Origin of the sequence: Stenotrophomonas cyclobalanopsidis, from assembly GCF_008710035.1 — a bacterium.
GTDB lineage: Bacteria > Pseudomonadota > Gammaproteobacteria > Xanthomonadales > Xanthomonadaceae > Stenotrophomonas > Stenotrophomonas cyclobalanopsidis.
On the sequence record NZ_VYKI01000001.1, the window covers coordinates 1 to 174846 of the forward strand.

133 protein-coding genes, 1 tRNA gene, 1 pseudogene and 2 riboswitches are annotated in these 174846 nt (G+C 67.3%); of the genes and pseudogenes, 77 read left to right on the top strand and 58 right to left on the bottom strand.

All coding sequences use genetic code 11. The annotated features are described in order from the left end of the window. Positions 1–319: 319 nt before the first annotated feature. From FJU31_RS00005 to FJU31_RS00030, 6 genes are all read left to right on the top strand, one after another. Positions 320–613, top strand: coding sequence for a LysM peptidoglycan-binding domain-containing protein (locus tag FJU31_RS00005; protein ID WP_150452957.1), 294 nt, complete (start codon positions 320–322; stop codon positions 611–613). A 65-nt stretch (positions 614–678) separates the two neighbouring features. After that, positions 679–1188 (top strand): hypothetical protein, encoded by a 510-nt coding sequence (locus tag FJU31_RS00010; RefSeq protein WP_150452958.1) that lies wholly within the window; start codon positions 679–681, stop codon positions 1186–1188. A gap of 346 nt (positions 1189–1534) precedes the next feature. After that, positions 1535–3757, top strand: a complete 2223-nt coding sequence (locus FJU31_RS00015; protein WP_150452959.1) for an NADP-dependent isocitrate dehydrogenase — start codon at positions 1535–1537, stop codon at positions 3755–3757. A gap of 267 nt (positions 3758–4024) precedes the next feature. Continuing rightward, entirely contained in the window at positions 4025–5755 is a 1731-nt protein-coding gene (gene aceK, locus FJU31_RS00020; RefSeq protein ID WP_150452960.1) for a bifunctional isocitrate dehydrogenase kinase/phosphatase, read from the top strand. A 68-nt stretch (positions 5756–5823) separates the two neighbouring features. Next, positions 5824–6708, top strand: coding sequence for an energy transducer TonB (locus tag FJU31_RS00025; RefSeq protein WP_150452961.1), 885 nt, complete (start codon positions 5824–5826; stop codon positions 6706–6708). A gap of 91 nt (positions 6709–6799) precedes the next feature. Next, positions 6800–7672, top strand: coding sequence for an energy transducer TonB (locus tag FJU31_RS00030; RefSeq protein ID WP_246161171.1), 873 nt, complete (start codon positions 6800–6802; stop codon positions 7670–7672). A 48-nt stretch (positions 7673–7720) separates the two neighbouring features. Here FJU31_RS00030 and FJU31_RS00035 read toward each other — a convergent pair whose 3' ends face one another. The 5 genes from FJU31_RS00035 to FJU31_RS00055 all read right to left on the bottom strand — a co-directional run bounded on the left by FJU31_RS00035 (position 7721) and on the right by FJU31_RS00055 (position 15069). Continuing rightward, the gene (locus tag FJU31_RS00035) at positions 7721–9295 is read right to left on the bottom strand and encodes a sensor domain-containing diguanylate cyclase (protein ID WP_150452963.1); all 1575 of its coding nucleotides are present in this window, start codon (positions 9293–9295) and stop codon (positions 7721–7723) included. A gap of 108 nt (positions 9296–9403) precedes the next feature. After that, a complete protein-coding gene (locus tag FJU31_RS00040; protein ID WP_150452964.1) occupies positions 9404–10420 on the bottom strand; it encodes a cupin-like domain-containing protein in 1017 nt (338 codons plus the stop codon). An 86-nt stretch (positions 10421–10506) separates the two neighbouring features. Next, positions 10507–13497: a TonB-dependent receptor gene (locus FJU31_RS00045; protein ID WP_150452965.1), complete on the bottom strand. Its 2991-nt coding sequence runs from the start codon at positions 13495–13497 to the stop codon at positions 10507–10509. Between the two features lie 100 nt (positions 13498–13597). Continuing rightward, the gene (locus tag FJU31_RS00050; RefSeq protein WP_150452966.1) at positions 13598–13867 is read right to left on the bottom strand and encodes a hypothetical protein; all 270 of its coding nucleotides are present in this window, start codon (positions 13865–13867) and stop codon (positions 13598–13600) included. A gap of 194 nt (positions 13868–14061) precedes the next feature. Beyond that, positions 14062–15069 (bottom strand): LacI family DNA-binding transcriptional regulator, encoded by a 1008-nt coding sequence (locus tag FJU31_RS00055; RefSeq protein ID WP_150452967.1) that lies wholly within the window; start codon positions 15067–15069, stop codon positions 14062–14064. Positions 15070–15581: 512 nt separating this feature from the next. Here FJU31_RS00055 and FJU31_RS00060 point away from each other — a divergent pair. Continuing rightward, positions 15582–17885 (top strand): annotated as a pseudogene (locus FJU31_RS00060) (glycoside hydrolase family 3 protein); the annotation flags it as partial. A 213-nt stretch (positions 17886–18098) separates the two neighbouring features. Here FJU31_RS00060 and rho read toward each other — a convergent pair. Next, a complete protein-coding gene (gene rho, locus FJU31_RS00065) occupies positions 18099–19853 on the bottom strand; it encodes a transcription termination factor Rho (protein ID WP_150452968.1) in 1755 nt (584 codons plus the stop codon). Positions 19854–20080: 227 nt separating this feature from the next. Beyond that, positions 20081–20410, bottom strand: a complete 330-nt coding sequence (trxA, locus tag FJU31_RS00070) for a thioredoxin (protein ID WP_025878607.1) — start codon at positions 20408–20410, stop codon at positions 20081–20083. A 522-nt stretch (positions 20411–20932) separates the two neighbouring features. On the opposite strand from trxA, the gene rhlB reads away from it, so the two are divergent. From rhlB to ung, 5 genes are all read left to right on the top strand, one after another. Continuing rightward, positions 20933–22660: an ATP-dependent RNA helicase RhlB gene (gene rhlB / locus FJU31_RS00075; RefSeq protein ID WP_150452969.1), complete on the top strand. Its 1728-nt coding sequence runs from the start codon at positions 20933–20935 to the stop codon at positions 22658–22660. Between the two features lie 175 nt (positions 22661–22835). After that, complete coding sequence (ftsE, locus tag FJU31_RS00080; protein WP_150452970.1) at positions 22836–23522, top strand: cell division ATP-binding protein FtsE; 687 nt, start codon at positions 22836–22838, stop codon at positions 23520–23522. A gap of 3 nt (positions 23523–23525) precedes the next feature. Then, entirely contained in the window at positions 23526–24473 is a 948-nt protein-coding gene (gene ftsX, locus FJU31_RS00085; protein ID WP_150452971.1) for a permease-like cell division protein FtsX, read from the top strand. 7 nt (positions 24474–24480) lie between these two features. Next, a complete protein-coding gene (locus FJU31_RS00090; protein ID WP_150452972.1) occupies positions 24481–25323 on the top strand; it encodes a response regulator in 843 nt (280 codons plus the stop codon). Positions 25324–25333: 10 nt separating this feature from the next. Continuing rightward, positions 25334–26047, top strand: a complete 714-nt coding sequence (ung, locus tag FJU31_RS00095) for a uracil-DNA glycosylase (protein ID WP_150452973.1) — start codon at positions 25334–25336, stop codon at positions 26045–26047. Positions 26048–26065: 18 nt separating this feature from the next. Here the strand turns inward: ung and FJU31_RS19535 are convergent, their stop codons facing one another. Beyond that, positions 26066–26428 carry a helix-turn-helix domain-containing protein gene (locus FJU31_RS19535; protein ID WP_150452974.1) on the bottom strand — a complete coding sequence of 121 codons (363 nt, stop codon included), beginning with the start codon at positions 26426–26428 and terminating at the stop codon, positions 26066–26068. A 368-nt stretch (positions 26429–26796) separates the two neighbouring features. Here FJU31_RS19535 and FJU31_RS19220 point away from each other — a divergent pair, with 368 nt between their 5' ends. The 6 genes from FJU31_RS19220 to FJU31_RS00130 all read left to right on the top strand — a co-directional run bounded on the left by FJU31_RS19220 (position 26797) and on the right by FJU31_RS00130 (position 49769). Further along, positions 26797–28899, top strand: coding sequence for a DUF11 domain-containing protein (locus FJU31_RS19220; protein WP_188115418.1), 2103 nt, complete (start codon positions 26797–26799; stop codon positions 28897–28899). Between the two features lie 109 nt (positions 28900–29008). Next, positions 29009–44065, top strand: a complete 15057-nt coding sequence (locus FJU31_RS00110; protein ID WP_188115419.1) for an Ig-like domain-containing protein — start codon at positions 29009–29011, stop codon at positions 44063–44065. Position 44066: 1 nt separating this feature from the next. Then, the gene (locus FJU31_RS00115) at positions 44067–47765 is read left to right on the top strand and encodes a TonB-dependent receptor (RefSeq protein WP_246161172.1); all 3699 of its coding nucleotides are present in this window, start codon (positions 44067–44069) and stop codon (positions 47763–47765) included. A 285-nt stretch (positions 47766–48050) separates the two neighbouring features. After that, entirely contained in the window at positions 48051–48926 is an 876-nt protein-coding gene (rpoH, locus tag FJU31_RS00120; protein ID WP_079223786.1) for an RNA polymerase sigma factor RpoH, read from the top strand. Between the two features lie 212 nt (positions 48927–49138). Then, positions 49139–49453: a type II toxin-antitoxin system RelE/ParE family toxin gene (locus tag FJU31_RS00125; protein WP_342788312.1), complete on the top strand. Its 315-nt coding sequence runs from the start codon at positions 49139–49141 to the stop codon at positions 49451–49453. After that, positions 49425–49769, top strand: a complete 345-nt coding sequence (locus FJU31_RS00130; RefSeq protein ID WP_246161174.1) for a helix-turn-helix domain-containing protein — start codon at positions 49425–49427, stop codon at positions 49767–49769. The genes FJU31_RS00125 and FJU31_RS00130 overlap by 29 nt, the downstream gene beginning before the upstream one ends. Before the next feature lie 73 nt (positions 49770–49842). On the opposite strand, the gene purD is transcribed toward FJU31_RS00130, so the two are convergent. From purD to purH, 4 genes are read right to left on the bottom strand one after another with little or no spacing between them, the layout of a single operon-like run. Beyond that, complete coding sequence (gene purD, locus FJU31_RS00135; RefSeq protein WP_150452977.1) at positions 49843–51126, bottom strand: phosphoribosylamine--glycine ligase; 1284 nt, start codon at positions 51124–51126, stop codon at positions 49843–49845. Between the two features lie 48 nt (positions 51127–51174). Further along, complete coding sequence (locus FJU31_RS00140) at positions 51175–52209, bottom strand: virulence RhuM family protein (RefSeq protein ID WP_150452978.1); 1035 nt, start codon at positions 52207–52209, stop codon at positions 51175–51177. Positions 52210–52225: 16 nt separating this feature from the next. After that, positions 52226–53092: a hypothetical protein gene (locus tag FJU31_RS00145; protein WP_150452979.1), complete on the bottom strand. Its 867-nt coding sequence runs from the start codon at positions 53090–53092 to the stop codon at positions 52226–52228. 16 nt (positions 53093–53108) lie between these two features. Continuing rightward, a complete protein-coding gene (gene purH / locus FJU31_RS00150; protein ID WP_150452980.1) occupies positions 53109–54692 on the bottom strand; it encodes a bifunctional phosphoribosylaminoimidazolecarboxamide formyltransferase/IMP cyclohydrolase in 1584 nt (527 codons plus the stop codon). A gap of 181 nt (positions 54693–54873) precedes the next feature. Between purH and FJU31_RS00155 the strand changes: the two genes are divergently transcribed. The 6 genes from FJU31_RS00155 to FJU31_RS00180 are packed head-to-tail and all read left to right on the top strand — an operon-like array spanning position 54874 to position 60679. Continuing rightward, complete coding sequence (locus tag FJU31_RS00155) at positions 54874–55491, top strand: CDP-alcohol phosphatidyltransferase family protein (protein ID WP_150452981.1); 618 nt, start codon at positions 54874–54876, stop codon at positions 55489–55491. Positions 55492–55525: 34 nt separating this feature from the next. After that, on the top strand, positions 55526–57277 hold the full coding sequence (locus FJU31_RS00160; RefSeq protein ID WP_150452982.1) for a bifunctional alpha/beta hydrolase/class I SAM-dependent methyltransferase: 1752 nt from the start codon (positions 55526–55528) through the stop codon (positions 57275–57277). Next, entirely contained in the window at positions 57277–58611 is a 1335-nt protein-coding gene (locus FJU31_RS00165) for a phosphatase PAP2/dual specificity phosphatase family protein (protein ID WP_150452983.1), read from the top strand. Before FJU31_RS00160 ends, FJU31_RS00165 begins: the two co-directional genes overlap by 1 nt. Further along, positions 58608–59045, top strand: a complete 438-nt coding sequence (locus tag FJU31_RS00170; protein WP_150452984.1) for a hypothetical protein — start codon at positions 58608–58610, stop codon at positions 59043–59045. The genes FJU31_RS00165 and FJU31_RS00170 overlap by 4 nt, the downstream gene beginning before the upstream one ends. A 12-nt stretch (positions 59046–59057) precedes the next feature. Then, on the top strand, positions 59058–59687 hold the full coding sequence (locus FJU31_RS00175) for a lysophospholipid acyltransferase family protein (RefSeq protein ID WP_150452985.1): 630 nt from the start codon (positions 59058–59060) through the stop codon (positions 59685–59687). Beyond that, on the top strand, positions 59684–60679 hold the full coding sequence (locus tag FJU31_RS00180; RefSeq protein WP_150452986.1) for a phosphatidate cytidylyltransferase: 996 nt from the start codon (positions 59684–59686) through the stop codon (positions 60677–60679). The genes FJU31_RS00175 and FJU31_RS00180 overlap by 4 nt, the downstream gene beginning before the upstream one ends. A gap of 81 nt (positions 60680–60760) precedes the next feature. Here the strand turns inward: FJU31_RS00180 and fis are convergent, their stop codons facing one another. From fis to prmA, 3 genes are all read right to left on the bottom strand, one after another. Then, complete coding sequence (gene fis / locus FJU31_RS00185) at positions 60761–61036, bottom strand: DNA-binding transcriptional regulator Fis (protein WP_006397198.1); 276 nt, start codon at positions 61034–61036, stop codon at positions 60761–60763. 114 nt (positions 61037–61150) lie between these two features. Continuing rightward, entirely contained in the window at positions 61151–61918 is a 768-nt protein-coding gene (locus tag FJU31_RS00190; protein ID WP_150452987.1) for a DUF3426 domain-containing protein, read from the bottom strand. 42 nt (positions 61919–61960) lie between these two features. Then, complete coding sequence (prmA, locus tag FJU31_RS00195) at positions 61961–62881, bottom strand: 50S ribosomal protein L11 methyltransferase (protein ID WP_150453252.1); 921 nt, start codon at positions 62879–62881, stop codon at positions 61961–61963. A 163-nt stretch (positions 62882–63044) separates the two neighbouring features. On the opposite strand from prmA, the gene FJU31_RS00200 reads away from it, so the two are divergent. Further along, positions 63045–64010 carry a hypothetical protein gene (locus FJU31_RS00200; RefSeq protein WP_150452988.1) on the top strand — a complete coding sequence of 322 codons (966 nt, stop codon included), beginning with the start codon at positions 63045–63047 and terminating at the stop codon, positions 64008–64010. Continuing rightward, positions 64007–64381 (top strand): hypothetical protein, encoded by a 375-nt coding sequence (locus tag FJU31_RS00205; RefSeq protein ID WP_150452989.1) that lies wholly within the window; start codon positions 64007–64009, stop codon positions 64379–64381. The genes FJU31_RS00200 and FJU31_RS00205 overlap by 4 nt, the downstream gene beginning before the upstream one ends. A 147-nt stretch (positions 64382–64528) precedes the next feature. Here FJU31_RS00205 and accC read toward each other — a convergent pair whose 3' ends face one another. The 4 genes from accC to FJU31_RS00225 all read right to left on the bottom strand — a co-directional run bounded on the left by accC (position 64529) and on the right by FJU31_RS00225 (position 67904). Next, the gene (accC, locus tag FJU31_RS00210) at positions 64529–65896 is read right to left on the bottom strand and encodes an acetyl-CoA carboxylase biotin carboxylase subunit (RefSeq protein WP_150452990.1); all 1368 of its coding nucleotides are present in this window, start codon (positions 65894–65896) and stop codon (positions 64529–64531) included. A gap of 10 nt (positions 65897–65906) precedes the next feature. Continuing rightward, positions 65907–66386 (bottom strand): acetyl-CoA carboxylase biotin carboxyl carrier protein, encoded by a 480-nt coding sequence (gene accB / locus FJU31_RS00215; protein WP_150452991.1) that lies wholly within the window; start codon positions 66384–66386, stop codon positions 65907–65909. Between the two features lie 61 nt (positions 66387–66447). Continuing rightward, on the bottom strand, positions 66448–66891 hold the full coding sequence (gene aroQ / locus FJU31_RS00220; protein WP_150452992.1) for a type II 3-dehydroquinate dehydratase: 444 nt from the start codon (positions 66889–66891) through the stop codon (positions 66448–66450). Between the two features lie 302 nt (positions 66892–67193). After that, on the bottom strand, positions 67194–67904 hold the full coding sequence (locus FJU31_RS00225) for a DOPA 4,5-dioxygenase family protein (protein ID WP_150452993.1): 711 nt from the start codon (positions 67902–67904) through the stop codon (positions 67194–67196). A 155-nt stretch (positions 67905–68059) separates the two neighbouring features. Here FJU31_RS00225 and FJU31_RS00230 point away from each other — a divergent pair, with 155 nt between their 5' ends. Continuing rightward, positions 68060–68887: an isocitrate lyase/PEP mutase family protein gene (locus FJU31_RS00230; protein ID WP_150452994.1), complete on the top strand. Its 828-nt coding sequence runs from the start codon at positions 68060–68062 to the stop codon at positions 68885–68887. A 158-nt stretch (positions 68888–69045) separates the two neighbouring features. Here the strand turns inward: FJU31_RS00230 and FJU31_RS00235 are convergent, their stop codons facing one another. Continuing rightward, positions 69046–71097: a TonB-dependent receptor domain-containing protein gene (locus FJU31_RS00235; protein ID WP_150452995.1), complete on the bottom strand. Its 2052-nt coding sequence runs from the start codon at positions 71095–71097 to the stop codon at positions 69046–69048. Between the two features lie 243 nt (positions 71098–71340). Here FJU31_RS00235 and FJU31_RS00240 point away from each other — a divergent pair, with 243 nt between their 5' ends. Both FJU31_RS00240 and FJU31_RS00245 read left to right on the top strand, forming a co-directional pair. Further along, positions 71341–71934 carry an NAD(P)H-dependent oxidoreductase gene (locus FJU31_RS00240; protein ID WP_150452996.1) on the top strand — a complete coding sequence of 198 codons (594 nt, stop codon included), beginning with the start codon at positions 71341–71343 and terminating at the stop codon, positions 71932–71934. Between the two features lie 17 nt (positions 71935–71951). Continuing rightward, positions 71952–72548 (top strand): TetR/AcrR family transcriptional regulator, encoded by a 597-nt coding sequence (locus FJU31_RS00245; protein WP_246161175.1) that lies wholly within the window; start codon positions 71952–71954, stop codon positions 72546–72548. A 226-nt stretch (positions 72549–72774) separates the two neighbouring features. Here the strand turns inward: FJU31_RS00245 and FJU31_RS00250 are convergent, their stop codons facing one another. Then, positions 72775–73611 carry an arylamine N-acetyltransferase family protein gene (locus FJU31_RS00250; protein WP_150452997.1) on the bottom strand — a complete coding sequence of 279 codons (837 nt, stop codon included), beginning with the start codon at positions 73609–73611 and terminating at the stop codon, positions 72775–72777. 205 nt (positions 73612–73816) lie between these two features. On the opposite strand from FJU31_RS00250, the gene FJU31_RS00255 reads away from it, so the two are divergent. After that, complete coding sequence (locus FJU31_RS00255; protein ID WP_150452998.1) at positions 73817–76354, top strand: methyl-accepting chemotaxis protein; 2538 nt, start codon at positions 73817–73819, stop codon at positions 76352–76354. 86 nt (positions 76355–76440) lie between these two features. On the opposite strand, the gene FJU31_RS00260 is transcribed toward FJU31_RS00255, so the two are convergent. From FJU31_RS00260 to FJU31_RS00285, 5 genes are all read right to left on the bottom strand, one after another. Continuing rightward, positions 76441–78969, bottom strand: a complete 2529-nt coding sequence (locus FJU31_RS00260) for a PepSY domain-containing protein (RefSeq protein ID WP_150452999.1) — start codon at positions 78967–78969, stop codon at positions 76441–76443. Between the two features lie 696 nt (positions 78970–79665). Beyond that, complete coding sequence (locus FJU31_RS00270; RefSeq protein WP_150453000.1) at positions 79666–80223, bottom strand: TlpA family protein disulfide reductase; 558 nt, start codon at positions 80221–80223, stop codon at positions 79666–79668. Further along, positions 80220–82586, bottom strand: coding sequence for a protein-disulfide reductase DsbD family protein (locus FJU31_RS00275; RefSeq protein ID WP_150453001.1), 2367 nt, complete (start codon positions 82584–82586; stop codon positions 80220–80222). The genes FJU31_RS00270 and FJU31_RS00275 overlap by 4 nt, the downstream gene beginning before the upstream one ends. Beyond that, on the bottom strand, positions 82583–82921 hold the full coding sequence (gene cutA, locus FJU31_RS00280; protein WP_150453002.1) for a divalent-cation tolerance protein CutA: 339 nt from the start codon (positions 82919–82921) through the stop codon (positions 82583–82585). Before cutA ends, FJU31_RS00275 begins: the two co-directional genes overlap by 4 nt. Positions 82922–82988: 67 nt before the next feature. Continuing rightward, the gene (locus FJU31_RS00285) at positions 82989–84809 is read right to left on the bottom strand and encodes an endonuclease (RefSeq protein WP_150453003.1); all 1821 of its coding nucleotides are present in this window, start codon (positions 84807–84809) and stop codon (positions 82989–82991) included. A gap of 321 nt (positions 84810–85130) precedes the next feature. Here FJU31_RS00285 and FJU31_RS00290 point away from each other — a divergent pair, with 321 nt between their 5' ends. Both FJU31_RS00290 and groL read left to right on the top strand, forming a co-directional pair. Further along, entirely contained in the window at positions 85131–85418 is a 288-nt protein-coding gene (locus FJU31_RS00290; protein ID WP_108770161.1) for a co-chaperone GroES, read from the top strand. 85 nt (positions 85419–85503) lie between these two features. After that, positions 85504–87153: a chaperonin GroEL gene (groL, locus tag FJU31_RS00295; protein ID WP_150453004.1), complete on the top strand. Its 1650-nt coding sequence runs from the start codon at positions 85504–85506 to the stop codon at positions 87151–87153. Between the two features lie 97 nt (positions 87154–87250). On the opposite strand, the gene FJU31_RS00300 is transcribed toward groL, so the two are convergent. From FJU31_RS00300 to FJU31_RS00305, 3 genes are all read right to left on the bottom strand, one after another. Further along, the gene (locus tag FJU31_RS00300; protein WP_150453005.1) at positions 87251–87517 is read right to left on the bottom strand and encodes a hypothetical protein; all 267 of its coding nucleotides are present in this window, start codon (positions 87515–87517) and stop codon (positions 87251–87253) included. Positions 87518–87699: 182 nt separating this feature from the next. Then, entirely contained in the window at positions 87700–87876 is a 177-nt protein-coding gene (locus FJU31_RS19225) for a hypothetical protein (RefSeq protein ID WP_188115420.1), read from the bottom strand. 75 nt (positions 87877–87951) lie between these two features. After that, positions 87952–88869, bottom strand: a complete 918-nt coding sequence (locus FJU31_RS00305; protein ID WP_150453006.1) for a pepsin/retropepsin-like aspartic protease family protein — start codon at positions 88867–88869, stop codon at positions 87952–87954. A 103-nt stretch (positions 88870–88972) separates the two neighbouring features. On the opposite strand from FJU31_RS00305, the gene FJU31_RS00310 reads away from it, so the two are divergent. Both FJU31_RS00310 and FJU31_RS00315 read left to right on the top strand, forming a co-directional pair. Further along, positions 88973–89680, top strand: a complete 708-nt coding sequence (locus tag FJU31_RS00310; protein WP_150453007.1) for a response regulator transcription factor — start codon at positions 88973–88975, stop codon at positions 89678–89680. A gap of 47 nt (positions 89681–89727) precedes the next feature. Continuing rightward, on the top strand, positions 89728–91017 hold the full coding sequence (locus FJU31_RS00315) for a sensor histidine kinase (protein ID WP_150453008.1): 1290 nt from the start codon (positions 89728–89730) through the stop codon (positions 91015–91017). Positions 91018–91113: 96 nt separating this feature from the next. Here the strand turns inward: FJU31_RS00315 and FJU31_RS00320 are convergent, their stop codons facing one another. Then, positions 91114–91473, bottom strand: coding sequence for a hypothetical protein (locus FJU31_RS00320; RefSeq protein ID WP_150453009.1), 360 nt, complete (start codon positions 91471–91473; stop codon positions 91114–91116). Between the two features lie 666 nt (positions 91474–92139). On the opposite strand from FJU31_RS00320, the gene FJU31_RS00325 reads away from it, so the two are divergent. The 6 genes from FJU31_RS00325 to FJU31_RS00350 all read left to right on the top strand — a co-directional run bounded on the left by FJU31_RS00325 (position 92140) and on the right by FJU31_RS00350 (position 101862). Beyond that, positions 92140–97380, top strand: coding sequence for an RHS repeat protein (locus FJU31_RS00325; protein WP_188115421.1), 5241 nt, complete (start codon positions 92140–92142; stop codon positions 97378–97380). Between the two features lie 16 nt (positions 97381–97396). Then, on the top strand, positions 97397–98353 hold the full coding sequence (locus tag FJU31_RS00330) for an RHS repeat domain-containing protein (RefSeq protein WP_150453011.1): 957 nt from the start codon (positions 97397–97399) through the stop codon (positions 98351–98353). A gap of 433 nt (positions 98354–98786) precedes the next feature. Then, positions 98787–99047: a hypothetical protein gene (locus FJU31_RS00335; protein ID WP_108770152.1), complete on the top strand. Its 261-nt coding sequence runs from the start codon at positions 98787–98789 to the stop codon at positions 99045–99047. 258 nt (positions 99048–99305) lie between these two features. Continuing rightward, a complete protein-coding gene (locus FJU31_RS00340; protein WP_150453012.1) occupies positions 99306–100379 on the top strand; it encodes a 3-deoxy-7-phosphoheptulonate synthase in 1074 nt (357 codons plus the stop codon). Positions 100380–100862: 483 nt separating this feature from the next. After that, the gene (locus tag FJU31_RS00345) at positions 100863–101297 is read left to right on the top strand and encodes a hypothetical protein (RefSeq protein WP_150453013.1); all 435 of its coding nucleotides are present in this window, start codon (positions 100863–100865) and stop codon (positions 101295–101297) included. Between the two features lie 28 nt (positions 101298–101325). Further along, the gene (locus FJU31_RS00350; protein WP_150453014.1) at positions 101326–101862 is read left to right on the top strand and encodes a type II TA system antitoxin MqsA family protein; all 537 of its coding nucleotides are present in this window, start codon (positions 101326–101328) and stop codon (positions 101860–101862) included. Between the two features lie 134 nt (positions 101863–101996). On the opposite strand, the gene FJU31_RS00355 is transcribed toward FJU31_RS00350, so the two are convergent. The 4 genes from FJU31_RS00355 to FJU31_RS00370 form a co-directional block, all read right to left on the bottom strand. Continuing rightward, entirely contained in the window at positions 101997–105056 is a 3060-nt protein-coding gene (locus FJU31_RS00355; protein WP_150453015.1) for an efflux RND transporter permease subunit, read from the bottom strand. Continuing rightward, the gene (locus FJU31_RS00360; protein WP_150453016.1) at positions 105053–108130 is read right to left on the bottom strand and encodes a multidrug efflux RND transporter permease subunit; all 3078 of its coding nucleotides are present in this window, start codon (positions 108128–108130) and stop codon (positions 105053–105055) included. The genes FJU31_RS00355 and FJU31_RS00360 overlap by 4 nt, the downstream gene beginning before the upstream one ends. Then, positions 108127–109311 carry an MdtA/MuxA family multidrug efflux RND transporter periplasmic adaptor subunit gene (locus tag FJU31_RS00365; RefSeq protein WP_150453017.1) on the bottom strand — a complete coding sequence of 395 codons (1185 nt, stop codon included), beginning with the start codon at positions 109309–109311 and terminating at the stop codon, positions 108127–108129. The genes FJU31_RS00360 and FJU31_RS00365 overlap by 4 nt, the downstream gene beginning before the upstream one ends. 308 nt (positions 109312–109619) lie before the next feature. Then, positions 109620–110237: a trimeric intracellular cation channel family protein gene (locus FJU31_RS00370; protein WP_150453018.1), complete on the bottom strand. Its 618-nt coding sequence runs from the start codon at positions 110235–110237 to the stop codon at positions 109620–109622. Positions 110238–110319: 82 nt separating this feature from the next. Further along, positions 110320–110425, bottom strand: a riboswitch (glycine riboswitch). A 13-nt stretch (positions 110426–110438) separates the two neighbouring features. Further along, a riboswitch (glycine riboswitch) is annotated at positions 110439–110528 on the bottom strand. 40 nt (positions 110529–110568) lie between these two features. Between FJU31_RS00370 and FJU31_RS00375 the strand changes: the two genes are divergently transcribed. Beyond that, on the top strand, positions 110569–110844 hold the full coding sequence (locus tag FJU31_RS00375; RefSeq protein WP_150453019.1) for a GIY-YIG nuclease family protein: 276 nt from the start codon (positions 110569–110571) through the stop codon (positions 110842–110844). Positions 110845–110943: 99 nt separating this feature from the next. After that, positions 110944–111375, top strand: coding sequence for a nuclear transport factor 2 family protein (locus FJU31_RS00380; RefSeq protein WP_150453020.1), 432 nt, complete (start codon positions 110944–110946; stop codon positions 111373–111375). A 215-nt stretch (positions 111376–111590) separates the two neighbouring features. Here the strand turns inward: FJU31_RS00380 and FJU31_RS00390 are convergent, their stop codons facing one another. After that, complete coding sequence (locus FJU31_RS00390; RefSeq protein WP_150453022.1) at positions 111591–112868, bottom strand: NAD(P)/FAD-dependent oxidoreductase; 1278 nt, start codon at positions 112866–112868, stop codon at positions 111591–111593. A gap of 108 nt (positions 112869–112976) precedes the next feature. Here FJU31_RS00390 and FJU31_RS00395 point away from each other — a divergent pair, with 108 nt between their 5' ends. Then, on the top strand, positions 112977–113762 hold the full coding sequence (locus tag FJU31_RS00395; protein ID WP_150453023.1) for an NYN domain-containing protein: 786 nt from the start codon (positions 112977–112979) through the stop codon (positions 113760–113762). Positions 113763–113796: 34 nt separating this feature from the next. Here FJU31_RS00395 and FJU31_RS00400 read toward each other — a convergent pair whose 3' ends face one another. Then, positions 113797–113988, bottom strand: coding sequence for a hypothetical protein (locus FJU31_RS00400; protein ID WP_133249454.1), 192 nt, complete (start codon positions 113986–113988; stop codon positions 113797–113799). 79 nt (positions 113989–114067) lie between these two features. Between FJU31_RS00400 and FJU31_RS00405 the strand changes: the two genes are divergently transcribed. Then, positions 114068–114688 (top strand): glutathione S-transferase family protein, encoded by a 621-nt coding sequence (locus tag FJU31_RS00405; RefSeq protein WP_150453024.1) that lies wholly within the window; start codon positions 114068–114070, stop codon positions 114686–114688. Between the two features lie 93 nt (positions 114689–114781). Here the strand turns inward: FJU31_RS00405 and FJU31_RS00410 are convergent, their stop codons facing one another. Continuing rightward, entirely contained in the window at positions 114782–116959 is a 2178-nt protein-coding gene (locus FJU31_RS00410) for a primosomal protein N' (RefSeq protein ID WP_150453025.1), read from the bottom strand. Positions 116960–117373: 414 nt separating this feature from the next. Between FJU31_RS00410 and FJU31_RS00415 the strand changes: the two genes are divergently transcribed. From FJU31_RS00415 to sppA, 4 genes are all read left to right on the top strand, one after another. Continuing rightward, the gene (locus tag FJU31_RS00415; RefSeq protein WP_150453026.1) at positions 117374–118372 is read left to right on the top strand and encodes a hypothetical protein; all 999 of its coding nucleotides are present in this window, start codon (positions 117374–117376) and stop codon (positions 118370–118372) included. Beyond that, entirely contained in the window at positions 118365–118940 is a 576-nt protein-coding gene (locus tag FJU31_RS00420; RefSeq protein WP_150453027.1) for a DUF3106 domain-containing protein, read from the top strand. The genes FJU31_RS00415 and FJU31_RS00420 overlap by 8 nt, the downstream gene beginning before the upstream one ends. Before the next feature lie 177 nt (positions 118941–119117). Then, positions 119118–120482, top strand: a complete 1365-nt coding sequence (locus FJU31_RS00425; RefSeq protein ID WP_150453028.1) for an MATE family efflux transporter — start codon at positions 119118–119120, stop codon at positions 120480–120482. Positions 120483–120597: 115 nt separating this feature from the next. Continuing rightward, positions 120598–122520 (top strand): signal peptide peptidase SppA, encoded by a 1923-nt coding sequence (gene sppA, locus FJU31_RS00430; protein ID WP_150453029.1) that lies wholly within the window; start codon positions 120598–120600, stop codon positions 122518–122520. Between the two features lie 340 nt (positions 122521–122860). Here sppA and FJU31_RS00435 read toward each other — a convergent pair whose 3' ends face one another. Then, the gene (locus FJU31_RS00435; protein WP_150453030.1) at positions 122861–123067 is read right to left on the bottom strand and encodes a hypothetical protein; all 207 of its coding nucleotides are present in this window, start codon (positions 123065–123067) and stop codon (positions 122861–122863) included. Between the two features lie 110 nt (positions 123068–123177). On the opposite strand from FJU31_RS00435, the gene FJU31_RS00440 reads away from it, so the two are divergent. Next, positions 123178–123954, top strand: coding sequence for an SDR family oxidoreductase (locus tag FJU31_RS00440; protein ID WP_150453031.1), 777 nt, complete (start codon positions 123178–123180; stop codon positions 123952–123954). Positions 123955–124035: 81 nt separating this feature from the next. Here FJU31_RS00440 and FJU31_RS00445 read toward each other — a convergent pair whose 3' ends face one another. From FJU31_RS00445 to FJU31_RS00485, 9 genes are all read right to left on the bottom strand, one after another. After that, positions 124036–124767: a hypothetical protein gene (locus FJU31_RS00445; protein ID WP_150453032.1), complete on the bottom strand. Its 732-nt coding sequence runs from the start codon at positions 124765–124767 to the stop codon at positions 124036–124038. Positions 124768–124954: 187 nt separating this feature from the next. Continuing rightward, positions 124955–125662 (bottom strand): DUF4124 domain-containing protein, encoded by a 708-nt coding sequence (locus FJU31_RS00450; protein ID WP_150453033.1) that lies wholly within the window; start codon positions 125660–125662, stop codon positions 124955–124957. A 43-nt stretch (positions 125663–125705) separates the two neighbouring features. After that, on the bottom strand, positions 125706–126296 hold the full coding sequence (gene tsaC, locus FJU31_RS00455; protein WP_150453034.1) for an L-threonylcarbamoyladenylate synthase type 1 TsaC: 591 nt from the start codon (positions 126294–126296) through the stop codon (positions 125706–125708). A gap of 116 nt (positions 126297–126412) precedes the next feature. Beyond that, the gene (locus FJU31_RS00460; protein WP_150453035.1) at positions 126413–128875 is read right to left on the bottom strand and encodes a DNA topoisomerase I; all 2463 of its coding nucleotides are present in this window, start codon (positions 128873–128875) and stop codon (positions 126413–126415) included. Positions 128876–129087: 212 nt separating this feature from the next. Further along, positions 129088–130017 (bottom strand): RDD family protein, encoded by a 930-nt coding sequence (locus FJU31_RS00465; protein WP_150453036.1) that lies wholly within the window; start codon positions 130015–130017, stop codon positions 129088–129090. 55 nt (positions 130018–130072) lie between these two features. Further along, positions 130073–130804, bottom strand: a complete 732-nt coding sequence (locus FJU31_RS00470) for a GYF domain-containing protein (RefSeq protein WP_150453037.1) — start codon at positions 130802–130804, stop codon at positions 130073–130075. 39 nt (positions 130805–130843) lie between these two features. Then, positions 130844–131317, bottom strand: coding sequence for a DUF494 family protein (locus FJU31_RS00475; protein WP_108770130.1), 474 nt, complete (start codon positions 131315–131317; stop codon positions 130844–130846). 43 nt (positions 131318–131360) lie between these two features. After that, positions 131361–132494 carry a DNA-processing protein DprA gene (dprA, locus tag FJU31_RS00480; RefSeq protein ID WP_150453038.1) on the bottom strand — a complete coding sequence of 378 codons (1134 nt, stop codon included), beginning with the start codon at positions 132492–132494 and terminating at the stop codon, positions 131361–131363. Positions 132495–132739: 245 nt separating this feature from the next. Further along, on the bottom strand, positions 132740–133867 hold the full coding sequence (locus FJU31_RS00485) for a LysM peptidoglycan-binding domain-containing protein (RefSeq protein ID WP_150453039.1): 1128 nt from the start codon (positions 133865–133867) through the stop codon (positions 132740–132742). A 128-nt stretch (positions 133868–133995) separates the two neighbouring features. Here FJU31_RS00485 and def point away from each other — a divergent pair, with 128 nt between their 5' ends. The 5 genes from def (at position 133996) to FJU31_RS00510 (ending at position 140026) form a co-directional block, all read left to right on the top strand. Continuing rightward, positions 133996–134508 carry a peptide deformylase gene (def, locus tag FJU31_RS00490; protein WP_150453040.1) on the top strand — a complete coding sequence of 171 codons (513 nt, stop codon included), beginning with the start codon at positions 133996–133998 and terminating at the stop codon, positions 134506–134508. A gap of 121 nt (positions 134509–134629) precedes the next feature. Beyond that, positions 134630–135553, top strand: a complete 924-nt coding sequence (gene fmt, locus FJU31_RS00495) for a methionyl-tRNA formyltransferase (RefSeq protein WP_150453041.1) — start codon at positions 134630–134632, stop codon at positions 135551–135553. A gap of 4 nt (positions 135554–135557) precedes the next feature. Next, entirely contained in the window at positions 135558–136889 is a 1332-nt protein-coding gene (rsmB, locus tag FJU31_RS00500; protein ID WP_150453042.1) for a 16S rRNA (cytosine(967)-C(5))-methyltransferase RsmB, read from the top strand. 22 nt (positions 136890–136911) lie between these two features. Then, on the top strand, positions 136912–138627 hold the full coding sequence (locus FJU31_RS00505; protein ID WP_150453043.1) for an ArnT family glycosyltransferase: 1716 nt from the start codon (positions 136912–136914) through the stop codon (positions 138625–138627). A 109-nt stretch (positions 138628–138736) separates the two neighbouring features. Next, positions 138737–140026, top strand: a complete 1290-nt coding sequence (locus tag FJU31_RS00510; RefSeq protein ID WP_150453044.1) for an O-antigen ligase family protein — start codon at positions 138737–138739, stop codon at positions 140024–140026. 88 nt (positions 140027–140114) lie between these two features. On the opposite strand, the gene FJU31_RS00515 is transcribed toward FJU31_RS00510, so the two are convergent. Next, entirely contained in the window at positions 140115–140921 is an 807-nt protein-coding gene (locus FJU31_RS00515) for a glycosyltransferase family 2 protein (RefSeq protein WP_150453045.1), read from the bottom strand. Between FJU31_RS00515 and FJU31_RS00520 the strand changes: the two genes are divergently transcribed. Continuing rightward, a complete protein-coding gene (locus FJU31_RS00520) occupies positions 140920–141978 on the top strand; it encodes a CDP-glycerol glycerophosphotransferase family protein (protein ID WP_150453254.1) in 1059 nt (352 codons plus the stop codon). The genes FJU31_RS00515 and FJU31_RS00520 overlap by 2 nt on opposite strands. Positions 141979–142092: 114 nt before the next feature. On the opposite strand, the gene FJU31_RS00525 is transcribed toward FJU31_RS00520, so the two are convergent. The 4 genes from FJU31_RS00525 to FJU31_RS00540 all read right to left on the bottom strand — a co-directional run bounded on the left by FJU31_RS00525 (position 142093) and on the right by FJU31_RS00540 (position 146356). Next, positions 142093–143631, bottom strand: a complete 1539-nt coding sequence (locus FJU31_RS00525; RefSeq protein WP_150453046.1) for a PH domain-containing protein — start codon at positions 143629–143631, stop codon at positions 142093–142095. Next, positions 143628–144059: a PH domain-containing protein gene (locus FJU31_RS00530; protein ID WP_150453255.1), complete on the bottom strand. Its 432-nt coding sequence runs from the start codon at positions 144057–144059 to the stop codon at positions 143628–143630. The genes FJU31_RS00525 and FJU31_RS00530 overlap by 4 nt, the downstream gene beginning before the upstream one ends. A 167-nt stretch (positions 144060–144226) precedes the next feature. Then, positions 144227–145360, bottom strand: coding sequence for a GTP cyclohydrolase II RibA (ribA, locus tag FJU31_RS00535; protein WP_150453047.1), 1134 nt, complete (start codon positions 145358–145360; stop codon positions 144227–144229). 75 nt (positions 145361–145435) lie between these two features. Next, positions 145436–146356, bottom strand: coding sequence for a lauroyl acyltransferase (locus FJU31_RS00540; RefSeq protein WP_150453048.1), 921 nt, complete (start codon positions 146354–146356; stop codon positions 145436–145438). Between the two features lie 60 nt (positions 146357–146416). On the opposite strand from FJU31_RS00540, the gene dtd reads away from it, so the two are divergent. From dtd to FJU31_RS00580, 8 genes are all read left to right on the top strand, one after another. Continuing rightward, positions 146417–146857, top strand: a complete 441-nt coding sequence (gene dtd, locus FJU31_RS00545) for a D-aminoacyl-tRNA deacylase (protein ID WP_150453049.1) — start codon at positions 146417–146419, stop codon at positions 146855–146857. Positions 146858–146947: 90 nt separating this feature from the next. Then, complete coding sequence (rpoD, locus tag FJU31_RS00550; RefSeq protein WP_150453050.1) at positions 146948–148801, top strand: RNA polymerase sigma factor RpoD; 1854 nt, start codon at positions 146948–146950, stop codon at positions 148799–148801. A 246-nt stretch (positions 148802–149047) separates the two neighbouring features. Continuing rightward, positions 149048–150448, top strand: coding sequence for a type II toxin-antitoxin system HipA family toxin YjjJ (gene yjjJ / locus FJU31_RS00555; protein WP_150453051.1), 1401 nt, complete (start codon positions 149048–149050; stop codon positions 150446–150448). Between the two features lie 485 nt (positions 150449–150933). Continuing rightward, on the top strand, positions 150934–151266 hold the full coding sequence (locus tag FJU31_RS00560) for a hypothetical protein (RefSeq protein ID WP_150453052.1): 333 nt from the start codon (positions 150934–150936) through the stop codon (positions 151264–151266). Between the two features lie 40 nt (positions 151267–151306). After that, positions 151307–151382, top strand: a tRNA-Ile gene (locus FJU31_RS00565). 123 nt (positions 151383–151505) lie between these two features. Next, positions 151506–152015: a hypothetical protein gene (locus FJU31_RS00570; protein ID WP_150453053.1), complete on the top strand. Its 510-nt coding sequence runs from the start codon at positions 151506–151508 to the stop codon at positions 152013–152015. Between the two features lie 468 nt (positions 152016–152483). After that, the gene (locus FJU31_RS00575) at positions 152484–153044 is read left to right on the top strand and encodes a DUF6932 family protein (RefSeq protein WP_150453054.1); all 561 of its coding nucleotides are present in this window, start codon (positions 152484–152486) and stop codon (positions 153042–153044) included. Next, a complete protein-coding gene (locus FJU31_RS00580; protein ID WP_150453055.1) occupies positions 153041–153958 on the top strand; it encodes a hypothetical protein in 918 nt (305 codons plus the stop codon). Before FJU31_RS00575 ends, FJU31_RS00580 begins: the two co-directional genes overlap by 4 nt. Positions 153959–154269: 311 nt before the next feature. Here FJU31_RS00580 and FJU31_RS00585 read toward each other — a convergent pair whose 3' ends face one another. Next, complete coding sequence (locus FJU31_RS00585) at positions 154270–154749, bottom strand: YcxB family protein (RefSeq protein WP_188115423.1); 480 nt, start codon at positions 154747–154749, stop codon at positions 154270–154272. An 837-nt stretch (positions 154750–155586) separates the two neighbouring features. Between FJU31_RS00585 and FJU31_RS00590 the strand changes: the two genes are divergently transcribed. The 4 genes from FJU31_RS00590 (at position 155587) to FJU31_RS00605 (ending at position 158162) form a co-directional block, all read left to right on the top strand. Further along, positions 155587–156006 (top strand): H-NS histone family protein, encoded by a 420-nt coding sequence (locus FJU31_RS00590; protein WP_150453057.1) that lies wholly within the window; start codon positions 155587–155589, stop codon positions 156004–156006. A gap of 101 nt (positions 156007–156107) precedes the next feature. Further along, positions 156108–157094, top strand: a complete 987-nt coding sequence (locus tag FJU31_RS00595) for a glycoside hydrolase family 43 protein (protein ID WP_150453058.1) — start codon at positions 156108–156110, stop codon at positions 157092–157094. A gap of 97 nt (positions 157095–157191) precedes the next feature. After that, entirely contained in the window at positions 157192–157515 is a 324-nt protein-coding gene (locus tag FJU31_RS00600; RefSeq protein WP_150453059.1) for a hypothetical protein, read from the top strand. Between the two features lie 194 nt (positions 157516–157709). Continuing rightward, entirely contained in the window at positions 157710–158162 is a 453-nt protein-coding gene (locus FJU31_RS00605) for a PA2169 family four-helix-bundle protein (RefSeq protein ID WP_150453060.1), read from the top strand. A gap of 81 nt (positions 158163–158243) precedes the next feature. On the opposite strand, the gene FJU31_RS00610 is transcribed toward FJU31_RS00605, so the two are convergent. Continuing rightward, positions 158244–158558: a KGG domain-containing protein gene (locus FJU31_RS00610; protein ID WP_150453061.1), complete on the bottom strand. Its 315-nt coding sequence runs from the start codon at positions 158556–158558 to the stop codon at positions 158244–158246. A 233-nt stretch (positions 158559–158791) separates the two neighbouring features. Here FJU31_RS00610 and FJU31_RS00615 point away from each other — a divergent pair, with 233 nt between their 5' ends. Both FJU31_RS00615 and FJU31_RS19540 read left to right on the top strand, forming a co-directional pair. After that, positions 158792–159685: an NAD-dependent epimerase/dehydratase family protein gene (locus tag FJU31_RS00615; RefSeq protein WP_150453062.1), complete on the top strand. Its 894-nt coding sequence runs from the start codon at positions 158792–158794 to the stop codon at positions 159683–159685. Positions 159686–159954: 269 nt separating this feature from the next. Next, positions 159955–162489 carry a methyl-accepting chemotaxis protein gene (locus FJU31_RS19540; protein WP_150453063.1) on the top strand — a complete coding sequence of 845 codons (2535 nt, stop codon included), beginning with the start codon at positions 159955–159957 and terminating at the stop codon, positions 162487–162489. Between the two features lie 80 nt (positions 162490–162569). Here the strand turns inward: FJU31_RS19540 and FJU31_RS00625 are convergent, their stop codons facing one another. Further along, a complete protein-coding gene (locus tag FJU31_RS00625; protein WP_150453064.1) occupies positions 162570–162956 on the bottom strand; it encodes a DUF2628 domain-containing protein in 387 nt (128 codons plus the stop codon). A gap of 218 nt (positions 162957–163174) precedes the next feature. Here FJU31_RS00625 and FJU31_RS19230 point away from each other — a divergent pair, with 218 nt between their 5' ends. The 6 genes from FJU31_RS19230 (at position 163175) to hemC (ending at position 169528) form a co-directional block, all read left to right on the top strand. Next, a complete protein-coding gene (locus FJU31_RS19230; protein ID WP_188115424.1) occupies positions 163175–163342 on the top strand; it encodes a hypothetical protein in 168 nt (55 codons plus the stop codon). A gap of 417 nt (positions 163343–163759) precedes the next feature. Then, the gene (gene mdoH / locus FJU31_RS00635; protein ID WP_150453065.1) at positions 163760–165688 is read left to right on the top strand and encodes a glucans biosynthesis glucosyltransferase MdoH; all 1929 of its coding nucleotides are present in this window, start codon (positions 163760–163762) and stop codon (positions 165686–165688) included. Between the two features lie 50 nt (positions 165689–165738). Next, a complete protein-coding gene (locus tag FJU31_RS00640) occupies positions 165739–166398 on the top strand; it encodes an alpha/beta hydrolase (protein ID WP_108758933.1) in 660 nt (219 codons plus the stop codon). A gap of 3 nt (positions 166399–166401) precedes the next feature. Continuing rightward, the gene (locus FJU31_RS00645; RefSeq protein WP_188115425.1) at positions 166402–167445 is read left to right on the top strand and encodes a sensor histidine kinase; all 1044 of its coding nucleotides are present in this window, start codon (positions 166402–166404) and stop codon (positions 167443–167445) included. Between the two features lie 4 nt (positions 167446–167449). Continuing rightward, positions 167450–168184, top strand: coding sequence for a LytR/AlgR family response regulator transcription factor (locus FJU31_RS00650; protein WP_188115426.1), 735 nt, complete (start codon positions 167450–167452; stop codon positions 168182–168184). 432 nt (positions 168185–168616) lie between these two features. Then, positions 168617–169528, top strand: a complete 912-nt coding sequence (gene hemC / locus FJU31_RS00655) for a hydroxymethylbilane synthase (protein WP_150453066.1) — start codon at positions 168617–168619, stop codon at positions 169526–169528. A 166-nt stretch (positions 169529–169694) separates the two neighbouring features. On the opposite strand, the gene FJU31_RS00660 is transcribed toward hemC, so the two are convergent. Both FJU31_RS00660 and FJU31_RS00665 read right to left on the bottom strand, forming a co-directional pair. After that, complete coding sequence (locus FJU31_RS00660; RefSeq protein WP_150453067.1) at positions 169695–170471, bottom strand: DUF481 domain-containing protein; 777 nt, start codon at positions 170469–170471, stop codon at positions 169695–169697. Positions 170472–170578: 107 nt separating this feature from the next. After that, positions 170579–171217 carry a hypothetical protein gene (locus FJU31_RS00665; protein WP_150453068.1) on the bottom strand — a complete coding sequence of 213 codons (639 nt, stop codon included), beginning with the start codon at positions 171215–171217 and terminating at the stop codon, positions 170579–170581. An 80-nt stretch (positions 171218–171297) separates the two neighbouring features. Here FJU31_RS00665 and FJU31_RS00670 point away from each other — a divergent pair, with 80 nt between their 5' ends. Both FJU31_RS00670 and FJU31_RS00675 read left to right on the top strand, forming a co-directional pair. After that, complete coding sequence (locus FJU31_RS00670; RefSeq protein ID WP_116865223.1) at positions 171298–172269, top strand: helix-turn-helix transcriptional regulator; 972 nt, start codon at positions 171298–171300, stop codon at positions 172267–172269. Positions 172270–172297: 28 nt separating this feature from the next. After that, positions 172298–173092, top strand: a complete 795-nt coding sequence (locus tag FJU31_RS00675; RefSeq protein ID WP_150453069.1) for a MetQ/NlpA family ABC transporter substrate-binding protein — start codon at positions 172298–172300, stop codon at positions 173090–173092. 140 nt (positions 173093–173232) lie between these two features. Here the strand turns inward: FJU31_RS00675 and glpK are convergent, their stop codons facing one another. Further along, positions 173233–174732 carry a glycerol kinase GlpK gene (gene glpK, locus FJU31_RS00680; protein WP_150453070.1) on the bottom strand — a complete coding sequence of 500 codons (1500 nt, stop codon included), beginning with the start codon at positions 174730–174732 and terminating at the stop codon, positions 173233–173235. Positions 174733–174846: the final 114 nt, after the last annotated feature.

Here is a 174846-nt window from a genome sequence, read left to right on the forward strand (position 1 = left end):
CCCGGCGAGCGAAGCGGCCAGAGCCGACGCCGCCGGGCACGGCCCGGCGCTACCGAGATTCGCAGGCGGTCATGGGCAGCGCCGGGCCATGCCCGGCGAGCGAAGCGGCCAGAGCCGACGCCGCCGGGCACGGCCCGGCGCTACCGGGATTCGCAGGCGGTCATGGGTGGCGCCAGGCCACGCCCGGCGGGAGAAGCGGGCATCCGCCACCCCGATTGTTCAGCCGCCCACCCGGGCGGCTTCACATCTGCACCATCCCCATTTAACAACCGCCATGTCACGGTGCCATCCACGTAGTCATGCAGACGGGAGTGTGTGGATGAGCACCGAGAAGAAAGCCGATTTCTCCGGCGTCACTGCCAGCGTCGACAGCACCGCCCAGGAAGTTCCAAAGGCGGACTTCTCCGGCGTCAGCGCTTCGGTGGACAGTACTGCTGAGGTAGTCAGTGGCGGTACCTACACCGTGCAGAAGGGTGATTCGCTGTCGAATATCGCCAAGGAGCACCTGGGCGATGCCAATGCCTGGAAGAAGATCTTCGAGGCCAACCGCGATGTCCTCGACGATCCGGACAAGATTTTCCCGGGCCAGACCCTGAAGCTGCCGCAGAAATAGAAATAAGGGCACAGTGCGTTGAATCGCGCCAAGCCTGTCCAACCATCCTTGAGAGGAACATCCGAATGATCAAGACCAGTCCGCTCCAGACCGCCCTGATCGCCGCCCTGCTGGGCAGCGTCGCTCTCGTTGGCTGCAAGAAGAAAGAAGAGTCCACTGACAATAATGCTGCCCCGGCAGCGACCGCCCCGGCCGAGTCGGCACCGGCGCCGATGACCGGCGCGCCGCCGCCGATGACGGAAGCTGCGTCGGTCAACGTTTCTTCGGTGACCGTTGGCAAGACCGCCGCCGCCGACAAGTCGGTCGCGACCTCAGCTCTGTTTGGCAAGAAGGACGACATCATTGTTTCGGTCAAGACTGACGGGGCGGCCAGCAACGCAACCGTGGGTGTCAAGCTGACCTACCAGGACGGGCAGGTGGCGGGCGAAGAAAGTGCCACGCTGAATACCAGCGGTGCGGAAACCACCAACGTCACCTTCAAGAACGCCAATGGCTGGCCGGCCGGCAAGTACCGCGCCGAAGTGATGGTTGATGGCAAGGCGGCCGGAACGCCGCAGGAGTTCGAGGTCAAGTAAGTCCCGCCGACTCTCTCCCGGTTGGACTCACGATGGACGCAGCCGCGAGGCTGCGTCTTTTTTTTGCATGTTCCCCCGAAGCCGCATCCACGCATGGCCTGGATCTACTGGCGCCGGTGGCAGGCATGGTTGCATCCGATACCACGTAGCTGGACCACAGCGTTGCCGTGGTGCAGTACCGCAGCGTATGGCATGGCTTTGCCCCGCGCCGCTGAAAACGCGACAATGCAGGGGTTTCCCCATCGCGCGCCCACCCTGACGGCGACGGGGAAAGTGACACGGTTGCACGTGGCACGGCGCCTGCGCCGGCCTTCCCCTGAGAACTGCTACAGAGTCCAAGTCCCCCATGTCCAAGATCCTCTACACGCTGACCGACGAAGCACCGTTCCTGGCTACCCAGTCGCTGCTGCCGATCGTCGAGGCCTACACCGCCACCGCCGGTATCGTGGTGGAAACCCGTGACATCTCGTTGTCCGGCCGCATCCTGTCGCAGTTCCCGGAACTGCTCAGCGACGCGCAGAAGGTCAGCGACCACCTGGCCGAGCTGGGGCAGCTGGCGACCACTCCGGATGCCAACATCATCAAGCTGCCGAACATCTCCGCTTCGGTGCCGCAGCTGAAGGCCGCCATCAAGGAACTGCAGGACCAGGGCTACCCGCTGCCTGCTTACCCGGAGACCCCGGCCGACGACCAGCAGCGCGACTACAAGGCGCGCTATGACAAGGTCAAGGGCAGCGCGGTGAACCCGGTGCTGCGCGAAGGCAACTCCGACCGCCGTGCACCGCTGTCGGTGAAGAACTACGCGCGCAAGCACCCGCACCGCATGGGTGCCTGGGCTTCGGATTCGAAGTCGCACGTCGCACACATGGCCGCGGGTGATTTCTACGGCAGCGAAAAGTCGGCCACCCTGGCCAGCGCCGGTTCGCTGAAGATCACCTTCCACGGCAAGGACGGCAGCGCCGTCGTGCTGAAGGAAAAGACGGCGGTCAAGGCCGGAGAAATCGTCGATGCCGCGGTGATGAGCCGGAAGGCACTGGCTGCCTTCATCGGTGAGCAGATCGCCGATGCCAAGGCCCAGGGCGTGCTGTTCTCGCTGCACCTGAAGGCGACCATGATGAAGGTCTCCGACCCGATCATGTTCGGCGTGGCCGTCAACGAATTCTACAAGGACGTGCTGGCCAAGCACGCCGACGTGCTGAAGCAGGCCGGTTTCGATGCCAACAACGGCATCGGTGACCTGGCCGCGCGCCTGCCGTCGCTGCCGGAAGCCACCCGCGGCGCCATCGAAGCCGACCTGGCCGCCGAGTACGCACAGCGTCCGGGCGTGGCCATGGTCAACTCGGACAAGGGCATCACCAACCTGCACGTGCCGAGCGACGTCATCGTCGACGCCTCGATGCCGGCGATGATCCGCGACTCCGGCAAGATGTGGAATGCCGAAGGCAAGCTGCAGGACACCAAGGCCGTCATCCCCGACCGCTGCTATGCCGGCGTGTACCAGGCCGTCATCGACGACTGCAAGGCCAACGGTGCCTTCAACCCGGCCACCATGGGCTCGGTGCCGAACGTCGGCCTGATGGCGCAGAAGGCCGAAGAGTACGGCTCGCACGACAAGACCTTCCAGATCACCGCCGACGGCGTGGTCAAGGTCACCGACGAGGCCGGCAGCGTGGTGTTCGAGCACGCCGTGGAAGCCGGTGACATCTGGCGCATGTGCCAGACCAAGGACGCGCCGATCCAGGACTGGGTGAAGCTGGCCGTCGAACGCGCGCGCCTGAGCAGCACCCCTGCCGTGTTCTGGCTGGATGCCGGCCGCGCCCACGACGCGCAGGTCATCGCCAAGGTCGAGCAGTACCTGAAGGACCATGACACCAACGGCCTGGACATCCGCATCCTGCCGCCGGTGGAAGCGACCGCCTTCTCGCTGGACCGCATCCGCAAGGGTGAGGACACCATCTCGGTGACCGGCAACGTGCTGCGCGACTACCTGACCGACCTGTTCCCGATCATGGAGCTGGGTACCAGCGCCAAGATGCTGTCGATCGTGCCGCTGATGGCCGGTGGCGGCCTGTTCGAGACCGGCGCCGGTGGTTCGGCCCCGAAGCACGTGCAGCAGTTCGTCGAAGAGGACTACCTGCGCTGGGATTCGCTGGGTGAGTTCCTCGCCCTGGCCGCGTCGCTGGAACACTTGGGCAACCGCTACGACAACGCTGCGGCCCGCGTGCTGGCCAAGGCGCTGGACGAAGCCAACGGCCAGTTCCTGGACAATGACAAGTCGCCTTCGCGCAAGCTGGGTGGCATCGACAACCGCGGCAGCCACTTCTACATCGCGCTGTACTGGGCCCAGGCCCTGGCCGCGCAGGATGAAGACGCCGCACTGAAGGCCCGCTTCGCTCCGCTGGCCAAGGCACTGACCGACAACGAGCAGACCATCGTCGATGAGCTGGCCGCGGTGCAGGGCAAGGCCGTGGACATCGGCGGCTACTACCGTCCGGACCTGGCCAAGGCCAGCAAGGCCATGCGCCCGAGCGCGGCCTTCAACACCGCCCTGGAGCAGCTGCGCGGCTGATCCATCGCCGCCTGCGTGTGACACCCGGAAACCCGCGCTTCGGCGCGGGTTTCTTTTTGCCTGGGCGGGCTTCTGTAGAGCCGAGCCCGTGCTCGGCTGCTTCTGCTCCCGCCCTTTCGTAGAGTCGAGCTTGCTCGACTTCTGCCGGAAGCAGCAGAGCAGGCTCGACGCTATCGAAGCGCCAATGCAGCCGAGCATGGGCTCGGCTCTACACAAGCTACCCCACGCCGGCGTATGGTGGATGCCCCTGTCCCTGCCGAGCCGTGCATGTCCCAGCCTGACATCGCCATCGACCTGGCACCGCGCATCGCCGTGGCCATCCGCGATGGCTTCGAGGACTACCACGCGCGCTTCGCGGCGATCACCGCGCGGGCGCGGCTGCGCTTCGAGCAGCGCGACTGGGCCGCTGCACGGCAGGATGCGGTCGAGCGCATCGCCTTGTACGACCTGTGCATCGCCGAACGGATGGACGCGTTGCGGCGCATGGCCGGCGATGCGATCGGCGTGCGCGCGCTGTGGCTGCAGGTGCACGCGCACTACAGCGCGCTGCTGCAGGGGCCGATCGACGCCGAACTGTACAAGACCTTCTACAACACCCTGGCGCGGCGCCTGTTCGCCACCCGCGGGGTAGACCCGGCGCTGGAATTCATCGCCTTCGACATCGAACCCTCCGATGCGATTACCCACCCGGTGGCACGCCACACCTACGCGGTGTCGCCCACGCGCCCGGTGGAGGCCCTGCAGCGGGTGCTGGCCGATTACCGCTTCGACGTGCCTTACGCACACCAGCTGCGCTGCGCGGCCGCCATTGCCATCCGCCTGCAGGATGACCTCGCCCATTGGGGCGATACGCCGGTGCGCAGCATCGAGCTGCTCGACACCGTGTTCTACCGCGAGCGTCGCGCTTACCTCGTCGGCCGCGTGTTCGGCGAACACCGCTTCTCGCCCTGCATCATCGCCCTGGTCAACGACGAGCGCGGTCTGCGCGCGGATGCAGTGCTGACCCGGCGCCGCGATGTCGCCCACCTGTTCGGTGTCTCGCGCAGCTATTTCCAGGCCAACCTGGCCACCGTCGGCGATGCCGTGGTGTTCCTGCGCAGCCTGCTGCCGGGCAAGCCGATCGACGAGATCTACACCGTGCTCGGCCGCGCCAAGCAGGGCAAGACGGAGCGGTACCGCACCTTCTTCCGCCACTTCAACGAACACCCGCACGAACAGCTGGTGCATGCCGAGGGCACGCCGGGCATGGTCATGGCGGTATTCACCCTGCCCAGCTATCCGCTGGTGTTCAAGCTGATCCGCGACCGCTTCGCCTGGCCCAAGGCGATGTCGCGCCAGCAGGTGGAAGAGAAGTACGCGCTGGTGTTCAACCTGGACCGCGTCGGCCGCCTGCTCGATGCACAGCCCTACCGCCACCTGCGCTTCCCGCGCGCGCGCTTCTCTCCGGCGCTGCTGGACGAGCTGCTGCAGCAGTGCGCGCAGAGCGTGCGCGTGCAGGGCGACGAGATCGAGGTCGCCCTGTGCTACGTGCAGCGCCGCTTCCGCCCGTTGAACCTGTACCTGCGCGAGCAGGGTGCGCCGGGCGTGCGCGCGGCCGTGCTGGACTACGCGCAGGCGATCACCGACATGGCCCGCAACAACATCTTCCCCGGCGACATGCTGCCGAAGAATTTCGGCGTGTCACGCCATGGTCGCGCGGTGTTCTACGACTACGACGAGCTGTGCCTGGTCAGTGATTGCGTGTTCCGCGCCTGGCCGCAGCCGCGTACGCCGGAAGAGGCGCTGGCCGACGAGCCCTGGTTCCATGTCGGCCCGCGCGATGTGTTTCCCGAACGCTTCGGTCCGTTCATGGGCCTGCCGGCGCAGGAGCTGGCGGCGGTGCGTGAACACTACCGCCACCTGTTCGATCCCGCCTGGTGGCAGGGCCTGCAGGCCCGCTTCGCCAGTGGCGATATTCCTGACACGCCACCGTACGCTGCCGATCACCGTTTGGCGTGACCCGGCCACTAGCCCTGCGGCGCGAAAGTCGGTTAGGCTGGACCATCATTGCCAAGGATCCGGTACCGATGCGCTCATCCCTTTGTCTTGCCGTTGCCCTGGCGGTCGGCAGCGTTACCGCCATCACCGCTTTTGATGCCCCTGCGCAGACCACGAAGGCGGTGCGCGCCACCGCCGAGGCCAGCATGGTGCTGACCGGCACCATCGACGTGGCCACAGACGGCTCGGTCAGCAATCTTGTACTGGACCAGCGCGAGCGCTTGACGCCCACGATCGCTGGTTTCGTCGACGGCACCATCCGCAGCTGGCGCTTCGAACCGACCGTGCAGGATGGACGTGCGGTGTCCGTGACGGCACCGATCCGCGTGCGCCTGCTCGGCAAGCCTGCAGCTGACGGCACGATGGAAGTACGCATGACGGGCGTCAACTTCAACGTGTACAGCGACAAGGATACCGATACCGTGACGCGGCGCGAGATGGGGCCGCCGAGCTATCCGCAGCAGGCGTTCCGCAACGGCGTGCAGGGCGAGGTGGTGCTGCTGATCAGGGTGGACCGGGATGGCAATGCAGCCGACGTCGCCACCGAGCAGGTGAACCTGGGGGTCGTGGGGCCCGAGCGCTCCATGCGGCAGATGCGTGATCTGTTTGCCAATGCCAGCACCGCCGCCGCCCGTAAATGGACCTTTGCACCGCCGACCACCGGAAAGGACAAGGACGCTGCCGAGTGGACGGTTCGTACGGTGGTCAGCTACACGATGAGTGACGGACCGGGCGTCCAGCCAACGCCCTATGGCGTCTGGAAGCCCTTCATCCCGGGCCCGCGCCAGTCGGCGCCGTGGCGCCAGCAGGATGTCGCGCAGGAGGGTAGTGACCTGCTGCCGGCCGGCGGCGTGTACATGGTGGATGGTGCCCATCGTGGCCTGCGTCTGCTGACGGCACTGGCAGAGGACTGAGTCCCGTCTGGTCCCTCGTGTTCCAGGGCTGCGAGGCATGGCGCGCGCTGGCAACGAGGGACCTGTCTTTCAAGCACAAGGAGTGAGTGTGATGCGATCTTCCCTTTTCCTGGCCCTGACCCTGGCCCTCGGTGGCGGCGCCGCCTGCATCGGCACCGCCGATGCGCAGAGCGCGCGTGAAGTACGCAAGCAGACCGAGGCCAGCATGACGCTCAGTGGTGTCATCGACATCGGCCGCGATGGCCAGGTTGAAGGCTTCCAGCTCGACCACCGCGAGAAGGTTGCCGAAGACGTGGCGGCGATGGTCGACGGCACGGTCAAGGCGTGGCGTTTCGAGCCGGTGCTGGTCAATGGCCAGCCGGTGCGTGCGCGCACCACCGTCCAGCTGCGCCTGCTGGCGGACAACCTGGCCGGCAACACCATGCAGGTCCGCGTGACCGACGCGAACTTCGACAAGGTCCGCGACGAGAACGACCTCGGCAGCGATGACATCCGCGCGTTGAACATGCGCCCGCCGGTGTATCCGGACAAGGCAGCCTCGATCCGCGGCCAGGGCGTGGTGCTGCTGCTGGTCAAGATCGGGCGTGACGGCAAGGTTGCCGACGTGATTGCCGAGCGGACCAACCTGACTTCGGTCGGTCCCGGCCGCACCATGGATATGCTGCGTGACGTGCTGGCCAAGGCCAGCGTCAAGACCGCGCGCACCTGGACCTTCAAGCCGCCGACGACCGGCAAGGACAAGGACGCTGAGTTCTGGACCGTGCGGGTTCCCGTCCATTACGCCTTCGACTCGAAGAAGGAGCGCTACGGCCGCTGGTCCGCCTACATCCCCGGCCCGCGCCAGCAGGCACCGTGGAAGACCGGCGAAGACGCGAATGCCAGCGGCTCCGACCTGCTGCCCGAAGGCGGCGTCTACATGGTCGGCCGCAACGACGGCCCGCGCCTGCTGACCCCGCTGGGCTGACCGACGCGGCCACAGCGCCAGACCGTCCCTGGCGCGCCCGCGCACGGATCAATCCGCGTGCGGGTAGACCACCACACGGTTGCGGCCCTGTTCCTTGGCCAGGTACAGGGCCTTGTCGGCCAGCCGCAGCGCCTGTTCCACGTCGGCATGGAACGTGGGGAAATGGGCCACGCCCAGCGACACGGTGATGTTGCCGACCGGTGCGAACGGTTGCCCGGCAATCGCCTGGCGCAGGCGCTCGGCGGCCTGCTGCGCCGCCGCCACGCTGACGCCCGGCAGCAGCACCAGGAATTCCTCGCCACCGGCGCGGCACAGCACGTCGGTCTCGCGCGAATGGCGTCGCATCTGCTCGGCGATGTGGACGATGGCGGCATCGCCGACGTCATGGCCGTGGCCGTCGTTGATCGCCTTGAAACGGTCGATGTCCAGCGCCAGGATCGCGAACGGCACGCCTTGCGCCTGCAGCATCTCCAGCGCGTTCTGCAGGCCGCGGCGGTTCAGCAGCCCGGTCATCGGGTCGGTCCGGCTGGCGCGGTTGAGCGTACCGATGCGGTCCTGCAGCGCGTTGAAGCTGTACAGCACCGCCTGCTTCAGCTGCGCCACTTCGAAGTACCACGCGCGGATGCCGGTGACATGGTTGATCGCGTTGCCGGTGTCTTCGCCTTCCTGCACGTTGCGCGCCAGCTGCCACAGCGGCATCGAGATGCGCCTGGCGAACCACCAGGTGATCAGCAGCGAGAGCACGCCCAGCGGGATTGCGTTCCAGATGACTGAGGTCATCAGGCGCGACAGCGGCTGCAGGGTCGCTTCGGTCGGGCGCTGGGCGATGATGCCCCAGCCGGTGACCGGCACCGGGGCATAGCCGGACAGCTGGGCCACGCCATGGTTGTTGACCAGCTGCTGGCTGCCGGAACGACCGCCCATCACCGCCTTCACCGCCGCGTTGTTCCGCGCGTAGGTGCCCACTTCCTTCGGGTTGTTGTGGTAGATGATGCGGCCGTTGTGGTCGACCACGTACAGGTAGGACCCGTCGCGATAGTAGTGCTTGCCCAGCAGCGTGTGCAGCGCGCTGCGCTGGCGCAGGTACAGGGTGCCGCTGACGTAGCCCAGGTAGGCGCCCTGGCGGTCGAAGATGGGGTGCGACAGCGAGATCAGCAGCTTGCCCGTCGCCGACTGGTAGGGATCGCTGATCAGCGGCTGGCGGCGCGCCAGCGCTTGCCTGCTGCCGAAGCTCTTCAGCACTTCGCCCTGCAGCTGCAAGGTCTGCGGTGAGGTGGCGATGACAAGGCCGCCGGCATTGACCACCAGCGAGGAGTTGAAGCTGCTGGACTGCAGCTGCAGGCGGCTGGCTTCGTCCTGCGCGTGGCCGGCATCCAGCCCGCTCTCACCGAGCCGGGTGGCAGCGTAGGCCAGCTGCTGCTGCGCGGAGAGCAGAAAGGCCTGCGTCGTGTCGGCCAGCTTGCTGGTGTAGACGCGGTTGGCTTCCAAGGTGTTGCTCACCAGTTGGTCGCGCTGCACGCGGTAGCTGGCCAGCAGCGTGTTGCCGAGGGCGATGAGCGTACTCAGCAGGGCCAGCGCAAGAATCAGCTTGCCCAGGTTGAGGCGGTTGGAGATGGGTGGCATGCAGCGACTGCGCCCACTGCTGCGGCAGCGCAGCCGGGCACGAACGGTGGGGAAGCCGCCATTATGGGCACATTCGCCTGCCCTGGGGTTAAGTACGGTGTCCCGGTGTCAGCGTTGCAGGCGCCGCCGCAACGTATCGCGCACGCGCTCGGCGCCAGCCGCGTCCAGCGGCGCGAGCACGCCACGCGCATCCTGCGGCACATGCGCGGCCGTATGTTCGCCCGCATCGAACACATAGTGGTCGAGCATCGTGCGCCAGTGCGCGCGCTGTTCGGGCGGCAGGTCGCGCAGGGCGAGGATGGCCAGCATCAGCGCGTTCATGGGCGAATCCATCCACGCCGGCACCGGTCGCCACCAGCTGTTGACCAGCACGTTGAACGCTTCCAGGCCTTCCATGTGGTGCCACCACAGCGAGGGAATGAACACCGCGTCGCCGGGCTCCAGCTCGGCCACCTGGGCCTGTGCCCACGCCTGCGTGAAGCGCGGGAAGCGCTGCAGGTCCGGCGCATGGAAATCGACCAGGCTGATCGCCTGCCCGGCCGGGGTGAAGTCCAGCGGCCCGACGTACAGATTGTCGATCTGCTCCGGTGCGAACAGGGTGACCCGGCGGCGGCCGGCTGCCACACAGGCCAGGTTGTCCGGCACGTCCTGGTGGGCGGCGATGCGCGAGCGGTTGCCGATCCAGATGCTGGCCAGCGGATCGGCCACACCGAGGTGCAGCGGATTGGCCTGGCGGAAACCCGGCAGGAAACTGTCCAGCGTGGTCGATGCCACATAGATGGAGGGCGGCGCGGGATCGCTGGCGTACTTCAGCAGCGTGGCCAGCACCACCTTCAGCGGAATCTGCTCGCGGCGGAAATTGAAGCCGCTCATGTCCTCGTTATAGAACAACCGGCCCCGCGTGTCGGGCGCGGCGGTGGTCGCCGTCACCGGCATCTGCCCATGGTCGAAGCTGGCCAGGTGGGCCACCGCCTCGGCGGGCGAACGGCGCGCGGCCATCACCAGCGGCCAGTGCGCCACCAGCCCACGGATGACCTTCGGCGTGGTCCAGGTGGGCAGCTGCACGTGCAGCTGCGCCGGGTCCAAGCCGTGTATCTCTTCGATGGGGCGGGGCGGTGAAAGCATGCGCGGTCATCCGGAGCGGAGCGGCTTGGGCCTGAGCCGGCCCCGTGGAGCCGGGCCCATGCCCGGCCCCACGGTACCGCAGCAGGTCAGAACTTGTAACGCACGCCGAACATGTAGCGCGGGCCGGTCTGGGTGGCGTAGCGCAGCATGTTGGTGTGGCGCGCGTAGGTGCGCATGGTTTCGTCAGTCAGGTTGATCGCTTCCAGGCTCAGGGTCAGCTGCTCGCTTACCGCGTAGCTGATGTTCAGATCCAGCTGGCCATAGGCGGCAGTGTAGTTCGGGTTCGGGCCCTGGCCACCGATGCCGTTGAGGAACTTGTCGCGCCAGTTGTAGGCCGCACGGATCTGCCACGCGTTCTTGTCGTAGAAGGCCACCACGTTGGCCGAGTCGCTCAGGCCGATCATCGGGTACTGATCACCCAGGCTGAGGTTGTCGAAGGTCAGCCCAGACTTCACCTTGGTGTAGTTGGCCGCCACACCAAAGCCGGACTGGCCGAACAGGTGCTGCACCGCCACTTCCCAGCCATCGAGGTGGTCCGAGCGCTGGTTCGCCGGCAGAGTGATGTCGAACCCGGCAATCGGGTCACCCGGCTGGCCGACAATACTGCCGGTCTGCTGGCCGGCCGAGTTGACGCCCGTGGAGGTCACGCCCGGATCACCAGCGTGGTTGGTGAAGATGTAGTTGCGGATGCATACCGTGTCGGTGGTCACGCAGCCTGATGCCAGCGCCTCGTTCCAGTACGCGCCACCGACCGGTGTATGCAGGCTGCCGGCGTTTTCGCGTGCGATGGTGTTGCTGATGAAGTTCTTGATGTTCTTGCGGAAGAAGCCCACCGAAGCGTAGCTGGCCTCGCCGTAGTACCACTCCAGCGACAGGTCGAAGTTGTCCGACAGCAACGGCTCCAGTGCCGGATTGCCGCGCGAGCCGGTGCCGCCCTGGGTGCGCACGATGTTGTCCAGGCGCTGGCCACTTTCGATCTGTGTCCAGCCAGGGCGACCGAGGCTGCGGCTGTAGCTGCCGCGCAGGGCCAGCGACTCGCTGAAGTCGAGCTTCAGGTCGAGGTTGGGCAGCAGATAGTCGTACTTGCCTTTGCCGCCAACGAATGCGCCTTCGTCGGCATAGGTAATGTTGAATTCATTGAGCGAGTTCCAGCTGATCGAGGTCGGCACCCTGACCAGCGCCAGCGATTCAACTTCGGTCTGCTCGTAGCGCACGCCGGCGGCGATGTGCAGCGGCGTGTTCCAGTCGAACGTGGTGCGGTACTGCAGATAGGCGCTCTTGGAGGTCTCCTTCGTGCGGATATCCTCTGAGTATTCGGTAGGGGCCAGGTAGCAGGTAGGGCAGGCTGGCTCCGCTCCGTTGGCGACCTGCGCGGCGCGGTCGCGCAGGCGGTCGAAGTCGAACACCAGGAACTGACCGGTCAGCCGGGGATCGTTGTGGCCGGAGAACGCCTTGAAGTACTTGCCCATGTCATCGGCGTACCAGATGCTGTCGTCGTAGTCTGCCGGTGTACCCACGCCGCCCCAGCTGTCGCGCTGTTCGATGGCAGCCGCCGAGCGGTTGTCGACCTGGGTGTGGCCCACACCGAAATCCAGTGCCGAGTAGTCGGCAAAACGGAACACGCCCTTGGCCTGGAACTGCTCCACCTCCGACTTGTTGTAGCTGTTCTGGAACACCGAGCCGGTCACCAAGGCGTCCGATGCCTGCACGCCACCGGGCGGAAGGGCGATGTTGATGATGGGCAGCTCGCCGCTGTAATCCACGGTGGTCTTGCCGCGCACGTAGGCAGCTACGCCCAGCACACCGGCGGAGCCGTAGGGGCCATCCGGCTGGGATTCAGCGCTGGCGCGGTGGTAGTCGAATGACAGGTCCAGCGCGTCGTTGACCTCCCAGTCCACGTTGAAACCCACCGCTTCCATGCTGTTCTTCGTGGCCAGCTTCATGCCACCCATGGCAACATCGCCGTTGACCACGTCTTCGCTGTAGACGATCGGCGCAGCCACGGGGCCGTTGGTCCAGGTGCTGTCGCCCGGGCCGTAGTTGAACCACACGGAAAGCTCGCTGCGCTGCTGCTGGACCTTGTTTTCCACGTAGGTGTAATCCAGCGTGGTGGTGACGTTGTCTACCGGCTTCCATTGCAACGTGGCCTGCCCGTTGGTGCGCTGGCGCTGCACAGCGTTGACGTTGTAGGCGGTGTTCTGCGGCCGGCCGTAGATGTCGTTCGGACCGGGCCGGTTGCTGATGCGGTCCGAGTAGCCCTGGCCCGGCTGCGGCAAGGCCCGCCAGTCGGAGGTGTCATCGCCGCGCAAGGTGGCCCAGCCTTCGGCCACAGTGGCCTGGTTGAACCCCGAGTCACGCTCCTGGTGGCTGCCACTGAGGGCGATGCCGAAGCGGCCATCGGCATAGGTCTGGCTGAAGATGCCCGACAGCTCACCGGTGATGTTGGACCCCTGCATCGTCCGTGGCACATTGTCGTTGGAGGTGTCGTGCACCGCCTTCATGCCCAGGCTGATGACCGGTGCCGCCTCCAGTGGGCGCATCGTTTTGATGTTGATCGTCGCGCCAATGCCTCCGGTCGGGTTGTCGGCCCGGGTGGTCTTGTAAACCTCCACCGCCGAGATCGATTCGGACGCGATGTTGGCGAAGTCGAACGAGCGCGAGCCGCTCAAACCACCGCCACCGTTGCCGAGATTGGACGCCGGCATCTGCCGGCCGTTCAACAGCACCAGATTGTAGTCGGGGCCGATGCCGCGCACGGTCACCTTCGAGCCTTCACCGCTGGAAGTGCGGTCGATCGACACGCCGCTGATGCGCTGCAGCGACTCAGCCAGGTTGGTATCGGGGAACTTGCCGATGTCCTCGGCGACGATGCCATCGACCACGCCCTGGCTGTCGCGCTTGAGGTTCATCGACGACTGCAGGCTGCCGCGGATGCCGGTGACCTGCACCGTATCGAGCGTGGCCGGGTCGGGTGTTTCGCCGGCAGGTGCGTCCTGCGCCCAGGCCGGTGCAGCAAGCGCTGCGAGCAGCGCGGAAGTGAGCATCGTCTTGCGAGGTACTGCCTTGTACGTCTTCATGGAAGCTCCCTCCCCAGGGAATTCGGTGGTGTCGGTGCGGCGTTGTCTCGATCGCGGGTTACTGCATGTGGCCGGATTGGAGCGACGGTTGACAGCGTTGTCAACAAACTGCCATCAAGTGCACCGGGTCAACGTGTGCGCAGGCCGCGATGTAACCGTTGCCATGAACGCGCTCACGCTGATGAATTGCCTTTGTCTGCGGCATTTGCAGCGTTTTTTCAGCAATGACAGCGCTGCCAATGGATCGGTGCAGGTGTGTTGTGCGGTGCAGAACAAAACTGCGCAGATGCCGGTGCAGCGTGGCGGAGGCGAGTGCTTCGGCGTGACTGACAGCGCTGGACAACTGGAATGTCGAGAGGATGCCGTGCATGTCCTCTGCATGGCTTGAATCAATGACCGGGAGGACAGGCTCTGGACATTACAACAACGATGGACGGACAACCCATGCAACTCAGTGGCCTCGTGCTGGCCTGTCATCGTGCACGACGAAGCCGCCGTGGCTCACGTGCACGTGCATGCGTAGGAACCGGCTACGGACGCGCAGGTCCGCTGCGGCAGGGGGCGTCAGCGCCTGCGTGGTGCGGCGGTCGACTCGCGATCCAGCACCGCGTGCTCGACCGTGATCATGCGTCCGGCGGTCTCGGCGCGGATGTGCTCGATCAGCTGCTCGGTCGCCAGCCGGCCCATGTGCGCGGTCGGCTGGCGCACCGTGGTCAGCGCCGGATAGATGTGTCCGGCGATCGGCGTGTCGTCGAAGCCGCACACCGACAGGTCGCGCGGCACGCGCAGGCCACGCTCGCCCGCCACGCGGTACACCGCGGCAGCCATGTCATCGTTGGCGGCGAAGATCGCCGTCGGTGGGTCATCCAGATCGAGCAGGGTGTTGGCGGCGTCCACGCCGGATTCGAACGAGAACTGGCCGCTGACCACCAGTTCCGGGTCGTAGGCGATGCCCGCCTCGCGCAGCGCCTGGCGGTAACCGGCGTGGCGCCACTGGCAGGCACCGTGCGCGCGCGGGCCCTTGATGTGGCCGATGCGGCGATGGCCCTGCGCGACCAGGTGGCCGATCAGTTCGACCACGGCGGTGGTTTCATCCATGCGCACGCCGATGCGGCCTTCCGGGTAACGTGGCGCGATGCAGGCGAAGGGGATGTCCTGTTCTTCCAGGTACGACAGCACCACCTCGTCGTCGGTCAGCGGTGGAATCAGCACCACGCCATCCGGGCGCGAATTCTCGAACAGCGCGGCCAGGTCGGGCAGGGTGCGGCGGCCGGTGCCGACCGGGCCCAGGATCAGGTTGTAGTGCTGCGCATGGCAGGCTTCCAGCATCCCGCTCTGGATTTCCATCAGGTAGTTGCGCGAGGGATTGTTGTAGACCAGCGCCAGTGCATACGAGCGCTGCCCGGCCAGGCTGCGCGCCGACAGGTTGGGCTTGTAGCCAAGCCGCGCCACCGCCGCAAGCACGCGTTCGCGGGTCTGCTCCCGCACGTTCGGCTCATGGTTGAGCACGCGCGACACGGTCTTGATCGAAACCCCTGCAACGGCGGCGACATCCTCGATTCGACTGCGCATGATGCGATGGTTCCTCCTGGAAGGCGGCGGGCACGCGACGATGGTAGTGCGTGCTGGCCCGGTCGGTGTTGCCGAAGCAGGCGGATGTTGCCACGACAGGAGGGGCGCTGGCACGCTCCGATTTCGTGTCGCGATGCAGCACCCACGCAGTGCGCTGGCGTGTCGATGATGCGCCAGGCCCCGTGGTTGCGGGACGGCTGGCACGTTGTACGCGAACAACGATTGACAGCAGCGGGGTCGCCTTATATGACAGCGCTGTCAGGAGCGGTGCGCAAGCGCCCATGCCGGTGTGCGGTCGCAGACACGCGCCCCAGGAACTTCATCCACGGAGGTAGAGCCCAGTGAATCGCCCCACCCAGACCCTTCTTGCCAGCTGCCTGCTGGCCGCCCTTGCCGCGCCCGTCGGTGCCGCACCGGCCAGCGGTGAACGCCTGCAGGACTGGCCGCGCGTGCACAGCGCGATCACCACCGATGCGCAGATCGAAAGCCGCGTGCAGCAGATCCTTTCGCAGATGACGTTGGCTCAGAAGATCGGGCAGATGACCCAGGCCGAGATCAAGACGATCACGCCCGAGCAGGTGCGCCGCTACTACATCGGTTCGGTGCTCAACGGCGGCGGCTCGTGGCCGGGCATGGACAAGCACGCCAGCGTGCAGGACTGGCTGAAGCTGGCGGACGCCTACCATGCCGCCTCGCTGGCCACCGACGCGAAGACGCCGGTGCCGGTGATCTGGGGCACCGATGCGGTGCATGGCCACAACAATGTGCTGGGCGCTACCCTGTTCCCGCACAACATCGGCCTGGGCGCGGCTGGTGATCCGGAACTGATCGAGCGCATCGGCGAGGCCACCGCGCGTTCGGTGCGCGCCACCGGCATCGGCTGGGTGTTCGCACCCACCTTGGCCGTCGCCCACGACCCGCGCTGGGGCCGTACCTATGAAAGCTATTCGTCCGACCCGGCGGTCATCCGCAGCTTCGCGCATGCCTACGTCAAGGGCGCGCAGGGCGCGTTCAAGGATGACGGCAATGTGGTCACCACCGCCAAGCACTACCTCGGCGATGGCGCCACCGACAGCGGCCGCGACCAGGGCGAGGCGCTGGTCGACAAGGCGACGATGATCAACGTGCATGCGCAGGGCTACTACGGTGCACTGGCCGAAGGCGCGCAGACCGTGATGGCCTCGTTCAACAGCTGGAACGATCGTGCCGCCGGCGTCGACTACGGCAAGATGCACGGCAGCAAGGCGCTGCTGACCGATGCGTTGAAGGACAGGATGGGCTTCGACGGCTTCGTCGTCTCCGACTGGAACGGCATCGCCCAGGTGCCGGGCTGCCGCAACGACAGCTGTGCGCAGGCGATCAACGCCGGCATTGACATGGTGATGGTGCCCGACGACTGGAAAGCCTTCATCGCCAACACCACCGCGCAGGTGCAGAAGGGCGAGATCCCGATGGCGCGCATCGACGATGCGGTGACGCGCATCCTGCGGGTGAAGCTGCGCGCCGGCCTGTTCGAGCACAAGCCGTCCGACAGCCGCTATGCCGGCGATGCCAGCGCCGTGCAGCACCGCGAACTGGCGCGCCGTGCGGTGCGTGAATCGCTGGTGCTGCTGAAGAACGACGACAAGGTGCTGCCGCTGCGCCGCGACGCGCGCGTGCTGGTGGTCGGCAAGGGCGCCGACAACATCGGTGACCAGTCCGGTGGCTGGTCGCTGACCTGGCAGGGCACCGAAAACAAGAACGCCGATTTCCCCAACGCCGATTCGGTACTGGGCGCGCTGCGCGCCGAACTGGGTACGGGCAAAGTCAGCTTCAGTGCCGATGGCCAGGGCATCGACCCGAAGGCGTTCGACGTGGTGCTGGCGGTGATCGGCGAGACCCCGTATGCGGAAACAAACGGTGACATCCTCGCTTCGGATACCGTGAGCCACAGCCGTGCCTACCCGCAGGACCTGGCCGCGCTGAAGGCCGCCGCTGCGACCGGAAAGCCGGTGGTCACGGTCTACATGTCCGGCCGCCCGATGTACACCAACGACCTGCTCAACCTGTCCAGCGCCTTCGTCGCGGCCTGGCTGCCGGGCACCGAAGGCAAGGGTGTGACCGACGTGCTGGTGGCCGGCAAGGGCGGCAAGCCCGCGCACGACTTCCGCGGCCGCCTCAGCTTCCCGTGGCCGGGCGTGCCGTGCCCGGCACCGATCGACCAGCCTGATGCGAAGAAGCCGTCGCTGTTCGCGGTCGGCTATGGCCTCAGCTACGCCAAGGGCGGCAAGGTCGCCAGGCTCGACGAGGCCGACCCGGACAGCTGCGGCGAAGTGACCGTGCTGCCGATCTTCAACCGCGCCGATACGCCGCCGTTCGCACTGCACGTGGCGGCCGCGGGTGCAACCCAGCCGCTGGGCAGCGACCTCAACGCCACCCTGCGCTGGCCCACCGCCAAGCCGGTGGTGCAGGTGCGCACCGTTCAGGTGAACACCCAGCAGGACGCCAAGGAAGTGACCTGGCTGGCCCCGGCGCAGCTGATCGCACGCAGCACCTCGCGCCGCAACCTGGGCGCCCTGGCGCGCAGCAACGGTGCGCTGCAGTTCGACGTGCAGCTGGTGAAGCGCCCGGCCTCGCCGGTGAAGGTGACCATGCAGTGCGGCAGTGGCTGCGAGGGCGGGGTGGATATCGCCCCCCTGCTGGGCAAGCTGTCGCCAGGGCAGAAGCAGACGGTGACCGTGCCGCTGGCCTGTTTCGCCAGGCAGGGGGTGGACCTGGGCGCGGTGGAAGCCCCGTTCGTGGTGAGCGCGGACAAGCCGTTGGCCGCGGCCTTCACCCAGGTCAAGCTGACCGCCAACACGGCCAACGCCGAGGACGCGGTGGACTGCCCGTACTCGGACCTGTTGCGGCGGGCTTTGTCCGGCGTTGCCCCGATCGCGCGCGCGCATGCATTCCGCCGGGCATGGCCCGGCGCTACCAGGAGATCCACGCCATGCGTGGATGAGCCATTCCGAAGGCAAAAAAAAGCCCCGCAGTGCGGGGCTTTTTTCTTATCGCTTCATCGAACCGAAGAACTCGTCGTTGGACTTGGTGTTCTTCATCTTGTCCAGCAGGAATTCCATCGCGGCCATTTCATCCATCGGGTGCAGCAGCTTGCGCAGGATCCAGATCTTCTGCAGCAGTTCCGGTTCGATCAGCAGGTCTTCGCGGCGGGTGCCCGAACGGTTGATGTCGATGGCCGGGAACACGCGCTTTTCAGCGATGCGACGGCTCAGGTGCACTTCGCTGTTGCCGGTGCCCTTGAACTCTTCGTAGATCACCTCGTCCATCTTCGAGCCGGTATCGACCAGCGCGGTGGCGATGATGGTCAGGCTGCCGCCTTCTTCCACGTTGCGCGCGGCACCGAAGAAGCGCTTCGGGCGGTGCAGGGCGTTGGCGTCCACACCACCGGTCAGCACCTTGCCCGAGCTCGGCACCACGTTGTTGTAGGCGCGGGCCAGGCGGGTGATGGAGTCCAGCAGGATCACCACGTCCTTCTTGTGCTCGACCAGGCGCTTGGCGCGCTCGATGACCATTTCGGCCACCTGCACGTGGCGCGCGGCCGGCTCGTCGAAGGTCGAGCTGATGACCTCGCCGCGCACGGTGCGCTGCATTTCGGTCACTTCTTCCGGGCGCTCGTCGATCAACAGCACGATCAGGTGCACGTCCGGGTGGTTGGTGGTGATGGCCGTGGCCACCTGCTGCATCATCATCGTCTTGCCGGCCTTCGGCTGGGAAACGATGAGCGAGCGCTGGCCCTTGCCCTGCGGCGCCATCAGGTCGAGGATGCGGCCGGTGATGTCTTCCGACGAACCGTTGCCGCGCTCCAGGGTGAAGCGGCGACGCGGGAACAGCGGGGTCAGGTTCTCGAACAGCACCTTGTTCTTCGACGCTTCGATCGGCTCACCGTTGATGGTGTCGACGATGTTCAGTGCGAAGTAGCGTTCGCCATCCTTCGGGAAGCGGATGCGGCCGGAGATGTGGTCGCCGGTGCGCAGGTTGAAGCGGCGGATCTGGCTGGGCGAGATGTAGGTGTCGTCCGGGCCGGCCAGGTAGCTGGCCTCGGCCGCGCGCAGGAAGCCGAAGCCGTCGGGCAGGATTTCCAGCACGCCGTCGGCGGCGACGCCGTCACCGTGGCGGGTCAGCACCTTCAGCAGGGCGAAGATGACGTCCTGCTTGCGGGCGCGGGCGACGCCTTCGGAGATCTGCAGCTGCTCGGCGATTTCCAGCAGCTTCTGCGCCGGCATGCGCTTGAGGTCGCTCAGCGAGTAGACCGGGAAGCCTTCCGGCACGTTGGCGTGCGGGCGTGGCACGAAGGGCTGCTGCTCGCCGCCGTCCTGCGGCATGCCGTCATCGCGGCCACGGCCACCACGGTCGCGGTCGCGACGGTTGCGGAAGCGGTCGCGGCGGTTGCCCTGGCCCTGCTGGCCGTTCTGGCCTCCCTGGTTGTAGGGGTTGTTGTTCTGACCCTGGCCCTGGTTCTGGCCGCCGCCCTGGTGGTTCTGCTGGCGCTGGCCGGATTCGCGGCCTTCGCCACCTTCACCGCCGCCGGAGGCGGGGGCTTCAGCGGCAGGCGCGCTCGGCGCGGGGGCGGCTGCGGCCGGTGCCGGCGCTTCGGGCGCGGCTGCCAGCGGCAGGGTCGGCTGCGCGGGGGCAGCGCTGGTTTCGGCGGCGGCCGGAGCGGCTGCCTTGCTCACGCGGGGCTTGCGCACGCGCTTTTCGGCGGGCGCATCGGCGCTGCCGGTTTCGGAAGTGTTATCGGACAAGAGCGTTATTCCTCGCTTGAAGGTGCGAGCGCCCGGCTGGGGCGGCGAACGTTGGGAATGGGTCTGGAAGAAACTGCGTCCAGAGGGTGCGGCACGCGAACGCGGCCGGATATGCCGACACTATCATCGGCCAGCGGCGCCATGCAAGGGCCGCCGGGAACTGCATTCATGTGGGCGCGGGGCGCCCGGCGGCAGCCGCGGTCAGCGGCTGCCGTGGAACAGCAGGATCAGGCCAGGGCCTTGTCCAGCAGGCCGGCCAGCTGGGCCTTGCCCACCGCACCGATCTGCTCGCCGACCTTTTCGCCGTCCTTGAAGACGACCAGGTAAGGAATCGAACGCACGTGGTACTTGGCGGCCAGCGCACGGTTGTTGTCGACGTTGACCTTGGCGATCTTGGCGCGGCCCTGGTAGGCGTCGGCCAGTTCGTCCAGCGCGGGGGCGATCATCTTGCAGGGGCCACACCACTCGGCCCAGAAATCGACCAGCACCGGTTCCTTGGAATTCAGCACGGCGCTATCAAAGTCGGCATCGCCGACGTGTACAACCTTGTCGCTCATCTTGGTTTCTCGTCTTGGATTGCACCCGGCCAGGCCGGAGGTGGGTGAACTGGGCCATGCCCGGTGGCGCGACCCTCGTCGTTGCCTCGCAGCGGTCTGCCGCGGTGCGTTCGGCGGGATGCCTGGACGCTCACGGCCGGCAGTGTACCCCTATCGCGCGGCGGGGACAGTGGCTGGCTGGAACCCAGCGTATCGTGATCGTGTCCCAGCCCGGCATGTGTCGGATTTCACTGTCTTCGAGAACATGGGGGTGGCACGGGGGCGGGGCCAGTGGCCAGGGCGGAGCTGTTCAAGTGGCGTGCGGCTGGGTGAAGGGCGGGTAGGGTCAGGCGTCTCCGGGTTCGATGAGACGGGTGATTCCGGTTTGCCGGCCCGAGTGCGTTAAACTGGGGCATTGTGCGGCGCGCGGACCGGGTGGTCCCAGCCTGCCAACCCGCCGCAGGGGACCCAGTTTGCGACGGTTCCCCTAGACGCTGAAGTGCCAGCCGCCCCGTGGGCCGGCGGCCATACCAAGACGGACACATGAGCGACAAACCGCTGACCGATTTGACCTTTTCCTCCTTCGATCTGCATCCGGCCCTGCAGGCTGGTCTTGAAGGAGCCGGATTCACCCGCTGCACCCCGATCCAGGCGCTGACCCTGCCGGTCGCGCTGCCCGGCGGTGATGTGGCCGGCCAGGCACAGACCGGCACCGGCAAGACGCTGGCCTTCCTGGTCGCTGTCGTGAACCGCCTGCTGACGCGTCCTGCGCTGGCCGACCGCAAGCCCGAAGATCCGCGCGCGCTGATCCTGGCCCCGACCCGCGAACTTGCCATCCAGATCCACAAGGATGCGGTCAAGTTCGGTTCCGACCTGGGCCTGCGTTTCGCCCTGGTCTATGGCGGCGTTGATTACGACAAGCAGCGTGAGCTGCTGCAGCAGGGCGTGGACGTCATCATCGCCACCCCGGGCCGCCTGATCGACTACGTGAAGCAGCACAAGGTGGTCTCGCTGCACGCCTGCGAGATCTGCGTGCTGGACGAGGCCGACCGCATGTTCGACCTGGGCTTCATCAAGGACATCCGCTTCCTGCTGCGCCGCATGCCGGAGCGCACCGCCCGCCAGACCCTGCTGTTCAGCGCCACGCTCAGCCACCGCGTGCTGGAGCTGGCCTACGACCACATGAACGAGCCGCAGAAGCTGGTGGTGGAGAGCGAGTCCATCACCGCCGCACGCGTGCGCCAGCGCATGTACTTCCCGGCCGATGACGAGAAGATCCCGCTGCTGCTGGGCCTGCTGTCGCGCAGCGAAGGCGCGCGCACCATGGTCTTCGTCAACACCAAGGTGTTCGTCGAGCGCGTGGCGCGTTCGCTGGAGAAGGCCGGCTACCGTGTCGGCGTGCTGTCCGGCGACGTGCCGCAGAAGAAGCGCGAGAGCCTGCTCAACCGCTTCCAGAAGGGCCAGCTGGAAATCCTGGTGGCCACCGACGTGGCCGCCCGCGGCCTGCACATCGACGGCATCAAGTACGTCTACAACTACGACCTGCCGTTCGACGCCGAAGACTACGTGCACCGCATCGGCCGTACCGCGCGCCTGGGCGAAGAGGGTGATGCGATCAGCTTCGCCTGCGAGCGCTACGCGATGGGCCTGCCGGACATCGAGGCGTACATCGAGCAGAAGATTCCGTCCGAGCCTGTCACCAAGGAACTGATGACCCCGCTGCCGCGCCCGGAACGCCCGGCTCCGGCCGAAGGCGAGGAAGGCGACGACAACGAAAGCGTCGGCCAGATCTTCCGCGAAGCGCGCGAAGCCCGCGCCGCCGAGGAAGAGCGTCGTGGCGGTGGCCGCAGTGGCGGCCGTTCCGGCAGCGGCGGTGGTGGCCGTGGTGGTCGCGACGGTGAGCGCAGCGGCGAACGCCGACCGCGTGGCCCGCGCAAGCCGCGCGTGGAAGGCGAGCAGGCTGCGGTCGCGCCGGTCGCCGGTGCCGAAGGCGCCGCTGCCCAGGCCCCGCGCCCGCCGCGCCCGCCGCGTGCCGAAGGCGCGCCGGAAGGTGTCGCCGAGGGCGAGCACAAGACGCGCAAGCGTCGTCGTCGTCGCCACGGCCGTCCGGTCGAAGGTGCCGAGGGCGCGCAGAACACCGCCGGCAATGGCGCCAGCCCGGTCACCCCGGTGCAGGTGGTGGCCAAGCCGGTGCGTACGGCTGCTGACACCGGTGATTCGTTCCTGACCCGTATCGGCCGCAAGATCCGCCGGATGCTGTCGGGCAACTAAGCGGTGTGCCGACCAACGGTCGGCACCCACCAGGCCGGACCGGTAGCGCCCGACCGTCGGTCGGGCGACATCCAGGGCGTGCCGACCAACGGTCGGCACCCACCAAACCGGCAGGTTTTCGCCGGGCATGGCCCGGCGCTACCGATCCGTCGCGCGGCTCCTGCATAATCGGGGCATGAGTGTCCTGCGCTTCGACAATGTCAGCAAACAGTACGCCGGTGGCCACGAAGCCCTGACCGATGTCAGCTTCGAAGTAGCCCCCGGCGAAATGCTGTTCGTCACCGGCCATTCCGGGGCGGGCAAAAGCACCCTGCTCAAGTTGATCCACCTGGACGAGCGGCCCAGCCGCGGCGCCGTGGTGTTCGACGAGCGCAACCTGCTGAAGGTGCGCGGCGGTGACATCCCGCGCCATCGGCGCGCGGTCGGCGCGGTCTACCAGGACCACCGCCTGCTGATGGACCGCTCCATCGCCGAGAACGTGGCGCTGCCGCTGATCCTGCGCGGCACCCGCCGCGGCGAAATCGCCAAGCGCGTGCGTTCGGTGCTGGAACGCATGGGCCTGGGCCACCGCGAAAAGGCACTGCCCTCGCAGTTGTCGGCCGGTGAACAGCAGCGCGTGGGCATCGCCCGCGCGATCGTCGGCGAACCCAAGCTGCTGGTGGCCGACGAGCCGACCGGCAACCTCGACCCGACCCTGGCGGCGGAGATCATGGCCCTGTTCGCCGAGCTGCCCTCGCGCGGCACCAGCGTGCTGGTGGTCAGCCACGACCTGCCGCTGCTGCGCCGCATGCGCAAGCGCGTGCTGATCCTCGACCATGGCCGGCTGGCGGACGACATCTCGCCGCAGGACCTGGCGGAGTAACGCATGGGCAAGAACGAAAACAGCGAAGCCGCCGCACCGTCGCGCCTGGGCGTGTGGTTCCACCACCACGCGCACAGCGTGGTGTTCAGCCTGGGCCGCGCCTGCCGCAAGCCGTGGGCCACCCTGCTGACGGTGATGGTCATGGCGCTGGCGCTGGCATTGCCGCTGGGGCTTTCCATCGCCCTGGACAACCTCAAGCAGTTCGCCGGCAGCGTGCAGCAGTCGCGCGACATCAATGTGTTCCTGAAGGCCGACGTCGATGGCCCGGGCGCACTGCGCCTGGCCGGCGAGCTGCGTGACCGCCAGGACGTGGCCAACGTGACCGTGCGCACGCCCCAGCAGGGCCTGCAGGAACTGCGCGATGCCGGCCTCGGCGAGGCCATCGACGCACTCAACGACAACCCGCTGCCGTCGCTGCTGGTGGTCACCCCCGCCGAGGGCCAGGATGACGCGCGCCTGGCGCGCGCGCTGGAAAGCCTGCCCGGTGCCGACCTGGTGCAGCACGATGCCCTGTGGCGGCAGCGCCTGGATGCCTGGCTGGCCTTCGGTGCGCGCCTGGTGCAGGTGCTGTCCGCGCTGCTCGGCGCCGGTGCCGCGCTGGTGGTGGGTAATACCGTGCGACTGGACATCCAGGCCCGCCGCGAGGAAATCGGCGTGCTGCAGCTGCTGGGTGCCAGCGATGGCTTCATCCGCCGCCCGTTCCTGTACCTGGGCGCCTGGTACGGCCTGGGCGCCGGTGCCGTCGCCCTGGCCCTGATCGGCGTAGCCGGCACCGCCCTGCGCGCGCCGCTGGCCGATCTGTCGCGCAGCTACGGCAGCCCGTTCGTGCTGCATGGCCTGGACCTGCTGCACGGCAGCCTGGTGCTGCTGGGCACGCTGCTGCTGGGCTGGCTGGGTGCCTGGCTGGTGACCGGCCACTTCCTCCGCCAGACCCGCCCCACCGACACCTGAGACCGGCATGCAACCGCAAGCGTTGAAGCACCTTGAAGGGCCCGCGACGCGGGTAATGGTGGTCGATGGTTCCAAGCTGGTGCGCAAGCTGATTGCCGATGTGCTGCAGCGTGACTTGGCAGGCGTTGAGGTCATCGGCTGCGACAGCATCGAGGAAGCGCAGCAGGTGCTGGCCCAGGGTCCGGTGGACCTGGTGACCACCTCGCTGACCCTGCGCGATGGTGACGGCCTGGCCCTGGCCAAGAGCGTGCGCGAAGCCGCCGGCCAGGCCTATGTGCCGGTCATCGTGGTTTCCGGCGATGCGCAGCAGCACCTGGAACAGCGCCGCTTCACCGAGTACGTCACCGATTATTTCGACAAGGCGCTGGGCCACGAGGCGCTGGCGACCTTCATCCGCGGCTACGTGCAGCCGCAGACCATTCCCGGCGCCACCATCCTGTATGTCGAGGACAGCCGGGTAGTGGCCGAAGCGACCAAGCGCATGCTCGAGCGGCAGCAGCTGAACGTGCTGCACGTGGTCAGCGCCGAGGAAGCCTTCACCCTGCTCACCGCCGAATCGCTGGGCCGCAGCCGCCACCGCATCGACCTGGTGCTGACCGACGTGACCCTGAAGGGTGAGCTGAGCGGCCGCGACGTGGTGCAGCGCGTGCGCGTGGATTTCGGCTACGGCAAGCGCCGCCTGCCGGTGCTGGTGATGACCGGCGATGGCAACCCGCACAACCAGACCGGGCTGCTGCAGGCCGGTGCCAACGATCTGGTGCTCAAGCCGATCGAGGAGCGCCTCCTGGTGACCAAGGTACTGTTCCAGCTGCGGCTGGCGCGTTTGAACGATGGACCCCTGTTGCGATAGAAGTGGCGTGATGATGCATGACGTAGTGGATACCCCGACGATCCAGCTGGAACCGAGCTGGAAGCAGCACGTCGGTGATTACCTGTTGCAGCCGCAGATGCGCGAGCTGTCCGCCTTCCTGCGCCAGCGCAAGGCCGCCGGTGCAGCGATATTCCCGCCGGGCCCGCAGATCTTCGCTGCGTTCGACGCCACGCCGTTCGAGCAGGTGAAGGTGGTGATCCTCGGCCAGGACCCGTACCACGGCCGCGGCCAAGCCCATGGCCTGAGCTTCTCGGTGGCCCCGGGCGTGCCGGTGCCGCCGTCGCTGCTGAACATCTACAAGGAAATCGAAGGCGACCTCGGTATCGCCCGGCCCGACCACGGTTGCCTGGTGCCCTGGGCACAGCGCGGCGTGTTGCTGCTCAACGCCGTGCTGACGGTGGAGGAGGGCCGTGCCGGTGCTCACCAGGGGCGCGGCTGGGAAGGTTTCACCGACCACGTGGTGGACGTGCTCAACCGCGAGCGCGACGGACTGGTGTTCATGCTCTGGGGTGCGTACGCGCAGAAGAAGGGCAAGGTGATCGACACCCGTCGCCACCGCGTGCTGAAGTCGCCGCACCCCTCGCCGTTGTCGGCGCACCGGGGCTTCCTCGGCTGCCACCACTTTTCGATGGCCAACGAGTACCTGCGGCGCCAGGGCCAGGCACCGATCGACTGGTCACTGCCGCCGCGCGCCGCCCTCTGACGGTGCGCGGGCAAGGCGTTACTCGGTCAGCATTTCGATGATGGCGTGGGCGACCTGGCGCTTGCGCGGCGGCAACCGACGCAGCAGGGACAGGATCGCGTTTTCCTGAGGGCTGCGTGCCGGCTCCACCACCGCGCATTCCGGTGGCGCCAGTTCGGCATCGGCGGGACGCCCAGGGCCACGACCCGTGGCCAGCCACTCAAAATGGACCTGCGTCACAATCGCGAGTTTCGAGAGATGTTGCACGCTGGGAACGGTGCCGCCCTCACGTTCCCACTGGGCTACGGCGCTGCGGCGGACCGCGCAATGCAACGCCAACTGCGTCTGAGAAAGGCCAGCCGTTAGTCGGGCCCGCCGGATTCTGTCGCACATCGACTGCATTTTTCACCCCCTCTCCATGTTTGGTCAGCGCTGCTTCCCTGACAGCAATACTTTTTCTGCGTGTACAGAATTGCTGTCACTGTCTGCACTTCAAGAGGCCTGCGCGTAATTCCTGCGCGTCAGCAAGCGCCTCTTCCCCCCCATTTCACGCCGTCTTGTTTGACGGACTTTCGTTGCCTCGCATTAATCGCACCGAACCGGAAATGAACGCGGTCCCACGCAGGGAGCGACACCGGCAGAGCGATTACTCCAGGACGACGCGCGGATCCCGTCGTCACGGCCTGCCTCTGCCAAAAATCGGCGGAGAACGGTGCATGGTTAATGTGAAAGGCGTTAAAGCATCGTCATTGCGCTGGCAGGCGCTGGTGATGCTTGTGGTCCTGGCAGTGCTTTCCTGCCTGGGCCGCGCACAGGCCCAGTCCGCCTGCACCGCCGGGGCCTGCGTCAGCGCCGGGCCGCGCCTGGCCTCGGTCGATTCCACCCAGAGCCCGCTCCTCAACCTGCTGTTCAGCGCGCTGCTGCCGGGCACCAGCCTCAATCTCAGCGTCGCCGACTGGAACAGCCTGGCGGGCGCCAACGTCAATCTGAATGCACTGCTGACCCAGCTCAATGGCGGCGTCACCGTCAGCGACCCCAGCCAGGTGCTCAATACCAACATCAGCCTGGGCCAGCTGCGTGCGGCGATGGTGCAGGTGCTGCAGGCCGATGGCCAGACCGCCGCGGCCAATGTCCTGAACGTGCTGCCGCTGGGCGTGGCCGGAACCTCCGGCAGCATCCGCCTGGCCGACATCCTGCAGGTCGCGCTGCCGACCGGTTCGCTGGCCACGGTGCGCCTGAACGTGCTCGACCTGCTGACCGGCGGCGTGCAGCTCTACAACTTCCGCAACGTGTTGACCACGCCGGCGCCGATCACGGTGAACACCGCGGCACTCGGTCTGAACGGCGTGGCCAACGTGCGCCTGTGGGCGCAGGTGATCGAACCGCCGAGCTACACCTGCGGCACGGTGGGCGCAGCATTCCACAGCGCGGCCATCCGCATCAAGCTCGACCTGGACCTGGTGCAGGGCCTGAACACCGGCACCCTCACTGCCGCCCTGAACGGGCTCAACCTGCTCGGTGTCTCGCTGTCCAACACCAGCGTCAGTGCCGACGTGCTCCACCTGCAGGTCTATGCCGACGTCGCACGCGCCGAAGGTTCGATCTCGGCGGTGAACCTGGTCGGCAATGCGGTGACGCTGCAGGCGCGCCCGGGCTTGGTCAACCTCTATGTCGGCCAGATCAGCGACGCCACCTTCTTCAACCGCAGCACCGTGCTGACCGACACCGCGCTCACCGCAGCCACGCTGACCAACCTGAGCGTCAAGGTCCGGGTAAGCGCTACCGTGCTGGGTGCACTGGTCCCGGTGGCCGACATCACCCTTCCCATCGCGGTAAGCATCCGCGGTTACGCCACCGCGACACCGGGCCTGCAGAGCGCCAGTTTCACCGGGCCCTATCCACAGACGCGCACGCTAAACGCCGGCACGGTCAGCGCGGCCACGTTGGTGTCCACGCTGGTCAACTCGCTCAACATCCAGCTCATCAGTGGCAACCCACAGGTAACCCTGCTGGGCTCATTGCCGCTGCCGTTGCCGGTGGCTGATCTGGTCAACGGCATCGTCAACGCGCTGCTGACGCCGGTGCGCACCCAGGTCAATGCAGTGGTGACACCCGTGCTGACCGCGGTGCTGGGCGGCGTGGTCGACAATCTTCTGGGCTTGCTCGGCATCCGTATCGGCCAGGCGGTGTTCACTGTGGAAGGTGTGACGCAGGCCTGCGCCGCCACCCTGCAGCTGGTGAAGGATCTACAGCCGACCAGCGATACCGGCCGCTTCAACCTGTCCATTACCTACAACGGCAGCACGGTGGGCGCGGCCAGCAACGTCGGCAACAACGGTGCCACGGCGGCGATCATCACCGTGCCTGGCGGCAGCTACGCGCTGGCCGAAGCGGCGGCGGCCGGCACCACGCTGACGCGCTATGCCAGCACCTGGCAGTGTACCGACCAGAACAACACCGTGGTCTCGTCCGGCAGCGGCGGCAGTTTCACCCTGCAGGCACCGGCGTTGACCGCCACCGCCACCACCTTGGTGTGCCGCATCACCAACCGGACCCGGCAGGCTGATCTTTCGATCACCAAGAGTGATGGCAGCGGTACCTACACGCCGGGTGGCACGGCGACCTACACGCTGCAGGTCGTCAACAACGGGCCCGATGCGGTGACCAATGCGACGGTCACCGACACCCTGCCCAACGGCACCACCCTGCGTGGTGCCTGGACCTGCAGCGCGACCAGCGGCAGCACCTGCGCGGCGGCCAGTGGCGGCGCGGTGGGCGGCAATGCAGTGAACGTGGGCGTGAACCTGGTCAACGGTGGCCAGGCAACGATCAGCGTGCCAGTCAGCTTCAGCAACAACCCGGGCGCCTACTAGCGCGCGGTGCAGTGCAGTGCGCGCGGGGAATGCCCTGCGCGGGGGAAGGACAGGACCACCGATGCCGGATGCCTGCAGCAGGCGACGGCGTGCATTCGAGGACGGACGCATGGCAGCAGTGGGCACGCAGGGCAGGGCAGGCAGGGTATCGGCCGGCATCGCGCATGCCATGGCCGTGCTGGCGTTGCTGCTGCCGCCGCCGCTGCTGGCGCAGAGCTACCCGAACCCGCTGAACAACACCGCCACGGTGACCGCACCGACCGACGTGGCTGACCCGACGCCGGGCAACAACAGCGCCACCGATACCAACGCACTGGCGCTGCAGGCGCAGCTGAGCGTGAGCAAGAGCCTGGTCAGCGCCAGCCCCGTGGCCGCAGGTGGCCCGGTGCAGTACCGCATCCAGGTGAACAACGCAGGGCCGTCGGCGGCCAGTGGCGTCGGCGTGGTCGATACAGTGTCCTCGCTGCTGACCAACGTGACCTGGACCTGTCAGGCGACCACGACCGCGTCGTCCTGTGCGCAGCCCAGTGGCAGCGGCAATGCGGTGAACGTTCTGGTCAACGTGGGCGTGGGCGACAGCGTGGTGCTGCTGGTGAACGGCACGGCGCCCGCCGCGACCCCGGCCACGGTGCCGGCCAACAGCGTGTCGCTGGTGCTGCCGTCGGGCACCACCGACCCGACCCCGGGCGACAACACCGCCACCACCCCGGCCGTGCCGGTGCAGGCCAATGCACTGGTCGCAGTCAACGACAGCTTCACCACGCCCCTTTCCTCCACCACCGGCGGCAGCACGCCGACGGTGCTGGGCAACGACACTCTGAACGGCCAGCCAGTGGTCGGCAGCAACCTGATCATTTCGCTGCAGAACGCGCCGGCGGGCTTCACCATCAACAGCGCCGGCGTCATCGCGGTGCCGGCCGGTGCTGCGGCAGGCGCGACCTCGATCGGCTATCAGATCTGCGAAAACGCCTCGCCGACCAACTGCGCCACCGCCACGGCGAGCCTGGTCATCGCGCCCACGGCGGTGAACGACAGCATCAACGCGCAGGCGGGTGCCACGACAGTTACCGCCAACCTGGCCGACAACGACAACGCACCGGCCGGCGCCACCTACACCGCGTCGGGTACGCCGGTTGCGGGCGCCACCATCAGCAATACCGGCACGCTGACCTACGCACCTGTGGGCGGCATCACCCAGCCGGCATCGATCGCCTACCAGGTCTGCCTGCCTGCGCCCAATAACAGCATCTGCTCGATCGCCACGGCATCGGTGCTGGTCAACGCCAACGTGTTGGTGGCGAACGACGATACCTTCGCCACGCCGCTGCCGCCGGGTGCGGGCGGCACCACGCCCAGCGTGCTGGTCAACGACACCTTCGCCGGCGACCCGGTGCCGCAGGCCGGCGTGACGCTCAGCCTGGTCGGCGCGCCCAGCGGCTTCTCGATCAACCCTGACGGCACCATCGTCGTGCCGGCGACTGCGGCAGCCGGTCCGCTGTCGTTGTTGTACCGGTTCTGCGACAACGCCGCGCCGGCCAACTGCGCCACGGCCACCGCCAACCTGGTGGTCAGCCCCGATGCGGTGAACGATGCGGTGAGCACCCCGGGCGGCGGTCGACCGGTGACCGGCACCCTGGCCGGCAACGACAACTTCGCCAGCGGCTCGGTCTTCACTCTGGGCACCCAGGCTACCCGTGGCACCGCCGTGGTCAATGCCGATGGCGCCTTTACCTACACCCCGGCCAACGCCGCTACCGGGCCGGATACCTTCACCTACCAGCTGTGCCTGCCTGCACCGAACGGCACCGTCTGCGATACCGCAACGGTGACCGTGAGCGTGGCCGCCAACCAGCTGGCGGCGGCCGACGATCTGTTCGCCACGCCGCTGCAGCCGGGGACCACCACCGCCGTCAGCCTGCTCGGCAACGACACCCTCAATGGCACGGCAGTGACACCGGCGGGCGTCAGCCTGGCACTGAACGACGCACCGGCCAGCATCACTGCCAACGCCGCTGGCCAGCTGCAGGTGGCGGCCGGCGCGGCGTCGGGTGCCTTCATCTTCAGCTACGCGATCTGCGAACTGCCGGGCGCAACCAACTGCGCCACCGCCAACGTGCAGCTGGTCATCGCCCCCGATGCGGTGGATGACAGCTTTGCCGCGACCGCGGGCGTTGCTTTGGCCAACACCGTGGCAGGCAATGACAACGTACCGGCGGGTTCGCAGTTCAGCCTGCTGGCCGGTGCCGCCCACGGGACGGTCAGCGTCAACGCCGATGGCAGTTTCAGCTACACCGCGCAGGGCACGTACGCGGGCGCGGACAGCTTCCGCTACCAGGTCTGCCTGCCGGCGCCCAATGGCGGCATCTGCGATGCGGCCACGGTGACGGTGAACGTGGCCGTCGCCGCCGTCGTGGCCGGCAATGACGACTTCACTGCTGCGCCGGTGCCCGCCACCGGTGGCACCACGGCCAGCGTGCTGGCCAACGACACCCTCAACGGTGTGGCGATCGACCCGGCGCAGGCCACCCTGTCGCTGATCAACGCCCCGCCGGCCGGCTTCACGCTGGCGCCCACCGGCGAACTGCAGGTGCCGGCCGGTGCTCCCGCCGGCCCGCTGAGCCTGACCTACCAGCTGTGCCAGGCCGGCACCAGCAACTGCGCCACCGCCACCATCGCGGTGGTGATCGCGCCGCAGGCCGTGGCGGACAGCTTCACCACCCAGGTCGGGCGTCCGGTCAGCGGCAACGTGTCGGTGAACGACCGCGTCGCCGCCGGCAGCACCTACGCGGTCACCGGAGCCGCGCCGCAGGGGCTGGCGTTCAACGCCGATGGCAGCTTCACCTACACCCCGCCGGCGCAGTTCACCGGCACCACCACCTTCACCTACCAGGCCTGCCTGGCGGCGCCGTACACCACCGCCTGCAGCACGGCCACGGCAACCCTCAACGTCAATGCCGGCACCCTGGTCGCCAACGACGATGACTTCCGCGGCAGCCTGCTGAATCCCGCCACCGGTGGCACCACCATCAGCGTGCTGGCCAACGACACCATCAACGGTGCGATTCCGCCGGCCCCGGCCGAAGTGATCCTGAGCCTGCTGGGTGCGCCCAGCGGCTATGTGCTCAATCCCAACGGCACCCTCTCGGTACCCGGTGGCGCGGCCGCGGGTGCGGTCAACTTCGGTTACCGCATGTGCGAGGCCGCGCTGCCGACCAACTGCGATGACGGTGCGGTGCAGCTGCTGCTGGCGCCGGTGGCGGTGAACGACAACGTCAGCACCGCGGTGGGCGTGCCGGTCAGCGGCAATGTCGCCAGCAATGACAACGTCCCGGCCGGTGCCACCTTCAGCGTCACCGGTACCGCACCGGCGGGCCTGGTGCTGGCTGCCAACGGCGCGTTCACCTACACGCCGCCGGCCGGCACCCAGGGCGTCGTCACCTTCGCCTACCAGGCCTGCCTGCCGGCGCCGGATGGCACGGTGTGCGCGGGCGCGACGGTCACCCTCAACGTCAACGCCGGCACTCTGGTCGCCGGTGATGATGATTTCCGTGCCACGCCGATCGGTGCCGGTGGTGGCAGCACGTTGTCGGTGCTGCTCAACGACAGCCTCAACGGTACCCAGCCGCCGGCGTCGGCCGATGTGCTGCTGAGCCTGGTCGGTGCGCCGTCGGGCTTCACCCTGGATGCCAATGGCGTACTGAACGTCGATGCGGGCGTGCCGTCCGGGGCGCTGACGCTGACGTACCAGTTGTGCGAGACCGCGCTGCCGAGCAACTGCGATTCGGCGCAGATCCGCCTGGTGGTCGCGCCCACGGCCGTGGCCGATGTGTTCTCCACGCCGGCCGGGCAGCTGCTCTCGGGCAGCGTGGCCAGCAATGACAATGCGCCGGTGGGCGCGGTGTTCACCGTATCCGGCACCGCACCGGATGGCCTGCAGCTGGGCCGCGACGGCACCTTCCAGTACACCCCGCCGGCCGGTTTCACCGGGCCGGTCAGCTTCAGCTACCAGGCCTGCCTGCCGGCGCCGGACAGCGCGCTGTGCAGCACGGCCGGCGCGACCATCAACGTCAATGCCGGCACCCTGATCGCGGTGGACGACGACTTCAGCGCGACGCCGCTGGCGCCGGGGGCGAGCAGCAGCATCAGCGTGCTGGTCAACGACAGTCTCAATGGCAGCGTGCAGCCGCCGGCCGGCAGCGTCATCCTGACCCTGGTCGGTGCCCCGTCGGGCTACGCGCTCACCACCGCGGGCCTGCTGCAGGTGCCCGCCAGCGCCGCCGCCGGTGCCACGGTGCTGAACTACCAGATCTGCGAAGCCGCCGCGCCGAGCAACTGCGCCAGCGCCAGCATCCGCCTGGTGGTGACGCCGTCGGCGCAGGATGACAGTTATTCCACCGCCGCCGGCCAGCCGTTGAACGGCAGTGTCGGTGACAACGACAACGTGCCGGCCGGCGCCGTGTTCACCGTCGTCGGTGCCACGCCGGCCGGCCTGAGCTTCGGCGGTGGTGGCGGCTTCACCTACCTGCCGCCGGTCAACGTGGTCAGCCCGGTCTCCTTCACCTACCAGGCCTGCCTGCCGGCGCCGAACAACACGCTGTGCGCCAGCGCGACGGCCAGCATCAACATCACCGTCGGCAGCCTGGCTGCCAATGACGACAACTTCAGCGCTGCGCCGATCAATCCGGTCACCGGTGGCAGCACGCCGTCGGTACTGCTCAACGATGCGTTGAACGGCAGCACGCCGCCGGCCGCCGCCGACGTACTGCTGAGCCTGGCCGGTGCACCGGCCGGCATCAGCCTCAATCCGGATGGCACGGTGACGGTTGCTGCGGGCGTGCCGGCGGGCGGCCGAACGCTGACCTATCAGCTGTGCGAAGCGGCGGCGCCGGGCAACTGCGCCAACGCCACGCTGCGCCTGGTGGTGGCCCCGTCGGCCATCGACGATGCCCTGTCCACCACGGTCGGCGTGGCGCTGACCAGTTCGGTGGCAGGCAACGACAACGTCGGCACGGGTGCACAGTTCACTGTGGTCGGCCCTGCGCCGGCCGGGTTGTCGTTCAATGCCGATGGCAGCTTCGTCTACACCCCGGAGGCCGGCTTCAGCGGCGCGGTGACGTTCAGCTACCAGGTGTGCCTGGCGACGCCCGACAACGGCATCTGCGCCCAGGCCACGGCCACCCTCAACGTCAACAGCGGCACCCTGGTCGCGGTGGATGACACCATCACCGCACCGGTCGCCGCCGGCAGTGCCACGTCCAGCGTGCTGGGCAACGACACGCTCAACGGTACGACGCCGGCCGCGGCCGACGTGGTGCTCAGCCTGGTTGGTGCGCCGTCCGGTTTCTCGATCGCCGCCGATGGCACGATCGCCGTGGCCGCCGGCACGGCCGCCGGTGCGGTGTCGCTGACCTACCAGGTCTGCGAAGCAGCTGCCACGACCAACTGCGCCACCGCCAACGTGGCTTTGGTGGTCGCACCGGCACCGGCCGATGATGCGTTTGCCGTGCAGGCGGGCCTTTCGGTTACCGCCAACGTGGCGACCAATGACGGCATGCCGGTGGGCTCGATCTTCACCCTGCAGGGCACGCCGCCGGCCGGCGTCACCTTCAACGCCGATGGCAGCTTCACCTATGCGCCGCCGGCCGGTACCACCAGCCCCACCAGCTTCGTCTACCAGGCCTGCCTGCCTGCGCCGAACACCACCGTGTGCGGGACCGCCACGGTGACGTTGAACATCAACAACGGTGCACTGCTGGCCAACAACGACAGCTTCGGTGCGATCGCGCCGGGTGGCACCACGGCCAGCGTGCTGGCCAACGACACCCTCAATGGCGCCAGTCCGCCGGCTCCGGCCAACGTGGCGCTGTCGCTGGTGGGCGCACCGACGGGCTTCAGCATCAACGCCACCGGCACCGTGTCGGTGCCGGCCGATGCGGCCAGTGGCGCCACCACGCTCACCTACCAGGTGTGCGAGACGGCGGCGGCCAACAACTGCGCCACCGCCAGCATCGCCCTGGTGGTGCGGCCGACGCCGGTGGACGACACCATCAGCGTGCAGGCCGGCCAGGCCAACACCGGCAATGTCGCCGGCAATGACGCGATGCCCGCTGGCTCCACCTGGAACGTGCCGTCGCCGCCGCAGGGCCTGGTGTTCAACGCCAATGGCAGCTTCACCTACACGCCGCCGGCCGGCACCCTCGGCCCGGTCACCTTCAGCTACCAGGCCTGCCTGCCCGCGCCGGATGCCGCGGTGTGCGGCACCGCCACCGCCACGCTCACCATCGCGGTCAGTGCCATCGTCGCCAACGATGATGCGTTCGCCGCGCCGCTCACCGCCGGCTCGGTCACGCCCAGCGTGCTCGCCAACGACGTCCTCAACGGGGTTACGCCGCCGCCGTCGGCTGCGGTGCAGCTGCTGCTGGTGGCGCCGCCGGCCGGCTTCGTCATCAACAACGATGGCAGCGTGCAGATTCCGGCCAGTGCCGTGGCCGGTGCCACCACGCTGACGTACCAGCTGTGCGAGACCGCGTCGCCGACCAACTGCGACACTGCGGCCATCACCTTCGTGGTGACCCCGGCGCCGCAGGCCGATGCCTTCGCCGTGCAGGCCGGTGCCAGCCTGACCGGTGCCAGCGTGGCAACCAACGACAACCTGCCGGCCGGCTCCAGCTGGGCAGTGCAGGGCACCCCGCCGGCCGGGCTGGCGTTCAACGCCGATGGCAGCTTCAGCTACACGCCGCCGGTGGGCACCACCGGTGCGGTCACCTTCACCTACCAGGCCTGCCTGCCCGCACCCAACAACGCGGTGTGCGGTACCGCCACGGCCACCATCAACGTCAACTCCGGCACCCTGGTCGCAGCAGACGACAGCTTCAGCGGCATCGCGGCCGGTGGCACCACCGCCAGCGTGCTGGCCAATGACAGCCTCAACGGCACCACGCCGCCGGCACCGGCCAGCGTGCAGCTCAGCCTGGTCGGCGCCCCGGCCGGCTTCGCCATCAACCCGGACGGCACCATTACAGTGCCGGGCGGCGTGCTCTCCGGCGCGACTACGCTGACCTACCAGATCTGCGAAACCGCTGTGCCCAGCAACTGCGATACCGCCAGCGTGGCCCTGGTCATCGCGCCTTCGCCGCAGGCCGATGCATATTCGCTGCAGGTCGCAGGCACGATCAGCAACGGCAACGTGGCCGCCAACGACAACCTGCCGACCGGTTCGCAGTTCTCGGTGCAGGGCACCGTGCCCGCCGGCCTGGACTTCAACACCGATGGCAGCTTCACCTACACCGCGCCGGCCAATACGCCGAGCCCGGTGACCTTCAGCTACCAGGCCTGCCTGCCCGCGCCGAACGCGGCGCTGTGCGGTACCGCCACGGTGACGCTCAACATCAACAACGGCAGCCTGATTACGGTCGATGACAGCTTCACCATCGCGCCGGGCGGCAGCGCTGCGACCAGCGTGCTGGGCAACGATTCGCTCAACGGCGTCTCGCCGCCCGCCGCCGGCACGGTGCTGGTCAGCCTGGTCGGCGCACCGGCCGGCTTCGTGCTCGCTGCCGATGGCGTGCTGAGCGTGCCTGCCGGCATCGTCTCCGGCCCGCTGACCCTGACCTACCAGGCCTGCGAAGCAGCGGTAACCAACAATTGCGACACCGCCAGCATCGCGCTGGTGGTCCTGCCGGCACCGCAGGCCGATGTGTTCAGCGTGCAGGCCGGGCAGGTGCTGTCGGCCAGCGTGGCCGGCAACGACAACATGCCGGCCGGTTCCAGCTGGATCGTGCAGGGCGCAACCCCGCCGGGCCTGGTGTTCAACACCGATGGCAGCTTCAGCTACACGCCGCCGACCGGCGTCACCGGCGCGGTCACCCTCCTCTACCAGGCCTGCCTGGCCGCACCGAATGCCACGGACTGCGCCACCGCGCAGGCCACGCTGAACGTCAGCAACGGCACCCTGCTGGCCGGTGACGACACGCTGGCCGGCCTCGCCCCGGGCGGTACCTCCGCTGCCAGCGTGCTGGCCAACGATTCGCTCAACGGCGTCAGCCCGCCGGCACCGGGCGACGTGGTGCTGAGCCTGGTCGGTGCACCGGCCGCGTTCATCCTCAACCCGAACGGCACCATCACCGCCGGCAGCGGTGCGATGTCCGGCCCGACCACGCTGACCTACCAGATCTGCGAAGCGGTGGCGCCGGGCAACTGCGCCACTGCGAGCGTGACCGTGGTGGTCAATCCGGCGCCGCAGGATGATGCCGCCGCCGTGCAGGTGGGGCAGAGCCTAAGCGCCACCGTGGCCGGCAACGACAACATGCCGGCCGGTTCCAGCTGGAGCCTGCCGGGCACGCCGCCGGGAGGTTTCAGCTTCAACACCGATGGCAGCTACACCTATGCGCCGCCGGCCGGAACCAGCGGTCCGGTGGTGGTGGCCTACCAGGTCTGCCTGCCGGCACCCAATGCCAACCTGTGTGGCACCGCCACGCTCACCCTCAACATCAACAACGGCGCGCTGGTTGCCGCCGATGACACCCTGACCGGTGTCGCCGCCGGCACCACCTCCAGCGCCAGCGTGCTGGCCAACGACTCGCTCAATGGCAACTCGCCGCCGTCCGGTTCCTCGGTGGTGCTGAGCCTGGTCGGCGCGCCGGCCGGTTATGCGATCACCGCGCAGGGCACGATCAGCGTGCCGTCCACCGCTGTCTCCGGTCCGGTCACCCTGACCTACCAGATCTGCGAAGCCGCAGCGGCCAACAACTGCGATACCGCCAGCGTCACCGTGGTGGTCAGCCCGTCGCCGCAGCCGGATGCCTTCGCCGTGCAGGTCGCGCAGACGCTGTCGGCCAGCGTGGCCGGCAACGACAACGTACCTCCGGGCGCGCTGTACAGCGTGCAGGGCACCGCGCCGGATGGGCTGGTGATGACCGCCACCGGTGCCTTCACCTACACGCCGCCGGCGGGTCGCCTGGGCGTGGTCACCTTCAATTACCAGGTCTGCCTGCCGGCGCCGAACGCGGCAGTCTGTGGCGTCACGACCGCCACCCTCACGATCAACAACGGCACCCTCGTGGCCGGCGACGACAGCTTGAGCAACATCGCGCCGGGCAGCACCGTGGGCACCAGCGTGCTGGCCAACGATTCGCTCAACGGCGTGTCGCCACCGGCTGCCGGTACGGTGACGCTGGCCCTGGTCGGGGCACCGGCCGGCTTCTCGATCAGTGCCGATGGCCTGATCACCGTGGGCACCGGCGTGCAGTCCGGCCCGACCACGCTGACCTACCGGATCTGCGAGGCCGCCTCGCCGGCCAACTGCGACACCGCCAGCGTGCTGGTGGTGGTCAGCCCGGCGCCGCAGCCGGATGCCTTCGCCGTGCAGGCCGGGCAGACGCTGGCCAACAGCGTGGCCGGCAACGACAACATGCCGGTGGGTTCCACCTGGAGCGTGCAGGGCACCGCACCGGCCGGGCTGGCCTTCGACGCCAATGGCAGCTTCACCTATGCACCGCCGGCCGGCACCGCCGGGCCGATCACAGTGACCTACCAGGCCTGCCTGCCGGCACCGAACGCGGCACTGTGCGGCACCACCACGTTCACCCTCAACATCAACAACGGCGACCTGGTGGCTGGCGATGACGTCATCACCGGCGTGGTTGCCGGTGGCACGTCGGCGGCCAGCGTGCTGGCCAACGACCGACTCAACGGCGCCAGCCCGGCCCCGGCGGCCGGGGTGCGGCTGTCGCTGGTGGGTGCGCCGGCCGGCTTCACCCTGAACCCGGATGGCACGATCACCGTCGGCAGCGGCGTGCTGGCCGGTTCCACCACGCTGACCTACCAGCTGTGTGAAGCGGCGGCGGCCAACAACTGCGACACCGCCAGCGTGACCCTGGTGGTGACCCCGACGCCGCAGGCCGATGCCTTCTCGGTGCAGGCCGGGCAGCAGCTGGCCAACAGCGTGGCCGGCAACGACAGCATGCCGGCCGGTTCGAGCTGGAACATGCAGGCCACCGCGCCCACCGGCCTGGTGTTCAACGCCGATGGCAGCTTCACCTACACGCCGCCGGTCGGCACCCTCGGTGCGGTCAGCTTCACCTACCAGGCCTGCCTGCCGGCGCCGAACGGCAGCGTCTGCGGCACCGCCACGGTCACCCTCAACGTCAACACCGGCACCCTGGTGGCCGGCGATGACAGCTTCAGCAACATCGGCCCGGGCACGGCCACGCCCAGCGTGCTGGCCAACGATTCGCTCAACGGTGTGACGCCGCCGCCGGCCGCCTCGGTGTCGCTGAGCCTGGTGGGTGCGCCCACCGGCTTCGGCATCAACCCGGATGGCACGATCAGCGTCGGCAGCGGCGTGGTGTCGGGCAGCACTACGCTGACCTACCAGATCTGCGAAGTGGCGGCCTCCAGCAACTGCGCCATCGCCAGCGTCAGCGTGGTGGTGAGCCCGGCGCCGCAGGCCGATGCCTTCAGCGTGCAGGCGGGGCAATCGGTGAACAACAACGTGGCCGGCAACGACAACATGCCGGCCGGTTCGACCTTCAGCCTGCAGGGCGCGACGCCGGCGGGCCTGCTGTTCAACAGCGATGGCAGCTTCAGCTACACGCCGCCGGCGGGCACCACCGGACCGGTGACCTTCACCTACCAGACCTGCCTGCCGGCGCCGAACGCGGCGCTGTGTGGCACCGCCACGGTCACCCTCAACGTCAACAGCGGCACCCTGGTGGCCGGCAACGACAGCTTCACCGGCATCGCGCCGGGCGGTACCACGCCCAGCGTGCTGGCCAATGATTCGCTCAATGGCGTGTCGCCGCCGGCCGCTGGCAGCGTCAACGTCAGCCTGGTCGGTGCGCCGGCCGGCTTCACCATCGCTGCCGACGGCACGATCAGCATCGGCACCGGCGTCACCTCCGGCACCACCACGCTGACCTACCAGGTCTGCGAAGCGGCAGCCTCGAGCAACTGCGCCACCGCCACGATCAATCTGGTGGTCAGCCCGGCGCCGCAGGCCGATGCCTTCAGCGCGCAGGCCGGCCAGGTGCTGTCCAACACGGTGGCGGGCAACGACAACCTGCCGGCCGGCGCCAGCTTCAGCGTGCAGGGCGCGAGCCCGCCGGGCCTGGTGTTCAACACCGATGGCAGCTTCACCTATGCGCCGCCGGTCGGCACCACCGGCGTGGTCGACTTCACCTACCAGGCCTGCCTGCCCGCACCGAATGCGGTGCTGTGCAACACCGCCACGGTCAGCTTCAACATCGGCACCGGCACCCTGCTGGCGGGCAACGACAGCTTCAGCGGCATCGCCCCGGGCGGTACCACGCCCAGCGTGCTGGCCAATGATTCGCTCAATGGCGTGTCGCCGCCCGCCGCCGGTACGGTCACCCTGGGCCTGGTCGGCGCACCGGCCGGTTTCGCGATCAATGCCGACGGCACGATCAGCATCGGCGGCGGTGTCACCTCGGGTGCCACCACGCTGACCTACCGCGTGTGCGAAGCGGCGGCGCCCAGCAACTGCGCCACCGCCACAGTGGCCGTGGTGGTCAGCCCCGTGCCGCAGGCCGATGCCTTCAGCGTGGCGGCCGGGCAGGCGCTGTCGAACACGGTGGCCGGCAACGACAACCTGCCGGCCGGCTCCAGCTGGAGCGTGCAGGGCGCCACGCCGGCGGGCCTGGTGTTCAACACCGATGGCAGCTTCACCTACACGCCGCCAGTGGGCACCACCGGTGCGGTCACCTTCACCTACCAGGCCTGCCTGCCGGCACCGGATGCGGCGCTGTGCGGCACCGCCACGGTCACCCTCAACGTCAACACCGGTACCTTGGTGGCCGGCGATGACAGCTTCACCGGCATCGCTCCAGGCGGCACCACGCCGAGCGTGCTCGGCAACGACGCGCTCAATGGCGTCACCCCGCCGCCGGCGAACACGGTGACCTTGGGCCTGGTCGGTGCACCGGCCGGCATCAGCATCAATCCCGATGGCACGATCAGCATCGGCAGCGGCGTGCCGTCCGGCCCGACCACCATCAGCTACCAGGTGTGCGAAGTGGCGGCGCCCAGCAACTGCGCCAACGCGATGGTGAGCGTGGTGGTCAGCCCGGCGCCGCAGCCGGATGCCTTCAGCGTGCGTGCGGGCCGGGTGCTGTCGAACACGGTGGCCGGCAACGACAACGTGCCGGCCGGCTCGAGCTGGAGCGTGCAGGGCGCAACGCCGCCGGGCCTGGTGTTCAACGCCGATGGCAGCTTCACCTACACGCCGCCGGCCGGCACCCTCGGCGCGGTCACCTTCACCTACCAGGTGTGCCTGCCGGCGCCCAATGCCGCGCAGTGCGGCACCGCGTCGGTCACCCTCAACGTCAACACCGGCACCCTGCTGGCGGGCGATGACAGCTTCAGCGGCATCGCCCCGGGCGGCACCACGACCAGCGTGCTGGCCAACGATTCGCTCAACGGCGTCTCGCCGCCGGCGGCCGGTACCGTCACCCTGACCCTGGTCGGCGCACCGGCCGGTTTCGGCATCAACCCGGATGGCACGATCAGCATCGGTACCGGCGTCACCTCCGGGCCGACCACGGTCACCTACCAGGTCTGCGAAGTAGCCGCGCCCGGCAACTGCGCCACCGCCAGCGTGACCGTGGTGGTCAGCCCCGCGCCGCAGCCGGATGCCTTCAGCGTGCAGGCCGGGCAGACCCTGGCCAACAGCGTGGCCGGCAACGACAACATGCCGGCGGGTTCGGTGTGGAGCGTGCAGGGCGCGACCCCGGCCGGCCTGCTGTTCAACGCCGATGGCAGCTTCACCTACACCCCGCCGGTGGGCACCAGCGGGCCGGTCAGCTTCACCTATGAGGTCTGCCTGCCGGCGCCGAACGCGGCCCTGTGCAGCACGGCCACCGTCACCTTCAACGTGGGCGGCGCGGCCAACGTGGTGCTGGCGGTCAACGATGATTTCAGCGGCACGCCGGTCGATCCGTCGGTGGGCGGTACCATCGCCCGCTCGGTGCTGGACAACGACAGCTTCAACAACGTCTCGCCGCCGCCGGTCGGCAGCGTGGTGGCCAGCCTGACCGGCAGCACGCCGGGCTACACCATGAACAACCAGGGCCAGATCATGGTGGCCCCGGGCGTGCAGGCCGGACAGGTGCAGCTGGCCTACCAGCTGTGCGAGAACGGCGTGCCGACGAACTGCACCACCGCCATCGCCACGGTGCTGGTGCAGGGCCCGGTGGGCGCGCTGCTGGCGGTGGACGACACAGGTGGCCCCGTCGGTCCGGAAGGCCGCGCCCGCCTGCTCAACGTGCTGGCCAACGACACCTTCAACAGTGCCACGCTGGATCCGGCCCAGGTGAACTTCACGCCAGTGGCCACCACTGCGCTGACCTTCAGTGCCGATGGCTGGGTGGACGTGGCCGCAGGCCTGGCGCCGGGCAGCTACAGCACCACCTACACGCTGTGCCTGGTCAGCCAGCCCACCGTCTGCGATGTCGGCACCGTCACCGTGACCGTCATCGCCGCCGAGCCGGGCGTGGTGGCCGAGGATGACCGGATCGACATGCCGCAGAACGGCGTGGTGGACATCGACGTGCTCGGCAACGACCGCATGGATGGCACGCCGGTGGATCCGGCCACGGTCACCGTCACCATCACCGCGCCGCCGCCGTATGGCGATGCCACGGTGCTGCCGAACAAGCGCATCCGTTTCGCGGTGCTGGCCAACTTCGCCGGTGTCCAGAGCCTGGATTACCAGGTCTGCGATGTCGCCGATCCGTCAATGTGTGCCAGTGCATCGGTGGCCATTGCCGTCGAGCCGAACGTGCTGACCCTGGCCGACGATGCGGTGACGGCCGAGACCAGCGGCCCGCTGCTGATCAACGTGCTGGCCAACGACAGCACCCGCACCGCGCCGCTGGACCCGGCTTCGCTGCGGGTGGCTGCCGCGCCGACCCACGGCACCGTGCAGTGCGCCAACGGGGTGTGCACCTACACGCCGGCCGCGGACTTCAGCGGCACCGACAGCTTCCGCTACCGCGTCTGCGACCTGAGCGTGCCGATCCCGCTGTGCGCCGAAGCCAACGTGGCGGTGACGGTGGCCGGCCAGCAGGCCGTGCTGCGCCTGACCAAGGTGGCCGCCAAGCGCACGGCGCAGATCGGCGACCTGGTGCGCTACACCGTCACCATCGACAACGTGGGTGAGGTCGATGCCAACGGCGCCACGCTGCTGGATACGCTGCCGCCGGGCTTCACCTTCGTCAGCGGTGGCTTCGCGGTGCGCGATGCCGACAACGATGCACGCACCAGCGGCGTGCAGCCGCTGCGCATCGACGGCATCGACGTGCCGGTGGGCGAGCGCGCTACGGTGGTCTACTACCTGCGCGTCGGCGCGGGTACCGGCACCGGTGTGCACACCAACCGCATCACCGCCATCGACGGGCAGAACCGCAGCATCGCCAACGTGGCCACGGCCGACGTCGAGGTCAGCGTCGATCCGCTGCTGGATGAAAGCCTGATCGTCGGCAGCGTGTTCGACGACCGCAACGGCAACGGCATCCAGGACGATGGCGAGCGCGGCATCCCCGGCGTGCGCGTGGCAGCGGTGGAAGGCCTGGTGATGGAAACCGATGCCTTCGGCCGCTACCACCTGGTCGGCATTCCGGGCGGCGAAGCCCGCGGCCGCAACTTCATCCTCAAGGTCGATCCGTCGACGCTGCCGGCCGGTGCGCGCTTCACCACGCCCAACCCGCTGGTCCGGCGCATCACCCCCGGACTGCCGGTGCGCTTCGACTTCGGCGTGCGCATGCCCGACGGTGCCCTCAGCAGCGAAAGCGTACCCGCCGCCGCCGTGCCGCGCCCGGCGAGGGTGGAACTCGGCCAGGCGCTGTTCGCCAGCGGCAGCGCCACGCTGGCCGCCGACCGTGCCAGCGTGCTGGGCAAGGCCGCCCAGGCACTGGTGGCGCGCGGCGGGGGCCGCGTGCTGCTGGTCGCTGCGGCGGGCGAGGACGCTCTGGCCGGGCAGCGTGCGCAGACGGTGCGCGATGCACTGGCCAGCCGCCTGCCGGCCGAGGTCGCCGCCGCCACACGCATCGAAGTGCACGGCAGCGATGGCCGCGTGCTTCAGCAGCTGGCGATCGAGCCGCCCGGCAGGCTGCCACCGCCGGCCGGTTCCCGCAGCGGGGAGGGGCGCTGAGATGAAGACCAACCACCGGAGTCCTGCCCTGATCGTGCGCGCCCTGCTTCCCCATGCGATGTCCTGCAGCCTGTTCGCCCTGCTGCTGGCCACTCCCCCGGTGCTGGCCCAGCAGGGCGTGCCGGTACCGGCCAACGATGTGCGTTGCGAGGGCGACACCTGCCGCAGCAATGACGGTGAGCTGCTGCGGATCGGTGATGACGCCGACGCACCGCTGCTGCCCCTGCCAGGCCACGGTGATCCATCGGCCACCGGCAGCGTGCCGCTGGCACCGGCGGTGACCCCCGACGTGTCCGCGCGTGGCGGCCAGTTCATGGCCGAGCTGCCCAACGGCGGCGTGGTCTGGGCCACTGAAGACCCCAGCATGGTGCCGCCCAGCCTGAGCGTGCAGGCCGCGGCCACCGTGCCGTTCGAGAACGGCCGGGTGATCCGCCCGCTGCGCTTCCACAGCTACAACAACTACGCCTCCTTCATCGACAAGCTGGAAGTCACCCTGTACCGCGGCACCGACACCGACCTGGTGACCCCGCTGGCGCGCATCGAGCTGCCGTCCGACTACGTAGGCGATGCCGAATGGGGTGGCAGCGTGCCGGAGCAGTTCAAGCTGCGCACCGGCGATGAACTGATCTACGTGGCGCGCGCGTATGGTGCCGGCGGTGCGTTCGATGAAACGCAGATCCAGCGCATCCAGCTGGTGACCCCGGCCGACTTCGACCGTGGCCTGCAGGTGACCCGCGACAACGTGCAGAAGACCCTGGGCCAGGCGCTGGATGGGGCCAACGCGCAGGACCTGCAGGTCAGCAACAGCATCTACGGGCAGAGCATGCTGCGCCTGCAGAACATTCCCATCCACGGCTCGCGCGTGCGCCTGTACGGCCGCAACCTGGAACCGAACAGCCGGGTGCGCATCAACGGCCAGGATTTCCCGGTCGATCTGGAGCAGAAGTTCGCCGCCGAGTTCCTCGAGCCGGTCGGCCAGCACCGCTATGACGTGCGGGTGGAATCGCGCGATGCACCGTCGGCGCAGCGCCAGCTGGACGTGGACGTGACCGGTCGCTACCTGTTCCTGGTCGCCATCGCCGATGTCACCCTTTCAAAGAACAGTGCCAGTGGCAACGTGCAGCCACTGGCCGCCGATGACCGCGACACCGATGGCTTCCTCAGCGAAGGCCGGCTGGCGTTTTACCTGAAGGGCAAGATGCGCGGCAAATACCTGGTAACCGCGCAGGCGGACACCCAGGACCGCGAGCTGAAGTACCTGTTCCGCGATTTCAGCCGCGCCGATGCGCAGGACGTGTTCCGCCGTCTCGACCCGGACCTGTACTACCCGGTGTACGGCGACGATTCCACCACCTACCGCGACGTTGATACGCAGGGCCGCCTGTACCTGCGCGTGGACTGGGACCAGAGCCAGGCCCTGTGGGGCAACTTCGCCACCGGCATCACCGGCACCGAGTACGGCCAGTACGTGCGTTCGCTGTACGGCGGCGCGTTGAACTGGCGCTCGCTGTCGGCCACGCCGCTGGGTGAAGCGCGTTCGCAGCTGAAGGTATTCGGTTCGGAAGCGCAGTCGGCGCCGGGCCACAGCGAATTTCTCGGCACCGGCGGCAGCCTGTACTACCTGCGCCATACCGACCTGCTGCCGGGCTCGGAACAGGTGGTGCTGGAAGTGCGCGACCGCACCACCGGCCGCACCGAAACCCGCGCCACCCTGCAGGAAGGCGTGGACTACGAGATCGACGACCTGCAGGGCCGGCTGATCCTGACCCGGCCGCTGGCGCAGCTGACCCGCGAGAACGTGCGCAGCATCACCCGCGACATGCCGCTGGATGGCTACGACCAGCTGCTGCTGGTGGACTACGAATACGTGCCGCTGGGCTTCAGCAGCAACGACGTGACCTACGGCGCGCGCGGCCGCCAGTGGATCGGTGACCACGTGGCGGTGGGCGGCACCTGGGTGGAAGAAAACCGCAGCGGCGAGAACTACAGCCTGAAGGGCGCCGACCTGACCCTGCAGGCCGGCCGCGGCACCTACCTGAAGATGGAACAGACCCGCACCGATGCCACCGCAGCGCCGGTGTTCTATTCGGACAACGGCGGCCTCAGCTTCATCCGCCGCAACCCGTACGAAGGCCGCCGTTCGGGCAAGGCCTCGGCGGTGGAGGCGCGCGCCAACCTGCGCGAGCTCGGCTGGACCACTCAGGACTGGAGCCTGGGCGCCTGGTGGCGCGACGTCGACGCCGGCTTCTCGGTGGCGCGCCAGGACACCGGCCTGCCGATCCAGGAATACGGCGCGGAGTTCCTCGGCTATCTCACCGACGATTTCAGCCTGTACGGCCGCCACACCCGCACCGAGCAGGGTGAACTGGCGCTGGAGCAGAGCCAGCTGACCGCCGAATGGCGGCTGGGCAACGACGGCCAGCTGACCGGCGAACTGCGCCGGGTGCGCGAGGAGCAGGCGCTGCAGGATGTCTCCGCGCTGCTGGCGGCGATCGGCTACCGCCAGCGCTTCGGTTCCTCGTGGGAGCTGTACGGTACCGGCCAGGTGACCCTGGACGATGACGGCGGTGCCTACGAGAAGAACGACCTGCTCACCCTAGGCGCGCGCTACCTGTTCGGCGACCGCAGCAGCGTGGGTGCCGAACTGAGTGGCGGCAGCCGCGGCCACGGCGGCAAGGTCGATGCCGAATACCGCATGGCACCCGACCACAGCCTCTACGGCAGCTACAGCTACAGCACCGACCGCACCGGCACCGATCCGCTGTTCGACAGCGGCCTGCAGAGCGGCTGGACGGTCGGCCAGCGCTGGCGCCTGAGCAACCAGGTGAATGTCTACAACGAGAGCCAGTACCTGAAGGACCGCCGCCAGGACAGCGCGGGCCTGGTGCACACCTTCGGCATGGACTTCTACCCGGCACAGGGCTGGAACCTGGGCTTCACCCTGATGGACGGCGAGCTGGAATCCACCGTGGGCCGGATCAACCGCCGTGCCTACAGTGTCAGCGGCGGCCGCACCGATGCGGTGGCGCAATGGAGCAGCAAGCTGGAATACCGCCGCGACAGCGGTGCCGAACAGCGCGAGCAGTGGGTGACCACCAACCGCCTGCTGTACAAGCTCAACGAAGACTGGCGCTTCGCCCTGCGCGCGAACTACGCCGACACCCAGGACCGTATCAACCCCGTGGCCGATGCCAAGCTGGTGGAGTCCAATGTCGGCTTTGCCTGGCGCCCGCACGACAACACGCGCTGGGCCGGCTTCGGCAAGTTCACCTATCTCTATGACGTGGCGTCACTGGGCCAGGAAGGCGGCAACCTGTACGACCAGCGCTCGCAGGTGCTGTCGCTGGAGGGCATCCGCCAGATCGGCGAGCGCTGGGAAATGGCCGCCAAGCTGGCGTCGCGCTGGGGCGACTACCGCACCGGCCGTGGCGAGGGCGCCTGGCTGGACAGCCGCGCCGACTTCGCCGCCCTGCAGCTGCGTTACCGCCTGTTCGCGGAGTGGGAAGGGCTGGCCGAGCACCGCTGGCTGAAGGTACGCGATGGCGGCGTGCGCAAGGGCTGGCTGCTGGGCATGGACCGCCGCGTGGGCGAGAACTTCAAGGTCGGCGTAGGCTACAACTTCACCGAATTCAGCGATGACATGACCGAGCTGAAGTACGACCAGAAGGGGTTCTTCCTGAACATGGCCGGCTATTATTGAGACCGCCCGAGGGCGGTCCTGGGGCCTTGGGCTGAACGACCGGCAACATCGTCGGGCTGAATGGGGTGGCGCCGTGGGATTTTGCGGCCCAAAACGACCATTCATGCACCTGGCTCGCTTCAAGTGGTTGATTTTGAACGTGTTCGATCATGGTCGAGCCTGCTCGCCATTGTCATCAATTCGCGATAGGGTAGGGATGTTGAATCGCCCAGTGTTCTGTTCACGGAACACTGGAACTTCCTCCCGCTTTAGCAGTCCAAAAGCCGGACTGCTAAGATGAGCCCTATGAGCCAGAACACCTCTACTGCCCTTGTGGCAAACAATCTCCCGATTCCCAGTGCGCTCGGTTCGCTGGACGCCTACATCGGTGCCGTGCACCAGATTCCGGTGCTGTCGGTCGATGACGAACAGGACCTGGCCCGTCGTTTCCGCGACGGTGACGATCTGGACGCCGCACGTGAGCTGGTGCATTCGCACCTGCGCTTCGTGGTGCACGTGGCCCGCGGTTACAACGGCTACGGCCTTGCGCTGGGCGACCTGATCCAGGAAGGCAACATCGGCCTGATGAAGGCGGTCAAGCGCTTCGACCCCGACATGGGCGTGCGCCTGGTGTCCTTCGCCGTGCATTGGATCCGTGCCGAAATGCACGAGTTCATCCTCAAGAACTGGCGCATCGTCAAGGTCGCCACGACCAAGGCGCAGCGCAAGCTGTTCTTCAACCTGCGCAAGTCGAAGACGCGCCTGGGCTGGATGAACGCGGCCGAAGTCAGCGCCGTCGCCAAGGACCTGAACGTGTCCGAGCGCGAGGTCATGGAAATGGAATCGCGCCTGTCCGGTCGCGATATCGGTTTCGATGCGCCGACCGATGAGGACAACGACCACGCCCCGCCGTCACCGGCTGCGTTCCTGGTGTCCAACGACGAAGACCCGTCGATGGCCTATGAGCGCGAGGACAGCGAAGACAACCAGATGCAGCTGCTGCGCGAAGGCCTGGCCGAGCTGGATGCCCGCTCTCGCGACATCATCCGCCGCCGCTGGCTGGATGCCGACAGCAAGGTGACGCTGCAGGAACTGGCCGATGAGTACGGCGTGTCCGCCGAGCGCATCCGTCAGGTCGAAGCGAACGCGCTGAAGAAGATGAAGGCGCTGTTTACCGCGTAAGCGGGAAGGCGTTGGAATGACGAAGGCCCGGCAGTGATGCCGGGCCTTTCTTTTTCCGCCTGCGGCGATTCACGCATGGCGCGGGTCTTGGCCACGTCTCGGCACTGACGATTCCTACGCCGACACACGTCAGATCCTGATTTTCACACCATGCCACTAAGTGGGACAGTTTCAACCGCAGCATACGCCGGTCTGAGCTGACGGAAGGCGCGCTGTGCCGGACGGTGGATGAAATGCGCCGGGGGCTGATCGACGCCAACCTGGGCGGTGGCGTCTTCAAGAAGGGGGTCGCCTTGCCGGGACGTGGCAAGCGCGGCAGTGTCCGTACTCTGATTGCGACGCAGCGCGGGAGTCACTGGTTCTTTCTCTTTGGCTATGAGAAGAACCAGCGTGCAACGATCAGCACTTCAGAACGCGACTTGCTCCTGGGGCTTGCGACTGACCTGTTCGGTATGAGCGGTACACAGATCGCGTCTGCTTTGATGTCCGGAGAACTCTATGAAATCTGTCATGGCCAAAACCCCTGAACGCAAGCGTGCCAAGAGCGCGCTGCTGGAAGCGATCTACGACACGGCGAACGGACTTCACGCGCATGGCGTCATCGACAAGCGCAGGATGAGTACCTATGAGGCTCTCTGCCTTGAAACCGTACCCGAGTACAGCAGTGCGCAGATCCGAGCGCTGCGGACCTCGCTGAGGCTCAGTCAGCCGGTCTTTGCAGGCGTTCTCAATACCAGCGTTTCCACCGTACGCAGCTGGGAGCAAGGCGAGAGGAAGCCCAGTGGGCCCTCACTGAAACTCCTGAACCTGATTGATCGGAAGGGACTCGAAGCAGTCCTCTAAAGCAGAGGCCCGGCGTTGCCGGGCCTCCTTCGTCGGTGCTGTTCATCCACGCATGGCGTGGATCTACTGGGCATTACCCCTCGCGTGCGATCGCGCGCCAGCCGATGTCGGTGCGGTGGAACTCGTTGGCCCACGTCACCTTGGCCACGCTGGCATAGGCGTTGGCCTGCGCGTCGCGCACGCTGTCGCCCAGCGCGGCCACGCACAGCACGCGGCCGCCGGCGCTGAGCACCTGGCCCTGTGCATCCAGCGTGGTGCCGGCATGGAATACCTTGGCGTTGGCGGGCACCTCGTCCAGACCAGAGATGACGTCACCGGTGATCGGGGCTTCCGGGTAGGGCTTGGCGGCCAGTACCACGCCCAGCGACGGGCGCGGATCCCACTGCGCGTCCACCTGGTCCAGGCGGCCATCGATGGCCGCTTCCACCAGATCCACCAGGTCCGACTGCAGGCGCAGCATCACCGGCTGGGTTTCCGGATCGCCGAAGCGCACGTTGAACTCGATCACCTTCGGCGCGCCGTTGGCATCGATCATCAGGCCGGCATAGAGGAAGCCGGTGAACGGGATGCCGTCGGCGATCATGCCCTGCACGGTCGGGTTCACCACCTCGCGCATCACCCGGGCATGCACCTCGGGCGTCACCACCGGCGCGGGCGAGTAGGCGCCCATGCCACCGGTGTTCGGGCCGGTGTCGCCGTCGCCGACGCGCTTGTGATCCTGCGAGGTCGCCATCGGCAGCGCGTGCACGCCGTCGACCATCGAAATAAAGCTGGCTTCCTCGCCATCGAGGAACTCCTCGATGACCACGCGGGCGCCGGCATCGCCGAAGGCGTTGCCCGAGAGCATGTCACGCACCGCGTCCTCGGCCTCGGCCTGGGTCATCGCCACGATCACGCCCTTGCCGGCAGCCAGGCCATCGGCCTTGACCACGATCGGGGCGCCCTTCTCGCGGAGGTAGGCCAGCGCCGCGTCCACGTCGGTGTGCACGGCGTAGAACGCGGTGGGGATGTTGTGGCGGGCCAGGAAGTCCTTGGCGTAGGCCTTGCTGCCTTCCAGCTGCGCGGCGGCGGCGGTCGGCCCGAAGATGCGCAGGCCGGCGGCGCGGAAGCGGTCGACCACGCCGGCCACCAGCGGCACTTCCGGGCCGACCACGGTCAGCGTCACGCCTTCGGCCTGGGCCAGCGCGAGCAGGCCGTCGATGTCGGTCACCTTCACCGCCACGTTGCGGCACTTGCCTTCATTGGCGGTGCCGGCGTTGCCGGGCGCCACGATCACTTCAGTGACACGGGAGGACTGGGCCAGCTTCCATGCCAGGGCGTGTTCGCGGCCGCCAGAGCCGATGACGAGGATTTTCATTGCGGGGAGATCCTGGGAGACAGAAGTGGAAGGGGGCGGGGAAGTCGGTCAGGTGGGCTTTCTGCTGGATGCCAAGCGCTTTGCCTCGGCGCTGAGATTGGCAAGATCAAGCTCGGCCTCGCGTTCGGAAGCGATCATTGCAGACGCACGTCGTGTCGCGTCGAATTCTGCGTAACGTTCGGTGATGATGGCTTCCATCTGTTCGTTGGACACGCGACCGGCGCCATCGAGAATGGCGCGCTCGTTGAAATCAAGGAAGCGATCGGTCTGCCTGATCCAGTCAAGCATGCGGGTTTCAATGCGTCGCTCGGCGCGATCCTCAGCGAAATCCAGGAACATCGAGACGAGGCGGTTGAGCTGTTCAAGCTCCTGCTGGAGCAGGTAGTTCTTGGAGACGACGGCATCTGACTTGCGGGGTTTGTCACCGGTCCAGTTGGTCAGGCCCATGTGCAGAGCGTTGGAATCGGCGCGTTCCACGATCAGCTGTGCGGCCGTGCGGCCGGTAACAGCGTAGACCAGCTTGTTCTGGATGGTGGCAAAGAACGTCCTGGCGGTGGCTGCGCTACCGTCGTAGTCAGAGCTGCTGACTTTGAACAGTTCGCGCAGTGTCTGGTAGAAGCGCTTTTCCGAACTGCGGATATCGCGGATGCGGTGCAGCAGTTCCTTGAAGTAGTCCGCACGCTCCGCATCCTTGAGGCGCTCGTCATCCAGAAGAAAGCCTTTGACCAGATACTCGGACAGGGCATCGCCGGCCCATCGACGGAACTGACTTCCGCGGGGAGAGCGAACGCGGAATCCAACCGCCAGAATCATCTCCAATCGATAGAGCTGAACGGAACGATTGACCGTGCGCTTGCCCTCGGTTTGAACTGTCAAGTAATCCTTGACGGTTCCCTCGGCCCTCAGTTCGCCATCCTGGAGGACGTTGCGGACGTGAAGACTGATGTTCTGCTTGGTCGTATCAAACAGCTCGGCCATCTCGCCCTGGGTCATCCATACCGTCCCCTCCGCAGCGCGCAGGTGGACTTCCGTCCGGCCATCGTCGGTGCGGTAGAGGATCAGTTCGCCGAGGGGTCTGTTCATGGCCGGTCGATGTGCCTCACTCGCAGCCCTCGCGTTGCAGCGCGTCGGGGAAGGAATAGGTCCAGGTCTTCGGGTCCAGCGTGAAGCGGTGCGTGCGGCGCACGTTGTTGCCGCCACAGCTGCTGCCGGTTTCCTCGATCAGCAGCGGCCAGGTGCGCGCGCTGCGGTTGCTGTCGTCCATGCGCAGTTCGAAGTCGACGTCGAACATGCGGGTGCGGCAGTCTTCGGCCTGCTCGGCGTCGTCGCAGTCGTAGGCCGCGGTGTTGTCGATGTGGCTGCGCACGCTGCCGGCATCCACCAGACCGTTCGGGCCGGGCAGGATGAAGCTCTGCGTCTGCAGCGAGTAGCCCTGGCCGTACCAGCCGCTGACGTTGCGGAAGCCGTAGAAATCGCTGCCGAAGCGCAGGATCTCGACGCTGCCCGGGCGGCCGCTGCTGCCATAGGTGCCGCCGGTCAGCTCGGCCGCCACGTCGAAGCCGTCGGCGGCCGGGCGCAGCACGTAGAAGTCGATGGTGCCCGCGTCGGCATGGCCGGCGTTGGTCACTTCGCCGCACACCGCCAGCAGCTGCTGCCAGCTGTCACCGTTCACCACCGGCTGCTCGGCGCACACCGCCCAGTCCACCGGGCGGCTGTCACCGTCCTGCGCCCAGCTGCCGCGCCAGTCGCCGGACAGTTGCGCGTCCTTGCCGTAGCGCGCCGTCAGGAAGGCCTGCAGGCGCGCGGTACGGCTGGCATGCCCGGCCGCTGCGGTGCTGCCCGCGGCGGGCGTCTCTGCCTGCGGGGCAGTGGCGGGCGCCGGCTGGGCGGCCGGCTTGCAGCCGGCCAGCAGGACCGCGCCCAGCAGGGCGGGCAGAAGCAGGGGTTTGATCGAAACTGCGGACATCCGTGTCGCTCCAGGATCAGTGGCGGAAGTGGCGAACGCCGGTGAACACCATGGCCAGGCCATGTTCGTCGGCGGCGGCGATCACTTCGGCGTCGCGCATCGAACCGCCCGGCTGGATGACCGCCTTGATGCCGGCGGCCGCCGCGGCATCGATGCCGTCGCGGAACGGGAAGAACGCATCGGAGGCCATCACCGAACCTTCCACCACCAGGTTCGCGTCGGCCGCCTTGATGCCGGCGATGCGCGCGGAATAGACGCGGCTCATCTGCCCGGCGCCGACGCCGATCGTGCGGTTGTCCTTGGCGTACACAATCGCGTTGGACTTCACGAACTTGGCCACCTTCCACGCGAACAGCAGGTCGGTGAACTGCTTGTCGGTCGGTGCCAGCCTGCTCACCACCTTCAGCTCATCGCGGGTCATGCCGCGGTTGTCGGAAGACTGCAGCAGCAGGCCCGAGCCCACGCGCTTGCTGTCGAAGTTGTTCAGGCCATCACCGTGCGGGATGCGCAGCACGCGCACGTTGGCCTTCTTCTGCGCGTATTCCAGCGCGGCCGGCTCGTAGTCCGGGGCGATCAGCACTTCAACGAACTGGCGGTCGAGGATGACTTTCGCGGTAGCAGCGTCCAGCGGCTTGTTGAAGGCGATGATGCCGCCGAAGGCGCTGGTCGGGTCGGTGGCGTAGGCCAGCTCGTAGGCATCGCCGTTGCCGGCACCGACGGCCACGCCGCACGGGTTGGCGTGCTTGACGATGACGCAGGCCGGCGCATCGAACTGGCGCACGCATTCCCACGCTGCATCGGCATCGGCCAGGTTGTTGTAGCTCAGTTCCTTGCCCTGCAGCTGCTGGAACGTGGCCAGGGTGCCCGGCACCGGGTACAGGTCGCGGTAGAACGCGCCGCTCTGGTGCGGGTTTTCGCCGTAGCGCAGGTCCATCACCTTCACAAAGGTGGAGTTCATCTGCGCCGGGTACTCGGCACGCGCCGGCACGGCGGCGTCGGTGGCGGTGACCGCCGACAGGTAGTTGCTGATGGCCGCGTCGTACTGGGCCACGCGGTTGAACGCGGCCACGGAGAAGGCGAAGCGGGTGCCCGCGCTCAGCTGGCCATCGTTGGCGTCCAGCGAGGCCAGCAGTTCGGCGTACTGCGACGGGTCGGTGGCCACCGCCACGCGGGCGAAGTTCTTGGCCGCCGAGCGCAGCATGGCCGGGCCGCCGATGTCGATGTTCTCCACCGCGTCGGCCAGGGTGCAGTCGGCCTTGGCGGTGACCGCTTCGAACGGGTACAGGTTCAGTACCAGCAGGTCGATGGCGCCGATGCCGTGCTCGGCCATCACCGCGTCATCCAGGCCCGAACGGCCGAGCAGGCCGCCGTGCACCATCGGGTGCAGGGTCTTGACCCGGCCGTCCATCATTTCCGGGAAACCAGTGACGTCGGCCACGTCCTTCACGGCCAGGCCCGCATCGCGGATCGCCTTGGCGGTGCCGCCGGTGGACAGCAGCTCGACGCCGCGGGTGGCCAGCGCGGTGGCCAGCTCGGCCAGGCCGGTCTTGTCGGAAACGGAAAGGAGGGCCCGACGGACGGGCAACAGATCAGCAGTCATGGGGACAGGGCAATCGGCAGCGGAGCGGGGCCGATATTGTAGTTCGTGGGGGGCGGTGGCGGGCGCTGCCGGCGCGCATTGCTGGCCCCGGCAGGGGAAAACGGCCTGCATCGGCATGCCGGGCTGAACACGCTATGGGGTAGGCTATGCCGGAACTGCCAGGGATCAGCGGGTTCAGATCGTGTCGATCTATGCTTTGAAGGGACGTTTCCAGGACCTCCTGCGTCCGGCCGTGCGCGGGCTCTACCGCCTCGGCATCACCGCCAACACGGTGACCGTGGCCGCCGCCGTGGTCTCGTTGCTGGTGGCCGCCACCGTGTGGTGCTGTGCGCCTGCGCAGCCGCTGCTGTACCTGCTGCTGCCGCTGTGGATGCTGCTGCGCATGGCCCTCAACGCCGTCGACGGCATGCTGGCCCGAGAGTTCGGCCAGCAGTCCAGGCTGGGCGCCTACCTGAACGAGTTGTGTGATGTGATCGCCGATGCCGCGCTGTACCTGGCCCTGCTCAACGTGCCGGGCATACGGCCCGAGGCGCTGTGGCTGCTGGCCTGGACCGCGGCGCTGAGCGAATACGCCGGCGTGCTGGGGCTGATGGTCGGTGCCAGCCGCCGCTATGACGGCCCGATGGGCAAGAGCGACCGCGCCTTCGTGATCGGGGCGCTGGGCCTGCTGCTGGCGTTCGGGTGGGTTGGCGCGATGACGGTCACTGGCGTGGCTGCGGCCATGGGCGCACTGTGCGTGCTGACGATGATCAACCGCGTCCGCCGCGGGCTGCAGGAAGCGGCGTTTCCGCCGCAGTAATCAACTACATACCAAAAGACAATCTGGAGATTGCATGCGTCACGCGCAGGAACGGGAATTCCACAGCTTCGACCAGGTACCGCTGTTCTACCGGTACTGGGCGGGCACCACGACCACCACGGCGGCCAAGGCCATCGTGCTGCTGCACCGGGGCCACGAACATTCCGGCCGGGTTACCCACCTGGTCGATGAGCTGGACCTGCCCGATACCGCGTTCTTCGCCTGGGATGCGCGCGGCAACGGCCGTTCGCCGGGCGCGCGTGGCGACGCACCGGGCTTTCCGGCGCTGGTGCGCGACCTGGACAGCTTCATCGCCCATATCGGTGCCGAGCACGGCATCGCGGTGGAGGACATCGTGGTGATCGCGCAGAGCGTGGGCGCCGTGGTGGCCGCCACCTGGGTGCACGATTACGCGCCGCGCCTGCGCGCGCTGGTGATGGCTTCACCGGCGTTCAAGGTGAAGCTGTACGTGCCGTTCGCGCGCGCTGGCCTGACCCTGATGCAGAAGCTGCGCGGCAACTTCTTCGTCAACAGCTACGTCAAGCCGCAGTGGCTGACCCACGATCCGGCACGGGTGGAAAGCTACCGCACCGACCCGCTGATCACCCGGCCGATCTCGGTGCGCGTGCTGCTGGGCCTGTACGAGGCCGCCGACCGCATCGTCGCCGATGCGCAGGCGATCAGCGTGCCGGTGCAGCTGCTGGTGTCCGGTTCGGATTTCGTCGTGCACCGCGGCCCGCAGGACCGCTTCTACGAGCGCCTGTCCAGCCCGATCAAGGAACGCGTGCACCTGCCGGGCTTCTTCCACGACACCCTCGGCGAGCGTGACCGCGCAACGGCGCTGGCGCGCATCCGCAGCTTCATCCAGGCGCGCTTCGCCGAGCCGCTGCGCGAACTGTCACGGCGCGATGCGCACCGGCATGGGCCGACCTTCGAAGAATCGGAAATCCTGGCCTGGACACCGGAACGCAACAGCCTGGCCGACCTGCGCTGGCGCGTTGTGCGTGGCGGCCTGCGCGTTGGCGGCACGCTTTCCGAGGGCATCGCGCTGGGCCTGCAGACCGGCTTCGATTCGGGCAGCACGCTGGATTACATCTACCGCGACCAAGCGCGCGGCAAGGGCCCGCTGGGGCGCATGGTCGACCGCAACTATCTGGATGCGATCGGCTGGCGCGGCATCCGCATCCGCGGCCAGCACCTGCAGGAACTGCTGCGCGACGCTGCCCAGCGCCTGCGCGGGCAGGGCACGCCGGTGCGCGTGCTGGACGTGGCGGCCGGCCATGGCCGCTACGTGCTGGAAGCACTGGGCCAGGGCGAGCAGCGCGCCGAACGCATCGTGCTGCGTGATTTCAGTGCGTTGAACGTGACCCAGGGCCAGGCGTTGATCGAGCGTCTCGGCGCGTCCGACATCGCCCGTTTCGAGCAGGGCGATGCGTTCGATCCAGTGCAGCTGGCGCAGGTCGATCCGGCGCCGACGCTGGCGGTGGTGTCGGGCCTGTACGAACTGTTCCCCGACAATGATGCGGTGCTGCGTTCGCTGCAGGGCATCGCCGCGACCATGCCGGTGGACGGCTACCTGGCCTATACCGGCCAGCCCTGGCACCCGCAGCTGGAATTCATCGCCCGTGCGCTGACCAGCCACCGCGGTGGTGCGGCGTGGGTGATGCGCCGTCGTACCCAGCAGGAAATGGATGAGCTGGTGCGGCTGGCTGGCTTCGAGAAGGTGACGCAACGCATCGACGCGTTCGGCATCTTCACCGTGTCGCTGGCGCGCCGGACCGCGTGATGGCGACGCTGGCTGCCACCCCGCTGGCCGCGGCAGGGCGCCCTTGGCGGCGCGCCCTGCTGTGGCTGGTGCTGCTGGGTCCGTTCTTCTTCGCCAGCTATGGCTTCGCCAACTGGATGGCGGGGCGCCACGCCGTGCTGCCGGTGATGGCGTTCGCCTGGGAATCGCATATTCCGTTCGTGGCGTGGACGATCGTGCCGTACTGGTCGATCGATCTGCTCTACGCGATCTCGTTCTTCCTGTGCCGGCAGCGCCTCGAGCTGGACCGGCACGCGCTGCGGCTGTTCAGTGCGCAGCTGATCGCGGTGGCCTGCTTCCTGCTGTGGCCGCTGCGCTTCAGCTTTGAACGACCGGAAATCGGCGGCGTGTTCGGCTGGCTGTTCGATGTGCTGCTGGGTTTCGACAAGCCGTTCAACCAGGCGCCGTCGCTGCACATCGTGCTGCTGATCGTGCTGTGGGTGAAGTACGCGCAGTATCTGCAGGGCGCGTGGCGCTGGCTGCTGCATGGCTGGGCGCTGCTGATCGGCGTCTCGGTGCTGACCACCTTCCAGCACCACTTCATCGATGTGCCCACTGGCCTGCTGGCCGGCTGGCTGTGCGTGTGGCTGTGGCCGGAGCAGGGCACGCCGCCGCTGCGGGCGTGGCGCACGGCGCGCGATCCAAAGCGCTGGCGCCTGGCCTCGTTCTATCTGCTGGGTGCCGCGGTGCTGCTGGTGCCGGTGGTGCTGCTGGGGGGCGCGGCGCTGTGGCTGCTGTGGCCGGTGGTGTCGCTGCTGCTGGTGGCGCTGGCCTATGCCGGGCTGGGCACGGCGGTGTTCCAGAAGCGCGCCGATGGGCGACTGACCATGGCCGCGCGTTGGCTGCTGGCGCCGTACCTTGCCGCGGCCTGGATCAATTCGCGGTTGTGGACGCGCAGTGCGCCGCAGCTGGTGGAAGTGGCCGGCGGCGTGTGGCTGGGCCGGATTCCCTGCGCCGCGCTGCCGGCACCGCTGCGCGGCGTGGTCGATGCCTGCGCCGAGCTGTCCTGCACGGCGCCGGGCGCGGCCTATGCCAGCGTGCCGATGCTGGATCTGGTGGTGCCCGCGCCGGCGCAGCTGGCCGAGGCCGCCGATGCCATCGAAGCCCTGCGTGCGCAGGGGCCGCTGCTGGTGTGCTGCGCGCTGGGCTATTCGCGCAGTGCGGCCAGCGTCGCGACCTGGCTGCTGCGCAGCGGCCGGGTGTGCAGCGCCGCCGAGGCAGTGGCGCGGGTGCGTGCCGCACGGCCGTCCATCGTCCTGCATGACGTTCACCTACAGGCCATCGCGGCCGCCGCCACACGGGAGAGCAACGCATGAGTACCGCTGCCGATCTGCCGATGATGCACCTGCTGCTGCGCCAGGGCCGGCTGCCCGCCGCGCTGTCACTGGGCCTGCTGCTGGTGGCGTTGTTGCTGCTGGGCATCGAGCCCAGACTGGCGATGTTTGCCGCCGGCCTGCTGCTGCTGAGCGTGGCCGTGGGCGTGGTGCAGGCGTATTACGCGGTGCGCGTGCAGCTGGATGCCAGCCTGCTGCAGCTGCTGCTGCGGGAGAACCTGCAGGGCGATGCCGCCGCCGAGCGCGTGGACGCGGCCCTGCACACCGCCGGCCTGCGCCGCCGCGACGCGCAGGCGCCGGTGCGCGGCTGGGACGTACGCTGGATCGGCATGCGCCGCCTGCTGGTGCGCCAGTACGTGGCCACGCTGCTGCAGTTTTCGGTGCTGCTGCTGGCCGTGCTGTGGCCGCAGACCTGAGCGGAGGTGTCGATGTTTGCTGAGCTGATCGCCCGCGCCTGCAGTGGCGCGATCCATGTGGTGACCGGTGCGCGCGCGCTGTGGATCGGCTGTGCGCCGTCCAGCGAGCACCGCGTTTACTATGGCAACCATGCCAGCCATGGCGATTTCGTGCTGATCTGGTCGTCGATGCCGCCGGCGCTGCGTCGCCAGGTGCGGCCCGTCGCCGCCGCCGAGTACTGGCAGGGCGATGCGCTGCGCCGTTACCTGATCGATGCGGTGTTCAACGGCGTGCTGGTCGAGCGCGACGCCGCGCGGCGCCAGCAGGATCCGCTGCAGGGGCTGCGCGATGCGGTGGACGAGGGATGTTCGTTGATCCTGTTCCCAGAAGGCACGCGCAACATCGGCGAGCAACCGCTGCTGCCGTTCAAGAGTGGCATCTATCATCTGGCGCGGCAGCGCCCGGAACTGGAGTTCGTACCGGTGTGGATCGACAACCTGAAGCGGGTGATGCCCAAGGGGCGTTTCCTGCCATTGCCGCTGTTGTGCACGGCGACCTTCGGCACACCGCTGCGCCTGCAGGCCGATGAGAACAAGGCCGCGTTCCTCGCGCGCAGCCGCCAGGCGCTGCTCGACCTGGCACCGAACGGAGGCCCGGCATGAGTTTCCTGCTGGATGTATCCCGCGATCTGGCCACGCAGAGCGTGGGCCAGCAGACCGGCCTGCTGTTTGCCGGTGTCGGCGCGGTGCTGGTGCTGGCCACGCTGGTATCGGAGACGCTGCGCTGGCGCCAGCGTGACAACCCCAGCGCGGTCATCGCCAACCTGGTCTCGCGCATCCGCGCGTGGTGGGTGATGGCGATTGTCGTCGGCGGTGCGCTGCTGTTCGGCCGCGCCGGGGTGATCGTGCTGTTCGCGATCATCTCGCTGTTCGCGCTGCGCGAGTTCATCACCCTGGCGCCCACGCGCTCGGGCGATTACTACGCGCTGCTGGCCGCGTTCTACATCGTGCTGCCGTGGCAGTACTACCTGGTGTGGATCGACTGGTACGGCATGTACACGCTGCTGATTCCGGTCTATGCGTTCCTGTTCCTGCCGATCCTGTCGACCATCGGTGGCGACACCACGCACTACCTGGAACGCACGGCCAAGGTGCAGTGGGGGCTGATGATCTGCGTGTTCTGCATTTCGCACGTGCCGCTGCTGCTGAACCTGCACGTGCCCGGCCACGATCCCTCGCGCAACGTGCTGCTGTTCGCCTTCCTGGTGATCGTGGTGCAGTCCTCGGACGTGCTGCAGTACATCTGGGGCAAGCTGCTGGGCAAGCGCCTGATCGCCCCGAAGCTGTCGCCGTCGAAGACGGTGGAAGGCTTCGTCGGCGGCGTGCTCAGTGCCAGCGCGCTGGGTGCGGCGCTGTGGTGGATCACCCCGTTCACGCCGCTGCAGGCATTCGGCCTGTCGCTGCTGATCAACCTGATGGGATTCTGGGGTGGCCTGGTGATGTCGGCGATCAAGCGCGACCGCGGCATCAAGGACTGGGGCCACATGATCGAGGGCCATGGCGGCATGCTCGACCGGCTGGATTCAGTGTGCTTCGCCGCGCCGGTGTTCTTCCATGTGGTGCGGTATTACTGGAAGGCCGGCGGAGTGGGCTGATTTCGCCGGGCCTTCATCCACGCATGGCGTGGATCTACGGGCATACATCGGTAGCGCCGGGCCATGCCCGGCGGGCCGCGCTTACGCGCTGATGCCGTATTCCTTCAGCTTCTTGCGCAGCGTGGCGCGGTGGATGCCCAGCATTGCCGCGGCGCGGCTCTGGTTGCCTTCGCAGTGGTTGAGCACTTCCACGAACAGCGGAATCTCCATCTCGCGCAGCACGATCTCGTAGACATCGTCCGCGTCGCAGCCATCGAGGTCACGCAGGTAGCGGCGCACGGACTGGGCGACGTGTTCACGCAGCGGTGGCCGGGCAGCGCCACGACTGTTGTCAGGACGAGAAAGGACAGCGTTCAAGGGGGTTCCCGATTCGGTGGCCCGTGCCCGCGGAGCGCGCGGCCGGACGAGGTGGTGGCGGCCAGTCTAGCGCGAGCGTGCCCGACCTGCCACGGCCGGACGCCTTCGTCCCGCTCAGAGGAATTCGAAGGTGAATGCGACCGTGGAGGCCGCAGGTTCCTGTACGCGGAAGGCGATGCGTGCGCTCTGCCCCGGTTCCAGCAGGGCCGCGCCGGGGTTCTCGCCCAGGTACTGCGCGGGCGGGAACACACCGGTGCCGATCACCCGGCCATCGGCATCGGCCAGTGACAGGCGCAGGTCGGGCCATGCCTGTGCCCAGCGCGCATCGTTGCGGATGCTGGCCTGGACCTGCAGCACACCGGCCTGCCCGGGCAGCGGACGGATCTCGCGGCTGGTCATGGTCAATGCGGTCGGTTCGCGCCACGCCGGCAGGCTGCAGCGCAGGACACCGCACAGCGCACTAACCCACGGGCGGTGCGCGGCATCAGCAGCCAGTCGCGCGCGATCGGCCAGCACGCTCTGCAGTACCAGCAGCAATGCCAGCACGGCCACCAGGACCCAGTGCCAGCGCGGCGTCGGCAGGGCACGCGGGCGGGCGCCGAGGAAACTGGGCGCATCGCTGGCCGGTGCGGCCGACGCGGGCGCGTCGATGCGGGAGGACGTTTCGATGACAGTGTCATCGGACTGTCGCGTCTGCGGCGGTGGCGGTGTGTCCACCACCGGTTCGGCCGGCTGTTCCAGCGGCGCCGTCTGATCGACGGCGGCATCCGTCGCGTCGTCAGCGGGTTCCTGCGCCTGCCCGGTGTCGGGCGGCGCATCGGTTCCCGGCGCGGAACGCAGGAAGGTGGCAAGCGGACGACGCGGCGGGTTCGGCTCGGACATGCTCAGGGCGCGGGCTCGGATCCAGCGGTCATTCAACCACGATCAGGCGCGGCGTACGCCGGTGATGCGCATCCAGTCGCCGTCCCGGGTCGCCTGCAGGTCGTCGAACCACGCCGCGTAGCGCTGCAGCAGTTCGTCTTCCTGGCCATGCAGGATGCCCGACAGGGCGATGCGGCCACCGGCAGCAACGCGTGCGGCCAGCAGTTCGGCCAGCGCATCAAGTGCCGAGGCGAGGATGTTGGCGACCACGATCGGGTAGGTGGCCACCGGTTCGTCCTGCGGCAGGTACACGTGCATGCGGGCCTGCTCGCCATTGCGCTCGGCGTTGTCGGCGGTGGCGATCAGCGCCTGCGGATCGTTGTCCACGCCGATCGCTTCGCCGGCACCCAGCTTCAGCGCCGCCAGGGCGAGGATGCCCGAGCCACAGCCGAAGTCGAGCACGCGCTGGCCCTGCAGCAGGCCATCCACGGCCAGCTGGTCCAGCCAGCGCAGGCACAGCGCGGTGGTCGGGTGGGTACCCGAGCCGAACGCCAGGCCCGGGTCGAGGCGGACCACGGCGGCGTCGGCGGCCTGCGCGGCCTCCGGCAGTTCATGGTTCCACGGCACGATCCAGGTACGGCTGCCGAAATCCATCGGCTGGAACTGGTCCAGCCAGGCGCGTTCCCAGTCTTCGTCCTCCACCGCGCGGAAGCTGCCACCGGTCCAGTCCAGCTCCGGGTCAAAGGCTTCCAGCGCGGCCAGCAGCAACAGCGCGTTGCTGTCGGCCGGGAACAGCGCGCTCAGCACCAGGGTGTCCCACAGCGGGGTCTCGCCCACGCCTGGCTCGAGGATGGCCTGCTCGTTGCTGGTGTCGGCCTCGGCATCGAGCAGGGTGACCGCCAGCGCGCCCACGTCCTCCAGCGCGTTCTCATAGCGGGGCTGGGTGGCTTCGGTGCAGCGCAGGGTCAGTTCCAGGAACGGCATGGCGGTGGGGGCAATCGCGGGAAAGGGGGCCATGCTAGACCATCCGGGCGTCTCCGTATCCCCTGAGATGCTGGCCGGGGCTGAACGAGGCTGATTCAGACAGGCCTCACGGGCCTTGCTAAACTTGGCGCTTTCCTGCCCGACGTGCCGTAACCGACCGCCGATGGCTCTCGCCCCGACCCTGAAAACCTGGTTGCTCGTGCTGCCGGCCGTGGCCGCGCTGGGCGTGGCCGGTTATCGGGCCAGTGGCCATGGCCACGCGGTGGAGGTCGATGTGGGCGCGCCGATGGCGGTGTCCGCCGCCAGCGTGCAGGACGCGCTGCAACCGGTGATGCCCGAAGCGCTTGCCCGCCGCCTGGCTGGATTCGAGCGCAGCAGCGCAGTGCCTTCGGGCCTGCCGTTGGACATCCGCGCCGACATCGAAGGCGAGACCGATCTGTTCGCCTACGCGCAGCGTCTGCAGGCGCAGGCCGAGCAGGGCAATCATGAAGCGCGCTGGATGCTCAGCCGGGTCTACGACTACTGCGCGCAGTACGCGATGGATCCCGGTGGCTACCGCCTGGACAACAACGTGCTGGCCGGCCTCGGCCTGAGCGCGGCGCCAGCGATGGTGCAGGCGCGCGAGCGCGTGGCGCAGCGCTGCGGTGGCTTCGTGCCGGGCGACAAGCTGGGCCCTTCGCTGGTGTTCAACGAACGCCGGCGTGCCGCCCTGCAGGGCAACCTGGCCGCCGAAGCCGCGCTGTTCGCCGAGGGCGAGCCGCTGCACAGCAATGACCAGTACCGTCGCGATCTGGTGGAGCGCGTGCGTACCTCGCGCGACCCGGAGGCCTACATGGCCCTGGCGCCGGGCATGGGCGTGCGCGCTGCTGGCGACAAGGCCCTGGCCAACATGGTGGCCGGCGAGCAGCTCAGTGAGATGGCGTGGCGGGTGGCGGCCTGCCAGCTCGGTCTACCGTGTGGGGCCGACAGCGTGCTGATGAACAGTTACTGCGCGAATGGAGGGATCTGTTCGCAGGATGGGACGCAGGATTTCCAGGATTTCGTGTATGACGCTGCTGTATCGCGGCAAGGTGCGGGGACGATGAACGAATGGATCAAGCAATTGATTGGAAAGAGGAACGGGCAATGAATTACCGTCGACTCCTGCACGGGGCCAAGTTCTGGTTCTGGGTGGCGTTGTTTGTCGCGTATTCGGCCGGCGCGGTTGGCCTGCTGATGATCGACACCTACGAGGATCGCTACCGGCACCTTTCCAAGGTTGAACTGACCTCGGTGAAGGCGCAGGAAGACGTGCGCCGCGCCGGTGCCAGCCAGGTGGCCGCGGTGTACCGCGCGCAGAGTGGCGCGCCGTTTGCCTCGCTGCCGGCCGGCAGCACCTTCCAGGTGGTCTGGCCCGATGGCTCCACCGAAACCATGGTGATCGTCGACCCGACATCGCCCAACGGCGTGCGCCCGCTGGCCGAAACGCAGATTCCGGCCGAAGTCGCCGACAAGCGCTGACGCGTGCCCGGTAGCGCCGGGCCATGCCCGGCGGTGTTGCGTGTCGTTGTCACATTGCACATTCGCCGGGTATGACCCGGCGCTACCGAAGATGCAGAAAAGGGCGGGGAAATCCCCGCCCTTTTCGTGTCCTGCCGCTGGCGCTGATCAGGTCAGGGCGATCGGCTTGTTCTTGCGTTCGGCCAGGCGCTTTTCCAGGTAGTGGATGTTCTGCCCACCGCCCTGGAAGCCCTTGTCGCGCATGATGCGCTGCTGCAGGGCGACGTTGGTCTTGATGCCGTCCACCACCATCTCGCTCAGCGCCACGCGCATGCGGGCGATGGCGGTCTCGCGGTCCGGGCCGTGCACGATCAGCTTGCCGATCATCGAGTCGTAGTTCGACGGCACGCGGTAGCCACTGTAGATGTGGGTGTCCACGCGCACGCCGGGGCCGCCCGGCGGATGGAAGCCGGTGATGGTGCCCGGGCTCGGCACGAAGGTTTCAGCATCTTCGGCGTTGATGCGGCATTCGATGGCATGGCCGGTCAGCACCACATCGCTCTGCTTGATCGACAGCTTCTGGCCGGCGGCGATCTTCAGCTGCTCGGCCACCAGGTCGATGCCGGTGACCATTTCGGTGACCGGATGTTCCACCTGGATGCGGGTGTTCATTTCGATGAAGTAGAAGCGGCCGTCTTCGTACAGGAACTCGAAGGTGCCGGCGCCGCGGTAGCCGATGCGCACGCAGGCCTCGGTGCAGACCTTGCCGATCTCTTCGCGCTGTTCGGCGCTGATGCCCGGTGCCGGTGCTTCTTCCACCACCTTCTGGTGGCGGCGCTGCATCGAGCAGTCGCGTTCGCCGAGGTGGATGGCGTTGCCCTGGCCGTCGGCCAGCACCTGGATCTCCACGTGGCGCGGGTTCTCCAGGAACTTCTCCATGTAGACCTCACCATTGCCGAACGCGGCCTTGGCCTCGCTCTTGGTGGTTTCGATCGAGGTCTTCAGCGAGGCTTCGGCGTGCACCACGCGCATGCCGCGGCCACCGCCGCCACCGGCCGCCTTGATGATGACCGGGTAGCCGATCTCACGGGCGATCTTGGTGTTGGCGACGATGTCCTCGCCCAGCGGGCCGCCCGAGCCGGGCACGCACGGCACGCCGGCGGCCTTCATCGCACGGATGGCTTCGACCTTGTCGCCCATCATGCGGATGGTATCGGCCTTCGGGCCGATGAAGATGAAGCCGGACTCTTCCACGCGTTCGGCGAAGTCGGCGTTCTCCGACAGGAAGCCGTAGCCCGGGTGGATGGCCTGGGCGTCGGTGACTTCCGCCGCGGCGATCAGCGCCGGAATGTTGAGGTAGCTCTGCGGCGACGGTGCCGGGCCGATGCAGACCGACTCGTCGGCCATGGCCACGTGCTTGAGGTTGCGGTCGACCGTGGAGTGCACGGCCACCGTGCGGATGCCCAGGGTGTGGCACGCGCGCAGGATGCGCAGCGCGATCTCCCCTCGGTTGGCAATGACGACTTTGTCGAGCATGGCGTGCCCCTCAGCCGATCACGAACAGCGGCTGGTCGAACTCCACCGGCTGGCCGTTCTCGCCCAGGATGGCGACGATGGTGCCGGACGTGTCGGCTTCGATCGGGTTGAACATCTTCATCGCTTCGATGATGGCCAGGGTCTCGCCTTCCTTGACCTGCTGGCCAACGGTGACGAACGCCGGCTTGTCCGGAGCGGCCGACGCGTAGAAGGTGCCGACCATCGGCGAGCGCAGCACGTGGCCTTCCGGCAGGGCCGGGCCCGGCTTGGCGGTGCCGCCGGTGGAGGCTTCGGTCGGCGACTGCATCGGCATGGCCTGCGCAGCCGGGGCGGCCGGCGCGGCGTACACCGGGGCGGGCATCGGCGCGGCGTAGCCGGCCACCGGGGCGCGCGACAGGCGCACGGACTCTTCGCCTTCCTTGATTTCGATTTCAGCCAGGTTCGACTCTTCCAGCAGGTCGATCAGCTTCTTGATTTTGCGCAGATCCATGAGGGCCTCTTTGGTTTCTATCTAGGTGAGGTAGAGCGCCGGCTGGCGCCCGGGTCGACAATCAGGTGGCGGACACCCGCAGCAGCGCCGCGTCCATCGCGTAGCGGTAGCTGTCGGCGCCGAAGCCACACACCACGCCCACCGCCTTGTCACTGAAATAGCTGTGCTGGCGGAACGGTTCGCGGGTGTGCGGGTTGGACAGGTGGATCTCGATGAACGGCACGGCCACCGCCGCCAGCGCATCGCGCAGGGCGACCGAGGTGTGGGTGAAGGCGGCCGGGTTGATCAGGATGAACGTGGTACCGTCGGTGCGCGCGGCCTGCACGCGGTCCACCAGCACGTGTTCGGCGTTGGACTGCAGGCTTTCCAGCGCATGCCCGGCCGCAACGGCCTGGGCGGCCAGCGCCTGGTCGATGTCGGCCAGCGTGGTGTGCCCATAGACCTCCGGCTCGCGGGTGCCGAGCAGGTTGAGGTTGGGGCCATGCAGGACCAGCAGCTTCGCCATGGAATCCGATCAACAGGAAAGGGCGGCAGTCTGGCCGAACCTGTGGATGCTGTCCAGTTCGGCGAAATTGCAGGTGTTTAAAGCAATCGTTTGAAAATCGTGGAAGCGCTTGCGGCCCTATGGGTGGCGCCGGATCAAGGCCCGCTGAACGCCATGGCGGCGGGGATGCCCGCACGAAGGCCGACGATGGCGTAAATCCACGCCATGCGTGGATGGCCTCGCCCAGTAGATCCACGCCATGCGTGGATGACCACGCCCGCGCCCGTTAGATCCACGACACGCGTGGATGACTCCCGCCGGGCTCAGGTCTCCAGCGGTACCGTCGGCACCACGTTCGGGAATACCTCTTCCAGCGCCTCGGTCTGGCCGGGTTTCGGCGCCGGCCAGTTGTAGGCGTTCACGGGCTGCGCGCGGTTCACCCACAGCGCGTAATACAGATGGTCGGCACGGCCATCGCCGGTATTGGGATGGATGAGGATGGTCAGGCCCAGGCTGTTGAGCTGCAGCCACGGCACCAGCACCGGCAGCAGGTCGTTGCTGAAGCCGAAGTAGAACGACGGCGTGACATGCGGGCCGCGCGGTTCCAGGTTCCAGTTGCCCAGTTCCACCGGGAAGCGTTCGGCCGCCCAGCGCCGCAGCAGGGCAGCCTTCTGGTAGCTGTCTTCGTCGAAATAGATGTGTGCGTGGTAGCTCTTGATATCGGTATAGGCACGCGGCCGGCTGGGCAGTGGCGATTCACCCGGACGCACGCTGCCTGGGCGCGGTGTCGCTTCGGCGGCCGTGTCCTGGCCCCAAGGGCTGTGGCCCTGTGCGGGCGGCGGCACGATCGGGCGGAAGCCGGGTCGGCCGGGTTCGGTGGTGTTGGGCGCGGCGCTGGCCGTGCTTGCAGCAGCCAGGCCGCCCACGGCCACGCCCGCCGAGGCGATCAGGCGGCGGCGGACAGGGGAGAGCAGGTCGGCCCATCCGGCGTCTTCGGCCGCATCAAAGGGTGGAGCGGGGGTGTGCGGCAGCATGGCCAGCGTCCTGGTGGCGGAGCCGCCACGCTCGGCGATGGTGACCACGCCGTCCAATAAGCAGCAGACATCAGGTGATGCCGCGCCGCTGCCACCACGTTGAGTCGTGCCCGCGGCCGGGCTAGGGTGGCCGGGCCATGCACCCGATCTTCGCCATGACCGCTGTTGCCCCCGAGACCGCCCGCCGACGCGCTGCCTTCCGCCAACTGCATGCCCAGGGCTGCTTCGTGCTGCCCAACCCGTGGGACGTGGGCAGTGCGCGCTATCTGCAGCGGCAGGGCTTCCAGGCCCTGGCCACAACCAGTGCCGGCTGCGCGTGGAGCGAGGGGCGGCCCGATGGTGCCGTTTCGCTGGAAGCCACGCTTGAACATCTGCGCCTGATGGCCGGCGCGACGTCGCTGCCGTTGAACGCGGATTTCGGCGATGGTTTCGGTGCGACGCCGGACGAGGTCGGCGCAGCGGTCACCGCCACCTTGGATACCGGCATCGCCGCGCTGTCCATTGAAGATGCCAGCGGCGTGGCGGGGGCGCCGCTGCGGCCGCTGGAGGAGGCCGTGCAGCGCCTGGCGGCTGCGCGTGCGGCCATTGACCGTGCTGGCGCCGATGTCCTGCTGGTGGGGCGTGCGGAAAACTTCTTCGTCGGCGTGCCCGATCTGGAAGACACCCTGCAGCGGCTGCGCGCCTATGCCGCGGCCGGCGCCGACGTGCTGTACGCACCGGGCATCACCACGCGCGAGCAGATCACGGCCGTCGTTGCGGCGGCAGGACCGAAGCCGGTGAACCTGCTGGTCGGTGGGCCCACGCCGCTCACCTTGCAGGATATCGCCGCGCTGGGCGTGCGCCGGGTCAGCCTCGGCGGGTCCCTGGCGCGCGCGGCATGGGGCGGGCTGATGCAGGCAACGGATCCGATCCTGCGCGACGGCCGTTTCGATGGCCTGCAGCAGGCCGCCGCGGGCGCGGCACTGAACGACCTGTTCCGCTGATACGACGACACCACGCAGTAGATCCACGCCACGCGTGGATGGACACGGGTCAACAGGCTGCATCAGTAGATCCACGCCATGCGTGGATGGTTACCCGTGATCGGGGTCGGAGCGCTTCGTTGCACGAAGGGATCCGACCCCGGCTGCCCTCTGCTTCCTCAGAACCGCGCGGTCAGGCCGACGAAGAACGTACGCGCGCCGCCGTCGTAGTTGTTGCCTTCCTCGATCGTGGACACATCGCCCAGGTTCTGCACGCCCGCGCGCAGGGTCAGGTTTTCGTTCACGTCATAGCCGGTCACCAGATCCACCGTCGTGTAGGCCTTGGCGAACGTCGCGCTGGTCGAGGACACCAGCTGCTTGCCGATGTGCTGTGCGCTCAGGTTCAACGACCATGCATCGGTCACGTCCCAGTTCAGCGAGGTGTTGCCGGTGATCTTCGGCACCACCAGCAGGCTGGCGCCGGTGGTGCGGTTCTTCGATTCCAGCATGCGCGTGGCGTTGGTGGTCCAGCTCACACGCTCGTGCAGCGGCACGGTCACGCTGGCCTCGATGCCACGCGTGCGGGCCTTCTGCACGTTCTGGGCCACGGTCCACCAGAAGCCGTTGACGAAGCTGGTGGTCTGGCCGGGGATCTCGCGCAGCGGAACCTGCTGGATCTTGTCGTCGAAGTCGGTCAGGAAGTAGGTCGCCGATGCAGACCAGCCGTTCCTGTCGTAGCCCAGCCCCAGCTCGTAGTTGGTGCTGGTTTCCGGTTCCAGGTTCGGGTTGCCGGCCATGTAGCAGCCGGTGGTGCCATCGGCACTCACCGAGCGGTTGGTCCAGCCTTCGGCGGTCAGTGCCCTGCAGCCGTTGCCGCCGGACTGGGTCGCCGCACCGGCCGTACCCTGCTTCAGGTTAGGCGCCTTGAAGCCCTGCGACACGCCACCGCGCACGGTCCATGCATCGCCCGGATGCCACACGCCGTAGATGCGCGGGCTGATGTTGTCATCGTAGTTGTCGGTGTTGTCCCAGCGCAGGCCCACGGTCAGCACGAAGCGCTCGTGCAGGGTGATGTGGTCCTCGGCGAACAGCGCCCACGAATCGGCTTCGCTCACCGGGCTGATGCGGCCGCTGCCGGTCCAGGTCACCGGCACGGTGCCGATCGTGTCCGGATTCTCCAGCTCCTCGCGCTTCCACTGCGCACCCACGTTCAGGCTCTGCTCGAAGCCCCAGTGGAAGCCGTGGGTAAAGGCGGTGTCGAACACCGTCTCCCTGGCGTGGGTGCCCAGCACGCTGCCCTGGTCCTTGTAGTCGTTCTGCACCAGCGTGGTCTTGGACGTGGTGCTGTCGCCGTAGCGACCGTCGTGGCTGACGACGTAGCCGGTCTGCACCAGCTTGGACAGGCCCCAGGCATACACATCACCGGCACCCGTGTTGCGCTGTTCGCCGCGCGAACCTTCCAGGGTCAGCGCGTGATCGTCGTTGAGGCGCCAGTGGAGCTGCAGGTTGGCATTCTCTGCCTTGTTGCCGGGGGTCTGTCCTTCAAGACGATCGGACTTGCGGTCGGTCACGTTGGCACCGATGCGCACGCCCAGGTTCTCGGTCAGCGGGCCACTGAACAGCGCGCCCATCTGCGTGGTGTCACCGCGCGTGTCCGAGTCGGGCATGCTGTGGTTGAGGGTGACCGAGCCGCCCCAGTGGTCGCCGATCTTGCGGGTGATGATGTTGATCACGCCGCCCATCGCATCCGAGCCGTACAGGGAGGACATCGGGCCGCGCACCACTTCGATGCGCTCGATCATGTCCGGCGACAGCCAGTTCAGATCCTGCGGGCCCAGGTCGTCGCGGTAGTTAACGCCGGAGGAATTGCCCTGGCGGCGGCCGTCGATGAGGATCAGCGTGTACTGCTCGGGCAGGCCGCGCAGGCGGATCTTCGACTGCGCACCGGACAGTGCGTAGCCGCCGGTCACGCCCGGCACGGTGCTCAGCAGCTGGCCGATGCTGGTGACCGGCTTGCGCTCGATCTCCTCGCGGGTGATGACGCTGATGCTGGCCGGCGCATCCTTGATCCACTGCTGGGCGCCGGTGGCGGTGACCACCACGGTGTCCATCTGCTTGGCCGACGAAGCGTCGGCGGCGGCATCAGCGTGGGCGGTGCTGGCCAGCGCAAAACCAATCGCGGCAGCCAGGGCGGCAACGGAACGACGGGATTTCAAAACGGCATGCGACATCGCGCAGTACTCCTGTTGAGGGTCCACTGGCGATGGCTGGGACGTCCGTGTGTGGGGGGTTCAGAATTCCTTAACAATCGTATCACGAATCATTCGCATTTGAAGTTTGGTGACATATCGCTGTCCGCTTGGGCAGCAGCCCAAGGAGGGCCAGCAAGCCGAAATCAGCGTCCTGCGGGGCGTACTGGTGGAAATCCGCCCGCTAGTTACTATTGGTAACTAATCAATGCGCAGGTCTTTCCCATGCACAGCCTCATCGTCGTCGCCCATCCCGATTCCGCTTCGCTTACCCATGCCGTTGCCGCGCGCATCGGCCAGTTCATCACCGGGGCCGATGCGCGCAACAGCGTGACCTTGGCCGATCTCGCTGCCGAGGGGTTTGATCCCCGCTTCAACGCCGCCGACATCGGCCTGTTCAAGCAGGGCGCGGCGGTGCCGGCCGACGTGGCCGCCGAGCATGCGCGGCTGGATGCCGCCGATACGCTGGTGCTGGTCTATCCGCTGTACTGGTGGTCGTTCCCCGCGCTGCTGAAGGGCTGGATCGACCGGGTGTTCACCCAGGGCTGGGCCTACGCCGACGGTGGCGACGGCAAGGTGGAAAAGAAACTGCAGCGCCTGCAGGTGCATCTGGTCGGCATTGGCGGCGCGGGCGCGGAGATGATTGAACGCCGCGGTTACGGTGCGGCAATGAAGACACAGATCGACATGGGCATCTTCGATTACTGCGGTGCCACCGTGCAGTCGTCCACGCTGCTGCTGGATGCCGACAGTGGCCAGGCCGCGGCGCATCTGCAGACCGCCGCGGACATCGGCCGTACCATAGGCACGCCTGCCTGATGATGTAGAGCCGCCGCATGTCCACCGCCGCCACGCCCACCCGTCGCCGGATGTCACGCGAACAGCGTGGCCGCCAGTTGCTGGACGTGGCCTGGGCACTGGTGGGCGGCGAGGGCACTGATGCGCTCAGCCTGGGGCGCCTGGCCGAGGCGGCCGGCGTGACCAAGCCGGTGGCCTACGATCACTTCATCACCCGCAATGGCCTGCTGGCCGCGTTGTATGCGGACTACGACCAGCGCCAGACCGCCGTGTTCGATGCGCGCATCGGCGCGGCACCTGCGCGCCTGCAGGAGCGTGCGCAGGCCATCGCGTCGGGCTACATCGACTGCGTGCTCTCGCAGGGCAGCGACATCCAGGCGATCCTCGCTGCGTTGGCCGGTTCGCCCGAACTGCGCGACGTGCGCCACCGCTACCAGCAGGACTTCGTCGAGCAGTGTGCACAGTGGCTCGGACCGTTCGCGGCCGACGGCGCCATGCCCGTGGCCGGGCGCTGGGCTATCCTCGGTGCCGCCGAGGCCCTGTCCGAAGCGGTTGCAGCCGGCGCGCTGCTGCAGCCGGATGCGGAAATGGAACTGGAACGGCTGATCGTCGACACCGTCAGCCGCGCGCCCTGATCGCCGCGCTGCGCTGCAGCTGCGCGACGCCTTCCTGAAGGCGGTGCTGCATGTGCGCTGGAACGACGGCAGCTACATCGACAACACCGACGTGGCCCAGGCCGTGCAGAACGTCCTGCAGCGCTGACCACCCCCTGCAGCCAAGCCCACGCTGGGCTGCTCTCGGCCTTTTGTAGAGTCAAGCTTGCTCGACTGAAGCGCCACAAGCAGTCGAGCAAGCTCGACTCTACGCGGCCTTCTCTTTCCACTGCTGCAGCCATCTGGCAATGGCCGGGTCCAGCCGTGCGTCATCCGGCAGCCGCACGCCAAAGCGTTCCTGCAGCACCTGCCGCACATCCGCCACATCGCGCAGCGCACGCTTCTGCGGCGCTTGGCCCGGGCGGTACTCGGTGTAGTTGCCGCTGCCCATCGTGCGCCGCCCCTCCGGCCACGTCAGCGAAGCACGCAGTTCCCCGGGGAAGCTCGAGTGCGGGTGCGTGCATACATACCAGTTGCCCACCTCGTTGTCGGCCGCCGCCGGCGACGTCAGGTCGAACCGGTACAGCGACCGCCAGTCGTCACCGCTGCTGGCCGCCAACAGGTAATCGCCGTCATCCAGGCGCCGCAGCCGGTAGCGTTCATGCGGCGTGTCCTGGGCGACTGTTTCCTGCAGGCGCAGCGGCACGGTCGGGGTCAGGCTGCCGAAGCCGGTATCCACCAGCCAGTCCTCGCCGTCCAGCCGCACCCAGATCAACAGATGGGTACGTGGCGTCAGTTCGCCTTCGGCGGCCGACAGCAGCACGCGCGCGCTCAGTGCATGGGCATCGAAGCCCAGCGTCTGCAGCAGCACGAGAAAGGCGCCATTGAGCTCGAAGCAGTAGCCCCCGCGCTGCGCATCCAGCAGCTTGCGCTGCACGCTGTCCAGGTCGATCGGCACCGCATCGCGCAGCAGGCAGGTGAGGGTCTCGAACGGCACATGGGCGTTGTGGCGCTGCTGCAGCAGGGTCAGCCCAGCCAGGGTGGCCGGCGGCGCGGCCGCCAGTTGCAGGCGCTGCAGGTAACCGGGGATATCAAGCGTGGTCATGACGGCACCAGGCGGGGCAGGGATATCAACTGTGCAACCGCAACCGGGGTTGAGGTCAAGGGCAGGGCGCCGATGTCATCGCCCCGTCGCCTGCGGCCGGTACAAAGATCGCAAGTGCGCCCCCCCGCTGGCAGTTCTCGAAAATAGTTCTAAAGTCCCGCCGATCCAGGCCGATACAGGTGCGTCCTTTTGCCTGGAGTCTGTCATGTCGACTGCGGTTGTACGCCTCCGGTCCCTGCCCACCCACTTCGATGGGCTGCGCTCGGCGTTTCCTGGCCTGTTGCGCTGGCTGCAGCCGCACCGGCTCAGCGTGGCCGACAAGCTAAAGGCCACCTTGTGGGTCTGCGGCCTGGGCCTGGTGGCCATTGCCGGCGTCTACGCCTGGACCGGCCACACCAGCGCACAGGCGGCCCGCACCCAGGCCAGCTACCAGCACGGCAGCGATCTGGCCGCGGCGCTGGCCACCCGCGTGGCCGAAGCACGGCGCCTGCAGACACAGTATGCGCGCAGTTTCGATGATGCCGACCGCAGCCAGTTGCTGGCCACCCAGCAGGAGCTGAAGCAGGATCTGCAGGCGTTGCGCGCGATGCCGATGGATGCCGGCCGGCGCAAGGCGCTGCAGTCGCTGGCCGAAGCCGTCGACGGTTTCTCGCAGGGCGTCGCCGCGCTGTTCGAACGCGTGGATGAGATGGGCCGCGGCGACGCGGGTCTGGCCGCGCAGCTGCAGCAGGCCGCCGACACACTGCAGGAGAACGTGACCGCGCTGCAGCGCCCGGCGCTGGAACTGCATGTGCAGAAGATGCACCGGCAGGAAGCATTGCTGCTGCTCGATGGCGACTCCACCCATGCCGACCGCGCCAGTGAAGAGAAGCTGCCCTTCGATCTGGCCCTGGCAGGGTTGCCGACCGAGGCGCAGGAAAGCCTGCGCACCGACATGGATGCCTACCAAGCCGCGCTGCTGGGCTACACCGCCGCCCGCGTCGGCCTGGATGTGGAAGCCCAGTCGCTGCTGGATACGGCCGCCAGCGTGTCGCCCGCACTGGCCGCTTTCCAGAAGGCCCAGGTGCAGGCGCTGGCCCAGGCACAGGCACGCCAGCAGGCCGGTGCACGCACCATGAGCGTGCTGTTCGCCGCCACGCTCGTGCTGGTGGCCGGTGTGCTGGTCACCAGCCTGGTGCTGGTGCTGCGGGCAGTGCGCCGCCCGATCCAGGACACCCTGCGTTTCGCCAGCGACATCGCCGACGATCGCCTCGACACCACCCTGCGCGTGCACAACGCCAACGATGAGATCGGCCAGCTGGCGCAGCGCCTGATCGACATGCAGCAGCGCCTGCGTGCGCGCATCGAGGAAGAACGCGCCGTGGCCCGTGGCAACACCCGCGTGCGCCAGGCGCTGGACAGCGCACAGACCGGGCTGATGGTGATCGATGCGGAGGGGCAGGTGGCCTACGCCAATCCCGCCCTGCTGCAGCTGCTGGGCATGCCGGCCGACGCACTGGTTGGCAGCGACGCGGTGCGCCTGCACCCGGCGATGACCAGCCTGGCCGGCGTGCGCCGCCGCGAAGAACGCGAGATCAATCATCTCGGCGTGCGCTACCAGCTGATCGCCAACGCGATCGTCGACGAAGGCCACTTCCTCGGCGTGGCGGTGGAATGGCGCAGCCGCGCGCTGGAAACCCTGCTGGAAACCGAAGTGGCCGCGCTGGTCGATGCGGCCGCACACGGTGAACTGCAGGGCCGCATCGCGCTGGAAGGAAAGCTGGGCTTCGTGCGTACGCTGTCCACCAGCATCAACCACCTGCTGGCCACCTTCGAAACCAACCTGGGCGATCTGCAGGCGCTGCTGGCGGCACTGGCCCGCGGCGACCTGAGCGTGCGCATGGAGGGCGACCTGCAGGGCGTGTTCGCGCGCATGCGCGATGATGCCAATGCCACCGTGGGCCAGCTCGGCCGCATCGTCACCCGCATCCAGCAGGCCACGTCGCGGCTGGATGTGGGCGTGGGTGAGATCGTCGCCGGCTACCATGACCTCTCACAGCGCACCGAGCAGCAGGCGGCCAACCTGGAAGAGACCGCCGCGTCGATGCACGAACTGACCGACACCGTCGGCCGCAACGCCGATGCCGCCGGTCGTGCGGATGCGCTGGTGCAGGGCGCGGCGGCGGTGGCCGCGCGTGGCGGCCAGGCCGTGGGCCAGGTGGTGGCCACCATGCACGGCATCAGCGAAGCCTCGCGCCGCATCGGCGACATCACCCAGCTGATCGACGGCATCGCCTTCCAGACCAACATCCTGGCGCTGAACGCCGCCGTCGAAGCCGCGCGTGCCGGCGAGCAGGGTCGCAGCTTCGCCGTGGTGGCGTCCGAAGTGCGCCTGCTGGCCCAGCGCAGCGCCGAGGCTGCCAAGCAGATCAAGGGGCTGATCGAAGATTCGGTTACCCGCGTCGGCCAGGGCAACGTGCAGGCCGAACAGGCCGGCACCACCATGGGCGAGATCGTCGGCAGCGTGCAACAGCTGGCGGAACTGCTCACCGCCATCCGCAGTGCGTCGCAGGACCAGCACGCCGGCATCGCGCAGGTGAACCAGACCATCGTGCAGATGGAGTCGAGCACCCAGCGCAATGCCAGCCTGGTGGAGGAAGCCGGCGCGTCGACCGCGCACATGCAGGCCCAGGTGCAGGCCTTGGCCGAAGCGGTGTCGGCGTTCCGCCTGCAGCCGGAGCGGCGTCCCCGCGTGGCCGCGTGATGGCCTGATCGCCTTCGCCGGGCATGGCCCGGCGCTACCGTTGGACCCAATGACGGGTAGCGCCGGGCCATGCCCGGCGAGCGATCTCAATACACGTCGCGGCGGTAGCGCCCGTTCTCCAGCAGCGTCTCCACTCCGTCATCGCCCAGTGCGGCACGCAGGACCTGGTCAACACCCTCGGCCATGCCCTGCAGCGAACCACATACGTGGATGACCGCGCCGCGCGCCAGCCAGGCCTGCAGTTCCGCCGCCGCGGCCTGCAGGCGGTGCTGCACATAGCCACCACCGTCGGCATCACGCGAGAAGGCCAGGTCCACGCGGGCCAGATGGCCCTCGGCCTGCCATTGCGCGATCTCCTCGGCGAACAACTGGTCGTGCGCGCGCTGGCGTTCGCCGAACAGCAGCCAATGGCCATGCTGGTCGTGCTGCGCGGCTTCGCGCAGCAGGCTGCGCAGTCCGGCGATGCCGGTACCGTTGCCGACCAGCACCATCGGCGCGCCGTCCTGGCGATGGAAGCCCGGGTTGCGGTGCACGCGCGCGGCAATGCGGGTGCCCAGCGGCGCATGCAGCGACAGCCAGCCCGAGCCCAGGCCCGCGCGGCCCGCAGCGTCGTGCACCAGGCGCACCACCAGTTCCACCGCACCATCGGCGGCGCACGAAGCGATGGAGTATTCGCGCCCTGGCAGCTCCGGCAGCCCTGCCAGCCACAGCGCGGCGTCCTGTACTGGCAGCGCGGCCCCTTCGTCGGGCAGCGCGCGTTTGCCTGCCAGTTCCAGCAGCGTGCGGGTGGTGCCGTCGAGCAGCAGCGGCTGCAGCGGGTCCAGCCCGTACGCCTGCAGCACCGCCGCGGCGTGCTGCGTGCTGTTGCGCGGTGCGATGTGCAGGATGTCGCCGGCCTGCCAGGTCGTGCCGGCCGGCGGCGCCAAGCGGATCTTCCAGATCGCGCCACCCAGGCTGCCCGGGTTCAGTTCTTCGCGTGCGAGCAGCTGCCAGTCATGCATCTGCGTGGCCGGCGGCAGCACGCTGTCATCGGTGACGATGCCGGTCAGCGCGCCCAGCTCGCGTTGCCACTGGCGCAGTGCCACCACCGAGGCGGCGTCCACGTCGATGCGCGGGAACAGTGGCTGCGCACCGTTGCCCGCCAGCCACGTGTCGACCGCGGCGCCGAACGCGCAGTAATGCGGGTACTGCCGATCGCCCAGCGCCAGCATGCCGTGGCGCAGGTTCGAAAGATCCACGCGCTGGGCCAGCAGCTGGCGTGCGGCGCGACGGGCGTTGTCCGGCGGCTCACCATCGCCAAAGGTGCTGAGCACGAACAGGATCTGCGGGCTGTCCTGCAGCAGCGCAGCCGTTACCCGCGCCAGTGGCAGCACCTGTACCGGGTGGCCGGCGGCCTGCAGCTGCGCCGCCGCGCGCCAGGCCAGCTGTTCGGCCAGGCCGCTCTGGCTGGCATGGATCACCCGCCACGGCGTGCCTTCGGCGCCGCTTCCCTGCGCCGCAGGCAGGGTCTTCCGCAGCGCACGTGCCGCGCGCTGGCTGCGCCGGCGGTCCAGGTACAGCATCCAGCCGGTGATAAAGAACAGGCACATCGCCAGGCTGCTGAACATCACCACCACGCGGCCGGGCAGGCCGAAGTAGCTGCCCGAGTGCAGCGCGAACACGCTGGTGGCCAGCGTGCCGCCGATGCCCTGGCGCGCGTAGGGGCGTGCATCGAGCAGCGCGCCGCTGGCCGGGTCCAGCTGCAGCAGGTCGTGCGCGCGGTCATGGTGGCCGCCGCGCAGGGCCGGGTCGCCGGACATCACCCGCACGTTCAGCACCTGGCCGGGCTTTTCCGGCAGGCGCAGATCGATGTAGCCACTGCGCACGCCGGGCTGCGCGTACAGCGTGTCCTCGACATGCTGCAGGTCGAGCACGGCGTCGGGCGCGACCTTGTGCTTGGCCGGCGGGGTCACGCCCAGCACCGAATTGGCTGCGCTGCGGTACCAGTCGAACGACCACCACAGGCCGGTCAGCGCACTCATCAGGTAGATCAGCAGCACCCAGGTACCGATCACCGAGTGCAGGCTCCACAGGAATCCGCGGCCGCTGCGCTTCCATTCCACCGCCAGCCAGCTGCGCCAGTGCCACCAACGACGCGGCCAGCGCAGATACAGGCCGGACAGGGCGAAGAACAGCAGGGCGATGGCGCAGCTGCCGACGACGACCTTGCCGCGTTCACCGGCCGCGAGGTGCCGGTGCAGGTCTTCGACGAAATCGAAGAACGCCTGGCCACGCAGGTGGCTGAAGCGTTCGCCGTTGTAGGGGTTGAAGTAGACCCAGTGGTCCTTGCCGCCGGCGAAGCGCGCCACCGAGGGACGCTGGCCGGTGGCGTCCACGCGCAGGCGCTGCAGCGGGCGCTCGCTGCCGGCCTGCAGCAGCGGCACCAGTTCGCTCAGCGCCAGCGGCTGCTGGCCGTCGTCGTGGTGTTCGGCGATGGCGGCGAAGCCAGGGTTGGCGGCACGCAGCAGCTCGTCCTCGAAGGACAGCGTGGCGCCGCTGAGGCCCATCATGGCCAGGATGGTGCCGGCCGTGATGCCCAGCAGCCAGTGCAGTTGGAACAGGACGTTCTTGAACATCGGGGAGAGAGGCCGTTGAGGCTGCCGCCCGCATCCTGCGTAACAGCAAATGAGAATTAATCCGTAATTCTCCGGGCGCGGACGGGCTGCGGTCAAGGAGGGTTTTATTGCAGGGCTTGCAGCCCTGCACCCGCCTTAGATCAACGTCAACTTCAAAAGCTGGGTATCCGTGGGATGGCGGGGTGGGTCCGGTTGAGGGGGACGCCGCAAGTACGTCCATGTAGGCTTGGTCGCGGCATCCATGCCGCTCACACCCCCTCAACCGGACCCACCCCGCCTTCGACAGTTTTCCGCGATCTGTCGGAACGACGCTCTGCTTTGCTGGGTGCCGACCGTTGGTCGGCACGGGGTCGGACATCGATATCTGATAGGTGTGCCGACCAACGGTCGGCACCTACCAACAGCCGCGTGCGCCAGTAGATCCACGCCATGCGTGGATGATTTATTCGATATCCGATAGATGTGCCGACCAACGGTCGGCACCCACCAGCAGCAGTTGCCAACAGCCGCCGGCCAACTGTCGAAGGCGGGGCACTGTGGGTTTGCGGGGTGTGAGCCGCATGGATGCGGCGACCAAGCCTACATGGACGTATTTACGGCGTCCCCGCAAACCCACAGTGCCCCGCCATCCCGCGGAATGCACGCTGTTGCTGATGCTTCTGCAGGTGCAGGGCTGCAAGCCCTGCAAAAACACCCTTACTCCACCCAGCCTGCAATCTCACCGTGCTCGAACGGTCCCAGCTTCGCCTTCACCATCCGCCCCTGCGCATCGAACAGCACGCTGTACGGCAGCAGCCCCTGCGCATTGCCCAGCTGCACGCTGGCATCGCGCGGGCCCGGGGTGTCGAGCACGATCGGGTAGCCCACCGGCACCCGCTGCAGGAAATCCGCCACGCCCTCCGGTGTGTCCAGCGCCAGGCCCAGTACCTGCACGCCACGCTCGCCCTGCGCTTCGGCGAACCGGGCCAGCTCGGGCATTTCCTCGATGCAGGGCCCGCACCAGCTGGCCCACACGTTCACCAGCAGCGGCCGGCCGCTGAAACGCTGGCGGATGTCCAGCGTTTGCCCGTCCACCCCAGGCAGTACCAGCGCCGGCAGGGCATCACCGGCACGCAGGACAGGAATCGGGGGCTTGGCGGCAGGAGGCGTCGAAACCGCCGGCGCAGGCACCGGCGTCAACCGATGCCCGGCCCACAGGCCAAGGCCGGCGGCCAGCACCGCTGTCCACAGCAGTGCGGGCCGTTGCCAGCTCATCGGGCGGTGCGCAGCAGGGCTTCTTCCACCAGGGCCTGGGTCAGCAGGGTCGGCAGCACGGTCGGCGGTGCGCCCGGGCCATACACCACGTACAGCGGCACGCCCACGGCTTTGTGCTCATCCAGGAACGCGGTGATCTGCGGGTCGACGTTGGTGTAGTCGCCGCGCATGTACACCGCGTTGGTGCGCTTGAGCAGTTCCTTGAACTCCGGGCGCGACAGCACCGCGCGTTCGTTGGCCTTGCAGCTCACGCACCAGTCGGCGGTCATGTTCACGAACACCACGCGGTTGTCCGCGCGCAGCCGGTCCAGCATCTGCGGCGAGTAATCCACCACGTTGTCGCTGGCCGCCTGCGCGGCACGCGCCGGCGGCTGCAGCTGGGTCACGCCCCACACCGGGCCCAGTGCGGCCAGGGCCAACAGCACGCCCAGCAGGCTGGCGCCACGCTTGCTGCGCCAGCGGCTGGTCTCGAACAGCCACAGGCCGGCGGTCAGCAGCAGCAGGCCGCCCAGGGCCAGCGCCATGCCGTCCACGCCACGCTGCTTGCCCAGCACCCACAGCAGCCACAGCGCGGCCGCATACATCGGGAAGGCCAGCACGTGCTTCAGCGTTTCCATCCACGGGCCCGGCTTGGGCAGGCGGCGGGCCAGCGCCGGCACGAACCCGATCAGCAGGAACGGCAGGGCCAGGCCCAGGCCGAGGAACAGGAAGACCAGCATCGCCGCGATCGGCGGGGCCACGAAGGCATACGCCACGGCCGGACCGAAGAATGGGCCGACGCAGGCGCTGCCGACCACGCAGGCCAGCACGCCGGTGAAGAAATCACCGGCCGGGCCGCTGCGGCGGGCCAGCGACTGGCCGAAGTTGCCGATGCCGCCGCCCATGGTGAACACACCGGACAGGCTCAGGCCGACGGCGAACATGATGTAGGCCAGCGCGGCCACCACGCCCGGATGCTGCAGCTGGAAGCCGATGCCCACGGCGTTGCCGAGCATGCGCAGGCCCACCATCAGCGCGCCGATCACCGCGAATGCCACCAGCACGCCCAGCGTGTACCACAGGGCATGGCTGCGGGCGCGCTCGGCACTCTCGCCGCTCTGCGCCAGGCTCAGCACCTTCAACGACAGGATCGGCAGCACGCAGGGCATCAGGTTCAGGACCAGGCCACCGCCGAGGGCCAGCAGCAGCACCCACAGCAGCGAGCTGTCGGTCTTCGGCACGCTGCCCGGCGGCTTGGTGCGCTTGGCGTTGTCCTGCTGCGCATCGGCAGCGAAGGCATCGCCTCCCGCGGCGCTGTCAACGGCAGCACCGGTGGCATCGATGGGCACGGTCGGCAGCAGGCGCCGCGGCGTGCCATCGGCCTCTTCGCGCGGGCTGTCGCTGGCCGTGGCGGAAGCCGCAGCCGCAGTGGCCGTGCCGTTGCCGGCTGCGGTCAGCGTGCCGGCCGGAATCGACAGCTTCACCCGGCGGGTCATCGGCGGGTAGCAGATGCCATCGGTCTGGCAGCCCTGGAAGGTCACCACCAGGGTGCTGTCCACGGCCTCGGTGCGGGTGCGGCGCAGCGGCAGCGGTACTTCCACCTGGTTGAAGTACACCGAGACATCACCGAAGTGCTCGTCGCGGTGCGCCTGCGCAGCCGGCCAGCGCGGCTTGTCGGCCAGCACGCCGGTGCTGCCTTCCAGCTTCAGCGAGGTGCGGTCGCGGTACAGGTAGTAGCCCGGCGCCGGGGTGAAGCGCAGCAGCAGGGTATTGCCGTCGCTGGCGATGGCATCGAAGCCGAACGCCTGCTCCGACGGCAGCGGCAGGGCCTGGGTGTTGCTGGCGCCCGGCAGGCGCAGGCCGCCGTTGCTGCCGGCACCGGCCAGCGGGTTGTTGAAGGGGGTGACGCCGGTGACGCGCGCGGTGGGCACCGCGGCCTTGCCGCCCGCACCGGGCAGGGTCACCTGCACCATGCGCTTCTGCGGCGGATAGCACACGCCGGCATCGGCGCAGCCCTGGTAGCGCACTTCCAGGCTGATGGTGCCGGCCGCATCGGTCGGCGTGCCGGGCAGGGTGGCCTGCAGGCGCTCGCGGTAGGTTTCCACCTCGCCGAAGAAATCGTCGTGGTGCTTGTTGCCGGCGGGCATCTGCAGCGCACCGGCATTGAAGGCCGGGTCGGCCTTGACGCTGGTGCGGTGGCGATACAGGTAATAGCCGGGGGCGATCTTGAACTGCAGCTGGATCTGGCCACGTTCGGGCGCACTGGCGGTCAGCGCGAACGCCTGGTCGACTGGCAACAGGTCCTTCTCATCCAGCGCGAAGGCCGGCAGGGCCAGCCACAGCAGGGCGCACAGCGCGGCGCCACGAGCAAACAACTTCATCAATCGGTGTCCTCCCGGGTCTGCGCCCGGATCCAGTCCAGATACGCCGGCAGGCCGGCCCGGGTTTCGACCGCGATGCACTCCGGGAGTTCATACGGATGCAGTTCGACGATGCGGGCGATCGCGTCATCGACGCGGCTCGCCGTGGTCTTCACCAGCAACTGCAGTTCGGCGTCGGTGGTGACGTCGCCCTGCCAGCGGTAGGTCGACTGTGCCCCCTCCAGCCGGGTGACGCACGCAGCCAGGCGCTCGCTGACCAGCGCGTGCGCGATGCGCTCGGCACTGGCCCGGTCCGGGCAGGTGGTCAACAGCAGCAGGACGGGATCGACGGTCGACATGACCGCCGAGTATAGGGCCGCCGCCGGGTCAGGGCCCGGCGGCGGCATGGACCGCTGCGTTGCGCGGTCAGTTGGCCAGCTGGCAGGTGGCCGGCTTGGCGGAGGTGAACAGGACCGGGGTGGCCCATTCCGGGTGGTCGATGAACGGGTTGCGGTTGCCCTGGAACGAGTAGATCACGTCATTTCGTGCTCGCTCGGCATCATCCGGCGGATCGGACAGATGCCAGTCGATCAGGGTCGACAGCAGGCCCATGTAGGCCGGCGAGCTGCTGGTCTTGACGATCTTGCTGCGGTCGTCGGTCAGTTCCAGGTCCGGTTCGGACTGGCCGGTGGCCGCATCCTTGCCGCCCTCATAACGGATGGCCATGTACATCACCGCACGCGCCATGTCGCCCTTGCGCCTGCCCCATACCTCGAAGGTGCCGGTGTTGCCGTCCGGGGTACGCACCCAGTTGGAATTGCCCGGATAGCCGCCGCTGCCGCCGCCCTGGCCGTTGTTGGCCTCGGTGGCGCGCTCGCCGCAGTTGGCATCGCACTTGCCGAACGGCTTGTTGCCGCGGTCGGCATTCCACTGCGCATCGGTCAGGTACAGCATGTGGGTGTCGGTGTACGGGGCGTACGGCAGGCCCTTGTCGCCAGTGGTGCTGGCAAAGCCCAGCGAGTTCGGCCAGGTGTGCTCGCGGTTGTAGGTGAGGCCGCTGCCCGTGCCCGCACGGCTGCTGACCTTGGTGTAGCTGTGGTTGCGGTAGGCGTCGAGGATCTTGCCGCTGTTGTTCGGGTCTTCGTCGGCAATTTCCAGGATGGTCCAGGTGCTGGTGCCCGAGCCGCTGTACGGGTAGGCGGTGTGGCCCTTGATGGTCTCGTGCAGCGAGCAGCGCAGCTGGCTGGGGCTGGAGGTGTTCACCTTGGAGTAGTAGCCCGCCGGGGTGCCCGGGTTGCCGGGATTGCCGGGGTCCGGATTGCCCGGGTCCGGGTTGCCGGTGGTGCTGGCCACGGTGAAGGCGATGCGGCTGTCAGCGGCTGGATGTGCGCCCTGGTTGTCGGTGATGCGCGCGGCACGGATGTCGAAGCGGCAGGCTTCACCGGCCACCAGGGCGGTGTTGGTCGACAGCTTCACGCTCTTGCCGCTGCCGGGCCAGGTCAGCGGCACGCTGCCGGATTTGCCGCAGCTCAGGGCAAAGGCGCCGCTGTCCAGGGTCACCGTCTCGCTGAACACCACTTCCAGATCGGCCGCGGCCGGGAAGGTGCTGCTGCCCTGCGCCGGGGTGGTGGTGGTCACCGACGGCGGCGTGTTCGGGCCGCCCGGGGTGCCGCCACCGCCGTTGAAGGTCTGGTTGTTGTTGCAGCGGCCGAAGGTCTCACCGGCCGACTCGGCCCAGGTGAAGTGGGCGTACTGGCTGCCGCTGCCGGTCAGCTGCAGCGAGGTGCCCGGGGCGGTGCTGTTGGTTTCGGCAACCGGGATGTTCTGGCTGGTCATGCCGGCGGCGGGGCCACCGGAGGCGGTGATCGCGCCTTCGTAGCTGAGGAACTGGACCACCTTGCCGCTGGCGTCTACCAGGGCGATGCCGTCGTTGGGGCCGTTCTGCAGGCCGTTGGTCGGGTAGGTGACCACGGCGATCGTGGCGCTGCCGCAGCCGGCGGCGCTGCCAGCCGGCACCGGTTTGTTGTCGTAGACCACGGCGGCCGAGGCGTTGGCGCCGTTGTACAGGTACAGACGGTACCCGGACAGGTCCTCGCCGGCGGTGGCGACCACTTCGATGGCTTCGCCAACGTCACCGGCCGGGGTGCTGTCGTCGTAGTGCAGTTCGTTGATGAAGACCTCGGCCTGGGCTGGCGCGGCGACCAGCGCCAGCAGGCAGGCGGCGGCGAGCGGGGACAGCAATCGCATCGACTACTCCTTGTGATTGGGAATGCTGGGCGAGCCTAAGGCCGAATGCGTGACACTTTGTCGTAACTGAACGCCAGATATCTGGCACTGAGACGCAGTTCACCAAAATTGCCGACACCCGTCGGTCCGCGCATCTGTTCGCCACCGCAGCGCACCGTCGAAATTTTTTCTTCGGCGGGGCTTGAAAGGCCCGGGCACAGCTCCATCTCTGTCCTGCTCCCGACCTGTCGGGTTTTTTCGCGAGCAATGCTGGCAGTCACCTGGGGTGAGTGCTAACATCGCCGGACTTTTTTAGACCAATCAACAACTTAAGAGGTCCCTATGAACATCAAGCCGCTGCACGACCGCGTTGTGGTCAAGCCGATCGAAGCTGACGAAATCTCCGCCGGTGGCATCGTCATTCCGGATTCGGCCAAGGAAAAGTCGACCAAGGGTGAAGTCGTCGCCGTCGGTCCGGGCAAGGCCCTGGACAACGGCACCGTGCGCGCTCCGTCGCTGAAGGTTGGCGACAAGGTCATCTACGGCCAGTACGCCGGCAGCTCGTACAAGAGCGAAGGCGTCGAGTACAAGGTCCTGCGCGAAGACGACGTGCTCGCCATCATCGGCTGAGCCTCGGCGCGACCTGCTTCATCCCCTGATTCCAAACACCCAGCCGCCGGGCACGGCCCGGCGCTACCAATTGAGGTAACTGCACATGGCTGCCAAGGATATTCGTTTCGGTGAAGACGCCCGTTCGCGCATGGTGCGCGGCGTCAACGTTCTCGCCAATGCCGTCAAGGCCACCCTGGGCCCGAAGGGCCGCAACGTCGTGCTGGAAAAGAGCTTCGGCGCTCCGACCATCACCAAGGACGGCGTCTCCGTCGCCAAGGAAATCGAACTGGCTGACAAGTTCGAGAACATGGGCGCGCAGATGGTGAAGGAAGTTGCTTCGCGCACCAACGACGACGCCGGCGACGGCACCACCACCGCCACCGTGCTGGCCCAGGCCCTGATCCGCGAAGGCGCCAAGGCCGTGGCCGCCGGCATGAACCCGATGGACCTGAAGCGCGGTATCGACAAGGCCGTCGTGGCCGCCGTTGCCGAGCTGAAGAACATCTCCAAGCCGACCGCCGACGACAAGGCCATTGCCCAGGTCGGTACCATCTCGGCCAACTCGGACGAGTCGATCGGCCAGATCATCGCTGACGCGATGAAGGAAGTCGGCAAGGAAGGCGTGATCACCGTTGAAGAAGGCTCGGGCCTGGACAACGAGCTGGACGTGGTCAAGGGCATGCAGTTCGACCGCGGCTACCTGTCCCCGTACTTCATCAACAACCAGCAGTCGCAGACCGCTGACCTGGATGACCCGTACATCCTGCTGCACGACAAGAAGATCTCCAACGTCCGTGACCTGCTGCCGGTGCTGGAAGGCGTCGCCAAGGCCGGCAAGCCGCTGCTGATCGTTGCCGAAGAAGTCGAAGGCGAAGCGCTGGCCACCCTGGTCGTCAACACCATCCGTGGCATCGTCAAGGTCGTGGCCGTCAAGGCTCCGGGTTTCGGCGACCGTCGCAAGGCGATGCTGGAAGACATGGCCGTGCTGACCGGCGGCACCGTGATCTCCGAAGAAGTTGGACTGTCGCTGGAAAAGGCCACCATCAAGGATCTCGGCCGCGCCAAGAAGGTGCAGGTTTCCAAGGAAAACACCACCATCATCGATGGCGTGGGTGACAAGGCTGCCGTCGACGCACGCGTCGGCCAGATCAAGACCCAGATCCAGGACACCTCCTCCGATTACGACCGCGAGAAGCTGCAGGAACGCGTGGCCAAGCTGGCCGGCGGCGTTGCCGTGATCAAGGTCGGCGCTTCGACCGAAATCGAAATGAAGGAAAAGAAGGATCGCGTCGACGACGCCCTGCACGCTACCCGTGCGGCCGTTGAAGAAGGCGTGGTCCCGGGCGGCGGCGTTGCCCTGGTCCGTGCGGTCACCTCGCTGGCTGGCCTGAAGGGCGCCAACGAAGACCAGAACCACGGCATCCAGATCGCTCTGCGTGCGATGGAAGCCCCGCTGCGCGAAATCGTGGCCAACGCCGGTGAAGAACCGTCGGTCATCATCAACAAGGTCAAGGAAGGCACCGGCAGCTTCGGCTACAACGCCGCTACCGGCGAGTTCGGCGACATGCTGCAGTTCGGCATCCTGGACCCGACCAAGGTGACCCGTTCGGCGCTGCAGAACGCTGCCTCGATCGCTGGCCTGATGATCACCACCGAAGCCATGGTTGCCGAAGCTCCGAAGAAGGACGAGCCGGCCATGGGTGGCGCCGGTGGCATGGGCGGCATGGGTGGCATGGGCGGCATGGACTTCTAAGTCCACGCGTTCCCGACGTAATGAAGAACCCCGCCGGAAGGCGGGGTTTTTTTATGCCAGTAGATCCATGCCATGCGTGGATGAACCGCGCGCGGGCTCAACCGCGCAACGCGCGCCGATCCAACCAGACCTTGGCGATGAAGAAGGTGGGCACACCGCCATACAGCAGGCCCTTCACCCAGGGCAGCCCCATCTGGTGGGCAATCAACCCACCTGCGGCCATGCCGACCAGGCCGACGGCGGCCGCCCTGCGCTGGCGCTTCAGCTGCTGCATCTCCTCCTGCTGGCGCGCGGCGATCTCGTCACGCCGGTCGTCGGGCTGCATCACGGCGCTGGCAATGGCATCGGCTTGCGAAGGGGTCATGCTGGGTCCAAAGAGACGACGGTCTGGTTCTTATACTGCGGCCGCCGCCAAGGTCGCGTAAATCCCGCGCCGCCCGGGTCCGGCGCCCAGTAGATCCACGCCATGCGTGGATGAAACCTCCCACGCAACCAGGTAGCGCCGGGCCATGCCCGGCGGCTCCCCGGTCTTCCGCCAATGCCTGATTACTGCGGTCGCCCCCGCTCGGCCGCGTGCGTACCCAGTTCCAGGCAGGCCATCATCAGACCTTCCATCACGCGCGGGCAGACATCATGCTCCGGGCCTCCGTTCTGGCGGCTGCGCTCGGTGGCCAGCATCACCTCATGCACGATGCGCAGCCCGGTCAGGGCGCAGGTCGCCATCGGCCAACTGGATGCGTCGGCCGATCGGCAGGTTCGGTTCGGGCCAAGGAAGGCCATCGCTGCCGCACCCCGCGCCTAGCGCTGCAGGCAGATGCGCTCGGCGCCTGCGCTGATATCCACCTGGCCACCCTGCATCAAGTCCGCGCCCAGAATCACGGCCGGGCGCTGGTCCAGACCGATCGCCCGGAACACCGGCAATTCGCTGATGCGTACCTCCACTGCCGGGTGCTGCCACCCCGCACTGGCCAGCGCCGGCAGGGTGTACAGCCACGTCGGTGTCGGCTTGCCACCCAGCCCCTCGCTGCCCTTGCTGCGCGCCCGCACGCGCGTGTCGCTGCCATCGGTGCGCAGGCCCAACGCACGCGACGCTGCATCGTTGAGAATGGTCTGCGCCGCACCGGTATCAACCACACCGATGGCCTCCACAGCCTCATCGCCCAGCGTCAAGGTGACAAAGCCGAAGCCCTTCAGCACGCCGGCGCGATCGGGCAGGGCGTTGCCCTGGCAATACGGTGCCGTGGTCGGCAGCGTCTGCGCTGCCCACAGCATCAGGCGCCCATGGGCGAAATCCCAGCGGCTATCGAAACGCGCCGTGATGTCCTGGCCGATGATGCCGTGCAACGGTGCGCTCCCTGCCGACGACAGGCTGGCCAGGTCGGCCTGCAGTGCGGTCACCTGCAGCTGCAGGCTGCCCAGCGCCATCGCCACGCTGCGCGTGCTGCGCAACGCCAACCCACCTGCGCTCGCACCTTGCGCGTCGTGGTTGCGTGCGTTCGGGTCCTGCAGCTGGAAGCGCCGCACCACGTCCGTATCCAGCAGCGTCGCGCTGGCCGCGCTGTCCACCACCAGGTTCAGCAACTCGTCGTGACCCTCCAGCGTGCCGCGCACGGTAGGGTGGCTTGCCTGCATCGTCATCGGCAGGTTGTGCAGCGCAGCGGGTTCGGCTGCTGCGGGCAGCGACATGAACAGCAGGGGCAACAGGGCCAGACGCATCGGGATACTCCTCGGGAACGAGTGGCCATTTGGCCGCAGGCGCGTATCGCCGTTTTGTCCCTGTTGATACCGGAACGATACACAGCACCGTCATACTGCCAGCATGAATGCTACCGCCACCCTTTTCGTCGTGGATGACGATGCCAGCATCCGCGATGCCATCGCCGATCACCTGCTCATGCACGGGTACCGCGTGCGCGTGGCCGCTGACGCCGCAGCAATGGATGTGCTGCTGCAGGTGGAGCGCCCCGATGCCATCATCCTGGATTGGATGATGCCCGGCGAAGACGGCCTGTCGGTGTGCCGCCGCCTGCAGTCACGCGCCATCCCCATCCTGATGCTGTCGGCCATGGGCAGCGCGCCTGATCGTGTGATCGGGCTCGAAATGGGGGCTGATGATTACCTGTCCAAGCCCTTCGACCCGCGCGAACTGCTGGCCCGCGTGCGTGCGCTGCTGCGCCGGCAGGAAAAACTGCGTACACAGACGCCGCTTGAACTGCGTTTCGATGGCTGGCGCCTGCTGCCCGAGCAGCGTCGGCTGCTGGCCCCCGACGGGAGCGAGGTGGCGCTCAGTCGCGGTGAGTTTGCATTGCTGCAGGCGTTGGCCGAGCGTCCCGGGCGTGTGCTGGACCGCGAGCAGTTGATGCAGATGACCCGTGGCGATGACAGCGACAGCGTCGATCGCGCCGTGGATCTGGCTATCAGCCGTCTACGCCGCAAGTTGCACCACGCTGCCAGCGGCGGTGATGGCCTGGTGCAGACCCTGCGCGGTGAGGGATACCGTTTCGGCGCAGCGGTGCAGCGCCTGTGAGCGCGCTTTGGGGCACACGGCGTTGGAGTACCGCGCGTTGGATTGCGATGCTGGCGGTCAGCAGCCTTCTGCTGGCCACCGCAGTCAGCATGGCCGTGGTGGGCTGGCTGCCACGCCCGGCGGCGCCTCAGATGCGTCTGGACCTCGCCATGCAGGTGCTGCGCGGCGAGCGCGCGGCTGACAGCGTGGGGCTGCGTGTGGAGGTGCGTGCCCGGGCTCCTGAAGGAACCGGCCATGCGCACTTGCTGCACGTCGCCGCAGAAGGATTGCAGCGGCCTGCACAGCACGTACGGCTGGTGTGGTCGGGCAATGGCAAGCCGCCGGATATTCATGTCATCGCCGCCGGTGCGGAACAGGACAGTGGCAGCGAAACGGCAGCACTGGATGCCGCGCAGCAGGTACTGGCCAACCTGCCGTGGCCCCCGTTTGAGCTGGCCGTGCAGGAGGCCGATGGGCGCTGGCGCGTGGTCAGCAGTGCCTACAGCGAACTGGCGGCCTGGCGAAGGCAGGTGCTGCTGGCCCTGCTGGGAGGCATGGTGCTGCTGGCGCCCCTGGCCGCGTGGGCGGCTGCGCGACTTGGCCGTCCGCTGCGGCGCCTGGCCGATGCCAGTGCTCATCTCGACCTGCACGCACCGACGTCGCTGCCCGACGACGGCCCGCGCGAGGTGCAGATGCTTGCCGTGGCCTTGGATGCAGGCCGCACCCGCCTGCGCGAGCAGGCGCAGCAGATGACGCGCATGCTGGCGGCGGTCGCACACGACCTGCGTACGCCGCTGACCGGCCTGCGCCTGCGCGCCGAGTTTGCCCCGCCCGCGCAGGCTGCGCGCATGGTCGCTGATATCGAGCGCATGAATGCAATGATCGAGCAGGTGCTGGATTACGCCCGTGGCGAACTGCAGCCTCCGCAGCTGCAGACGATGGACCTGGTTCCTCTGCTGGAAGACTGCGCGCAGGCCGCGCGCCTGCGCGGCATCGAGGTTGCTGCTGAACTACCCGTCACCCTGCCTTGGCAGGCCGATGCCCTGCTGCTGCGTCGCGCGCTGGATAACCTGATCGACAATGCCGGCCGCTATGCGGGTGCGGTGGAACTGAGCGCGGCACGGGTGGATGCGCTGCTGCAGGTGGACATCATGGACCGTGGCCCCGGCATCCCCGCCGAGGATCGCGAACGCCTGTTGCAGCCTTTCCAGCGCAGCGAAACCTCGCGCAGCCGCACAACCGGCGGCACCGGCCTCGGCCTCGCCGTGGCCGCCAATGCCGCCCGCAGCCACGGTGGCCAACTGCAGCTGCTACAGCGCGAAGGTGGCGGTCTGGTCGCCCGCCTGCAGCTGCACTGAACCCGGTGGATCCACGCCATGCGTGGATGAGCCTCCACGCCACCCGGTAGCGCCGGGCCACGCCCGGCGGCTCTCCAGTCTTCCGCCAATGCCTGATTACCGCGGCCGCACCCGCTCTGCCGCATGCGTACCTAGTTCCAGGCAGGCCATCATCAGGCCCTCCATCACGCGCGGGCCAACATCACGTTCTGGCCCCCCGCTCTGGCGGCTGCGCTCGGCGGCCAGCATCACCTCATGCAATACGCGCAGCCCGGCATGGGCGCAATCGACATCGGCCAGTTGGATGCGTCGGCCGATCGGCAGGTTCGGTTCGGGCCAGGGAAGGCCATCGCTGCCGCAGCCTGCGCCGATACGCTGAAGGTTGTCGATGAAACCGTGGGAATCAGGCTTAGCGTCTTCGGTATTGGCCGGGTCGTTGTGGCCGCTACCAGGGAAGGGGACGTGCTTTGCGTTCATGGCGTGTGCTCCGTACAGAGAGGACGGCAGCGCCACCGGAATAGGTGGCGGACGGTGCGTGGCGGCAAAGACCGGGAGATGCTGATACCGGCGGGCGCAAGCGCCCCCACGCACCGCCCGCCATGGAACGCGGACGGATTGCCAGCCGGCGCCGCACAAAGCGACGCCGGCCAGCAAGCGTAAACATCATCTCCACGGGCTTTGCCGACCCGGCCACCCATTTTCGGTGGCAAACCATCCTATGCACATGCTCGCGCAGAACACCAAGGGCGACTGCGACACTCACGATGTGCTGCGAATTATTGCATACGCCCTGCATCATGGCCGCTACTCGCCTCATATCCTCTCAAGCCGTGACCGGCTTCCAAGGAACTTGTCGCACCACCCGAGAGAGCTGGAAGCGGGTGAATTGCGACAGGCCATTGGGGGCAAGTAGCCGAGAGTCCAGAGGACCAAGAGTAGTGGATCAGCAGCGCTCCCGAGCCACTCGCTTGGAGTGTGGGCGATCAGCGACTCCACTTAAGACCTGTTGTTCTATCCACACTCGCCCTTGATGAATTAACCAAATATTCATGTAAAATTTGGTGTTCAAACCACATCGCATGGATGCGAGTTCGGCCGTCGTGCCAGAGCCGCCGATGCATGCTTCAAGGACGTAGGCCAACGATGAGACTGACTTCAAGCTGCCGGCTCGCGATCGCGCTGCTGGGAGGGATGTGTGCGTTTCAGGCATCCGCAATTGAGCCATATCAAGAGTACCGAAAGCACATCGAGTCCGCGCAGAACCTCACTGCGTTGAAGGACGATCTGATGGGTGACAGCGTCAGCCTTTACAACGGCAAGACCGACTTCGCAGTGACTGACATTAGTCTGCCTGGCAACAATGGCCTGCCGGTCGAGCTTCGTAGGCACTTCAGCGCCGAATTGGATCTGGTTGGCGGGAATACCTACAACGCGAACCTGGACGGAGTCGGGGGCTGGGAAGTCGATGTGCCCAACATTTCCGGTACCTTCTCCGCCACAGGTTGGGGGGATACGCGGTGCAGCGGCCATATGGTCCCAACCTATCCTCCTGCGTTTCAGCTGACTGAGATCTGGCAGGGTAACCAGATCCATATTCCTGGCGCTGGTGATCGCACGATGCTTGGCCTCAACGCGGATACGCCACGGCCCAGTGACGGCATTGCCCGCAAGTGGACTACTGCTCAGCGGGATGCAATTGACTGCATTCCAATGAAAGCTGGTATGACAGGCGAAGGCTTCCGGCTCAAGACCACGGAGGGCGTGTCGTACTACTTCGACACTGCAACGAGCCGTCTGGCGGGCACGCTTGATCGGTCCGCCGGCGAAGGTGGTCGCGCCCGCACTTCGAGAAATCGCGTCTATGTGCAGGCGAGCAAGGTACAGGATCGATTCGGCAACTGGGTGCAATACAGCTACAACAGTGAAGGCAAGCCGGTTCGGATCTGGTCCAGCGACGGCCGTGAGATTGTGTTGGCCTACACTGGATCGCATCTTGCTACTGCAACAGCTGCTGGCCGAACGTGGTCGTACTCATACGGAAGCGTCGATGGTCAGAAGCGGCTTACACGTGTTCTGCTGCCTGACGGTAGTGCCTGGTCATATGGCTACTCAAGCGCTTTGCGTGTCGACCCAGCTCCATGGGACGGGAACTCGCGCCCCAACTGCGCTGAGCAGCCACCGGCGGTGGCCGGTGAACTGACGATGACCATTGGCCACCCGTCAGGAGCCGTCGGAACGTTCAAGCTTGAAAACATGCGACACGGGCGGAGTGGTGTACACCTGAGCGAGTGCTTGCAGCGCGTTAATAATTCGGTGAATGAACCCAGCTCTTACTATTATGTGTTGGGACGTCCGTTCTTCTTTGACGTCGTCTCTCTTACAAGCAAGACGATCATTGGGCCTGGCTTGCCCAAGGCTTTGACTTGGTCATATGACTATGGCAACGGCGGGGAGGCAATGTGGGGCAGCCGCGCGGCTCCCGCTGTCTACCCTTGCACGACCTGCAAGCAGGAAAAGCGTGTTGTCGTGTCCAATCCTGACGGTACGCGAATTGTCTACCGCTATGGTGTCCTGTTCGGTGCCAATGAGGGGCGGCTGCTTGGCACAATTACTCTGGATTCCGCAGGGAATACCGCAAGTGCTCGTTCAAGCGTCTATATGACGACGGCCGAGGCAGACGCCCAGCCGTTTGCCTCGCGGTACGGGCTAATCTTCAACGGCGATGATCCGAGCAGCGCAGAGGTGCGCCCTGTTGTGGCTGAGGCCATCGATCAGGATGGCGAGAGTTATCAGACAAGGATGCTGTCCTTTGATTCCCTGGCGCGGCCTGTGCAAATTAACAAGTCCAGCACACTCGGCTCGAGGACCGATACCATCACCTACCTGGACAGCACCAATCTGTGGGTCATGGGCCAAACAGCCAAGGTCACGAATGTTGACACTGGGGCAGTTGAAGCAGAAACGCGGTTTGATTCGCTCGCGCGTCCGATCGAAGAGCACGCCTTTGGCAAGCTGAAGCGATCATTGAGCTACAACACTGACGGGACCATCGCATCCGTCACTGATGCGATGGGTAATGTAACCTCTCTGTCCTCGTGGAAGCGTGGCACGCCCCAGCAGATCCTGTTCGCCGATGGCACAAGCCAAGCTGCGGCGGTAGATGACAACGGCTGGATTCAATCGGTGACCGACGAAACCGGTGCGACCACGCAGTACGGATATGATCGAATGGGTCGAGTCGCAAGTATTGATTGGCCAGCAAACGACAGTGTCGCCTGGGTACGAACCACCCAGACGTTCTCCGCAGTGAGTGCTGATGAATTCGGAATCCCCGCTGGACATTGGCGACAGAGCACGGTGACGGGAAACGCGCGCAAGAATGTGTACTTTGACGTCTTCTGGCGCCCGTTGTTGACCGAGGAGTTCGACAACGAATCGCGGAGCGCAACCCAGCGCTATCAGCGCTTCGCTTATGACGAATCAGGTCGACAGGTCTTCGCGTCGTACCCAGGAACGGTTGCGGCACTCAGCTCCGGTACGTGGAACGCCTATGATGCGTTGGGCCGAGTGCGATCAGTGTCCGTTGATTCGGAGGTGGGTCTGCTGACTGCGCTGACGGAGTATCAAAGCGGCGGTCGTGTGAAGGTTACCGACGCGCGCGGAAACATTACGGTGACGCGGTTCCAGGCATTTGGTGAGCCTTCTTCCGAGGCGCCGACTCAGATCACACACCCGGAAGGCGTCGTTACCGAGATTGCGCGTGATGTCTTTGGGAAGCCGACCTCGATCGTCCGCCGGAATCAGGACGGCAGCACACGCGTTTCCCGGAATTATGTATATGATGCCAATCAGCGCTTCTGTAAGTCGATCGAGCCCGAAACAGGCTCGACGCTGATGGGGTATGACAATGCGGGAAACCTCGTGTGGAGTGCGTCCGGCCTGAATCTGACTTCCGCAAAGTCGTGCGACATGGCATCGGCCACCATCGATGCCCGCAGGGTCACGCGTGGCTATGACGCCCGCAATCGGCTGAAGACGCTGCGCTTCCCTGATGGCAATGGTGATCAGGATTGGACTTACACGCCTGATGGCAAGCCCGCGACAGTTGCGACGTCCAACGAAGCGGGTTCGGCCCGCGCAATCAATACCTACGGATACAACAAGCGGAGGTTGCTGGTCTCGGAAACCTCTAGTGATAGCACCTTGGCTGTGCAGTCGGTGGGCTACGCCTACAACTCAATGGGGGCGCTGGCTGGCCTGACGTACCCGAGTGACCGCTATGTTGACTATGCGCCCAACGCCCTGGGTCAGCCGACAAAGGCCGGCAGTTTCATAACGAACGTGGCCTACTATCCCAATGGGGGCATGAAGCAGTTCACCTACGGGAACGGAATTGTTCATACGATGCAGCAGAACGCGAGGCAGTTGCCAACACGCGTCACTGACAGTCGCGGCGTGATCGACACCACATATGAGTTCGATGCCGGTGGGAATGTTGCGCGCATTTTGGATCACTTGGACGGTTCACGCACTCGCACAATGAGCTACGACGGATTGGATCGCCTCGTTCAAGCGAGCTCTGCATCTTTTGGCGGTGATGGCGTTTTCCGTTACACCTACGATGCGGTGGACAATCTGCGGAGTGCAACATTGGCAGGGGTCAAGGATCACAACTATTGGTATGACGCAAAGAATCGACTGACCAATGTGCAGGGCAGCGCTGGTGCAACCATCATCGGGTTGACCTATGACGTTCAGGGCAACCTCTCCAAGCGCAGCGGGACCGTATACACGTTCGACTTTGGCAACCGTTTGCGCCAGGTGGCTGATGCAGAGCGCTATCGCTACGACGCGCACGGGCGCCGCATTCTGTCCGTTGCATCCAATGGTAGTGGCATCATTCGTTCTCTTTATGGAAACGACGGTGCGCTGCTGCGCCAAGACAATGCTCGCGAAGGTAAGAATACGGAGTACATTCAGCTCAATGGCAGTCTCGTTGCACGTGCAATATCGGTGGTTTCTCCGCTGACCCCGGTGCTGACAGTTCCTTCGTTCAGCAGCACTGGCAGTTTTACTGTCAGTTGGTCGTCAGTTGCCTATGCGAGTAAGTACGAGCTACGTGAGCAAGTGGCAGGTGGCGAGTGGAAAGCCATCCAGAGTGGCTCGGCACGGAGCTGGAATGCGTCGGCGAAGGCCGAAGGCAGCTTCGGGTACAGCGTTCGCGCGTGCCAGCAGAATGCCTGCAGCGCCTGGAGCGCAGCCTCGGCCGTTTCTGTGCAGAAGCCGCCCTCCGCTGTTGCGGTGTTGACTGTGCCAGCTAGTGCATTGAACGGCACCTACAGCGTTACTTGGTCTGCGGTTACCGGCGCGGCGACATATCGCCTCCAGGAACAGGTCGGAACTGGTGCATGGGCAACTGTCCAAGAGACGGCTGCACGCACCTGGTCTGCCTCAGGCAAGGCGGCTGGCAGCTACGGGTACCGTGTATACGGCTGCAATCCTGCAGGGTGCGGCCCTGCCTCTACGGTTGTGAAGACTACGGCTCTTTACCCGCCTTCGGGCGCGCCTTCAGTCACTGTGCCTGGTCAGAGCCTGGGTGGTTCGTACTCCGTAAGTTGGAACGCGCTGGCTGGCGCAACTCGTTACGGGTTGGAGGAGAGTGTGAATGGGGGAGGTTGGGCCGTAGTCGCTTCAGCTGCTTCCACCAGTCAGGCATTCAGTGGGAAAGCGACTGGAAGCTACGCGTATCGTGTCCGCGGCGGCAACGATGCGGGTTGGGGGGCTTACTCAGCAACTGCGATGGTGTCGGTCATCCAGCCACCCGCTGCGCCGGGGCTGAGTGGACCGGCGGCATCTGGTACCGGTAGTGCGAACCTGAGCTGGAATGCTGTGCAGATGGCCGTGAGCTATTCGCTGGAGCAGAGCATCAACGGCGGTGGGTGGACCGTCGTGCAGAGCGACGGCTCAACGCAGGCCACTCGTACTGGCTTGGGATATGCAACCTACACATATCGGGTAAAGGCTTGTAACGCCGCCGGCTGCAGCGGCTACTCGAACAGCGTGGCCGTCGTTTCCAGTCCGCCGCCTGCAACACCGACTATTCTCAGTTCAGTGAAGGTGCAGTGGATTGTGAATCGTGCCACTAAGATCCGTTGCGAGGCAAAGTGGACGCCGGTGGAGGGGGCATCCACGTATGAATTCCAGGTCTATGGTGGTGGCGTCCAGTACAGTGGCCCCGCTACGTCGATCAGTTCGCAAGGAGCGGGGTACTGCGCGCCGAGTCATGTAGTTCGAGCGTGCAACGCAAATGGCTGCTCCGCTTGGTCAAATCCGCCAACAGTGCAAGGGCTGAATGACCTCGGCGATTTGACCAACCCTATCTGACGGACGGATCCGATCAATGAATTTTATTTGGAAGTTGCTCTTGTGCCTTTTAGCGGTATTTGGCTCCGGTACTGCTGCTAGTCAAGAGGTTGTGGAGTACATTCACACAGATGCACTTGGCTCGCCTGTGGCAGTGTCGAACACATCAGGAGTGGTCATTGAACGCACCCTCTATGAACCTTACGGTGCGACAATTGGTGCGGAACCACGTGATGCGCCGGGATTCACTGGTCACGTAACTGATTTGTCCACCGGGCTGAGCTACATGCAGCAGCGGTATATGGATTCTCAACTAGGGGTATTCTTATCGGTAGATCCCGTAACGGCGTATCAGCAGCCTGTCGGGCAGTTCAATCAGTATAGATATGCAAACAGTAATCCCTACAAGTTCCTTGATCCTGACGGAAGACTAAGCCTGGCGTGCGGCGGCAGCCTTTGCGACCGTTATCGCGATCAAGGCGGCCGAAGTTGTGAGGAAACCTGCCTGGACGGCAAGCGCACCGCAACTTCCGGCGTTTTTGTTAGGCACAAGACTCTTAAAAGCCAAGAGAAGCTCATTGAGAGTGTTGGCGGAGACGTCGAGCTCCTTAGAAGCGCGCATGCATCGCACCACGAATTTGTAACCACCCTCATCGGATTCGTGGCCGGCGGTGGGTTTGGGGGAGGCGGAAGCGCAACGACTAAGCTCTATCGAGCAGTTGGCGCAGCAGAAGCAGCATCAATCCGGGAGACAGGCCGTTTTTCCGTAGGGCCCAACTCTCTGTATGGTAAATGGATGGCGGAAAGCGCGGCACATGCTAGAGAATGGGGAGACAAGATGTATGGCCCCGGAACCACAACCCTGATGGAGGTGAGGCTTCCAAAGTCAGCGGCGGATCAACTAATGCGCCTTGAGCGGCTGGATGGCATCGGTCCTGCACGCTATGGCGAACTTAATCAACTTGAACAGGCAGTGATTAGAGAGGTGCCGTGAACAGTGTGCATCCAGTAGTCGTAGAGTGGACGGACGTAAAAATTGCCAACCTCCCGAAGTCGGGCCAATATTCCACAGTTGCTCGGTTTGCTCAAGATGTTGATTCTTGGCCGGCGGAAGCGTGGAGTGTGATTCTGCAAATTCATGGTGATGTCAATGCCGTCCCTTGTCGCGCGTTCGCTCGATTTCTTTCACCTCTTGCGCCCGAAGAACGCTTTCACTCAGGGGTCAGATTTGAACTCCTTGAGGGCGACAAGGTTGCAGCGAGAGTCTGCGTCCTTTGAGTTCGTCGGCCCAATTTGGATCTCAGGGATTCTCTGCGTGGGAGTGCGTCAAAAACTGCGCTCAGGTCAATACGCCACGGCACATGCGCCTGTCACCAATACGCGGTAAACATGATCCCTGCCCATGTCCACCCGCAGGGAAGTCGATCATGCAGAGCAAGCTCCAGGTCACGCTGTACGGAACCCTTGGCGACAGCCCGGCACTGCAGTTGCCGGGGCTGGAAGGGCCGTCGGTCGCCATCCTGGAATCCACCCTGCGGCAGCTCGTCTCCGATCTCTACACCGCCCGCTCCCTGCTCAATCCCGAGCAGCTGGACGAGGCGCAGAAGGAGCTGGACCGCGTGGTGGAGCGCTGGGTGGACATCCATGAAGGCCTGCTGTTGGATGTGGAAGTACACGGCAAGCGCTGAGGCGAGCCCCGCCTGAACCGTATCCCCAGTTGCGGATGAAACATTTTGCACTGCGCAAAAGCTGTGCTATCAATACACCCCATGAACGCCGTCCACGCCAACTTTTATTGGTATTACTTTCCGAAGCCCACGGCGGAGGAAGGACTGCGCTCACCCTGAAGAAACCTTCAGACGCATTCCCGAAAGCCGCCAGCGAACCTGGCGGCTTTTTTCATGTCGCCACGCTGGGGACCCCCAACGTTCCGGAGAACCCCTGCAATGCCCCCGCACACCGACGACCTGCGTATCCGCACCATCGAACCGCTGACACCGCCCGCCCAGCTGCTGGCGATGCTGCCCTGTGACGATGAAGCCTCCGACACTGTCAGCGCCTCGCGCGCGGCCCTGCACGGGATCCTGCATGGCCGTGACGACCGCCTGGCCGTGGTGGTGGGCCCGTGCTCGATCCACGATCCGCACGCCGCCATCGAATACGCCCAGCGCCTGAAGCCTCTGCGCGATGCGCTGGCCGGCGAACTGGAGATCGTCATGCGCGTGTACTTCGAAAAGCCGCGCACCACGGTGGGCTGGAAGGGCCTGATCAACGATCCGGACCTGGATGGCAGCTTCAAGATCGACAAGGGCCTGCGCATTGCCCGCGGCCTGCTGCGTGACATCAACAAGCTGGGCCTGCCGGCCGGCGTCGAGTTCCTCGATGTGATCTCGCCGCAGTACATCGCCGATCTGGTCGCCTGGGGCGCCATTGGCGCGCGCACCACCGAAAGCCAGGTGCACCGCGAACTGGCCTCGGGCCTTTCCTGCCCGGTCGGCTTCAAGAACGGCACCGATGGCAACGTCAAGATCGCGGCCGATGCAGTGGGCGCAGCGTCCAACCCGCATCACTTCCTGTCGGTCACCAAGCAGGGTGGCACCGCCATCGTGTCCACTACCGGCAACCCGGATTGCCATGTGATCCTGCGTGGCGGCAAGCAGCCGAACTACGATGCGGCCAGCGTGGGCGAGGCCTGCCAGGCACTGGCCAAGGCCAAGCTGCCGACGCGCCTGATGATCGATGCCAGCCACGCCAACAGCCTCAAGAACCCTGATAACCAGCCGAAAGTGATCGAGGACATCGCCACCCAGCTGGAAGACGGTGAACAGCGCATCGTCGGCGTGATGGTGGAAAGCCATCTGGTCGGCGGCCGCCAGGAACTGGTGGAAGGCCAGTCGCTGGTCTACGGCCAGAGCATCACCGATGGCTGCATTGATTGGGACACCACTGTGGACGTGCTGGAGCGCCTGGCCGCTGCCGTGCGCGCCCGTCGTGAAGTGAAGGTGTCCGAAGCCGCTTGATCGCGGCACGTGTGTGGATGGCGGCCAGCGCCTGCGGGGGTGCGGCCGCGATCAGGGTCGGTCGGAGTTGGAGACCGACCCGTCCGCACCGGCGATGCGCCTGGCGCTGCGTAAGTGCGACAGCGCCAGGTACATCGCCGGGGTGGAGTGAACCGTAGATCCACGCCATGCGTGGATGAACCGCCCGCCCGCCAATGACGGCTACGACCCGTCGGCGGCCGCGCCAGCGCCGACGGCGCGCTCCCGGCTATCGATGATCCTGCGTCTGGCAGGCCTTCATGGGAGCCGCATTTCACTGATTCCACTGAGGAATCTGCGGGCAGCAGAAGGGCCCTACGCGTCTCCAGCGCGGTCTGCCGCAAACGACCATTCCGCTTCTTCCGTCTACGCCCCACGGTTGTCCGTGCGGGAGCCGCCAACCCACGGCGGCAGGAGCGGAAGATCGTTCATGGACTTGACGAAACTTATCACGGTGATAAATTTATGTCGACGCTGTGGCGGATAGATCCTGCGCAGTTGCCGTGGCCTCAGGAATCGCGGCGATCGCGGCGGACAATCAATGTCTGCGGGCGGCCTCTGATTGATCTGTGTGCCTTGCAGGACTGCGTGCGGATGGGAGGTCTTCAGCCTGACGACATCTGGGTGGCCACGTACAAGGCACAGCGGGATCTGGAGAACCTGCGGTGGACACTGGGTGACCTGTTGGAATGTCTGCTGTGCCTGCAGGCGGTGGACTACAAGGGATCGGAGTGGTGCAGGGACCAGCTGGGCCATTGGCACCCGTGTGACGCGTATGCGGTTCGCTACGACGATGTGCGCAAGTGCAGGAACAGCCGTTCGGACATCAACTACTACCTGAAATTCTCAGTTGGCCAGGAGGGAACGTTGCGACTCGTCTTTCTCAGCTGCCATCTGTAGACCGTGACTTGATTGATCGGAGCACGCCATGAACAACGCCAAGCCCCGGATGTGTCCGGCCTGCCAGAAAGCTCGGTTGCTGGCATCCACACGCGAACGACACTTCAGCCCGCGTGGCAATGAAGTTGTTGTCGACCTGCTGGTGATGGAGTGCCCAGCATGTGGCGCTACGGCAACCAGCGAAGCACAGCAGATCGAAAACCTCAGGCGTCTGGCGGCCCGGCGCGAACATTACGGCGGCCTCTTGCTGGGTGAGGACGTGCTCGCGTTCCGGCGTCGCTATGGCCTGACCCAGCGTGCAGCGGCAACGCTCTTCGGAAAAGGTGCCATTGCGTTTTCCCGCTACGAGAACGAGACGACCTATCCCGACGATGCTACGACGATGCTGCTGGCGTTGGCGATGGAAAAGCCGGATGTGGTGCGCTGGCTGGCTGAACGTACAGGCACGACGGTGCCGCTGCTGGACCCGCCACGGGAATCTGCACCCACGCCTGCGCGGCGTGTGGCACGAAGCCGTCGTGCCATGCCCGGCACGTCAGGTAATCCAATCCGCTCCGCGCGCTGATCCGCCTTCTGTAGCGTCGAGCTTGCTCGACGGCTGTTGATCCACCGCTAAGGGCAGTCGAGCATGCTCGACTCTACAAGGTCCCACCCGATGCAGTAGGTCCACGCCACGCGTGGATGATTACCCCGCCGCAATCACCGCTTAGCGCGAATCCTCGCCAACGCCAGATACATCGCCGGCGTCGTGTACAGCGTCAGCCACTGGCTGACCAGCAGCCCGCCCACAATCGCGATGCCCAGCGGCTGCCGCAGCTCCCAGCCCTCGCCATTGGCCAGCATCAGCGGCAGGGTGCCCAGCAGCGCCGCCAGTGAAGTCATCAGGATCGGCCGCAGGCGAAGCCGCGCCGCGTCCATCACCGCGTCGTGCGCGCTCAGGCCACGGCGCTCGCCGGCCAGGGCGAAATCCACCAGCAGAATGGTGTTCTTCATCACCACGCCCACCAGCAGGAACAACCCAAGCAATGCGATCAGGTTCAGTTCGTTGCCGAACACCCACAGCGCCAGCAGTGCGCCGATGCCGGCCGAGGGAAGGGTGGACAGGATCACCAGCGGCTGCAGGAAGCTCTCGTACAGGATGCCCAGCACCAGGTAGACCGCCAGCGTGGCGCCCAGCACCAGCCACAGCTGCCGCGCGCGCAGGCTGTCCAGGCCACCGGCTTCACCGGACAGCTTGGCCTGCACGGTGCGCGGCAGCATCAGCTTTGCCATCGCGGCATTGATCGCCTGCGTGGCCTGTTCCAGGCCGACGCCCGGCGCCAGTGCGAATTCGATCCAGATCGAGGCGAACTGTTCGCTGTGGTAGATGCGGTCCGGTGCCATGCCATAGCGCCAGCTGGCGATGGTCGACAGCGGAATGCGCTGGCCGCTGCCATCGATCACCTGCAGGCGCGCCAGCGTGCCCGGGTCCTGGGTGTGCTTCGGGTCCAGCTCCATCACCACGCGGTACTGGTTGAGGCTGTCGTACAGGGTGGCGACCTGGCGCTGGCTGAAGGAGTTGTTGAGCATGTTGGCCACGGTCTTCAGGTCCACGCCATGGCGCGCGGCGGCCTCGCGGTCGATGTCCAGCACCACCTGGCGCATGCCGGCCTCGCCCTGTGCTTCCACGTCCACCAGCTCGGGCAGGGCGCGCAGCGCGGCGCCGACTTTCGGGGCCCACTCGCGCAGCGGTGCCATGTCCGCCGACAGCAGCTGGAACTCGTACTGGCCGCTGCTGCTGCCGCCTTCCAGGCGGATGTCCTGGTCCACCCACAGGTACAGGTTGCCGCCGGGCAGCTTGGGCAGGCGCGCGCGCAGGCGATCGATCACCTCCTGGCTGGACACCTTGCGCTCGGCCAGCGGCTTCATCTTGATCATGATGAAGGCGTTGTTGACCCCGTTGCTGCCGCCGATATAGCCGATGATGTCCTCGATGGCGGGGTCGGACAGCAGCAGCTTGCGGTAGGCATCGATCTTCGGCTGCATGGCTTGGAACGAGAGACCATCGTCGCCACGGGCGAAGCCGCGCAGCTGTGCGGTGTCCTGCTTGGGCACCACGCCCTTGGGCACCTGCTGGAACAGCCAGGCGTTGAGCGCGATGACCGCCACGAAGGCCAGCAGTGGCCAGCGCAGCCGGCGCAGACTGGCCTGCAGCGTGCGCAGGTAGGCCGCACGCACGCGCTCGAACAGTGCACTGCTGCCCCGCTGCCAGCGCGAGGCCTGCTGCGCGTCATCGACGAACAGGCGCGCGCACAGCATCGGCACCAGACTCAGCGCAACGACCACCGACACACTCATCGCCGCCACCAGGGTCAGCGAGAATTCGCGGAACAGGCGCTCGACGAAGTCATCCAGGAACAGGATGGAGACGAATACCACCGCCAGCGCCACGTTCATCGACAGCAGGGTGGCGCCCACTTCCCCCGCGCCCCGCACCGCGGCCTGCCAGCGGTCGGCGCCGAGTTCGCGGTGGCGGGCGATGTTCTCCAGCACCACGATGGCATCGTCCACCACCAGCACCGCGGCCACGATCAGCGCCATCAGCGAAAGCGTGTTGAGCGAGAACCCCATCAGCGCCACCAGTGCCAGCGTGCCGAACAGCACCACCGGGATGGCCACGCTGGGCACCAGCGCTGCGCGCCAGTGGCCGAGGAAGCCCAGCACCACCAGCACCACCAGGGCGATGGCCAGCACCAGGGTCAGTTCGGCCTCGTGCAGGGTCGCGCGGATGACCGGCGAGCGGTCCATCACCAGGCGCATGTCCACGCTGGGTGGCAGCAGCGCATGCAGCTGCGGCAGCTGCGCCTGGATGGCATCGACGGTGGCGATGATGTTCGCGCCGGGCTGGCGGCTGACGATCAGCAGCACCGCCGGGCGCTCGTTGTGGAAGCCGCTGGCGTAGCGGTCTTCCACGCCATCGGCCACCACCGCCACATCGCCCAGGCGCAGGGTGCGGTCGTCGCTCACCTTCAGCGCCAGCTCGCGGTACTGCGCGGCCTGGCGCAGCTGCAGCGGTGCTTGCAGCTGCCACTGCTGGCGCTCATCGCCCACCGCACCCAGCGGGCGCACAGCGTTGGCGCGGCTGATGGCCTGGGCCACGTCTTCCAGTGCCAGGCCCGCGTGGTTCAGCGCATTCGGGTCCAGCGACACGCGCACGGCAGGCAGCGCACTGCCACCCACCTGCACTTCGCCCACGCCCGGTACCTGCGACAGCTTCTGCGCCAGCACGGTGGAGGCCAGATCGTACAGCTGGCCCGGTGGCAGCGTGTCCGAGGTCAGTGCCAGCGCCAGGATCGGCGCCTGCGAGGGATTCACCTTGCGGTACTGCGGCATGCCCGGCATGCCGCTGGGCAGCTGCCCGCGTGCGAGATTGATCGCCGCCTGCACCTCGCGCGCGGCCTCGTCGATATCGCGGCCGAGCACGAACTTCAGCTCCACCGAGGTCTGGCCCTGGGTGCTGGCCGAATCGATGCGCGAGATGCCGGGCAGGCTGCCGAGCGCGCGTTCCAGCGGCGTGGCCACGGTGGCGGCCATCGATTCGGGGGAGGCACCGGGCAGGCTGGCGCTCACTTCGATGGCCGGGTAATCCACCTGCGGCAGCGGTGCCACCGGCAGCAGGCGCAGCGCCAGCAGGCCGGCCAGGACCAGCGCCACCGCCAGCAGGATCGTCGCCACCGGTCGCTGCACGCAGGCCTGGGCCAGGCGTGCGATGGGGCTCATGCGCGCGCCTCTTCAGGCGTGGCGAGGGTGGCCGAGCGCCGGCGCTGCAGGCGGTCGAAGGCCAGGTAGATCACCGGCGTGGTGAACAGGGTCAGCACCTGGCTGACCAGCAGGCCACCGACCATCACCCAGCCCAGCGGCTGCCGCAGTTCCGCGCCCGAGCCACTGGCCAGCATCAGCGGCACCGCGCCGAACAACGCGGCCAGCGTGGTCATCAGGATCGGACGGAATCGCAGCAGCGCGGCCTGGTGGATCGCCTCGCGCGGGGTCATGCCGCGCGTGCGCTGCGCGTCCAGCGCGAAGTCGATCATCATGATCGCGTTCTTCTTCACCAGGCCGATCAGCAGCACGATGCCGATCACCGCGATGAGGTCGAGGCTGCGCCCGCTCACCCACAGCGCGGCCAGCGCACCCACCGTGGCCGAGGGCAGGGTGGAGAGGATGGTGATCGGGTGCACGAAGCTCTCATAGAGCACGCCCAGCACGATGTACATCACCACCACCGCGGCGAGGATCAGCCACAGCGTGGACGACAGCGAACTGCTGAACGCCGCCGCCGCACCCTGCAGGCGCAGCTCGATGCTTTCGGGCAGGGCGATCTGCGTACGCGCCGCTTCCACGGCGGCGGTGGCTTCGCCCAGCGAGGCCCCCGGTGCCAGGTTGAACGACAGCGTGGCCGCCGGGAACTGGCCGACATGGTTGCGCAGCAGGGCCGCCGGCCCCAGTTCCACCCGCGTCACCGCGCCCAGCGGCACGGTCTGCCCATCGCTGTTGCGCACGCGCAGGCCGCTGATGGCATCCGGCCCGGGCTGGCGCGACGGATCGGCTTCCAGCACCACGCGGTACTGGCTGGCCTGGGTGAAGATGGTGGAAATCTGCCGCTGCCCGTAGGCGTCGTACAGGGCGTCGGCCACGGCTTCCACGCTCACGTTCAGGCGTGCGGCGGCATCGCGATCGATGTTCACCCGCGCCTGCCGGCCCTGCATCTGCAGGTCGCTGGCCACATCGCGCAGCGCCGGCTGCTGGCGCAGGGCCTGCAGCAGCTTCGGCGTCCAGGTTTCCAGCGTCTGCTGTTCGGGCGTGGTCAGGGTGAACTGGTACTGGTTGCGGCTGATACGGTCTTCGATGCCCAGTTCCTGCACCGGCTGCAGGTACAGGGTGATGCCGGGGATCTTCGACACGCGCTGCTGCAGCCGTTCCATCACCACGGCGGCGCCATCGCGGTCACCATGCGGCTTCAGCTCGATCAGCAGGCGCCCGGTGTTGAGCGTGGCGTTGTTGCCGTCCACGCCGATGTACGACGACACGCTGGCCACCGCTTCGTCCGCTTCGATGGCCGCCGCCAGCGCCTGCTGGCGCTCGCGCATGGCCTGGAACGAGATCGCCTGCGGGGCCTCGCTGATGCCCTGCACCAGGCCGGCATCCTGCACCGGGAAGAAGCCCTTGGGCACGGCGAAGTACAGCGCCACGGTCAGTGCCAGCGTAGCGACGGTGGCCAGCAGCATCAGCGGCTGGCGCTGCAGTACCCACTGCAGCTGGCGGTCGTAGACGGCGATGATGCGGTCGAACACATCGGGTGCGTGGGCGGTCTTCGCATGCGGCTTCAGGAAGCGCGCGCACAGCATCGGCGTCAGCGTCAGCGACACCAGCAGCGAGATGCCGATGGCCACCGCCAGCGTCACCGCGAACTCATGGAACAGTGCGCCCACCAGGTCGGCCATGAACAGCAGCGGGATCAGCACCGCGATCAGCGAAACAGTGAGCGAGACCAGGGTGAAGCCGATCTCGGCCGCGCCCTTCAGCGCCGCTTCGCGCGGGCTCTCGCCTTCTTCCAGGTGGCGGGCGATGTTCTCCAGCATCACGATGGCATCGTCCACCACGAAGCCGGTGGCGATGGTCAGCGCCATCAGCGTGAGGTTGTTGAGCGAATAGCCGGCCAGCAGCATCACCGCGAAGGTGCCGATCAGCGACAGCGGCACCGCCACGCTGGGAATGAGCGTGGCCGGCAGGTTGCGCAGGAACACCCAGGTGACCAGCACCACCAGGCCGATGGCCAGCACCAGTTCCTTCTGCACGCCGCGCACGGAGGCGCGGATCGATTCGGTACGGTCGCTCAGCACGTTCATCTGCACGCCGGCCGGCAGCGTGGCCTGCAGCTGCGGCAGCAGCGTGCGCACCTGCTCGACCACGGCGATCACGTTTGCGCCGGGCTGTCGCTGGATGTTCACCAGCACCGCCGGCGTGGTGCCGCTCCAGGCGGCCAGCTGGCGGTTCTCGGCGCCATCGGTGATGGTCGCCACGTCGCCCAGGCGCAGCGGCGCGCCTTCGCGCCAGGCCAGCACCAGCGCGCGGTACTCATCGACGCTGCGCATCTGGTCGTTGGCATCGAGCATCACCGCGCGGATCGGGCCGTCGAAACTGCCCTTGGGCAGGTTGACGTTGGCTGCCGCGATCGCGGTACGGATGTGGTCCATGCCCAGGTTGTTGGCCGCCAGCGCAGCCGGATTCACCTGGATGCGCACCGCAGGCCGCTGGCCACCGGCGAGGCTGACCAGGCCGACGCCGGGCAGCTGCGCCAGGCGCTGCGCGATGCGCGTATCCACCAGGTCGTGCACCTGCGGCAGCGCCAGCGCCTGCGAGGTCACCGCCAGGGTGAGGATGGGCGTGTCGGCCGGGTTTACCTTGCGGTACACCGGCGGTACCGGCAGATCGCCGGGCAGGAAGCTGCCGGCGGCGTTGATGGCCGCCTGCACGTCCTGCTCGGCCACGCCCAGCGACACGTCCAAGCCGAACTGCAGGGTGATGACCGAGGCCCCCCCGGAGCTGGTGGAGGACAGCTGCTTCAGGCCGGGAATCTGGCCGAGCTGGCGTTCCAGTGGCGCGGTGATCGTGCGCGTGGTCAGTTCCGGGCTGGCGCCCGGGTACAGCGTGGTGATCTGGATGATCGGGTAATCGACCTGCGGCAGCGCCGCCACCGGCAGCAGGCGGTAGGCCAGCACGCCCGACAGCAGCAGCGCCACCATCAGCAGGGTGGTGGCGACCGGACGCAGGATGAACGGGCGCGACAGGTTCATGCGCCGGCCTTGGCCGCCTTCGCCGTGGCAGCGGGTTCGGCCACGATTTCCACCGCGGTGCCATCTTCCAGGCCGTCGATGCCTTCGATCACCACCTGGTCGCCGGCCTGCAGGCCGGAGCGCACGGCCACGCGGCCCTCATCTGCCGGACCCAGCACCACGGTGCGGCGCTGTGCCTTGTTGTCCTTGTCGACGATGTGCACGTAGTTGCCCTGGCTGCCGAACTGCACGGCCGCATCAGGAATCAGCAGCGCCGGGTGTTCGCCCAGATGCAGGCGCACGTTGACGAACTGGTTGGGGAACAGGGCCAGGCCCGCATTGTCGAACTGCGCGCGCAGCTTCAGCGTGCCGGTAGCGGTGTCGATGCGGTTGTCGACGCTGGACAGCGTGCCCTGTGCAAGCGCCTTGCTTTCGCCGCGGTCCCAGGCTTCCACCGGCAGGCCGGCCTGTGCCTGCACGGCATCAAGCAGGGCCGGCAGCTCGGGTTCGGGCACGGTGAACAGCACGCTGATCGGCGCGGTCTGCGCGAGGGTCACCAAGCCTTCGGTATCGCTGGCGCGCACCAGGTTGCCGACATCCAGCCGGCGCAGGCCGACGCGGCCACTGACCGGCGCAGTGATGCGGGTGTACTGCAGCTGCAGGCGCGCTTCATCCACCGAGGCCTGGTCGCTGATGCGGCGGCCCTGCAGCTGCCGCACCTTGCTCTGCTGGTCGCTCAGTTCCTGCCCGGACACGTAGTTCTGCTTCTGCAGTTCGCGGTAGCGCTGCAGCTGGCGTTCGGCGTTCTCGAGTTCCGCCAGGTTCTGCTGCTGGGTGCCCTGCGCCTGCGCCAGCTTCACTTCATACGGGCGCGGGTCGATCTGCGCGAGCAGGTCGCCGGCTTTCACCTGCTGCCCTTCCTGGAAGTGCAGGCGCAGCAGCTCGCCGTCGACGCGGCTGCGCACCACCACGCTGTGCAGCGGGGTGACGGTGCCGACGGCCTTCAGGCGCAGCTGCAGCGGTTCGGCGCTGGCCCGGGCCACGCGCACCGGCACGGTCTTGCCCGGGCCTGCGGCGACGGTCGCTTCGGTGCGCGGCCACGCCCACCAGGCCACCAGGCCGGCGACGATGACGGCGACGGCGATCACCCACGCGCGGCGGGAACGGGGCGGGGTGCTACGGGACGGCTCAACAGCGGACATGGGGCATCCTGCGCCCTGCGCACGCGCAGGGACATGTACGCCCGTTCGCGCTTCACGCGCAGCGGGCAACGGGGGAGGGGAGTGTCTGGCGGGACCGCGACGCGGTGTGGCTGGATGCCGTCGCGCGGGCGACGGGGCGTCAATGGTAGCCAATCAGACCGACGAATGCCGCATGACCAAGGTCATGCCCGACCGCTCTTGTAGAGTCGAGCTTGCTCGACTGCCGTAGTCAGGAGCCGTCGAGCAAGCTCGACGCTACGAACAGCGCATGGTCATCGGTAGCGCCGGGCCATGCCCGGCGGACGCCATCAATGCACTTCGTCGTGGTACACGAACTTGGGCATTTCCCAGCGGTAATGGATCGCCAGCAGGCGCAGCGCGAAGCCACCGCCCAGGCAGCACAGGATCGCCGTGGCATCGGCCACGCCCCAGCGCAGCAGCAGCAGATACACCGCGCCGGTCAGCAGCGAGATGATCGCGTACAGCTCCTTCTGGAAGATCAGCGGCACCTCGTTGCAGAGGATGTCGCGCAGCACGCCGCCGAAGGCACCGGTGAGCATGCCGGCGATCAGCACGATGGGCATCGCATGGCCGGCCTCGCGCGCGATCGAGCAGCCGATCAGGGTGAAGGCGATCAGGCCCAGGCCATCGAGCACCAGGAAGGTGCGGCGGAAATGGTGCATCCAGCGCGCCACCCACGTGGCGATCAGCGCCGCGCACACGGTGAAGCCCAGATACTCGGGGTGCTTCACCCAGCCCAGCGGGTAATGGCCGAGCAGGATGTCGCGCAGCGAACCACCGCCGAGCGCGGTGACGCAGGCGATCATGACCACGCCGAACAGGTCCATGCGGCGGCGGCCGGCGGACAGCGCGCCGGTCATGGCTTCGGCGGAAATGGCGATCAGGTAGATGATGGACAGCAGCATGGGACAGGCTCCGGGCGCGGTGGGGCCGGCCATGCGCGTATACCGCCACTGCCTGCGCAATGACGGGATGACGATGACCGGTGCCGCTCCCGCTGTCCTTTTGCCTGAGAGTTCAGCGGCGTACGCCGCGTGCCCCTTCGGCGGATCGTCCCGGGCATGCCCGGTGACCTCTCTCCAGCTCGGCGAGTCGAATGCATGGTTGGTGGGATTCCAGCCCACCGGCCTGAGCGATCATGGGAGCCTGCGCCTTCGGCGGGCGCCAGCGTGGCGCCTCTCTCCTGCATTCGGGCGCCAGTATATCCGCTGCAGTGCAGCACGGCATAATCCGGGCATGGCCCCGTCCCTCCGCCCGTGGTTCCTGTACCTGCTTGAATGCCGGGACGGCAGCTATTACGCCGGCATCAGCACCGATGTGGAGGCGCGTTTCGCCGCCCACCAGGCCGGCAAGGGCGCCCGCTACACCCGGGCCCGGCCGCCGCTGCGCATCCTCGCCGTGCGCGAGTACCAGGACCGCTCGGCCGCTTCCCGCGCCGAATGGCAGCTCAAGCAGCAGCCGCGCGAACGCAAGCTGGCCTGGCTGCAGGCCCCGGCCGAGGCCGTCCTGTAGAGCCGAGCCCATGCTCGGCTGCAGTAGATCCACGCCATGCGTGGATGGGGCTTTCCACGCGTGCCATGATCGCCCCGCCCCCCGTGCTGGAGCACACGGATGTCCACGCTTGCCCTGCTGTTCGCTGTTGCCGGGGCGACGAGCCCGGCCGCCGACCCGGCCACCGTCGCGGCCATCGAGGCCACCTGCCATGACTATGTCGATGGCCAGCTGGAGGCCGACCCGCCGCGCGCCGCGCGCTCCCTGCACCCGGACCTGGCCAAGCGCGCGGTGCTGGGCGATACGCCCGACGAGCGTCTGGGCCTGCGCCGGATGTCGAAGGACGAACTGGTGGCACTGACGAAGCAGGGGGCGTTGAAGACGCCGAAGGCGCAATGGGACCGCCGCTGCACGGTGCTGGACGTGACCGGCAACGCCGCCTCGGTGCGGCTGGAAACGCCGTGGTTCGTCGACTACTTCCAGATGGGCCGTTTCGACCAGCGCTGGGTCATCGTCAATGCGCTTTGGTACCCGAAACCGAAGGCGCCGTAGAGCGATGCGTGCTGCCGATAAAGCGTGGACTTCAATCATCGTGCTGGTGGCCGGCATCGCGCTGCTGCCCGGCCTGCTGTACTTGCTCGGGCTGGCGCTGGTGGACGGTCGGCCGAGGCCGGCCCGTGTAGAGCCGAGCCGATGCTCGGCTGCATCCGGGTGCAGAAGCCGAGCATGGGCTCGGCTCTACATCTTCATCGACGCATGGCGTGGATCTACCTCGGCCGGCGATCTTCCTGGTCATCACCAAAAATGATGCGCGCGCTGCGCTGGTAGCTCCAGTACGCCACCGCCCAGTTCAGCAGCACCACCACGCGGTTGCGGAAACCGATCAGGAAGAACACGTGCGCGGCCAGCCAGAACCACCAGGCCAGCACGCCGGACAGCTGCAGCCTGCCCAGGTGCACGATGGCGGCCATGCGGCCGATGGTGGCCAGGTTGCCGTAGTCGGCGTACTTGAATGGCCCCGGTGTCGGCTTGCCATGCAGGCGCGCACGGATGACATCGGCCACGTACTTGCCCATCTGCTTGGCGGCGGGTGCCACGCCGGGCACCGGCTTGCCGTTGGCCTGGTTCACTGCGGCCAGGTCGCCGGCGACGAACAGTTCGGGGTGCCCGGGCAGGGTCAGGTCGGGCTGCACCTGCACGCGGCCGGCACGGTCCAGCGGCACGTCCAGCGTGCGCGCCAGCGGCGAGGCGGCCACGCCGGCGGCCCAGACCACGGTGCGTGCGGGCACGAACTGTTCGCCCAGCTTGAAACCGAGGCTGTCGATGTCGCTCACCGGGGTGCCGGTCAGTACTTCCACGCCCAGCTTCTCCAGCTGTCGGCGTGCCTTCAGCGAAAGCACCTCGGGGAACGAGGACAGCACGCGCGGGCCGGCCTCGACCAGGCGCACCTTGGCGCTGGCCGGGTCGATGTGGCGGAACTCGTTGCGCAGGGTGTGGCGGGCGATCTCGGCCAGGGTGCCGGCCAGTTCGACGCCGGTGGGGCCGCCGCCGACCACCGCGAAGCTCAGCCAAGCGGCCTTCTTCGCCGGGTCCGGTTCGGCCTCGGCGCGCTCGAACGCCAGCAGCAGCTTGCGGCGCAGGGCGATGGCATCGTCCAGGGTCTTCAGGCCCGGCGCATCGGCCGCCCACTGGTCGTTGCCGAAGTAGGCGTGGGTGGCGCCGGTGGCCAGCAGCAGGCTGTCGTAGCCCAGGCTGCTGCCGTCGGCCAGCTGCACCTGGCGGATGGCCTTGTCGATGGCGATGACCTCGCCCAGGCGCACTTCCACGTTGCGCTGGTGGCCGAGGATGTGGCGCAGCGGCGCGGCGATATCGGGGGCGGACAGGCCGGCGGTGGCGACCTGGTACAGCAGGGGTTGGAACAGGTGGTGGTTGCGGCGGTCGAGCAGGGTGATCCTGATGTTCTCGCGGGCCAGGGCCCGGGTGGCCCAGAGGCCCGCAAAACCGCCGCCGATGATGACCAGGTGGGGGACTGGTTCGCGGCTCATCGACGTACTCCAGAGGGGGATGGATGTCGCCCTGCATCATCGCACGTCACATGGCTGCCAGTGGCCATAGGTGATACTCCGCTCAGCCTGCAGCCCACCGAGGAAATCATGTCCGAACCGGAAAAGCGCATCGCCCTGTTGATCGACGCCGACAATGCGCCGGCCTCGAAGATCGACGAAGTCCTGGCCGAGGTCGCCCGCTACGGCGTGGCCAACGTGCGCCGTGCGTACGGCAACTGGAAAAGCCCGCGGCTGAAAAGCTGGGAATCGGTGCTGCACGAGTACGCCATCCGCCCGATCCAGCAGTTCGCCTACAGCAAGGGCAAGAACGCCTCTGACATGGCCATGGTCATCGATGCCATGGACCTGCTGTACGCGCGCAACCTCGATGGGTTCGCCATCGTCTCCAGCGATGCCGACTTCACCCCGATGGTGATGCGCCTGCTGACCGATGGCGTGAAAGTGTATGGCTTCGGCGAGAAGAAGACGCCCGAGCCCTTCGTCAACGCCTGTTCCAAGTTCACCTACCTGGAAGCCCTGGGCCAGACCCACGCCAGCGTGCCCGATGTCGAGGCCGGGCAGGCGCCCAGCGGGCAGGTCGCTGGCGAGCCCGCGGCCAGTGATGAAGTGCGCCCGCGCAAGAACAGCGCGGAACTGCGCAATGACACGCGCCTGGTGAAGATGCTGCGGCGTGCGGTGTCTGCCGCCGAGGGCGAGGATGGCTGGTCACACCTGGGACCGGTCGGCAGCCAGATCGGCAACCAGGCCTCGTTCGACCCGCGCAACTACGGCTACGGCAAGCTCAGCGACCTGCTGGCGGCGATCGGCCTGTTTGAGCTGAAGAAGGACGGCAAGTCGTCCTACGTGCGCGCGCTGCCGAAGAAGAACCGGTAGTGCCGGCCGCTGGCCGGCACATCGACGCCGCGACTCAGATCACCCGCGCGTCCGAACCCGCATGGCCGTCGGCAAACCCGGCGGCGAAATCCTCGACGCCGTTGAAGGCCAGCAGCAACAGCCCGGCGCACAGCAGCTGGTTGCGGCTGGAACGGCGGTAGCCCAGCACCAGCATCACCAGCCCTGCTGCCAGCAGAACGTAGTTCAAAGCATCCCATGCAGTCACGTCGTCTCTCCCTGTGGATGGGCGTATCGTAGCGTTTCCGCGCCACCGTGGCGCACCGCTGCAGGCAGGGAAATCCGCAATGTTGAAGATCTGGGGCCGCCGCAATTCCAGCAACGTCCGCAAGGTGCTGTGGTGCGCCGAGGAAATCGGGCTGCCGTACGAATCCATCGAAGTGGGCGGCAGCCATGGCGGCACGCAGTCGGCCGAATACGTGGCGATGAACCCCAACAGCCTGGTGCCGGTGATCGAAGACCACGGCCTGCCGCTGTGGGAATCGAACACCATCGTGCGCTACCTGAGCGCGCGCTATTCGCTGGGCACTCTGTACGCCGAAGACCCGATGGAACGCGCGCAGGCCGAGAAGTGGATGGACTGGAGCACCTCGCGGATGGCCGCGCTGTACTCCGAACTGATCTGGGGCATCATGCGCACCGCGCCGGCCGACCGCGACGAAGCACGCATCAACGCCGCCATCGTGCGCGCGGGTGATTACCTGAAGATGGCCGATGAGACCCTGGCCAGGCAGCCGTGGCTGTCGGGCGAGACGTTCGCGATGGGCGACATTCCGCTGGGTTCCTTGATCTATGCCTGGTTCGAACTGCCGATCCAGCGTCCCGACCTGCCGAACGTGGCCGACTGGTATGCCCGCCTGCGCGAGCGCCCGGCGTACCAGCGCGGCGTGATGTCGCCGCTTACGTAAGCGGCAGGGCCGTTGGTAGAGTCGAGCTTGCTCGACTGCTTCTGCATGAGGCAGTCGAGCAAGCTCGACTCTACGCAGCATCGGGCAGCACCCTCAATACAGATCCGTCGGATCCACATCCAGCGACCAGCGCACCTTGCGCGCCTCCGGCAGCGCGTACAGCTGCGGCACCAGCTGGGCCAGCACGCCATGCAGCGGCGGCCGCTGCAGCGCGGACAGCAGCAGCTGCGTGCGCTGGTAACCGGCGCGACGCGGCATCGGCGCCGGCATCGGCCCATAGGCCTCCACCATGTTCTGCTCGCCCAGCAGCTGCCGCGCCGCCAGCAGGAAGGCGTTGGCATGTTCGAGCTGCTGCGCTTCGGCACGCATCAGCGCCAGATGTGCGAACGGCGGGAAGCCGGCGGCCTGGCGCTGGTTCAGTTCGGCCTGCGCGAACGGGTGGTAGCCACCGCTTACCAGGGTTTCCAGCAACGGGTGCCCCGGGTGGTGGGTCTGCAGCCAGACCTCGCCGGGATCGCGCGCGCGACCGGCGCGGCCGGCCACCTGGATCAGCTGCTGGGCCAGCTTTTCACTGGCGCGGAAGTCGGCCGAGAACAGGCCTTCATCGATGCCCACCACCACCACCAGGGTCAGCTTGGGGAGGTCGTGGCCCTTGGCCAGGATCTGCGTGCCGACCAGGATGCCGGGCTGGTCGCCCAGCTTCGCCAACTGCTGTTCCAGCGCATCGCGGCGGGAGGTGGTGCCGCGGTCGATGCGCACCACCGGGTAATCGGGGAAGGCGCTGACCAGGTGCTCTTCCAGGCGCTCGGTGCCGATGCCCTGCGGCTGCAACGCGAGGCTGCCACAGGCCGGGCAGGCCAGGGGCGCCGGCTGCCGCGCACCGCAGTGGTGGCACTGCAGGCGACGGCCGCCGCCATGCACGGTCATCGGTGCATCGCAGCGCTGGCAGGGCGCGGTCCAGCCGCAGTCGTGGCACAGCAGCACCGGCGCATAGCCGCGGCGGTTCTTGAACACCAGCACCTGCTGGCCACGCTGCAGGTGTTCGCTGATACCGGCCAGCACATCGGCCGAGAGGCCATCGTGCAGCGGCCGTTTGCGCACATCGAGGATGCGCACGCGTGGCGGCCGTGCATCACCGGCGCGCTGCTTCAGGCGCAGGTGGGTGTAACGGCCGGCATAGGCGTTGTGCAGGGTTTCCAGCGAGGGCGTGGCGCTGCCCAGCAGCACCGGGATACCCAGCGCCTTCGCACGCACCAGGGCGAAATCGCGGGCGTGGTAGCGGATGCCGTCCTGCTGCTTGTAGCTGCCGTCGTGTTCTTCGTCGACGATCAGCAGGCCGGCCTGCGGCAGCGGGGTGAACACCGCTGACCGGGTGCCGACGATCGCCCGTGCTTCGCCGCGCGAGGCCGCGGCCCAGACGCGTGCGCGCTCGTTGTCATTCAAGCCCGAATGCAGCGCATGCACCGCGATGCCAAGGCGGCCGCGGAAGCGCGCCAGGGTCTGCGGGGTCAGGCCGATTTCCGGCACCAGCACCAGCGCCTGTCTGCCCTGCGCCAGGCAGTGGATGATCGCCTGCAGGTAGACCTCGGTCTTGCCGCTGCCGGTCACGCCGTCCAGCAGGAAGGCATGGAAGCCGTCGGCAGCGGTGATCGCGGCCACGGCCTCGGCCTGTTCGGGGTTGAGGGTGGGGCCGGGCAGGGGCTGCGCATGCTGCGGCGCCACGCTCAGGGCCACGCGCTCGGCCAGCTCGCGCTTGGCCAGGCTGCGTGCGGCGGTGCGCCAGTCCTCCATGCGCGCGCCCAGCACGTCTTCGTCGACCACGGCCTCGCCCAGCAGTTCGGCCAGTTGCCGCGGGCGGGTGCCTGCGCGCAGCTTTTCGCGCTGGGCCTGGCCGGCGGCGGTCAGCTGCCAGCCCCAGTGATGGGTGTCGGGCAGGGCCTCGCCATGCCGCAGCGGGCCGGGCAGGGCGGTGTTCACCACTTCGCCCAACGGTGAATGGGTGTAGCGGGCCAGCCACTGCAGGCTCTGCCACAGCTCGCCCTGCAGCAGTGGCTGCGGGTCGCACCAGGCCAGTGCCTGGCGCAGGCCCTGGCCGTCGTCCACCTGGCCGTGCCCGGCCACCGTCCCCACCAGCTCGCGGTTGCCGAACGGCACCTTCAGGCGGCAGCCGACCGGCACGGCCGGGCCCGGGCCTTCCGGTGGCAGGTAGTCGAACAGGCGCGGCAGCGGGACGGGCAGGGCGACCTGCAGGGTCGGGATGGGGTCGAGCATCGGGGCAGTGTAACGGGCCGGGCGGGGTCCAATGGCAGAGGCGATGGCGTCGCCCGCGTCTGTCGGTGAATCATAAATGTCACCTAAATATCGGTGGCTGTTAGAGATTCGGTCTTATCCACATCTTCTGTGGATAACGTTGTGTGTTACCGGTCGGCGGGCGCGCATGAGGCCGATGGCGACGGCTTTACACTTGGGTTGGTCAAAAAATAGCCATACTTAAAATACCAATAAAATCAATTACTTGATCGTGAAACATTGCTGAAGCAAGGTGAATCCGCGGCTTCACAACGATTCGGCCGGGGACCGCATTGATGCTGTGCACAACCTGCAGCACGAAGTGCCCGTGGGCGCAAGTCCTGCCGACCGCCGATGGGCTGCCGCTATCATGCCCGCAGACCTTTGGAGTAACCGATGACGGCTGTGCCCGCCCCTGTTTCCTCGACCGCGGCCGGCGCGCTGTCGGCGTTCCTGCGTGGCGTCGAACGCCGCGCGCTGGTGGTTGCCGAGCTGCAGTGCGGTGACCCCGCCCGCGCCGAGCAGACCCTGGTCGCGGTGATGCGCGCTTTCTCCGCCGTGGCCAGCGACCTGCCGATGGCGCAGTGGCCGACCCGTTTCTGGACCCTGCTGGGTCAGCGCCAGGCGCTGCGCGAGCCGGCCGCCGGGCAGTGGCCGCCGCCGCTGGCTGCCCTGGGCGACATGCCGCCGCTGCCGCGCCTGGCCCTGCTGCTGCGGGTCGGTGGCAGCCTGGATGAAGGTATCGCCACCCGTGTGCTGGATATCGATGAAGACGGCTACCAGCAGCTGCTGGCCGCCGCCTGCCCGCGCGATGCCCACGGCCAGCCCGACGCCGCGGCGTGGCGCGGCCTGGCCGAGCAGGTGCAGCTGCGTATCCGCGATCTGCCGGCCAAGCGCCTGCAGCAGCTGCAGCAGCCCTCGGCACCGGCCACGAACAACCAGCCTCCTAGCGCCAGCTGGCGCACGCCGGAGCGCGACGAGCGCAGCGCGCCCAAGCGCCGCCGCCCCAACACTGGCGCGCCGCGCTGGCGTGGTCCGGTCATCCTGCTGGTGACGGTGGCGGTACTGCTGGCGGCCGCCCTGGGCTGGCGCTACTGGCAGCACCATGCGCCCGCCAGCGATGCGCCGCTGCCGGAAGGCGTGGTCGCCGAGTCCGGCCCGGTCACCATTGAATCCCTGCCGGCCAGCGAGGTGCAGCCGACCGCTGCCGCTGATGGCCACGTGGCCGAGGACGCCGCCATGCTGGCCGACCGCGACTATCCGCTGGCCGCCGACGCCGACCTGTATGCGTGGAGCGCCGCGGGCGGCCCGTTGCCGGTGGATGAATCCGAACCCAAGCCGACCCGCCCCGAGCCGGTCGGTGCCGCGCTGGAAACCGCTGCTTCCGATGAATAGATTGCTGTTTGCCAGCGCGCTGCTGGCCCTGCCGTTGTCGCTGGCCGCTGCGCCGCCCTCGCTGGAAGTACCGCTGCCGCCGGCAGCGCCCGGTGCAACGCCAGCGCCGGTTGCCGATACGAGTTCGCCCGCGGCCTTTGCCCAGCTCAGCCCGGAGCAGCAGCGCCAGCGTCGTGCCGACTATGCTTCATTGAAGGCGCTGCCGGAGGGCGAGCGCGAGCGCATCCGCCAGGCAGCGGCCCGCTTTGCCGCGCTGCCGGCCGCACAGCAGCAGCGTCTGCGCGAGCAGTTCCAGGCCCAGGACCAATCCTTCCGCGACGGCTGGCGGCTGGGACCGCAGCTTGGCATGCAGTTCCCCAAGCTGCACGGCCTGTTCGGCCTGGTGCCGCCGGAGCAGCGCGAGGCCGCACTGGCCGCGCTGCGCCAGCTCAGCCCCGCGCAGTTGACGCAATTGACGCTGGTGGCCCAGCGCACCCCGCCGCAGGAACGCGATGCCGTGCGCAGCGCCTTCCTTGCCGTGCCGGCTGCCGAACGCGACGCCTGGCTCAAGCACCAGGCCGGCCGGTAGAGTCGACCGTTGGTCGACTATCGCGCAACACGCACGTGTTGCCGGGATCCACGTGAAGAGCAGTCGACCAACGGTCGACTCTACCCAGCAGGCGGCACCGTTTGGCCGTAAAATAACCGGCCGCAACCCGGTGCCTGTGCCCTTCGCGCGCAACCGTAGTTGGCGTCCTGTACTTCCATGTCTACCGCAACCTCCACGCCGCGCTTCCGCAAGGAAGTGGGCGCGACCGGTCTGCTCGCCCTGCCATTGGTGCTGGGCCATGTATCCACCGGTCTGATCTCCTTCGTCGACAACGTCATTGCCGGCCACCACGCCACCGCCACCCTGGCCGCGGTGACCATCGGTACGGCCCTGCTGTGGCTGCCGATGCTGATCCCGATCGGCACCCTGATTTCGCTCACCGCCTCGGTGTCGCAGCTGCACGGCGCCGGCCGCGAGCGCGAGATCGGCCCGCTGTTCCGCCAGGCGCTGTGGCTGGCGCTGGGCCTGGGCCTGATCATGTTCACCTTCCTCACAGTGGTGCCGCCGCTGCTGCCGGCCTTCGGCATCGCCCCGGACATCGTGCCGGGGGCCACGGCCTTCCTGCACGCGGTGCGCTGGGGTGGCCCGGCGCTGACCCTGTACTTCTGCATGCGCTACCTCAGCGAGGGCATGCACTGGACGCTGCCGACCATGCTGCTCGGCTTCGGCGGCCTGCTGGTGCTGGCGCCGATGGGCTACGTGCTGGCCAACGGCAAGCTCGGCTTCCCGGAAATGGGCGCCGAAGGTCTGGGCATCGCCTCGGCGGTGATGATGTGGCTGCAGGCCATCGCCTTCGCCACCTACCTGTGGTTCACCAGGCGCTTCGCCCACCTGCAGCTGTTCTCGCACTTCGAGGGCCCGCGCCCGGCCGCCATCTGGGACCTGCTGCGCACCGGCCTGCCGATCGGCATCACCGTGCTGATGGAGGGCGGCCTGTTCATCGTCACCGCGCTGCTGATCGGCCGCCTCGGTGCCAACGAAGCGGCCGCGCACCAGATCGCGATCAACGTGGCGCAGCTGTGCTTCATGATCCCGATGGGCGTGGCCGAGGCCACCACCGTGCGCGTGGGCCATGCGGTCGGCCGCGGCGATGGCTTCGGCGTGCGCCGCGCGGCGTGGGCCGGCTACGCGATCATCATGGGCACGCAGACGCTGTCGGCGGCCGTGCTGCTGTTCGGCCACGACGCCATCGTCGGCGTCTACACCAACGACCTGGCCGTGGCCGGCCTCGCCTCGACCCTGCTGCTGTACGCGGCCACGTTCCAGTTCCCCGATGGCATCCAGGTGCTGTCGGCCGGCGCGCTGCGCGGGCTGAAGGACACGCGCGTGCCGATGTTCATCGCCATGTTCGCGTACTGGGGCCTGGGCATGCCGCTCGGTGCCGGGCTCGGCCTGGGCCTGGGCATGGGCCCGCAGGGCATGTGGATCGGCCTGATCGTCGGCCTGACCGCCGCCGCCATCCTGATGGGCTGGCGCCTGCGTCGCAGCAGCCTGCGCATCGGTCAATCGGCCCTGGAATGATCGTCGTGCCCGTCACGCCAGACCGTGGCGGGCGAACCCCTGACTTGTGTCCGATGCCGCCTCACACGGCACCGGCTATGCTGTTACCACGGCAAGAAGCCATCCGGAGCGCTCCATGAACCAACCCGTGCCCCCGCTGCCCCCGGCGCATCGCAATCCCATCGCCGGTTTCTTCATCGGGCTGTGGGACGTGATGAATTTCACCCGCAGGCTGATCCTCAACCTGGTGTTCTTCGGCCTGCTGCTGTTCGTGGTGGTGATGTTCATCGTCGCTGCGGGCATGAGTGCCGGCGCCAGCAAATCCCTGCAGGACCGCACCACGCTGGTCATCGCGCCGGAAGGCCGTTTGGTCGAGCAGTACAGCGCTGATCCGGTCAGCCGCGCGCTGGCCAAGGCGGTCGGCGACAACGGTGCCGAGGAAGTGCAGCTGCGCGACCTGCTGCGCGTGATCGAATCGGCCAAGGCCGACAAGAAGATCGAACGCGTGGTGCTGGAGCTGGACAAGCTGCAGCCGTCCGGCTTCGCCTCGCTGCGTGAAGTGGCCGGTGCGCTGCAGGACCTGCGCGCCTCGGGCAAGCAGATCGTGGCCTTCAGCCAGAGCATGGGCCAGTCGCAGTACCTGCTGGCCGCGCAGGCCGACGAGGTCTACCTGGACCCGATGGGGTCGGTGGTGCTCGAGGGCCTGGGCCGTTACCGCCAGTACTTCCGCACCGGCCTGCAGGACAAGCTGGGCGTGGACGTGCACCTGTTCAAGGTGGGCGAGTACAAGTCCGCCGCCGAACCGTACGTGCTGGATGCGGCCTCGCCGGCGTCCAAGGAAGCCGACCTGTTCTGGATGAACGACGTGTGGCAGCGCTACCTGGGTGACATCGCCAAGGCGCGCCGCCTGGATCCGGCACAGCTGGCCGCGGGCATCGACACCCTGCCCGAAGGCGTGGCCGCGGCCGGTGGCGACCTGGCCAAGTTCGCCCTGCAGCAGAAGCTGGTGACCGCGCTGAAGACCCGCGAGGAATTCGAGGATCTGATGATCGAGCGCGGCGTGGCCGACGAGGACGCCGACGGCGGCTTCCGCAACATCGATTTCGCCTCGTACATGGGTCAGCTCGACGCGCGCCGCAACCCGGTGGACAACCGTCCGCAGGTGGCCGTGGTGGTGGCCTCCGGCGAGATCAGCGGCGGCGACCTGCCTGCCGGCCGTATCGGTGGCGAGTCGACCTCGGCCCTGCTGCGCGCCGCGCGCGACGACGACCAGGTCAAGGCCGTGGTGCTGCGCGTGGATTCGCCGGGCGGTGAAGTGTTCGCCTCCGAGCAGATCCGCCGCGAAGTGGTGGCCCTGCAGGCCGCCGGCAAGCCGGTGGTGGTGTCGATGGGCGACCTGGCCGCCTCCGGTGGTTACTGGATCAGCATGAACGCCGATCGCATCTACGCCGATCCGTCGACCATCACTGGTTCGATCGGCATCTTCGGCATGATCCCCAACTTCAGCCGCGCCCTGGACAAGTTCGGCGTGCACACCGATGGCGTGGGCACGACCCGCTTCGCCGGTGCCTTCGACGTCACCCGCCCGATGGATCCGGCCGTGGGCCAGGTCATCCAGTCGGTGATCAACAAGGGCTATGCCGACTTCACCGGTCGCGTCGCCGAAGCCCGCAAGAAGCCGGTCGAAGCCATCGATGAAGTGGCCCGTGGCCGCGTCTGGAGCGGTGCGCAGGCCAAGGAACGCGGCCTGGTCGACGCCTTCGGCGGCATGAAGGACGCCGTGGCCGACGCCGCCAGCCGTGCCAAGCTGGGCAATGACGAGAAGTACCGCGTGCGCTACATCGAGAAGCCCGCCACCCCGTTCGCGCAGTTCATCAGTGGTTTCGCCGGCAGCCATGCCGGTGCCTGGATGCTGGCCGATTCGGGCATGGCGCGGATGATGCTGGCGCGCACGATGCCGGAAGTGGATACCCAGCTGCGCTTCGTCGAGAACGCCGCGCGCGAGAAGGGCAACGGTGCACCGGTGAAGGCACTGGCGTACTGCTTCTGCGGGTTCTGACCGGCATTTGCCGCCAATGAAAACGCCCGGCTTCGGCCGTAATGCTGTTCACTTAACGAAAACGCCGCGATCCCGGCTGGGATCGCGGCGTTTTTTCTGCTCGCTGTAGCGGATTCTGATCCGGATTCTGCTTCAAACTCCCTCAGAAAGAGCAGAGCACGTAGGAAATCACACCATCAGAAGACGGGGGCTCGAGAGCGAACAGCCCCGGCCGCTTAAGTGAACAGCATTACGGCTTCGGCCGGGCGTTTTTTATTTGGTAGCGCCGGGCCATGCCCGGCGGATTCTGGAGGCCGCGCTTCGCGCTCGCCGGGCAGGGCCCGGCGCTACCTCTCATCCGCTACTGCGTTGCTTCAGCCTCGGCCTTGCGCTCGCGCTCGGCACCGGCGTCCACGGTCTTCTGCAGGTCCTTGGCGCGGTCCAGCGGCTGGTTGATGGCGTTTGCCAGCGCCTGCGGCTCCGGCGGCTTCCCGGGGTTGGGCGGGGCCGGCTTCTGGCAACCGGCCATCAGTGCGGCCGACAGGCAGACGGGAATCAGCAGGCGCATGGTGGTGCTCCGGGGCGGGTGATACGGCAGTGTCGCACTGTCGGCAACGCCGTGCTGTGACGCGTATCCTTGCGGCATCGAAATACAGCGGGCGCGGCCCCGGAGAACTCATGACCCAGCAACGGTGGCGCCTGGACGGGCAGACGGCCCTGATCACCGGTGCCAGCGCCGGCATCGGCCTGGCGATCGCTCACGAACTGGCCGGTTTCGGCGCCGACCTGATGATCGTCGGCCGCGATATCGACATGCTGGAAACCGCGCGCGACGAACTGCTGGACGTGCATCCGCAGATGCAGGTGCATGCGCTGGCCGCCGATGTCTCCGATGACGAAGACCGCCGGCAGATCCTGGACTGGGTGGAGGACCACAGCGATGGCCTGCACATTCTGGTCAACAACGCCGGCGGCAACGTCACCAAGGCGGCGACCGAGTACTCCGAGGACGAGTGGCGCCAGATCTTCGAGACCAACCTGTTCTCGGCCTTCGAGCTGTCGCGCTACGCGCATCCGCTGCTGGCCCGGCACGCCTCCTCGTCCATCGTCAACGTCGGCAGCGTTTCGGGCCTGACCCATGTGCGCAGCGGCGTGGTGTACGGTATGACCAAGGCCGCGATGCACCAGATGACCCGCAACCTGGCAGTGGAGTGGGCCGAGGATGGCATCCGGGTGAACGCGGTGGCGCCGTGGTACATCCGCACCCGGCGCACGTCCGGCCCGTTGTCCGATGTCGACTACTACGAAGAAGTGATCGCACGCACGCCGATGCGCCGCATCGGCGAGCCGGAAGAAGTGGCCGCAGCGGTGGGCTTCCTGTGCCTGCCGGCGTCGAGCTACGTCACCGGCGAATGCATCGCGGTCGACGGCGGCTTCCTGCGCTACGGGTTCTGACCCCCTCGCCGGGCATGGCCCGGCGCTACCGGTGATGGCGCGACATCGGGTGGGTAGCGCCGGGCCATGCCCGGCGGACAATCAATCCGGCACCCGGCAATCACTCGCGGCCAGCACCGCCTGCAGGCGCTCGCGTTCGGCGCGGGCGGCGTTGCGGTTCTCCTCCGAGGCAAAGCGCTCGCGGCCGCGTGCCGTGCGGAAGCGCTGTTGCCAGCTGCCACAGCGCTGCGCCTCGGCCACTTCGCTGCAACGGTCGCTGACCACCTCGCAGCTGGCCGCGTTGACCGGCGTGGCACCGCCCAGGCCGCTGACGCTCATCAGCTCGCAGCGGCCCGGCGCGGCTTCGTATTCGTGCAGGTACTGGCCGCCCTGTGAATCCTGGCACTGGAAGATCGGCGGCAGCGGCGGCTTGGGCGGCGCGTTCTCGTCGAACGCGGCATCACCGGGGCGGGGCAGCAGGGCGCTGTCGAGGATGGCATCGCCGCCCTCGCGCTCGACCATGTAGGCCTCGCTGATGATGCGCTCCTGGCCCGCGCGCGGCGGTGTGGGAGCGACGGGCGCTTCCATGGCGGGCGCTGCAGGCGCGGGGTCGGCAGCGACCGGCGCTGGCGTGGGAGCGGCCGCAGGGGCTGCAGCCGGCGTCGACGGCGCGGAACCGGGCAGCTTCACGATCTCCTGCTTCATGCCGGACGAACAGGGCATGCGCTGCACGGTGGGAACATCGCTGCTGCCGGTGCAGCGGTAGATCACCATCTCCTCGGCCGCGGCAGCGCCGGGCAGCAGGCACAGCGCCAGCCAGATCAGTTTCTTCATGCCAGCAGCCTACAGCAGCGGCCACCGTCTGGTAGATGCCAATCTTGGTTGGCACGCGCGGTGGCCGGTGCCCCGGTAGAGGCCAACCTTGGTTGGCGCTGGCAGACAGCGGTGCCCACCAAGGTGGGCGTCTACCAGGGCAGGAGCAGAGCGCCCACCAAGGTGGGCATCTTCCCAAGCGGAGCGCTCAGCCGCCGCTGCAGTCCTGCGACAGGCGTGCGTCGATGCCGCGCTGCTCGTTGCTGATCGCGGTGCGTTCGCTCTGCAGCGCGCTGTTGTAGCGGCGGTCCAGCTCCCAGCGGCGGTCGCGCAGGCGCGCGCAGACTTCGCGCGGCGGCAGCAGGCTGCAGGCGTCCCGCACCAGCACGTTGCCGCCGGGCACGTTGACCCCGTAGCCGAGCGGCGGCCGCTGCACCGGAATGCCGGCAGCCCCCGGCGGGGGCCCGATGCCGATGGCGCCGCCTCCCGGGCCCGGTCCCGGTGGACGCGGGCGCGGTCCGCGATGGGGGCCCGGTCCGTACCAGACCGTGGTCCATACCGGCACCCAGCGCGGATTGCCCTCGTTGTTGTCGCTGGTATAGCGGCTGCCGTCGTCGCGCACGCACTCGTACATCGGCTGCGGCGGCTGGATGTAGACGTGGCGGACCTCGCGCACGCCCATGTCCGGCGTCGCTGCGGGCGTCGGCGGCAGGGTATCGGTGCTGACCGCACGCAGCGGCGGGTCGCGCGGGCGCTGCAGGTCGCGCACTTCCTGGCGGCCGCTGCTGCAGGGCTTGTCCTGCAGCGCAACGGCGCCGTTGCTGCCGACGCAGCGGTAGACCCGCACGTCATCGGCAGCGAAGGCCACCACGGGCATCGACAGAGCCAGGCAGAGGGCGGGGCGCATCAGGTTCATGGCTGCAGCCTGCGCGAATTGCCGCGGCACTGCAATCGGCGCATCAGGAGCGCAGGATGCTGCCGCTGAGCGCGTCGCGGATGGGCGTCGGCTGGGCCAGGCCGCCGGTCTGGCCATCGAGGATGCCGTCGAGCAGCCGCAGCAGGCGCGGGTCCAGTTCTTCGCGGCCTCGCGCTGGCGGTTCACCGGCCAGGTTGGCGCTGGTGGACACCAGCGGACCGCCCCAGGCGCGGCACAACGCCGCCACCAGCGGGTGGGCGCTGATGCGCACGGCGATGCCGCTGTGTTCACCGGTCACCCACGGGCGCGCGCGGGGCCCGGCCGGCAGGATCCAGGTGTTGGCGCCGGGCCAGCTGGCCAGCACCGCGCGTTGGCGGGCATCGGGCAGCGCGTCCAGCCGTACCCAGCCTTCCAGCTGCGGCAGGTCGGCGGCGACCAGGATCATGCCCTTCTCGACCGGGCGCTGCTTCAGGCGCAGGACCCTATGCACCGCCGCCTCATGGGCAGGGTCGCAGCCCAGGCCCCAGACAGCTTCGGTCGGGTAGGCGATCACGCCCCCCGCGCGCAGCGTGGCCCCAGCAGTATCGAGGGTGAGTTCTTTCATGGGGAAGGCCGGCCCGACGTGGGGCTTCATTATCCCCCCGCGGCGTGCAGAACGGGTGGTGGGTACCGGCGGTGGGCACGGGCGGTACGGTAGGTGCGGACCGTTGGTCCGCACATCCCGGCAGATCATCCACGCATGGCGTGGATCTACTTCTTGACGGCCTTTTTCACTGCCTTTTTCACTGCCTTCTTCGCCGCCTTCTTGGCCGGCGCCTTCTTCGCAGCGGCCTTCTTCGGCGAGGCTTCCTTCTTCACCGCTGCCTTCTTGGCCGGGGCCTTCTTCGCGGCGGCCTTCTTGGCGCCAAAGCCCTTGCGCACCGGCTTGCCGGTTTCTTCCATCAGCTGCTGCACTTCAGCCAGCGTCAGCGATGCCGGCTCGCGATCCTTGGGGATCTTGCCGTTCATCTTGCCGTCGCTGATGTACGGGCCGAAGCGGCCGTTCAGCACCTGGATGTCGCTGCCCTCGAACTCCTTGATGATCCGGTTGCGCGCGATCTCTTCCTTCTCTTCGATCAGGAACACGGCGCGGGCCAGGTCGATGGTGTACGGGTCGTCTTCCTTCTTCAGCGAGGCGTAGGTGCTGCCGCGCTTGGCGAACGGGCCGAAACGACCGATGCCGACGCTGACGTCCTCATCCTTGTCCTGGCCCAGTGCGCGCGGCATCAGGAACAGTTCCAGCGCATCTTCCAGGGAGATGGTGTGCATCGACTGGCCGGGCCGCAGCGAGGCGAACTTCGGCTTCTCCTCGGCGTCCTCGGCGGTGCTGCCGATGGCCGCGTACGGCCCGAAACGGCCCAGGCGCACGCTGACCGGCTTGCCGGTCTTGGGGTCGGTACCCAGTTCGCGGGCACCGCTGGCCTCGGCGCGGTCGACCGATTCCTTCTTGTCTTCCACCAGCTCCTTGAACGGTTCCCAGAAGCGGGCCATCAGCGGGATCCACTCTTCCTCGCCGCGCGAGACGGCATCGAGCTCGTCTTCCAGTTTTGCAGTGAAGTCGTAATCCACGTACTGGGTGAAGTGGCTGGACAGGAACTTCGATACCGCACGACCGACGTCGGACGGGCGGAAGCTGCGGCCTTCCATTTCCACGTACTTGCGGAACAGCAGGGTCTGGATGATCGAGGCGTAGGTCGAGGGTCGGCCGATGCCGTACTCTTCCAGCGCCTTCACCAGCGCCGCTTCGGTGAAGCGCGGCGGCGGCTGGGTGAAATGCTGGTCGGCCTGGATGCGTTCCAGCGGGATGCGGTCGCCCGGCTTCATCGCCGGCAGCTTGCGGCCTTCGTCCTCGTCCTCGGCACTCTTGTTGTCCTTGCCTTCCTCGTATACGGCCAGGAAGCCGGGCACCACCACGGTGGTGCCGCTGGCACGGAACACGTGTTCGCTGCCAGCCGACAGGTCGACGCTGACGGTGTTGAGCGTGGCCGGGATCATCTGGCAGGCGACGGCGCGCTTCCAGATCAGCTCGTACAGGCGGCGCTCGTCGTCGGTCAGGAAGCGCGACACCTGGGCCGGGGTCCGCAGGGCCGAGGTCGGGCGCACGGCTTCGTGGGCTTCCTGGGCGTTCTTGGACTTGGTCTGGTAGGTGTTGGGCTGGTCCGGCAGCGAGGCGATGCCGTAATCGCGGGCGATCACGTCGCGGATCTCGGCCAGTGCGTCCTGCGACAGATTCACCGAGTCGGTACGCATGTACGAGATCAGGCCGACTGTGCCTTCGTCGCCGATGTTCACGCCTTCATACAGCTTCTGCGCCACCTGCATGGTCTTGCGGGTGGTGAAGCCGAGCTTGCGCGAGGCTTCCTGCTGCAGGGTGGAGGTGGTGAACGGCGGCGCCGGACGGCGCTTGCGCTCCTTGCTGGCCACGTCGGTGACGTGCAGCGAGCCCTGCGCGGCCTGCTGGATGCGCAGGCGGGCGGCCTCGGCGGTGTCGCCGTCGGTGACGGTGAACTGTTCGAACTTCTGCCCGTCCAGCTTGACCAGCTTGGCGTTGAAGTGCTGGCTGGGGTGCGCGCACTCGGCAGCGATGGACCAGTATTCGCGGGCGATGAAGGCTTCGATCTCTTCCTCGCGCTCGACGATCATGCGCAGCGCCGGGCTCTGCACGCGGCCGGCGGACAGGCCGCGCTGCACCTTGCGCCACAGCACCGGCGACAGGTTGAAACCGACCAGATAATCCAGCGCGCGGCGCGCCTGTTGGGCGTCCACCAGGTCGCTGGCGATGGCGCGCGGCTGGTTGATGGCTTCCTTGATGGCGCGCGGGGTGATCTCGGTGAAGACCACGCGCTGCATCGGCTTGTCCTTGACCAGCCCACGTTCCTTCAGGATCTCGGCGATATGCCAGCTGATCGCTTCACCCTCGCGATCCGGGTCGGTCGCCAGCAGGATGTCGTCGGCACCCTTGGCGGCCTTGGCGATGGCATCGACGTGCTTCTCGTTCTTGTCGATGACGTCGTAATGCATGGCGAACCCGTTGTCCGGGTCGACCGCGCCTTCCTTCGGGATCAGGTCGCGCACATGCCCATACGAGGCCAGGACGGTGTAGTCCTTGCCGAGGTATTTGTTGATCGTCTTGGCCTTGGCCGGCGATTCGACGATGAGCAGGTGCTTAGGCATGTGGGGAAAGGTCTGTGGGCGGACCGGGGTAAGGGGCCGCTAGGGTGGAGCAAACGGCCGCATTAGTGAAGCGGCCACGGGCAAATCCATAAACTGAACGCCCGGTAGTGTGCCGGGCGTTCAGGTTTCCTTATTAGAGGAATCACGCCCGGAAGGCCCCTGTCAAGGGGTGGGGCGTGATGACGGCCACCTGCCGGTGCCGCCGGCCAGGCTCAGCTGGCCATGTTGGCGATCACGCCCACTGCGACGACGGCGAGGATCAGGCCGCCTAGCACCAGCAGGCCGCCGATGACCAGCATCACCACGGTCACCGTGCCCAGCTCGCGCCGCTGCAGGTGCGGCTGGTCAGTGTAGGCCCAGCGGTCGACCACGACGGTGTCGCAGACCATGTCGTGCAGGGCCTGCTTGCGGTCGGTGAACGCGGCCATCAGGTAGCCGATGCACAGGATGATGCTGCTCAGGATCGTGGCGAAGTAGCGGCCGATGCTGCGGCCCAAGGTCAGGCGCTCACCGTTGCCGCGCACGACCTTGATGCCGATGGCCATCTTGCCGGGCGTGGCGCCGCCAGCAGACGCATGGAACCAGCCGTAGTAGGCCAGCGAGATGAACAGGCCCGCCAGGCCGCTGACCAGCTGCGCGACCAGCCCGGTGGCGGTATCGCCACCGCCTGCCGCGCCCATGCCGACGCCGATGCCGACACCGAGGATCATGCCGATGATCCAGCTGGGGATCAGCAGGATGAAATAGTCGATCAGGTAGGCGGCGAAGCGCTTCCAGAAGCCCGCATAGACCACCTCGCCGCCCTGCACGGCCTGGCTGTAGTGGCCGCTGGCCGCGCCCGGGGCGCTGTAGGGCGAGCTGCTGAGTGCGCCGGTGCCCGGCAGGGGGGCGGTGCCGTTGTCGATGGCGGCATAGTCGCCGCGCAGGTCGAAGCCGCCCGCGGCGCTGCTGTCGCTGGCCTCGGCCAGGGTCTGCAGGCCCAGTTCGTCCACGACCTGGCGAAGGGCGGTCCACTGACCCATGCCCTCGCGCCACACCAGTGTGTCCAGGGTCAGCTGCCCGCGCTGGAAGCGCTGGCGGATCTCGGTGACCGGAAACGGTCCCTGGCGTTGCTGTCCTTCGGCGAAATACCACTCAGTCATTGCGTTCCCCTGTTGGGTCATCCTTGGAAGTCAGGCTGCCTGCGCGGCCGGCGGCTCAGCCGCGGCACTGCACGGGCAGGTATTTGTTGTCGCTTTCGCCGGTGCATTCCCAGCGGCCGCTGTCGCGGTCGTATTCCTGCCACAGCAGGTCGCCGTCGATCGCCTTGCCGGGCACGGCCAGGGTGGCTTCGATGCCGCAATGGCCGTTGTTGAAGCGGCCGATGTGCACGGCAGACAGCCCCTGGCTGGCGAAGCTTCCCGCTTCCGGGAAGCCGGCGTCGTTGGCGCCCGGGCAGCGGCCCTGGTCGTCGGCGAAGCGCTGGACCTGTTCCTTCAGCGGCTGCAGGGCGGTAATCGCACCGGCGACCTTGGACTTGATCACGTAGTCGTTGTAGGCGGGCAGGGCGATCGCGGCCAGGATGGCCAGGATCGGCACCAGGACCAGCAGGGCGACGCCGCCGATGATGGCGGTCAGCGCGCAGCCGGACAGGCCCTTTCTGGGCGGCGGCAACGCCGTGCTGGCGCCGGCGTGGTAAGGCGCTTCCGGCGGCAGGATGGGCGGTTGCGGGGCCACCGGCGGTGGCGGCGCGCTTGCCGGTGCATCGACGGCCGGCACGATCAGCCCCAGTTCGTCGACCACGCTGCGCAGGGGCTGCCATTGCGGCAGCCCGTCGCGCCAGACCAGGGTATCCAGGGTGATTTCGTTGCTGCGGAAAAGCTCGATCAACTGCTCCGCCGGCAACGGGCCTTGCTGGCGGTTGCCTTGGGCGTGAAACCACTCACTCACGGGGACGCTCCTGAATGCGCTTGGTCCCCAAGTGTACGGTCAGTGCAGGGGTTCTGGCTCGTCCATGAACATCTGCGTTTCCATCCAGGCATACGCCGCCTCGGCGCCGGGCTGGTTGAACAGCACCATCAGCACGACCCACTTCAGGTCGTCCAGGTCCAGTTCGTCCTGGTCCAGGGCCATGGCGCGGTCCAGCACCAGCTCGCGCTGGTCGGCATCGAGGATGCCGTGCTGTTCCAGATAGAGCAGGAAACCGCGGCACTCCACATCCAGCTTGTCCAACTCGGGGCCGTGGAAAATGCGCACGGGGCCGTCGACCCGGGCCTGCGCCACGCTCGGCCGCTGGGCAGCCAAGGCATCGAGCCAGTCAAAGGCCTTGTTGATCTCGGTAGGGCTGAAACCGGCCTGGATCAGGCCATTCTGCAGCGAGTCGCGGTCACGGATCAGGTCAGCATCTTCGCTGAAATAGTGTTCAAACAGGTACAACAGTACGTCAAGAATGCTCTCTTTCATTGCCCCTCGGCCTGCGTCGCGCGACGCTGTGGAGGTGAAGAAACTAGGGAGTTCGACAGTAGCGGCCGTGTACGCACACCACGATTCCCGCCAGTTCCATGGCCAGCAGCATGGAGGACACCTCAGGCGCCGTCAATCCACAACGCGTGATCAATGAATCCATACCGCTTGGGTTGAGGTCCAGTGCCCGCCACAAGCTCTGGTAGTCAGGGTCGTTCGCCCACCGGTCCGGCAGGTCTGCCGGCGATGCCTGTTCAGTGGGGGTGGCAAGGCGGCTTTGCAAGCCGGGCAGTTGCTGGCGCAGGGCAGGGGCCAGCAGCTCCAGTACCTCTTCGGGGCGTTCGACCAGGGCCACGCCCTCGCGGATCAGCCGATGGCAGCCGGCCGCCCGCGGGTTCAGCACCGAACCGGGAACCGCGCCTACCTCGCGCCCGGCCTCGGCGGCGAGTCGGGCGGTGATCAGCGCCCCGGAGCGCTGGGCGGCCTCGATGACCACCGTGGCCAAGGCCAGGCCAGCCACCAGCCGGTTGCGCGCCGGGAACTGCCCCGCCCGCGCCGGGGTGCCCGGCGGGTACTCGCTCAGCACGACGCCTTCTGCGGCGATGCGGGCCTGCAGGCGGGCATTGCCGGGCGGATAGGCCTGGTCCGGGCCGGTACCGATGACCGCCACCGTGCGCCCGCCCGCATCCAGTGCGGCGGTATGGGCGGCGGCATCGATGCCGGCGGCCAGCCCGCTGGTCACCGCCAGGCCGGCCTCGACGAAGCAGGTGGCGAAGCGCGCCGCCAGTGCACGCCCGGTGGGGGTCGGCGAGCGGCTGCCGACCACCGCCACCGCCGGGTGCCAGGCGAGGCTGGCGTCGCCGGCCACGAACAGTGCCAGCGGCGGCTGCGGGATGTCCTGCAGCAACGGCGGAAAGGCCGGATCGGAGCAGCCCAGCAACTGCTGCCCGGGGTGCTGCAGCCAGCGCAGGGTGGTGGCCAGCGTTGCGGGATCGGGCTGCTGCAGGCCGGCGCATTGTTCGGCGGAACAACCGTGCGCGCGCCAGCCGGCCACGCCCAGGGCGAGCGCGGCGGGGGCATCGCCGCTGGCCAGCAGCAGGGCGCGGCGGGGCGCCAGCGGTCCGCCGGCCAGGACCAGGCGGGCGAGTGCATCGGGGGCAGAGGTGGAATCAGGCATCGCCCGACTATCGGCCACGGGCGACGAAGCCGCCCTAGGGCGCCTTCGCATACTGCTGTCAGGGTAGTCCGCCGAGGGCGGGTAGAGTCGACCGTGGGTCGACTACCGCGCGCAGCGCGGGGTTTTCGCGGGGGGTCGGAGAGCAGTCGACCCACGGTCGACTCTACCGGGGCCGCCAGCTGGGTAGAGTCGACCTTGGTCGACTACCGCGGACGGATCGAAGAGCAGTCGACCAATGGTCGACTCTACTTCGCGTCCGGGTGCTGGGCGCTGTAACCCACGTTCACCGGCTTCACGCCCTGCATCACCAGCGCGTAGCTGACGTTGTCGAAGGTGCGGAACACCATCGCGTGGGCGGCGTATTCGTCCGGCAGGCTGACCCGGCCCGCACCGGTGGACGGCGAATCGTCCATGCGCGAGGAGTTCGGGTACTTCATGCGGTGGGCGACATGGCTGCCCTGGCGCCACAGCGAGAACACCGTGCCGTTGTCCACGCCCTGGCTGCGGCCGGCGGAGATGGCGATGACGTCGCGCGGGCCGCCGGCATTGAACATGTCGGCAACGGCCAGCACGCGCACGTCCAGGCCTTCCAGGCTGGCGGCGGGCACATGCGGGAAGAACTGCAGGTCGTACGGCTGGGCCTCCACCGGCACCAGGCGGTCACCGGCACGTACTTCACGGCCGTCGCCGTTGGCGTCCAGCATCAGGGTGGAGGCTTCGGTCCTGCCGCCGACCACCTGGGTGATGGTGCCGAGGCCGACCTGGGCCAGCTCATAGCCCAGCACGCCGCGGCGGTGGTTGGGCGCGTTGTAGGCCTTCCACAGGTTGCCGCTGCCCGGGGTGACGTCGCCGTTGGCGGTCAGGTCCTCGGTCGGTTTGGGCTGGCCGTAGCGCACGGTCGGGCGGACCACGGCCCAGCGCTGGCCGACCTGGGCATCGGCCAGGCGGACATAGGCGGCCTGGCCGCTGGTGGCGCGCAGGCGGTTCCCTTCCAGGCCGACCACGTAGGGCAGCTGGTCGATGCTGTCGACCACGCTCAGCTGCTTCAGGAAGGGTTCGACCTCCGAGAGCGGCACGCCGGTGACCGGGGCTTCCGTGCGCGGGCCGGGCTGGGCCGTCACGCGGTCCAGATAGGCCAGGCTGAGCACGTCACCCGGGTAGATGAGATGCGGGTTGGCGATCTGCGGGTTGGCCTGCCAGATCTCCGGCCACAGCCAGGGCTTCTGCAGGAAACGGCCTGCAATGTCCCACAGCGTGTCCCCTTTGCGGACCACGTAGGTGTCCGGGTGCCCGCCATTCACTTCAACGGCGGTAGCATAGGCAGCCACGGTCAGCATCGCCGCAGCGACGACCGTACGAAAACGAAGCAACATAGGTGCGAAGCCCTGATTCCCCAACAGGTTCGCGCACTATAGTCCAGAAACCGGGGCGCAAGGCAAGCGTTGCAGATAGAATCTGCGACGTATGCCGGCGTATCCCCGGCCCCAACCCGGAAACAGCCATGGCCCTGCTCCCCATTCTTGAGTTCCCCGATCCGCGCCTGCGTACCAAGGCTGCGTTGATCGACGCCGCCGAGGTGACCACCCCGGCCTTCCAGACCCTGCTCGACGACATGTTCCAGACCATGTACGACGCTCCCGGCATCGGCCTGGCCGCCAGCCAGGTGGACGTGCACAAGCGCTTCATGGTCATCGACGTGAGCGAAGAGAAGAACGAGCCGCGGGTGTTCATCAACCCGGAGATCGTCGCCAGGGACGGGGGCCAGGTGTACCAGGAAGGCTGCCTGTCGGTGCCCGGCATCTTCGCTGACGTGACCCGCGCCGATTCCATCACGGTGAAGTTCCTGGACCGCCAGGGGCAGCCGCAGGAGCTCACCACCGACGGCCTGCTGGCGGTGTGCGTGCAGCATGAGATGGATCACCTGGACGGCAAGCTGTTCATCGACTACCTGTCGCCGCTGAAGCGCGAAATGGTCCGCAAGAAGCTGGCCAAGCAGCGCAAGCACGTGGCCTGACCGCCATCGCGGGCCGCCCTTCGCGGTGGCCCCTGCCTGCGCGTCCCGCGCGGGCTGCACGGCGCCGGCCGACGGCGCCGTTGTTCTTTCTGCACGTATCCATCCTGCAAGTGGGGTAGCCATGAGGATTGTCTTTGCCGGTACGCCGGAATTCGCGGTGTCGTCGCTGCGCGCGGCCGCGCGCCATCACGAGGTCGTGGCCGTCTACACCCAGCCGGACCGCCCGGCCGGCCGTGGCCGTGGCCTGGCACCGTCGCCGGTCAAGCTCGAAGCGGTTGCCCGTGGCATCCCGGTCTACCAGCCGGAAAGCCTGAAGGACCCGGCCGCCCAGCAGCAGCTGCGTGACCTACAGCCGGACCTGATGGTGGTAGTGGCCTACGGCCTGATCCTGCCCAGGGCCGTGCTGACCATTCCGACCCACGGCTGCTGGAACGTGCACGCCTCTCTGCTGCCGCGCTGGCGCGGCGCCGCGCCGATCCAGCGCGCGATCCAGGCCGGCGATGCCACCACCGGCGTGTGCCTGATGCAGATGGAAGCTGGCCTGGATTCCGGCCCGGTGCTGCTGCACCAGGAGCTGGCCATTGCCGGCACCGCCACCGGTGGCGACCTGCATGACGCGCTGGCCGCGCTGGGCGCGCAGGTGCTGTCCGACGGCCTGGGCCTGCTGCGCGCGGGCATCAAGCCGATCGCGCGGCCGCAGCCGGAACAGGGTGTGACCTACGCGCACAAGCTGGACAAGGCCGAAGCGAAGCTGGACTGGGCGCAGGACGCGCAGGCGCTGGCGCGCACCGTGCGCGCGTTCAACCCGTGGCCGATCGCCGAAGCGCAGCTGGCCGGCGAGCGCGTGCGCATCCATGGCGCGGTGGCGCTGGACCTGGCCCACGGCCAGGCCCCGGGCACGGTGCTGGCCGCCGGCCGTGAAGGCATCGACATTGCCTGCGGGCAGGGCGCCCTGCGCCTGCGCGTACTGCAGCGCGAGGGCGGCAAAGCGATCACCGCCGCCGACTACCTCAATGCGCGTCGCGACCTGCGCGTGGGAGCGTAATCCGGTGTCGAAGCAGAACGATTTTTCCATTGCCAAGGCCGCGCCGGGCGCCGCCACCCGCATGCTGGCGGCACGCGTGCTGGCCCAGGTATTCACCCGTGGCCGTTCGCTGAAGGCCGAACTGGCCTGGGCACTGCCCAAGCTGGCCGATACCCGCGACCGCGCGCTGCTGGAAGCCCTGTGCTTCGCCGTGCTGCGCCGTCGCAGCACCTATGACGCCGCGCTGCAGGCCTGGATGCAGAAGCCGCTGTCGGCGCGTGATGCCGACCTGCGGACGCTGTTGATGGTCGGTTTCGCCCAGCTGGACGTGCTGGAGCTGCCCGCGCATGCGGCGCTGTCGGCTACCGTCGATGCGGCGCGCGCGCTTGGCCGCGAGCGCCAGGCCGGCCTGGTCAACGCCATCCTGCGCCGTGCGCAGCGCGAGGGCTTCCCTGAACAACCCGCGCGCGACGCGTTTCCGGCCTGGCTGGCCGAGGCGGTCGAGCGCGACTGGCCACAGCAGGCCGAGGCGATCTTCAGCGCCAGCCTGCAGCCGGCACCGCTGTGGCTGCGCGCCAACCGCCAGCTCGGTGGCCGCGACAAGGCGCTGGCCGCGCTGGCAGAGGCCGGCATCGCCGCCGAGCCCAGCCCGCTCAGCGCCGATGCGCTGCGCCTGGTCGAGCCCAGCCCGGTGAACCAGCTGCCGGGCTTTGCCGACGGCGCGTTGTCGGTGCAGGACCTGTCGGCGCAGTGTGCGGCCGATGCCCTGGCGCCGCCGGCCGGTGCACGGGTGCTGGATGCCTGCGCCGCCCCCGGTGGCAAGTCGGCGCACCTGCTGGAACGCGACCCGAGCCTGCGCCTGCTGGCGCTGGATATCGATGCGCGGCGCCTGGCCCGGGCCAAGGACACCTATGCCCGTACCGGCGTGGGCGAACACGTGCAGACCCAGGTGGCCGATGCCAGCGATACCGCGGCCTGGTGGGATGGCACCCCGTTCGACGCCATCCTGCTGGATGCCCCGTGCTCGGCCACCGGCGTCATCCGCCGCCAGCCCGACGTGATGTTCCACCGCCGTGCCGAGGACATCGAGGCGCTGGTGGGGGTGCAGGCGCGCCTGCTGGAAGCCTGCTGGGCGATGCTCCGCCCCGGCGGCGTGCTGCTGTATGCCACCTGTTCCATCCTGCGCGCGGAGAACGTGGACCAGGTGCGCGCCTTCCTGAAGTGGCATCCGGACGCCCAGGCGGCGCCGCTGGGTGACGCTTTCGGCCTGGACTGCGAGGGCATCGCCCGCCAGCGCCTGCCCGGTGAAGACGATGCTGACGGTTTCTTCTACGCGCGTCTGCTAAAAACAGCCTGACCCCGTCGCTGTCCGAGTTCCCATGCTGAAACCCCGCGCGTCACGCGAGACGTGGTTGTTCGTAGTGATGGCCTTGCTGGTGCTGGGTGCGGGGCTCGGACTGCGCGACCCTTGGCCGTCCGACGAGCCGCGTTTCGCCCTGGTCGCCAAGCAGATGGTGGACAGCGGCCAGTGGCTGTTCCCGCATCGGGGGCTGGAGCTGTATTCGGACAAGCCGCCCATGCTGATGTGGTGGCAGGCCACCCTGTACAGCGTGATCGGCAACTGGCGGGTGGCCTTCCTGCTGCCCTCGCTGATCGCCGCGCTGGGCACGCTCTGGTGCGTGGTCGACCTGGGCCGGCGGCTGTGGACGCGCCGGGTCGGCCTGTATGCCGGCTGGGCGCTGCTGTTCGCGCTGCAGTTCACCTTCCAGGCCAAGAAGGCGCAGATCGACCCGCTGGTGGTGCTGTTCGTCACCCTGGCCAACTACGGGCTGCTGCGGCACCTGTTGCTGGGGCCGGCGTGGCGCTGGTGGTGGGCCGGCTGGTTCTTCGCCGGTATCGGGGTCATCACCAAGGGCGTGGGCGTGCTCGCGCTGCTGATGATCCTGCCGGCGGCGATCGCCTCGGCGCTGCACTGGCCGCGGGTGCGCCTGCATGCGCGTGACCTGCGTTTCTGGCTGGCGCCGCTGGCCTTCGTGCTGGCCGTCGCGCTGTGGCTGGTGCCGATGGTGATGACCGCGCTGGCGACGAAATCGGGCGAGTACCAGGCTTACCTCGACGACATCCTGTTCCGGCAGACGGCCAAGCGCTACGTGCAGTCGTGGGACCACCACCAGCCATGGTGGTACTTCCTGGGCACGATGCCATCGATGTGGATTCCGGCATTCCTGGCCCTGCCGTGGGCGATCCCGGCGTGGCGTCGGCGGCTGCGTCGGCGTGATCCGCGCTACCTGCTGCCGCTGGCCTGGTGGCTGCTGATCGTGTTGTTCTTCTCCCTTCCGCACGGCAAGCGCGATGTCTACATCCTGCCGTCGCTGCCGATGTTCTGCCTGGCCCTGGCGCCGCTGATCCCGGGCCTGCTGCGCCGGCGCGATGTGCAGTGGGTGCTGGGTGGGTTCACCCTGCTGCTGTCGCTGGGGACGCTGGCTGCCGGTGCGTCTGCCCTGCTCGGCAATCCCGGTTTCGAGGCGCGGCTGGTACTGGAGCGCGGGCTGGACCCGGGCGCGATGGACGCGATGGCCTGGTCGGCGCTGGCCATGGGCGGCGCGGGCGTGGCCGGACTGCTGCTGTTCGGCCCGACGCGGCGGCACGTGGCGCTGGTGGCGATGCTGACCGTGGTCTGGGTGCTGTACAGCCTGGTCGGCTACCCGGTATTGAACGATTCCAGTTCGGCCCGGGGCCTGATGCGCTCGGTCGATGCGCGCCTGGGGGCCGATGCCGAGCTGGGCCTGGTGGCCTGGAAGGAGCAGAACCTGCTGATGGCCGGGCGCCCGGCGGCGACCTTCGGCTTCAACGTGCCCTGGCATCAGCAGCTGCAGGCCGGGGTGCAGTGGCAGCAGCTGTCGCCGGAGCGGCGCTGGCTGCTGGTTCAGCAGGACGTGCTGCTGGGCTGCGTGGACCGCAATGGCGCGGTGTTGGCCGGTGTCGCCAACCGTCGCCGTTGGTGGTTGGTGCCGGCATCGGCGGTACACGGACCCTGCGTGCCCAGCGAAGCCGAACTGAAACGTGAACGGCGGTTGCAGAGGAACGAGCAATAACGTGGCCGGCGACTTGTCCAGACTGCCCAAGCGTGCACAAAGCCAGTAAAACATCAGGCGGGCGGCTTGCCACACGGCTGCCGTTTTCTTCCGCATCACCGCAGCGATCATGCCCGACGTGCCAGTTTCACCGGACAACCTGAGCCCCACCCGCGCCGAACCGCTGCCCGTGCCTGACGGCGGTCGCCTTGGCGCTGCGCACTGGATCGCACAGATCGGCCTGTTCTGCATGCCGGCACTGGTACTGACCGTATCGGTGAACCTGTTGCCGTATGCGCTGACCCTGCTGGTCAGCACCCTGCTGGCGCCGGAGCTGCTGTGGCGCGCGCGGGGCATGGGCGGCACGCCGGTGCGCGCGCTGACCTGGATGATGCTGGCGGCGGTGGCGCTGGGCCTGGTCTCGGTGCTGCTGTTCGAGCAGGGCCTGCGCGATGTCGACAACCGTTCGCGGTTCCTGGTCATCCCATGGATCGCACTGTGGGTCTGCGCGCTGCGGCCGGACATGCGCTGGCTCTGGCGCGGCGCGCTGGTGGGCCTGCTGGGCAGCTTCGTGCTGTCACTGCTGCAGGTACTGCAGGGCGCGCCGCGTGCCGAACTGAACACCAATGCCATCGTCCTGGCCGACATCGTGGTCATGCTGATGGTGCTGCTGGTGTTCTGCCGCCCGTCGCGGCGCTGGTCGCTGGTCATCGTCGGCATGGCCGCCGGCTGCGGCACCATCGTGCTGACCGGCAGCCGAGGCGTGTTCGCCGCCCTGCTGGCGCTGCTGGTGGTGCTGGCGCTGAGCCTGCGCTGGCGCACCGGCGTGGCCCGCCTGTCGGTGCTGGCCGGCATGCTGGCCATCGGCGCCACCCTGCTGCTGTCGGTGCCCGAACTGCGCCACCAGATACGCCTGACCGAACTGCACAGCGACGTGCAGAAGCTGGAACAGGGCGACGTCGATTCTTCCGCTGGTGCGCGCGTCGAGCGTATGCAGGTGGCCTGGCAGACCTTCCTCGACCATCCACTGACCGGTGTTGGTATCGGCCACTTCGACAGCGCCATGCAGCGCGTGCCGGTGTGCCGCGACGATCCCGCCGAAGTGCGTTGCCACCTGGGCCATGCGCACAACGACGTGGCCGAATGGGCCGCTACCCAGGGCGTGCCGGGCGTGTTGATGCTGATTGCCGTGTATGGCGTGCCGCTGTGGGTGTTCGTCCACCTGCACCGGCGCAGTGGACGCGTCACCTTCCGCGGGCCGGCGGCGGCGGGGGTGATGATCGTCGTCGCCTACGTGCTGTGCGGCCTGACCCAGTCGATGTTCGCCCACCAGATGACGGCCAGCTTCTACGTGACCATCGTCGCCCTGCTGACCGGCCTGTCACTGCTGGAAGGCGCCCGCCATCGGGCGAAGGCCTGACACCCGGCCGCCGGGCATGGCCCGGCGCTACCGGTGGGTGCGTGGATTTACCGGTGGGTGCCGACCGTTGGTCGGTACGGATGCCGGATCAATCGCTGGGCGGGTCGGCCACGGCCTGGCCGTTGCCCAGCATCCACAACATGATGGTCTTCTGCCGCACGTAGTTGGCACGCACGTAGGCATACACCAGGCCGTGCCAGCCATCGCGGAACCCGCCGCGGAACACGAAGCCGCGCCAGAACCGCCAGGCCGGCGCCAGCACCAGCTTGCCCAGGGTGGCCCGCTTGCCGCGTGCGAACTCGTGCTCGGCCATCATCCGCGCGTACTTCTCGGTCTTGGCCAGCTGCTGCTGCAGGGAGCGGTAGGGGTAGTGGATGAGATCACCGCGCAGGGTGCCGACGCTGCCATCGACGCTGGCCGCTTCGTGGATCTCGCGCTTGCCGCGCCAGCCGCCCTGGCGGCGGTCGAACAGCCGCATCACCCGGTCCGGGTAGGCGTTGCCGTGGCGCAGGAACCTGCCGAAGTACTCCGAGAGGCGGGCGAAACGGTAGCCGGCGTGGCCGCTGAAGCCGCCGTCGCGGGCCTGCTCGATGGCCGTGCGCAGCTCGGGGCTGATGCGTTCGTCGGCGTCCAGGCACAGCACCCAGTCGTAGCGGGCCTGCTCGACGCAGTACGCCTTCTGGGTGCGGAAACCATCGAACGGACGCTGCAGCACACGGGCACCGGCGGCCTCGGCGATGGCCACGGTGGCATCGGTGGACTGCGAGTCCACCACCACGATTTCATCGCAGAAAGCCAGCGAGGCCAGGCAGTCGCCGATGCGCCCGGCCTCGTTGAACGCGATAATGCACGCCGAGATGCGAGGCCGTTCGATGGGAGCGGTCGTGGAGGACATGATGGCCGGGTACCTGTTGTTTGCGACGGAGCGCTATGCGCTGCCTATTCTCGCCCCGTTGGCGCAGGCCTTGCACGCGTCCGGGCAGGAGGTGGCCGCCTGGTTCGAGGGCGGTGCGGCCGGCAGCAGCCTGCCGGGGGTGCCCGACATCGGCCTGAAGCAGGCCCTGGCGATGCGCCCGCGCGCGGTGTTCAGCGCCGCCAACTGGGTGCCGACCTTCCTCTCCGGGGCCAAGGTGCAGCTGTTCCATGGCTTCAACGTGGAGAAGCGCGACAGCGCGCGTGGCCACTTCCGGGTGCGCGGCATGTTCGACCTGTACTGCACGCAGGGGCCGGCCACCACCGCACCGTTCCGGCAGATCGCCGAGCAGCAGGGCCACTTCGCGGTGGCCGAGACCGGCTGGCCGAAGCTGGACCCGCTGTTCCGCGACGATGGTGGCGAGAGTGCCGCGCTGCGTGCACCGGCCGGTGGGCGTCCGGTCATCCTGTTCGGCTCGACGTTCACCGAGCGCCTGAGCGCGGCCCCGCACCTGCTGGAGCCGATCGCCGCTGACATCGCTGCCGGTGAGCGCTACTGGCTGCTGACCCTGCACCCCAAGTGCCCGCCGGAATTGTTCGAGCGCTACCGCGCGCTGGCCGGTGCCAACGCGCGCTTCATCGAGCCGGAGCAGGTAATGGCCGCGCAGCGTGCGGCTGACGTACTGGTGTCGGACACCTCGTCGATCGTTTCGGAGTTCATCGTCCAGCACAAGCCGGTGGTGACCTTCCGCAATCGCGTGCCGAAGCCGCACATGATCGACTTCGACGAGGCCACGCAGCTGCCGGCGATGCTGCAGCGCGCGCTGCACCCGGAGCCCGCGCTGCAGGCGGAGATCGTGCGTTATGCCGATGCCATCCACCCGTTCCGCGATGGCCGCTCCAGCGAGCGGGTGATCGCTGCGACCGAGGATTTCCTGTCCGGTGAGATGGGCGTGCTGCGCCGCAAGCCGTTCGGCAGTTGGGTGCGGGATCTGCAGATCCGCAAGGACCTGGGGTATTGGGGTCCGTCGCAGCGGTGATGGGTAGAGTCGACCGTTGGTCGACTGCTCTCCATGAATTGTCCGGAACCGCGCGCTGCGCGCGATAGTCGACCAACGGTCGACTCTACCGGCGGGTGTCCATGTACCCCGCCATCACCAGCGCAGCTTGCGCCGCGCCAGCGCCAGCGCCAGCTGCTCCATCACCTGCTGGGCCTGCGCCCGTGGCAGATAGTTCAGCGCCAGCGCCACGTCGCCGTGCGCACCGGCGGTATCCAGCTGCAGGCTGGCGGTGCCCAGCAGCTTGTCCAGCGGTGAACGCTGCAGGCGCAGACCCTGCAGCTTGTCCAGTTCGGCCCAGCGCCACCAGCGCTTCCACCAGCCACCGCGCACGGCCACGAACTGGCCATCCAGGTGCCAGCCCATGCGCGCCATCTGCCGGTGCGCCACCAGCAGCGCCACCGGCAGCCAGCCCAGCACCAGCAGGCCCCACGGGCCCCAGCGCCAGTAGGCGCCCGCTGCCAGCAGCGGCACCAGCACCAGGCTGCCCAGGCTCAGCCGCCACCAGCCGCGTTGCGGTATTGCATGCCACTGCGCCGGCGGCCACTGCAGCTGTGGCAGCAGGTGCTTGACCAGCCCTTCGCAGGTGGCGGCCGGGGCCAGCGGCGCCAGTTCGCGCAGGGCGCGATCATCATCACGCGAGGGGCCACCCGCGGCGCTGTCGATGCGCAGCTGGCGCAGCCCGAACCAGCGCTGCAGCGTGCCTTCGCGCAGGGTCCAGGCTTGGATACGGCGGCGTGCCACGCTGCTGCGGGTGCGGCTGAGCAGACCAGTGGAGACCGTCAGCCGGCGCTCGCGCTCGCTCAGGGTGAAGCCGTGGTAGCGCATCACGGTCAGCACCACCGACAGCACGCGCAGGCCCAGCCAGCCCAGCAGCAGGGTCGCCACCACCAGCAGCAGGGTGCCGGTCAGGCCCGGGTGCAGGTGGCTGACGTAACCGAAGGCCTGGCGTCCGCCGCGCTGGATGGCATCGTCCATCACCGGCCGCGGCACGGTCTGGAACAGCACGCCGAAGGCGGCCACGGCCAGCGCCCAGCCGCGGTTGGACAGCAGGCCCATGCGCACCACGTCCCACGCCGACAGGCGCAGCAGCACCTGCTCGTCGTCGTCGCTGGCGATGTCCTGCGGCGCATCGCCGGCAATCGCCTGCGGTGCCTGTCCGCGCTGGCGCACCAGCCGTTCCAGCGCCAACGACTGGTCCAGCTTCAGCACGCGCATCTCCGCTTCCGGGCGCACGCCACCGGCCGACTCCAGGCGCAGCTCGGCCACCCCGAACAGGCGGTGCAATGGGTTCTGCCGCACTTCCACGTTGTGGATGCGGGCGAAGGGGATCTCGCGGCGGTTGCGCGACAGCAGGCCGCTGCGCACGGTGATCGCGTCGCTGCCGATGCGGTAGCGGTAGCTCAGGTACTGCAGCACCGACACCAGTACCAGCGCGGCGATGGCCGACAGCGGGATCAGCTGCGCCCACATCGGGTCGCGGTCGCCGCGCTGGCCGAACACCAGCAGCGCCACCAGCGGCAGCAGGTAGTGGCGCAGCTGCATCAGCAGCGCGAACAGCCACGACCACGGGTGCAGGCGATGCTCTTGGCCGTCGTCGGGCAGCGACGGCGGCAGGGGTGGCGGCAGGGTCACAGGGCGTCCGCGTCCTGGTCGAGCTGGTGGGCAAGGGTGTCGCGCAGGCGCTCGGCGTCGGCCTCGTCCAGGCCGCTGACGGTCACCGCGCTCAGGCGCGTGCCGGCGGTGTGCACGATCAGCGTGGCCAGACCCGCGCGGCGTTCCAGCGGGCCGCGGCGCAGGTCCAGGTGCTGTACGCGGGAGATGGGGATGCGGGTTTCCAGCTGCCACATCAGGTCGCGGCGCAGGCCCAGCCCCTGTGCGTCCAGCCGCCAGCGGGTGCGGGTCAGGCGCCGATGGCCGAGCCAGGCGCCGAACACCAGGCCGATCAGCAGGCCGACCGCTGCGCCCCACAGGCCGCCGGGCAGATCGAGGAACCACCAAGCCACGGCCAGTGGCGCGCCGGGGACGAACAGGCCGCCGAGCGCGCCTTCCAGCGCGGCCATGCGTGCAGCACGGCGGGGCAGCGGTTGCCAGTGGTCCAGGTGGTCCAGGTGGTCCAGGTGCGGCGATGCAGGCGAAGGCAGTTCGGTCACGCGGGCGTCCGTCGGGCAGCAGGGCAGGGCGGTGGCGGCCGCAGCCGCCCCGCGCAGACGGTAGCAGGTCGGCCGCGTTACTGGGCGGCCTGGATCAGCGCGTCGACATCGAGCATGTGGCCGGCGCGGTCGGCCTTGGTGCGCAGGTAGTGCTCGTTCTCGGCGGTGATCTCGCCGGTGACCGGAATGCAGTCCAGCACTTCGATGCCGGCGTTGCGCAGGCGCTGTGCCTTGGTCGGGTTGTTGCTGAGCAGGGCCACGCGCGAAATACCCAGGCCGCGCAGCATCGCCACCGCACTGCCGTAGCGGCGCTCGTCGGCACCGAAGCCAAGCTGTGCATCGGCGTCGATGGTGTCCAGGCCGTCGTGCTGGTAGCCATAGGCGCGCATCTTCGCGGCGATGCCGGTGCCGCGCCCTTCCTGGTCCAGGTACAGCAGCACGCCGCCGCCCAGTTCCTTCAGCTTGCGCAGGCCGCGCCGCAGCTGGTCGCCGCAGTCGCACTTGAGCGAACCGAACAGGTCACCGGTCAGGCAGGAGGAATGCACGCGCACCGGCACCACGGCCGACAGGTCCGGCTCACCGACGATGATCGCGACCTGGTCGCGCTGCGCCACGCCGCCGCGGAACACCGCGAAGGTGGTCATGCCGACCTCGCGCAGCGGCACCGGCGAACGCGCCACCAGTTCGTAATCATGGGCGGCGTGGGCCGCGCCTTCGGCCAGGTCGCACAGGGCCACCTCGGCCGCACCGTCGAAGGTGTGGTCATCGGCGTCCAGGCGCACGGCCACCATTGCCGGCAGCAGCAGGCCCAGGCGGGCCAGCTCCACCGCGCCGGCATCGAAGGCGTCGCCGGCGCTCCAGCCCTCCGGCATCGGGCCCGGCTCGCGCAGGTAGCCCAGCGAGGGCAGGGCATCGAAGGCCACGCCAGCCAGCGGCAGGCGCGCGCCGTCGGCCGCCTCCACGCCGAGTACGCGGGCGCGGGTGGCGGTCAGGAACAGGTAATGGCGCTCGCGCGCGGCGCTGGCGAAGGCAGCGAAGCTGCTGGCCGTGGCGCTGTCCAGCGCGATCACCGCCAGGCGCTGGCCCTGGCCGTCGTGCAGCAGGACCGGGCGACCGGCACGCAGCTCGGCCACCGCGCGTTCGCAGCGGATCGCGGCGGGATCGCCGAACAGGGAAGAAGCAGGCATGGCAGGACCGGGGGGGGCGGACATCGCAGTCTCTATGGGGGCGCCAGCGTCGTATTCAACGTAGTGCGGCAGCCGGTCGCAGGCGAGCTGCCGCCGTCCTCAGTGCGGATGTTCTTCGGTGGCGTACGGGTCATCTTCGCCGCTGCCCGGCGGGCGCAGCGTGTAGCGCTTGTAGGTCCACTGATACTGGGTGGGGTCGCGGCGGGCGATGCGCTCGATGCCGGCGTTGAGCGCGGTGGCGGCGACCTGCGGGTCCGGGTCGGCCACGGCCGGGTCGGTCGGCTCGATGTGCAGGGCGAATTCCATGTCCGGTCCGATGCGCTCGCACCAGCCGTACAGCACGATGGCGCCGGTGCGCTCGGCCAGGCGGTTGACCAGGGTCATGGTCAGCGCCTGCACGCCGAAGAACGGCACGAACACGCCGTCGCCGGCCTTGGGCTGCTGGTCGGGCAGGATGCCGGTGGCACCGCCGTCCTTGAGTACCTTGAACAGCTGGCGCACGGCCGGGCCTTCGGCGCGTACCTGCTGCACGTTCTGGCCGCCCCGCACCAGCTGCAGGAAGGCGTCGCCGGCCTCGTCCTCCGGCGGCTTGTAGACGATGGCGATCTGCCCGCGCGAGGCCAGCCACTGGTTCAGCAGCTCCCAGTTGCCGAAGTGCGGGGCGGCTACGATCACGCCCTTGCCGCTGGCCAGGGCCGCCTCGTACAGGGCCGCGCCGTGCTGTTCCTTCAGGTGCAGGCGCAGGTTGTGGGCCGGCGTCCGGCTCCACAGGCGCAGGGTTTCGATGGCCTGCAGCGCGGTCGAGCGCAGCAGTTCGCGGTGCAGGCGGTCGCGCGCGGCGCCGGTGATGTCCGGGTAGGCCAGTTCCAGGTTGCGCCGGGTCACCCGGCTCTCGCGGGCGTTCAGGCGGATCCAGGCCCAGGCCACGGCGTGCGCGAACCCCCGCAGCAGCGGCCAGGGCAGGCGGGCGAACAAGGTGGTGGCGCGATGGACCAGCCGGGCTTTGCGTTGCGGATTCATTGGCCCCAGTTTAGCCAAGGGCGCTGCTATCGTGGCCGGCCCCGTTATCTGGAGCCCCCGATGCTCGTCCTGATCCAGCGTGTCACCCAGGCCGCCGTGCATGTGCAGGGCGAGGCGGTCGGGCAGATCGGCCCGGGCCTGCTGGCCCTGGTGGGCATGGAGCCGGGCGATACCGAGGCGCAGCTGACGCGGATGGCCGAACGGCTGCTTGGCTACCGTGTATTCGCAGATGAGGCGGGGAAAATGAACCGTTCGCTGCGCGATACCGGGGGCGGGCTCCTGCTGGTAAGCCAGTTCACCCTGGCCGCCGATACCCGCTCGGGCATGCGCCCCAGCTTCACCAGCGCCGCCCCGCCGGACGAGGCTGAACGCGGGTTCAACCGATTTGTCGGGATCTGCCGTGAAAATCACGCCCCGGGGGTGGAAACGGGCCAGTTTGGTGCCCATATGGTCGTCAGCCTGGTCAACGATGGTCCCGTGACCTTCCTCCTCAGGCCCTAGGCCGCCGGGACCACCGCCCGGCAGGCCGGGCCCCGGGCTGGTATAATGCTACGTTCCCTATTTCTCCCCAGCCGGTGGCGCGAGCACTACATGGCCAACGAACGTCCTGCCCAATCCGAAATCAAGCAACTGATCAGCAAGGGCCTGGAACAGGGCTACCTGACCTACGCCGAAGTCAATGACCATCTGCCGGACGACATGGTCGACCCGGAACAGATCGAAGACATCATCGGCATGATCAACGGCATGGGCATTGATGTCCATGAAGTTGCGCCGGATGTGGAAACCCTGCTTCTCAACGACGGCAACACGGGCAACCGTGAGGTCGACGACACCGCGGCCGAAGAAGCCGCCGCAGCGCTCAGCGCGCTGGACACCGAAGGTGGCCGCACCACCGACCCGGTGCGCATGTACATGCGCGAAATGGGCACCGTCGAGCTGCTGACCCGCGAAGGCGAAATCGCCATCGCCAAGCGCATCGAGGAAGGCCTTTCGCAGGTGCAGGCCGCCCTGGGCCAGTTCCCGGTCTCGGTCGAATCGCTGCTGTCCGACTACGACGCCCACAAGGAAGGCAAGAAGCGCCTTGCCGAAGTGATCGTCGGCTTCAACGACCTTTCCGACGAAGTGCCGGCGCCCGCCGCCGCCGTGTCCGACGACAGCGACGACAGCAATGACGACGCCGACGAGGACGAGGACGATGACGTCGACGGCGCCGATGAAGAAGCCGCACCGACCGGTCCGGACCCGGAGGAAGTCGCCGCACGCATGCAGGCGCTGACCGACGCGTTCAATGCCTTCAAGAAGGCCGCCGCCAAGGGCGACAAGAAGAACCTGCCGAAGCTCCGCGAGGAGATGTCGGCGGTGTTCGTCACCCTGAAGCTGCCGCTGCCGCTGACCGACGTGCTGACCAAGCAGCTGCGCGACACCATGGCCGACATCAAGTCGCACGAGCGCCGCGTGCTGAACCTGGCCACCGTCACCGCCCGCATGCCGCGCAAGGACTTCATCCGTTCCTGGGAAGGCAACCAGACCAACCTGGAATGGGTGGAAGACGCACTGAAGCGCAAGCAGAAGTGGTCCTCGGCGCTGCGTGAGGTGAAGGACCAGATCGTGTCCGAGCAGCAGGCCACCATCGACATCGAAAAGCTGACCCTGCTGGACCTGGACGAGCTGAAGGAAATCAGCCGCGCCATGGCCTACGGCGAAGCCAAGGCCCGCAAGGCCAAGAAGGAAATGGTCGAGGCCAACCTGCGCCTGGTCATCTCCATCGCCAAGAAGTACACCAACCGCGGCCTGCAGTTCCTCGACCTGATCCAGGAAGGCAACATCGGCCTGATGAAGGCCGTCGACAAGTTCGAATACCGCCGCGGTTACAAGTTCTCGACCTACGCCACGTGGTGGATCCGCCAGGCGATCACCCGCTCGATTGCCGACCAGGCACGCACCATCCGTATTCCGGTGCACATGATCGAGACGATCAACAAGTTGAACCGCATTTCCCGCCAGATGCTCCAGCAGTACGGCCGCGAGGCTACGCCGGAGGAGCTGGCCAAGGAAATGGACATGCCGGAAGACAAGATCCGCAAGGTGATGAAGATCGCCAAGGAGCCGATCTCGATGGAAACCCCGATCGGCGACGACGAGGATTCCCATCTGGGCGACTTCATCGAGGACACCAACGTGGAGTCCCCGATCGAGAACACCACCAACATCAACCTGTCTGAAACCGTGCGCGACGTGCTGGCCGGCCTCACCCCGAGGGAAGCCAAGGTGCTGCGCATGCGCTTCGGCATCGACATGAACACCGACCACACGCTGGAAGAGGTCGGCAAGCAGTTCGACGTGACCCGCGAGCGCATCCGCCAGATCGAAGCGAAGGCCCTGCGCAAGCTGCGTCACCCGAGCCGCTCGGAGCAGCTGCGCAGCTTCCTGGATATCGACTGATACCCGGCGAATGCTGATGAGTTAAGAGAAACCCCGCTTCGGCGGGGTTTTTCTTTGGTAGCGCCGGGCCATGCCCGGCGGGATGTATGCAGTATTCGTAATTTTTACGTAACACTATTTCTGGCGTGTGCTGGGGCTGGTTTCTAAAAAACCTATTTAAAACAGTAGTTTTAAAGTTCAACGCCGCTTGCAAGTCGCATCCTTTTGCGCTAAATACGTAACACTATTCGTCTCCAAGCCCCGCCCATGGCCCGCCTCGCGCTCCTGCACCCCCAGGACCTGATCGCCCAGCTTCCCCCCGGCCAGCCGCAGCCGGCGGCCGCGCTGGCCGAGCGCCTGGGCGTAAACCGCATGACCCTCAGCCGCCTGGTCGCGGCCAGTGGCGATCAGGTCGTGCGCCTGGGCCAGACGCGCGCCACCGCCTATGCCCTGCGCCAGCCCTCACGCGTGGGCAGCGAATGGCCGCTGTACCGCCTGCGCGAAGACGCCACGCTGGAAGAGCTGGGCCGGCTGATCGCGCTCAGTGGCGACACCTTCCACGTGGACGCCAGCCGCGCGCGGCCCAACCTGCTGCGCGCACCGGAGGGCGACATTGCCGCCTTCTTCCCGGGCCTGCCGTGGTACCTCGATGACCTGCGCCCGCAGGGCTTCCTCGGCCGCAGCTTCGCGCATGGCCGCGCGCGGGGCCTGCGACTGCCCTTGGATCTGGCCCGCTGGCAGCGCGACGACGTGCTGGTGGCGCTGGTGCATGGCGGTGGGACCGAGACCGGCGACCTGCTGCTGGGCGGCCAGGCCGTACAGGCGGCCCTGGCCGCGCTGGATGCACCGCCTGACCGCGTGGCTGCCCGCGACCGGCCGCAGCAGTACCCGCAACGCGCGCGTGCCGCGCTGGCCGGTGAAGACGTGGGCTCTTCGCCCGGGGGCGAGCAGCCCAAGTTCACCGCCACGGTGGAAAGCGAAGGCGGCCGTCGCGCGGTGATCGTGAAGTTTGCCCAGCCTGATGGCGGCGAGGCCGCGCAGCGCTGGGCCGATCTGCTGGTGTGCGAACACCTGGCGCTGGAAACCCTGCGCGCCGCTGGCGTGGATGCCGCCAGCAGTGAGTTGCTGCAGACGCCCACGCATACCTTCCTGGAAGTGACACGCTTCGACCGCAGCGCCGATGTGCTGGGGCGCCGGGGCTTTGTGTCGCTGCTGTCGCTGTCGGCTGCGTTTGCGGGTGAGGCGACTGCGGAGTGGCCGCGTGCGGGTGCGCTGCTGCAGGCGCTGGGCTGGCTATCTGCCGAAACCGTGCAGGCGATTGCGCGGCTGCATGCGTTTGGCCGCTTGATCGGCAACAGCGACATGCACCAAGGCAACATTGGTTTCCACTTCGTTGATTGCGGCGTGCTTCCGTTGGCGCCGGCCTACGACATGTTGCCGATGTCCTTGGCGCCGTCGCGGCTGGGTGTGCTGCGGCAGGATGTGGTGCTGGAGGCTGTGGCGCCGCGTGAGAGCGGGGAACTGGAGCATCTGCGCTGGGCGGCGCCGCTGGCGAGCGAGTTCTGGGAGCGCGTTGCGGGGGATGCGCGGGTGGGGTCGGATGGATTGCGTGCGCTGGCGGCGGCGAATGCCGAGCGGGTGAGGGCGATGGGGGTGCGGTTTGGGTGAATTCGGATGACGCATCTCCCCGCGTTACCAATGATTGAATCGCTCTTGGTGCCTCGGCGCTGCGCCCTGTGACGTACTTGGCTTTGAGGATTGTTGGAATCTGATCGCAGAATTTTCCTGCGCGCAGCGCTCACTCATTCGAATTCCCAATCCGTTCAATGCGTTGGCTCTTCCGAAAGCTGCATGCACTCCAGAGCGTGTCGCAATCAGCAATTGAGCTCTCTACCTTCTTTTCCACACAGTCCTTCGCAGGTGCTCAACACACCTTCGTAGGCGGACTGTCTGACGCAACAGCAGGCAGTCCAAGGTCAAGCCGTATCACTCGCCATCCCGGTGAGCTCCAAGGTTTCTGGCCGGGTGGCGCGCAGCCATACAAGACTCCGCAAGGGGGAAAGCTGCGGGCGGCCCTACGACCGTGTTGAAGCGCCCGGTCGCCTCTCTCAACAGGAGGCGGAAGAGGTTCGACGAATCGTAGGAGAGCGAAGATGGGACTGAAAGCGAGAGCTGGTGCAGCTTCCGATGAAAGGGAGCGGTTGGGAGACTGTGACTTCGTGCCGCTGATGGACTGGGATGAGGTGCTGCAGGATGAGCGCGAGGATAGGCTGGGGTTTGCCCGGCGTACGACGTATGCGTTGCTGACGCTTCCGGGCTCGGGACTGGTTGAGGGCTTTGGTGGTAGCAATCAGCCAGGGCTTGAAGGGGCCCGGAGGACGGTGGCCTTGTTCCAGGCGCATCTGCGGCAGATGCAGCACTTCGCGGAGATTGCCGAAGTGCGGCTGGAGCAGGTGGCCAAGGCGCTGGCAGTGATGCCTGAGTAGCCGGGCGGGGGCGCGCTCCACTACACTGTGGTGCTGCGCAGGGCCTATAGCTCAACGGTTAGAGCAGGGGACTCATAATCCCTTGGTTCCAGGTTCGAATCCTGGTGGGCCCACCAGCTTCGCCCGAAACTCGAGCAATTGGATTGTGGACAAGGACGGCAAGGAAACCGCCGGCGGTCCCCTTGTAACGGTCAATTCGTAACGGCTCTTAGCGGCCATACGCATGTCAGGGAGGGGAAATGGGCAATTCCGATTGGCTAGCCGCTCAGGCCGAGCTCGAGAAGAACAGCCGGCTCTATGGCGGGAAACCGCCGCGCGGCTCGGTTTGGCGTGCACTGCTAGCTGCATTGGCCTGGTCCATTGGCTCTATTGTTGCCCTATCTGCGGCTCTCGGCTTGGCCGGCTTCCTTCTGGCTCGGTATGGCTCTGATGAGTACGTGCTGGTCTGCGAAGGGACAGTCTCCACAGAGGGGCGGGGGGGAGTGCCCGCGACCATGTACGCCGAGATGCGTGAGTTTGGGCAGATCATCCGGCTATGGAGCAAGGATGCGGGAACAGTGAGGATGGAGATTCCCAATGACTTTTACGATGCTGGCCAGCTTCACTCTGCCGACAGTCTTACGTCCATTTCCACTTACACGGGGCTCTCTGGCCACTTTTCGGTCCTGAGCGGCGCTTTGGCCATGCGTATGGGGAAAGGTCGTGAGTTCCAGGGGCAGTGTGTGCGCCGTAACCAACCCGTCAGCTAGACCGCTGAGCGGCACTGCCCGTCGAGTATTGGGAGCTAACAGAGACGGCTTGGCTCTTTCTTTTGCAGCCTAGACGGCGTCATCCTCTCCCGCGCTCGATGGTCGTGCGCCAGAGTCAGAGTGGTTGCTCCGCGCGTCAATGCCATCAAGTGCTGTAAGCCAACAGCGAGTGAGTGCAGGCGATCAAGTCCCTGCCGTGGAGGCAGGCGCTGGTGCAGGACCTTGGAGACATCTAGTGGTCCTTGTAGTGGTCCTTGGCAGCCGATCCGGCCGTGCTCCGCCGAACCGTTTGGGCAAGCAGGCCCCGTTCTATGAGCATCGGCTAGCAGCGTAGGCGCGGTTACTTGGGAAGTCTCAGCATGTGCAAATGGATTTGGTTAGCATTAATGCTAACTGAGGCGATTGCCGTATTCAAAGACTTGGCTTAACGTTCAGGCTTGCGCACTTGTTCAGACACCGGATGTCTCGATGGCCGTACCAAGTTGGAATGCTGCGGGTATTCTTCCTCCCATCGACCTGAATGACCCCGTCTCCCGCCTGAGGTCTCCGTATCTTGTCAGCGTGTTGGATTTTGTAGCTGGACTAGCTACCACCGATGAACGGCGAGTCATCGCCGATGGTCTTCTTAGGTATCGGGCAGGTCTTCACGGCTTGGGATTTGTAGATGGGTTCCAATGGGTGAATGGAAGCTTCTGCACGGATGTGGAAACTCTTGAAGGGCGTCCGCCAGGTGATATTGACGTGGTCACATTCCTCCATGCACCAGTGGATATGGATCGCGCTGCGGTGGTGGCGCATAACCCTCATTTCTTCGTTAGTCCCTTGGCGAAGGAGAAGTTCCACTGCGATGCATACGTGGTGGACTTTGGCAGTAATCCGGAATCAGTGGCCAACCTAGCGGCCTACTGGTCTAGCGTATGGGGTCACACGCGAGCTGGGATCTGGAAGGGGTTTCTGCAGATCCCGTTGAATCCGGAGTTCGACGAGCGCGCGTCAAACCTGCTGAACGGCATTGAGGTGGCCGCGTGAGATCTTTTGAGCGGGCTTCAGTAAACAGCGAGATTGCAGAGGTCAATAGGCTTTTGCGGTCTATCGGTCAGGATGATGTCTTTTCGAGAGTAGGACTAGAACATCGGTTGCGGGAGCTCCACCAGAGGCTCGATGAAGATCCGGGTAATCACTTCCAATCACGGCTGACCTTTAAGGGGGCGCCCGTTGTCGGCAGCTACGGCATTTCAGTGTCTTTTGGTGCTAAGGCAATGTCGGCATTCTCTGATGCCGTCTCTGCGGTTGGGGCTTCCCTTCGCGGAATTCTGGCTGATCATGGCCCGCTTCCTGATCGCCCCGACTTTGAAATGTTGATCACGGGTATTGCCGTTGGTTCTTTCGGATTCGAGTTGGAGGGGCGCAACCGAGAGCTAGTTGAGGGGGGCACCGTGCAAGAAGCGGTAGATCGTGCACAGCTCTTGCTCGAGGCTTCGTCACTGGAAGCAGATGATGCGCTGGCAGAAGCGGTTGTTGACCTTGATCGTCGTGCGATCGCCAAGGTGCGTGGGTTCGCCGAAGTGCTCATGCAAAGTGGGGCACTCTGCACCCTTGCAACGAAGGAGAAGACGTTCAGCTTTAGCAATCTTCAACAAGTTGCCAGGAGCATTGAGCGGTTGGAGGACGACAACATAGTTGAGCACGAAGATGCTGTTGAAGGTTTGCTCATTGGTGTACTTCCAGTTACACGCACATTTGAGGTCCGGCTGCTTGGCGGCGAAGTCATTCGCGGGAAGGTGGATCGTTCAGTGGGGGAGCTTGATACCCTGCACGAGAACGGTCACCGGCGCTGCAGAGTGCGGGTGCGTACCACTCAGGTGGGTGGTGGCAGACCAAAGTACCTGTTCATCGGGCGACCGGAGTTCATTGGTGCGATGGGACTCTTGGACGATGAGTAGCCGACAACGAATCCTAGCTGCGTTGGGTTAACGGTCGGGAGCTGACAGCGTAGGGAGAATCCCGAGCGTCAGTAGGTGCTTGCCCGATAGTGCGGATCCGCCCGCGCGGGCCATCTTGACCATGCCAAATCCGGCCCAGCATCTCTGCAAGGCGATCATCGGCCGAAACTTGAGGAGTGGTTAGGCAAGAGGGGTAGGGGCGGCGAGAGAGACGGAACTTCCAATCTGGGCTGAGCCCGCCACTCTTTGAGGCCGTTAGGGTGAAGGAGAGATTGCGCATTGCGCTCGCGCCCAGCGAATCCCTCGTGCGCTCAGTCCGTCGCGCGCGATGCCAATCGACGGAATTCATCCATCTGCGCTTGGGCGTTGAACCATGCCTTCGGAAACACTTCGAACATGACGTCCGAATGGTAGAGAAGCATCACTTCCTCGTTCTCCCGCAGCTTGGTGTAATCCGACCACCGCCGTTTGGCCTGCACATGCTCGGACGCAACGCTGAGCCACTCTTCGTCCCAGCTGTAGGTGTAGTGAGCGTGCAGATTCGCCTGCTGACGATGGATCTTGGCCACCTGTCGGGGTAGCGCCAGCCTGGACTGGGCGAGCGCACCAATCGCGCCGCCGACGCCCCCGCAGACCAGGATAAGGCCGGGGAACTGATGGCCTACGGCGAGCGCGACAACGCCGATCACCGCACATCCCAGCAGGACCGATACGAGCACCTTCACCGCCTTCCGCCGATGCAGGCGAAGTGCGTGGAGGTGCTGTTCTTGAGTAAGTGTTCCGGAGATCATCAGCCTTGGCCTGTGTGAACGCACTGAAATGAGACGTTCCTGAAAACCGCTACTTCCCTGTGGCAACACCGCTGCCTTGACGTGGTAGCAGGACGGGTTCGATTGTGCCATCGCGCTGAGCTGCCGAAAATGAAACTATTCAAAAAAGAAGGTTGGAACCCTTAAAGAAAATCGGTTCTTTCCGGTCGGAATTGATATGGAATCTACCCTCAGTCCGCGATGTTGACGCCTTTGCCCCAGTTCTGGACTGATCGTGCCATCCAGCGAGCAAGTTTTCTGAATGGATTGGTTCGAGATAGTTGGGGCTGGACAGCATGACAGCACGTTTGGAAAGGGCGAGACGCACTTTCAGTGCAGCTCCGCGGCTTACGGCACCAACGTCCAGTCACGCAAATGGACGTTGGAACAGCGGCCGAAGCTGATAGGTTAGACGTATGGAATTTCTAATCTTTATAGCTCTCTGTCTAATTGTCGTGATGGCGATTTTCTTCGGCTTCGCCTCTGTCTTTGCTGTGGTCTCTTGCATTTTTGAGGTTCTTGCGCCAGCGCCAGTTGAGTGCTCTCGCTCTTGTCGATGTTCCTGCTCGTGCCGCTTGAACGGAGAACGGTCCGATGATGCTGATCAGTGATGGGACCAGAGCGGTGACAGATAGCCAACAGTTGGAAGTGATGATGGATGTGCAGATTGGGGTGCTCAAGTTTTGACTCTGCTGATGCCTGTCGAGAAATGCTTTCATGGCGCATCGGCGTCGAGAGAGTTGAAGGTCCGGAGTATCCATTCCCGGCACCGGTAAAGAAAACTTGACACCCAGCCCGCCGCAGTGGACCTTTCCCCGCATGACTATCGATATTGAATCGCTCAGCCTTCGGGAGCTGGGCGCACTGGTGGCTGCCGCCGAACAGCGCAAAGCCCTCATCACCACCCGCCGCCCGGCCGCCGCCGTGCGCCGCCTGCTGAAAGCCGCTGCCGCCGAAGCCGGTTACACCATCGAAGAACTCTTCGGTGATGAAGCCACAGAAACCACCGCACCCGCTCGCAAACCCGCCCGCCGCAAGTCCGGCAAGGTCGCCGCCAAATACCGTGATCCGGAATACAAGCGCCTGACCTGGACCGGCCGTGGCCGCATGCCGCGTTGGCTGGCACACAAGGTGTCCATGGGCCACAAGGTCACCGATTTCCTGATTCCGGGCCTTGCCAGGCCGACCGCCGGCAAGACCAGCAGCATCGGCAAGCGCACCGTCATCAAGAAAGCCTGAGGTCTGCGTCCCACTCCCGCGCATGGGGTGGGGCTGCGTTCGCATTCCGCATCTGAATCGATCTAATATGCTCCCATCTATCCAGCACGGGAGCGCACGGCATGGCGTTGGGCAAGTGGATGATGGTCGCCTGCATGACAGCGGCACTGGCAACGGGCGCGCAGGCCGCGCCGCCGGCCCCCTCGGGTAATCCGATCCTGAAGGGTTGGTACGCCGACCCGGAAGCCGCGGTATTCGCCAACCGCTACTGGATATTCCCGACGACTTCAGCGGATTACGATGCGCAGATCACTTTCGACGCGTTCTCGTCGTCCGATCTGGTGCATTGGACCAAGCATGCCGACGTCCTGAACGCCAGGAACGTGCCCTGGGCCAAGCGCGCGATGTGGGCGCCGTCGGTGGTGGAAAACAAGGGCAGGTACTACTTCTTCTTCGCCGCCAACGACATCAAGACCGATAGCGAACTGGGTGGCATCGGCGTGGCCGTGGCCGATCGTCCGGAAGGGCCGTACAAGGACCTGCTCGGCAAGCCGCTGGTGGGCGCTTTCCATAATGGCGCGCAGCCCATCGACCAGTTCGTGTTCAAGGATGACGACGGCGCCTGGTACATGATCTATGGCGGCTGGAAGCACGCGAACATCGTGCGCCTGAAGGATGATTTCACCGGCGTGCTGCCGCTGGCCGATGGTTCGCTGTTCAGGGAAATCACGCCGGCGCCGGAATACGTGGAGGGCCCGCTGATGTTCAAGCGCGGTGGCCGCTATTACTTCATGTGGTCCGAGGGCGGCTGGGGTGGCCCGGACTACTCGGTGGCCTATGCCATTGCCGATGCACCCACAGGGCCGTTCAAGCGTGTCGGCAAAGTGCTGCAGCAGGACGCGTCCATTGCCACCAGCGCGGGCCACAACTCGGTCATCCAGGTGCCGGGTACCGACCGCTGGTACATCGTTTATCACCGCCGCCCTCTGGGTGACAGCGCCCGCGACCACCGCGTGACCGCCATCGAGCGCATGGAGTTCGATGCGCAGGGCCACATCCTGCCGGTGAAGATCACCCATGAAGGCGTGGCGGCTGATCCGCTGCGCTGAGGCAGGCGGTTCGGTGGGCTGCCCCCAGCCTGACCCTTGACCGGAACCGGTGCTGCTATTGGATACTCCAGGCACGCTCCGCCGAGGTCTCGGAACCATGAAACACCGTCGTCCCGCCTTTGTGCCGCTTCCTCCTCCCCGCGAGGATGAAGAATCGTATCTTGCGTTCGCGTGGTTCCGGGAGGAAGAGTACGCCATCTTCAAGGCGCTTCTGCCCGAGCGTGACTGGCACGATACGTTTGCCGAGTGGGAGAAAGATATTGAGCGCCACGTGTGGCTCGCCAGAGTGAGTGGCGTCGGCACTGTCCGGGTGACAGTAGCGGTGGCCGATTTTGTGGAATGGTGCTTGGCAAACGATCTGCCCTTCGAGTCGTCTTCGCTGTCGAAATTCGCGTCAGCGCATGGCGCATCGCCGTACTGATGAGGGGATGCCAAGATGTTCTTTTCGCGTGAACCACATGCAAGGAGGCGTGAACAGTCATGCTCTGTTTGTAGCCGTGATTTCCGCATAAAACAGCACTCACCCGCACCGCACATGCATTGCTCCACTCTGGTCCTGCAGGCAACGGAAACACCGCTGCCCTCATCCCGCAGACCCGATCAAGGAGAAACACCATGAGCACCCAGTCCACCATCGAACATCGCCTCAACGACCTGATCGAGATCGCCCGCGACGGCAAGTCGTTCTATGAAGAAGCCGCCACCAAGGTGAAGGACACCGAGCTGTCCGCTCTGTTCGTGCGCATCGCCGGCGTCAAGGCGCGCATCGTTTCCTCGCTGAGCAGCGCCGTCGTCGCCACCGGCGGCAAGCCAGCCGAGCACGGCACCATGGTCGGCTCGATGCAGCAGTTCTACGGCAAGGTGCGCGCCGCCTTCGGTGACACCAACTATGGCTACGTGGCCGAGCTGGAAGAATCCGAGGACCGCCTGCTGGCCGCGTTCAAGGATGTGCTGAACGACAACGACCTGCCGCCGGCCGTGCGCCAGGAAGTGACCGCGTGGCTGCCGGAAGTGCAGGACTGCCATCGCGTGATGCGCGACCGCAAGCATGCAATGAAGGCAGCCTGATCCTCGGCTTCGGCCGAGTGAGTGTGGCACCGCAGGGCCCCGCCATTGGCGGGGCCTTGTCGTTATCAGCCTGGGGGATGGTCAGCCCTGCTGCCGATACGGCGACGCCGGTGCAGCCGGTGCCTTCGGTTCTTCCTGCATCTGTTGCTGCTGGCGCTGCGCATTGGCATGCCGCGCATGTCCGCCCTCACGGCCGATCGTGGCCATGTGCTGGCGGTTGCGGCTGATTGACTCGCCGCCCTTGCGGCCGGCGACGCGTGCTTCGGCGGAATTGAATTCATGCGCGTTGCCCGATGCGTGGGCCGCGCGGCCGCCTTTGGCGGCGATGGCGCGCTGCTTGTCTTCAGCCATCGAGGCAAAGCCACGATTCTGAGTGCCGTGGGGTGCGTTGGGCATGCTGTGTCTCCTGTGCGGAAGGGACGCCGCCAGCTTCGACGACCGGTCCCATGCTGCACCGAGCACGGTAATGGCAGGTGCATGTGCGCAGCGCGGCTTTCACGTCGGCCATGCACGCGCTTGACGCTCTGCTATCACGGCAACCAGGTGAACGGGGTGTTGCCGTGCCGGTGCGCGAGCCTAGAATCGAGTCACCCCGGTAGCTCCCGGGCGCTGTCGAGCGAATGGATTCAATGAAGATCCTGTTGACCGGAAGTTCCGGGCGGATCGGGCGCGCGATCTTCGGTGCGCTGGCCGCCGAGCATGAGGTGGTGGGGTTGGACCGCATGCCTTTCAACACCACCCGCATCATTGCCGATATTACCGACCGCCAGGCGCTGGAGCGCGCCGTGCAGGGTGTGGACGCGGTGATCCACACCGCAGCGCTTCACGCGCCGCATGTCGGCCTGGTGCCTGATCCGGTGTTCGAGCAGATCAACGTCGACGCCACCGGCCAGCTGCTGCTACTGGCCCGGCAGGCCGGCGCGTGCCGCTTCGTGCTGACCAGCACCACGGCGCTGTACGGCCATGCGGTGGTGGCCGGTGGCTGCCGCTGGATCGACGAAACGACCGACCCGCTGCCACGCACCATCTACCACCGCACCAAGCTGCAGGCCGAGGCACTGGCCGAGCAGGCGGCGGGGCAGGGCTTCGAAGTGCGCGTGCTGCGCATGGCGCGCTGCTTCCCCGAGTCACCCGAGCGCATGGCCATGTTCCGCCTGCACCGTGGCATCGACGCGCGCGATGTGGCCAGTGCCCACGCGGCGCTGCTGATGGATGAGGGTGGGCCGTTCCAGCGCTACATCGCCTGCGCGGCCAGTCCATTCCAGCGCAGTGACTGCCTGGAACTGGCCGCCAACCCGCGCCAGGTGCTGGCCCGCCGGGTACCGCAGCTGCTGGCCGAGTTCGACCGCCGCGGCTGGCCACTGCCGCTCAGCATCGACCGTGTCTACGACAGCAGCCGGCTGCGCCAGGCGCTGGGCTGGCAACCGCGCTTCGGCCCGGAGGGCGTGCTGCAGCAATATGCCGCAGGCAGCATCGAAGTACTGCCGCGCATGCAGTGGGTGGGCGACCGCGTAGCGGAGTAGAGTCGAGCTTGCTCGACTGCACTGTGCATCAGTCGAGCAAGCTCGACGCTACGCGGCGGAACCTCGAGCAGGGTCGACGCTACGGCTGAGCGCGTTCAGGTTCCCTCAGGCGGTTTTCCTCAATCCGGCCCACCTGCGGCCGCTAAACCGGTGCGTGCCTTGCCACCGTGGGTTTCGATCCGCAGCGGGCAGGCGGCCGCGCGAGGGATCGCGCATCTGCGCGGTGCCGTCGTGGTGCCGGTTGTCCTGAATTGCCTGCGGAACCATCCATGCCTGCCTCCCGCTCTGCCGCTGCCCGTCGCCCGGGCAGCATCGCCCACAAGCTGATGCTGGGTACTGCTTCGATCGCGCTGCTCTGCTTCGGCATCACCGCCTTCCTCATCTACCGCCAGGCCAGTGCCAGCCTGGTCAATGCCTCGCGCCAGACCATGGCCAGTGAAGCCGTGGCCGAAGCGCGCAAGGTGTCTGCCGATCTGGGCACGGCCTTCGCCAGCAACGACGCGATGGTGGAAACCGTGCTGGCCCAGCGTGCCCGCGGCGATGCCCCGGACCGCGCCGCACTGGCCGCGGTCATTGGCCAGCAGCTGCAGGCGCACCCGGAATGGGTGGGCAAGAGCACCATGTGGGAAGCCGACGCCTTCGACGGCAAGGATGCGGACTTCGTGGACAGCGAAGCGCACGATGCCACCGGCCGTTACATGAGCTACTGGGCCTGGCAGGACGGCAAGCCGCAGCAGTCGACGATGACCGACTACACCGACAATGCATCGGGTTCAGGTGACTGGTACATGGGCCCGAGCCGCGACAAGCTGCCCAAGGTCAGCGAGCCCTATTCCTATGCCATTGGTGGGCAGCAGGTGCTGATGAGCACGCTGAGCACGCCGATCGTGGAAAACGGCACCTTCCTCGGCGTGTTCACCGTCGATTTCTCGCTGGCGGCACTGCAGAAGCACCTGGCCACGCTGACCCCGATGGGGGCCGGCCGGGTCGAACTGCTTTCGCCCAAGGGCGTGGTGCTGGCGTCGGCCAATGCCGCCGAGATCGGCAAGCCGCGTACCGGCGCGGAAACCCAGCAGATGCTGGCGCAGATTGCCCAGGGCAAGACCTTCGAGGCGTTCAAGCCGGATGCCGAAGGCAACGTGCGCCTGTACGTGCCGATGCAGGTCGGCGATGCCCCGCAGCACTTCGCGTTGGGCGTGGTGGTGCCGCACGCGGTGATCGTCGCCGAAGCCCGGCAGCTGCTGTGGCTGACCCTGCTGGTCGGGGTGATTGCCGCGCTCACCCTCAGCGCCGGCGTCTACGTGCTGCTGCGTCGCCTGGCCATCCGCCCGCTGGCGCAGGCCGTGCGCATCGCCGGTGACGTGGCGGCCGGCAAGCTGGACACCGCGCTGCCGCCGCGCGGCAACGATGAAGTGGGTCGCCTGCTGGAGGCGATGCAGGGCATGCGCGGCACGCTGCAGGCGGTGATGGCGGCGCAGGCGGACATGGCGCAGCGCCATGACGAAGGCCAGATCAGCTACCGCATGGATGCCAGCGCCTTCCCGGGCGAGTACGGCCGCATGGTGGCCGACAGCAACCAGCTGGTGGCGTCGAGCAACGCGGTCACCCAGCGCCTGGTGGAGGTGATGCAGCGCTACGCGGTGGGCGACCTCAGCGTGGACATGGAGGCTCTGCCTGGCGAGAAGGCAGTGTTCACCGCGGCCATGGCTACCACCAAGGCCAACCTGGGTTCGATCAACGAGCAGATCCAGCAGCTGGCCGCCGCTGCGGCCGCGGGTGACTTCGCGGTGCGCGGCGACGCGGAGCGCTTCGAGCACGACTTCCGCCGCATGGTCGAAACGCTCAACACCATGATGCAGGTGAGCGACCACAACCTGGCCGCGCTCTCCACGCTGCTGCGCGCGATTGCCGCCGGTGACCTCAGCACGCGCATGCACGGTGATTTCCACGGCGTGTTCGCGGTGATGCGCGACGATGCCAACAGCACGGTGCAGCAGCTGACCCAGATCGTCGGCCAGATCCAGCAGTCGGCGGCGAGCATCCGCCTGGCGGCCGGCGAGATCGCCTCCGGCAACAGCGACCTGTCACGCCGCACCGAACAGCAGGCGGCCAACTTGGAAGAGACGGCGGCATCGATGGAGGAACTGACCTCCACCGTGCGCCAGAACGCCGAGCATGCACAGCAGGCCAACAGCCTGGCGGCATCGGCGGCCGGTGTGGCCAGCGAAGGCGGGCAGGTGGTCGGCCAGGTGGTGCAGACCATGGAGCAGATCGAGAATTCCTCGCAGCGCATCGCCGAGATCATCTCGGTGATCGATGGCATCGCGTTCCAGACCAACATCCTGGCGCTGAACGCTGCGGTGGAAGCGGCGCGTGCCGGCGAGCAGGGCCGTGGTTTCGCGGTGGTGGCCAGCGAAGTGCGCGCGCTGGCGCAGCGCTCGGCGGGGGCGGCCAAGGAGATCAAGGGCCTGATCGACGCCTCGGTGGCCCAGGTCGGTGCCGGTGCGCAGCTGGTGCACGGTGCCGGCCGCACGATGCAGGAGATCGTCGGCCAGGTCGGCCGGGTGAACGACATCATGGCCGAGATCTCGGCCGCCTCGCGCGAACAATCGGCGGGCATCGAGCAGGTCAACCAGACCGTGGTGCAGATGGACGAGACCACCCAGCAGAACGCGGCTCTGGTGGAAGAAGCCACGGCGGCCGCACGGGCGATGGAAGACCAGGCCGAGCAGCTGGCCGTGGCGGTATCGCGCTTCCGCCTTCAGGCCGACGCCCCGGCGGCAGCGAAGCTGCGCGCGGCCTGATGCCGCAAACGACGACGCCCGGCCAGCGCCGGGCGTCGTCAATGCGGCCTGCCGGGCGGGGGCCCGGCGTTGGCAGCGGCTTAGAACATGCCTTCGAAGGGGTTCCAGCTGGCGCGGCCCTGCACCTTCTCCACGTAGTAGCTGTAGTTGGTGCTGGAGGCGACCAGGAAGTTCAGCGCGAAGAACAGGGCGCGGCCGACGATATCCGGCAGCATCAGGGTGATCACAGCCAGGGCGATGTTGATGCCGATGACGACCAGCGCCTTGCGCCACATGCCCAGGATCAGCAGGTAGATCGCGCCGAAGAACAGGGCGAAGAAATTGATGTTGATCTTCAGCCGGTCGCCGAAGGAAAGCGCCTTCCACGCCTGCTTGAAGCCCGGTTCCTTGGGCGCGCCGTGCTGCTGGAAGAAGTTGAAGCGGAACTGCCACTTGGGGCTGTACTGCGAAAGGTCGACTGCGTTCATGGATAACGACATCCGTGTAAGAAAACGTTTTCAATGATAACTGCGTCACATTCAGCCAGCCAGTCCGGACCGTCAGAAATGTGACGCTCGACCAGCCAGGGCCTTGCGCCTGTGCTTCACGCCGTCACCCGCCCTTCCTGCTTTTAGGATAGGGTGCGCAGTTCCGCTGCCGCTAGGGTCTGGCCTCGGCGCGTTGGCGGGATGTCCTCGGAGGTTGCATGACCACACCTGTTACACCGGAAAACGCACCCGGACCGGTGCTTCTGCCGACGCCCGAAGTGGTGCAGGCGCAACAACTGCTCGCCCGCCAGCAACTGGCGGTGGCGATCGACCGCGCGCGCGCGGCGGCGAACCGCGATGCCGCGGCGCCTGAGCCCCTGACCTGACGGGCGATCTTGAGGTGATAGGTGCCAACCTTGGTTGGCACGCTTTTGCGCGGGCGACTGACGGGACGCAGGATCCCGTATTTGAGATTAATTCTCATTTTGCACGATCCAGTTTCAGCCACCCTGTACGGGAGGGCGGCATGCCTGAGCCGGCCATCCCCTGCACTTTGCTGAATGGGGAGAATGCGTGCGCTGACCCTTCGCGTCCGGCTTACGTTTTCCCTCTTATGCTGGGCCGCATTTTCGATTCCGCCGCGTTGGAGATCGTGTGGGTTCCGGTAGTGACAGACATCTACTGCGCGGCGTGACGCTGTCGCAGGCAGGACAAGTGCGGGCGCCGGGAATGCGCGCGGGGAACCCTGGTGCACGCCGCCTGGCCAGGATGGCCAGCCACGCTGTCTGGGCGGAGTAGACGCGATGGAAGCTCAAACCACCTCCCACGCTGGCCCGGGCAACCCCGAGCTGGATGCCGGCTGGGCGCTGTTGCCGCCCGAAGCGCCCCTGCAGATGCCCGAGCAGACCCTGCGCGAAGGCAAGCTCAAGGTCCCTCGTCACCGCACCTCGCCGCGCATGATCAAGCTCCGCCGCCTGTACCTCTTCGGTGGTACTGCGGCGATGACCGCCGTGGCCACGCGGATGATGTGGCGGGTGCTGTCCACCAACGGCATCAGCGTGCTCGAGGCCTGCCTGCTGGTGCTGTTCGTCGGCCTGTTCGCCTGGATCGCGCTGTCCTTCGCCAGTGCCGTGGCCGGTTTCCTCACCGCCGTGTTCGACCGCGGCTACCGCCTGGGCATCGACCCGGACAAGCCATTGCCGATCGTGCACAGCCGCACCGCGCTGCTGATGCCCACCTACAACGAGGACCCGCGACGGCTGCTGGCCGGCCTGCGCGCGATCTACGAATCGGTGGCCGCCACCGGGCAGCTGGAACGCTTCGATTTCTTCGTGCTCAGCGACACCCGCCGCGAGGACATCGCCCGCGCCGAGGAGCGTGTCTTCAACGAGCTGCGCGAACTCGTGCCCGATGGCCGGGTGCGCCTGTTCTACCGCCGCCGCAGCGACAACGGTGCGCGCAAGGCCGGCAACATCGCCGACTGGGTGCGCCGTTTCGGCGGCGCCTACCCGCAGATGCTGATCCTGGACGCCGACAGCCTGATGACCGGTGACAGCATCGTGCGCCTGGTCGCCGGCATGGAACACAACGCCGACGTCGGCCTGATCCAGACCCTGCCGTCGGTGATCGGCGGGCGCACCCTGTTTGCCCGCATGCAGCAGTTCGGTGGCCGCGTGTACGGGCCGGTCATCGCCCGCGGCGTGGCCTGGTGGCACGGCGCCGAGAGCAACTATTGGGGCCACAACGCGATCATCCGTACCCGCGCCTTCGCCGACCAGGCCGGCCTGCCGGCACTGCCCGGCCGCAAGCCGTTCGGCGGCCACGTGCTCAGCCACGATTTCGTCGAAGCCGCGCTGATGCGCCGGGGCGGCTGGGCCGCGCACATGGTCCCTTACCTGGGCGGCAGCTACGAGGAAGGCCCGCCGACCCTGACCGACATGCTGGTGCGCGATCGCCGCTGGTGCCAGGGCAACCTGCAGCACGGCAAGGTGGTGGGCAGCCGCGGCCTGCACTGGATCAGCCGCGTGCACATGCTGATCGGCATCGGCCATTACTTCACCGCGCCGATGTGGGGCATGTTGATGCTGATCGGCATCGCCATCCCGCTGTTCCAGGAAGGCATCGATTTCAATGCACTGCTGCACCTGTCGCCCAGCCTCTACTGGCGTGCGCAGGACGAGGAGCAGGTGGTGCGCCTGTTCGGCGCGACCATGGCCGTGCTGCTGCTGCCCAAGGTGCTGGGCTACCTGGCCATGCTGCTGGACCCGGTTGACCGCCGTGGCTGCGGTGGCGCCTTCCGCGCGTTCGTGTCGATGCTGGTGGAAACCGTGCTGGCGGCGCTGATGGCGCCGGTGGTGATGTACGTGCAGTCGCGCGGCGTGGCCGAAGTGCTGTCCGGCCGCGATTCGGGCTGGGACGCCCAGCAGCGCGACGACGGTGGCATTTCCTGGATGGCGCTGATCCGCAGCTATGGTGGGCTGGGTCTGTTTGGCGCCTTCATGGGCATGCTGGCCTGGGCGGTATCGCCCTCGTTGGCGGTGTGGATGGCACCGGTGGTGATCGGCATGGTGCTGGCCATTCCGGTGGTGGCGCTGACGTCCTCGCGTGGCCCGGGTGGCTTCCTGCACCGCTGGGGGCTGCTGGACATCCCCGAGGAAAACACGCCGCCGCCCGTGCTGGTGCGTGCCGCCGAGCTGCGCCGCGAAGCCGCCGAGCAGCCGCCGCTGTACTGATCGGCCCATGGCGGCGGCATAATGCGGCTCGAACTTGAAGGAGCCGCATCATGCTGCAAACGGTGGAACAGGAAACCGGCGCCTCGCCGCAGTGGTCGGTGATCTGGCTGCATGGGCTGGGGGCCGATGGCCATGATTTCGCGCCGATCGTGCCCGAGCTGGTGCGCCCGCACTGGCCGGCGCTGCGCTTCGTGTTCCCGCATGCACCGGTGCGGCCGATCACGATCAACAACGGCGTGCCGATGCGCGGCTGGTACGACATCGTCGGCATGGATTTCCGCTCGCGTGCCGACATGGCCGGCGTGCGTGAATCGGTGGCCCAGCTGGATGCGCTGATCGCGCGCGAGATCGAGCGCGGCGTCGCCGCCGACCACATCTTCCTGGCCGGTTTCTCGCAGGGCGGCGCGGTCATCCTCAGCGCAGCACTGGAACGCACCGCGCCGCTGGCCGGCCTGATCGCACTGTCTACCTACCTGCCCGATGCCGAAGCGGCCCGCCGCGTCGACGGTGCTGTGGACGTGCCGGTGTTCATGGCCCACGGCAGTGGCGATCCGGTGATTCCGCTGGCGGTGGCCGAGCACAGCGCGCAGGTGCTGCGCACGCTGGGCCTGTCGTTGCAGTGGCAGCGTTACCCGATGGCGCACCAGGTCTGTGCCGAAGAGATCCAGGCACTGGGCGACTGGCTGCAGGAACGGCTGGGCGTGGCCTGAGCCATGGCAGCCAGCGCCAGCCCGCCGTGGATGCCGGAACTGTGCCGCCTGCCGCGCGTGCTGGCGATGCTGGGCCTGGCCGAACTGGTGGTGGTGGTGCTGGCCTTGGCGCCGGATGGCAGCCGCCACTGGACGCTGGGCGAGCTGGCCTCGGCCAGTGGTTTCGCGTTGTGGCTTTCGCTGGTGGTCAGCGCCTGCCTGTGCCTACTGCGGCGGGCACTGCCGACCCTGCCCGAGGTGCTGGGCGCGCTGCTGGCCATCGCCTTGTCGGCGCTCATCGCCGTGGCCTGTGCGGGCATCGTCCATGCCCTTTACGCGGTGCTGGGTGACAACTTCACCCGCGGCATCAGCTTCTGGCGCTTCACCCTGGGCAGTGCCGCGACGACGGCGCTGATCACCGCGCTGGCGCTGCGCTACTTCTATGTGAGTGACCGCTGGGCCGCGCAGGTGCAGGCCAACGCGCGTGCCCAGGCCGACGCACTGCAGGCGCGCATCCGCCCGCATTTCCTGTTCAACAGCATGAACCTGATCGCCAGCCTGCTGCATCGCGACCCGGCCGTGGCCGAACGCGCGGTGCTGGATCTGTCCGATCTGTTCCGCGCCGCGCTGGGTGCCGGCGAAGGTGATTCCACCCTGCAGGCCGAGTGCGAGCTGGCCGAGCGCTACCTGTCGATTGAATCGCTGCGCCTGGGCGAACGCCTGCAGGTGCGCTGGCAGCGCGAGGAACCGCTGCCCTGGGATCTGCCGCTGCCGCGCCTTGTGCTCCAGCCCCTGGTGGAAAACGCGGTGCTGCATGGCATTTCGCGCCTGCCCGAGGGCGGCACCATCGAACTGCTGCTGGCCTGCAAGGACAGTGAGCTGCAGATCACAGTTCGCAATCCGGCGCCGGATCCGCAGGCCCCGGGGCTGGCCCTGGCGCGGGGTGCGGGCCACGCGCAGCACAGCATCGGCCATCGGCTGGCGTGGCGCTTCGGTCGTTCCGCGCGGATGACGGCCGGCTGGAGCGAAGGCTACTATGCCTGCCAGGTGACAGTGCCGATCCAGTGAGGGAATGAGCGTGAGGGTAGTCATCGCCGATGACGAACCGCTGGCCCGCGAGCGCCTGCGCAGCCTGTTGGCGGCGCAGGAGGGCATCGACGTGGTGGCCGAGGCCGGCAACGGCGAACAGGCCCTGCACGCGTGCGCGGAACTGCAGCCGGACCTGGTCCTGCTGGATATCGCCATGCCCGGGCTGGATGGCCTGGAAGCCGCGCGCCACCTGGCCAGCTTCGAACCGCGGCCGGCGGTAGTGTTCTGCACCGCCTACGACGCGCACGCGCTGTCGGCGTTCGAGGCAGCGGCGATCGATTACCTGATGAAGCCGGTACGTGCCGAGCGTCTGGCCGCGGCCATCGCGCGCGCGCGCACGTTCCTGGCCGGCCGCGATGGCCAGCCCGAGCACAGCGGTGGCCAGGCGCGCAGCATGCTGTGCGCGCGCCTGCGTGGCAGCCTGCGCTTGATTCCGCTGGACGACATCCACTACCTGCAGGCCGAAGAAAAGTACGTGGTGGTGCACCACGCGCGCGGCGAAGACCTGATCGAGGAATCGCTGAAGTCGCTGGAAGAGGAATTCACCAGCCGCTTCGTGCGCATCCACCGCAACTGCCTGGTGGCCCGCCATGAACTGGTGGAGCTGCGGCGGGGCGTGGGCGGGCAGGTGCAGGCGGTGCTGCGGCATGGCAAGCAGCCGCTGGAAGTGAGCCGGCGGTGCGTGGCGACGCTGAAGCAGGAACTGCGGCATCTGTGAAGTTCTCGCGCGGCCTGCGGCCGCGACTGCTTACGGGCAACGTCTGAAGCAACAGCCACAGCCACAGCGCGTCATGGCTCGTTGTTTTTACGTGCTGGGTCGGACGGCAAGAGCAGAGCATTGTTGTTATCGGGAGGGGAGGGACAGGTAGAGTCGAGCCATGCTCGACTCACAGCGAAGCGATCCGCTGTTGCTCTGCTTTTCTTTTGATCTTCCGTGGCTGGTGCGCGCGGAAACTGTCAGAGGCCGGGTGGGTGGGTTGCGCAGGGGCGTGAGCCGCATGGATGCGGCGACCGAGCTTACAGGGACGTACTAGCAGCGTCCCCTGCGCGGCCCACCCATCCGGCAAAGCGCGATGGATCCAGCCAACGCACCTGCCACAAGGGGCTCCGCCGTTGGCCGTATCTCGCCGATAGGCGCGATAATGTCGGCATGGAAACCGTCCGCATCGCCACCCGCAAGAGCCCGCTCGCCCTCTGGCAGAGCGAACACGTCGCCGACCGCCTGCGCCAGGCCTACCCCGGCCTGCATGTCGAACTGGTGCCGATGAGCACCCGCGGTGACGAGGTGCTCGACCGCTCGCTGGCCGCCATCGGCGGCAAAGGCCTGTTCCTGAAGGAGCTGGAGCTGGCCATGCTGCGCGGCGATGCCGACTGCGCGGTGCATTCGCTGAAGGATGTGCCGATGGAACTGGATGCGCCCTTCGCGCTGCCGGCCATGCTGACCCGCCACGATCCGGCTGATGGCTTCATCTCCAACCTGTACGCCTCGCTGGATGCGCTGCCCATCGGTGCGCGCGTCGGCACGTCCTCGCTGCGCCGCCAGGCACAGCTGCGCGCGCTGCGCCCGGACCTGCAGCTGCTGGACCTGCGCGGCAACGTCAACACGCGCCTGGCCAAGCTCGACAACGGTGGCTACGACGCCATCGTGCTGGCCGTGGCCGGGCTGGAACGCCTGGGACTGGGCAACCGCATCGTGGCCCGCCTGCAGCCGCCGCAGTGGCTGCCGGCACCGGCGCAGGGCGCGGTGGCGGTGGAATGCGATGGTGGCAACGCGCGGCTGATGGAACTGTTCGCCCGCCTGGATGACGCCGATACCCGTGCCTGCGTCGAAGCGGAGCGGGCGATGAACCGCGCGCTGCACGGCAGCTGCCATGTGCCGGTGGCGGCCATCGCGCAGTGGGAGGGCCAGGGCCTGCACCTGCAGGGCATGGTCGGCAGTGTCAGTGATGGCCGGGCGGTGCGTGCCGAAGCGGTGGGCCCGGCCAGTGACCCGGAATCCCTGGGCCAGCAGGTGGCGAAGATGCTGCTGGATGGTGGCGCAGGCGAGCTGCTGAACGTCTGAACCGCGCCTCTGTAGAGTCGAGCCATGCTCGACCCCGCTTTTGTAGAGTCGAGCCATGCTCGACTGGGCCTTCCGTAGAGTCGAGCTTGCTCGACTGGCTGGCCAGCATCAGTCGAGCATGGCTCGACTCTACAAATAAAGAACGGGCGCCTGGGGCGCCCGTTTCTCATTTGAACTTGTAGACCACGTTCATCGTGGTCAACGTATCGGTCCTGCGCTTGTCGTCGGCCACGTCGCTGTTGTAACGGGCCTGCCAGCCGGCCTTCAGGGCCAGGTGCTCGTTCATGCTCACCGACACGCCGAAATCGTTCTGGCCGAAGGTGTTGTACGAGCCCGATTCGACCAGCAGGTTGTTGATCAGGTCGGTGTTGGACGTGATGGCGTACTTCAGTTCGAACTGGCCCTGGCCGATCAGGCCGGTGCGGGTGCGGTCGTCTTCGGTGCTGTGGGTACGGCTGACACCCGGGCCGATCAGCGCGTCGAAGGAGAACTTCTCGGTGTTGAACAGGCGGGTACCGTAGCCCAGGCCGAACGAGCTGCGACGATCGTAGGTAGCGAAGTCATCGCGCTCGGTACGCACCTTGGCGAACAGCTGGCGGTGTTCGCCAAGCTGCAGCGCGCTGCCGGCGGCGCCGGTGTAGCGGCTGGCCGTGGTGTTGTCGCGGCGGGTGGTGGTGCCGTCGTCGGCGGTCTCGGTCACCTTGGAGCTGGAGCGCAGGCCGAACAGGTCCATGGTGTGCACCCAGTCGCCATCGGTGTAGCGCAGGCGCAGGGCGCCGTTGAAGCTCTCGGTGCTGCTGTTGCCGCTGGCGGCGGCGAAGCCCAGTTCGCCGCCGCTGCCGCTCCACGGCGACGTCATCGCCGCCAGTTCAGAGGCATCCTGGGCATACGCCAAGGGTGCGCACAGCAGCAGGGGCACAAGCAGGGACACGCGCAGGGACATCGAGGGCTCTCCGAAGCGGTTAACAACCCGTGATGATACTGGAAGCACCCTGACCATCAGAACGGGTCGGCAACGGCGCTTCAGCAGGCGTTACCGCCATCGCCCATTCAGGGGAGGTCGATGCGCAGCGCGGGGTCGTTGAAGCGCGAGTAGCGCAGGCGCAGCTGGTACGGACGCCCCTGGTTGCTGCCATTGCGCACGATCTGCCGTGGCAGTCCCTGGTCATCTACCCAGTACTCCAGGCGCTCGCCGGCGGCACTGACCAGCCGGTAATGGCGGGTATCCACGCCGTCCAGCGACTGCCGGCCCAGATCCTCGGCCTGCAGCGGGGTTGCCGGGGCATCGGCGGGTAGCGGGCTGCGCCACTGTTCCAGCAGGCCGGGCGGCGTCGGCACCTGCTGGATCGCGCCACCGGCCTGCAGGAACATGGTGTCGCCGATGATCGTCTGTACACCCGCCGGAGTGTGCAGCCGGAAGCGGTCGGGGGCGACGAAGTCCATCGCGCTGTGCACCGGCTGGGCCGCACCCAGCACGTCCAGCTCGGCGTGGAAGCTGCGCATTCCGGCCAGACGCTCGCTGGCGACGCGCACCGCCTGCGCCGGATCGACGGCCGCGGCGGCCGGCACCGGTGCAGGGGCCAAGGCCGGGGCTGCAGCGGGGGGCGTGCCAGCGTCAGGTGCCGGGGCGCGATCACAGGCGGCCAGCAGCAGGCAGGCCAGCAGGGGCAGGGCAGGCAGGCGGCGCATCGGGCGTTCCATGGGGGCAGGGGCGCCCACGATAGCCCAAAGCCCCCGCACAACGCCCGCGACTCGGACATAATCGGGGCATGGACCGATACGAACGCATCACCGCCCTGCATCGTCTGCTCAAGTCCGCACGCTATCCGGTGACGGTGGCGACCCTGCAGGACAAGCTCGGTTGTTCCCGTGCCACCGTCTACCGTGATCTGGCCTTCCTGCGCGACGCGCTGATGGCTCCGATCGAGGGCGACGGCGAGGCCGGCTTCCGTTACCAGGCTGACGAAAGCGACCGCTTCGAACTGCCCGGGCTGTGGCTCAGCTCGGAGGAGCTGCATGCCCTGCTGGCCTCGCAGCACCTGCTGGCGCGGACCGGCGGCGGCGTGCTGTCGTCGGTGCTGGCGCCGCTGCAGCAGCGCATCGAAAGCCTGCTGGCGGCGCAGGCCGGCGTCTCCAACTGGCCGGTCGACCGGGTCCGGGTGATCCCGCACCGCGGCCGCAAGTTCGACGAAGGCAGCTTCCGCACCGTCGCTTCGGCCGTGCTGGAGCGCAAGCAGCTGGCGTTCGAGTACCGCGCCCGTTCCACCGACGAATCGACCCGGCGCACCGTGTCGCCGCAGCGCCTGACCCACTACCGCGACAACTGGTACCTGGATGCCTGGGACCATGATCGCGATGCCCTGCGCAGCTTTGCGGTGGACCGCGTGCACAAGGCGCGGGTGGTCGACAACGGTGCCCGCGACGTGGCCGAAACCGAGCTGGATGAGCAGCTGGGTGCCAGCTACGGCATCTTCTCCGGCCCACCCAAGGGCTGGGCGACCATCCTGTTCAGTGCCAAGGCCGCGCGCTGGGTGGCCGACGAACACTGGCATTCCAAGCAGCAGGGCCGGTTCCTGCCCGATGGCCGCTACGAACTGAAGGTACCCTACAGCGTCTCGCGCGAGCTGCTGATGGACGTGCTGCACTACGGTTCCGACGCCGAGATCGTCGAGCCGGTGATGCTGCGCGAGCAGGCCAAGGCGCTGCTCAGCCTGGCCCTGACCAACTACGAACATTCCTGATCCCTCCCCCGAGAGACCCGTTGCCCCCATGAAGAAGACCCTGTTGCTGCCCCTGTTCGTCGCTGCGCTGGCCCTCACCGCCTGCGGCAAGTCCGGCGAGCCCTCGCAGAAGCTGGTGGTGGCCGCCACCGCCGTGCCGCATGCGGAGATCCTGGAAGTGGTCAAGCCGATCCTCAAGGAGGAAGGCGTGGACCTGGACGTGCGCGTGTTCAACGACTACGTGCAGCCCAACGACCAGCTGGTGCAGAAGCAGGTGGACGCCAACTACTTCCAGACCGAGCCGTACCTGGATGCCTACAACCGTGACCGCAAGACCGACCTGACCAAGGTGATCGGCGTGCACATCGAGCCCTTCGGTGCGTACTCGCGCAAGGTCAAGTCGCTGGCCGACCTGCGCGAAGGCGCCGACGTGGTCATCCCAAATGACCCGAGCAACAACAGCCGCGCGCTGATCCTGCTGCACAAGGCCGGCGTGATCGAGCTGAAGGATCCGAGCAACGCCCTGTCCACCCAGCGCGACATCATCGCCAACCCGAAGAAGCTGAAGTTCCGCGAGCTGGATTCGGCGATGCTGCCGCGCGTGCTGGACCAGGTCGACCTGGCCCTGATCAACACCAACTACGCGCTGGATGCCGGCCTGAACCCGACCCAGGATGCGCTGGCGATCGAGAGCAAGGATTCGCCGTACGTGAACTTCCTGGTCGCGCGCCCGGACAACAAGGACGACGCCCGCGTGCAGAAGCTGGCCAAGGCACTGACCAGCCCGCAGGTGAAGGCCTTCATCGAGACCAAGTACAAGGGCGCGGTGCTGCCGGCGTTCTGATGTTGGGGTAGCGGGGGGGGCCGGCCGGCCGGGGGGGGGGGGGGGGGGGGGGGGGGGGGCGGGTTTTGGTTTTTGGGGGTGGGCCGGGCCCCGGCCGGGCGTCGGGGGGGGGGGGCGGGGCCGGCCCGGCGCTACCACCCTCAATCGACGTGGAAGGCGAGGGTGGCGGCCACGGCCTGCTGCCACCCTGCATACAGCCTCTCGCGTCGCGCCGGGTCCATCTTCGGCTCGAAGCGCTGGTCCAGGCCCCACTGCGCGGCAATCTGCTCGCGGCTTTCCCAGAACCCCACCGCCAGCCCGGCCAGGTACGCCGCTCCCAGCGCGGTGGTTTCGGTCAGCCGTGGCCGCAGCAGCGGTACGCCGAGGATGTCGGCCTGGAACCCGGCCAGAAAATCGTTGCCGATCGCACCGCCGTCGGCGCGCAGTTCGCTCAGGGCAATGCCGGCATCGGACTGCATCGCATCGAGCACGTCACGCGTCTGGTAGGCCATCGCCTCCAGCGCAGCGCGCACGAAGTGCGCCTTGCTGGTGCCCCGGGTCAGGCCGAACATCGCCCCGCGCACATCGCTGCGCCAGTAGGGGGCGCCCAGGCCGACGAAGGCCGGCACCAGGTAGGCGCCGCCGCTGTCGTCGACCTTCGCCGCCAGCGCCTGGCTGTCGCTGGCACGGTCGATCAGGTGCAGCCCGTCGCGCAGCCACTGCACCACCGAGCCTGCAATGAAGATCGAGCCTTCCAGCGCATATTCGACGCGCCCGCCGATTCCCCAGGCGATGGTGGTCAGCAGGCCGTTGCGCGAGCGCACTGCCTGCGTGCCGGTGTGCATCAGCATGAAGCAGCCGGTGCCATAGGTGTTCTTGACCATGCCCGGCTGGAAACAGGCCTGGCCGAACAGCGCCGCCTGCTGGTCACCGGCGATGCCAGCGATCGGGATCGGGTGGTCGAAGAAAAACTGCGGCCGCGTATGCGCGTACACCGCGCTGGAATCGCGCACGCTGGGCAGCATCGCGCGCGGGATGTCCAGCAGTGCCAGCAGGTCCTCGTCCCATTGCAGAGTGTGGATGTTGAACAGCAGGGTACGTGCGGCGTTGCTGTAGTCGGTCACGTGGGCCTGGCCGCCGCTCAGGTTCCAGACCAGCCAGCTGTCGATGGTGCCGAACAGCAGTTCGCCACGTTCGGCGCGCTGCTGCGCACCGTCCACGTGGTCGAGGATCCAGCGCACCTTGGTGGCCGAGAAGTAGGCATCGATCAGCAGGCCGGTGCGCTCGCGGATCAGTGCTTCATGGCCATCGGCGCGCAGCCGTTCGCAGATGGCCTGGCTCTGCCGCGACTGCCACACGATGGCATTGTGGATCGGCTGGCCGGTGGCGCGGTCCCACACCACGGTGGTTTCGCGCTGGTTGGTGATGCCCAGCGCGGCGATCTGCCGCGGGTCGATCTGCTCGCGGCTGAGCAGTTCGGTCATGGTTGCGTAGACGCTGGTGAGGATCTCGCGCGGATCGTGTTCCACCCAGCCCGGCTGCGGGAACAGCTGGCCGAACTCACGCTGCGCGCTGCCGACGATGTTGCCGGCGCGGTCAAACAGGATCGCGCGCGAACTGGTGGTGCCCTGGTCGATGGCCAGCACGTAGCGGGGCGTCATGGGGCGTCTCCGGTGGCGATGGGGTGGGTAGAGTCGAGGGGGGGGGGGGGGGGGGGGGGGGGGGGGGGGCAACGCCGCAAATAAAAAAAAAAAACAAAACCCCCCCCCCCCCCG

Bases quoted from the DNA above. Each gene is read 5' to 3' on its own strand.
- FJU31_RS00005 (WP_150452957.1), top strand. From the start codon at position 320: ATGAGCACCGAGAAGAAAGCCGATTTCTCCGGCGTCACTGCCAGCGTC.
- FJU31_RS00010 (WP_150452958.1), top strand. From the start codon at position 679: ATGATCAAGACCAGTCCGCTCCAGACCGCCCTGATCGCCGCCCTGCTG.
- FJU31_RS00015 (WP_150452959.1), top strand. From the start codon at position 1,535: ATGTCCAAGATCCTCTACACGCTGACCGACGAAGCACCGTTCCTGGCT.
- aceK (WP_150452960.1), top strand. From the start codon at position 4,025: ATGTCCCAGCCTGACATCGCCATCGACCTGGCACCGCGCATCGCCGTG.
- FJU31_RS00025 (WP_150452961.1), top strand. From the start codon at position 5,824: ATGCGCTCATCCCTTTGTCTTGCCGTTGCCCTGGCGGTCGGCAGCGTT.
- FJU31_RS00030 (WP_246161171.1), top strand. From the start codon at position 6,800: ATGCGATCTTCCCTTTTCCTGGCCCTGACCCTGGCCCTCGGTGGCGGC.
- FJU31_RS00035 (WP_150452963.1), bottom strand. From the start codon at position 9,295: ATGCCACCCATCTCCAACCGCCTCAACCTGGGCAAGCTGATTCTTGCG.
- FJU31_RS00040 (WP_150452964.1), bottom strand. From the start codon at position 10,420: ATGCTTTCACCGCCCCGCCCCATCGAAGAGATACACGGCTTGGACCCG.
- FJU31_RS00045 (WP_150452965.1), bottom strand. From the start codon at position 13,497: ATGAAGACGTACAAGGCAGTACCTCGCAAGACGATGCTCACTTCCGCG.
- FJU31_RS00050 (WP_150452966.1), bottom strand. From the start codon at position 13,867: ATGCACGGCATCCTCTCGACATTCCAGTTGTCCAGCGCTGTCAGTCAC.
- FJU31_RS00055 (WP_150452967.1), bottom strand. From the start codon at position 15,069: ATGCGCAGTCGAATCGAGGATGTCGCCGCCGTTGCAGGGGTTTCGATC.
- trxA (WP_025878607.1), bottom strand. From the start codon at position 20,410: ATGAGCGACAAGGTTGTACACGTCGGCGATGCCGACTTTGATAGCGCC.
- rhlB (WP_150452969.1), top strand. From the start codon at position 20,933: ATGAGCGACAAACCGCTGACCGATTTGACCTTTTCCTCCTTCGATCTG.
- ftsE (WP_150452970.1), top strand. From the start codon at position 22,836: ATGAGTGTCCTGCGCTTCGACAATGTCAGCAAACAGTACGCCGGTGGC.
- ftsX (WP_150452971.1), top strand. From the start codon at position 23,526: ATGGGCAAGAACGAAAACAGCGAAGCCGCCGCACCGTCGCGCCTGGGC.
- FJU31_RS00090 (WP_150452972.1), top strand. From the start codon at position 24,481: ATGCAACCGCAAGCGTTGAAGCACCTTGAAGGGCCCGCGACGCGGGTA.
- ung (WP_150452973.1), top strand. From the start codon at position 25,334: ATGATGCATGACGTAGTGGATACCCCGACGATCCAGCTGGAACCGAGC.
- FJU31_RS19535 (WP_150452974.1), bottom strand. From the start codon at position 26,428: ATGCAGTCGATGTGCGACAGAATCCGGCGGGCCCGACTAACGGCTGGC.
- FJU31_RS19220 (WP_188115418.1), top strand. From the start codon at position 26,797: ATGCTTGTGGTCCTGGCAGTGCTTTCCTGCCTGGGCCGCGCACAGGCC.
- FJU31_RS00110 (WP_188115419.1), top strand. From the start codon at position 29,009: ATGGCAGCAGTGGGCACGCAGGGCAGGGCAGGCAGGGTATCGGCCGGC.
- FJU31_RS00115 (WP_246161172.1), top strand. From the start codon at position 44,067: ATGAAGACCAACCACCGGAGTCCTGCCCTGATCGTGCGCGCCCTGCTT.
- rpoH (WP_079223786.1), top strand. From the start codon at position 48,051: ATGAGCCAGAACACCTCTACTGCCCTTGTGGCAAACAATCTCCCGATT.
- FJU31_RS00130 (WP_246161174.1), top strand. From the start codon at position 49,425: ATGAAATCTGTCATGGCCAAAACCCCTGAACGCAAGCGTGCCAAGAGC.
- purD (WP_150452977.1), bottom strand. From the start codon at position 51,126: ATGAAAATCCTCGTCATCGGCTCTGGCGGCCGCGAACACGCCCTGGCA.
- FJU31_RS00140 (WP_150452978.1), bottom strand. From the start codon at position 52,209: ATGAACAGACCCCTCGGCGAACTGATCCTCTACCGCACCGACGATGGC.
- FJU31_RS00145 (WP_150452979.1), bottom strand. From the start codon at position 53,092: ATGTCCGCAGTTTCGATCAAACCCCTGCTTCTGCCCGCCCTGCTGGGC.
- purH (WP_150452980.1), bottom strand. From the start codon at position 54,692: ATGACTGCTGATCTGTTGCCCGTCCGTCGGGCCCTCCTTTCCGTTTCC.
- FJU31_RS00160 (WP_150452982.1), top strand. From the start codon at position 55,526: ATGCGTCACGCGCAGGAACGGGAATTCCACAGCTTCGACCAGGTACCG.
- FJU31_RS00165 (WP_150452983.1), top strand. From the start codon at position 57,277: ATGGCGACGCTGGCTGCCACCCCGCTGGCCGCGGCAGGGCGCCCTTGG.
- FJU31_RS00170 (WP_150452984.1), top strand. From the start codon at position 58,608: ATGAGTACCGCTGCCGATCTGCCGATGATGCACCTGCTGCTGCGCCAG.
- FJU31_RS00175 (WP_150452985.1), top strand. From the start codon at position 59,058: ATGTTTGCTGAGCTGATCGCCCGCGCCTGCAGTGGCGCGATCCATGTG.
- FJU31_RS00180 (WP_150452986.1), top strand. From the start codon at position 59,684: ATGAGTTTCCTGCTGGATGTATCCCGCGATCTGGCCACGCAGAGCGTG.
- FJU31_RS00190 (WP_150452987.1), bottom strand. From the start codon at position 61,918: ATGTCCGAGCCGAACCCGCCGCGTCGTCCGCTTGCCACCTTCCTGCGT.
- prmA (WP_150453252.1), bottom strand. From the start codon at position 62,881: ATGCCGTTCCTGGAACTGACCCTGCGCTGCACCGAAGCCACCCAGCCC.
- FJU31_RS00200 (WP_150452988.1), top strand. From the start codon at position 63,045: ATGGCTCTCGCCCCGACCCTGAAAACCTGGTTGCTCGTGCTGCCGGCC.
- FJU31_RS00205 (WP_150452989.1), top strand. From the start codon at position 64,007: ATGAATTACCGTCGACTCCTGCACGGGGCCAAGTTCTGGTTCTGGGTG.
- accC (WP_150452990.1), bottom strand. From the start codon at position 65,896: ATGCTCGACAAAGTCGTCATTGCCAACCGAGGGGAGATCGCGCTGCGC.
- accB (WP_150452991.1), bottom strand. From the start codon at position 66,386: ATGGATCTGCGCAAAATCAAGAAGCTGATCGACCTGCTGGAAGAGTCG.
- aroQ (WP_150452992.1), bottom strand. From the start codon at position 66,891: ATGGCGAAGCTGCTGGTCCTGCATGGCCCCAACCTCAACCTGCTCGGC.
- FJU31_RS00225 (WP_150452993.1), bottom strand. From the start codon at position 67,904: ATGCTGCCGCACACCCCCGCTCCACCCTTTGATGCGGCCGAAGACGCC.
- FJU31_RS00230 (WP_150452994.1), top strand. From the start codon at position 68,060: ATGACCGCTGTTGCCCCCGAGACCGCCCGCCGACGCGCTGCCTTCCGC.
- FJU31_RS00235 (WP_150452995.1), bottom strand. From the start codon at position 71,097: ATGTCGCATGCCGTTTTGAAATCCCGTCGTTCCGTTGCCGCCCTGGCT.
- FJU31_RS00240 (WP_150452996.1), top strand. From the start codon at position 71,341: ATGCACAGCCTCATCGTCGTCGCCCATCCCGATTCCGCTTCGCTTACC.
- FJU31_RS00245 (WP_246161175.1), top strand. From the start codon at position 71,952: ATGTCCACCGCCGCCACGCCCACCCGTCGCCGGATGTCACGCGAACAG.
- FJU31_RS00250 (WP_150452997.1), bottom strand. From the start codon at position 73,611: ATGACCACGCTTGATATCCCCGGTTACCTGCAGCGCCTGCAACTGGCG.
- FJU31_RS00255 (WP_150452998.1), top strand. From the start codon at position 73,817: ATGTCGACTGCGGTTGTACGCCTCCGGTCCCTGCCCACCCACTTCGAT.
- FJU31_RS00260 (WP_150452999.1), bottom strand. From the start codon at position 78,969: ATGTTCAAGAACGTCCTGTTCCAACTGCACTGGCTGCTGGGCATCACG.
- FJU31_RS00270 (WP_150453000.1), bottom strand. From the start codon at position 80,223: ATGAGCTGGCAACGGCCCGCACTGCTGTGGACAGCGGTGCTGGCCGCC.
- cutA (WP_150453002.1), bottom strand. From the start codon at position 82,921: ATGTCGACCGTCGATCCCGTCCTGCTGCTGTTGACCACCTGCCCGGAC.
- FJU31_RS00285 (WP_150453003.1), bottom strand. From the start codon at position 84,809: ATGCGATTGCTGTCCCCGCTCGCCGCCGCCTGCCTGCTGGCGCTGGTC.
- FJU31_RS00290 (WP_108770161.1), top strand. From the start codon at position 85,131: ATGAACATCAAGCCGCTGCACGACCGCGTTGTGGTCAAGCCGATCGAA.
- groL (WP_150453004.1), top strand. From the start codon at position 85,504: ATGGCTGCCAAGGATATTCGTTTCGGTGAAGACGCCCGTTCGCGCATG.
- FJU31_RS00300 (WP_150453005.1), bottom strand. From the start codon at position 87,517: ATGACCCCTTCGCAAGCCGATGCCATTGCCAGCGCCGTGATGCAGCCC.
- FJU31_RS19225 (WP_188115420.1), bottom strand. From the start codon at position 87,876: ATGGCGACCTGCGCCCTGACCGGGCTGCGCATCGTGCATGAGGTGATG.
- FJU31_RS00305 (WP_150453006.1), bottom strand. From the start codon at position 88,869: ATGCGTCTGGCCCTGTTGCCCCTGCTGTTCATGTCGCTGCCCGCAGCA.
- FJU31_RS00310 (WP_150453007.1), top strand. From the start codon at position 88,973: ATGAATGCTACCGCCACCCTTTTCGTCGTGGATGACGATGCCAGCATC.
- FJU31_RS00315 (WP_150453008.1), top strand. From the start codon at position 89,728: ATGCTGGCGGTCAGCAGCCTTCTGCTGGCCACCGCAGTCAGCATGGCC.
- FJU31_RS00320 (WP_150453009.1), bottom strand. From the start codon at position 91,473: ATGAACGCAAAGCACGTCCCCTTCCCTGGTAGCGGCCACAACGACCCG.
- FJU31_RS00325 (WP_188115421.1), top strand. From the start codon at position 92,140: ATGAGACTGACTTCAAGCTGCCGGCTCGCGATCGCGCTGCTGGGAGGG.
- FJU31_RS00330 (WP_150453011.1), top strand. From the start codon at position 97,397: ATGAATTTTATTTGGAAGTTGCTCTTGTGCCTTTTAGCGGTATTTGGC.
- FJU31_RS00335 (WP_108770152.1), top strand. From the start codon at position 98,787: ATGCAGAGCAAGCTCCAGGTCACGCTGTACGGAACCCTTGGCGACAGC.
- FJU31_RS00340 (WP_150453012.1), top strand. From the start codon at position 99,306: ATGCCCCCGCACACCGACGACCTGCGTATCCGCACCATCGAACCGCTG.
- FJU31_RS00345 (WP_150453013.1), top strand. From the start codon at position 100,863: ATGTCGACGCTGTGGCGGATAGATCCTGCGCAGTTGCCGTGGCCTCAG.
- FJU31_RS00350 (WP_150453014.1), top strand. From the start codon at position 101,326: ATGAACAACGCCAAGCCCCGGATGTGTCCGGCCTGCCAGAAAGCTCGG.
- FJU31_RS00355 (WP_150453015.1), bottom strand. From the start codon at position 105,056: ATGAGCCCCATCGCACGCCTGGCCCAGGCCTGCGTGCAGCGACCGGTG.
- FJU31_RS00360 (WP_150453016.1), bottom strand. From the start codon at position 108,130: ATGAACCTGTCGCGCCCGTTCATCCTGCGTCCGGTCGCCACCACCCTG.
- FJU31_RS00365 (WP_150453017.1), bottom strand. From the start codon at position 109,311: ATGTCCGCTGTTGAGCCGTCCCGTAGCACCCCGCCCCGTTCCCGCCGC.
- FJU31_RS00370 (WP_150453018.1), bottom strand. From the start codon at position 110,237: ATGCTGCTGTCCATCATCTACCTGATCGCCATTTCCGCCGAAGCCATG.
- FJU31_RS00375 (WP_150453019.1), top strand. From the start codon at position 110,569: ATGGCCCCGTCCCTCCGCCCGTGGTTCCTGTACCTGCTTGAATGCCGG.
- FJU31_RS00380 (WP_150453020.1), top strand. From the start codon at position 110,944: ATGTCCACGCTTGCCCTGCTGTTCGCTGTTGCCGGGGCGACGAGCCCG.
- FJU31_RS00390 (WP_150453022.1), bottom strand. From the start codon at position 112,868: ATGAGCCGCGAACCAGTCCCCCACCTGGTCATCATCGGCGGCGGTTTT.
- FJU31_RS00395 (WP_150453023.1), top strand. From the start codon at position 112,977: ATGTCCGAACCGGAAAAGCGCATCGCCCTGTTGATCGACGCCGACAAT.
- FJU31_RS00405 (WP_150453024.1), top strand. From the start codon at position 114,068: ATGTTGAAGATCTGGGGCCGCCGCAATTCCAGCAACGTCCGCAAGGTG.
- FJU31_RS00410 (WP_150453025.1), bottom strand. From the start codon at position 116,959: ATGCTCGACCCCATCCCGACCCTGCAGGTCGCCCTGCCCGTCCCGCTG.
- FJU31_RS00415 (WP_150453026.1), top strand. From the start codon at position 117,374: ATGACGGCTGTGCCCGCCCCTGTTTCCTCGACCGCGGCCGGCGCGCTG.
- FJU31_RS00420 (WP_150453027.1), top strand. From the start codon at position 118,365: ATGAATAGATTGCTGTTTGCCAGCGCGCTGCTGGCCCTGCCGTTGTCG.
- FJU31_RS00425 (WP_150453028.1), top strand. From the start codon at position 119,118: ATGTCTACCGCAACCTCCACGCCGCGCTTCCGCAAGGAAGTGGGCGCG.
- sppA (WP_150453029.1), top strand. From the start codon at position 120,598: ATGAACCAACCCGTGCCCCCGCTGCCCCCGGCGCATCGCAATCCCATC.
- FJU31_RS00435 (WP_150453030.1), bottom strand. From the start codon at position 123,067: ATGCGCCTGCTGATTCCCGTCTGCCTGTCGGCCGCACTGATGGCCGGT.
- FJU31_RS00440 (WP_150453031.1), top strand. From the start codon at position 123,178: ATGACCCAGCAACGGTGGCGCCTGGACGGGCAGACGGCCCTGATCACC.
- FJU31_RS00445 (WP_150453032.1), bottom strand. From the start codon at position 124,767: ATGAAGAAACTGATCTGGCTGGCGCTGTGCCTGCTGCCCGGCGCTGCC.
- FJU31_RS00450 (WP_150453033.1), bottom strand. From the start codon at position 125,662: ATGAACCTGATGCGCCCCGCCCTCTGCCTGGCTCTGTCGATGCCCGTG.
- tsaC (WP_150453034.1), bottom strand. From the start codon at position 126,296: ATGAAGCCCCACGTCGGGCCGGCCTTCCCCATGAAAGAACTCACCCTC.
- FJU31_RS00460 (WP_150453035.1), bottom strand. From the start codon at position 128,875: ATGCCTAAGCACCTGCTCATCGTCGAATCGCCGGCCAAGGCCAAGACG.
- FJU31_RS00465 (WP_150453036.1), bottom strand. From the start codon at position 130,017: ATGACTGAGTGGTATTTCGCCGAAGGACAGCAACGCCAGGGACCGTTT.
- FJU31_RS00475 (WP_108770130.1), bottom strand. From the start codon at position 131,317: ATGAAAGAGAGCATTCTTGACGTACTGTTGTACCTGTTTGAACACTAT.
- dprA (WP_150453038.1), bottom strand. From the start codon at position 132,494: ATGCCTGATTCCACCTCTGCCCCCGATGCACTCGCCCGCCTGGTCCTG.
- FJU31_RS00485 (WP_150453039.1), bottom strand. From the start codon at position 133,867: ATGTTGCTTCGTTTTCGTACGGTCGTCGCTGCGGCGATGCTGACCGTG.
- def (WP_150453040.1), top strand. From the start codon at position 133,996: ATGGCCCTGCTCCCCATTCTTGAGTTCCCCGATCCGCGCCTGCGTACC.
- fmt (WP_150453041.1), top strand. From the start codon at position 134,630: ATGAGGATTGTCTTTGCCGGTACGCCGGAATTCGCGGTGTCGTCGCTG.
- FJU31_RS00505 (WP_150453043.1), top strand. From the start codon at position 136,912: ATGCTGAAACCCCGCGCGTCACGCGAGACGTGGTTGTTCGTAGTGATG.
- FJU31_RS00510 (WP_150453044.1), top strand. From the start codon at position 138,737: ATGCCCGACGTGCCAGTTTCACCGGACAACCTGAGCCCCACCCGCGCC.
- FJU31_RS00520 (WP_150453254.1), top strand. From the start codon at position 140,920: ATGATGGCCGGGTACCTGTTGTTTGCGACGGAGCGCTATGCGCTGCCT.
- FJU31_RS00515 (WP_150453045.1), bottom strand. From the start codon at position 140,921: ATGTCCTCCACGACCGCTCCCATCGAACGGCCTCGCATCTCGGCGTGC.
- FJU31_RS00530 (WP_150453255.1), bottom strand. From the start codon at position 144,059: ATGGCCGCGCTGGAAGGCGCGCTCGGCGGCCTGTTCGTCCCCGGCGCG.
- ribA (WP_150453047.1), bottom strand. From the start codon at position 145,360: ATGTCCGCCCCCCCCGGTCCTGCCATGCCTGCTTCTTCCCTGTTCGGC.
- FJU31_RS00540 (WP_150453048.1), bottom strand. From the start codon at position 146,356: ATGAATCCGCAACGCAAAGCCCGGCTGGTCCATCGCGCCACCACCTTG.
- dtd (WP_150453049.1), top strand. From the start codon at position 146,417: ATGCTCGTCCTGATCCAGCGTGTCACCCAGGCCGCCGTGCATGTGCAG.
- rpoD (WP_150453050.1), top strand. From the start codon at position 146,948: ATGGCCAACGAACGTCCTGCCCAATCCGAAATCAAGCAACTGATCAGC.
- yjjJ (WP_150453051.1), top strand. From the start codon at position 149,048: ATGGCCCGCCTCGCGCTCCTGCACCCCCAGGACCTGATCGCCCAGCTT.
- FJU31_RS00560 (WP_150453052.1), top strand. From the start codon at position 150,934: ATGGGACTGAAAGCGAGAGCTGGTGCAGCTTCCGATGAAAGGGAGCGG.
- FJU31_RS00570 (WP_150453053.1), top strand. From the start codon at position 151,506: ATGGGCAATTCCGATTGGCTAGCCGCTCAGGCCGAGCTCGAGAAGAAC.
- FJU31_RS00575 (WP_150453054.1), top strand. From the start codon at position 152,484: ATGGCCGTACCAAGTTGGAATGCTGCGGGTATTCTTCCTCCCATCGAC.
- FJU31_RS00585 (WP_188115423.1), bottom strand. From the start codon at position 154,749: ATGATCTCCGGAACACTTACTCAAGAACAGCACCTCCACGCACTTCGC.
- FJU31_RS00590 (WP_150453057.1), top strand. From the start codon at position 155,587: ATGACTATCGATATTGAATCGCTCAGCCTTCGGGAGCTGGGCGCACTG.
- FJU31_RS00595 (WP_150453058.1), top strand. From the start codon at position 156,108: ATGGCGTTGGGCAAGTGGATGATGGTCGCCTGCATGACAGCGGCACTG.
- FJU31_RS00600 (WP_150453059.1), top strand. From the start codon at position 157,192: ATGAAACACCGTCGTCCCGCCTTTGTGCCGCTTCCTCCTCCCCGCGAG.
- FJU31_RS00605 (WP_150453060.1), top strand. From the start codon at position 157,710: ATGAGCACCCAGTCCACCATCGAACATCGCCTCAACGACCTGATCGAG.
- FJU31_RS00610 (WP_150453061.1), bottom strand. From the start codon at position 158,558: ATGCCCAACGCACCCCACGGCACTCAGAATCGTGGCTTTGCCTCGATG.
- FJU31_RS00615 (WP_150453062.1), top strand. From the start codon at position 158,792: ATGAAGATCCTGTTGACCGGAAGTTCCGGGCGGATCGGGCGCGCGATC.
- FJU31_RS19540 (WP_150453063.1), top strand. From the start codon at position 159,955: ATGCCTGCCTCCCGCTCTGCCGCTGCCCGTCGCCCGGGCAGCATCGCC.
- FJU31_RS00625 (WP_150453064.1), bottom strand. From the start codon at position 162,956: ATGAACGCAGTCGACCTTTCGCAGTACAGCCCCAAGTGGCAGTTCCGC.
- FJU31_RS19230 (WP_188115424.1), top strand. From the start codon at position 163,175: ATGACCACACCTGTTACACCGGAAAACGCACCCGGACCGGTGCTTCTG.
- mdoH (WP_150453065.1), top strand. From the start codon at position 163,760: ATGGAAGCTCAAACCACCTCCCACGCTGGCCCGGGCAACCCCGAGCTG.
- FJU31_RS00640 (WP_108758933.1), top strand. From the start codon at position 165,739: ATGCTGCAAACGGTGGAACAGGAAACCGGCGCCTCGCCGCAGTGGTCG.
- FJU31_RS00645 (WP_188115425.1), top strand. From the start codon at position 166,402: ATGGCAGCCAGCGCCAGCCCGCCGTGGATGCCGGAACTGTGCCGCCTG.
- FJU31_RS00650 (WP_188115426.1), top strand. From the start codon at position 167,450: ATGAGCGTGAGGGTAGTCATCGCCGATGACGAACCGCTGGCCCGCGAG.
- hemC (WP_150453066.1), top strand. From the start codon at position 168,617: ATGGAAACCGTCCGCATCGCCACCCGCAAGAGCCCGCTCGCCCTCTGG.
- FJU31_RS00660 (WP_150453067.1), bottom strand. From the start codon at position 170,471: ATGTCCCTGCGCGTGTCCCTGCTTGTGCCCCTGCTGCTGTGCGCACCC.
- FJU31_RS00665 (WP_150453068.1), bottom strand. From the start codon at position 171,217: ATGCGCCGCCTGCCTGCCCTGCCCCTGCTGGCCTGCCTGCTGCTGGCC.
- FJU31_RS00670 (WP_116865223.1), top strand. From the start codon at position 171,298: ATGGACCGATACGAACGCATCACCGCCCTGCATCGTCTGCTCAAGTCC.
- FJU31_RS00675 (WP_150453069.1), top strand. From the start codon at position 172,298: ATGAAGAAGACCCTGTTGCTGCCCCTGTTCGTCGCTGCGCTGGCCCTC.
- glpK (WP_150453070.1), bottom strand. From the start codon at position 174,732: ATGACGCCCCGCTACGTGCTGGCCATCGACCAGGGCACCACCAGTTCG.